Below are 198,203 nucleotides of genomic sequence, written 5' to 3' on the forward strand. Positions count from 1 at the left end.
AGCGAGGCAGCGTATCTCGATACACTCGCTCACTTCGTTCGCGGGCTACTCGATAAGCCTGAGGACCGCCCGGCCGCACAGCAGCCAGGCTTGTCGAGTAGCCACCGAGCACAGCGAGGCAGCGTATCTCGATACACTCGCTCACTTCGTTCGCGGGCTACTCGATAAGCCTGAGGACCGCCCGGCCGCACAGCAGCCAGGCTTGTCGAGTAGCCACCGAGCACAGCGAGGCAGCGTATCGAGACACGCATCTCGATACACTCGCTCACTTCGTTCGCGGGCTACTCGATAAGCCTGAGGCTCACGGACTACTCGATAAGCCTAGGGACCGCGCGGCCGCACCCAGGGTTGTCGAGTAGCCACCGAGCGCAGCGAGGCGGCGTATCGAGACGATCATCTCGATACGCTCGCTCACTTCGTTCGCGGGGCCACTCGATAACCCTGAAGAAGCGCCCACGAGAAGGGCCCCGCCGCCGGCGAACCGGTGGCGGGGCCCTTCTCGTGAGCGTCTGACGGTCAGGGGCGCGGGGTCAGGATCCGCGGCCCGTCCTCGGTGACGGCGACGGTGTGCTCCCAGTGAGCCGAGCGGGAGCCGTCGTCGGTGACGACCGTCCAGTCGTCCGCGAGGACGCTCGTCTGGTCGGTGCCGAGGGTCAGCATCGGCTCGATCGCCAGCGTCGAGCCGACGACCAGCCGCGGACCGCGATTCGGCTTGCCCTCGTTCGGCAGGAAGGGCTCCATGTGCATCTCGCGGCCGATGCCGTGCCCGCCGTAACCGTCGACGATCCCGAACTCGCGACCGAACATGCGGGCCGCCGCGTAGGTGCCCTCCTCGATCGCGTACGAGACGTCGGTGAGCCGATTGCCGGGGATCATGGCGCCGATTCCGGCCTCCATCGACAGCCTCGTCGCCTCGCTGAGCTCCTGGTCGGCACTCGACAGTTCGCCGACACCGAAGGTCCAGGCCGAGTCGCCGTGCCAGCCGTCGAGGATGGCACCGCAGTCGATGGACACCAGATCCCCGTCGGCGAGGATCACCTCGCGCGACGGGATGCCGTGCACCACGACCTCGTTGACGGAGCTGCAGATGGATCCGGGGAAGCCGTGGTAGCCCTTGAACGACGGGACCGCCCCCGCGTCGCGGATGACGGCCTCGGCGACCGCGTCGAGGTCGAGGGTGCTGACGCCGGCCTTCGCCGCCGCGCGCACCGCGACCAGGGCGGCGCCGACGATCCGGCCGGCCGCCTCCATCGCATCGAGTTCACCGGCCGACTTGAACGGCACCGGCTTCGGCTTACGGAAACCCACGGTGCGGATCAGGCCTTACCGAGGGCGGTCAGCACCCGCTGGTGGACCTCGTCGACCGCGCCGACGGCATCGATCTCGGTGACCTGACCGGCGTAGTGGTCGAGCAGCGGTGCGGTCTCCGCGTCGTAGACGGCCATGCGGTTACGGATGACCTCTTCGGTGTCGTCGGCGCGACCGCGGGCCAGCATGCGCTCCACGACGACGTCGGTGTCGACCTTGAACGACAGGACGCCGTCGAGCTTGACCGACAGGTCTTCCAGGATGCCTTCGAGGGCCACGGCCTGCTCCGTCGATCGGGGGAAGCCGTCGAGGATGAAGCCCTTCGCGGCGTCCGGCTCGGCGACCCGCTCGCGGACCATGTTGATGGTGATCTCCGGCGGCACCAGGTTGCCCGCGTCGAGGTACTTCTTGGCCTCGACGCCGATCGGCGTGCCCTGCGAGATGTTGGCGCGGAACAGATCGCCAGTCGAGATGTGCGGAATGCCCAGGGCCTCCGACATCAGTTCGGCCTGCGTGCCTTTGCCCGCTCCGGGCGGTCCGAGGATGACGAGTCTCACTTCAGGAACCCTTCGTACTTGCGTTGCATCAACTGGCTGTTCACTTGCTTGATGGTGTCGAGGCCGACGGCCACGATGATCAGGAGCGCGGTGCCGCCGAACGGAATGTTGGCCGCGCCGCCCCCGCCGAGATCCATGAACAGGTTCGGGAGGATCGAGATGATGCCCAGGTACAGCGAACCGGGCAGCGTGATCCGGCTGAGCACATAGCTCAGGTAGTCGGCGGTCGGCTTGCCGGGGCGGATGCCCGGGATGAAGCCGCCGTACCGCTTCATGTCGTCTGCGCGTTCCTCCGGGTTGAAGGTCACCGCGACGTAGAAGTAGGTGAAGAAGATGATCAGGAGGAAGTAGAACGTGATGTGGAACCAGCTGGACGGGTTGATCAAGTTGTCCTGAAGCCACAGCTTCCAGCCGGCCGCCTCGCCGTCGCCGCTTCCGGTGAGCTGGAGGATCAGCTGCGGAATGTACAGAAGCGAGGAGGCGAAGATGACGGGGATGACGCCCGCGGTGTTGACCTTGATGGGCATGTAGGTGGACGAGCCGCCGTACATCTTGCGTCCCACCATGCGCTTGGCGTACTGGACCGGAACCCGCCGGGTGCCCTGCTCGATGAAGACCACGGCCACCAGGATCAGCAGGATCGCCACGCAGACCAGGCCGAAGGCGAGGCCGCCGCGCTGCTGGAGGATGGTGCGTCCCTCGGCGGGGATGCGGGCGGCGATGCCGACGAAGATGAGCAGCGACATGCCGTTGCCGACACCGCGCTCGGTGATGAGCTCGCCGAACCACATGACCAGGCAGGCGCCGGCGGTCATCACCAGGACGATGATCGACAGGCCCAGCACGCTGGTGTCGTTCAGGATCGACTCGGCGCGACAGTCCTGGCCGGTGGACGGCAACAGATTGCCGGTGGCGGCCAGTGCGACGATGCCGGTCGACTGCAGCAGTGCCAGCGCCACCGTGAGGTAGCGGGTGTACTGCGTCATCTTGTTCTGGCCGGACTGGCCTTCCTTGCGCAACTGCTCGAACCGCGGAATGACGACGGTGAGCAGCTGAACGATGATGCTGGCCGTGATGTACGGCATGATGCCGATCGCGAACACCGACAGCTGCAGCAGCGCGCCGCCGGAGAACATGTTGATCAGCGAGTAGATCTGACCGGAGTCGCCACGACTGGCGGCATCGACACAGCGTTCGATCTCCTTGAAGTCCACACCGGGCGACGGGATCGTCGCACCGAGGCGGTAGAGCACGAGGATGCCGAGGGCGTAGAAGATCTTCTTCCTCAGGTCGGGCGTCTTGAAGGTCGCCACGAGGGGGGAAAGCACTAACTCCTCCTATAGCACCGCAGTGTCGGTGGGCGCGGCATCGCTTCGATACTGCGCGTCATCGTGCCTTTGGCGGTCGACTCGGAAATGACCCGGGCGTCCGACGACGGACGCCCACGGAAAAACTTTAACAGTCCCAGAACTGCGACCGGTCAGGTGCGCGGCGCGACGGCTCGAAAAGCCACTCGCACTCGCTCACCTGACCGGTTCGGCAGTTCTGCATGCGACGAAGGATCAGGCCTGCGTCACGGTGCCGCCTGCGGCGGCGATCTTCTCCTTGGCGGAGCCGGTGAACTTGTCAGCGGTCACGTCGACCTTGACGTTCAGCTCACCGTCGCCCAGAACCTTCACGAGCTGGTTCTTGCGGACGGCGCCGGCGGCGACCAGATCGGCGACACCGATGGTGCCACCCTCCGGGAACAGCCGGGCGAGGTCGCCGACGTTGACAACCTGGTACTCCACGCGGTTGCGGTTGGTGAAGCCCTTGAGCTTCGGCAGGCGCATGTGAATCGGCATCTGGCCGCCCTCGAAGCGGGCCGGAACGTTCTTGCGCGCCTTGGTGCCCTTGGTACCGCGACCAGCGGTCTTACCCTTGGAGCCCTCACCGCGACCCACGCGGGTCTTCTCGGTCTTCGCACCCGGTGCGGGGCGAAGGTGGTGCAGCTTGATGGTCATGACTAAACCTCTTCGACTGTCACGAGGTGACGAACCACGTTGATGAGGCCGCGGTTGATCGGAGTGTCCTCGCGGGTGACGGTCTGGCGGATGCCCTTGAGACCAAGGGTGCGCAGGCTGTCACGCTGGTTCTTCTTGGTACCGATGGTGCCCTTGATCTGGGTGATCTTCAGCTCAGCCATGGCTTATGCTCCCTTGTTCGCTGCGGCTGCTGCGCGTGCACGCAGCATGCCTGCCGGAGCGACGTCCTCGACCGGCAGTCCGCGACGGGCGGCGACCTCTTCGGGACGCTGCAGCATCTTGAGTGCGGCGACGGTCGCGTGAACGACGTTGATCGCGTTGTCCGAGCCGAGGCTCTTGGCGAGCACGTCGGTGACACCGGCGCACTCCAGGACGGCACGCACGGCGCCACCGGCGATCACACCGGTACCCGAGCTGGCCGGGCGCAGCATGACGACGCCGGCCGCAGCCTCACCCTGAACCGGGTGGGTCACGGTGCCGCCGATCAGCGGGACGCGGAAGAAGTTCTTGCGAGCCTCTTCGACACCCTTCTGAATCGCCGCGGGAACTTCCTTGGCCTTGCCGTAGCCGACGCCGACCATGCCCTGGCCGTCGCCGACGACGACGAGCGCGGTGAAGCTGAAGCGACGACCGCCCTTGACGACCTTCGACACGCGGTTGATGGTCACCACGCGCTCGAGGTGGTTCTTCTCCTCGCGCTCGCGACCGCGGTTGTCGCGACGGTCGCCGCGGCCGCGACGCTCGCCGCGGTTGTCATTGCTGTTGTTGTTGCTGCCGGCGGGTCCGTTGCCGCCAACACGCTGACGTCCGGGCATCAGAGGTCCCCTCCGTTGATCATCTTGTTGGTCATCACAGCTTCAGGCCCGTCTCACGGGCGGCGTCGGCCAGGGCCGCGATGCGACCGTGGTACGACTTGCCACCGCGGTCGAAGACCACGGTTTCGATGCCTGCGGCCTTGGCGCGGGCGGCGACGAGCTCGCCGACCTTGGCGGCCTGAGCGGTCTTGTCGCCACCGGCTGCCCGCACATCAGCTTCGATGCTGCTGGCGGCGGCCAGGGTGCGGCCGGTCAGGTCGTCGATGACCTGGACATGGATGTGACGGCTGCTGCGCTTGACTGCCATGCGCGGACGCTCGGCGGTGCCGTTGATCTTCTTGCGCAGACGGAAGTGACGACGGTTGGTCGCGGTGCGGCGACGGGTCGACACGTCCTTGCCGATGGGCTTGCGCGCAGTTCCGGTGGTTTGAGTTGATTCAGCCATTTCTACTTACCCGTCTTTCCGACCTTGCGGCGGATCTGCTCACCCTCGTAGCGAATGCCCTTGCCCTTGTAGGGGTCCGGACGACGCAGGCGACGGATGTTCGCCGAGATCTGGCCGACTAGCTGCTTGTCGATTCCCGAGACCGAGAACTTGGTCGGGGACTCCACCGCGAAGGTGATGCCTTCCGGAGCCTCGATCGGCACGGGGTGGCTGTAGCCGAGGGCGAACTCGAGGTCCTTGCCCTTGGCCTGGACGCGGTAGCCGACACCGAAGATCTCCATCTTCCGGGTGTAGCCCTGAGTGACGCCGATGACGAGGTTGTCGATCAGCGAGCGGTTCAGGCCGTGCAGGGCACGGTTCTCGCGGTTGTCGTCGGGCCGAGTGACGACGATGGTGTTCTCTTCCTTCGCCACGGCGATCGGCGAGGTGACCGTCAGGCTCAGTTCGCCCTTGGGGCCCTTGACCTTGACGTCCTGGCCGTCGATCGCGACGTCGACGCCGGCCGGGATCTCGATGGGGTTCTTACCAATACGCGACATTGTTCGCTCCCCTACCAGACGTAAGCGAGGACTTCGCCGCCCACGCCCTGGTTGACTGCCTGGCGATCGGTGAGGAGACCGGACGACGTGGAGATGATCGCCACGCCGAGGCCACCCAGGACCTTGGGCAGGTTGGTGGACTTTGCGTAAACCCGCAGACCCGGCTTGGAGACGCGACGCAGGCCGGCGATGCTGCGCTCGCGGCTCGGGCCGTACTTCAGGGTCACGGTGAGCTTCTTGCCGACCTCGGCGTCTTCGACGCGGTAGTCGGTGATGTAGCCCTCACGCTTGAGGATCTCGGCGATGTTCACCTTGATCTTCGACGAAGGCAGCGACACCTCGTCGTGGTACGCCGAGTTGGCGTTACGCAGACGCGTCAGAAAGTCTGCGATCGGGTCAGTCATGGTCATGGTTGACCGTCAACCTTTCTCGTAGCGGTTCCCATGCAGCGGTGTCCCCGCGACCTGACGGTCCCGGTTGGCACTGGTGGGCCTTCCACGAAGTGGATAGTTGTGCATTTTCTACGCCCGGTGATGCCATTGGCTTTTCGCCGGCACCGTCGGGCTGTATGAAGTTGTGGGCCCTGGGGGCACACTTCACCCAGGCAACCTGAAACATTGTAGGGAACCGGCTGGCAGAAGCCAAATCGGGCGACCGTCGATCGATCGATCGACAACAGCTCCCGATCTCTTGGTTCGTTCAGTTGAATCTGCCTCGAATCCCTTGTCGGACGCCCTCCGCGCGGCGGAGGATTCGTATTCCAAAGAGCTGACAAACCAGACCATTCGCGGTCGGGTTCGCCCCGCCGTGGGGCCCCGAGAGTCCCCACCCTCCTGTTGAGCTCGAGACGACGACGGAGGAACCCGTGCAACGCATCGCACTCGACGACGCGGTCTACCTTCACAACGAGAACCTCGAGACCCAGGTGAACACGGTGATGCTCGTGGACCTGTTCCCCGAGTCGGCCGCGACTTCCGACGAACTGCTCGCCGGGCTGCGCGTGCGCGCCGAGCAGATCCCCGAACTGCGGCAGAGCGTCGTGTCGCCGTACGGGCGGATCGGCGACTCGTACTGGGTGGAGCTGCCGACCTTCGACGTCGGCCATCACGTCTTCCTCGACGAAGCGGTGGGCTGGGAGCAGGTGCACGACCGTCTCCTCGCCCTTCGTGCCCGCCCGTACGCACCGGACCGGCCGCTGTGGGAGACCCATGTGTTCCGCAACGTCGCCGGGATCCCGGGACTGAGCGGCCCCCACATCGCGGTGGCGACCAAATACCACCACGCGATGGGCGAACCCGGATACTTCAGCGACATCACCGCCCGCCTCTACGCGCCCGAGCCGCCGTCGGCTCCCGACCCGTCGCCGGGTCGGGTTCGGCGCCACGCCCGTCTGACGGTCACGGCACGCGAACTCGTGAAGCTTCCGCTGCGCCCGTTCCTGATGCTGGGCGACATGGTCGCCTCCACCCGCACCCAGCAGCACCTCACCCGGGCATTGGCCGAGACCGGACAGGGCGCAGCGCCGGTGCCCCGCTGCTCCATCACCCAGCCGTCCGGATCCAACGTGGACTTCGGCACCCTGTTCTACCCGCGGGCCCGCCTGCGGGCGATCGCCGCGACTCTCGACGCATCGGCGAACGACGTGATCATGGCCGCCATCGGCGGCACGATCGCCGATCACGTCGACGACCTCCGGTCCGCCGACATCACGTCGATCTTCGCCGTCTCCGCCCGCACCGCGGACACCGCGTCGCGCAACCGCATCAGGAGCGGCATCATCAGCCTGTCGCCCGAGCGACCGCTGCCGGACCGTGCGCGGCGCATCCACCACGCGATCCGCGCCCTGCGCACCGTCCTCATCGCACCGGAGCACCAGGTGGTCTCGCCACGCGCGCCGGGCTTCTTCTACGACTGGTACTGGCAGCGCCAGCAGTCGAGTCAGGGCTCCCTGGCCCCGGCGCACACCAGGGTCAGCAGCTTTCCGCCACCCGACGTCTCCGAGTGGCGGTTCGGCGGGAATCGGCCGAAGGCCCGGTTGAGCGTCCTGCTGCCGGGCTCGGGGCTCGGCCTGTGTCACGCCGTCACCACGCTCGGCGACTACGCTGCCATCAACGCCTTCGTGGACCCGGACCAGGTGCCCGACCTCGCGGGCTACCTGGCCCGGCTGCAGAGCCGGCTCGATCAGATGCTGCCCGCCGCCGCTGCGTGAGGCGGCACCCGCCGCCGACCCTACGGAGATGCTGCGCAACGGATGGCCTTCGAAGACGCCGTCTTCCTCTACGACGACACCCCTAACCGCGCGAACACCTCGATGTACGTCGACCTGTTCCCGGAGACCGATCGGCCCACCGCCGATCTGATCGAGTGGATCACCACTCGCACCGACCGCCTGGCGGTGCTCAAGAAGGTGGCCGTCGAGCCGTACGGCCGAATCGGTCAACCCCATTGGGCACGCGCACCGAAGTTCGACGTGCACGATCACGTCCACGCCCACGAAGCCGACAGCTGGTCGGCGCTGCGCGCCAAGCTCCTGGAAGTGCGGGCTCAGCCCTTCGCCGAGAACCGCCCGCCGTGGGAGTTCCACGTGATCCGGGGCATCGACGGCGTGGAGGGACAGCCCGGGGCGCTGCTTCGCCGTGGTCACGAAGTTCCACCACTCGTTCGGCGATCCGTCGTTCTTCGCTCCCGTCTGGGATGCGCTGTACGCCGCCGACCTGCCGCCCGTCGAGGCCGACCCGCAGCCCGCCTCCCGGCTGTCGGTGACCCTCCGCGAGCTGCTCCGACTGCCGTTGTGGCCCGTCATGCTCGTCGCCGACGCCAAGTCGTCGGCGCGCGCCCAGCGGCACCTGGGCGCTGCCCTCGCCGAGTCCGGTCACCGCCCACCGCCCGTCGAACGCTGTTCCATCACTGCGCCGATGGGTCTCGGCGTCGACGCCGATGCGGCCTTCTTCCCCCTCGATCGCCTCCGCACCGCGGCACGCGCCGCGGGTGTGTCGGCCAACGATCTGATCCTGGGCGCGATCGGCAGCGCGATCGCCGAGCACTTCGACGACGTCGGGCCCGACGTGACGGCCTTCATCGCGGTCTCGACCCGCGAGGTGAATCCGGAGCCGCGCAACAGTGTGGCCGGCGGCATGGTGCGCGTGGCCGACGACACCCCGTGGCCCGATCGGGTTCGGCGCATCCACCGGGACGTGCGGACCGAACGGACGCTGTTGAGCGCGCCGGAGGCGACGTCCTCTCCGCCGCGTGCACCGGGCTTCGCCTACGCGTGGTTCCTGCAGCGCAACCAGCGGTCCAGGCAGGCGCACGGGATGGTGGCCGCGCACACTCGCATCAGCAGCCCCGGCCGCCCCGACATCACCGACTGGCGGCTGTGCGGCGCCCAGCCAGTCTCCCGGTTCGTGGTCGTCGCCCCCGGTGCGTCGTGCGGGCTGTGCCACGCGGTCACCGCGCTCGGCGACACGGTGGCGATCAGCGCTTTCGTGGACCCCGCGCAGGTCCCCGATCTCGGGGCTACCTCGACACGCTGCGCCGCGTGATCGAGGAGCTCTGCACCCCCCACCAGGAGGATCGGTCGTTCGCGTGAACCTCGCCGGTAACGCTCGTGTCGGCAGCAGTGCGGCTCCTACCGTGAACACATAAGCGCGCCACTGGTTCGGCGGACGGCGCCGACGCCGGCGGCGTCACCTGTCTGCACTTGGGAGTCGCCGTGGAACGAGTCGCTCCGATCGACCTGATGATGGCCTTCGATCGATCTGCCGCGCAGCAGTCGACGATGATGTTCATGGATCTGGTACGGGAGACCGATGTCTCTTCGGCCGAGCTGATCGATTGGTTCGCCGACCGCATCACCCGCGCCCCGGCGGCCCGCGATCGAATGGTGCTTTCGTACTTCGGGATCGGCGACGCCTACTGGTCGGACACCCCGCATTTCGTCGCCCGCGACCGGATCCACCTCCATCGCGCCGCCGCCATGTCCGACCTGTTGGACCTCGCGGCCGAACTGCTGGCGGTTCCGTTCAAGTTCGGTCAGCCGCTGGTCGAGTTGCACATCGTCCGCGGCGTCGACGGGGTCGAGGGGGTGGACGGGCGCTGCTTCGCCGTGATCACCAAGGTTCACCACTGCCTGGGCGAACCGCTGTATCTCATGCCGATGGCCGATTCCTGGTACTCCGCCGACCTCTCGCCCGAACCGCACCGGAAAGCCGTGTCCCGGCTGCACGCGACCTTGCGGGAGGTGCCCCGCATTCCGTTGCGACCGTTCTTCGTCGCCGCGGACACGATTCGGATGCTGCGGTCGCATAAGCGTCTCCGGGCGGCCTTTCACGCCGAGGGCCTCGCCGGAGCGATCTTCGAGCGGACGTCGATCACCCAACCGCTGGGACCGTCGACCGTCCTGGGGGTGATCAGCTGCCCGATCGCCGACCTGTACCCGATCGCCGTCGCCACCGGCGTCTCCATCAACGATCTGCTGATGGCCGCGGTCGGCACCGCGATCGCCGACTTCAGCGGCGTACACGACCGGGACATGGTGTCGGCCTTCGCCGTCTCGCTGCGCGACGACCGTCCGGCGACGGCGCGCAACCTGGTCACCGGCGGCCTGGTGAACCTCGCGACGACGCGGCCGCTGGGCGAGCGGCTGGGGCCCATCCACGACGGTGTGCGCAATGCCCGGCGGATCCTGCGTACCGAGGGCATGGTTCCGCAGATGCCGCGCCTGCCCGCCTTCGTCTACTCCCTGCTCGAGCGACGACGCAGGCGCCATCCCGTCGACACTCCGTTGACGGTCGCCGACACCCGGGTCAGCAGCATTCCCCGGTCGGACTCCACCGGCTGGCAGGTCTGCGGTTCGCCGGTGATCGGCCGGTTCGGCGTGACCGCGCCGGGCGGCGGCTGCGGCATCTGCCACATCGTCACGAGCCTGGGTGAGACGATCTGGATCACCGTCACCGCCGACCCCGATCAGGTGACCGACCTGCCCGGTTATCTGGATCGATTGCGCACGGCATTGGCCGAACTCGAGACGCTGCGGGATTCCTGACGGGCATCACCGGCACCGAGAGCAGCAGCCTGAATTCGAACCCGAGACAGCGCGTTCCGGCCATTGCCTCGCGGCGCGAATCGCGCGACGACGACGGGCCTTTCGGCCCTTATTCGGCCGCTGCGAGAATTCTTCGGATCGGCACTTTCAGCGATAGCACGTCATACTTCGACCCCACGTCTACCAGGACCAAAGTCCCAGGCCGGCGGCCCGGCCCGTCGGCGACCGCGGCCCGGACACCGACCTCACCCGGCCGGACCAGCGCCGGAGCCGAGTCGACTTGTCATCCACCGAATTCCACGACGAATTCGTTTCGTAATTCGCCATCTCCGCACAGTTTCACAGAGTTCGACTAATCGCCGAAATCCGTCCCCCTGAATGCGCACCGCCGATCACGATTAAGTCCTACAGTCGGTAGTCATGAGCGGCTCATCGGGAGTGCAGGGTCCGGCGGCGCAAGCGTTGCTCGACGTCGGCAAGTTCTTCACCAAGTGGGACGAGACGGACGACGCTCGGGCGGTGTTCCGTCACGGCGGTCGCGCCGGAGACGTCTTCTACCGCGATCGGTGGAGTCACGACAAGATCGTGCGGTCGACGCACGGGGTCAACTGCACCGGCTCCTGCTCGTGGAAGGTGTACGTCAAGGACGGCATCATCACCTGGGAGTCGCAGGAGACCGACTACCCGTCGGTGGGCCCGGACCGGCCCGAGTACGAGCCGCGCGGCTGCCCCCGCGGCGCCGCCTTCTCCTGGTACACCTATTCGCCGACCCGCGTGCGGCACCCATACGCCCGCGGAGTGCTGCTGGAGATGTACCGGGAGGCCAAGTCGCGGCTGACCGATCCGGTGCTCGCCTGGGCCGACGTGGTGGGCGATCCGCTCCGCCGCCGCTCCTACCAGCAGGCCCGCGGCAAGGGCGGGCTGGTGCGCGTCTCGTGGGAGGAGGCCACCGAGATGGCCGCCGCCGCACACGTGCACACCATCAAGACCTACGGCCCCGACCGCTGCGCCGGCTTCTCCCCCATCCCGGCGATGTCGATCGTCAGCCACTGCGTCGGCACCCGGTTCATCCAGCTCATCGGCGGCGTCATGACGTCGTTCTACGACTGGTACGCCGACCTGCCGGTCGCCAGCCCGCAGGTCTTCGGCGACCAGACCGACGTCCCCGAGTCCGGCGACTGGTGGGACGCCTCCTACCTGATGATGTGGGGCTCCAATGTCCCGGTCACCCGAACCCCGGACGCGCACTGGATGGCCGAGGTCCGCTACCGCGGCACCAAGGTCGTCGCCGTCTCCCCCGACTACGCCGACAACACGAAGTTCGCCGACGAGTGGCTGCCCGCGCAGGCCGGCACCGATGCGGCCCTGGCGATGGCGATGGGCCACGTCATCCTCAAGGAGTTCTACGTCGACCGCCGAGGCGACGACGGCACCGCCGGCACCCCCTTCTTCACCGACTTCACCCGCAAGTACACCGACCTGCCCTTCCTCATCCATCTCGACGAACGCGACGGGACGCTGGTGCCCGGCAAGTTCGTCACCGCCGACGAACTCGATCCCGGCGCCCCCGCCGAGGAGCATTGGAAGACGGTCCTCGTCGACGACGCGACGGGTCGGCCATTCGTGCCGAACGGCACGCTGGGGCACCGGTACTCCGAGTCCGGCGAAGGCCAGTGGAACCTGGACCTGCAGGGCATCACGCCCCGCCTGACCCTGCTCGGCGAACCCGACGCCCAGGCCGTCGAGGTGTCGTTCCCGTCGTTCGACTCCCCCGACGGCAGCGGCACGGTGATCACCCGCGGCGTGCCGGCCCGCCGGTTCGGGGGCGGTCTGGTCACCACCGTCTACGATCTGCTGCTGGCCCAGTACGGCGTGGGCCGCGACGGGCTGCCCGGTCGGTGGCCCACCGGCTACGACGACGCCACCAGCCCCTACACCCCCGCCTGGCAGGCGGAGATCACCAGCGTGCCCGCCGAGGCCGCGATCCGGGTGGCACGCGAGTTCGCACGCAACGCCGAGGAGTCCGGCGGGCGGTCGATGATCATCATGGGTGCCGGCATCTGCCAGTGGTTCCACGGCGACGCCACCTACCGAGCCATCCTGGCGATGCTGATCCTGACCGGCAGCATGGGACGCAACGGCGGCGGCTGGGCGCACTACGTCGGGCAGGAGAAGTGCCGCCCGATCACCGGATGGATCTCGCTGGCCAACGCCCTGGACTGGAGTCGGCCGCCGCGCACCACCCCGGGCACCTCGTACTGGTACATGCACACCGACCAGTGGCGCAACGACGGCTACTCCACCTCGGCGCTCACCTCACCGCTGTCGTCCGGAACCCTCGACGGGATGCACACCGCCGACGCGATCGCGCAGTCGGCACGCCTGGGCTGGATGCCCTTCTACCCGCAGTTCTCCGACAACCCGCTCGACGTGGCCGACGCGGCCCGTGCAGCCGTCGACGCGGGCGAGGCCCCCGACCCGGCCGCCTTCGTCGCCGAGCAGCTCGTCGACGGTTCGCTGACGCCGGCGATCTGCGACGTCGACGCGCCGGAGAACTGGCCGCGCACCCTGGTGCTGTGGCGGTCCAACCTGCTGGGGTCCTCGGCCAAGGGCGACGAGTACTTCCTGCGCCACCTGCTGGGCACCCACCACAACGTGCTCGGCAGCGAGAACCCGGAGACCCCGCGCCCGCGTGAGGTGAAATGGCACGAGCAGGCGCCCGAGGGCAAGCTCGATCTGCTGCTGTCGGCGGACTTCCGGATGACCTCGACCACCCTGCTCAGCGACATCGTGCTGCCTGCCGCCACCTGGTACGAGAAGCACGACCTGTCCTCCACCGACATGCACCCGTTCGTGCACGCCTTCTCCCCGGCGATCGACCCGCCGTGGGAGGCCAAGAGCGACTTCGACCTCTTCCATCTGCTGGCCGAAGAACTCTCCAAGCAGGCGCGGACGCACCTGGGCACCCGATACGACCTGGTCAGCACGGCCCTGCAGCACGACACCCCGGGTGAGACGGCCCAGCCGCACGGCCGCGTCATGGACTGGCGCGACGGCGCCCCCGCCAAGCCCGGCGTCAACACGCCGGTCTTCCAGGTGGTCGAGCGCGACTACACGGCGATCGCCGACAAGCTCTCCACCGTCGGACCGCTCGCCGACGAGCTCGGCTTCACCGTCAAGAACGTCACCTTCGACGTCGGCTCCCAGATGGGCAAGCTGGCCGCGGCGAACGGGGTGATGCCCTCAGGTGTCGCCGAGGGCCGGCCCGCCATCGACACCGACGCCAAACTGGCCGAGGCGATCCTGCTGTTCTCCGGCACCACCAACGGCGAGCTGGCGGTCGACGGCTTCCAGAAGCTCGAACGCCGCGTCGGCAAACGCCTGGCCGACCTCGCCGAGGGCTCGCACGAGAAGCGGATCACCTTCGCCGACACGCAGGCCGCGCCGGTTCCGGTGATCACCTCGCCGGAGTGGTCGGGGTCGGAGACCGGCGGGCGCCGGTACGCGCCGTTCACGGTCAACATCGAACGCGACAAGCCCTTCCACACGCTGACCGGGCGACTGCACTTCTACCTCGACCACGATTGGATGCTCGACATCGGCGAGGCGCTGCCGACCTACCGTCCACCGCTCGACATGCACAAGCTGTTCGGCGAACCCAAGCTGGGGCCGGACGGGTCCAAGCAGATCACCGTCCGCTTCCTGACCCCGCACAACAAGTGGTCGATCCACTCCGAGTACCAGGACAACCTGTTCATGCTGTCGCTCTCGCGCGGCGGGCCGACCGCATGGCTGTCGCCGCAGGACGCCGCGTCGATCGACGTCCGCGACAACGACTGGATCGAATGCGTCAACGCCAACGGCGTCTACGTGGCCCGCGCCGTCGTCAGCCACCGGATGCCCGAGGGCGTCTGCTACGTGCACCACGCGCAGGAGCGGACCATCGACGTGCCGAAGTCGGAGGCCACCGGCCGGCGCGGCGGCATCCACAACTCGGCGACCCGGCTGCTGGTGAAGCCCTCGCACCTGATCGGCGGATACGCGCAACTGTCGTACGCGTTCAACTATCTCGGCCCCACGGGCAACCAGCGCGACATCGTCTCGACCATCCGCAAGCGGAGCCAGGAGGTGACCTACTGATGCGAGTCATGGCTCAAGTCGGGATGGTGATGAATCTCGACAAGTGCATCGGCTGCCACACGTGTTCGGTGACCTGCAAGCAGGCGTGGACCAACCGTGCGGGCACCGAGTACGTGTGGTTCAACAACGTCGAGACCCGCCCCGGTCAGGGCTATCCGCGCCGGTACGAGGATCAGGAGCAGTGGAAGGGCGGCTGGCACCTGAACAAGCAGGGCAAGCTGCGCCTGCGGACCGGCGGCCGACTGCAGAAGCTGTTCACCATCTTCCACAGCCCAGTCCAGCCCACCCTCGACGACTACTACGAGCCCTGGACCTACGACTACGAGACCCTGGTCAACGCCCCGCTGGGCGACGACTTCCCCGTCGCCCGCCCCAAGTCGTTGATCACCGGCGAGGACACGAAGGTCACCTGGTCGGCCAACTGGGACGACAACCTCGGCGGCTCGATCGACCACGGGGAGAAGGACCCGATCATCGCCAAGCTGCGCACGCAGCGCCTGCGCAAGGAGTCGGAGGACAAGATCAAGTTCTCGTTCGAGCAGACCTTCATGTTCTATCTGCCGCGGATCTGCGAGCACTGCCTGAACCCGTCGTGCATGGCCTCGTGCCCCTCCGGCGCCATCTACAAGCGCGAGGAGGACGGCATCGTCCTGGTCGACCAGGATCGCTGCCGCGGGTGGCGCCAGTGCATCACCGGCTGCCCGTACAAGAAGATCTACTTCAACCACCGGTCGGGCAAGGCCGAGAAGTGCACGTTCTGCTATCCGCGGATCGAGGTCGGCCAGCCGACGGTGTGCGCCGAGACCTGCGTGGGCCGGCTGCGCTACATCGGCATCTTCCTCTACGACGCCGACGCGGTGACCGCGGCGGCCTCGGTCCCGAACGAGCAGGACCTCTACGAGGCCCAGCTGGAGCTGATGCTCGATCCGACCGACCCGGAGGTCGTCCGGCAGGCCAAGGCCGGCGGCATCCCCGACGAATGGCTCGACGCCGCCCGCCGCTCCCCGGTGTACGCGCTGGCCAAGAAGTACAAGGTGGCGTTGCCGCTGCATCCGGAGTACCGCACCATGCCGATGGTCTGGTACATCCCGCCGCTGTCGCCGATCGTCGACCTGCTGGCCGAACAGGGCCACGACGGGGAGGACCGCGACAACCTGTTCGGCGCCATCGAATCGCTGCGCATCCCCGTCGAGTACCTGGCTGAGCTGTTCACCGCGGGCGACACCGACCTGGTCGAGTTCGTCCTGCAGAAGCTCGCCTCGATGCGGGCCTACATGCGCGATGTGAACCTCGGGCGCGAGACGAACCCGCTGATCCCCGGCAGTGTGGGGATGAGCGAGGAGCAGATGTACGAGATGTACCGGCTGCTGGCGATCGCCAAGTACGACGAGCGGTACGTGATCCCGACCGCGCACCACGAGCAGGCGCACAAGCTCGAGGAGACGGCCTGCCCGCTCGACTACGAGGACGGTCCCGGCATGTACGAGTCGGGTGCCTTCGGGGAGGCCAGCGGACGGCCGGTGCCGGTCTCGGTCGAGACCTTCGCCGCCCTCAAGCAGCGACAGAGCACCGACGTGCCGGCCGGCGCCGCCACGCTGCACGGTCGGACCAACCTGCTGAACTGGGACGGCAACGGCGCCCCGGACGGCCTGTTCCCGAAGCGGGGGTCGGACTCATGAGGCTGCTCTCCCGCCGCGCGCCGGCGCAGCGGCTCGACGCGCGGGTGATCCACCAGGTGGCCGCCTGGTGCCTGGGCTACCCGGACCGACAGCTGTTCGAGCGCCTCGACCTGATGCAGGCCGCGCTCGCCGAGCAGCCGCCCGGCGAACCGGCGCAGGCCCTGCAGCGCTTCCTCGCTCACGCCGCCTCCACCGACCGCGCCGACCTGGCGCAGCACTACACCGACGTCTTCGACCTCTCGCGCAAGCAGACGCTGTACCTGTCGTACTGGTCGGCGGGCGACACCCGTCGGCGCGGCGCCGTGCTCGCCGAGTTCAAGCAGTACTACCGCGACAGCGGCTTCCTGGTCGACCTGCACGGGGAGCTGCCCGACCATCTGCCGATCGTGCTGGAGTTCGCGGCGCTCGCCGACCCGGTGCGGGGGACGGAGGCGCTGTCGGACAACCGGCCCGCGCTGGAGTTGATCAAGTTCGCGCTGGCCGACGTCGACTCGCCGTACACCGACGTGCTGGCCGCGGTGTGCGCGACGCTGCCCGGTCAGTCCCCTCCCGACCGTGCGGCGGCGCTGGCGATGGCTTCGCCGCCCGACCCCGAGACCGTCGGGCTGGCCTCCTCCGATCCGCGTCTGCTGCCCCTGTTCACATCCAACGGCGACAAGGTGTATCGATGAGCATCTTCCTGTGGGGCGTCCTCCCCTACATCGCGCTGCTGAGCGTCATCGGCGGCACCGTCTGGCGCTATCGCTACGACAAGTTCGGGTGGACGACGCGCTCGTCGGAGCTGTACGAGTCCCGCCTGCTGCGCATCGGGTCGCCGCTGTTCCATTACGGGATCCTCGCGGTGATCGCCGGGCACGCGATCGGTCTGGTGATCCCGGAGTCGTGGACCTCGGCGATCGGCATCTCCGAGACCGCCTACCACTGGGTGGCCGCGGGCGGCGGTCTCGTCGCAGCGATCGCGACGCTGGTGGGGGTGGGCATCCTGATCTACCGGCGGCGCACCGTCGGGCCGGTCTTCATCGCGACCACCCGCAACGACAAGCTGATGTACGCGGTGCTGCTCGCCGCCCTGATCGCCGGCACCTACATCACCGTCGTCGGCATGATCGACCCGCACGGTCCGGGCGTCAACTACCGCGAGACCGTCTCGCCGTGGTTCCGGTCGGTGTTCTACTTCCAGCCCGACATCGCGGCCATGGACGCCGCTCCCCTGCGCTTCCACATCCACGTGGTGATCGGCATGGTGATGTTCATGCTGGTGCCCTTCACCCGGCTGGTGCACATCTTCACCGCACCGCTGCACTACCTGTTCCGCCCGTACATCATCTACCGCAGCAAGGACGTGCGCTCGGCTCCCGGCAACGCACCGAGCCGCCGCGGTTGGGATCCGATCGGTGTGAAGGACCGCGACTGATGACTGCCTCGGCCCGGGCGGAGAAATCCGCCCAGACACTCAACCTCGTCCTCGCGACGGCCGCGTTCACCATCTCGTTCTGGGCGTGGAACCTCATCGCGCCGCTCGGCGTGTTCTATGCGAGCCCCGACCAGCTCGACCTCGACTCGACGCAGAAGTCCATCCTGATCGCGGTGCCGATCCTGGTCGGCTCCCTCGGCCGGATCATCGTCGGCGTGCTGACCCCGAAGTTCGGCGGGCGGGTGATGTTCACCGCGCTGCTGTTGATCTCGGCACCCTTCGTCCTGCTCGTCGCCGTCGCGGGCACCGTGAAGTCGTACCCGATGATGCTGGTGATCGGCTTCTTCCTCGGCATCGCAGGCACCAGCTTCGCCGCCGGAATCCCCTTTCTCAACAACTGGTACGAGGCGAACCGCCGCGGCTTCGCGACCGGCGTCTTCGGCGCGGGCATGGGCGGCACCGCGCTGTCGGCGTTCTTCACGCCCCGGTTCCGCGAGTGGTTCGGCTACTTCCCGACCCACCTCATCATCGCGGTCGCCCTGGTGGTGATGGCGGTGATCTGCTGGATGTCGATGCGCGATGCCCCATCGTGGGCGCCGAACACCGAGCCGGCCGTGCCCAAGCTGGTCAGCGCGCTGAAGCTGCCGATCACCTGGCAGATGTCGTTCCTGTACGCGGCGGCGTTCGGCGGCTTCGTCGCCTTCTCCACCTACCTGCCGACCTACCTGCACGACGTCTACGACATCGTCGACCTCAAGTCGGCCGGTGCCCGGACCGCAGGGTTCGCGATCGCCGCCGTCGTCTTCCGCCCCATCGGCGGCGTCCTCTCGGACAAGTTCGGTCCGCGGCTGATCACCGCCATCTCGTGCGGCGGCGCCGCGGTCCTGGCCGTCTGGATGATGACCAAACCGCCGATGGACGGGCTGGCGGCCGTCGACTTCATCCTCATGGCCGTGATGATGGGCATGGGTGCGGGCTCGGTGTTCGCCTGGGTGGCGGTGGCCTCGCCGCCGGCTCGGGTGGGCGCGGTGACCGGCCTGGTCGGTGCCGCCGGCGGCCTCGGCGGCTTCTTCCCGCCGCTGGTGATGGGCGCGACCTACGACGCCGCCTCGCATTCGTACACGATCGGGCTGGGTCTGCTCGTCGCCTTCGCGACGGTGGCCTGCCTGTTCACCGTGTTCGGCATCCCCCGACACGCCGACGAGAAAGAACAGGAGTCCGTGCAGGCATGACCGCCGTATCCCTTCCCGACCTGGCCGCCGAGCTGCTGGCGGAAGCCCGCGCCGCACACTCGGGCCGCGCCTCCCGAACCGTTCGCGGGCACCGCGATCACCGGCTGCGACACACGCTGATCGCGCTGCGGGGCGGTTCGGAGCTGTCCGATCACGAGAGTCCCGGCGAGGCGACCCTGCAGGTGCTGTCCGGCCGGGTCCGCCTCACCGGCGCCGACGGCGAATGGGCGGGCACGACCGGCGCCCTCGTCGACATCCCGCCGGTCCGGCACGGTCTGATCGCCGACGAGGACTCGACGGTCCTGCTGACCGTCGCCCTCAGCTGACCGGCCTCACCCGGCCACCCGCACGCGGTGCTGCGGCGCGCCGACGCCGGCACCGAGCACCCGCATCCCCGTCGGAGTCAGCCACACCGGCTCCCCCGCCGCGGGCAGGCCCGCGCCCATCTCGACCTCGGCGGTCAGCCCGCTGTCGGTCTCGACGCGCGCCCGGCCCGCATGCACCGACACCGCGCGCACGCGGGTGCGCAGCGCCCCCGACGCGGTCGACAGGGTCACCGCGTGCGGCACGACCACCCCGACCGCCGGCCGACCGTCGGCGATCGGCCCGTCGGCGACACCCGGCAGCACGTCGTCGCCGACCACGAGTCCGCCGTCCTCCCATCGACCGTGCACGACGCTGTACCCGGCGAGCGCCGCCGTGAACGGATGTCGCGGCGCGGCCGCCAACTGCGCCGGGGTGCCCTCCTCGACGGCGACCCCCCGGTCGAGCACCAGGCAGCGTCCGGCCCACTGCCAGGCGTCCGACAGATCGTGCGTCACCAGCACGCTCGTGGTCCCGGTGCGGGCGAGCTCGTCGGCGAGCATCCGCCGGATCAGCGGGGCGCCGGCCGCGTCGAGCGCCGCGAAGGGCTCATCGAGCAGCAGGACCTCCGGCCGGGCGGCCAGCGCCCGGGCGATCGCGACCCGCTGCTGCTGCCCACCGGACAGGCTTCGCGGCCGTCGGCGGCCCATTCCGGGCAGGTCGATGCGCTCGAGCCACTCGTCGGCGATCGCCCGGGCCGCCGCCTTCGACAGTCCCTGCGACCGCGGGCCGTAGGCGAGGTTGTCGGCGATGCTCAGGTGCGGGAAGAGCCGGGGCTTCTGTTCCAGCATGGTGATGCGACGATGCTCGGGCGCCACCCGGACCGGCGGGGCGGCGCCGCGATCGTCGAGGAGCCGCTCGCCCAGCCGGATCCGGCCGCGCGCGAGCGGGACGAGTCCGGCCAGCGCGCCCAGGACGGTGGACTTGCCCGCACCGTTGCGTCCCAGAATCGCCAGGCACTGGCCGGCGTCCACGTGCAGCCGGGCCGACACCGTGAAGCCGGGCCGGTCCACCTCGACGTGCGCGGTCAGCGCGGTGCCGGTCGGCGTCATCGGATCGCGTCCGGTCGCCACGAACGCAGCCCCATCACGATCACCGCGGTGCTGACCAGCAACAGCAACGACAGCGCGACGGCCGAGTCGGGGGTGACTCCGACGCCGTTGAACGCCGTGTAGATCGCCAGTGGCATGGTGCGGGTGACGCCCGGCGAGTTGCCCGCGAACAGCGCGGTGGCGCCGAACTCGCCGAGGGCCCGCGCGAACGCCAGCGCCGCGCCCGCCGCCAGCCCCGGCAGCACCAGAGGCACGGTGATGGTGCCCAGCACTCGCCAGCGGTCGGCGCCGAGCGTCGCCGCGATCTGCTCGAAGCCGTCGTCGGCGGTCCGCAGCGCGCCCTCGACCGTGATCACGTAGAAGGGCATCGCGACGAACGACTGTGCGACCACCACCGCCGCGGTGGTGTAGGGCAGGCTGAACCCGGTCGTCTCGAACAGGGGTCCGCCGATCAGGCCCGAGCGCCCGAGCAGTGCCAGCAGCGCCAGCCCGCCGACCATCGGGGGCAGGACCAGCGGGATCAGCACCGCGGCGCGCAGCACCGACGCCCAGCGCGCCGGTGCGCGGGCGATGACGACCGCCAGCGGCGTGCCCAGCAGCACGCACACCGCCGTGGCGGACGCCGCGGTCGTCAGCGAGAGCCCCAGCGCGGTCAGCGACGCCGACGAGAACAGGTCGGCGCCCAGGCTCTCCCACCGCACCCGCGACACGAGGCCGATGATCGGCGTCACCAGCAGAGCCAGGGCGAGCATCGCGGGCACGTACAGCGGCGCAGGCAGGGCGGGGCGCACGGTCGCCGCGGTCACGGCGGCCCGAATCCGTGGCGGGCGAGGACGGCCTCACCTGCGGGCGAGCGCACGAAGTCGACGAAGGCGCGGGCCGCGGCGGGCGACGGCGCCGCGGTCGCCACCGCGATCGGGTATCGGTTGACAGCCACCTCCGCGTCGGCGGGAGTGATGCCGGTGAGCGCCGCGCCCGCCGCGGCGACATCGGTCTTGTAGACCAGTCCGGCGTCGGCCTCCCCGGCCCGCACCCGGGTCACCACCGAGGTCACGTTGGTCTCCTCGCTGACCGGTCGCACCGCGACGTGGGCGGCGTCGAGCAGTCGGCGCGCCGCTTTCCCGCACGGCACCTCGGGGGCGCACAGGACGGTCGTCACGTCCGGGCGGGCGAGGTCGGCCAGGCCGGTGAGGTGCTTCGGGTTGCCCGGTGCGACGGCGATCTGCAGGGTGTTGGTCGCGAAGACCGTCGCGGGCCCGGCGCGGCCGGCCGCGGTGACCGGGCGCAGGCTCGACTCGTCGGCGAAGGCGATGACGTCGACGTCGGCGCCCTCGACGATCTGGGTGGCCAGCGCCGATGAGCCGTCGTAGACGATCGGCGCGACCGCGTACCCGGGTTCGGCGGCGACGAAGGCCGCCGCGAGGTCGTCGAAGGCCCCCTGCAGGGAGGCGGCGGCGAAGATCTTGATCGGTGTCCCGGGCCCCGAGTCGGCGCCGCTGCAGCCGACCGACGCCGCCGTCACCGCCAACAGGCAGGCCACCGCGATCACGATCCGCAGGCGTCTCATCGGCCGCGCTCGCTGCGCGGCGTCTCGACGATCACCGTGGTCGCCTTGACGGTCGCCGTCGCCAGCGAGCCGACTTCCAGGCCGAGGTCGCGGACCGCCTCGGTCGACATCAGCGACACCACGCGGTGGCGGCCGCAACGCATCTCCACCTGGCTCATCACCGGGTCGGACTGCACGTGTGTCACGATGCCGACGAAACGATTACGCGCGCTGGTGGCCCGGGCCACCGGGTCGCCGGGTCCGGTGTCCTCGGCGAGCAGGAAGGCGGCCAGCTCGGCGCCGTCGACGGTGACGCGTCCGGCATCGTCGGTGCGCGCCGCGATCCGGCCGTTCTCCACCCAGCGCCGGAGGGTGTCGTCGCTCACGCCGAGAAGATCCGCGGCCTCGCGAACCCGAAATGCGGTCATAGTCAACGAATCTATCCGCAATTGCGGAACAACGCGACGGTTCCGCGGCGGTCGCGCCGTCGCCCGACGCCGACCGGGCAGCACGATAGGCTGGCTGCATGGTCGCAGCTGCTGTCCGGAGCCCGAAGTGATTCCGATCGAGGAGCACCGCGCACGCGTGCTGGACGCGGTGCCCGTGCTGGCACCGGTCGCCGTCCGCTCCGCCGACGCCGCCGGGCTGGTGCTGGCCGCCGACGTCGCCAACCGCTGGCCCGTCCCGCTGTTCGACAACTCCGCGATGGACGGCTACGCGGTCCGCGCGGCCGACGCGGTGCCCGGGGCCGTCCTGCGGGTGGTCGCCGACGTGCCCGCGGGCTGTCCCGACGATCCGGCGATCGGTCCCGGAGAGGCGGTCCGCATCATGACCGGAGCGCCGGTGCCCACCGACGCCGACGCCGTGGTCCCCCTGGAGCACACCGACCTGGGCACCGCGATCCTCGCCGCACCGCCCGCCACCGTCACGGTCACGACCGCACCCGAGCCCGGCGCACACATCCGGCGCGCCGGGGAGGACGCCGACGCCGGCTCGACGGTCGTCGCCGCCGGCACCGTGCTGGGGCCGTGGCAGTTGTCGGCGATCGCCTCGGCCGGCCACGAGACCGTGCAGGCGCATCCCCGTCCGCGGGTGGCCGTCGTCTCCACCGGATCGGAGCTGATCGATCCGTCCGGCACGCCGGAGCGCGGGCAGATCCCCGAATCCAACTCGGTGCTGCTGGCCGCCGCCGTCCGGGAGGCGGGCGGTGAGGTGGTGTCCGTTTGCCGCGTCGCCGACGACGAGGCCGCGCTGACCGCTCTGCTGGCCGAGCTGGACGCCGACGCGGTGATCCTGACCGGCGGCGCGAGCGTCGGCGCCTTCGACGTGGTCAAGGCGGTCCTGGACGGGACAGGCAGCATCGCGTTCACCACCGTCGCGATGCAGCCGGGCAAACCCCAGGGCTTCGGCCTCACCGACGCGGGCCGACCCGTCTTCTGCCTGCCCGGCAACCCGGTCAGCGTCGCCGTCTCGTACGAGATGTTCGTCCGACCGGCGCTGCGGCGGATGGCCGGGCACACCCGCATCGACCGGCCGCTGGTGACCCGCCGGGCGGGCACCGGCTGGCGCAGCCGCCCCGGCCGCATGCAGATCCTGCCCGCCGTCGTCGACGAGCAGACCGTCCGACCGGCCGCCCGCGGCGGCAGCGGCTCGCACCTGGTGTCGTCCCTGGCCGACGCCACCGCGCTGGCCCTGGTGCCCGCCGACGTCGAGACCGTGGCGGCCGGCGACCCGATCACCGTGATGGTGCTGTCATGACCGGCGCCCCCGACCAGCCCTTCACCCACCTGGACGCCGCCGGACAGGCCCGGATGGTCGACGTCACGGAGAAGTCCCCGACGGTGCGCAGCGCCACCGCGGCCGGTTTCGTCCGATGCTCACCGGCGATCGTGGCGGCCCTGCGCGACGGCACGGTCCCGAAGGGCGACGTGCTGGCGGTCGCGCGGATCGCCGGAATCGCCGCCGCGAAGCGGACCCCCGAACTCCTGCCCCTGGCACACGTGATCGGGGTGCACGGCGCGGCAGTCGACCTGGCGGTCGGTGCGGACGGGGTCACCGTGGAGGCGACGGTCCGCACGGCCGACCGCACCGGAGTCGAGATGGAGGCGCTGACCGCGGTCAGCGTCGCCGCGCTGGCCCTGGTCGACATGGTCAAGGGCCTCGACAAGTCCGTCGAGATCGAGAACATCCGGCTGCTGCGCAAGACCGGCGGCAAGAGCGGCGACTGGGTGCGATGACGGCCGCGATCATCCTCGCCGGCGGTCGCGCCACGCGGATGGGCGGCGTCGACAAGGCCGCCGTCGATCTGCGCGGGCGGCGGTTGGTCGAGATGGTCTACGACGCGGTCGCGGGCGCCGACCCGGTGATCGCGGTGGGACCGGCGAGCCTCGCCGCCCCCGGCGTACGCGTGGTCCGCGAGGATCCGCCCTTCGGCGGGCCGGTCGCGGCCCTCGACGCCGCGCTGTCGGCCCTCGCGGAGAGTGCGGGACCGGCGTCCGAGGCGTGGGTGCTGGCCTGCGATCTGCCGCGTGCGGGCAGCGTGGTGGCGCAGTTGCGCGAACTGCCGATCCCCGACGGCGCCGACGCGCTGATCCTCACCGACGCCGACGGCCGCCACCAGTGGCTCGCCGGACGCTATCGCGTGACCGCACTGCGCCACGCCGTCGCCGCCCTGCCCCGCGTCCGTGACGCGTCGATGCGCGCCCTCGTCGCCGGCCTGCGGATGCATCCGGTCCTCGATCGCGTCGGCGCCTCGATGGACCTGGACACCTGGGACGATGTGCACAGATACCGCAATCAGGAGGATCCGAGATGACCACCTACCCGCCCGGCCTCGACCGCTGGGTCGCCGAACTCGCGCCCGCCCTGGGACTCGCCGACGCGAGCGTCCCGACCGCCCTGCTGCTGGACGCGACGCGCGAGGTCGCGCACACGGTCCTGCGTCCGGCCGGTCCGGTCACCACCTATCTGATCGGGCTGGCCGTCGCCGGCGGCATGAGCGCCGAGGACGCGGCCGCCCGCGTCCACGAGCTGGTGCTCGCGCATGCGTCGGATGCGGGGGAATCGGATGCGGGGCAATCGGACGCAGGGGGATCGCAGTGATCGTCCGGTTCTTCGCCGGCGCGGCCGAAGCGGCCGGTCGTACCGAGCAGTCGCGCGCCGGCGGACTGTCGGTTGCCGATCTCAAAGCGGCGCTGTCGGCCGAGCACGGCTCCGAGTTCGCGAGGGTCCTGACCTGCTGTTCGGTCCTCGTCGACGGCGTCCGCGCCACCGACGCCACCCACGCCCCGACCGGCGCGACCGTCGACATCCTGCCGCCCTTCGCCGGCGGCTGACGCGAAGCTCCCCACCCCAGGCCGATCGAGTTCCCGACCGAGTCCTGCGAGCCCCCCAGGCTGGTCGAGTTCCCGAGCGAGCCTGCGAGCCACCCCCCCCCCCGCTGGTCGAGTTCCCGAGCGAGCCTGCGAGCCCGGGTTATCGAGGCCTCGATTCGCTGCGCTCACTCGACCAACCTAAAGGGACCTCGATCCGCCCCCGCTCCACCAACCTAAAGAAACCCGCCAGCCACCCCCAGGCTGGTCGAGTTCCCGAGCGAGCTTGCGAGCCCGGGTTATCGAGACCTCCGAGCTATCCGCCGATCGCGGACATCGGACGGTCGGGCTGTTCGAAGCCGGGTTCGCCGATGCCGTGGCCGGCGCGTTTGGCGGTCACCGACGCCCGGATCATCGCCTCGATGTCGGCGGCGTCGGCGCCCGACCGCAGCAGTGACCGCAGGTCCGACTCGTCGCGCGCGAACAGACAGTTGCGCAGCTGCCCGTCGGCGGTCAGGCGGACCCGGTCGCACGAGCCGCAGAACGGTGCGGTGACCGACGCGATGACGCCGACCGTGGTGGCGCCGCCGTCGACCGTGTACCGCTGCGCCGGATCGGAGCCGCGACCCTCGCAGGGCTCCAACTCGAACTCCGCCGCCAACCGGGTCAGGATCTCGGCGCCGGTCAGCATCTGGGCGCGCGACCAGGTGTGCCCGGCGTCGAGCGGCATCTGCTCGATGAACCGCAGTTGCGCGTCGTGATCGCGGGCGAAGCGGACCAGATCGGTCAACTCGTCGTCGTTGACCCCGCGCATGGCGACGGTGTTGATCTTGAGCGGACGCAGGCCGGTGTCGCGGGCGGCGGCGATCCCGGCGAGCACATCGCCCAGCCGGTCCCGCCGGGTCAGCGCCGCGAACCGCTCCGGACGCAGGGTGTCCAGGCTGATGTTGAAACGTTCGAGCCCGGCCTCGGCGAGCGGGCCGGCGAGCCGGGCCAGTCCGATGCCGTTGGTGGTGATCGATACCCGCAGCGGGCCCTGCGGGCCCGTCACGCGGGCGAGCCTGCGCACCACGTCCACCACGTCGGGCCGCAACAGCGGCTCACCCCCGGTGAGCCGGGTCTCGACGATCCCCAGCCGCGCGAACACCTCGGCGAGGACGACGATCTCGTCGGTGCTGAGCAACTCCGGGCGCGGTATCCACGGCACCCCGTCGGCGGGCATGCAGTAGGTGCAGCGCAGGTTGCAGCGATCGGTCAACGAGATGCGCAGATCGCGGTGCACGCGGCCGAACGAGTCGACGAGTCCGCCGGTCATGTCGCCCCCTCCGGTCCTGCCGCCACGACCGCGCCCAGCCCCACCCAGGTGTGTGAGCCGTCGTCCTCGATCTGCTTCTTCCACATCGGCAGTTGGGCCTTCACCCGTTCGACGAGTTCGCGGCTCACCTCGAAGGCGTCCGCGCGATGGACCGACGACACGGCGGCGACGATGGCGGCGGCACCGACCGGGAGCCGTCCGACGCGGTGACTCACCGCGATCCGGACGTCGGGACGGTCGACCTGCTCGGCGATCTCGCGCAGGAAGCGGTCGGCGTCGGGATGGGCGCTGTACTCGAGTTCGACCACTGTGCCGGCGGCGCCTGGGTCGTTGTCGCGGACCGTTCCGACGAACAGTGCGACGGCGCCGGCGTCGGGCGCCGAGACGGCGGCCTGGTGTGCGGCGACGTCGAGGTCCGCGGCGCTGATCGCGGTCAGCACGATCATCGGTGATCCTCGCCGACCGCCTGCGCGACGGCGTGCTGCGCGACCGACAGGATCACCGGCACGCCGTCGCGGACCGCGCCGGTCGAGCCCGCCAGGTTCACCACCAGCGATCTGCGCACCATACCCGCCACCCCGCGCGAGAGCATCGCCTGCGGAAGCGAGGCGATCCCGACGCGGCGGATCTCCTCGGCGACCCCCGGCAGAGGGCGGGACAGCAGCAGCGACGTGGCCTCGGGAGTCACGTCGCGCGGGCCCACCCCGGTACCGCCGGTGGTCACCACCAGTTCGCTGCCGGCCTCGACGACCTCGACGATCAGCCGCGCGATCGTGTCCCGATCGTCCGGAACGACGATCACCTCGGTGCTCCAGCCCGCCGCGCCGAGCAGTTCGGCGGCGAGCGGTCCCGAGACGTCTTCGCGCTCCCCGGCGAACGAGCGGTCCGAGACCGTGATCACCGTCGCGCGCATCTGCTTGGACTCCACACCTTCGAGGGTGCCACGTCCCGCGCGGCGGGGCGAAGTATTGCCGGGTCGGATATGCCGGGCCGGGCTCGGCAGGCGAAGCGATTGGGGCACAATACCGATGATGAAGAAGAAGAAGTGGACCGACCTTCCGCCCGCAGCCCGCGCCGGGATCATCGCCGTGGCCGCCGCCGACGCCGGCCTGCGCGTCTGGGCGCTGAGCGATCTGCGCTCCCGCGCCAAGTCCGACGTCCGCGGCCCCAAGGCGGTGTGGTCGGTGGCCCTGTCGACCGTCAACACGGCGGGCGTGCTCCCGGCCGCCTACCTCCTGCGGGGTCGCCGGACCGCGACCGCGCAGTAGCGGCCGGACCGACCCGGCTCAGTCGTCGCTGCGTCCCTGCCGCTTCGAGTACCACGGCCGCGGACCGTGCCATTCGAACCGCAGGGACGCCAGCCGGAACGCGGTCACCAACACCACGCACAGCAGTCCCGCCCACGGCCGGTACCAGCCGAGGTCGAGCAGCAGCGCGGTGACGCCGGCACCGACGGCCGACGGGATCGCGTACAGGTGCTGCTGCGGCCTGAGCACGGCCGGGATCTCGCCGGACAGCACGTCGCGGATGATGCCGCCGCCGATCGCGGTGGTCAGTCCCAGCATCGCCGCGCTGGGCGCCGCCAGACCCCAGTCGAACGCGGCGACGGTGCCCAGCACCGCGAACATCCCGAGGCCGATGGCGTCGGAGACGTGCAGCGGCCAACTGGTCAGCCGCGCGGGCGGACTCCACACGAAGACGATCAGTCCGACCGCCAGCGCCACGCCGACATACTGCAGATCGGTGAAGGCGATCGGCGGCGTCCGTCCCATGATGAGGTCGCGGATGATGCCGCCGCCGAGCGCCGTGGCCCCCGCGAGCAGCAGGATGCCGACGATGTCGAGATTGTGCCGCACCGCCTGCAGCGCCCCCGAGGCCGCGAACGCCGCGACGCCGAGCGTCTCCCCTACCCGGTGCACCAGCGAGATCGCACTGTCGAACTCCGATACCAGTGCGAGTGCCATCGCCACCGCCCCTTCTCTGCCACGGTCACGATCATCGAGGTGAGCCGTCTCTCAGCGTAGGCTCCATGCCCTGCGCGGCGACGCCGATGCCCCCACCTCGTCGCACCTGACGATGCTGGCAGAGTGGTCTCATGCTCAGTCCCCTGCCATCGGCGACCCCCGAGGCGGTGACCGCGCCCCGCTGGTGGGCGCTGTCGATGGCGGCGGCCACCGTCTCCTGCACCGCCTTCTGCCTCGTCTACATCCTCGGCTACCTCCGGGTCATCGATGTCTTCTGGTCGCTGGTCATCGGGACCTGGGGCATCGTGCCGAGCGGGCTCGCCTGGCTGGCCCTGCTGCTGATCGGCGCGCTCCGGTACCGACGCTGGAAGAGCTCGCTGGCGGTTCCGTTCGTGGTCCTGATGACCACGCTGATCGTCGCCACACCGCTGGTCGCGCAGATTCAGATCCGCGCGTCGACATCGGCGCTGGACCGATTGGCCGACGAGTGCCCCGAGACCCGCAACACCTGGGCGGGCGCGGTGTACGTGATCCGGACTGCGCGCTTCCAGGGCCACTGCTTCCTCTACCGGCCGGGCGGGTTCATCGACGAGGTGGGTCTGGTGCGGCTCAAGGGCGGGCCGCCGACCAACAACATGACGCACTTCGGGATGGCCTTCGACCACGTCACCGGCGACTGGTACCGCTTCGCCTGGCATCCGTAGCAATTGGGGCGTCACTTGAGGCGGGACCTCGTCCGCACCGCACGCCGGTCGGCGATCAGGTGCGCGCAGACGATCAAGCTCAGGAAGGCGGCGAACGTGCACCAGATGGACGCATAGCCCGCCGCGTTCATCATCGCGGCCACGGACATCGCCACCAGATTGCCCGCCCCCATCACCACGACGAAGGTGAATGAGCTCAGCATCGGTGCGAGGCAGGTGGCGAAGACGTACGGGACCGCCGCCCAGGCCGCGCTGAACGGGACGCCGAGACCGTAGTCGAGGCTGCCGTGCACGACCGTGACCGAGACGGTCGGCGCCGCGGCGAGCGTGATCATGTACAGCGAGAGCACCACCCCCACCGCCAGCGGCACCAGTTGGCGTCGGCGACGCCGCGCGTCGGTCTCCATCAGGCGGACCGACCACGGGATGTAGGCGGGCAGCACCGCCCAGGCGAACATCACCCACATGTGCACGCCCGGCCCGCCCAGGGTCGCCGACTCCCGTCCGTCCAGCGCCAGCCAGGTCCATCCCTCCAGCGCCTGATGGATGCCGAACAGGAAGGGCAACGCCGCGAAGGGCACCTGCCGACGCTCCCGCACCAGGGTCAGCGACACGACGCCCGCCGCCGCGACGACGCCGGCGCCGACGAAGCTGGCCGTCGCACTGAAACACACGCCCGCATCGTCGCACGCCGATCGGCCACCGGTGGCTCATCCGCTCGGATGAATTGCACTCCGGCGACCGTCGCCGCTCGCAGACCCCGGCCGGGCTCTGCGATGATCCGAGCCATGCCGCCCGATCCCGACGATCAGTTCCACACCGATTTCGACGACTCGGGCCGGTCGTACCGTTCGGAACTGTGGCTGATCCTGCTGGTGGCGATCAGCGTTCTGCTCATCTTTCACAGTTATCTGCTGCGCGTGCCTCCGGAGCTGGTCCCGCTCGGCCCGTACTTCGTGGTCGGCGTCGTGATCCCGATGGTCCTGCGCTGGCTGAGCGGCGCGCAGAGCCCCATCCGACGATGGTCGTCGGCCCTGTTCATCGTCGCGGTGTACATCGACTTGGCGGCGCTGATGACCGCCCGGATCGTCTGCATCCGCCACGGTCTGGACGTGCTGCCGATCATCGTCCCGGTGGCGGTGCTCGCGAGCCTGCTGGTGGTGCAGATCCGGTTCGCCGTCCTCGCCCCGGCGGTGATCGCCGGCTTCGCGGGCATCGCCGCCGCCGAACTGCTCTTCCTGCCGATCGACAGCAACCGGCTGTTCGATCTCGCCGCGTCGGCCGCCGTGCTGACGGTCCCGCTGGCCTCCGCGCGCGAGTTGGAACGCGCCACCCGGACCGCGTGGCAACGCAGACGTCGGCTGTCGGAGCTGACGCGCACCGACGCGCTCACCGGCCTGCCCAACCGGTACGCGCTGCGGCAGGCGTTCGCCGAGCTGGTCTCCGTTCCGTCGGGCCGGCTGAGCGTGGCGATCATCGACGTCGACCGGTTCAAGGCGGTCAACGACCGTTACGGGCACGCGGTCGGCGATGACTGTCTGCGCGCCGTCGGCCGGTACCTGAGCGGACGGACCGATCCCGGGCACGAGTTCATCGCGCGTCTGTCCGGCGAGGAGTTCGTGATGCTCTGGCACGGGCTCGACACCGCCGAGGCGATTCGCCGGGCCGAGGAGATCCGCTCCGGCATCGCACGCTTGGGACTGCCGGTCGGTTGCCACGGCACGCTGACGGTCTCGATCGGCATCGCGGCGCTGGAAGACGCCGCCGATCCCGCCGCCGATCCCGACACCACATGGACCGACCTGCTTGGTGCCGCCGACGCCGCACTGTATCGGGCCAAATGCGGCGGCCGCGACCGGATCGCGACCGCACCCGCTCTCGTGTCCGCGGCCGCGATCGCCGACGGACCGGCCGGACCGACACCCGACACCGCGGCCTGGCGCGCCCCGACCGACGACGACGCTGCCGGCCTGACAGCGAGCTTCTGGTCACTGCGCCTGCCGCCTGCAGTCGAACAGCGGTTCCGCGACGGTTTCGACGCACAGGGTCTGCCCGCCCGCCGAGTCATCATGGCCGGGCTGCTGGCCGTGTGCGCGCTCATCTTCGTCTTCCAGGGGTCGGTGCTGCAGATGCCGGCCGACGCCTCCCTGTTCGGCCGATTGTCGCTGGCCCTGGGCATCATGCCGCCCATGGCGGTGGCGCTGGCGGTCACCTTCTCGACGCGGCTGCGGCCGTGGTCGGCGCACGTCTACATCGCGTGTATCGCCGTGATCGTCACGGCCCAGATGGTGCAGCGGATCGTGCAACTGCCGAAGGGCTACGACGTGGTTCCCTGGTTGATGCCGGTCTCGGTGCTGCTCAGCATGAGCGTGGTCCAGATCCGCTACTCGATGCTGCTGCCGGCCACCGCGGTGCTCCTGTCCGGCGTCTGCGCCGCCGAGGTGATCGCCTTTCCGCTGACCGGCAACCGCGTGCTGGCCTTGGCGACGGCGGCACTGATGGCCGCGGTCACCGTCCGTTTCGCCTATCGCGTCGAGCGGACTCGGCGGCTGGACTGGCTCGGCGCCGAAGCGCTGGCGGGTCAGTCCCGGGTCGACCCGATGACCGGTCTGCCGAACCGTCGGCAGTTCACCGCCGACCTCGACGCCGCGCTGCGGGCGGCGCACGCCTCGCCCCGCCGTCGCGCCGACGGCCTGCTCCTGGTCGACATCGACCGCCTCAAGGAGTTCAACGACCGGTTCGGGCACCTGGCCGGGGACGCCTGCATCCGCCGCATCGGGCGATGCCTCGCGCAGCAGTCCCCGCCCGGTCGCGGATCGGTGGCCCGGCTCGGCGGCGAGGAGTTCGCGCTCCTGCTCGCCGAACGCGACGAAGGTCTTCTTCAGGCGCGCGCCCACAACGCGGTCGCCGAGGTCGCCGGACTGCAGATCGACGCCCCGGCCGCGGGCGAGGTGGTCACGGTCTCGGCCGGGCTCGCCGTGATCTCGGCGACCGACACCGCCGAATCCGCGTTCGCGCGCGCCGACCGGGCGCTGTACCGCGCCAAACGCGGCGGGCGCAATCGAGCGGTCGTCTGGCTGTCGGACGACTCGGCGAACCTCGTCGACTGATCGCACTCGGCGGGAGCGGCGACTACTCCGCCGCGGACTGGTACTCCTTCACTCGCGCGACGATGCGCGAGGCGATGGCGCGCAGGTGCGGCCGCGTCGCGAGCACAGCCGTCGAGGCGACGAGGAAGACGGTGTTGATCGGCGGGTCCTCGGCGTCGTCGATCCGTTTGAGCCGGCCGCTGCCGACCTCGTCGCGGATCAGGTAACTCGGCAGCACCGACATCCCGAAGCCGGCGAGCACCGCGTCGCGAACACCGACCAGATCGGGGATCACCACCGCGGGATCGAAGAAGGGCTCGGCGTTGAACACCGAGTTCCAGAAGCGGCGGATGATCGCCAGCCCCTCGTTGTACGACACCATCGGCACCGCCGACAACTGCGTCAACGACCCCTGCGGAATCGGATAGTCCGCGGCGGCGACCAACCAGAACTCCTCATCGGCGATCGGCCACGCGGTCAACTCGGGATGGCGCGGTCGAACGGTCGAGACCACCAGGTCGAGCTTGCCCGACTCCAACTCCTTGAGCAGTTCCTGCGACTGCCCGAAATGCACGGTCAGCGCCGGCAGGGTCGACGCATCCGGCCCCAACGCGGGAATCACCGCGCGCACGACGAATTCGCGTGGTCCGCCGATCACGATCCGCCGGATCGCCGACTCCGCCCCGGTCGGGGTCGTGAAGATCCGGTCGATCTGGTCGATCTGGTCGCCCATCGCAGCGGCCAGATGGTGCGCGTACGACGTCGGCTCGACGCCGGTCGCGGTGCGGGCGAACAGGTCCTTGCCCAACCATGCCTCGAGCCCACCGATGTGGTTGGTGACCGTCGGCTGCGAGATCCCCAGTCGACGCGCCGCATCGCTGAAGGATCCCGCCCGATAGACCGCGAGCAACGTCCGCAGGTGATCGATGGGAGGTCGCTTATCGCTGGACACAACAAAATTCTGCCAGAGCGCCATATCGTGTCATAAAATTACTTATCGCGACATTCAAGACTTGATGACCCGACACGAAACCCCGACTAAACCGACAGTCCGCCGATCGAACTACTGTTTGTCATCTGAACGGTCTAACGTCCAGGGTGTGACACTCTGGCGCGCCGACCCCCGTGACAGTGTTTTCGCGTACACCGAATCCGCTGCCAACCGCACGTCGATCGTAACCGCCTACTCCTTTCCGGAGGCCGGCGTGCCGACCGATGAGCTGATCGCCTGGATCGCTCGGCGCGCACAGCAGATCCCCCAACTGCACCAGCGGCTGCTGCGTCCGTTCGGCGACATCGGCGAGGCCTACTGGTCGGACGCCCCGGGTTTCGATGCGCGCGATCACGTCCACCCTCTGCCCGAACTCGCCTGGGCCGACCTGTGCACCTTCCTCGCGACGCTGCACGACACGGATTTCGCGCCCGACCTACCGCTCTGGGACGCCTATGTGGCACGCAACGTCGTCGGCGCCCACTGCTCGCACGAACCGCAGATCGTCGTCGTGCTGCGCTTCCATCACGCGATGACCGACGGCCTCGGGTCGGCGGAGATCGCACGTCAGCTCTTCTCTTCGCGGATCGGCCGCTACCGCCCGGGGCGCCCGGTGACACGGACCCACATCACGGCGCTCGAGGTGGCGCGGCTGCCGCTGCGCCCCTTCCTCGTCGCCGCCGATCTCTGGCGCCTGACCCGCGCCGCACGCCTGATCCGGCGCCATCGATCGTCGGGCGAGTGGTCAGCGCCCGACGTCGCCCCCCGCACCTGCCTGCTGAACGGTCCGGTCGGCGACGACCGCGCGGCCGACATCGTCTTCTGGCGACTGCCGCAGCTGCGGGCCGCGGCCGACGCGATCGGCGGGGTGTCGGTGAACGACCTGGTGCTCGGCGCGGTCGGCGGCGCGGTCGCCGATCATCTCGGCGAGTCCGCCCCGCTCCTGGCGGCGGTACCGGTCTCGGTGCGCCGGACCGCGGGCCCGGACTCCCGGAACGCGGTGGCGACGGGAGTGGTGCGCCTGCACCATCATCTGCCGCCGTGTGCCCGGGCGCGCGCGGTGCATCGCGAGGTCACGGCCGAACGCCGCCGATTCGCGCTCGCCGGCTTCGCCGAGCTCTCGGCCGCCTCCCTCCCCCGACTGTCCGGGATGGCGTACGCCCTGCTGGGGCGAGTCTGGCAGGCGGCGGCCGCCCGCGGCTGCCGCCCGACGCTCACCCAACTGAAGATCAGCACCATCCCGAAGGGCTCGGCCGACCAGTGGGAGCTGTGCGGACTGGGCGTGATCGCGAACTTCGGCGTCAGCCCGATCACCGACGGGCTCGCCGTCAACCACACCGTGTCCACGATCGGCGACTGGCTCGCCATCGGCGTGATCGCCGACCCCGACCGGTTTCCCGACCTCGACGGCTACCTCGACCGGCTCCGCCGCGAGCTGGCCTCCCTCTGCGACGAGCAGCAGACCGGCTGAGCGCACGAAAGCGAGAACCCGCCTCTCTCGAAGAGAGGCGGGGTTCTCGTCAGCGGCGTGGTGCCGAAGTCACCAGCTGGCCTTCTGCACGCCCGGCAGCTCGCCTGCGTGAGCCATGTCGCGCAGGCACACGCGGCACAGGCCGAACTTGCGGTACACCGAGTGCGGACGACCGCACTTGTTGCAGCGGGTGTAGCCCCGGACTGCGAACTTGGGCTTCTTGTTGGCCTTGTTGACCAGAGCCTTCTTTGCCATCTCAGTTGTCCCTATCTCAGTTCGCGGCTGCGTCGTTGCTCTTGAACGGGAAGCCCAGGGCACGCAGCAGCGCGCGGCCTTCGTCGTCCGTGGTCGCCGTGGTGACCACCGTGATGTCCATACCGCGCGGACGGTCGATCGAGTCGATGTTGATCTCGTGGAACATCGACTGCTCGTTCAGACCGAACGTGTAGTTGCCGTTGCCGTCGAACTGGCGGTCGCTCAGGCCGCGGAAGTCGCGGATACGCGGGAGGGCGATCGACACGAGGCGGTCGAGGAACTCCCACATGCGGTCACCGCGGAGGGTGACGCGAGCACCGATCGGCATGCCCTCGCGCAGCTTGAACTGGGCGATCGACTTGCGGGCGCGGCGGATCTCCGGAGCCTGACCGGTGATGAGCGCCAGGTCGGCGACCGCACCGTTGATCAGCTTCGCGTCACGGGCGGCGTCGCCGACACCCATGTTGACGACGACCTTGACCACGCCGGGGATCTGCATGACGTTGGCGTAGTCGAACTCTTCGTTCAGCTTGCCCTTGATCTCCTCGCGGTACTTGAGCTTGAGGCGAGGCTGGACCTTCTCAGAGGTGGTCATATCAGATGTCCTTCCCGGTCTTGCGGGAGATGCGGACGTTCTTGCCGGTCTCCTCGTCGCGGCGGTAACCGACGCGGGTCGGGTTGCCGTCGGCGTCGACGATCATCACGTTCGAGACGTGGATCGGAGCCTCCTGCGTCACGATGCCGCCCGACGATGCGCCACGCTCGTTAGCCGATGCGCTGGTGTGCTTCTTGATGCGGTTGACGCCTTCGACGAGCACGCGCTCGCGCTTCGGGTAGGCCTCGATGACCTTGCCCTTGGCACCCTTGTCCTTGCCCGCGATGACGATGACGGTGTCACCCTTGTGGATCTTCATGGGTCAGATCACCTCCGGTGCGAGCGAAACGATCTTCATGAACTTCTTGTCGCGCAGTTCGCGGCTGACCGGTCCGAAGATGCGGGTACCGCGCGGGTCGCTCTCGTTCTTGAGGATGACGGCGGCGTTCTCGTCGAACTTGATGTACGAACCGTCCGGACGACGGCGCTCCTTGACGGTGCGCACGATGACCGCCTTGACGATCTCGCCCTTCTTGACGTTGCCGCCGGGGACGGCGTCCTTGACGGTGGCGACGATGACGTCGCCCACGCCGGCGTAGCGGCGCGACGATCCACCGAGCACGCGGATGCAGAGGATTTCCTTTGCCCCGGTGTTGTCGGCGACGCGCACCCGCGATTCTTGCTGAATCACTGCGTAGTCTCCTTGACCTGGAAATTGATGTCCGCCGGATTGCCGACCCGACGCACACGGTCTGTTGCCATCGAACGGGCGCCTGCCTGGGAGTTCCCGGAAAACCGGGCGCCTCTGCAGTGGGTTCGTCCGCCGACGTGCGACGCACGCGCCGCAGGCAACCGCTCTAGTGTAGGCCAAGCCTGCCCGGTCGGCAAAATCGTTTCGCCCGGCCAGATGGGGCTGGACCAGCGCAAATGTGCGCTCACACGTCGGCGGACTCGTCGAGATCGGCCGCCGGGAAGTCGATTCGGCGGACCTGCCCCTCCTCGGCGATCGCGATCGTCGCGAACCCGTCCCGCCGTTCCGGCAGCAGCCGGACGGTGACCTGCGCGCCCGAACGCGCACCGATCAGCGCACCGACGGCCGCATCGGCGACCTTCGCCGTCAGCGGCGTCTCCGATCCGGGCAGTTGCACCTCCCGGTCGTCGAGCAGGACCACCCGCACGCCGCGAGCGCGGGCATCCCATGCCGCGTCCACCAGTTCGGTGAGATTCAGCCCCGGCGCTCGGATCCGGTCCCGCAGGCCGGCCTCCACCAGCAGGCACACCGCGACCTGGTCGTCCGACAGCCGCTGTCCGGACGCGATGTACTCCAGCAGCGGTCGGACCTGCGTCTGCAGGCGCACCACCCGCGCGTCCCGGACCTGCCGCGCCCCCTCGGCCTCCCGATCGCGTTCGCCCAGTCGGCGCAGCGCTGCGATCTGGGCGGCTCGCGGCCGCGCCAGCGAGGCGAAGAAGGTCACCATCGCCAGCACGCCGACGGTCCCCGGAATGATCACGGTGGCCGCGGTCTCGATGTCGACATCGCCCCACAATCCGATCGCCGCGATAGTGGCGGCGATGAGCGCACCGCCGAGCCACGCCGACCACGCGCGTCCGCGGATCGCCAGCATCGCCAAGGTCAGCGCCGGCGCCGCTCCGAGCGCGATCAGCGCCGGGCGGCTGCTCGGCTCGACCGCCCACGTCGCAAGGCCGGCGGCCACCGGTCCAGTCGCGGTCGCGATCGCCGCGTCCGTCAGCCGCATCGGATCACCCGGCGACGCCAGAACCAGCCACCAACCGAAGGCCACCGCCACGAAGCCGCCGAAGTAGGCGTCGGGATCGTCGATCGATCCGCTGGTGAATCCCAGCACCAGGAACGACAGCCAGGCGACGGCTGCGACGGCCGTCCCGGCCCGGCTGCGGATGCCGAGCACGGCGACGATGTCGTCGGTGTGGCCGTTCGCCGGCGCGGTCACGAGGCGCGGTCTCGCGGATCGGGGCGCCATCGCAGGCGCACGGTGGTCCCCGCGCCCGGGGCGCTGACGACCGCGGCCTCGCCGCCGGGCAGGGCACCGATCCGATGCCTGATGCTCAATGCGAGCCCGAGGCGGTCGGCGGGCACCGTCGCCGGGTCGAAGCCGACGCCGTCGTCGGCGATGACGACCTGAACGAGGTCACGCCCGACTCCGAGGAAGACGGCGCGCTGAGCCCGCCCGCCCGCATGCACGGCGCTGTTGCGGATCGCCTCGGCCGCCGCCTCGGAGAGGGCGGCGACCACGTCGACCGGGCAGTCGACGGCGTCATCGGTCACCTCGACCGTGACCGGCACGTCGGCCCCCTGCTCGGCGATCACCGCCCGCAGCCGCAGCACCACCTCGTGTCCGGGGATCCGGCAGTCGGACCCGCCTTCGTCGTCGAGCAACCGCCCGAGGGCGTGCAGTGCGCCCTGCGCCTGATCGACGACCCGCGGATCGTCGCGATCGGCCGCGGCGGCGACGAAGGTCGCCAGCACGTGATCGTGGATGAGCGCGTCCATCCGGGCCAGTTCCACGTTCGCGACCCCGCGGGCGACCAGCCGCTCGGTGTGCGCGCGTGAAGTGTCCAGCGCATCGCCGATCACCAGGACGCGGCTGGCGAGCAGGATGCACACCGTGCTGAAGACGATCCCGAACAGGGCCTCCTGCACGGCCGCCCACACGTTCGCGTCGGACACGTTCGCCACGGCGACCGCCGCACCGAGCAGCTTGCTCGCGGTGACGGCGACGATCGCCTCCCACACCGGACGGACCAGGACGAGCGTCACTCCGGCCAGGCCGGCGAAGTCGAGGATCCAGGTGGCGGCGGTCGTCGATTCACCTCGCGCGACCAGCAGCCACAGCACGCCCGCTGCGAGCAGGCCCGCCACGCACGCGATGACCATCGCCCGGATGTGACGCTGCCAGCGCCGGACGAAGGAGGCCGCCAAGATGCCGATCCCGGGCCCGAAGGCGAGCAGGGCCGCCGTCGGCGGGTACCAGGCGGGCAGCAGATCGTCGGCTTCGACCACCATCTGCGGCAAGACGATGACGGCGTACACGAAATAACCGATGCCGACGAAGCGTGCGAGCAGCACGACCACCCGGTCGCGCTCGCGCGAGTCGCGAAGGTCGGCCCGGTCGAAAAGCTTCCGCCCGCTCTCCGGAGAAACGGGCAGCGGGCGGAACTGTTTGACGAAGCTCCGTGTCACCACGCTTCCAGTGTGGTGTATCCGTCCTGTAGTGCGCGAGCCAACAGGTGAGCCTTGGTCGGCGCGTGGCGTCCGACAGCGGCGTACTTGGCTCGAATCCGCGAGATGTGCGTGCTCACGGTCGATTGCGAGATGAACAGCTTGGTTGCCGCATCCTCCTTGGATTCGGCGGCCATCCACGCCAGGAGCACCTCGATCTCACGGGTCGAGAGCGCCGGACGGGTCGGCTGCGCCACCATCAGGTGCGGCATCCCGACCCTCGGCGGCATGCTCACCGCGCCACGCGGGACTCGCGCGGTTTCGATTCCGACCTCGAGTTCGGCCACGCTCATCGTCGTTCCTCCTGTAGCAAGTCCCCGACCGGCTAGGTCTCCCCCAGAACAGACAATCTCCCAGGTTGCCTGAAACGTTACGAGTTGTTTACTCGCCCCGGTAGACCCAGAAAGGGGGACACCAGGACCGGTGTCCCCCGCCTTGCCGTCTCACTCCCCGACGGCGGCATCTGCACCGGTCAGAGCGCGGGCTGCGCGTCGATACGACGTCCGTCGCCGTCGAAGTCGACTCGGACGACCCGTCCCCGCGACGATTGCGCGAGGGTTGCCAGCGACCGCCGACCGGCGGGAAGGAGGCGAGCCGTAACCTCGTCGCCCGCCTGCGCGCCGTCGAGCATGCCGACGAGTTCGGCCGACACCGCCGCGATCGCCGGAGCGGCCGCCGTCCGACTGTCCGCGACCAGATCGTCGAGCAGCACCACGCGGACTCCCGCCGACCGGGCCCGCCACGCCGCAGCCGCGATCGGGGCGTTGTCGAAGCCGGGCGCCCGGATGCGGTCGCGCAGCCGGGCCTCCACCAGACGGCACCGTTCCAACTGCTCGGCGTCGAGTCCGTGTCCGGCGGCGATCCGGTCCAGGAGATCGCGGGCCCCCTCGTTGAGGCCGGTCATCTGCTGGTCCCGAACCGCCAGCGTCGCCTCGTGAGCCGAGCGCGCCACCGCTTCACGTTCGGTGCCTTCGCGCAGCGCGTAGATCCGCTGGGCCCGCGGCCGGACGATGGCGGCGAACACGGTGGCGATCAACTGCACCGTCAGGTTCGGCGCCTGGACCACGAGCAGGGCCGGCCGCGGGCCCGCGTATCGGATGGCCAGCAGTTCCACGACGACCCCCAGGACGTAGCCCGCCCAGGCCCAGTAGGGGCGGCCGCGGACCGTCAACAGACCGGTGATGATGACGGCGACGCCGGTGAGCGTGGCGTACGCCATGCCGGCTCGAGGCGTCAGCCCCGGTATCGCGAACGCGATGGCCGCGGGCGGAGCCGACACGATGAACGCGGTGGCCCACCGGCCGAGGGGATCGGCGGCCGCACCGAGGAGGACACCGACCGACGCCAGCATCACGAGCATGGCCGCGACGTACCGGATCGGGCTGAGGACGCCCCCTGCGGCGAACCCCAGCACCACCGCCACCGAGATGACCGCGACCGCCGTCACGGCGGTCCACGGACTCCGCATCCCCATGATCGTCCATGCGTCGCTGCGCGGCGGGCGCCGCCACCACGGCGTGGATGCGGCGGCGCGGGTGTCGCTCGACCGGCTCATCCGCGCTCCCATCGCATCTGCACCACCGTGCCCTCGCCGGGCGCGCTGCGCAGGGCCATCGCGGCCCCGTCGAGTCGCCGGAGCCGCTGCCTGATGCTGACCTCGATGCCGAGTCGTTCCGGTGCTATCGAGTCCGGCTCGAAGCCGACGCCGTCGTCTGCGACGGTCACGCAGAGCAGTTCGGAGGTCATCTCGATCAGAACCGCGCGCGCGGCGTCCGGTCCGGCGTGGTCGACGCTGTTGCGCACGGCTTCGCCGACCGCCTCGGCCAGCGCTCGGACGACGGCCACCGGGTATCGCGCCGAGTCCTCGGGGCGGTCGCCGAGAACCGAGACGTCCGGGTCGGCCGAGGCGACCACGGCGCGCAGGCGGGCCAGCGTCTCTCCCGCGTCGATCTCGCCGCTCTCCTCGAGGCCGCCGGCCAGCAGGTGCAGTTCCTCGATGGCCCGCTGCGCCTGAGCGGGCAGTCGGGCCTCTCCCGGATTGCGATAGGCCGCGACCAGGGTGGCGATCACCTGATCGTGGATGAGCGCGTCGAAGCGTGCGCGTTCGGTGTTGCGCGCGGCGACCGCCGCGGCGTCGGCGGCCGCGGCCATGGCCTCGGCGCGGGTGCGGTCCAGGAGGCGCCCGGTCCGGACCACCCGTCCGGCGGCGAGCAGGAAGCAGATGGTGAACGTCATGGCCCACACCGCGTCGACGAAGACATTCGACTCGATCGCCTCGGAGCGACCGAGATCGGTGATCACCGACGCCGCGCCGGCACACACCACCAGCACCACGAAGGCCTCGCGGACCGGCCGCACCAGCGCCCACGCCAGGCTCGGCAGACCGGAGAACGTCATCAGCCAGGTCACCTGCTCGGCGTCGGCGGTCCCGCCCGTCCAGGCGACCATCCACAGGGCGCAGGCGAGCAGGTATCCGGTCGTGCACAGGAGTGCGGTCGGCGGGATCCAGCGTTGCAGCCTCGGCACGAAGGAGATCGCCAGGAGCGCGAGCCCGGGCCCGAACGCCACGATCACGCCGACCGGAGTGAACCAGCCCGCGACCAGTCCGGCCGGCCGGCCGAACGACGGAATGCAGGTCAGAAAGTAGGCGCCGAAGCCCGCACCGACGAACCGCGCCATGATCACCAGGATCCGGGAGTGCTCGCTCGTCTGCCGGGGCTCGGTGTCGTCGCCTTCACGGACTGCCATAGCTTGCATCAAAGCACCCAAAGCCGACATCTCACCTCGGGGCTCGGTAGGGCGCATCGGCGCCGTGCAGGCACGTCACCTGCAGCAGGATACTCCCGCGAATGGTGTCACCACAGATCGTGACCCAAAGTTCTTGATAGGGGGTCAAAGAAGTTCAGGCGTCGCTGCCGCGGTGCGGCATCGGCAGCCAGCCGTCCTCCACTGCACGCTTGAACAGGTCGAGCTTGGTGCGAGTCGGCCGACCGGCATCGGCGTACTTCTGGCGGATCCGCTTGAGGTACTCGTTGACGGTGTCCGGGGCGACGCCCAGCTCTTGTCCGACGCTGGCCGAGGTTCCGCCGGAGGCGTACAGCGTCAGCACCCGCTGGAGCTGCGGGCTCAGATCGACGGCGTCGAGGTTCGGGTCGCCGTCGATGGCCGCGGCCCATTCGGTCGTCAAGACCTCCTCGCCGCTGCCTGCCGCACGCAGGGCCCTGAGGATCTCGGCCTCGGACGCCGATTTCAGGACAACGCCCAGCGCACCCGCGCGCGCCGCAGATCGCAGCAGGTCAGGATGTTCGCCGGAGGTGTAGACGACGGTCACGATGCCCTGATCGGTCAGCCGGTTCACGTTCTCGCGAGGGGTGGTGCCGTCGTTGAGCCGCAAGTCGAGGATGACCACGTCGAGGTCGGTCACCGCGTCGAGCAGTTCAGCGACCGTCGCCCCGGCGCCGACCAACTCCATGTCGTCCTGGCGCTCGAGAATCCGTTCGATTCCCCAGACCGGCGACTGGTGGTCGTCGACCATCCCGACGCGGACCACACCCGCCCGGACCGTGGTCCGGTCGGCACCTTCCTCGGCCAAATCTGTCATCTCCCCTGTCACCTAGTACTGCTGATTTTCAAGTTACTTGACGGCTCTGACAATTCCGGCCCGTTCCACCGTTCATAGGAACAAGGTCGGTACCAAATCCGGGACGGTCCCGGCCGAACCCGCCGCGCCGGGCGGGACCGGACTCGTAGCGTGGATGCCATGACCGCTTCCCCCGTACACCAGGTGGCCGGCGTCGCGGTGCCGATGCCCGTCCAGATCAGATCCGCCCGCTGCTTCGTCGCGGCCTTCACCGCGTCGAGCGAGGCGGCGTCGGCGGCGCTCGACCGACGCGGCCCGACCCCGTCCCGGCCGCTGCAGGTGCGCCGCGGCCGGTCCCTGTGCATGCTGGTCTTCGTCGAATACCTCGACGGCGACCTGGGTCCCTACCACGAGTTCGGCGTCTGCTTCCTGATGCAGACACCCGGGCGCCCCGCGTCGCCGGCGCGAGCGCTCGCCGCACTCGGCTCCGGCGAGGCGCACGCGCTGATTCACGAGCTGCCGGTCGACGGCGAGTTCACGATGGCCGCCGGCCGCGAGATCTGGGGGTTCCCCAAGCAGCTCGCCGAGTTCGACGTCGACCACGACTCGCCCCGCAAGCGCGGTCGGGTCAGTCGCGACGGCCGGTTGATCGTCGACCTGTCGGTTGCCCCCGGCCTGGCCCTTCCGGACGCCTCGAAGGACACCGTCCTGCAGGCCTATTCCCAGCTCGACGGGGTCGTGCGGCGCACGCCGTGGCGACTGACGTCGACGACCGGCACCCGGTCGCGGATCGGCGGCGCGCAGCTGAGGCTCGGCGACCACCCGATCGCCGAGGAACTGCGCCGCCTGGACCTCTCGCGCAGAGCCCTGATGACCAGTTCGGTCGCCGAGCTGTCGATGAGCTTCGACGACGCGGTCGTCCTGCCCTCGACGATCTGACACGCAGGCTTTCTGTTAGGCTCCCCTAAGTCACCGTTCGGTCTCCGGCCGGATGCCCGAGCGGTCGCATCCCGCCCGCCCCGCTGTGCCGAAACCAGGAGAGTCATGACCGTGTCCCCCAAGCTTCGCCGTCCCGCCGCCGCCCTGGCCGCCCTCGCCGCCGCCGCGGCCCTGGTGACCGCCTGCTCGAACTCCGACGACACCGCGAGCCCGTCGTCGAGCGCCGCCGCCGAGTCGACCACCCAGTCGGCGGCCGCTGTCGAGGGCCTCGACACCGCGCAGGCCCAGACCATCATCCGCACCGCGGTCAGCGCCGACACCGCCGTCGCCGAACTCTCGAAGGTCGTCGACACCTCCACCCCGGGCGCGGCCGAGGCCCTCAACGCCTTCGCCAAGGCCGCCGCGCCGGCCGGCTACACCCCGGACGCCTACACGGTGACCGCGGTGAAGGCGGACGGCGAGAACAAGGCCGTCGCAGTGACCGCCATCAAGTCCCCGCACGCCCCGGCGCCGGTCGACATGGATCTGGCGATGGTGCGCCAGGACGGCCAGTGGAAGCTCGCGGGCGTCGCCGTGACCACCCTGACCTCGATGATGCCCAAGCGCTGACGCCGACCCCGGCCCCAGCTACCCCGGCACCGGCGGTGCGCCGTCTTCGACGAGCGCGCCGTCGGCGCCGTTCTCCCAGCGTGGCCCGTCGGCCCCGATCCGTCCCGCCCAGCGGGTGACCCGCCCCTCGGCGACCACGCCGATGGTCGCCGCCACCTCTCGACCGACGGGCAGCAGTCGCGCCGTCACCGAGCCGCAGGTCGCACCGTCGAGGATCGCGATCAACTCGGCATGCAGCACCCCGACCGTCCCCACGGCGCCGTCGGCGACGCTGCGGTCGTCGAACAGTCTCACCGTGACTCCGCGCCGCCGGGCCCGCGCCGCCGCGACGCGGACCTGCGCGGACATCCAACCCGCACCCCGCACCTCGTCGCGCAGAGCCGCCTCCAGCAGGAGCGCACGCGCGGCGTCGTCCTCGGAGAGCTTGCGTCCCTCGGCGATCTGTGTGAGGAGGGGTCCGACCTCGGCGCCGAGCGCCGTCAACTGCCGACGCCGCTGTTCCGCGGTCGCCGCCTGAGCGGCGTCCGCGGCGACCGCGGCGATCTCGCGCCGATCCAGTACCCGCAGCATCCGCAGCAGCGGCCTGACGAACCACATCATCAGCGTCACCGGCAGCAGTGACAGGAACATCCGCAGCACCACCGGCACCGACGTGCCCGGCCGCCAGCCCCACGCGCCCACCGCCACCGCGGCGATGACGACGGTGAGCCCGAATCCCACCCAGGCCCAGCCGACGCGGCCGCGGACCGCCAGCAGGCACATCGCCACCGCGTAGAGGATCATCGGCGCGCCCGGACGCACCCAGTTCATCACCCCGGCCGGGATCGACCACCACACCGCCGCCCCCGACACCGCTCCGACGCCGACTGCGATCACCGTCGGAGCGATGCCGAGCGGGTCCCGATCACCGGAGACCGTCAGCCACAGCACTGCGGCCAGACCGATCGACCCGATGATCGACACCCACCACCGCAGGCCGCTGACCTCCAGGTCCGGAAGCATCAGGCCCACGGCGACGTAGGCGACCAGCACCCCGGCGACGGCGATCCGCATGGCCGCGCGCCGCAGCCCGAGCATCTCGACCATCGCGCGGGCGTCGGCGCCGTCGCCGGTGCGGCGCCACACCTCGCGCATCGACCACACGGACGCCCTCACGGCCGCCTCCATTCGAGCGAGACCATGGTGCCCTCGCCGCAGGCCGACTCCACCCAGGCGGCGGCGCCGGCATGCTCGCGCAGTCGCCCGCGGATGCCCAGTTCGATGCCCGCGCAGTCGGCCGCCACCCGGCGCGGGTCGAATCCGACGCCGTCGTCGACGATCCGCAGCCGGATCAGGTCCTCCCCCAGCACGCCGACCAGGGCGCGCGAGGCCCCCGGCCCCGCGTGCTGCACCACGTTCGCCACGGCTTCGACGGCGGCGTCGGTCAGCGCCTCGCACACCGGGTAGGGGTACCGCACACGCCGACCGGTGACCTGCACGTCGACGTGGGTGTCATCGCCCAGATCGTTGACCGCCTCCCGCAGCCACCGGGCGGCCTGACCGGCCGACAGTTCGGCCGGCCGAAGCGCCGGGTTGCTGCGTCCGGCCAGGTCGGCCAGGGTCTGCGCCGCCTGATCGCGGTGGCGGGGGTCGGGGGTTCCGGCGCGCACGGTCCGCAGCACGGCGATCACCTCGTCGCGCACCAGGACGTCGAGCCGTTGCCGCTCGGCGATCCGGGCGGCCCGGCTCGCATTCCGGGCACTCGCCGCCAGCACCTCGTCCCGCCGTCGGTCGGCGGCGCGCACCGCATCCATCACGGCCAGTTCGGCGGTCAGGAGCACCCCGACCAGGGCCCCGGTGAGCAGCGCATTCGCGTAAGCGGGCACGCCGAAGGCGGCGTGCTTGAGCATCTGCTGCGCGGTGGCCAGCAGGAGCAGGACGCCGGCGGTGTACAGGATCGCGATCCGGGCCGGGTACACGGTGACCATCACGACCGCGGGCAGCGCCACCGTGTTGGCGGGCCACACCGGGGGCGACCCCATCCATTCGGGGGCGACGCTCCCGTTCCACGCGATCAGCAGCAGCACCAGGGCCGTCGCATTCGCTGCGCCGAGAAGCAGGGCCGCCGGCCCGATCCACCGGCCGGAATCGGCGACCGCCGCACCGAGCAGGGTCACCGCCGAACCCACCACGAGGACCAGGCTGACCGGCACCCACCACGACGCGAGCAGCTGCGCCACCACCTCGGCGGAGACGAACAGGGAGGCGGGCACGATCAACGTGGTCAATCCCATGCAGACGGCGGCGACCCGGCGCATCAACAGCTCGTTCACGACTGCACCACCTCGGTGACCACGCCGTCCGGGCCGATCTCGAGCCGTCGACGACCGCCGTCGTCGACGACGGTCACGGTGGCGGTGGGAGTCCGACCGAGCGGCGCCACGCGAGCGATCAGCGAGCCGGAACGCAGCCCGTCGAGTTCGGCGCACACCAGGGACACCAACCCGGTCAGCAGCGGCTCGGCCGAGGCGGCTCCGTTCAGACCGCTGTCATCGAGCAGGATCACCGAGACGCCGCGTTCGCGGGCCGCCCACGCGGCCGCACGCACGCTGTCGGTGTCCAGGGCCGGTGCGCGGATGCCGTCCCGCAGACGGGCCTCGATCAACCGCGCGGTGTTCACATCGGCGTCGGTGACCCGCCCGGACTCGGTCAGCGCGGACAGGAACGGACCGACGTACTGGTCGATGCGCGAGATCCGCTCGTGCCGCTCCTGAATCGCGAACCGCTCGTCTCGCTCGCGGTCGGCCGCCCGCCCGTGCTTGATGGCCAGCGCATCGATGTCGCCGATCATCGGCGCCAGCGCCAGGAAGCCGACGCTCGCCACTGCGAGGGCGATGACGTTCGTGGTCTGCACCGGCGCCCACCACGAGTTCAGCTGCAGCACGTGCGCGACCCCCGCCCCCATCGCCATGCCGGCCAGCGTACTCAGCCAGGCCAGGACGAGCCGATCCCGGAACAGCAGCATCATCGCGATGAGATAGGCCGTGACGAACATCGGCGCGAAGTCGCCCACATCGACCGCTGTGTGACCGTCGACCGCTGTGTGACCGGCGATCGCGCCCCAGACCGACAGTTGCGCCAGCAGTATCAGCAGGACCGCGCCGAGCGCCGCTCTCGTCCGGAAGCGGCCCGGTGGAGCGGCCAGCGTCACGACGGTCGCCGCGGTGTACAGGATCAGCGCGCCGCCCACACCGGCCCAGTACTCCCAGCCCACGTCGTCGACGACGCCCCGGACGGTCATCACCGCCGCCAGGATCGCCAGATAGCCGACCAGGACCGCGACCACCGGTCCGCGGTGGACCAGCGGCGCGGTGATCAGTTGCCGCACATCGATCGACTCGTGGCTCACCGGGCACCCCGCTGCGCCGACCACGACAGGTCCACGCGGGTGCCGCCGCCGGGCGCACTGAGCACGCGGCCGCTGCCTCCGTCGAGCTGGCGCATGCGTTCGACGATCCCCAGGGCGACGCCGATGCGATTGGCGGGCACCGCGGCCGGATCGAAACCGACCCCGTCGTCGACGACGGTGACGGTGATTGCGTCGGCGTCGATGGTGCACACCGCGACGGCGCCCGCTTCGGCACCCGCATGGCGGTGGACGTTGCGAACCGCCTCGGCGAGGGCGTCGATGAGCGCATCGGTGGCCGCGGCCGGAAAGGCGGTGCCGGGGTCGGCCCGGATCACGGTCTCGATGGGGACCGTGCGGCCCGAGTCGTCGACTGCGAGCCGCAGTCGTTCCAGGAGATCCTCGACTCCGATCCGCTCGGGGCCCCGCAGCGCGGCGGTCGGCAGCTCGGCGAGTTCGGCGCGCACCTGCCCGATCGCCGCAGTCATGCCCTCCGACAGCGGCCCGGGCCGCAACGCCAACAGCAGGGCGATCAACCGGTCGTGCACGATCGCATCCAGCCGACGCCGCTCGGCGGTGCGGAATCTGCTCGGCAGTCGGGCGACGGCCTGGCGCATCGCCAGGTCCCGGTCCTCGTCGAACCGGCGGGCACCGACGGTGACCGCCCAGGCGATCACCTGATACACGGTCAGCAGCGCCAGCAGCCACACCCCGGTCGCCAGATCGTCCCAGTCTGCGGTGCCGGAGAGCGTCGCGGAGATCGCCAGGCTCGCACCGCCGGCCACCGCCACGTTCGCCAATCCCCCTCGCAGGCTGCCGTTCATCACCAGCACGCAACTGCCGACCTGCGGGAGGTACACCACCCAGAGATCGAGCGGGGGGCCCGGGTCGGCGGGCCTCGTGCCGTCCCAGGCGAGCCACCAGGCGGCCACGACCGCCAGGTAGCCGAGCGCGCAGACCGATGCCACGACGGACAGTGATTCGACTCTTCGGGCCACGCCCGCCCATACCATCGCCGCCGCGGACGCCGCGACGACCGCGGTGGCCGACCACGCCCACCAGCGGGCGGCGACCGAGGTGTATCGGGCCAGATCCGTCGGCACCAAGGCGAAGACGCCGAGGTAGGCGATTCCGAGAATCGCGGTGCCGGTCGACTGGATCTGTTGCAGGACCGGCTTCCAGGGTGCCCTGCGCGCCATCACTCCCCGAACTCTACTGAGCCGAGGCGGCGCTGTTACGGGAGTGACGCGGTTACGGGGAGTGACCCTCCCGCTAGCCGACCGAACGCAGACCGGGCCGGACCGCGGGCAGGTCGCGGCCGAGCCACTGCACGATGTCCTGCATGGATCGCGCCAAGTCGCTGGGTTCGAGAACACTCAGGCCCGGCAGGTTGTGCATCACCGCGGCGGTGAGTGCACTCTCCACCGACATGAACTCCGCGTCGACGACGCGGCGGTATCCGTGGAGGGAATCGACGAGATCGGAGAACGTGACGCTCTCGCTCCCGATCCGAACGGCGGTCATCCACGGAGCGGCATCGGCGCGATCTGCGAGATGCACACTGAGACTACGAATCCAATCCGTGCGTTCAACACCGACGTAGTTGCTCATCTCCAACGCCCTTCCGGGTACGACATACCTGATTCTCGGGAGCCGGCCCCGCGGGGCCTTCTGCTGATCAGATTATCGTCTGTTCGCCCTGGTAGACAGGTCGATCGACCGAACGACCCAAATGTGCCGATTCAGTTATCGTCCTGTCACCTCACGCCGCCCCGTGAACTGGGGTTTTAGACCATCCATGCAACCAGTCCCACCCACTCTTGAAAATGAGAGATATGTCACATGTTCGGGGGACGGCGTCGGCGAGTGTCCGAAAGGTGTGCTATCAGCTGCCTTGCTGGTCGGCTTCCATCGCGTCGATGAGGCTCTGCGGACGCAGATCCGTCCAGTTCTTCTCGACGTACGCCAGGCAGGCCTCCCGGCTGTCCTCGCCGAAGACCTTGGTCCAGCCGGCGGGGATGTCGGCGAAGGTCGGCCACAGCGAATGCTGATTCTCCTCGTTCACGAGCACGTAGAAGCGGCCGTTTTCGTCGTCGAACGGGTTGGTCATCTCAGGTGTTCCTTCCAAGCGGGGCGAATCTCGCCCCACATTCTCTCATTGATACTGCCCGGCAGGCTGCCGGGGTCACGCCGATCCGACTATTCCGATATGCCGAATTCATCCGTCTGATGTCCCGCCGGCCCGTCGAGCGCGGCCGCCAGCGCGGGGCCGATCACCGCCAAGGCCTCGGGATTGGCCATGCCCAGGTGATGGGTGTCGACGTACGTCTGCGACACCTCACCGCCCACGTACGGCCGCCACGCCTGCGCGACGACGGCGGGATCGTCCTTGTCGGCCGTCGCGACGAAGACCTGCAGGTCGCCGTCGAACCGGTCGGGTCGGTATCCGATCACCACGTCCTCGGCCGACGAGAAGCTGTCCATGATCCGCTGAACCTGCTCGGGGTCGAACAGGCCCATTCCGGCGATCTGCGCGCGGACCACTTCCACGACCTCCTCCGGCGTGCTGGCCTGGAGGTCGTCGCCGAGGTCGAACAGCTCGCGCCAGCCGCCGAGCAGGTCGGCGACCACGGTGCCGTCAGGGTCTTCGCCGTCGGTCGACGCCGCCTGGTCGACGACCCCCGCCGAGTCGGCGACCCCTGCCTCGGCGACGCCTTCCTCAGCGACATCGGCCTCAGCGACATCGGCCTCGGGGGCTTCCGGAACCGGTGCCGCGTCCATCACGCCGAGGTAGGCGACCTCCTCGCCGGCGGCCTGCAGTCGGGTGGCCATCGCCTGCGCGATGACGCCGCCCACGGACCAGCCGAGCAGGTGGTACGGACCGGTCGGCTGCACCGAGCGGACCTCGGCGAGATAGCGGTCGGCCCACGCCGCCGCGTCGCCGGACATCTCCTCGTCGGCGACCACGTGCGGATCCTGCAGCCCGTAGATCGGCCGATCGGCGAGGAAGGGCACCAGCCCGCCGTAGAACCACGCCAGCCCGCCGGCCGGATGCACGCAGAACAGCGGCGGTCGGCCGCCGTCGGCGCGCAGCGGCAGCAGGACGCGGTTCGCGGCCGCCGACTCCGAGGCCAACTGTTCGGCCAGTCCCCGCGCCGTCGGCTCGGCGAACAGCGCCGCCAGTTCGACGTCGGTGTCGAGGTCGCGGCGCAACCGTTCGACGATCCGCACCGCCGACAGCGAGTTGCCGCCGAGGGCGAAGAACGACGCCGTCGCCGATACCTCGTCCACGCCCAGGACGTCTGCGAAGGCACGGGCGATCACCTGCTCCCGGACGCCCTCGGGCGCCTCGTGGGCGACCGCGGTGACCGTGGGATCCGGTGCGGGCAGTCGGCCGCGGTCGATCTTGCCCGCCGCATTGAGCGGGAACTCGTCGAGCACGGTCCACACCGTCGGCACCATGTACGAGGCGAGCTCGCCGGAGACCGACTGCTGGGCGGCGGCCGCGTCGACCGAGCCGGGTGTCACGTAGGCGGCCAGGTACTTCTCGCCGCCCGCCGCGGCGGCGACCGCGACGGCCGCGCCGGTCACCCCGGGTGCGCGCATGATCGCGGCCTCGATCTCGCCGAGCTCCACGCGCTGACCGCGCAGCTTCACCTGGAAGTCGGTGCGGCCGAGGTAGTCGATCTCGCCGTCGGCGGTCCACCGGACGAGGTCGCCGGTGCGGTACAGCCGTGCGCCGGTCCCGAACGGGTCGGCGACGAACCGCTCGGCGGTCAGGTCCGGGCGCGCGGCGTAGCCGCGGGCCAGTTGGACGCCGCCGAGGTAGAGCTCACCGGGGACGCCCGGCGGCACCGGGTGCAGCCGGTCGTCGAGGATCCAGGTGGTCAGGTGCGAGACCGGTCGACCGATGGTCACCGGGCGGCCCGCCTCCACCGGCTTGTACGTCGCGATGACCGCAGCCTCGGTGGGCCCGTAGAGGTTGTGCGGGGCCGAGTCGGGCCACACCGTCAGCAGTCGGTCGACCAGCGGCGCGGGGAAGGCCTCGCCGCCGACGTCCAGCGATCGCATCGAATCCATCGCGGCGAGCTCGTCGTCGTCGAGGACCTCGAACATCGTCGACAGCATCGACGGCACGATGATCGCCGAGGTGACCCGGCGCCGAGCGAACTCGGCGGCGAGCGCCCGGGGATCGCGGTGCGCGCCGGGGGCCGGCAGCACCAGCGAACCGCCGGAGAGCATCGGCCGGAAGTACTCGACGACGCTCGGGTCGAAGGTCGGCGAGACCGCCTGGGCGTACACGTCGCGGGCGGTGTAGCCGTGGATCACCGCATCGTGCCGCAGTTGCGTGACGATCGACCGGTGCGAGACCGTGACTCCCTTGGGCCGTCCGGTCGATCCGGACGTGAACAGGGTGTAGGCGGCGCCGTCCGCCGGGACGGTGCCGAGGTCGAGGTCGGCGAGCGTTGCTCCGGACCCGCTGCGCGCCGCGGCCACCAGTTCCCGATCGTCGACCTCGACGACCTCGGCGCCGAGCTCGGCCGCCACCGCCCGCAGGTCGGCGGGCGCGTCGGGTGCGACGACCAGCACGCGGACGGCGGCCGTCGACAGCACGTGCCGCAGTCGGTCGGCGGGAGCCGCCGGATCGACCGGCACGAACTGGCCGCCCGCGACGGTGATCGCGTACGCCGACACCGGCAACGACACCGACCGGTCCAGCGCGACCGCCACCGCGGTCTCGCCGGTCACGCCCGCGGCTCGGAGCCGTGCCGCGGTCGCGGCGACGGCCCGGTCGACCTCGCCGTAGGTGAGTTCGGCGTCGACCGACAGCAGGGCGGTCGCGTCCGGCGTCGCCGCCACGCGGGTCCGCACCAGGTCCGCGAGGGTCCGATCGTCGGGGCGATCGGTCAGATCCAGTCCGTGCGACCACTCGCGGATCGCCCGCGCCTGCGGGCCGGACAGGACTGCCGCGTCGCCGACCGGCGTCGCCGGGTGATCGACCAGCGTGGTCAGCACGGCGAGCAGTCGGGAGGCGAAGGTCGCCGCGGTGGCCTCGTCGAACAGATCGGTCGCGTACCGGACCGAGCCGAGCCAGGGTCGTCCGGCCTCGGTGACGGTGACGTCGACGAGCAGATCCATCTCGATGGGCGCCTCGTCGTGCGCGAGCGGGGTCGCCTGCAGGTCGCCGACCACCGGCACCGGGCCGCGCCCGGTGTCGCCGGCGTCCTGTCGCACCGACAGGTACACCTGTGCCAGCGGCGCGAAGGATTCCGAGCGGACCGGGTCGACGGCGTCCACCACGGCCTCGAACGGCGTGGTGCCGTGCGAGAAGGCCGCCAGGTCCACCTCGCGCACGCGGGCCAGCAGCTGCTCGAACGATTCGGCGCCGTCGATGCGGGTGCGGAGCACCAGCGTGTTGACGAACATGCCGACCAGGTTGTCGAGCACGGCCTGGCCGCGGCCCGCGACCGGCGTGCCGATCGCGATGTCGTCGGTGGCCGCCAGTCGGGACAGCAGGGCACCGAGCGCCGCGTGGATCACCATGAACGACGTGGTACCCGAGGTCACCGCCAGCCGGGCGATCTGCTCGCCCAGATCGGCGGGCACCTCGAACTCCAGGCGTCCGCCGCGCTGGCTCGCGACCGCCGGACGGGGCCGGTCGCTGGGCAGTTCGAGCACGTCGGGCATGCCCGCGAGCTCCTCGCGCCAGAACGCGAGCTGGCGTCCGACCACCGATTCGGGGTCGTCGACCGAGCCGAGCTCCCGGTGCTGCCAGATCGCGAAGTCCGCGAACTGGACGGGCAGCGGGGTGAAGTGCGGTGCCTGACCGGCGACGCGGGCCGCGTAGGCGCCGACCACGTCGGCAAGCAGCACCCCGAAGGATTCGCCGTCGGCCGCGATGTGGTGCAGGACCACCGCCAGGACGTGTTCGCCGTCCCCGGCGGGGAGCACCCGCACCCGGACCGGCCACCGGTCGGACAGGTCGAAACCGCCGGTGACGGCCGCCTCGATCTGCTCGGGCGTGTCGACCACGGCCCAGTCGAGGCCCTCGTCGACCGTCGCGGCATCGTCGATCACCTGGATCGGTTCACCGTCGGACAGCGGGAACGTGGTCCGCAGGATCTCGTGGCGCACGACGACGTCGACCATCGCGGCGCGCAGCGCGGCCAAGTCCAGGCCGCCCGACAACTGCACCACGATCGGCAGGTTGTAGGCCGCGGAGGTCCGGTCGAAGCGGTTGATGAACCACATCCGCTGCTGCGCGAACGAGAGCGGGATCGATGCCGGCCGCGGGGTGACCGCGGTGATCGGGGCGAGGGCGACCTCGCCGACGGCCGCGGCGGCCGCCAGCTCCCGCACCGAGGGTGCGTCGAAGACGTCGCGGACCGCCAGTTCCACACCGAGGGCCTCGCCGACGCGTGCGGCCAGGCGCATCGCCGACAGCGAGTTGCCGCCCAGATCGAAGAACGACTCGGTGACGCTGACCCGTTCCAGCCCGAGCACGTCGGCGAAGACGGTCGCGACCGCTTCCTCGGCCGCGCCCTCGGGCGCGGTGTACTCGTCGACCACGGCGGCGAAGTCGGGTGCCGGCAGCGCCTTGCGGTCGAGCTTGCCCGCGGAGTTCAGCGCGATGTCCTCGAGCACCGTCCACACCGTCGGCACCATGTAGCCGGGCAGCGCGTCGGCGGCGACCGCCCGCACCGCGTCGAGGTCGATGTCCTCGGCGCCGCCGGACAGGTAGCCGACCAGGTGCTGCGAGCCGCCGGGGCCGTCGACGACGGTCGCCGCGGCGTGCACCACGCCCGGCGCCGACGCCAGCACCGACTCGATCTCGCCGAGCTCGATGCGCAGGCCGCGCAGCTTCACCTGGAAATCGGTGCGGCCCAGGTACTCCAGCCGTCCGCCGGGCAGGCGACGAACCAGGTCGCCGGACCGGTAGAGCCGCTCGCCCGGGGTGAACGGGTCGGCGATGAACCGCTCGGCGGTCAGGTCGGGGCGCGCCGCGTATCCGCGGGCCAGCTGCACGCCGCCCAGGTACAGCTCGCCGGCGACCCCGTCGGGGACCCGGTGCAGACGCGAGTCGAGCACCACGGCGGAGCTGTTCCACACGGGCAGTCCGATCGCGACGGCCGTCGCCGAGGCGTCGATCTCCTCGATCCGCTCGTAGGTGATCTCCACGGCGGCCTCGGTGGGCCCGTACAGGTTGTAGAACAGCACGTTCGGCAGCGCCGCACGCAACTGTCCGGCGACCGCCGGCGGCAACGCCTCACCGGTGGTCGAGACGATCCGCAGCGAGGTCATCGCGGCGATCGCCTCGGTGCCGACGAGTTCGCAGAACACCGACAGCATCGACGGCACGAAGTGCACCATCGTGGCCCGCGTGTTCTCGATTGTCTCGGCCACGTACAGCGGGTCGACGTGCCCACCCGCCTTCAGGACCACCAGTTCGGCGCCGACCATCAGCGGCGCGAACAGTTCGGGGACCGAACAGTCGAAGGTGTACGGCGTCTTCTGGACCACCACGTCGGTACCGTCGATCGGCAGCTCGTCCAGACCCCACCACAACCGGTTGACGACGGCCTCGTGCGTCAGCGTCACGCCCTTGGGCCGACCCGTCGAACCCGACGTGAACAGCGTGTACACGGCGTGCTCGGGCCGCAGCGGCGCGCGCCGCTCGGCGTTGGTGATCGGCCCGGCACCGGTCTCGACGGCGGTGCCCGCGTCGACGGTGAGGACCGTCGCGTGCCCCAGCCCGGCGGGCCGGTCGCCCGCCGCCACCAGGACCACGCGCACATCCGCGGTCTCGAGCATGTACTCGACGCGATCGGCGGGGGCCTGCGTGTCGAGCGGCACGTACTGGCCGCCTGCGGCGACGATCGCGTGGATCGCGACCATCATCTCCACCGACCGGTCGATCGACAGCGCGACCGCGGTCTCCGGTCCGACGCCTGCGGCGATCAGCTCGCGGGCCAGCGCACCGACCCGGTCGCCGAACTCGCGGTAGGTGACCTCGCGGCCCTCGAAGCGCAGCGCGATCGCCTCCGGGGTGCGCGCCACCTGGGCGGCCACCACATCGGCGACGGTTCGGCGGCTGACCGCCACCTCGGCGCCGTGCTCGGTGCGTCGTACCGTCTCGACGTGGTCGCCGAGCAGGTCGACGTCGCCGACCGGGAGCGCCGGGCGGTCGGTCACCGCGACGAGCATCGCGACCACCCGCGCCCCGAGCTGCTGCACGGTGTCCTCGTCGAACAGGTCGGTCGCGTATTCGACCGATGCCGTCCAGGGCTCGTCGGCGGCGCCGACGGACACCTCGAAGGTGAGGTCGGCCCGGGCGGTGCCGGTCGGTGCGGCGACCGGTTCGATCGACATCTCGCCGAGGACGTTCACCGCGTCGGCGTCCACATTGCGCTGGTTGAAGAACAGCAGGATCTGCGCCAGCGGCGCGAACGCCTCGGAGCGGACCGGGTTGAGCTCGTCGACGAGGACCTCGAAGGGCAGGTCGGCGTGACCGAACGCATCGAGGTCGCCGCTGCGGACGGCGTCGAGGAGCCCGGCGAAGGACTGGGCGCCGTCGACCTCGGCGCGCAGCACCAGGGTGTTGACGAACATGCCGATCAGCGGGTCGAGCACGGCCTGACCGCGCCCGGCCACCGAGGTGCCGATCGCGATGTCGGTGCTGCCCGACAGCCGCGACAGGACCGCCGCGAGCGCCGCATGGAAGACCATGAAGGGCGTCGCCCCGTGCGCGCCTGCGAGGGCGTGCACGGCGGTGACCAGGTCGGCCGGGATCTCGAAGGCGGTGCGATCACCGCGCTGGGAGGCCACCGAGGGTCGCGGGCGGTCGGTCGGCAGCGCCGAGACCTCGGGCAGGCCCGCCAGCCGCCGCGTCCAGTAGGACAGTTGGCGACCCAGCACCGACGACGGATCGTCGGCCGAGCCGAGGACCCGGTGCTGCCACAGGGCGTAGTCGACGAACTGGACCTCGAGCGGCGCGAACTGCGGGGCGCCGCCCTCCGCACGCGCGGCGTACGCGGTCACCAGATCGGTGACCAGCGGACGCAGCGACTCGCCGTCGGCGGCGATGTGGTGCAGGACCAGCGCGAGGACCGTCTCGTCCGCGTCGACCTGCCACAGCCGCACCCGCAGGGGCCACTGGGCGGTGACGTCGAAGCCGGCCCGCGCCGCGTCGAGCACCGCGTCCAGGCTGCCGACGAGCCGCCAGTCGAGCCGCTCCGCGATCTGCGCGACGGGGGCGATCACGGCGACCGCCTCACCGTCGACCGCCGGGAACGTCGTCCGCAGCACTTCGTGGCGGGCCACCACGTCGGCGACGGCCGCACGGAGCGCGTCGACGTCGAGCGGTCCGCGCAGACGGAGCACGGCCGGAATGTTGTAGGCGGGTGAGACCGCGTCGAACTGGTTGATGAACCACATCCGCTGCTGTGCGAACGACAGCGGCAGCCGCTCCGGCCGCGGGGTGACCGCGGTGATCGGCTCCAGTCCGGCGCCCCGGCCCGCGATGTGGCCGAGGAGGTCGCGGACGGTCGGGGCCAGGAACAGGTCCCGCACCCCCACCTGGGTGCCGAGTTCGGTGGCGATCCGCGCCGCCAACCGCATCGCGGACAGCGAGTTGCCGCCCATGTCGAAGAACGACTCGGTGACCGAGACCCGGGCGGCGCCCAGCAGGTCGGCGAACAGGTCGGCCAACAGGTGCTCGGCGTCGTCGGCGGGGGCCACGTACTCCTGGTCGGAGCCGCCGAAGTCGGGCGCGGGCAGGGCCCGGCGATCGATCTTGCCCGCGCTGTTGACGGCGAGGTCGTCGACGACGGTCCACACCGTGGGCACCATGAACGCGGGCAGCGACGCCGTGACCGACGCCTTCACCTCGTCGAGGTCGATCGTCGACGGGGTCAGGTAGGCGACCAGGTGGTCGGCGCCCGCCGGCGAGGCGGCGACGGCCGCGGCCGCGAGCACCACGCCGGGCGCCCCGGTGAGGACGGCCTCGACCTCACCGAGTTCGAGGCGCTGACCGCGCAGCTTGACCTGGAAGTCGGTGCGACCCAGGTACTCGATCTCCCCCGCGGTGTTCCACCGGACCAGGTCGCCGGTGCGGTAGAGCCGCGAGCCGGGCGCACCGTACGGGTCGGCGATGAAGCGTTCGGCGGTCAGGGCCGACTGCCGCGCGTAGCCGCGCGCGACCTGCAGCCCGCCGACGTACAGCTCACCCGGCATGCCGACCGGAACCATCCGCAGCCTGCTGTCGAGGACGTAGCCCTCCGAGCCCGCGATCGGCCGTCCGATGGTGACCGCACCGGTCGCCCGGTCGAAGGTCTGGACGGTCGAGAAGATCGTGGTCTCGGTGGGTCCGTACTGGTTGTGCAGGGTGAGGTCGGGCCACAGTCCGGTGACCGCGGCGGCGACCGCGGGCAGCAGCGCCTCGCCGCCGGTGTGCAGGTGCCGGATCGAAGCGATCCACGCCGGATCCTGATCGGCGAGGACCTCGGTCATCACCGCCAGCATCGACGGCACGATCATGGCCGAGGTGACCCGCCATCCGGCGACGGCGTCGCGGAGGACGAACGGGTCCCGATGGGTCCCCGGCTCCAGCAGGACCAGGGAGCCGCCGCTCATCACCGGGCGGACGAACTCCAGGACCGATGGGTCGAACGTGTACTCGAGCACCTGTAGGAAGACGTCGGAGTCGTCGAAGCCGTAGTACTCGATGTCGGCGATCGCCTCGGCCATCAGCGCGCGGTGGGGCACGGTGACGCCCTTCGGCCGGCCCGTGGAGCCGGAGGTGAAGATGGTGTAGGCGCCGTTCTCCGGTCGCGGCGCAGCGAGCCGTTCGGCCGGCTCGAGGATCGCCGGCTGCGTCGGATCGACCGGTGCCGCCGCGTCGACGACGGTCACCGGCAGCGCCGACGCCCGCGCGGTGTCGGCCACCGCGGTCGTCGCAGACGCCGCCGACACCAGCAGCATCGCCGCCCCCGACGTCGACAGCAGGTACTCGGCGCGGTCGGCCGGGGCCGAGACGTCGACGGGGACGTACTGGCCGCCGGCGGCGAGCACCGCGTGGATGGCGACCATCATCTCCACCGACCTCGGCACCGAGACGGCGACGGCCACGTCGGGGCCGACACCGGCCGCGATCAGGTCGCGGGCCAGGCGCGCGGCGCGCGCCGCGAGCTCCCGATAGGTCACCGTGCGCTCCCCCGCGATCAGCGCGGTCGCCTCGGGGGTCCGCCGTGCGAGGTCCATCAGCAGGTCGGCGGCGGTCTCCGGGCCCGGTCCGGGCTTGGCCGGATGGGACCATTCGCGCAGGGCCGCGGCCCCCGCCTCGTCGGCGAGGTCGATGTCCGCGATGGGCGATTCGGGGGCGTCCGCGATCCGCTGCAGCACCGCGACCACCACGTCGAGGAAGACGCGGGCCTGGGCGGCCGTGAAATCGCCCGGCAGGTACTTGATCTTGACGTGCAGGCGGTCGCCGGCCGGCGTGGTGCCGAGGTTGAGCGGGTAGTGGGTGAAGTCCCGGGCCGAGACGGCGCGGACGTCGAGTCCGGCCGCCGAGGTGTCGGCCCGCTCGAGGGATTCGGTGTCGACGGGGAACGACTCGTGCACGGTCAGCGTGTCGAACAGGACGCCGTGACCGCCGGCCGCCAGGATCTCCGGCAGCGTCAGGTACTGGTGGTCGAGGACCTTCACCTTGTCGGCCTGCAGTGCGCGCAGGACGTCGGCGATGCGCGCGTCCGGGTCCACGTCCACCACGGCGGGCAGCGTGTTGATGAACAGGCCGACCATCGTCTCGACCCCGTCGAGGTCGGCGGGCCGCCCCGACACGGTCTCGCCGAAGGTCACCACGCGGTTGCCGGTGAGACGCGAGAGCAGGACCGACCACGCGAACTGGGTGACGGTCGCGATCGTCACGCCCAGCGAGCGGGCGACCCGATGCAGCTCGGCGGTGAGCTCGGCGGGCAGGAGGACGTCCTCGTCGCGGGAGAGCATCTCGATCGCCCCGGCCTGGCCGGAGGCGACGAGCGTCGCGCCCTCGACCGGCGCCAGGATCTCGCGCCACGCCTCGACGGCCTCGGCCCGGTCCTGACCGGCGACCATGTTCAGGTAGTCGCCGAAGTCGGTGCGCGGGGTGAATGGCGCCCCGGTCGTGTACACGGCCATCACGTCGGCGAGCACCAGCGGCCCCGACCATCCGTCGAGGACGATGTGGTGGTTGGTCACCACCAGGGTCGCGGTGTCGCCGTGGCGGACGAGGCTGAACCGCAGCAGGGGCGGTGCGGCGAGGTCGAAGGGCGTCAGGCGCGCGGCGCGCGCGATCTCGTCGACGCGCTCGGCGACCTGCGCAGGCTCCAGCTCACCGAGGTCCACCTCGGACCACGGCACGTCGGCGTGCGGGTGGACCACCGAGACCACCGTGCCCGAACCGGTCTGGACGAAGCCGGACCGCAGCACGTCGTGGTGGGCGACGACCGCGTCGGCCGCCGCTTGCAGGCGCACCGCGTCGACGTCGCCGCCGAGTTCGATCCGCGCCTGCGCCACGTAGACGTCCACCGCGCCGTCGATCTGCGCGGCGATCTCGGCCTGGAAGTAGAGGCCGCCCTGCAGCGGCGACAGCGGCCGGACGAGCGCACCCGGGAAGCGGGCCGCGAGCGCGTCGAGGTCGTCCTGGGTCAGGTCGACGCCGGGCACGTCGGACGGTGACAGTCCCACTCCGCCGTCGACGGTCGCGGCCGCGGCGATCGCGGACAGTTCCTGCGACCAGCGGTCGAGCAGTTCGGTCATGTCGTCCGCCGCCAGCGCCCCCTCGGGGAACGCCAGGGAGGCGCGCAGCTGCCGTCCGCCGTCGACGGCGCCGACGGTCGCGGTGACCGTGACGAGCGCCTGCATCACCATGGCGCCCGCGGGCGACGGGGCGAAGCCCGGGCCGCCCGCCGGACCGAAGTCCATCGGGGCGGCCGGGTCGGCGCCCTCGGCCGAGCCCGCGCCGACGGCACCGAAGTAATTGAAGATGATCGACGGCAGCGGGCGCCGCGTCAGTTCGGTGTCGGCGCGGTAGCGCAGCCAGCCGAAGCCGATGCCGGCGTCGGGTCGGTTCAGCCGCTCCTCCTTCGCGGCCTTCACCGCGTGCACGGCGTCGTCGCTCGGGTCCAGTGCCATCGGCGCGATGGAGGTGAACCAGCCGACCGACCGCGACAGGTCGGCGCGCACCGGCGCAGCCCCCTTCTCGAGGACCTCCTCGTAGCGGCCGTGGCCTTCGGTGAGCACCGACACCGGTGCCGTGTCGGCGAGCCCGCGGGCACGCTGCCACGAGCGGACGGCCCGGGCCAGCGCGGCCAGCAGGATGTCGTCGACGTTGCCGCCGAAGGCCTCCGGCACCGAGGTCAGCAGGGTCTCGGTGATCTGCGGGTCGACCGCGACGCCGACGGTCGCCATCGTGTGCATGCGATCTCGCGTCCGGTCGAGCCGCACCCCGAAGTCGGTGGCGTGCTCGGGCAGTCGCGCGAGCCAGTGGTCGAGTTCGCCGCGGCGGTCGGTGAGCTGCGCCTCGAGCGCCGCCGACCAGGCCCGCTGCGAGGCGGAGACCTCGCGCACCCGCTGCGGGTGTCCGGCCGCTCGCTGAGCCCACACGGTCACCAGGTCCTCGATCAGGACCCGCCAGGAGACGGCGTCGACGCCGATGTGGTGGATGACCACGACGAGGCGGCCGACCCCGGCGGGGTCGGTGACCAGTTCGGTCTGGAACAGCGACCCGGTCGACGGGTCGAGTCGGCCGGCTGCGCGCGCATGCGCGGCCACCAGGTCGGCGTCGAACTCCGGCGTCCCGACGGTCGCCGACGACGCGGTCACCGCGATCGCCGAGGCCGGGTCGAAGTCGGTTCCGGCGACCAGTCGCAGACCGCCGTCGGCGCCGTGGTCGAGCCGCGCGGTGAGCATCGGGTGGGCGGGCACCACCAGGTCGAGGACCTCGGCGAGGTCGTCGCCGGTGAGTCCGGCCGGTGCCGCCAGCAGCATCGACTGCGAGTAGTCCGCGTAATCGCGTGCGGTCTCGGAGAACTCGACCATCCACGACACGACGGGCGGCACGATCATCTCGCCGGCGCCGGTCGTGGGGCCGCCGCCCGCCGGTTCGGCGAGCGCGGGCAGCGCGGCACCGGCGTCGGCGATGGCGCGAGCGATCCCGCGGACCGTCTTGTGCTCGAAGATCTGCCGCGGCGTCAGGTCCTGCCCCACCGCGCGCATCGCCGAGGCCAACTGGATCGACATGATCGAGTCGCCGCCGAGGGCGAAGAACGACTCGGTGGCCGAGAGCCGCTCCAGGCCGAGGACCGCCGCCATCGTCGCCGCGAGCTGCTCCTCCAGCGCGCCGATCGGCGCGACGTACTCGGACTGCAGCGAACCGAAGTCGGGTTCGGGGAGGGCGCGGCGGTCGATCTTGCCCGCGCTGTTGAGCGCGAGGTCGTCCAGCACGGTCCACACCGAGGGCACCATGTACGCCGGCAGTTCGGCTTCGGCGACGGTCCGGATCGCGTCCACGTCGACGGTCGCCGGGCAGACGTAGGCGACCAGGTGTTCGCCGCCCGCGGGTGCGGAGGCCACCGTGACGGCGGCCTTCACCACGCCCGGCGCACCGGCCAGCACCGACTCGATCTCGCCGAGCTCGATGCGCTGACCGCGCAGCTTCACCTGGAAGTCGGTGCGGCCCAGGTACTCGATCTGCCCGGACCGGTTCCACCGCACCAGATCGCCGGTGCGGTACATGCGAGCGCCCGGTGCGCCGAGCGGGTCGGCGACGAACCGGTCGGCGGTGAGGTCGCCCTGCGCGGCGTAGCCGCGGGCCAGCTGAACGCCGCCCAGGTACAGCTCGCCGGGCACGCCGACCGGGACCGGCTGCAGGCGGGCGTCGAGCACCAGCGCCTGCGTGTTCCACACCGGCTCGCCGATGCTCACCACGTCGGGGGCGTCGGACACGTCGGCCCAGGTCACCTCGACCGCGGCCTCGGTGGGCCCGAACAGGTTGTGGATCCCCACGTGCGGCAGCAGCGCGTGCGCCTTCGCGACGACGGCCGGCGGCAGCGCCTCACCCGAGGCGAACAGCCACTTCAACACGGTCAGGCCGCGGACACGGTCGGGGTCGACGACGTCGAGGAAGACCGACATCATCGACGGCACGAAGTGCACCGAGGTGGCGGCCGAGTCCTCGAGCAGACCGATCAGGTAGTCGGGGTCGGCGTGCCCGCCGGGACGCGCCACGACCATCGACGCCCCCGACAGCAGCGGCCCGAACAGTTCGGGCACCGACACGTCGAAGGTGTACGGCGTCTTCTGGATCACGCGGTCGCCGAGCGTCCACGAGAACACGTCCAGACCCCAGTGCAGCCGGTTGAGGACGGCGCGATGGCTGACGGTCACGCCCTTGGGTCGTCCGGTCGATCCGGACGTGAACAGGGTGTAGAGCGCGTGGTCGGGGTGCAGCGGCGAGCGTCGTTCCGCGTCGGTGATCGGCTGCGCCGACAGTTCGGCCTCGGCCGAGCAGTCGACGGCCAGGATCCGCACCGACGACCCGAGGGCGGCCACCGCATCGGGCGCGGCGCCCGCGACGAGGACGAGGCCGACGCCGGCGGTGTCGACCATGTATTCGACGCGGTCGGCCGGGGCCGCCGAGTCGATCGGCACGTACTGTCCGCCCGCAGCGACGACGGCGTGGATCGCCACCGCCATCTCCACGCTGCGATCGATCACGACGGCGACGGCTTCGTCGGGGCCGACGCCGGCCGCGATCAGTTCGCGGGCCAGGACGTTGACCCGCGCACCGAACTCGGCGTACGAGACACTGCGCCCCTCGAACGCGATCGCCTCCGCGTCGGGCGTGCGCGCGACCTGCGCGGCCACCTCGGCGGGCACGGTCGTCGCGGGCACCGCGGCCTCGGCTCCGGTCGACGAGGCCATGATCTCCCGGCGCTGCTGCGCGCCGAGGAGTGCGGCGTCGCCGACGGCCATCGCCGTGTCGGCGGTCAGCTGCCCGAGCACGCTGACGAACAGGTCGGTCATCGCCTGCGCGGTGGACTCGTCGAACAGGTCCGCGGCGTAGGTGAGGGCGCCGGACCAGTCGCCGTCGGCCTGGGTGATGACGAGGGTGAGGTCGCGCTGCGCGGCGATCTCGCCGCTGCCGACCGCGGTGATCGACAGACCGGCCACCTCGACGTCGACGCCGTCGAGGGAGGCCGACGGGTTGAACGAGAGCATCACCTGGGCGAGCGGCTCGAAGGCCTGCGAGCGCACCGGGTCGAGCGCGTCGACCAGGGTCTCGAACGGGATGTCCGCGTGCGAGTAGGCGTCGAGCGCCACCGTCCGGACCTGTTCGAGCAGGTCGCCGAAGGGCATCGAGGGCGTCACCCGCGAGCGCAGGACCAGCGAGTTCACGAACATGCCGACGACCGGGTCGAGGGCGCTCTGACCGCGCCCGGCGACCGGGGTGGCGATCGCGATGTCGTCGGTCGCCGACAGCTGCGCCAGCAGCACCGACAGCGCGGCGTCGACGACCATGAACGGGGTCATGTCGTATTCGGCGGCGGTGTCGACGACCGCGGCGGCCGTCTGCTCCGGGATCTGGAAGGTGACGGCGCCGCCGCGCGGGGACGCGACCTGGGGGCGCGGCCGGTCGGCGGGCAGTTCCAGCACGTCGGGGAGCCCGTCGAGCTGTCGGGTCCAGTACGCCAACTGCTTGCCGACCACCGACTCCGCGTCATCGGGCGAGCCGAGCGCCTCGTGCTGCCACAGCGCGAAGTCGGCGAACTGGACCGGCATCGGCGCGAACTCGGGGGCCCGGCCCGCCGAGCGGGCGGAGTACGCGGTGAGCACGTCGTTCAGCAGCGGTCCGGTCGACTCGCCGTCGGCGGCGATGTGGTGCATGACGACCGCGAAGACGACGGTGCGCGAGCCCGCCGAGTCCGGTTCGGCCTCCCACAGTCGGACGCGGATCGGCTGCTCGGTGGTGAGGTCGAAGCCCGAGCGCACCGCGGTCTCGAGTTCACCGAGGGTGTCGACGACCTGCCAGTCGAGCGTCGCGTCGACGTCGTCGGCGGGCGCGATCTGCTGGACCGGTCCGTCGGCGGTCTCGGGGAACAGCGTGCGGAGCACCTCGTGGCGTCGCACCACGTCGACCATCGCCGACCGCAGCGCGGCCTCGTCGACGTCGCCGGTCAGCTTCAGCACGGTCGGGATGTTGTAGGCGTCCGAGGTCGGGTCGAGCTGGTTGAGGACCCACATGCGCTGCTGCGCGAACGACAGCGGGATGCGCGCGGGCCGCGGGTCGGCGGCGACGATCGGCGGCAGTCCGCCGTCGCGGCCGGCGACGGCCGCCACCAGGTCCCGGACCGTGGGGGCCTCGAACATGTCGCGCAGCGACACGTCGACGCCGAGCGCCTCGCCGACGCGGGCGGCCGCGCGGGTGGCCGACAGCGAGTTGCCGCCGAGGTCGAAGTACGAGTCGGTCACCGACACCTGGTCGAGGCCGAGGAGGTCGGCGAAGATCCGGGCCGCCGCCTCTTCGGCGGGTCCGTCGGGCGCTACGTACTCGCCGACCTCGATCACCGGTTCGGGCAGCGCGTCCTTGTCGAGCTTGCCGATCGGGGTGAGCGGCAGCTCGTCGAGCACCATGATCGACGCGGGCACCATGTACGAGGGCAGGCGGGCGCCGGCGAGCTCCTTGACGCGCGCCACGTCGATCTCGGCGCCGGGCTCGGCGACGAGGTAGGCGGCCAGCGCGGTGGCGACCGAGCCGCCGATCCCGACGACCACGGCCGAGTGCACGGCCGGGTCCTCGCCGAGGGTGGCCTCGATCTCGCCGAGTTCGATGCGCAGACCGCGCAGCTTCACCTGGTCGTCGGCGCGGCCCGAGTACTCCAGTCCCCGACCGCCGTCGCTGCCGACCCGCCAGCGGACGATGTCGCCGGTCCGGTACATGCGTTCGCCGGGCAGCCCGTAGGGGTTGGCGACGAACGCCGTCGCGGTGAGGTCGGCGCGTTCGAGGTAGCCGCGGGCGAGCGCTCCCCCGGTCACGTACAGCTCGCCGATCCCGCCGGCGGGGACCGGGCGCAGGCGGTGGTCGAGGATGAGGACGCCGACGCCGGCCTGGGGCTCGCCGAGGGTGACCGGTTCGCCGACCGGCAGCGGCGGCGTGCCGGTGACCGTGATGGTCGTCTCGGACGGACCGTAGAAGTTCTGGACGCGACGCATCGCCGCCCACTGGTCCTTCAGCGGCTGCGGCAGCGCCTCGCCGCCGGTGACGACCTGGCGCACGGTCGGCACGGCCGCCGGATCGATGCTGGCCAGCACCGTCGGGGTGACGACCAGGTGGCTGATGGCGTTGCGGAGGATGTACTCCTCCAGCTCCTTGCCGCCGACCACGTCGTCGGGCCGGTAGATCAGGGTGCCGCCGGCCATCAGCGTCGGCAGGGTCTCGTAGAAGGTGATGTCGAAGCTGATCGACCCGAACCCGAGCATGCGGGTGTACTCGTCGGTGCTCGTCTGGTTCAACACGTCCCGGGCGTGGCTGTGGAGATGCCAGTTGGTGACGGCGATGCCCTTCGGGCGGCCGGTGGAGCCCGAGGTGAAGATCACGTAGGCGACGTTGTCCGGGCGGACGGGGGCGAGCAGTTCGGTGTCGGCGACGGGCGCGTCGCTGCAGCCGGCGAGTTCGGCTCGGACGGCCTCCGAGTCGATCACGAGCCATTCGCTGCCGGTGTCGGCGACGGCGGGGGTCGCCGAGTCGGTCACGCACAGCGGGACGTCGGCGAGGGTGAGCATCGCGCGCCGGCGATCGTCCGGGAAGCTCGGGTCGACGGGCGCGTAGGCCGCGCCGGTCTTGGAGATCGCGATCATCGCGGTCAGCAGGTGGACCGAGCGTCCCATCGACACGGCCACGATCGATTCGGGGCCGATGCCGCGGGTGATGAGCAGTCGGGCCAGCCGGTTGGCGGCGGCGTCGAGCTGGGCGTAGGTGTAGGCGGTCCCGTCCGGTCCCACCACGGCCTGGCGCGGGCCCCACTTGGTGACGGCCTCGGCGAACATCTCGGCGATCGACCGGGGTTCGGAGCCGGGGCCACCGGAGACCACGGCGTCGGATTCGACGACGATCTTGGCTTCGCGCCTCACGTCAGCGGTGCGGGCGCCGGTGGGCGCGGTGCGAACGCGGTCACCGAGGGTCCGGTCCCCGAACGACAGGTCGCCGACCGCGGTGAGCGGGTCGGCCGTGGCGGCCTGGAGCACCGCCACGAACTGCGCGGCGAAGACGGCGACCGTCGACTCGTCGAAGAGGTCGACGGCGTAGACCATGGCCGAGTGCCACGGTCCCTCGTCGGCGCGGCCGATGGAGACCAGGAGGTCGACCTTAGCCGGGATCTCCGGTGCCGCGACCGGCTGCACGCGCAGTCCCGCGACTTCGCCCTCGGCGAGTCGGGAGCCGGCGAGTTCGGGCAGCACGGACTGGTCGAGGGTCATCCACACCTGGGTGAACGGCGAGAAGGCCTGCGAGCGGAGCGCGTCGCTGTCGGCGACGATCGTCTCGAAGGGCACGTCGGCGTTCGCGAAGGCGTCGAGGTCGGTGCGGCGCGCCCGCTGGACCAGGTCGTCGAAGCTCGCTGCCGGATCGACTTCGGTCCGCAGGACGAGGGTGTTGACGAACATGCCGATGAGCGGGTCGAGGACCGGCTCGCCGCGGCCGGCGATGGGGCTGCCGACGGCGATGTCGTCGACGCCGGTGAGGCGGGCGACGAAGGCGGCGAGGGCCGCGTGCACCACCATGAACGGCGTGACACCGGCCGCGGTGGCGTACTCGGTGATGCGGTTGCCGACGGCTTCGGGGATCTCGAAGGCGAGGGCGGCGCCGCGTTGCGAGGCGACTGCCGGGCGCGGCCGGTCGGCGGGCAGTTCCACCAGTTCGGGGAGTCCGGCGAGAGCCTCGCGCCAGTAGCCGAGCTGGCGGCCGACGATCGAGGAGGGGTCCTCGACCGATCCGAGGACCTCGTGCTGCCAGAGCGCGAAGTCGGCGAACTGGACGGCCAGCGGGGTGAACACCGGTTCGGTGTCGGCGGCGCGGGCGCTGTAGGCGGTCACCAGGTCGGTCACCAGCGGCGTCGACGATTCGCCGTCGATCGCGATGTGGTGGACGACGACGGCGACGACGAATTCGCGGTCGGCCGGGGCCGCGTCGGCGTTCGCCGGGTCGGCCCACACGCGGGCCCGGATGGGCCAGTGCTTGGTGACGTCGAATCCGGTGCCGACGGCCTCGCGGAGTTCGTCGAGGTCGTCGACGACGTCCCAGTCGAGTTTGGCGCCGATGGTCGAGGCGCGGCCGATCTTCTGGTGCGGGGCACCGTCGGTCTCGGGGAACGTGGTGCGCAGGACTTCGTGGCGGGTGACGACGTCGACGACCGCGGCGTGCAGTGCGTCGAGGTCGAGGTCGCCGGTCAGGCGCAGGACGACGGGCTGGTTGTAGGCCGCCGAGGACGGGTCGATCTGGTTGACGTACCACATGCGCTGCTGCGCGAACGACAGCGGAATCCGCTCCGGCCGCGGCACGACAGCCGCGATCGGCGCCAACGCCGACCCCTTCGTCGCCGCCACCGCAGCCAACTCCCGGATCGACGGCGCATCGAACACATCACGCACCGACACCGACACACCCAACACCTGCCCGACCCGAGCAGCCACCCGCGTCGCCGACAACGAGTTACCACCCAGATCGAAGAACGACCCGGTCACACTCACTTGGTCGGCACCGAGCACATCGGCGAACACCCCGGCCACCAGCTCTTCCCGCTCACCCTCGGGCGCCACATACTCCGCCGCCTCGAACTCCGGCGCGGGCAACACACCACGATTGACCTTGCCCGACGGATTCAACGGCATCTCATCCATCACCACCCACGCCGTCGGCCGCATGTACACCGGCAACGCCTCCGCCAGACGAGCCTCCATCTCGGCCATGTCGATCGCCGACGCCGGCGACACCCACGCCACCAACTGATCACCCGTCGCACTCGGCAACACGGTGGCCGCGGTGTGCACCACCCCTGGCACCGACGAGATCACCGTCTCGATCTCACCCAACTCCACCCGCTGACCACGCAACTTCACCTGGAAATCCGTACGCCCCAGATACTCCAGCTCGCCACGGGCATTCCACCGCACCAGATCACCCGTGCGATACATCCGCGCACCCGGCTCCCCGAACGGATCAGCCACATAACGATCAGCAGTCAGATCCGCACGACCCGCATACCCGCGACCCACCTGAACACCACCGATGTACAACTCACCCGCAGTACCCACCGGCACCCGACGCAACCGACGATCCAACACCGCGACCGCACCATTGGAGACGACCGAACCGATCGGCACCGACGGATCGTCCGGCGACACGTGCTCCACGTGCTGACCCGAGATCTCGATGGACGCCTCGGTCGGCCCGTACAGGTTGACCAACATCGTCTCCGGCAGCCAACGCCGCACCGTCGCCGCCATCGCCGGCGGCAACGCCTCACCGGTGGTCGAGATGATCCGCAACGACGTGAGTGCGGCGACCCGCTCCTGGCCGCAGATGTCCAAGAACACCGACATCATCGACGGCACGAAGTGCGTCGTGGTGACGCCCGCCCGCGCGAACTCGTCGGCGAGCGCCAACGGATCCAAATGCACATCCGGCGCCAGGATGACGATCCGCGCACCCACCATGAGGGGCGCGAACAGTTCGGCGATCGACACGTCGAACGTGTACGGCGATTTGAGGACCACCCGATCGGTCTCATCGATCGGCATGGCACCCACTCCCCACCACAGCCGGTTGTTGATGCCGCGGTGCTGGGTGGTGACGCCCTTCGGCCGACCCGTCGACCCCGACGTGAACAACGTGTACATCGGATTCTCGAGACGCAGCGGGCCGGTCCGCTCGGCGTCGGTGACCGGCGGCGCAGCCAGATCCACCGCGCCGGAGGCGTCGACCGACACCACCGGCAGACCGTGCTGCTGCGCCGAGCCGATCACATGCGACACGAGGTCCCGATCGGTCACCAACAGCAACGCCGAACCGGTGACCTCCAACATGTACTCGGCACGCTCATCCGGCGCATCGACCGCGATCGGCATGTACTGACCACCAGCCGCGACCACCGCATGAATCGCCACCACCATCTCCACCGACCGCGGCATGCACAACGCCACCGTCACATCCGGACCCACACCCAGCCCGATCAACTCACGCGCCAACGTCGCAACCCGAGCACCGAACTCCCGATACGAGACCTCACGCTCACCGAACACCAACGCCACCGCCTCCGGCGACACCGAGACCTGCTCGGCGATCACCTCGGTCAGCAGCCGCTCGTCGAACTCCACGATCGGTCCGTGCTCGAAGGCCTCGAGCTCACGGCGTTCGCTCTCGTCGAGGATCTGCAGATCGCCGATGGGCGCCATCGGGTCGGCGAGGACCTGGTCGAGGACGCCGACGAGGGTGTCGAGGAGCCTGCGGATGCGGGGCTCGTCGAACAGGTCGGTCGCGTAGATGAGGTTGAGGTTCCAGTCCTGGTCCTCACCGCCGGTCTGGACGGTGAGGTACAGGTCGAGCTGTGCGCGGGTGACCGCGGTGTCGACGGGCGCGATGGCGAGCCCGGCGATGTCGACGGAGTCGGCGGCGCCGGCGCCCGGGTCGAAGTTCAGCTGGACCTGGGCGAGCGGGGCGAAGGCCTCGCTGCGCACCGGGTCGACCGCGTCGACGACGGCTTCGAAGGGCACGTCCGCGTGCGCGAACGCGGCCACATCGGTGTCGGCGACCTGCCGGACGAGTGCGTCGAAACCGGCACCGCCGTCCACCGACGCCCGCAGGACGAGGGTGTTGACGAACATGCCGACCAGCGGATCGAGCACGGCGTCGCCGCGGCCCGCGACGGGTGTCGCGATCGCGATGTCATCGGCGCCGGCGATCCGGCTCATGGTCGCCGCGAGGGCGGCGTGCATCACCATGAACGGGGTGACCCTGCGTGCATGCGCGTAGTCCACGATCGCCGCGGCGGTGGTGGCCGGCAGTGCGGTCATCAGGTTGGCGCCGCGGCCGGAGGCCACCAGCGGCCGGTGGCGGTCGGTCGGGAACTCGAGCACGCCGGGGAGTCCGGCGAGCTGCTCGGTCCAGTAGGCGAGCTGCTTGCTGACCACCGAGTCGGGGTCGTCGGCCGAGCCGAGGACCCGATGCTGCCAGAGCGCGAAGTCGGCGAACTGGACGGCCAGCGGCGCGAAGGCGGGGGCCTGGCCCGCGGCGCGGGCCGCGTAGGCGGTGATCACATCGGTGACCAGCGGTCGGAGCGACTCGCCGTCCATGGCGATGTGCTGGCTGATCGCAGCGAGCACGTGCTCGGTCTCCGAGATCGGCCACAGCACGATCCGCAGCGGCCACTGCGCGGTGAGGTCGAATCCGCGGGTCGCCTGGGCCTCGATCTCTTCGCGGGAGGTGACGACGGTCCACGGCAGCGACGACTCGATCTCGTCGATCGGGTGCACCAGTTGGAAGGCTTCGCCGTCGATCTCCGGGAAGGTGGTGCGCAGCACCTCGTGGCGGGCCACCACGTCGACGACGGCCGCCCGCAGTGCGGCCACGTCGAGTGCGCCGGTCAGGCGCAGCGCGATCGGCACGTTGTAGGTGGCGTCGCCCGGGTTGAGTCGGTTCAGGAACCACAGCCGCTGCTGCGCGAACGAGAGCGGCACCCGGTCCGGGCGCGGCTGCGCGGTGATCGGCGCGAGCGCGCCGGTACCGGCGTCGACGGTCGCGGCGAGTTCGCGGACGCTCGGGTTGGTGAACAGATCGCGCACGGAGACGTGTGCGTCGAGCGCCTGCCCGACGCGGGCGACCACCCGGGTGGCCGACAGCGAGTTGCCGCCCAGGTCGAAGAAGGATTCGACGACGCTGACCTGTTCCAGCCCGAGCACGTCGGCGAAGACCGCGGCGATGCCGGCCTCGATGTCGCCGACCGGCGCGACGAACTCCCCGAGCCCGGTCAACGACTCCGGGATCGGCAGCGCCTTGCGGTCGAGTTTGCCGTTCGCCGTCAACGGCAGCGTGTCGACGGCCACCACCTGGTCGGGGACCATGTAGCCGGGCACCGCCCGGCCGACGGCCGAGCGCACCGACGACGGATCGATCTCGTCGCCGTCGTCGCCGACCACGTATCCGATCAGCAGTTCGCCGCGTCCGGGCACCTCGACCACCCGCGCCGCGGCACCGGAGACGCCGGCGGCGCCCAACAGGGCGGCCTCGATCTCGCCGTACTCGATGCGGAAGCCGCGCAGCTGCACCTGCGCGTCGCCGCGGCCGAGGTACTCGATGTCGTCGCCGACCCGCCGCGCGAGGTCGCCGGTCCGGTACAGCCGTGATCCGGCCGGGCCGAACGGGTCGGCCACGAACCGTGTCGAGGTGAGGCCGGAGCGATGCAGGTAGCCGTGGGCCAGCTGTCCGCCGGACACGTACATCTCTCCCGGCACGCCCGCGGGCACCGGATGCATGCGGTCGTCGAGGATGTGGATCGCCAGCGACGCCAGCGGGCGGCCGATGAACGAGCCGTCGCCCGCGGAGACCGTCGCCCGGTCGAGTGCGCGGAACGACACGTGCACCGTGGTCTCGGTGATGCCGTACATGTTGACCAGCTGCGCGGTGTCGTCGGGGAAGGCGTCGAACCAGCGGCGCACCTGTTCGAATCCGAGTTCTTCGCCGCCGAAGACGACGTATCGGAGAGACAACTGTCCCCTGAAGTCGCGACGCGCCTCGCTGAGCTGGTAGAACGCCGAGGGCGTCTGCGACAGGACGCTCACGCCCTCGTCCGAGAGCAGGGTCAGGAAGGCGACCGGATCGCGGGCCAGATCGCGGTCGACGATCACCAGCCGGGCACCCGAGAGCAGCGGACCCCACAGTTCCCACACCGTGAAGTCGAAGGCGTAGGAGTGGAACATGGTCCACACGTCGTCGTCGCGGAACTCGAAGTCGCCCGCGGCGGTGTCCATCAGCGTCACCACGTCGCGGTGGCTGACGACGACGCCCTTCGGTCGTCCGGTGGAGCCGGACGTGTAGATCACGTACGCCGCCGCGTCGGCCGGGACCGACACCGGAGCGAAGGCCGCGCCGTCGGCGTTCAGGTCGGCGACGTCGAGCACCGACACCGACGCCCCCACCGTCGACCACAGGTCGTGGTCGGCCACCGAGGCATCGGTGAGGACCACGTGCACGCCCGAGTCGGCGACGATGAACGCCAACCGTTCGGCCGGGTTGGAGGTGTCCAGCGGCACGTAGGCCGCACCGGCCTTGAGCACGCCCAGGATCGAGGCCACCAGGTCCGTCGAACGGCCGGTCGCCACACCCACCAGATCGCCCGCGCGGACGCCGCGCGCCACCAGGCCGGCGGCGATCGCATCCGAGCGCTCCGCCAAGGCGGCGTAGGTCACCGACGATCCCTGCGCGGTGACGGCCGTCGCCGCGGCGCGTCGCGTCGCCGCCGCGGTGAACAGCTCCACCAGCGAACGGTCCGCGTTCACCGTCTCGCACACGGGCGCGGGCAGCTCGGCCTGCGCCTGGACTTCGGCGCTGCTGCGCAGGTCGATGTCGCCGACTGGCGTCGACACCGAGGCGACGGCCGAGGTCAGCAGGGTGACGAACCGGTCGGCGATCGACTGCGCGGTCGTCGGGGTGAACAGGTCGGTCGCGAAGACCAGTCGGCCGGCGTAGCCGCCGTCGGCGTCGCGGGCGACGACGAAGTTGAGGTCGGCCTTGGCCGATTCGGCGCCGGCGTCGACCGGTTCCACCAGCAGGCCGTCGACGGCCATCGGTTCCGGATCGTGCTGGTCGAAGGTGAACAGCGTCTGGGCCAGCGGGACGAAGGCTTCGCTGCGGACCGGGTTGACGGCCTCGACGACGTGCTCGAAGGGCACGTCGGAGTGGCTCAGTGCGGCGAGGTCGACGGCGGCGGTGTCGGCCACCGTGTCGGCGAACGACTTGCCCGAGTCGATCCGGGTCCGCAGCACGAGGGTGTTGACGAACATGCCGACGACCGGGTCGAGGACGCTCTGGCCGCGGCCGGCGATCGGGGTGCCGACGGCGATGTCGTCGGTGCCCGACAGTCGGGCGAGCAGGCTCGCGATCGCGGCGTGGAGGACGGCGAACTCGGTGGTGCCGTGCGCTCGGGCGAGGTCGGCGACGGCCGACCGGACGGTGCCCGGCAGCGTGAACGCCACCGAGCCGCCGGCCATCGTCGCGACCGCGGGGCGGGCGAAGTCGGTCGGCAGGTCGAGGACGTCGGGCAGGCCGGCGAGCCGGTCGCGCCAGTAGTCGAGCTGGGTTCCGGCGATCGACGACGCGTCGGCGGCGTCGCCGAGGACGGCTCGCTGCCACAGCGCGTAGTCGGCGTACTGGACCGGCAGCGGCTCCCACGCCGGCGCCTGCCCGGCGGTGCGGGCGGCGTAGGCGGTGAGCAGGTCGGTCAGCAGCGGCGCCATCGACTCGCCGTCGGCGGCGATGTGGTGCAGCACGAGGACCAGCACCACTTCGCCCGCACCGAGGTCGATCAGGCCGCCGCGCACGGGGAACTCGCGGGCGACGTCGAAGGGCCGGGTGGCCCATTCGGCCGCGGTGCGGTAGGTGGCGTTCTCGTCGGCCGCCGACAGTTCGGCCCATCCGATGGAGTCGAATGCCGCGGCGGCGTCGGCGATCTCGGCCGTCACCGTGCCGTCGTCGGCCTGACGGAAACGGGTGCGCAGCGTCTCGTGTCGCGCCATCACATCGTGCACGGCGGCGGCGACGGCCGCCGAATCGATCCGGTGGGCCGCGTCGGACGCGACGAGCCGGACCGCGAACGGGATGTTGTAGGAGGCGGCCGGGGCGGCCGACTCGGTGAACTGGTTCAGGAACCACATGCGCTGCTGCGCGAACGACAGCGGCAGCTGCGCCGGGCGGGGCCCGGCGACGATCGGCGGGAGTGCGGCGGCCGCGCCGGTCACCGCTGCCGCGAGTTCGCGGACGCTCTGAGCGTCAAAGACGTCGCGGATCGAGACACGCACGCCGAGAGCGTCGGAGGCACGGGCGGCAAGCCTCATCGCCGACAGCGAGTTGCCGCCCAAGTCAAAGAACCGCTCAGCGACCGAGACTCGCTCGACCCCCAGAATCTCGGCGAACACCGCCGCCACCGCCGACTCGGTTTCGGTCTCGGGTGCCACGTACTTCGCCCGAGTCACCGAGAAATCGACCGGCGGCAACGCCTGCCGATCCACCTTCCCCGATGCGCTCAAGGCGATGTCCTCGACCATCATCCATACCGTCGGGACCATGTAACCGGGCAGTTCGGCGAAGGCAGCGACCTTCAATGCCTCCACATCGACATCGGCCGGGGATATATAGGCCACCAATTGGTCGATCCCGTCCGGACCGGTCGCGACGATCGTCGCCACGCGATCTACCTCCGGCACCGCCGCCAATACCGACTCGATCTCACCGAGTTCGACGCGCAGGCCACGCAGCTTGATCTGGAAGTCGGTACGACCCAGATAATCCAATTCACCATCGACATTCCATCGGACCAGGTCGCCGGTGCGGTACAGCCGCGAACCGTCCGCCGCGAAGGGGTCGGCGATGAACCGATCCGCTGTCTGACCAGGCATTGCACCGTAACCACGACCGACTGCCACACCACCGATGTAGAGTTCACCGGGCACCCCCACCGGAGCCAACCCCAGCCGATCGGTGAGCACGTACAAGTCCACGCCAGGGATCGCCCGACCGATCGGAACAACACCGCGTTCACTGACGGCGACCTCATGGAACGACACGACGTCACAAGCCTCGGTGGGACCATAACTGTTAACAACACGCAGGCCACCGTCGATCAACGCCCGCAACGGTGCCAATTTCACGACTTCACCGCCCAGGAACAGGACCCGTACCGCCGCCAACGCTCCCGCGTCATCTGCGTCGACGATCGTCTCGAACGCCGACGGTGCCAAGTTCATCACCGCGACACGCTCAACGGCCACCGTCTCCACAATCTGCCGCGGATCGAACACCGTGTCAGCCAGATGCACTGTCGCACCGGACGCCAGCGCTGCCCACACATTCTTCTGCGTCAGGTCGAACGTCGGCGCCGACGCGATCAACACGCCCTCACCAACCGACAATCCCAACTGACCCCGGTACCACGCGACTGTGTTCTCCACACCCGACATCGGCACCATCGTCGGCTTCGGCCGACCAGTTGATCCCGATGTCGAGATCACATAGCCCAACTGCTGCCGATGCTCCAGCACCACCGGCAACGAAGCGATGGTCCCCTCGGCGACCTCGTCGGATACCGCTAGAACAGACGCGCCGGCAAAGTCCCCACCAACACCCTGCTCGGAGATCCAGTCCGGCCGCGCTACCAACGCGACCGCACCCGTATCGGCCACCAGCGACTCGATCCGCCGCACTGGCCCCGCAGGATCAACCGGCGCATACCCCGCACCGACCTTCCATGCGGCCAGCATCCCGACAACCCAATGAACCGACCGCTCCACCGCCAAAACAACCACGTCATCAGCGCCAGCACCTAGGGCAGCCAACTGAGCCGCCAACGCGTCGGCACGGCGCGTCAACTCTGTGTACGAGTACCGAACGCCGCCACCGACAACCGCCGCCACCGACGGATTCACCGCAGCACGTGCATTGATCTCCGCTACCAACGACTCCGCCACCACATCCGTCGAACGCTGCGACATCGCTAAGATCGCCGCGCGCTCCTCGCCGGCCACCGACAGCACATCACCGACCGGAACATTCACCCGACCGGTCACTGTCTCCAGCACTGACAAGAAGCGCTCAGTCATCGAGACTGCGGTCGCCTCGTCGAACAGGTCGGTGGCGTACACCAGCGAACCGGTCCAGTCGCCGTCGGCGGCCGAGATCTCGAAGGTGAGGTCTCGCTGGGCGGGGACCACGCGCTGGGCGACGCCGCTGATCTGCAGGTCGCCGACGGTCAGTGCGGTGTCGGCGAGCCCGGCGGCCGGGTCGACCGACAGCAGCACCTGTGCCAGCGGTTCGAAGGCTTCGCTGCGCACCGGGTCGACCGCGTCGACGACGGCCTCGAAGGGCACGTCGGCATGGGCGAAGGAGTCCAGATCGATGGCGCGCACGCGGCCCAGGAGTTCCTCGAACGACTCCCCCGAGGCGATCGGGGTACGCAGCACCAGGGTGTTGACGAACATGCCCACGAGCGGTTCGAGGGCGCGGTCGCCGCGGCCCGCGATGGGGGTCGCGACGGCGATGTCGTCGGTCGCGCTCAGGCGCGAGAGCAGTACGGCCAGCGCCGCGTGCAGCACCATGAAGGTGGTCATGCCGCGCTCGCGCGCGATCGTCTCGATGCGGGCGGCGACGTCGGCGGGGATCACGAAGCCGGTCCGTGCACCCGCGCGCGACGCGACGGCGGGACGGCTGCGGTCGGCCGGCAGGTCGAGGACGTCGGGGATCCCGGCCAGCTGCCGGGTCCAGAAGCCGAGCTGAGCACCGACGATCGAGGTCGGGTCGTCGGGCGAGCCGAGGGCTGCGCGCTGCCAGATCGCGAAGTCGGCGACCTGGACCGGCAGCGGCGCGAACTCGGGGGCGGCGCCGCGGCTGCGCGCGTTGTAGGCCGTCACCAGGTCGGTGACCAGCGGCACCAGCGATTCGCCGTCGGCGGCGATGTGGTGCAGGACGACCGCGAGGATCGTCTCGTCGGCGGCATCCGACGCTGCGGGAGCCTGCCACAGCCGGACGCGGATCGGCCAGTCGACGGCGACGTCGAATCCGGCGGCGACCGCATCGAACAGGGCGGCTTCGGTGTCGGTCCACTGCACCACGCGGCGCGCGGCGAATTCGGCGGGGTCGCCGATCAGCTGGCGGGGCCGGCCGTCGGCCGCCGGGAACGTGGTCCGCAGCATCTCGTGCCGCGCGATGACGTCGGCGACGGCCGCGGTGAGGGCGTCGACGTCGAGGTCGCCGGTCAACCGCAGGACGGCCGGGATGTTGTAGGCCGCCGAGCTCGGATCGAGCTGGTTGATGAACCACATCCGCTGCTGCGCGAACGACAGCGGGAGCTGCGCCGGCCGGGGCGTCGTCGCGACCAGCGGCGGCAGCACCGCGCCGCCGACCGGTGCCGCGGCGGCCAGTGCCCGCACCGACGGGCTCTCGAAGATCTTGCGGATGCTGATCGTCGTGCCGAGCGCGTCGCCGGCGCGTGCGGCCAGGCGCATCGCCGACAGCGAGTTGCCGCCGACGTCGAAGAAGGATTCGGTGACCGACACCCGGTCGAGGCCGAGCACGTCGGCGAAGACCGCGGCGAGGGCTTCCTCGCGCGGCCCGGCCGGCGCCACGAATTCGGTGGCGACCGAACCGAAGTCGGGTTCGGGCAGGGCGCGCCGGTCGATCTTGCCCGCGCTGTTGAGGGCCAGATCGTCGCGGACGGTCCAGACGGTGGGCACCATGTAGCCGGGCAGCTCGTGTGCGGCGGCGGCGCGGACGGCCTCGACGTCGACGGTGGCGGGCGAGAGGTACGCGACCAGGTGTTCGCCGCCGGCCGGGGCGGAGGCGACGGTGACGGCGGCCTTGACGACGCCGGGCGCACCGGCCAGGACGGCCTCGACCTCGCCGAGTTCGATGCGCTGACCGCGCAGTTTCACCTGGAAGTCGGTGCGGCCCAGGTACTCCAGGTCGCCGTCGGCGTTCCAGCGGACCAGGTCGCCGATCCGGTACAGGCGTGCGCCGGGCTCGCCGAACGGGTCGGCGACGAAACGCTCGGCCGTCAGCCGAGGCTGGTCGGCGTAGGCGCGGGCCAGCTGGACACCGCCCAGGTACAGCTCGCCGGGCACGCCCGCCGGGACCGGCCGCAGCCGCGAGTCCAGGACCAGCGCCTCGGTGTTCCACACGGGCTTGCCGATGCTCACCACGGCGGGTGCGTCGGACACGTCGGCCCAGGTCACCTCGACGGCGGCCTCGGTGGGTCCGAACAGGTTGTGGATGCCGATGTGCGGCAGCAGGGCGTGCGCCTTCGCGACGACGGCGGGCGGCAGCGCCTCACCCGAGGCGAAGAGCCACTTCAGCGAGGTGAGGGCGCGCACCCGGTCGGGGTCGACGACGTCGAGGAAGACCGACAGCATCGACGGCACGAAGTGCACCGAGGTGGCGGCCGTGTCCTCGAGGAGACCGAGCAGGTAGTCGGGGTCGGCGTGGCCGCCGGGGCGGGCGACGATGATCGTCGCGCCGGAGAACAGCGGACCGAACAGCTCGGGCACCGAGACGTCGAAGGTGAACGGCGTCTTCTGGATCACCCGGTCTCCGCGGGTCCACGGGAACGTCGCATAACCCCACGCCAGGCGGTTGACGACCGAGCGGTGCGAGACGGTGACGCCCTTGGGGCGGCCGGTGGAGCCGGAGGTGAACAGGGTGTAGGCGGCGTGATCGGGCGACAGCGGTGCCAGACGATCGGCGTCGGTGATCGGCGCGGTCTCGAGATCCACCTCGGAGGCGGCGGCGTCGACGGCGATGACACGCACCGAGCCGTCCAGTGCGGCAACACTTTCCGGCGCCGTGCCCGCGGCGACGAGGACCACGCGAACACCTGCGGTCTCGACCATGTAGGCCGCGCGGTCGGCGGGGACGGCGGTGTCGATCGGGACGTACTGGCCGCCGGCGGCGATGACCGCGTGGATGGCGACCATCATCTCGACGCTGCGGTCGATCGCGACGCCGACGGCGACATCGGGGCCGACACCCGCGGCGATCAGCTCGCGGGCCAGGGTGGCGACGCGGGCGCCGAACTCGCGGTAGGTGACTTCGCGGCCCTCGAACCAGACGGCGACGCGCTTGGGGGTGCGGCGGATCTGGGCGGCGACGGCGTCGCCGAGGGTGGTGGCCGGAACGGCGACGCGCTCACCGAAGGAGAGCGCCAGGACGGCGTCGACCCCGGCCGGCGAGGCCAGCGCGATGTCGGCGACGGTCTGGGCGGCGTCGGCCGCGATCGAGGACAGGATCTGCAGGACGCTCTCGCCAAGGGTGCGGGCCTGGTCGGCGGTGAACACCGCGGGCAGGTACTTCATCCGCACGGTCAGGCCGTCGCCGGCCGGCATGGTGATCATGTTGAGCGGGTAGTGGGTGGCATCGCTCATCTGCGCGTCGGTGATGACCAGTCCCCCGGCCACCTGCGCGTCGTCGGAGGCCAGCGAGTCGGCGTCGACGGGGTACGACTCGTGCACCGTGAGGGTGTCGAAGCCGATCGGGGCGTCGGCGGCCGCGGCGATCTCCGGCAGGTTGAGGTGCTGGTGGTCCAGGACCGCGACCTTGTCGGCCTGCAGGCGCTCGAGCATCGCGCCGACGGTGGCGTCGGGGTCGACGTCGACGACGGCGGGCAGGGTGTTGATGAACAGGCCGACCATCGCCTCGACCCCGTCGAGGTCGGCGGGGCGGCCCGAGACCGTCTCGCCGAAGGTGACGACCCGGTTGCCGGTCAGGCGGGAAAGCAGCACCGCCCACGCGGACTGCAGGACGGTGGCCAGGGTGGCGCCGTGCGCGCGACCGACCGCCTCGAGGGCGGTCAGGAGGTCGGCGTCGACGGTCAGGTCGACGTTCTGCGGCAGCAGCTGCTCGGAGGCGCCCGCGGCCGCCGGGGACACCAGTGTCGGGCCCTCGACCGGAGCGAGCACGCGACGCCAGGCGTCGAGTCCGGCGGCGGTGTCGCGCGCCGAGATCAGGCGCAGGTAGTCGCCGAAATCGCCGGTGGCGCCGCCGGCGGCCTGCCCGGTGTAGGTGGCGCCGGTCGCGTAGACGGCGAGCACGTCGGCCAGCACCAGCGGCCCGGACCAGCCGTCGAGGATGAGGTGGTGGTTGGTGGCGATGAGGGTCGCGGTGTCGCCGTGTCGGACCAGCACGAAACGCAGCAGGGGCGGCGCGGCCAGATCGAAGGGTTCCACGAGCTGGCGCCGGGCGATCGCCGCCACCGCCGCAGCGACGTCCGATTCGTCGGTTTCTTCGAGATCTACCACGGCCCACGGGAGTTCCGCGCGGTCGACGACGACGGCGACCGTGGCACCGCTGCCGGTGGTGACGAAGCCCGATCGCAGCACGCGGTGCTCGTCGAGGACCCGCTGGCCGGCGGCGCGGAGCCGGTCGGCGTCGAATCCGGCGTCGAGCGTCAGGATCGCCTGCGCCACGTACACGTCGACGGCCCCGGCGAGCTCCGCGGCGAGCTCGGCCTGGAAGAACAGTCCGCTCTGCAGCGGCGAGAGCGGCCACACGTCGGCGCCCGGGAAGCGGGCGGCCAGGGCGTCCAGGTCGGCCTGGGTCAGGTCGACGCCCGGGACGTCGGCGGGCGAGAGGCCGATCGGGGTGTCGGCGTCGACCGCCGCGACGATCGCCGCGAGTTCGGCCGACCAGCGGCGGCCGAGGTCGGCGAGGTCGGCGGCCGACAGGACCGCGCTCGGCGCGATCATCGACGCGACGAGCTCGCGGCCGTCGGCGGTGTGCTCGACGCCCGCGTTGATGGTGAGAGCGGCCTGGGCGGCCATGCCGCCGGCCGGCGAGGACGGGTAGGACGGCCCGCCGACACCGGTGAACGGGAGGGTCTCGCCTCCCGCGGCGCCGCCGCCGCCCGCACCGAGGTAGTTGAAGACGATCGACGGCAGCGGGCGACTCGACAGTTCGGTGCCGCCCGCTTCGGGGTCGCCCGATTCGGGGTTGGCCGATTCGGGGTTGGCACGGTAGCGCAGCCAGCCGAAGCCGAGGCCCGAGTGGGGCTGCGCGAGCCGCTCCTCCTTGGCGGCCTTGACCGCGTGCACCGGGTCGGTGCCCGGGTCGAGGTTCATCGGGGCGATGGAGGTGAACCAGCCGACCGATCGCGACAGGTCGGCGCGCACCGGCGCGTCTCCGGTGGCGAGGACCTCCTCGTACCGGCCGTGGCCTTCCAGCAGCACCGACACCGGTGCCGTGTCGGCGATGCCGCGCGCGGACTGCCAGGACCGGATCGCCCGGGCCAGGCCGGCCAGCAGGGCGTCGTTGACATTGCCCGCGAAGGCCTCGGGGACGGCGGCGAGCAGGGCTTCGGTGACCGACGCGTCCACCCGGTGCGTCACCGTGCCCGCGGTGGCGACCCGGTCGCGCCCGCGCTCGAGGTCGGTGCCGAAGTGGGTGGGCCGCACCGGAAGTCGGTCGAGCCAGTAGCCGGTCTCGGCGGCGTGCTCGCCGACCCGGTCGGCGAGCGCCTGCGACCAGGCGCGCTGCGAGGTGGTGACCTCGCGCAGGTGCACGCGGTGCCCGGCGCTGCGCTGCGCCCACACCGTGACCAGGTCTTCGATGATCGTGCTCCACGACACGGCGTCGACGCCGAGGTGGTGGATGACGAGCACCAGGCGGGCGGCGCCGTCGGACGCGGTGACCAGCGCTGCCTGCACCAGCCGGCCGCGCGCCGGATCCAGTCGTGCGGCCGCGGCCGCGTGCGCGGCCAACAGGTCGGCGGCGAACTCGGCGGCGTCGGCGCGGTGGGGGCTCGCGACCGCGGTGATCGCGGCAGCCGCGTCGAAGTCCTGTCCGGCGGTCAGCGTCCAGCCGTCCTCACCGCGGGTCAGCGACGCCGTCAGCATCGGGTGGTGGGCGACGACGGTCGCCAGCGCCTGGGCCACCTCGTCGACGGCGGCGCCGGTCGGGGCGGCCAGCGTCGCCGCCTGGTTGAAGTCGGCGAAATCGGCTGCGGTGTCGGAGTATTCGAGCATCCACTCGACGACCGGCGGAAGCACCACGTCGCCGGCGGCGCCGCCGCGGGGTTCGGCGAGCGCGGGCAGCGCCGCGTCGGTGTCGGCGATCGCCCGGGCCATCGCGCGCACGGTCCGATGCTCGAAGATCTGGCGGGGCGACAGCCCGTGGCCGGCCGCGCGCATCGCGGACGCCAACTGGATCGACATGATCGAGTCGCCGCCGAGCGCGAAGAACGACTCGGTGGCGCTGACGCGCTCGATGCCCAGCAGTCCGGCGACGACGGCCGCCAACTGCTCCTCGAGGTCACCGACGGGCGCCTCGTACTCGGCTTCCGCCGACGAGAAGTCGGGTTCGGGCAGGGCCCGGCGGTCGAGCTTGCCCGCCGAGTTCAGGGTCACCGAGTCGAGGACGGTCCACACGGTGGGCACCATGTACTCGGGCAGCGCGGCCTCCGCGGCGGCGCGGGCGGCGTCGATCTCGGCGGTCGCCGGCGACAGGTAGCCCACCAGATGCTGGGCGCCACCGGGCGCGGTGGCGACGGTCGCGGCGGCGTGCACCACGCCGGGCACCCCGGCCAGCACGGCCTCGATCTCGCCCAGTTCGATGCGCTGACCGCGCAGCTTCACCTGGAAGTCGGTGCGGCCCAAGTACTCCAGCTCACCGGTCGGCGACCAGCGGACCAGGTCGCCGGTGCGGTACAGGCGCGCTCCGGGCACGCCGAACGGGTCGGCGACGAACCGTTCGGCCGACAGTCCGGGCTGCGCGGCGTACCCGCGCGCCAACTGGACTCCGCCCAGATACAGTTCGCCCGGCACCCCCGCCGGGCAGGTCCGCAGCCGCGGATCCAGCACGCGCAGCGTGGTGTTCCAGACCGGCCGGCCGATCGGCACCACGTCGGGCACCGCGGTCACGTCGGCGTAGGCCACCTCCACGGCGGCCTCGGTGGGTCCGAACAGGTTGTGGACGCTGACCCACGGCAGTTCGCGGCGGGCCTGCGCGACCACCGGCGCGGGCAGCGCCTCGCCGGAGGCGAACAGCAGGCGCAGGCTGGTCAGCCGGGCCAGCGTCGCGGCCGGGACGAAGTCGAGGAAGGCCGACAGCATCGACGGGACGAAGTGGACGGAGGTGGCGCCGGACTCCTCGATGAGCGCGGCGATGTAGTCGGGGTCGGTGTGCCCGCCGGGTTCGGCGAGGATCACGCGGGCGCCGACCATCAGCGGCGCGAAGATCTCCGGCACCGACACGTCGAAGGTGTACGGGGTCTTCTGGATCACCCGGTCGTCGGGGCCCCACGGGTACTCGGCGAGCCCCCACTTGAGCCGGTTGAGGACCGCGCGGTGCGAGACGGTGACGCCCTTGGGGCGGCCGGTCGATCCCGACGTGAACAGGGTGTAGAGGGCGTGGTCGCCGTGCAGCGGCGACCGTCGCTCGGCGTCGGTGACCGGCTTCGCGGTCGGATCTGCGGGCCCGGAGGCGTCGACGGCGCGGACGTCGACGCCGAGTTCGGTCGCCGCGCGCGCCGCGTCGGAGACGGCGCCGTCGGTGAGCAGGATCTGCGCCGACGCCGTCTGCATCATGTAGGCGGCGCGGTCGGCCGGCGCCTCGGTGTCGATCGGCACGTACTGGCCGCCGGCGGCGACGATCGCGTGCACGGCGACCATCATCTCCACCGAGCGCGGCAGACAGACGGCGACGGCGTCGTCGGGACCGACGCCCTGCCCGATCAGGGTCCGAGCCAGCTCCGCGACCCGGGCGTCGAACTCCGCGTACGAGACGCGTCGACCCCCGAATTCGATGGCCGTCGCCTCCGGATCAATCGCCTTCCGGGTGACCACCGACTCGATCAACGCAACTCCTCCATACCCGAGACAACGGTCTCACATTCTATCTGGACTGACTGTCCCGTTCCCCAGCCCTCGATCAGGGCCTCTTCCTCCGGTGAGGTGAGGACGACGTCGTACACCGGCGTGCCCGGCGCGACGACCACCTCGCTCAGCACCGTGACCAGCCGCTCGCCGAACCGTCGCACGGTCGCCTCGTCGAACAGATCGGTGGCGTAGACCATCACCCCCGGCCACGGCTGCCCGCCGTCGGCGACCGAGACGCCGATCGTCAGGTCGCCCTTGGCCGGCGGCTCCGGCGGATCGACCGGACTGATCGTCAGTCCCCCGAGGTCGATGGTATCGCCACCGGTGTTCAGCTCCGGAAGCGTCGACTGATCGAAGGTCAGCATCACCTGCGCGAGCGGCGCGAAGGCCTCCGACCGCGTCGGCTTCAGGGCGTCGACGATCGACTCGAAGGGCACGTCGGCGTGCGACATGGCGTCCAGGTCGGTGGTCCGCACCTGTTCGAGGAGCTCGTCGAAGGTGGTCGACGGGGTCACCTCGGTGCGCAGGATCAGCGTGTTGACGAACATGCCGACCAGCGGATCGAGGACGCGCTGCCCGCGACCGGCGACCGGGGTCGAGACGGCGACGTCGTCGGTGGCGCTGAGGCGGGTCAGGACCGCGGCCAGCGCCGCGTGGACCACCATGAACGCCGACAGTCCGCGGTCGGCGGCCAACGCGGCGACCCGGGCGGCCACCTCGGCGGGGATCTCGAAGCCGACCGAGGCGCCCTCCTGCGAGGCGACGAGCGGCCGCGGCCGGTCGGCGGGCAGGTCGAGCACGTCGGGCAGGCCGGCGAGCTGCCGCGCCCAGTAGCGCAGCTGACCGCCGACCACGGAGGCCGGATCGTCGGGCGAGCCGAGCTCGGTGTGCTGCCAGAGGGCGAAGTCGGCGAACTGCACCTCCAGCGGCGCGAACTCGGGGGCGTGCCCGGCCGCGCGCGCCAGGTAGGCCAGCACCACGTCGGTGAGCAGCGGGCCCGTCGATTCGCCGTCGGCGGCGATGTGATGGACCACCACGGCCAGCACGTGTTCGGTGCCGTCGGCGTTCATCGGCCACAGCCGGACCCGGATCGGCCACTGCCGGGCCACGTCGAAGCCGCCGGTCACCGCCTCTTCGACGGCGCGCTGGGAGTCGACGACCGCCCAGTCGAGCTGGTCGGCGATGGACTCCACCGGGGCGATCTGCTGCACCGGCCGACCGTCGACGGACGGGAAGGTGGTGCGCAGGACCTCGTGGCGGGCGAGGACGTCGGCGAAGGCGGCGCGCATGGCGTCGACGTCCAAGGCGCCCGACAGTCGGACCACCGACGGGATGTTGTAAGTGCCCAGCGACGGTTCGAACTGGTTGATGAACCACATGCGCTGCTGCGCGAACGACAGCGGGATCACGTCCGGTCGGGGCACGACGGCCGTGACCGGCGGCAGCGCCGCGCCGCGCGTGTCGACGGAGCCGACCAGCGCGCGCAGGGATTCGGCTTCGAGCACCGCGCCCATCGTCACCGAGGCGCCGAGGGCCTCCGAGATGCGGGCGGCCGCCCGCGAGGCCAGCAGCGGGTTGCCGCCGAGCGCCAGGAACGACTCGGTCAGCGACACCCGGTCGCTGCCGAGGAGGTCGGCGACGATCGCCGCGACGCGCTCCTCGGCGACGTTCGCCGGTGCGCCCGCCCCGGCGGCGAGCGCCGCGTCCTCGCCGGGGGCCGTGGCCGGTCGGTCGGCGCGGCGCCCCACGTATTCGAGGACGGTCTGCCCGAGGTCGCCGGTGCGGCGGCGCACCACGTCGCCGGTGCGGAACATCCGCTGCCCGGCCGTCCCGAACGGGTTGGCGACGAACCGGTCGGCGGTGAGCCCGGCCTGCCCGAGGTAACCGCGGGCCAGGGCGCCGCCGACCACGTACAGGTCGCCGTCGGTGTCGGGCGCGACCGGCGCCAGCCGGTCGTCGAGGACGAGCAGGCCGACGCCGTCGACGGGCCCGCCGAGGTCGACGGTCGCACCCAGCGGGAGCGGCTCGCTGATCGTCACAGCGCCGGTCGTCTCCGCCGTCCCGTACACGTTCTGGATGCGGCGCATCAGCGCCCACTGATCCTTGAGTTCGACGGTGAGCTCGTCGCCGCCCGCGTAGACCACGCGCAGCGAGTGGAGCGTCGCCGGATCGAGGGTCGCCAGCACGGTCGGCGACAGCAGCGCATGGGTGATGCCCTGCCGCATCATGAACTCGGCGAGCGCGTCGCCGTCGGAGTCCGGGCCGAAGACGAGGGTGGCGCCGGCGGTCGCGGCCAGCAGGTACTCGCCGGTGAAGGCGGCCGAACTCGGCGCGGCGTGCCCGAGGACGCGGCAGTACTCGTCGACGCCGGCGCGGCGCGACTGTTCGGCGGCCAGGTTAGCCACGCCCGCGTGGGTGACGGCGACGGCGCGCCGCCCGTCGGCGGTGAGGCTCACGTACGCGGTGTTGCCGATCCGTGCCGGGCGGACCGGTTCGGCGGCGCTCGGGGCGGTCGCGTCGCCTGCGATCGACTCGTCGTCCAGTCGCAGCCAGGGCAGCTCGGTGGCGTCCGGGACGTCGGCGGCGGTGGCGGCCAGCCCGAGCACGGCGCCGCAGGTCCTGGCCGCGTCGGCGATGCGGTCGGCCGGGGTGGCGGGGTCGACGGCCAGGTAGGCGCCGCCGGTCTTGGCGATCGCCCAGATGGCGGTCAGCAGCGCCGCCGATCGGTCGGCGACCACCACGACGGTCGTCTCGGCGCCGATCCCCCGGGCGATGAGCGTGCGGGCCAGGGCGTCGGCCGCGGTGTCGAGCTGGGCGTAGGTGAGGAGCCGTCCGTCGGGATCGGCGACCGCCGGGCGCGGCCCGTGCCGCTCGACGGAGGCGGCGAGCAGGTCGGCCAGCGTCACCGCGGCGGTCCCGGTGCCTGCGAACAGGACGGCGTCGGAGGTCGGCGCGGTCATCGGCAGCGGGTGCGGATCGAGCTCGACCGCTGCGGCGGCGGCCGGGGCGTCCATCGCCGCGCCCGCGACGGGTGCGGCGGTGTCGGCGAGCAGGGCGGCGAGCAACCGGACCAGGCGGTCGCCGAACCGGATCGCGGTCGACTCGTCGTAGAGGTCGGTGGCGTAGCGGACCTCGACCGTCCAGTCGGCTGCGCCGGAATCGACGCTGATCAGCAGGTCTGCTCGGGAACCGACGTCCCGCCGCGGGCCGGGCGAGACCGTCAGCCCGGCCGCTTCGCCTGCGAGCGGCGCGGGGTCGAAGGTCTCCGGCAGCAGCGAGGCGTCGAGCGTCAGCCACACCTGCGCGAGCGAGGCGAACGCCGTCGACCGCACCGGGGCGACCGCGTCGACGACCGTCTCGAAGGGCACGTCGGCGCGGCCGAAGGCCTCGGCCTCGACGGCCGCGGTCGCCGCGAGCAGGTCGTCGAAGGACGCGTCGTCGTCGAGGCGGCTGCGCAGGACCACCATGTTGTCGAAGGCGCCGACGAGCGCGTCGAGCTCGGGGCGGACCCGCCCGGTGGTCGGGGTGCCGATCGCGAGGTCGGTGCCTGCGCCGAGCCGGGACAGCAGGACCGCGAGCGCGGTGTGGACGACCGTGAACTCGCCGGTCTCGTGCGCGCCGGCCGCGGCGCGGATTCCGGCGACGGTCGTCGCAGGCAGCGACGTGCGGACGACGGCGCCGCGACCGCTCGCGACGGCCGGGCGGGGACGGTCGGTGGGCAACCCGGTGGTCTCCGGCAGCCCGGCGAGCGCTCCGGTCCAGTAGTCCAGCTGCGCGCCGACCGGAGACGTCGGATCCTCGGCGGCGCCGAGCTCGCGGTGCTGCCACCGGGCGTAGTCGGCGTACTCGAGGGGCAGGGGCGCGGGCGTCGGCTCGGCGCCGTCGCGGCGGGCGTCGTACGCGGCGACCAGGTCGGCGGCCAGCGGCAGCCACGAGCGACTGTCGGCGACGATCGGGTGGGCCACCAGGGTGACGGCGTGCTCGCCCGGCCCCTCGGTCAGCACCCGGACCCGGAACGGGTAGTCGGCGGTCAGATCGAAGCGCGCGTGCACCGCGTCGTCGACCTCGGCCTGCGACGCCGCGACGGCCCAGTCGATCCGCGGTGCGGCGGTCTCGGCATCGTCGATCGCCTGATACGGCATGCCGTCGGCGGTCGGGAAGGTGGTGCGCAGGGCGCCCTGGCGCGCCGTCACGTCCAGCACCGCCCGGTGCAGGGCGGTCAGGTCGAGCGGACCGGCCAGCTGCAGGGTAAGGGCGAGGTTGGCGCGACCGGTGCCTGCCCCGAGCTGATTGTCGAACCACAGTCGCTGCTGGCCGAAGGTCAGCGGGATCTGTCCGGCGCTGCGGTCCGCGTTCGCCGCGACCGCCGCCAGTCCGCGGACGGTCGGCGCCTCGAAGACGTCGCGGACCGAGATCGACGCGCCCAACGCCTGCTCGGCGCGGGCGGCCAGCCGCATGGCCGACAGCGAGTTGCCGCCCAGATCGAAGAACCGTTCTGTCACCGACACGCGGTCGACGCCGAGGATCTCGGCGAACACCGCCGCGACCGCGGTCTCGGCCTCGGTCTCGGGTGCCACGTACTCGGCGCGCACGGCCGCGAACTCGGCCGGCGGCAGGGCCTGCCGGTCGACCTTGCCGGACGGGCTCAGCGCGATGTCGTCGACCACGGTCCACACCGTCGGGACCATGTAGCCGGGCAGTTCCGCGTAGGCGGCGGTCTTGATCGCGTCCAGATCGACGTCGCCGGGCGAGACGTAGGCCACCAGGTGCTCGCCGCCGTCGGGACCGGTCGCGACCACGGCCGCGGCCCGATCGACTCCCGGCACCTGCGCCAGCACCGACTCGATCTCGCCGAGCTCGATCCGCAGTCCGCGCAACTTGATCTGGAAGTCGGTGCGACCGAGGTAGTCCAGCTCGCCGTCGGCCGTCCAGCGCACCAGGTCGCCGGTCCGGTACAGCCGCGAACCGTCGGTCGCGAACGGGTCGGCGACGAACCGGTCGGCCGTCTGGCCCGCCATCGCGCCGTAGCCGCGGCCCACCGCGATCCCGCCGATGTAGAGTTCGCCGGGCACGCCGACCGGGGCCGGCGCCAACCGGTCGGTCAGCACATACAGATCGACGCCCGGGACCGCGCGTCCGATCGGCACCACGCCGCGCTCGTCGGCGGTCACCTCGTGGAACGACACCACGTCGCACGCCTCGGTGGGACCGTAGCTGTTGACCACTCGCAGGCCGCCGTCGATCAGTGCTCGCAGCGGCGCCAGTTTGACCACTTCGCCGCCCAGGAACAACACCCGCAGCGCGGCCAGGGCACCCGTCTCGTCGGCGTCGACGATCGCCTCGAACGCCGACGGCGCCGTGTTCATCACCGCGATCGACTCGGCGGCCACCACCGCCAGGATCTGCCGCGGATCGAACATCGCGTCGGCCAGGTGCAGGGTGGCGCCCGAGGCCAGGCCGGCCCACACGTTCTTCTGCGTCAGGTCGAAGGTGGGTGCCGAGGCGATCAGCACGCCCTCGCCCGCCGACAGCGCCAACTGTTCGCGGTACCACCCGACGGTGTTCTCCACACCGCCCATCGGGACCATCGTCGGCTTGGGCCGTCCGGTCGATCCCGACGTCGAGATCACGTAGGCCAGCCGATCCGCGCGGCCCTGCGGCAGCGGCAGCGCCGGCACCTCCCCGACCGGCTCGTCGGACACCGGCAGCACTGCCGCTCCGGCGAAGTCGTCGCCGATCCCCTGTTCGGCCAGCCATTCCGGCCGGCCCAGCATCGCCGCGGCGCCGGTATCGGTCACCAGCGCCTCGATGCGCCGGACGGGGCCGGTCGGATCGACCGGCGCGTACGCCGCCCCGACCTTCCACGCCGCGAGCATGCCCGCGACCCAGTGCACCGACCGCTCCAGCGCGAGGACCACCACGTCGTCGGTCCCGACGCCGCGCTCGGCCAGCGCCGCGGCCAGGGCGTCGGCGCGCCGCACCAGCTCTCCGTACGAGTACGCGACCCCGTCGCCGACCACCGCGCGCCGAGCCGGGTCGGCCGCCGCTCGCGCCGCGATCGCCGCCACCAGCGACTCCCCGGCCGGCGCCGGCCGCCGCTGCGAGCCCGCGAGGAGGTCGGCCCGCTCGGCGTCGGTCAGTTGCAGCACGTCGCCGACCGGAACGCTCAGGTCCGCGGTGACGGTCTCCAGCACGCGCACGAACCGCGCCGCCATGGTGGCCGCGGTCGCTTCGTCGAACAGGTCGGCGGCGTAGATCAGGGAGGCGGTCCAGTCCTGTCCGGGTTCGACGGCCACGTTCACGTGCAGGTCGTACTGGGCGGGCAGGTCGAGGGTGCCCGCGGCTTCGACGCGGACGCCCGCGACCTCCGCCGACAGCTCCTCGGGGGCGCCGTCGCCGACGAGCAGGATCACCTGGGCGAGCGGGCCGAAGGCCTCGCTGCGCACCGGGTCGACCGCCTCCACGACGGTCTCGAAGGGCGCATCCGAATGGGCGAAGGCCGCCAGGTCGGTCTGTCGGACCTGCGTGAGCAGGTCGGTGAAGGGCGCACCGGAGTCGAGTCGGGTGCGCAGCACCAGGGTGTTGACGAACATGCCGATCAGCGGGTCGAGTGCCGATTGACCGCGCCCGGCGATCGGGGTGGCGATCGAGATGTCGTCGGTCGCGCTGAGCCGACCCAGGTAGGCCGCCAGGGCCGCGTGCACCAGCATGAAGGGGGTCACCCCGGCGGCGCGGGCGGCCGCCAGGATCTGCTCGCCGACCTGTTCGCCGATCACGAATCCGTGCGTGCCGCCGCGGTGGGAGGCGACGGCCGGCCGCGGGCGGTCCATCGGCAGATCGAGCACCTCGGGCGCCCCGGCCAGCTGGTCGCGCCAGTACGCCAGTTGGCGGCCGACCACCGAGTCGACGTCGTCGGGGGCGCCGAGCGCCTCGTGCTGCCAGATCGCGAAGTCGGCGAACTGGACGTCGAGCGGTGCGAACTCCGGAGCCCGTCCGGCGCTGCGCGCGGCGTATGCGGCGACCAGGTCGGTGATGAGCGGCGCCATCGACTCGCCGTCGGCGGCGATGTGATGGACGACCGTGGCGAGGACGAACTCGCGCTCGCCGATCGGCCACAGCCGCACGCGCAGCGGCCATTGCGCCGTCACGTCGAAGCCGGTGGTCACCGCGGCGGTCAGCTCGGCCTCGGTGTCGACGACGGCCCACAGTCCGGGCTCGTCGGCGATCCGGTCGGGGTCGGCGATCACCTGGGCGGGCACGCCCGCGTCGGCCGGGAAGGTGGTGCGCAGGACCTCGTGACGCGTCACCACGTCGATCACCGCCGCGTGCAGCGCGGCGACGTCGAGGTCGCCGGTCACGCGCAGGACCGACGGGATGTTGTAGGTGGCCCCGCCCGGTTCGAACTGGTTGAGGAACCACATCCGCTGCTGGGCGAACGACAGCGGGATGCGATCCGGTCGCGGCTGCGCCGCGGTCACCGGCGGCAGCGCCGCCTCGTTCCCGGCGACGGCCGCGGCGAGTTCGCGCACGCTCGGCGCCTCGAAGACCTCGCGGACCGAGACCGCCACCGACAGCGCGTCGGCGGCGCGCGCGGCCAGGCGCATCGCCGACAGCGAGTTGCCGCCCACGTCGAAGAACGATTCGGTCACCGACACCCGGTCCAGGCCGAGGACGTCGGCGAAGACGACGGCCAGGGTCGCCTCCGCGGGCGTCGCCGGCGCCACGTACTCGCCGGCGAGGGTGCCGAAGTCGGGGGCGGGCAGCGCCCGGCGATCGACCTTGCCCGCCGTGTTGAGGGCGATGTCGTCGAGCACGGTCCACATGGTGGGGACCATGTAGGCGGGCAGCGTCTGTTCCAGGCTCGCGCGGACGGCGTCGGCGTCGGCCGTCGCCGGCGACAGGTAGGCCACCAGGTGGTCGGCGCCGCCGGGGGCGGTCACCACGGTCGCGGCCGCCTTCACCACGCCGGGCGCCGCGGCCAGGACGGCTTCGATCTCGCCGAGTTCGATGCGCTGACCGCGCAGCTTCACCTGGAAGTCGGTGCGGCCCAGGTATTCGATCTGCCCGCCGCTGTTCCAGCGGACCAGGTCGCCGGTGCGATACAGGCGCTCGCCCGCCGTCTCGGCGAACGGGTCGGCGATGAAGCGCTCGGCGGTGAGCGCGGGCTGGGCGGCGTAGCCGCGGGCCACCTGGGCGCCGCCCAGGTACAGCTCGCCGGGCACGCCGCGCGGCACCATCCGTAGCCTGCGGTCCAGGATGTAGGTGGCGGTGTTGGTGACCGGCTCGCCGATGGTGACCCGGTCGTCGTCCGGGCTCAGGACCGCGGTGGTGGCGTAGACGGTGTCCTCGGTGGGCCCGTAGTGGTTGAAGGCGCGCGCGTGCGGGATCGCGTCGAAGACGCCGGCCGCCACCGCGGGCGGCAGGGCCTCGCCGGCGATGTGGACGCGCTGCACCGAGGCGAGGGCGGAGGCGACGTCGCCGAGTTCGTCGAGGAAGACCGAGAGCATCGACGGCACGAACTGGATGATCGAGACGTTCGTGTCGCGGATCAGGTCGCGCAGGTACGCCGGGTCCCGGTGTCCGTCGGGTTCGGCGATGACGGTCGTCGCGCCGCGCAGGAGCGGCCAGAACAGTTCGGGCACCGACACGTCGAAGGTGTACGGGGTCTTGAGCATGATGACCGGGTCGGTCACCTCGCCGACGACGCCGTCGAACCAGTCGAGCAGGTTCATCAGGGCCCGGTGGGTGACGGTGACGCCCTTGGGGCGGCCGGTGGAGCCGGAGGTGAACAGCGTGTACACGGCGTGGTCGGGGTGCAGCGGCGCGAGCCGTTCGGCGTCGGTGACGGGTGCGACCGCGGCGTCGACCGCGGTCCGGGCGTCGACGGTCACCGTCGCCACCCGCGCCTCGTGGCCGCGCAGCGCCGGCGGCAGGTCGCCGGGGCGCACCAGGGCGAGCCCGGTGCCCGCCGTGTCGAGCATGTAGCCCGCGCGATCGGCGGGCAGGTCCGGGTCGACGGGCACGTACTGTCCGCCCGCCGCGACCACCGCGTGTACCGCGATCACCATCTCGACCGAGCGGTCCATGCAGACCGCGACCGCCGTCTCGGGGCCGACTCCCCGCCCGATCAGCTCACGTGCCAGCACGCTGACGCGCGCCGACAGATCGCCGAACGAGACCTCATCGTCCCCGCAGACCAGCGCGACGCTGTCCGAGTCTGCAGGCACCTGGATGAAATCGGCCACGGTTCTCTACGCCCCTCACGGTTGCACGTTCTCGGCCCGGGAGTTCGTCAGCGATCCCCGGCCGGCTTTCGAACACTCTCCGGTTGTTTTCAGGCAACCGGAGAGTGCACCAGATCAATTATCGCTTGCCGCTCCGCGACCATTAGCATCGTCGCCCGAACGTGTCAGTGTCCACACGGCCGTCGCATCGGGAATCTGCTGGACAGCGCCGCGCGACCAGCCGGTCAGCTCCTTGTGCTCCACCTCGTCGACGATGGGCGCGTCGCCCACCGCGGACTCGTGCTGTGCGGCCAGGGCCTCCAGCAACGCCACGAAGCGGCGGGTGAACGATTCGGCGGTCGCCTCGTCGAACAGATCGGTCGCGTAGGTCAGTTCGACGCTCCACTCCTGCTGCTCGTAGACGCCGATCCGGAACGACAGATCCAGCTGCGCGAACGCGGCCGGCGCCTGCATCGGCGCCACCGTCAGTCCCTCGACGGTGACCGACTCGTCCTCGGCGGTGCGATGGTCCAGGACCAGCATCACCTGGGCGAGCGGCGCGAACGCCTCCGACCGCGTCGGGTTCACCGCTTCGACGACCGACTCGAAGGGCACATCGGCCGCGGCGAAGGCGTCGAGGTCGACGCCGCGGACCTGGTCGACGAGGTCGGCGAAGGTCATGTCCGGCTCCACCTGCGTCCGGAGGACGAGGGTGTTGACGAACATGCCGACGAGCGGGTCGAGGACCCGGTCGCCACGACCGGCGATCGGGGTGGCGATCGCGATGTCGTCGGTCGCCGACAGTCGTGCCAGCAGCACCGACAGCGCCGCGTGCAGGACCATGAACACGGTCGCGCCGTGCGCCGACGCCAGCTCCTCGATGCGGCGCGCCAGGTCGGCGGGCACCGGGGCGGTGGTGATGGCACCGGCCGCGGTGGCCGCGAGCGGGCGCGAGCGGTCGGCGGGCAGCGTGATCACCTCGGGCAGCCCGGCGAGCGTCTCGGTCCAGTAGGCCAGCTGCCTGCCGGACACCGATCCGGCGTCCTTCGGGTCGCCGAGCATGGTGTGCTGCCAGATCGCGAAGTCCGCGAACTGCACCGGCAACGGGGCGAAGGCGGGTGCCCGTCCCTGCGAGCGGGCCAGGTACGCGGTCACCACGTCGCCCACCAGCGGGCGCATGGATTCGCCGTCGCCCGCGATGTGGTGCAGCACGGCCAGGAACACCCACTGGTCGGGTCCACTGCGCCAGAGAGCCACCCGCAGCGGCGCCTGGCGGGCGACGTCGAAGCCGCGTGCGGCGACGGCGACGATCTCTTCCTGTGATCCGGCGATCGTCCAGTCGAGGTGTTCGCGAGCCCACGCCTCGTCGTGCACCTGCTGCACCGGTTCGCCGCCGGGCGCCGGGAACGTGGTGCGCAGCACCTCGTGCCGGACGACGACGTCGAGCACCGCGGCCCGCAGGGCCTCCGGGTCGAGGCTGCCGGTCAGCTGCACCCCGATCGGGATGTTGTAGGTGGGCCGGCTCGGCTCGAACTGGTTGATGAACCACATGCGCTGCTGCGCGAACGACAGCGGGATCCGGTCCGGTCGCGGGTCGAGGGCCACGATGGGCGCCAGCGAGCCGCTGCCCGCGGTGATCGTCGCGGCGAGTTCGCGGACGCTCGGATTGTCGAACAGGTCGCGCACCGAGACGTCCGAGTCGACGGCCTGGCTCACCCGGGCCACCACGCGGGTGGCCGACAGCGAGTTGCCGCCCAGCTCGAAGAACGAGTCGACGACGCTGATCTGGTCGAGCTCGAGGCCGAGGACGTCGGCGAAGACCTCGGCGATCGCGGTCTCGACGGCGTCGACGGGCGTCACGATCTCCCCGTCGGCGCGGTGCGCCTCCGGCATCGGCAGCGCCGAACGGTCGAGTTTGCCGTTGGCCGTCAGCGGCAGTCGCGGCACGGTGACGATCTGGTCGGGCACCATGTAGCCGGGCACGACGGCGGCCGCCGCCTGCCGGACCTGCGCGGTGTCGATCGACCGGCCGTCGTCGGTGACGAGGTAGCCGATCAGCTGCTCGCCCCGTCCGGCCATGTCGACCACGCGCGCGGCGGCGCCGACGACGCCCGGTGCGGCGAGCAGGGCCGCCTCGACCTCGCCGTACTCGATGCGGAATCCGCGCAGCTGCACCTGGGCGTCGCCGCGGCCCAGGTACTCGATGTCGCTCCCGCGGCGGCAACCGAGGTCGCCGGTGCGGTACAGGCGCGAGCCGGGCTCGCCGAACGGGTCGGCGACGAACCGGGTCGCCGACAGGTCGGGCCGGTTCAGGTAGCCCTGCGCCAGCTGGCCGCCGGCCACGTACATCTCGCCGACCACCCCGTCGGGGACCGGCCGCAGCCGGTCGTCGAGGATGTGGATGGCCAGCGAGCTGAGCGGGCGGCCGATGTACGACGGATCGGCCTCCGAGGTCATCGTCTGATCGAGGGCCCGGAAGCTCACGTGGACGGTGGTCTCGGTGATTCCGTACATGTTGACCAGCTGGGCTCGGTCGTCGCCGAAGTCGTCGAACCAGCGTCGGACCTGTTCGAAGCCGAGCTGCTCGCCGCCGAAGACGAGGTAGCGCAGCGACAGTTCGCGCCGCTTCCGATCACGGCGACGGGCGTCGGCGAACTGGTAGAACGCCGACGGCGTCTGGCTCAGGACGGTGACGCCCTCGTCGGCGACCAGCGACAGGAAGGCGTCGGGGTCGCGGGCGAGCTGCCGGTCGACGATCACCAGGCGGGCACCGGTGTGCAGCGGTCCCCACAGTTCCCACACCGAGAAGTCGAAGGCGTACGAGTGGAACATCGTCCACACGTCGTCGGTGCGGAAGGTGAAGTCGCCGGCCGCGCTGTCGAGCAGGGTGACGACGCCGCGGTGGGTCACCTCCACGCCCTTCGGCAGGCCGGTGGAGCCGGAGGTGTAGATGACGTAGGCGCGCGCATCGGCCGGGACGACGACCGGGACGAAACCGGTCGCTCCGGCCGCTGCCGCCGCGTCGTCGACGTCGAGGACGGTCGCGCCGTCGGGCAGGGCGTCCCACAGCGGATGTCCGGCCGTCGAGTCGTCGGTCAGCACCACGCGGACCCCGGAGTCGCCGATGATGTGCGTCAGTCGGCCCACCGGGTTGGTGGTGTCGAGCGGCACGTAGGCCGCGCCCGCCTTAAGGACGCCGATGATCGCGCTCACCAGGTCGGCGCGTCGCGCCGTGGCGATGCCGACGAGGTCGCCCGCCGCGACGCCGCGGGCGGCGAGCCCGGCCGCGAGGCGATCGGATCGCTCGTCGACCTCGGTGTAGGTCAGGCTCTCGTCGCCCGCCGTGACCGCGACCGCCGCGGCGTGGCCGGCGACGCTGTCGGCGAACAGGTCGACCAGGGTGCGGTCGGCGTTGGCCGTGTCGACGATCGGTGCGGGCAGCGCCGCCAGCTTCTGGCGGTCGGCCAACGACAGCAGCTCGGCGTCGCCGAGCGCGGTGTGCGGCGCTGTCGCCAGTTCGCTCAGCAGACGCACGAAGCGGCTGCCGATCGTCTGCGCCGAGTCCCGCGTGAACAGGTCGGTCGCGAACACGAGGTGACCGCGGTAGCCGCCGTCGTCGGCGCGGAAGACCACGAAGTTGAGGTCTGCCTTGGCCGCTTCGGCACCCGCGTCGATCGGTTCGACCCGCATGCCGTCGAGGTCGACGGTGCCCGGTTCGTTCTGATCGAAGGTGAAGAAGGTCTGCGCCAGCGGCACGAAGGCCTCCGAACGCACCGGGTTGACGGCATCGACGACGGCTTCGAAGGGCACGTCGGCGTGGCTGAGCGCGTCGACGTCGACGCCGGCCGTGTAGCGGACGAAGTCGTCGAAGGTCATCGAGCCGTCGACCCGGGTCCGCAGCACCAGGGTGTTGACGAACATGCCGACGAGCGGGTCGAGGACCTGCTGTCCGCGGCCGGCGATCGGCGTGGCGACGGCGATGTCGTCAGTGGCCGACAGGCGTGCCAGCAGCACCGCGATCGCCGCGTGGACGACCGCGAACTCGGTGGCGCTGTGTCGGCGGGCCACCTCGGTGACCGCGTCGCGGATGTGCGGCGGCAGCGTGAACGACACGGTGTCGCCGGCCATCGTGGCGGCCGCGGGCCTGCGGTGGTCGGTCGGCAGGGGCAGCACGTCGGGCAGTCCGGCGAGTTGGCCGCGCCAGTACATGAGTTGGCGGCCGGCGATCGACGACGCGTCGTCGGTGTCGCCGAGCACGCCGCGCTGCCACAGGGTGAAGTCCGCGTACTGGACCTCCAGCGGAGCCCACGCCGGTGCCTGCCCGGCGACCCGAGCCGCGTACGCGGTCAGGATGTCGGTGAGCAGCGGGCCGAACGATTCGCCGTCGGCGGCGATGTGGTGCAGCACCAGCGACAGGACCTGCTGACCGTTCGGGAGGGCGATGAGCGCTCCCCGGATCGGCAGGTCTGTCGCGACGTCGAAGCCGCGGGTCGCCAGCTCGACGACCGTCGCATACGCCCCCGCGTCGTCGGCGGCGGTCACATCCGACCAGTCGAGCAGGTCGCGGACGGTGTCGAGGGATTCGATGCGCGCGAGCACCTCGCCACCGGGTTCCTGGACGAAGCGGGTGCGGAGCGTCTCGTGCCGTTCGATGACGTCGAAGAGGGCTTCGGTGACGATCCGCGGGTCGACGGCCCGTCCGTCGGTGCCGGTCAACCTGACCGCGAAGGGCAGGTTGTAGGCGGCGACGGCCGATTCGGTGAACTGGTTGATGAACCACATGCGCTGCTGCGCGAACGACAGCGGAATCCGCTCCGGCCGCGGCACGACAGCCGCGATCGGCGCCAACGCCGACCCCTTCGTCGCCGCCACCGCAGCCAACTCCCGGATCGACGGCGCATCGAACACATCACGCACCGACACCGACACACCCAACACCTGCCCCACCCGAGCAGCCACCCGCGTCGCCGACAACGAGTTACCACCCAGATCGAAGAACGACCCGGTCACACTCACCCGATCCGCGCCCAACACATCGGCGAACACCCCGGCGACCAGCTCTTCCCGCTCACCCTCGGGCGCCACATACTCGGCGACCTCGAACTCCGGCGCAGGCAACACACCACGATTGACCTTGCCCGACGGATTCAACGGCATCTCATCCATCACCACCCACGCCGTCGGCCGCATGTACACCGGCAACGCCTCCGCCAGACGAGCCTCCATCTCAGCCATGTCGATCGCCGACGCCGGCGACACCCACGCCACCAACTGATCACCCGTCGCACTCGGCAACACGGTCGCCGCCGTGTGCACCACCCCCGGCACCGACGAGATCACCGTCTCGATCTCACCCAACTCCACCCGCTGACCACGCAACTTCACCTGGAAGTCCGTACGCCCCAGATACTCCAGCTCACCACGGGCATTCCACCGCACCAGATCACCCGTGCGATACATCCGCGCACCCGGCTCCCCGAACGGATCAGCCACATAACGATCAGCAGTCAGATCCGCACGACCCGCATACCCGCGACCCACCTGAACACCACCGATGTACAACTCACCCGCAGTACCCACCGGCACCCGACGCAACCGACGATCCAACACCGCGACCGCACCATTGGAGACGACCGAACCGATCGGGACGGTGGGATCGTCGGCGTGCACGCCGGTGACGTGCTGGCCGGAGATCTCGATGGAGGCCTCGGTGGGTCCGTAGAGGTTGACCAGCATGGTGTCGGGCAGCCACTCGCGGACGGTGGCGGCCATCGACGGAGGCAGCGCCTCACCGGTGGTCGAGATGATCCGCAGCGAGGTCAGCGACGACACCGTCTCCTGCCCGCAGATGTCGAGGAACACCGACATCATGGAGGGCACGAAGTGGGTGGTCGTGACTTCGGCGCGCGCGAACTCCGCCGCCAGGGCGAGCGGGTCGAGGTGCACGCCGGGCGCCAGGATGACGATCCGCGCACCCACCATGAGGGGCGCGAACAGTTCGGCGATCGACACGTCGAACGTGTACGGCGACTTGAGGACCACCCGATCGGTCTCATCGATCGGCATGGCACCCACTCCCCACCACAGCCGGTTGTTGATGCCGCGGTGCTGGGTGGTGACGCCCTTCGGCCGACCCGTCGACCCCGACGTGAACAACGTGTACATCGGATTCTCGAGCCGCAGCGGGCCGGTCCGCTCGGCGTCGGTGACCGGAGCAGCAGCCAGATCCACCGCGCCGGAGGCGTCGACCGACACCACCGGCAGGCCGTGCTGCTGCGCCGAGGCGACCACATGCGACACCAGAGCCCGATCGGTCACCAGCAGCAACGCCGAACCGGTGACCTCCAACATGTACTCGGCACGCTCATCCGGCGCATCGACCGCGATCGGCATGTACTGCCCACCCGCCGCGACCACCGCATGAATCGCCACCACCATCTCCACCGACCGCGGCATGCACAACGCCACCGTCACATCCGGCCCCACACCCAGCCCGATCAGCTCACGCGCCAACGTCGCAACCCGAGCACCGAACTCCCGATACGAGACCTCACGCTCACCGAACACCAACGCCACCGCCTCCGGCGACACCGAGACCTGCTCGGCGATCACCTCGGTCAGCAGCCGCTGATCGAATTCCACGATCGGTCCGTGCTCGAACCGGTCGAGTTCGCGTTCCTGCGCGTCGTCGAGGATCTGCAGGTCGCCGATCAGGATGTCCGGGTCGGCGACGGTCTGCGCGAGCACGCCGGCGAGCGTGTCGAGGAGCCGCCGGACGGTGTCGGCGTCGAACAGGTCGGTCGCGTAGGCGAGGTCGAGGGTCCAGTCGTCGCCGTCGGCGGCGGTGCGGACCGTCAGGTAGAGGTCGACCTGGGCGCTGGTGATGCCCGGGTCGACCGGCGTGATGCCGAGTCCGGCGACCTCGATGCCGTCCGAGGCTCCCGCACCGGGATCGAAGTTGAGCGACACCTGCGCCAAGGGGGCGAAGGCCTCGCTGCGGATCGGTTTGACCGCGTCCACCACTGCTTCGAAGGGCACATCGGCGTTGCCGAAGGCCGCCACATCGGTGTCGGCGACCTGCCGGACCAGTGCGTCGAAGGTGCTGCCGCCGTCCACCGTCGCCCGCAGGACGAGGGTGTTGACGAACATGCCGACCAGCGGATCGAGCACGGCCTGGCCGCGGCCGGCGACGGGCGTGGAGATCGCGACGTCGGTGGCGTTCGAGAGGCGGCCCATCACCGCGGCGAAGGCGGCGTGCACGACCATGAACGGGGTCGCGTTGCGGTCGCCGGCGAGTCGGCGCAGACCCGCGGCGGTCTCGGCGGCCAGCGGCCGTTCGAGGTGGTCGCCGCGGTTGCTCGCGACCGCCGGACGGGGCCGGTCGGTCGGGAACTCGAGCAGCCCGGGCAGCCCTTCCAACTGCTGCGACCAGTACGCGAGCTGCTTGCCGACCACCGATTCCGGATCGTCGGCGCTGCCGAGCTCGGTCTGCTGCCAGAGTGCGAAGTCGGCGAACTGGACCTGCAGCGGCCGGTACTCGGGGGCGCGTCCGGCACAGCGCGCCGCGTAGGCGGTGATCACGTCGGTGACGAGCGGCTTGAAGGATTCGCCGTCCATCGCGATGTGGTGGCCGATCACGGCGAGCAGGTGCTCGTCGGCCGATCGCCGCCACAGCAGCACGCGCAGCGGCCACTGGGTGGTCAGGTCGAAGCTGCGCGCCACGTCGGCGGCGATCTCGTCGAGCGACGAGACCTCCGTCCACGACAGCGCGTCGGCGATGTCGGCCGCCGGGTGGATCAGCTGGTGCGGGGTGCCGTCGACGTCCGGGAACGTGGTGCGCAGCACCTCGTGCCTGCCGATCAGATCGCTGATCGCCGCGCGCATCGCGGGTACGTCGAGCGAGCCGGTCAGCCGCAGCACGATCGGCACGTTGTAGGTGGCGTTGTCGGGGTCGAGGCGGTTCAGGAACCACAGGCGCTGCTGCGCGAACGACAGCGGCACCAGGTCCGGTCGCGGGGTGACCGCGGTGACCGGGGCCAGCGCGGCGGCGTGGTCCCGGGTGCGGGCGATGAGGTCGCGGACGCTGGTCGCCTCGAAGACGTCGCGGACCGACACCTCGACGCCGAGCGCCTCACCGGCCCGAGCGGCCAGCCGCATCGCCGACAGCGAGTTGCCGCCGAGATCGAAGAAGGAGTCGGCGACGCTGACCCGGTCCAGGCCGAGCAGTTCGGCGAAGACCTCCGCCAGCACCTGCTCGGTCGGATTCTCCGGCGCCACGTACGCGGTCGCCAGTGCCCCGAAGTCCGGGGCAGGCAGGGCCCGACGGTCGATCTTGCCCGCAGTGTTGAGCACCAGATCATCGAGCGGCACCCACACGGTCGGCACCATGTACGACGGCAGCTTCTGCGCGAGCACCCGCTTGGCGTGCTCGACGTCGACCGTCGCCGGCGAGACATAGGCCACCAGGTGCTCGGCACCGCCGGGTGCGGCCACGACGGTCGCCGCGGCCTTCACCACACCCGGCACGGCAGCGACCGCAGCCTCCACCTCACCGAGTTCGACGCGCTGGCCGCGGAGCTTCACCTGGAAGTCGGTGCGGCCGAGATAGTCGATCTCGCCGGCGCCGTTCCACCGGACGAGGTCGCCCGTGCGGTAGAGCCGGGATCCGGGCGCGCCGAACGGATCGGCGACGAAGCGTTCGGCAGTCAGGTCGGTGCGGGCCGCGTAGCCGCGAGCCAACTGGACACCGGCCAGGTACAACTCGCCGGGCACCCCGACGGGCACCGGGTGCAGCCGATCGTCGAGCACCAGCGCCGCGGTTCCGGCGACGGGCCGACCGATCGAGACCGACGCGGCGCCGGGCCGCAGTTCGGCCACCGTCGCGTACACCGTGTCCTCGGTGGGTCCGTACAGGTTGAGCGCCTGCGCGTGCGGCACGGCTGCGAAGACCTTGTCGGCCACGGCCGGGGTCAACGCCTCACCGGCGATGTAGACGCGCTCCACACCGGCGAGGGCGGAGTCGTCGCCGCCGAGCTCATCGAAGAACACCGACAGCATCGACGGCACGAACTGGACGATCGAGACCTGCGTCTGCGCGATCAGCGCCCGCAGGTAGGCCGGATCGCGGTGGCCGCCGGGTTCGGCGATCACGGTCCGCGCACCGCGCAGCACCGGCCAGAACAGTTCCGGCAGCGAGACGTCGAAGGTCAACGGGGTCTTCAGCATGATCGACGGGTCGTCGAGGTCGCCGACCAGTTCGTCGAACCATCCGAGCAGGTTCCCCAGCGCACCGTGGGTCACGGTGACGCCCTTGGGCTGTCCCGTCGACCCCGAGGTGAACAGGGTGTACGCGGCGTGTGCCTGCGAGATCGGGCCGACGCGGTCGGCGGCGGTGACCGCGGGCACGGTGAGGTCCGCGGGCCCGGCGGCGTCGACCGTCAGCACTCGCACGCAGGCCGAGACGGCGGCGGGCGGCACGGCTGCGGCGGTCAGCACGATCTGCACGTCGGCGGTGGCGAGCATGTACGTCATCCGGTCGGCGGGCGCGTCCGGGTCGAGCGGCACGTACTGCCCGCCCGCGGCGATCACCGCGTGGACGGCGACCATCAGCTCGACGCTCCGGTCGATGGCCACGGCGACGGCGACGTCGGGGCCCACGCCCGCGGCGATGAGCTCGCGGGCGAGCAGGTTCACCCGCGCCCCGAACTCGGCGTACGAGACCCGGCGGTCGGCCAGGCGCAGCGCCTCGGCGTCCGGGGTGCGCGCGACTCGCCTCGTCAGCAGATCGGCGACGGTCGGCAGTTCCGCCGACCCGGCCGGGCCCGCGGACGCGGCCAGTGCCCGGGCCCGTTCGGTCTCGTCGAGGAACGCGGCGTCACCGACCGCGAGGTCGGGATCGGCCGTCAGCGACGCCAGCACCGCCACGAGGCGGTCGGCGAGCCCGGCCACCGTCGATTCGTCGAACAGATCGGTCGCGAAGATCACCGATCCCGCCCACGCCTGTCCGGCCGGGGCCGACGAGACGATCACCGACAGGTCGACCTGCGCCGGCAGGACCGGCGGCGCCACCGGCGTCACGTCCAAGCCGGCGACGGAGATGCTCGCGTCGGTCACCGAGGCGGCCGGATCGAACGACAGCATCACCTGAGCCAGCGGTGAGAAGGCTTCCGAGCGCACCGGATCGAGTGCCTCGACCACCGACTCGAAGGGCGCATCGGCGTGCGCGAACGCCTCCAGGTCCGATTCCCGGACCTGGCTCAGCAGGTCGGCGAACGACATTCCGGAGTCCACCTGCGCGCGCAGCACGAGGGTGTTCACGAACATGCCCACCAGACGGTCCAGCGCGGCCTGACCGCGGCCGGCGACCGGGGTCGACACGGCGATGTCGCCGGTGGCGCTCAGCCGGGCCAGCAGCACGCTCAGTCCGGCGTGCACCACCATGAAGGGCGTCACCCCGAAACGCTCCGCGACGGCCTCGACGCCCGCGGCCACGTCGGCGGGAATCGGGAAGTCGACGGATGCGCCTCGATGGGAGGCGACCGTTGGCCGCGGCCGGTCGGCGGGAAGATCGAGGACGTCGGGCAGGCCGTCGAGCTGCCCGCGCCAGAACGCCAGCTGCCTGCCGACCACGGAGTCGGCGTCGGCCGCCGAACCCAGCACCGCGTGCTGCCAGATCGCGTAGTCGGCGACCTGCACTTCGAGCGGTTCGAACTCCGGCGCCGCCCCGCGCACCCGCGCCTCGTACGCCGTCACCAGATCGGTGACCAGCGGCAGCATCGATTCACCGTCGGTGGCGATGTGGTGCGCGATCACCGCGATCACATGGCGGTCGGCGCTCTTGGCGAGCAGTCGCACGCGCAGCGGCTCCTGGACGGCCACGTCGAAGCCGGCCGAGGCGGCGGCGACGAACTCGTCCCACGACGAGACCTGTGCCCAGTCCAGGCGCGCGGCGACCGCGTCGGCGGTGCCGACCAGTTGGACCGGCTCCCCGTCGATCGCCGGGAACGTGGTCCGCAGCACCTCGTGCCGCACCACCACGTCGACGGTCGCGGCCCGGAGCGCGGCGACGTCGAGGTCGCCGGTCAGTTCCAGGATCGCCGGGATGTTGTAGGTCGCATCGCCCGGGTCGAACTGGTTGATGAACCACATCCGCTGCTGGGCGAAGGTGAGCGGGATCCGTTCCGGGCGCGGCACGGCCGCGACGATCGGCGCCAGGGCCGCGGCGTTGCCCGCCACGGCGTCGGCCAGTTCCCGCACGCTCGGGGCCTCGAACAGCTCCCGCACCGACACCTCGACGCCCAGCGCCTCACCGGCGCGTGCGGCCAACCGCATCGCCGACAGCGAGTTGCCGCCGAGGTCGAAGAACGACTCGGTCACCGAGACCCGCTCGACGCCGAGCACGGTCGCGAAGACCTCCGCCAGCCGACTTTCGGCCGCTCCGGCCGGTGCCACGAACTCGGCCGCCACCGACTCGAAGTCGGGGGCGGGCAGCGCCTTGCGGTCCAGCTTGCCCGCGGTGTTGAGGGCGATGTCCTCCAGGACCGTCCACACCGTCGGCACCATGTAGCCGGGCAGCGCGTCGGCGGCCGCGGCCTTGACCGCCGCCAGATCGAGGCTCTCGCCGGGACGTCCGGCGAGGTAGCCGACCAGGTGCTGTGAGCCGCCGGGGCCGTCCGCCACCGTGGCGGCCGCGTGCACCACGCCCGGTGCACCGGCAAGCACCGACTCGATCTCGCCGAGTTCGATGCGCTGGCCGCGCAGCTTCACCTGGAAGTCGGTGCGGCCCAGGTACTCGATGCCGCCGTCGGGCAGCCGCCGCACCAGGTCGCCGGAGCGGTACAGGCGGGCGCCCGGCTCACCGAACGGGTCGGCGATGAAGCGGTCGGCGGTCAGGTCGCCGCGCGAGGCGTAGCCGCGCGCGAGCTGGACGCCGCCCAGGTACAGCTCGCCGGGCACGCCGGCGGGCACCCGCTGCAGTCGCGAGTCCAGGACCAGCGCCGACGAGTTCCACACCGGCACGCCGATCGGCACCGTGAGGTCGTCGTCGCCGACGTGATCGATGCGCTGGTAGGTGATCTCGACCGCGGCCTCGGTGGGCCCGTAGAGGTTGTAGAACAAGATGTCGGGCAGCCACGAGCGGATCTGTCCGGCCAACGCGGGCGGCAGCGCCTCACCCGTGGTCGAGATGATCCGGAGGTGATCCATCGCGGCGATCCGCTCGCGTCCGACGAGTTCGGTGAACACCGACATCATCGACGGCACGAAGTGCACCATCGTGGCGCGCGTCTGCTCGATCACCTGGGCCACGTACAGCGGATCGGTGTGGCCGCCGTCGCGCAGCACCACCAGCTCGGCGCCGACCATCAGCGGCGCGAACAGCTCGGGGACCGAGCAGTCGAACGTGTACGGCGTCTTCTGGACCACCACGTCGGTGCCGTCGATCGGCAGCTCGTCCAGGCCCCACCACAAGCGGTTGACGACGGCCTCGTGCGTCAGCGTCACGCCCTTGGGGCGACCCGTCGAACCCGACGTGAACAGCGTGTACACCGGGTGGTCGGGCCGCAGCGGCGACCGCCGCTCGGCGTCGGCGACCGGTGCGACCCCCTGCGGGGCCTCGCCCGAGGCGTCGACGGTGACGACCGTGATCCCCGATGCCGCCGCGGCCTGCGCGGCGGCCGAGTCGGCGGTCGTCGCCGACACCAGCAGCACGTCGACGGCGGCCGTGGCGAACATGTACTCGACGCGGTCGGCCGGGGTGCCCAGATCGACGGGCACGTAGCCGCCGCCGGCGATGACGGCGCCGTGAACGGCGACCATCATCTCCACCGAGCGCGGCACGCAGACGGCCACGGCCGACTCCGGTCCGACGCCCGCGGCGATGAGCTCGCGCGCCAGCGTGGCGGCGCGAGCGGTGAACTCGGCGTACGACACCTCGCGGCCCTCGAACCACAGGGCCGTCGCGTCCGGGGTGCGCGCGGCCTGCGCGACGACCACGTCGGCCACCGTCTCCGGCGCCAGGGTGACCTCACGGCCCCATTCGACGGCGTCGAGCGCGGAGAGCTCGGCGGCGGCCAGGAGCGCGGGGTCGCCGACCGGCGTCGACGGCGCCGCCGACAGTGCGGCCAGCAGGTCGACCAGCCGTGCCATCATCGCCTCGACGGTGCCCGCGTCGAACAGGTCGGTCTCGAAGACGACCGAACCGGTCCACGGCTCGCCCGCCTGCGCGGTCGACACCGTCACGTACAGGTCGAGCTGGGCGGGCATCTCGTCGGGTTCGACGGGCGTGACCGTCAGGCCGGCCACGGCCAGATCGGCGGCGGTCGCCGAGGCACCGGGGTCGAACGACAGGATCACCTGGGTCAGCGGCGCGAAGGCCTCCGACCGCACCGGGTCGACGGCGTCGACGACGGTCTCGAAGGGCACGTCCGCGTGTGCGAAGGCGTCGAGGTCGATCGCCCGCACGCGACCGAGCAGGTCGCTGAACGACTCGCCCGCGTCGATCGGCGTGCGCAGGACGAGGGTGTTGACGAACATGCCGATCAGCGGATCGAGGGCGGCCTGCCCGCGACCGGCGATCGGGGTGCCGATCGCGATGTCGTCGACGGCCGACAGCCGCGACAGCAGCACGGCGAGCGCGGCGTGGACCACCATGAACTCGGTGGCGCCGGCGCGGCGGGCGAGCTCCCCGACTCCGGCGGCGACCGGTGCCGGAATCTCGAAGCCGACGGTGCGGCCGCGGTGCGAGGCGGCGCCTGCGCGCGGCCGGTCGGCGGGCAGGTCCACCACGTCGGGCAGGCCGGCCAGCTGGGTGCGCCAGTAGTCGAGCTGGCGGCCGACGACCGAGTCGGCGTCGTCGGGCGAGCCGAGGACCTCGTGCTGCCAGAGCGCGTAGTCGGCGAACTGCACCTCCAGCGGCGCGAACTGCGGCGCCGCGCCCGCGGTGCGGGCCAGGTACGCGGTCATCAGGTCGGTGATCAGCGGCAGCGTCGACTCACCGTCGGCGGCGATGTGGTGCGAGACCACGGCCAGGACGTGCTCGTCGGCTGACGGCGAGTACAGGCGCACGCGCAGCGGCCACTGCGTGGTGACGTCGAAACCGGCCATCACCGTCTCGGCGAGCGCGGCCTGCGAGTCGACGGTCTGCCAGATGCCGCGAGCCGCGAACTCGGCGGCGTCGCCGACCACCTGGTTCGGCTGTCCGTCGACGGCCGGGAACACCGTCCGCAGGATCTCGTGCCTGCCGACGAGGTCGCCGACCGCGGCACGCAGCGCGTCGGCGTCCAGCTCGCCGGACAGGCGCAGGACCGCGGGCACGTTGTAGACCGGCGAATCGGGTTCGAACCGGTTGATGAACCACATCCGCTGCTGGGCGAAGGACAGCGGGATGCGCTCCGGTCGCGGCACCACCGCGGTCACCGGGCGCAGGCGTTCGCCTGCGGCGGGCACGGCCGCGGCCAGCTCGCGCACGGTGGGTGCGGCGAACACGGTGCGGACCGAGACGTCGGCGTCGAGGGCGTCGGACAGGCGGGCCGCCAGCCGGGTCGCCGACAGCGAGTTGCCGCCCAGGTCGAAGAACGAGTCGGTGGCGCCCACCTGCTCGGCGCCGAGCACCTCGGCGAAGACGGCGGCGACCGCGTGTTCGCGTTCGCCTTCGAGCGCCACCAGGACGCCCGCGTCGTGCTCGACGTCGGGCACCGGCAGTGCCTTGCGGTCGAGTTTGCCGTTGGCGGTCAGCGGCAGCTGCGCCACCGCGACCACGTGGTCGGGAACCATGTAGCCGGGCACCGCGGCGGCGGCCGCGGCGCGCACCTGGCGCGGGTCGAGGTCGGCGCGGTCGGTGACGACGTAGCCGATCAGCTGCTGTCCGCGGGCCCCGAGCTCGACGACTCGCGCGGCCGCGGCCGTCACGCCGTCGGCGGCCAGGAGGGCGGCCTCGATCTCGCCGTACTCGATGCGGAAGCCGCGCAGCTGGACCTGTGCGTCGCCGCGGCCCAGATACTCGATGTCGCCGTCGATCCGGCGCGCGAGGTCGCCCGTCCGGTACATCCGCGAGCCGGCTGGATCGTAGGGATTGGCCACGAACCGGGTCGCGGTGAGGTCGGGTCGGCGCAGGTAGCCCTGCGCCAACTGTCCGCCGGTGACGTACATCTCGCCGACGACGCCCGCGGGGACCGGCCGCAGCCGGTCGTCGAGCAGGTGGATGCCGAGCGAGGCCAGCGGCCGCCCGATGAAGCTGGGGTCGGGGGCGCGCACCGACTCCGGGTCCAGTTCACGGAAACTCACGTGCACGGTGGTCTCGGTGATGCCGTACATGTTGACCAGGCGGGTCGGCTCGGCCGGGTGATCGTCGAACCACCGGCGGGCCTGCTCGAAGCTGAGCTCCTCGCCGCCGAAGACGATGTACCGCAGGTGCAGGGGCAGCTCGCGGCGGCGCCGGGCCTCGGCGAGCTGGTAGAACGCCGACGGTGTCTGGCTCAGAACGGTGACCTGCTCGTCGGCCAGCAGGGCGGCGAAGGCCGCCGGGTCGCGGGCCAGGTCGCGGTCGACCACGACCAGCCGACCGCCGGACAGCAGCGGGCCCCACATCTCCCAGACGGAGAAGTCGAAGGCGTACGAGTGGAACATGGTCCACACGTCGTCGGTGCGGAAGTCGAAGTCGCCTGCGGCCGAGTCCATCAGCGTGACGACGTCGCGGTGGGTCACCTCGACGCCCTTCGGATGTCCGGTGGAGCCCGAGGTGTAGATGACGTAGGCGCGCGTGTCGGCCGAGAACGACGGCTTCTCGTACTGGCGTTCGATTCCGTCGGCGATCAGGTCCTGCACGTCGACGGCCAGACCGTGTCCGGCCGTCGCCGCCCACAGGTCGTGGTCGGCGCCGGTCCGGTCCACCACGACCACGGTCGGACGTGCGTCGTCGACGATGTAGGCGAGGCGGTCGACGGGGTTCGACAGGTCCAGCGGCAGATAGCCCGCACCCGTCTTGAGCACGCCGACGATCGCCGTCATGAGGTCGACGGTGCGGTCGGTCGCGATGCCGACCAGATCGCCCGGGCGCACCCCGCGCGCCTGCAGTGCGGCGGCGACGGCGCTCGCGCGGGCGTCGAGGTCGGCGTAGACGAGTGTGTCGGCGCCAGCCGTGACGGCCGGGGCCTGCCCGTGAGAGCCGACCGTGTCGGCGAAGCGGTCGACGATGGTGCGGCCGCTGTTGGCGGTCGCGGTGATCGGTGCGACCACCGCCCTCCGATAGGCGTCGGCGTCGGCGATCTCGATGGCCGCGACCGGCTCCTCGGTGCGATGCAGCACCGCGTCGACGATGCGGCGCAGGATGTGCGCGAATCCGTCGACCTGCGTCTGGCCGAACACCGAGGGCAGATACTTGAGCTTCACCTCGAGCCCGGCGGCGGTCGGCGCGGTCACCATCGTGAGCGGGTAGTGCGTGGCGTCGCGCGCAATGACGTCGGCGACTGTCAGCCCGCCGACCGCGGTGGCGTCGACGGTCGCCAGCGACTCGGTGTCGACCGGGTACGACTCGTGGACGGTGAGGGTGTCGAAGAGCACCGCGGTGCCCGTCTGGGCGGTGATCTCCGGCAGCCCGACGTGCTGATGGTCGAGCACGGTGATCCGCGCGGCCTGCAGCTTCGCCAGGGCCTCGGCGATCGTCGCCTCGGGATCGACGTCGACGACGGCAGGCAGGGTGTTGATGAACAGGCCGATCATGGTGTCGATGCCGGCCAGTTCGGCCGGCCGGCCCGAGACCGTCTCGCCGAAGGCCACCACGCGGTTGCCGGTGAGCTTCGACAGCAGGACCGCCCAGACGAACTGCATGACCGTCGAGACGGTGACGCCGTGCACGCGGGCGAGGTCGTCGATCTGCGCCGCGGTCTCGGTGTCGAGGACGAAGACGTGGTCGCGCGGCAGCGACTGCGCGGTCGACTCGGCGTCGGCTGCGACGAGGGTCGGTCCGTCGAGCGGAGCCAGCAGCTCGCGCCAGGCGGCCAGGCCCGCCGCGTCGTCGACGGTCCCGATGTGGTTCAGGAAGTCGGCGAAGTCGGCGCCGGCGTCGGCGGCCCGGCCGGTGTAGGTGTCGCCGGTCGCGTACAGCGCCAGCAGGTCGGCCATCAGCAGCGGCGAGGACCAGCCGTCGATCAGGATGTGGTGGCTGGTCATGACGAGCCGGACGTCGGTGGCGGTCCGCACCGCCACGAACCGCAGCAGCGGCGGCGCGGCGAGGTCGAAGGGCAGCACCCGCTGTTCGTCCAGCACGGTCTGCGTCAGGTCGGCGACGTCGCCAGCGGCGTCGATCTCGTCCCACACGACGGGCAGGTGCGGCGGCACCACGGCCACCATCTCACCGCTGCGGGTGCGGACGAATCCCGAGCGCAGCACCCGATGCCGGTCGAGCAGCGACTGCGCCGCCTGCCGCAGCCGCGGCAGGTCGACGTCGCCGCGGAGGGTGACAGCGGCCTGCGCCACGTAGACGTCGACGATGCCGTCGCCGGCCTCGGCGAGCTCGGCCTGGAAGGCGAAGCCGCGCTGCAGCGGTGCGAGCCGCCACACGTCGGCGCCGCGGTAGCGGTCGGCGAGCAGATCGAGATCCTGCTGGGTCACGGCGACGCCGGACACGTCCGACGGCGAGAGGCCGATCGGCTCGTCGGCGTCGGTCCGGGCGGCGATCGTCGCGAGTTCGGCGGCCCACCGGTCGCCGAGGGCGTGCAGCTCGGTCTCGGGCAGCACGGCCTCGGGTGCGATCAGCGAGGCGACCAGGCGTCGTCGGCCGCCGGTCTGCTCGACGCCGACGTTGATCGTCAACGCGGCCTGCGCCGCCATCGCGCCGGACGGCGCCGAGTCGAACGCCGGCCCGGCGACCGCGGTGAACGCGGGCGCCGCGGCGGCCTCGGCGGCGGTGGCCGCACCCAGGTAGTTGAAGATGATCGACGGCAGCGGACGGTCGGCGAGTTCGCCTGCGCCCGCGTAACGGAGCAGGCCGAAGCCGATGCCGCCGTCGGGCTGCGAGAGCCGCTCCTCCTTGGCCGCCTTGACCGCGTGCACCGCGTCGGCGCCCGGATCGAGGTTCATCGGCGCGATCGCGGTGAACCAGCCGACCGAACGCGACAGGTCGGCGCGCACCGGTTCGGCGCCGTGCGCGAGCACCTCCTCGTCGCGGCCGTGGCCTTCCACCAGGACCGACACCGGGGCGTCGTCGGCGATGCCGCGGGCCTGCTGCCAGCCGCGGACGGCCCGCGCCAAGGCGGCGAGCAGCGCGTCGTTGACGTTGCCGCCGAAGGCTTCCGGGACGGTGGTGAGCAGCGACTCGGTGACCGCCTCGTCGACCGCGCACCGCACGGTCCGGGCGGTCGACTGGCGATCGCGCTCGCGGTCGACGGCGACGCCGAAGTCGGTGGTGCGCAACGGCGCACGACGACGCCAGTAGTCCACCTCGTCGGTGCGGTCGGCGACCCGGTCGGTCAGCGCGGCGAACCACGCGCGCGCCGACGTGGTGTTCTCCCGCAGCCGGCAGGCCTGGCCGGCGCTGCGCTGAGCCCACGCGGTGACCAGATCCTCGATGAGGGTGCGCCACGAGACGGCGTCGACGCCGATGTGGTGGATCACCAGGACGATGCGCGACGCGGCGTCGGCGCCGGAGACGAGCACCGCGTGCACCAGCCGACCGACGGCAGGATCGAGCCGGGCGGCGGCGGCCGCGTGCGCGGCCACCAGGTCGGCGTCGAACTCCGGCGTCCCGGCGGCGGCGGTCGAGGCGGCCGCGCTGACGGCGGCGGCCGCGTCGAACGGGTTGCCGGCGACCAGGGCCGGCGCGGATCCGGTGTCGGTCAGGCTCGCGGTGAGCATCGGGTGGTGCTCGACCACCGCGCCGAGCACCTCGCCCAGCGCGTCGAGGGTGAGTCCCTCGGGCGCGGCGAGCACCAGCGCCTGCGAGTGGTCGGCGAAATCGGTCGGCCGGTCGGCGAACTCCAGCATCCAGGCGACGGCGGGCGGCAGCACGCTCGCGCCGCTCGCCCCGCCGGGCAGCTCGGCCAGGGTCGGCAGGGCCACCTCGTCGGCGGCGATGGCGGCGGCCATCGCGCGGACGGTCTTGAACTCGAAGATCTGGCGCGGCGACAGCGCATGGCCGGCGGCCCGCATGGCCGAGGCGAGCTGGATCGACATGATCGAATCGCCGCCGAGGCTGAAGAACGATTCGGTGACGCTGACCCGGTCGACCCCGAGCAGGCCGGCGACGACCGCCGCGAGCTGCTCCTCCACGGCGCCGACGGGTGCGGCGTACGCCGCAGCCGAGGCACCGAAGTCGGGGGCGGGCAGGGCGCGGCGGTCGATCTTGCCCGCGCTGTTGAGTTCGAGTCGGTCGAGGGTGTTCCACACCGTGGGCACCATGTACGGCGGCAGCGCGGTCGCGGCGGCGGCCTCGGCGGCCTCGACGTCGACCGACGCGGGCGCCAGGTAGGCCACCAGGTGATCGGCGCCGCCCGGCGCGGTCACCACCGTCACCGCGGCGTGCACCACGCCGGGCGCGTGGGCGAGGACCGCTTCGATCTCGCCGAGCTCGATGCGCTGACCGCGGAGCTTGACCTGGAAGTCGGTACGGCCGAGGTACTCGATCTCCCCCGCGGCGTTCCACTTGACGAGGTCGCCCGTGCGGTACAGGCGCTCCCCTGCGCCGCCGTACGGGTCTGCGACGAACCGGTCCGCGGTCAGATCGCCGCGCGAGGCGTAGCCGCGGGCCAGCTGCACGCCGCCCAGGTACAGCTCGCCGGGCACGCCGACGGGCACCGGCTGCAGCCGGGCGTCGAGCACCAGCGTCGCGGTGTTCGCCACCGGACGACCGATCGGCACGACCGGCTCGCGGCCGTCGAGCCGGTAGGCGGTCACGTCGACCGCGGCCTCGGTCGGTCCGTACAGGTTGATCAGGTCGGCGCCGGTGGCCGCCATCAGACGGTGCGCCGGTGCACTGGTCAGCGCCTCGCCCGAGGTGAACACCCGCGCCAGACAGGTCAGGCCCGCCAGCCGGTCGCCGAGGGTGTCGACGAACGCCGACAGCATCGACGGAACGAAGTGGATCACATCGACCCGATGCTCGACGATCAGGTCGGCCAGGTACTCGGGGTCGCCGTGGCGGCCCGGTTCGGCGATCACCAGCGGTGCGCCGAGCATGGGCGGCAGCAGCAGTTCCCACACCGAGACGTCGAAGGTGTACGGCGTCTTCTGAACGAACCTCGCCGCGGCGGTCAGGCCGTGGTCGGCGCGCATCCACTCCAGTCGGTTCCGCACCGCGAGGTGGGTCACCGTGACGCCCTTGGGCCGCCCGGTGGACCCGGACGTGAAGAGGGTGTACAGGGCGTGTTCGGGGCGCAGCGGCGCGAGTCGATCGGCGTCGGTGAGCGGCGCGGCCGCGGGACCGGACCCGACGGGCGCCGACGTGTCCACCGGTACGACGGTCAGGTGGGTGAGTCCGGCGACGGCGGCCGGCTCGGTCCCGCGCGCGGTCAACAGCACGCGGACGTCGGCGGTGTCGACCATGTACGCCGCGCGGTCGGCGGGCGCCTGCGTGTCGATCGGCACGTACTGCCCGCCCGCGGCGATCACCGCGTGGACGGCGACCAGCATCTCCACGCTCCGGTCGATCGCCACGCCGACCGCGACGTCGGGTCCGACGCCGTACGAGATCAGTTCTCGCGCCAGCACGTTCACTCGCGCCGCGAACTCGGCACCGGACACCTCGCGGTCCCGGTACCGCAGCACGACACCGCTGCCCGCGGCCTCGGAACCCGCCGCGACCGCATCCGCGATCGTCCCGCCGGGCACCGGCACCGACTCGCCGACCGCGGCGGCGAGCACGGCGGAGCGCTCCGCGGCGTCGAGAACGGACGCGTCGCCGATCGGCAGCGCGGGAGCCGCCGTCAGCTCGTCGAGCAGCGCCACGAAACGCCGCGCGAGCACCTCGACACCGGTGGCGTCGAACAGGTCGGTCGCGAAGACGGCCAGGCCGGTCCAGTCGGCGCCGTCGGCACCGGTCCGCACGATCATCGACAGGTCGAGCTGAGCGGGCACCGACGGCGGATCGAGGAGTTCGAAGTCCACGCCGGCGACCGACACCTCGAGGCGCTGCGCCGACGCCGCCGGATCGAACGACAGCATCACCTGGGCGAGCGGCGAGAAGGCCTCGCTACGCACCGGGTCGACGGTCTCGACGATCGATTCGAACGGTACGTCGGCGTGCGCGAAGGCGTCGAGATCGACCGTCCGCACCTGGTCGAGAAGGGAGTTGAACGAGACGCGGCCGTCCACGCGGGTGCGCAGCACCAGGGTGTTGACGAACATGCCGACCAGGTGGTCGAGCGCGGTCTGGCCGCGACCGGCGATCGGGGTGGCGATCGCGATGTCGTCGGTCGCCGACAGCCGCGACAGCAGAGCCGCGAATGCCGCGTGGACCACCATGAACGCGGTGGTGCCGCTGGTGCGCGCCAGTTCCTCGACGCGTGCGCCCACGTGCGCGGGGATGGTGAACGGCACCTGGTCGCCCAGGTGCGAGGCGACCTTCGGCCGCGGCCGGTCCGCGGGCAGCTCGAGCACGTCGGGCAGCCCGGCGAGCTGGTCGCGCCAGTAGGCCGACTGCTTGCCGAGCACCGTGCCCGGGTCGTCGGCGGAGCCGAGAGCCGCGTGCTGCCAGAGCGCGTAATCGGCGAACTGCACCGCCAGTGCCGGGAGGTCGGCCGTCCGGCCCTCGACGCGCGCGGTGTAGGCGGCGACGATGTCGGCGACCAGCGGTCGCATCGACTCGCCGTCGGCGGCGATGTGATGGACCACCAGCGCGAAGACCTGCGAGCCGTCGGCGGCGCGCCACAGCCGGGCGCGCACCGGCCAGTCCACGGACACGTCGAACCCGGTGGCGACGGCCGCCGCGAGCCGGTCGCGGTCGGTGACGACCTGCCAGTCGAGTCGGTCGGGCACCTCCGCGGCGGGTGAGACCAGCTGCACAGGCCCACCGTCGACGGACGGGAAGGTGGTGCGCAGGACCTCGTGCCGCACCACCGCGTCCTGGACGGCCGCGCGGAGGGCGGCGACGTCGACGTCGCCGGTCAGCTTGAGCAGCGCGGGCAGGTTGTAGGTGGCTTCGCTCGGGTCGAACTGGTTGATGAACCACATCCGCTGCTGGGCGAACGACAGCGGCACCGACGCCGGGCGGGGGTCGGCCGCGGTGATCGGCGGCAGGCCCTCGTCGACGGTGGCGGCCCGCTCGGCGAAGGTCCGTACCGTCGGCGCCTCGAACAGGTCGCGCAGGTTCAGCTCCACGCCGAGTTCATCGCAGGCGCGACCCACGATCCGAGCGGCCAGCAGCGAGTTGCCGCCGACGTCGAAGACCGACTCGACGACGCTGATCTCGTCGAGGCCGAGGACCTCGGCGAAGATCTCGGCGATCACCGTCTCGGTGCGCGTCTGCGGCGCCACGAACTCAGCGGTCGCGGTGATGACCGGCTGCGGCAGCGCCTTGCGGTCGAGCTTGCCGTTGACGTTCAGCGGCAGCTGATCCATCAGCATGATGATGTCCGGGACCATGTAGTCCGGCACCTTGGTGGCGGCGGTCTGCCGGATCTGCGCGGGGTCGAGGTCGCTGCCGTCGGCGCGCGCGCCGACCACGTAGCCGACGAGCTGGTCCGGGAAGCCGGGCCGGCTCTTGATCGCGGCGGCCGCGGCGTTGACGCCGTCGGCGGCCAGCAGCCCGGCCTCCACTTCACCGAGTTCGATGCGATAGCCGCGCAGCTTCACCTGGTCGTCGGCGCGGCCCAGGAACTCCAGGCTGCCGTTGCGGAAGATCGCGACGTCGCCGGACTGGTACATGCGCTCGCCCGGCCCGCCGTACGGATCGGCGACGAACCGCGTCGCGTTCAGCGTGAAGCGGCCGGCGTAGCCGCGGGCCAACTGCTCACCGGCGAGGTACAGGTCGCCGGGCACGCCGTCGGGCACCTTCGCCAGCCGCGAGTCGAGGACGTACATCCGGGAGCCGGTCAACGCCATGCCGACGTCGCTGGCGGTGGTGGCCTCGACGAACTCCGGCGTCAGGATCCGCCGGGTCATGTAGACGGTGGCCTCGGTCGGCCCGTACATGTTGTTGAGTTCGGGCCCGTCGTTGCCGTCGTAGCGGCGACGGTCGACGAACCAGCGGCGCACCTGCTCGAAGTCGAGGGCCTCGCCGACGAAGATCATCGAGCGCACCGACTGCGGCATCACCCCGGGGGCGGGTTCGCGGACGGCACCGGCCAGCTGGTAGAAGGCCGACGGGGTGAGGTTGACGATGGTGACCGACTGCTCGGCCATCACCTCGACGAACCGTCCCGGGGTGCGGGTGGTGAGGTAGTCGAGCACGACGAGGCGGCCGCCGAATGCGAAGGCCACCCAGATCTCGCCGACGGACACGTCGAAGGCGTACGACTGGAACATCGTCCACACGTCGTCGGGCGAGTAGTCGTATTCGCGTCCCATCGCCGACAGCAGGGTCACCGCGTCGGCGTGGGTGACGATGACGCCCTTCGGCTTGCCCGTCGAACCCGAGGTGTACATGACGTACGCCGGGTGCAGCGGATGGACCACCTCGGGGATGGCCGCGCGCGTCTGCGCGGTCCCGCGGGCGGCGGCCTGCTCGACGGTCAACAGCTCGACGTCGAGCTCGGCCCATTCGATCGCGGTCTGCGCGTCGGTCAGGGCGAGCACCGGCCGCGCGTCGTCGACGATCGAGGCCAGCCGCTCCACCGGGTGCGTCTGGTCCAGCGGCAGGTACGCCGCGCCCGACTTGGTGACGGCCAACAGCGCGATGATCAGGTCGGCGTCTCGGGGCAGGCCGACGCCGACGAGTTCCTCCGGTCCGGCGCCCGCGGCGATCAGACCGGCGGCCAGCGCGTCGGAACGCTCGTCGAGCTCGGCATAGGTCAGCTCGACGCCCGCCATGTCGACGAGGGCGATGCGGTCGGGGAAGCGGCGAGCACTGGAGCGGAACAGGCCGGGCAGCGAGCCGAGGTCGGCGCTCTGCGCAGCGGTCAGTGCAGCAGCCCGGAGGGTGGCGATGGCCTCGGCGGTGGCGGAGGCGATCTGCTCGGGCGCCAGGCCCGCGGCCACCGCGGGGGTGACTGCGGCGCCGACGGCGGCGTCGGGGTCCAGGCCCTGGGCGGCGAAGACGGCCGAGGTGGCGGCCACCTGGGTGCCCAGGGTCGCGAAGGTGACCGGTCCTGCTGCGGTCTCGAAGGCGGTGAGATCCGGTCGTGCGGCGGAAGCGAAGGCGATCAGATCGACGGTGGCCGGGTCGGCCCCCCACACGCGAGAGAAAGCCGCAGCCAACGTTTTCAGATCAGACACCAGTATCTTGCCCCGTCATCTTGTTGAAATTACTGCCGATCAGGCTCGTTGCATTCGCCCGAATCGATTCGAGTGCTGTGCCCAGCGCCTCCGGGCCGGCCGAGGCCAGCGTCGGCGCCAGACTCATCAGCGCGGTCACCAGTGCCGAATCCATGTCCGGCAGCGCCGCCGCCATCGCGGTCGTCATCGTCGACAGGCCGGTGAAGGTGACCACCGCGCCGTCGTGCGCCAGGGCCGTTCCTTCGGGTGCCGCCGCGGCGGCCGCGGTCACCAGTTCCGGCAACGACGCCGTCGCGGGCACCTCGGCCACCATCCGGTCGGTGGCGGTCGAGATCGACAGATCGCCGACGACGATCTCCGGGTCGGCGGTGATCTGCTCGAGAATGCTCACATAGCGCTGGGCGTGCTTCTCGATCGTGCCCGGGTCGAACAGGTCGGTGGCGTACATGATCTCGCCGCGCATGGGACGGGGTGCGTCCGCGTGCGTCAGGTCGGCGGGATCGTTCGGGAACAGCGTCAGCTGGAAGTCGACCTTCGCGGCGGCGAGCTCCTCGGACACCGGCGCGATGTCGAGCCCGCCCAGCGAGACCGCCGGGAACTCCAGATTCTGGAACCAGAACATCGCCTGGAACACCGGGTTCACCGCGGCGGTGCGCGAGACGCCGAGTTCGGCGGTCACCTCGTCGAAGGCGACGTCGGCGTTCGACATGTCGGCCAGGTCGTCGGCCCGCACGCGGGACAGGAGGGCGTCGAACCGCTCCCCCGGATCGACGATCGTCCGCAGTGCGAGGGTGTTGACGAACATGCCGATCACGTCGTCGAGCGCGGCGTCGCCGCGACCGCCGTACGGGGTGCCGACCACGACGTCGGTGCTGCCCGACAGCCGCGCCAGCAGGATCGCGTACGCGGCCTGGGTGACCATGAACAGCGTGGTGTTGTGCCGGTGCGCCACCGACTCGAGGCTGCGCACCAGGTCGACGGGGATCTCGAAGGGCACCACGCCGCCGACGAAGCTCGGCACCGGCGGTCGGGGCCGATCGGTCGGCAGGGCCAGGACCTCCGGCGCGCCCGCGAGCCTGCGACGCCAGTAGTCGAGCTGACGCCTGCGGACGGTGACGCCGTCGGCGTCGACCGCGGCGAGCCGCTCCCCCTGCCACAGGGCGAAGTCGGCGTACTGGACACGCAGCGGTCGCCACGCGGGTTCGGCGCCGTTGCTGCGCGCGGTGTAGGCCATCATCAGATCCCGCGCCATCGGCGACATCGACGCGCCGTCGGCGCTGATGTGATGGATCACCAGCACGATCACGTGCTCGGCGGGGGCCACCCGCAGCAGCGCCAGCCGCACGGGCGGCGCCAGGGTCACGTCGAAGCCGATTCCGGTGACTCCGCGGATCGCGGAGTCGAGCGAGCCGACGACGTCGACCGGGGTCAGATCGATCCGGTCGAGGACCGCTTCGGGGCTGCTGATGAACTGCGACGGCTCGGCGTTGATCATCGGATAGCTGGTGCGCAGCGACTCGTGGCGGGCGATCAGATCGCCGACCGCCGCGGTGAGTGCGGCCACGTCCAACTCGCCGGCCAGGCTCAAGGCCAGGGCGATGTTGTAGGCCGGCGAGTGCGGATCGGCGCGGTTGATCAACCACATGCCGCGCTGCACGCCCGACACCGGAACCACCTCGGCCCGGGTGCGCGGTCCCAGCGGGACCGCCGGGCGCCCGCCCATCAGTTCCACGGCCCGCTCACCCAGTGCGGCGACGGTCGGTGCCTCGAACAGCGTCGCGACGGGCACCTCGCAGTCCAGTGCCGCGCCGAGCCGCGCCGTCACCTTCGTCGCGGACAGCGAGTTGCCGCCGAGGTCGAAGAAGTCGTCGTTGACGCTCACCCGGTCCAGGCCGAGCACCTGCCCGAAGATGTCGGCGACGACCGACTCGAGCTGGGTGCGCGGTGCCTCGAACACGGTGGAGGACGCGAAGTCGATCGCAGGCAGTCGCTTGCGGTCGATCTTGCCGATCGGCGTCCACGCGAACTCGTCGACGATCATCAAGGCGCGCGGCACCAGGAAGGTCGGCAGCCGGCCCGCCACGTAGTCGATCAGATCGTCACTGGTCAGCGTGCTGCCGGCCGTGAGTGTGACGTACGAGGCGAGCACGGTGTCGCCCGACGGCCCGGGCACGCCCAGGCTGATGGCGTTGGTGACGTCCGGGTGACCGAGCAGTTCGCCGTCGAGCTCGCCCGGTTCGATGCGCTGACCGCGGATCTTGAGCTGGAAGTCGCTGCGGCCGTGATAGGTGAACCGGCCGTCGGCCAGGCGGGTGACGCGGTCGCCCGTCCGGTACATCCGGATGCCGTCGCCGAAGGGATTGGCCACGTAGTGGGCGGCGGTCAGTCCGAGCCGATCGAGGTAGCCCAGGCCGACCTGATCGCCGTACACGTACAGCTCGCCCATCACGCCGTCGGGCACCGGGCGCAGCCCGCGGTCCAGGACCAGCGCGCCCACGCCCTCGCCCGCCGACCCGATGGTGACCTCGTCGCCGACCCGGAACGGACCGTCGCAGGTCACCCAGACGGCGGCCTCGGTGGGGCCGTAGATGTTGTACATCTGTCGGTCGCCGAGCGCCGCCCAGCGGTTGACCATCTCCGGCGGCAGCGCCTCGCCGCCGCAGGCGACGTGGGTGAAGGTCGGGATCTCGACCGGGTCGAGGGTCGCGGCGGCGGCCGGCGTGAAGTTGGCGTGCGTCGCGCCGTGCTTGGCGATGAAGCGCTCCAGGTCGCGGCCGGCGAAGGTGTCGAAGTCGGCGACCGCGATGCGGGCACCGGCCAGCCATGCGGGCACCAACTCGCCCATCGCGCCGTCGAAGCTGGGGGCGCCGACGTGCAGCATGCACGAGGAGGTGTCCATCTCGTACTTCGCGACGGTGTTGACCGCGACGTTCGTGATGGCCCGGTTGCTGACCACCGCACCCTTCGGCTTTCCGGTGGAACCGGATGTGAACAGGATGTAGGCGGCGTTGTCCGGCCGCACCGGGCGCACCAGTTCGTCGTCGGTGACGGCGCGTCCGCTGTGCCCGGCCAACTGCAGTTCGTCGGCCTCACCGTCGACGACGATCCAGTCCGGGCCCGCCGCCGGGTCCGTGACCGCGGTCGAGGTCAGGCCGATGGTCGCTCCCGCGTCGGCGATGAGTTCGGCCCGCCGCTCGGCCGGATGCCGCGGATCGATCATCACGAAGGCCGCACCCGTCTTGGCGACGGCGATCATCGCGACCACCGAGTGGTGGGAGCGGGGAATGCTGACGGCGACCGCGTCGCCTGCGCCGATCCCGCGGGCGATCAGTTCGCGGGCGAGCTGATTGGTCCGCGAGGCGAGCAGCCGGTGGGTCAGGGTGCCGTTGCCGACGATCGCCGGCGCGAGGGGCGCCACCTTCGCCGCGCCCGCCTCGATCAGTGCGCGGAGCGTGCCCGGGGTGGCCGGCGGCTCGATCGGCGCCGCGAGTGCGGCGAGGCGCTCGGCGTCGACCAGGTCGATCCGGCCGATCGGCGCGTCGGGATGGGTGACGATGCCTTCGACGACCGCGCGGAACTGCGCGGCGAGCGCGGCGATCCGGTGCTCGTCGTACAGGTCGGTGGCGTAGCACAGTTCCACGGCCATGCCGCCCTCGGTGTGAGCGCGATCGGTGACGGCCACCGCGAGGTCGACCTTGGCCACCGGGGGCCGGGCGTCGAGCAGGTCGCCGCCCGCCGCGCGGATGTCGGCGGCCGCCTCGATGTCGTTCTGCAGGGTCAGGGTGACCTGGAACAGCGGGCTGATGGTGCGGGAGCGGTGCGGGGCGACCGCGTCGACGACCTCCTCGAAGGGCACCTGCGAGTGCGCGAGCGCACGGGTGCGGGTGCGATGGGCGGCGATCACCGCGTCGGCGGCGCTCTGCGCGGGCGAGAGCGCCGTGCGCAGCACCACCGTGTTGACGAACATGCCGACCAGGTCGGCGGTCGCCGCCTCGTCACGGCCGGCGACCGCGGTGCCGACCGCCACGTCGTCGATGTCGGCCAACCGGCCGAGCACCGTCGCCAGCGCGGTGTGCAGGATCGTGAAGGTGGTGACGCCCAGCCGGGCCGCGGCGGTCCGCACGCGGGCCGCGGTCGCCTCCGGGATGGTCGCGTCGACGTAGGCGCCGGCACCCGAGGGCGACTTGGGCCGGGGTCGGTCGGCGGGCAGTTCGAGGATCTCGGCCATGCCGGCCAGCTCGCCCTGCCAGAAGTCGAGCTCGGTCCGCAGCCGCGACTCGGGATCGTCGGCCTCACCGAGCATCTCGCGCTGCCAGAGCGCGTAGTCGGCGTACTGGACCGGGAGCGGAGTCCACGCGGGCTCCTGCCCGGTCGACCGGGCGCCGTAGGCGGCCAACAGATCGGCGATCAGCGGGCGCAACGACGCGCCGTCGCCTGCGACGTGATGGAGCACCACGACGAGGACGTACTCGGCGTCGGCCCGCAGCAGCGTCACCCGGAACGGGATCTGCGAGATCAGGTCGAAGCCGCCGGACACCGCGCCGAGGATCGCGGCCGACAGGTCGTCGGTCGCGACCTCGCGCACCGGCAGCGCGAAGTCGTCGGCGACGTCCGCGAGCGGAAGGATCTCCTGCGTGGGTTCGCCGTCGACCGCAGGGAGACGGGTGCGCAGCACCTCGTGGCGGGCCACCAGGTCGAGGACCGCGGCGCGCAGGGCGTCGAGGTTCACCTGGTCGCCGAGCCGCACGGCGCCCGGCATGTTGTACGCGGGCGACTCGGGGTCGAGCCGGTTGATGAACCACAGCCGGGTCTGCGCGTACGCGACCGGGATCGGGTCGGGCCGGGGCACGGGTCGCAGCGGGAGGCGATCGCCGCTGGCCGGCGCGTCGCTGACGCGGGCCGCGAGTTCGGCGACGTCGCCGCTCTCGAAGATGTCGGTGAGCCGGACGTCGACGCCGCACTCGTTGCGCAGGCGCGAGGCCAGTCGCGCCGCGGTCAGCGAGTCGGCACCGAGCGCGAAGATGTTGTCGCGCATGCCGATCTGCTCCACCTCGACGAGGTCGTGGAGGATCCGCACGAGGGTCTTCTCGGTCTCGCTCGTGGCGGGGACGTGCTCGACGACGTCGGTGGAGGCGTACACCGGTGCGGGCAGCGCCGACCGGTCGAGCTTGCCTGCGGAGTTCACCGGGAACGATTCGAGGACCACGAAGGCCGCGGGCACCATGTAGCGCGGCAGCTGCCGCACGCACCAGCGCTGCAGTCGTTCGGCGAGGGCTTCGGCGGTCGACTCGGTCGCGGTCGTCCGGATGTAGGCGACGATCGCGGGCGAGCCGGTGTCGTGACGGACGACGACGGCGACGCTGTCGGCGCTGCCCTCGGCCAGCAGGGCGGCCTCGATCTCGCCGAGCTCGATCCGCTGCCCGCGGATCTTCACCTGGAAGTCGGTGCGCCCCAGGTACTCGATGTCGCCGTCGGCGTTCCACCGGACCAGGTCGCCGGTGCGGTAGGCCCGGGCGCCGGTGTCGAAGGGGTCGGCGACGAACCGCTCCGCGGTCAGCGCCTCCTGCCCCACGTAGCCGTCGGCCAACTGCACACCGGCCAGGTAGAGCTCGCCGGCGACGCCGACGGGCACTCGGCGCAGTCGCGAGTCGAGCACGTAGGTGGTGGTGTTCGGGACCGGTCGGCCGATCGGGATCACCGGCTCGTCCCCGCGCACGTCGTACGCGGTCACCTCGACGGCGGCTTCGGTCGGGCCGTACAGGTTGACCAGCTGGGCATCGGATTCGGCGGTGACCCGCTGCGCCAGCGGTGCGGGCAGGCCCTCGCCGGAGGTGAACACGTGCCGGACCGAGGCGGGCATCACCGGGCTTCCGGGCACCGCCGCGTCGACGAAGACGTCGAGCATCGACGGGACGAAGTGCACCGTGGTGATCTCGCGGTGATCGATCAACGCGCGCAGATAGGCCGGATCCCGATGTCCACCCGCCTGAGCGATGACCATCCGGCACCCGACCTGCAGCGGCCAGAACAGCTCCCACACCGAGACGTCGAAGGTGAACGGGGTCTTGTACATGACGATGTCTGCGGCGCTCGCCGGATAGTCGCGCTGCATCCAGGCCAGCCGGTTCGCGACGGCGGACACCGAGACCTCGACGCCCTTGGGGACACCGGTCGATCCGGAGGTGAAGATGATGTACGCGCTGTGACCGCGTTCGGTCGGCACCGACGGCGCGTCAGCACGCGGCACGGCGTCGAAGGACACCGACGCCAGATACTCGGTGGTGACCACCAGCGCCGGCTTCGCGGCCGCCACCACGGCGCTGCGGCGTCCGGCGGGCGCGCTCGGGTCGAGCGGCACGTAGGCGGCCCCGAGGGTCAGCGTCGCGTAGATCGCGACGACCTGCTCGATGCCGCGGTCGAGTTCGATGACGACCTTGTCGTCGCGCCGCACTCCGGCCTTCGCCAATTCTGCGGCGAGGGTCCGTCGGAGTCGGTCGAACTCCGCGTACGTCCACTCGCGGTCGTCGTCGGCGACGGCGATCCGATCCGGGTGCGCACTCACCTGGCGCAGGAAGGGGTCGAGCAGTCCGTCGCGGGCCGGCTCGGTGCGCGGTCCGGCCTCCAGCGCGATCAGCTTGGCCGACTCACCGGGCAGCAGCAGCGCGACATCGGCCACCGCTGCATCGAGTCGCCCGATGAAGGCGTCGACGAAGTGCAGGAACCGGCGATGGTGTTCGTCGATCTCCGCCTGCGTGTACAGGTGCGGGTTGCCGTGCAGGTCGAGCACCAGCGGCTCTTCCGGGCTGGCCTGGTACAGGTTGACCAGCAGGTCTTCCAGCATTCCCGAGGTCAGGATGCGGTATTCGGCGCCGACGCCGTCGAGGCTGATCGGCTCGTCGAAGAAGACCATGTTGATCCGCGGACCGAAACCGTAGGTGCTGCCGTCCAGACCCGCGTCGCGCTTGATGTCGTCGGAGCGGTACCGCTGGTAGCGCAGCGCCCCGGTGAGTTCGAGCTGGGTGGCGTCGATGAGCTCGCGCACGGTCCGGTCGAGCACCTCGGTGACACGGATCGGCAGGATGTTCGAGACCATGCCGCCCGAGCGCTTGATCGCGGCGGTGGACCGGCCGGTCACCGGCAGGCTCAGGACCACGTCGTCGGTCCCGCTCATGCGGCCGAGGAAGGCGGCGAAGGCCGCCGACAGCAGGACCGCCATCGACGAATTGCAGGTGCGCGCGGTGGCCTCGATCCGCTCCTGCAGATCGGTGTCGAGCTTGCTGCTGGTGACGAGGTTGTCCAGGACGACCGGTGCGGTCGTCGGAACGTGCGAGAGGGTGACGCGTTCGGGGAGCGCCCCCACGCGTTCGAGCCAGTGCGCGCGGTCGGTCTCGCGGCGGCTGCTGGTCTGGTACGCCTCCTCGTAGGCGATGATCCCCGACATCGACAGGGGCGCCTTCTCGACCAGTTCCTCGCCGCGGCGCGCGGCGTTGTACCGGTTCACCACGCGGCGGGAGACCGCCAGCGCGGCGTAGCCGTCGAGCATGATGTGGTGGCAGCGGGTGTACCAGAGCGTGCGCTCGTCGGTGATCCGCAGCATGGCGACGACGATCAGTTGGTCGTTCAGGAGGTCGACCGGACGGCGGTAGTCGGCCTGCATCCACTCGGTCGCCGCGGCGAAGGGGTCGTCGTGACCGCGGAAGTCGTAGACGTCGACGTGCTGGTCGTAGTCGACGTCGACGTACTGCATCGGCACACCGTCCACCTCGACAAGGCGGACATAAGGCGATTCAATGGCCTTGCCGACGGCTTCGCAGCACTCGACGAGCAGATCGATGTCGAGGCCACCGGGCGCGTGCCGCAGATCCAGGTACTGCGCGATGTTCACCGAGTAGTCGGGCGAGAGGGTCTCGGCGAACCACATCCCCCGCTGGGCCGGCGTCAGGGGCAGCAGTTCCAGGGAGGCGTCGGACTCCGCCGACAACGTCACCCCATCCATCGAGTCAACCTCTCTCACTCAAGATCGCTCAACGGTCACTCGACCATTGAACCCACCTGTACTCCGACGAACCACGATCGGCCCGGCGCAGCGCCCACTCGCGGCGCCCGGTGCCTCGCAGACTTTACGCGTCGCCTCCGACAGTCCTGTCGCAATGTCGGGCGGTCACCGAATCGGACCACCGATACACATCAGCGTGCCGCCTTCACCTTCACGACATTCGATCTATGGGTCCAGATCTGAAGTTCACCCCCATCGGACTCGTGGCCGTCACATCTCCCACCAGACTATGTCATCTGCCATCGGGGCCATCGGCGATGGGACCGACAGCCATCCGGCATGTCCGCATCGCCCGCATTCGACCTGCGGCCGGAGATGCCGGTTCCCGCCTGACGGCGCGGCGTCGGTCAGGCGTTGACCAGTTCGACCACTCGCGGATCCTTGAGGCCGCTGCCCACCGGCACGTCGGCCGGATCGGTGCCCTCGGTGAGCACCTTGTTGTTCTCGTCGACGAAGACCACGTGCGGCGAGTACGCCTTCAGTTCGGCCTCGTTGAGCATCCCGTAACCGATGATGATCACGAGGTCGCCGGGGTGCACCAGATGTGCGGCCGCACCGTTGATTCCGATGACACCGGTACCCCGCTCGCCCGCGATCACATAGGTCTCGAGGCGCGATCCATTGTCGATGTCGACGATGGTGACCTGCTCGCCCTCGAGCAGATCCGCCGCGTCGAGGAGATCCTCGTCGATGGTCACCGAGCCCACGTAGTGCAGGTCCGCTTGCGTGACCTTGGCACGGTGGATCTTCGATGTCATCATTGTTCGCAGCATATTGAAATCCTTTCGATCTGCGTTCTGACCTTGTACATCGTCCCGCATCCCCCAATCCGTTACAACAGACGCCGTCGCGGTCAACCCCTCGGACCAGCGACTGTACTGGTCAGTCACTTGCCAGATTCATCCGAATGACCGCATGGGAAAGCGTCCGAACGATGCCTTTTCGCCCCGCGGAACGTCAGCGTCCGGTCGCCGCCTTCCGGTAACCGCGCAGTGCCGGATACGTGGACAAGGCGATGATCACGACCACCCAGATGCTCACCTTGATCAGATTCTCGGCGACCGGTCCGCCCGAAGCGAAGGCCCTCATGACCTCGATCGCCGGCGTCATCGGCTGATTCGCGACGATCGGCTGCAGCCAGCCGGGGTACATGTCGACCGGAGAGAATCCGGAGTTGAAGAACATCATCAGTGTCGACAGGAGCGAGATGACGGGCACCAACGGCGCGCCCGGGGCGACGTTGACCGCCGCGGCCAGGGTCAGCACCGCGAAGGCCGCGCCGTAGGCCAGCGCTACCGCCACGATCCCGATCGCGGGTCCGATCCCCTGCGTGAACCGGAAGCCGATCAGATGACCGGCGGCGAGCAGCAGCAGCGTGGTCACCAGAATGCGCGCGAGCTCGGAGATCACCCGCGACGTCAGATCGGCGCCGCGATTGATCGGCAGCACGTAGATGCGGCTCAGCAGGCCCGACATCCGCTCGATGTTGAGCCGCGCCGCCGACGCGATGGAGCCGAACATCGCGCCGATGATGATCACCAGCGGCACGGTGCCGTAGGCGCTGTTCATTCCGGTCGCCGACCCGACCGCATCGCCCAGGACGACCTTGAACATGATCATCGACAGCCCGGGGACGATCAGCGACTGCAGCAGGGTCGGCACGTCGCGGACGACGACGAGCAGCTGCCTGCCCGCCAGAATCCCGGCCTGGCTGAACCAGGCGGCGAGGGACCCCTCCGGGCGCGGGTGCGCCGTCGGGAACCGGTAGTTCTTCACGGGTTCGATGGTGGTCACGCGCCCGTCCTCCGCTTGTAGACGCCGAGGAACACCAGGGCGAGGACGAACAGGCCGATCACCCAGAACACCGAGGGCATCGCGATCTGCCAGGTCAGGCGCCCCTGATCGGCCGCCCGGATCACCTCGACGAACTGCGAGACCGGCTGATTGCGCGCGAACGGCCGGATCCACTCCGGGAATCGCTCCTCGGGGACGAAACCGGTCGAGAGCATGCCGAGGATCAACGTCGGCAGGCTCATCGCCTGGCTGGTGGCCTGCGGGCTGCCCGCGACCAGACCGAGCCCGTCGGCGACCATCGCCAGGACGAATCCGATGATGCCGGCGATCACGAAGACGAGCACCACCCCGAAGGCGCCGTTCGCCGGTCGCCAGCCGATGAGCAGGCACGCCACCACGGCGCACAGCAGCGAGACCACCAGCAGCGCGGCATCGGTCACCAGACGCGACGCCATCGGCACCCACGAGGGCATCGGCAGCACCCGGAATCTGGTGTGGATCCCCTTGACCCCGTCGAACGACGACTTCATCGCCGCCGACGAGGCCGCGAACCCCACCGATTGAAGAATGATGATCGGCATCAGGAACTGTCCGTAGTCCATGCCCGGATACAGGTCCATGACCCGTCGGAGCGGAACGTAGAAGCAGACTGCGACGAAGACCGGCGAGATGAACGCGACGATCAGTTCACCGTTGCGGATCACATGGCGCAGACCGCGCCCGTTGAGCGCCGCGAGCTGCCCCCACACGTGCGGCGCAGGCATCGCGGTGCGGCGCGATTCACTGGTCGTCATCGTCGTCCTCTTCGTCGTGGACGCGCGGCGTCCCGGTCAACGACAGGAAGACCTCGTCGAGCGACGGGCGGCGCAGCGCGATGTCGGAGAGCGGGATCTGCGCGGCCTCGGTCCGGCGGATCACCTCGGCCAGCGTCTCGGGCCCGTTCGGCGCGGGCACCGCGACGGTGCCGCGGTCCTCGTCCATCTCGGCCCCGCTCGGGCCGAACAGGTCGGCGAGCTTGCCGATGAGCCGCGGAATGTAGGCCGGATGGGCGGGCGTGATCTCACAGTAGGCGGCGCCGGTCGCCGCCTTCAGCTCGTCGGAGGTGCCCTCGGCGATGACCCGACCGTGGTCGATCACCACGATGCGGTCCGAGAGCATGTCGGCCTCCTCCAGGTACTGGGTGGTGAGCAGCACGGTGACGCCGTCCTGCCGGAGCTGCTCCACCAGGGTCCACACCTCCTGCCGGCTGCGCGGGTCCAGACCGGTGGTCGGCTCGTCGAGGAACACCACCGACGGCTCGGTCACCAGACCGCAGGCGATGTCGATGCGTCGGCGCATGCCGCCCGAGTACTGCCCCACCTTCTTGTCTGCGGCGCCGACCAGCGAGAACGTCTCGAGCAGCTCAGTCGCGCGCGCCTTGGCCGCCGACTTGCTCAACCCCAGCAGCCGGCCGAACAGGACGAGGTTCTCCCGGCCGGTGAGCGCTTCGTCGAGCGCCGCGAACTGCCCGGTCAGCATGATCGAGCGCCGCACGCCCGCCGCGTCGTCGACGACGTCGTGACCGTTGACCGTCGCCGAACCGCCGTCGGGTCGCAGCAGGGTGCAGAGCATGTTGACCGTCGTCGTCTTGCCCGCGCCGTTGGGTCCCAGCAGCGCGATGATCTGCCCCTTGGGCACCTTGAAGCTGACGCCGTCGACCGCCACCATGTCCTTGAAGACCTTGCGCAGACCCCGGACCTCGATGGCGTACTCGACCTCGGCGTCGTCGTCGGCGATCGGGACCAGGTCGAGGGCCGGGAAGGCCACCGTCCGGGCCGCCGCATTCGCCTCCTCCGCCGGGTGCACGCGCCGCACCGGCGCCGCTGGCTGCGCGGGCATCGCGGAGGTCACGTCCCACGCGGCCTGCCGGCCCGCGGGCAGCTGCTGGGGCGCGCGGGGTTCCAGTTCGTCGACCAGTTCGGGTTCGGCTCGTCGGCGGACGAGACTGTTCAACGGCCACGGGGCGCTCGGCGGCGAGGAGGTGTCCACCCGCCACTGCTGGCCGCCCTCGCGGGTCCGCGCCGACGAGCGCGCGCGATGGTCGGGCGCGGGCCGCGACCGTTCCGGCTCGCCTTCGGGCCGGTCGGATCGGGCCGGCCGATCGGGAGTCTGCACCGCGCTCGGCCGCCGCTCCTGCGCCGCCGGTTCCACCAGGCCGGGCGTAGCTGCGCCCCGTCCGGACTCCGGACCGAGTTCCTTGCGCCAGGCTCGCAGTTGCTCGGCAACCGGGTCCTGTTCCATGTCCCACGGCACGGTGTCGCGGAGGGGATCCAGCGGTGGGCGTTCCCCGCCACCGCCCGAAGTCGGTGCATCGTCTCGACTGTGGCCAGCGTCCGGCATGTCTTCCTAACGTCTGCGGTCTGATCGGCGACGGGGCTCCGCCGATCGAATTTGAACCCGAAACCACTAGCTTATCGGCACCAATCGGCAGATCGTTTCTCAGTCGTCACTCCGGCCGCACGTGTCCGGCACTTTCCGCCGATCGGGCGAAGTCCCCGGCGCCGCTCCCCATCGAGCCGGGTCGGTCAGGCGAACATGCGCCGACCAGCGAGCGCGTTGCACGCTCGAACGCCGTCGCGGAGCCCGGCTTCGAAGGCCGCCTGTCGCTCCGCTCCGGTCCCGTGCATCGTGCCCGGGACGCCGTCGCCGACCGCGTTCATCAGTGCCAGCGCACCGTCGCGCGCCGATGCGGGCAGGTCGCCCTCGGCGATGAGGTAGCCGATTCCGACGCCGGCCCAGCAGTCCGCCGACTGCTCGAGCGGCTTCTGCGTGGCGACGTCGCCGAGGAGGGTCGGCAGCACCACGTCGGCCCCGGCCTTCTCCTGCACGCCATGTCCCGATTCGTGAATCAGCACGACCGTCGCGCGGAGGTCGTCGGCGAACAGGTACCGGTCCCGATTGGCCACGACGAACGTGGTCCGGTCGCAGTGATGCGTGCCGACCGCCAGCACGGGCAGACCGGGCACTGCGGGGAAGTCCGCGTAACCGCAGATCGTCGGTCCGGCCTGCGACCACCAGCCCCACCCCAGCCGGGCGGTGTCACCACCGTGTGTCGGACCACGTCGGACTGGCCGCGCGCCCGCAGGAACTTGTCGCGCAGCGCCGCACCGCACGCCGCGGTGGTCGCCACGCTCGTCTGCCTGCCGCACTGCGCGGCCGACGGGGTGATCGGCGTCGTGCCCAGCGGGGCCGGGGCGCTCCGAGCCGCCGGAGCCGCGAGCGATGCGGACAGCAGGGCGGCGATCAGGAGCAGGCAGCAGCGGGTGAGAACAGACGACGACCTCGACATGGGTCCGACCGTAATGCACCACCAGACCGATTCGCCGGGTCCTGGAACGCCGAACGGCCCGATTCCCCCCGAATGGGGGACGGGCCGTTCGAATGTTCGTCGCGAGACGCGCAGAGACCTGTCAACAGCGCCACCCCCGAACCCATCGCACGGAATCCTCATCACAGCGACGAACCAGCAGTCCTCCTCAGAGCGCCGACGCGACCGCGACGAATCTGTTCCACGAGGGATTGTCAACGTCCAGGCTGAGCTTCTTCGTGACAATCTGCTCAGCGATGGCGACCGAGTCGGTTTCGCTGTACTCCTGCTTCGGACTCGCGGCCCGTGTTATTCGTTTCAGCTCCCGCTTCGGCTCAGCGATGGTCTCGGTGTTGGCCTGCCGCGGAAACTTCACCTGCCGCCACGCGGTCGGCTTCACACCACGCACCGCATCTGGAAACGCCAACCACCATGCCTCGGTCATCTGAACCGGTACCACCGCGTGCGTGGCATGCCCGGGGATCGCCGCAGCGAGCTCCGCTGCGAGTCGGTGTTCGACCTTCCCTGACGGATCCGGCCCATCCGAGTCTTGATGGACGAGCACCGCGTGGACGACTCTGGCCCTCGATTCCCTCTCGACCAGGTCTGCGATCTCATCCATCCACGACCGCACCTTCGCGTCGGTGGCGCCCTTCGTCAAGGAGGGCGGCTCTCGCCTCGTTTCCACAACGACCTCACCGGGCGCTCTCGGGCACAGATGCCGAACCAGTACCTTGATCGACTCCGTGTCATTCGAATCCTCGCCGAACACCAGAATCACCGGTGGTCTGCGTCTGGCTCCCGGTGTACCTCGACCGTCCTTTGCCCGACCGCTCACTGCGGCACTCCACCGAGGGAGCCTGCGAACCACAGTTCGCCGAGTTTCCGTCCGCCACCCGCCAACAGTTCCCTGATCTCATCAGGTGCGATGGACGGGATCACCGAACCACCGGTCACCGGGTCCCGATCGCACACGATCATTTCGTCAGCGGCGAGCCGGTTCACCAAGGTCGGAGAATGCGAAGCGACGATGATCTGCGTACGCGTGCTGGCTTCTCGCATCCGATCGACGAGCACATCAAGCGCATAGGGGTGCAGGCCGTGGTCCACCTCTTCAATGATCGTCAGCGCCGGTGGACTCGGTTCATGTAGCGCCACGAGCAGCGCGAGGATACGAACCGTACCGAACGAGGCGTCAGCAAGATCGATGGGTTCGCGCAGACCCGTCTCGATCAGCTGTACGACGAGCGCATCGCGGCTGCCTCCGACATGGTCGAAAGTCAACGTCTCCAGTCCCGGCAGGCACCTGCGCAAGTCGTGAATCAACGCCTCGAACGCGTCGTTCGACCGCTGGTACAGCGTATACAAGGCTGACGCCAGATTCGTTGCGTCATCGTCGAGCGTCGCGTTGGAGATGCGACTGGGCCTTCGCGCCTCCCTCACGATCGGATCCAGGTAGCGAACACTCGATAGGAAGGCAAAGAACTCGCTGGGACCGGTCCCGAGGTCTTCGCTGTCGACACGAGCGAGCGCCCCCAGTGCCGAGACGTTCTCGGAGGCGAGACGAAGACTGTTCTTGCGATCCTGCATCTGAATCTCAACGTTGTCGTCCAGTGCGGTCACCTTGTATCGGCGTCCCTGGCCGGGGACACGTTTGAACTGGTAGACCTCTTCCTTCTTCAGAGCACCACTGTCTGATGCCTCGAGCACCAATCGGTACGAGTCCGGAGCCCTGGAGGTCGAATGCGCAGTGATCCTCCCCTCGACAGTCAGTTCAACCGCCGATGACGCCGACTGCGCATGACTGAGCACTCGGTCAAAACCGCCCGCGATGTCAATTGCCTGCCTGATATCGAAACGGGAAGTATCGCGAACGAACTCAAGGACTTTCAGCAGATTGGACTTACCCGAGCCGTTCGGTCCCACGAGAACATTGAACGCCCCGAATTCGACATCGACCTCGGTCAGCGAACGGAAGTTGCGAGCCTTGACTCGTCGCAGGGGAATCGATGACGCGCTCATTCGCCCATGCTAACCGACCGAAAACGAACCGCCCGTTCCCGGATCTCTCCGGGAACGGGCGGTTCGCCAGTCTAAATCTGTCGCGTGAAGCGTGGAGCGGACCTTACTTGGCCTTCTCCAGCACCTCGACCAGACGCCAGCGCTTGGTGGCCGACAGCGGTCGGGTCTCCATGATGCGGACGCGGTCGCCGACGCCGGCGATCTGCTCCTCATCGTGCGCCTTGACCTTGCTGGTCGTGCGGATGATCTTGCCGTAGAGCGGGTGGCTCTTACGATCTTCCAGCTCGACCGTGATGGTCTTGGTCATCTTGTCACTGACGACGTAGCCGATCCGCTCTTTGCGGCTGGCGCGATCTTCGGTGTTCACCTTCTGGTCCTCACTCATGCGTCTTCACCCTCCGGTCCGGACGCCAGGCCCAGCTCGCGCTCACGCATGACCGTGTAGATGCGCGCGATCTCGCGGCGGACGGTCCGCAGACGGCGGTTGTTGTCGAGCTGACCGGTGGCCATCTGGAAACGAAGGTTGAACAGCTCTTCCTTCGACTCCTTGAGCCGCGCGACCAGGTCGGCGTCGCTGAGCTCGCGGAGCTCAGTGGCAGCAACTCCGAGTGCCATCAGAACTGCTCCTCTCGGGTCACGATACGGGTCTTCATGGGGAGCTTGTGCTGAGCGCGACGCAGGGCCTCGCGAGCGGTCTCCTCATTGGGGTAGCTCATCTCGAACAGCACGCGGCCCGGCTTCACCGGGGCCACCCACCACTCGGGCGAGCCCTTACCGGAACCCATGCGGGTCTCGGCGGGCTTCTTCGTGATCGGGCGGTCCGGGAAGATGTTGATCCAGACCTTGCCGCCACGCTTGATGTGGCGGTTGATCGCGATACGAGCCGACTCGATCTGTCGGTTGGTGATGTACGCACCCTCCAGAGCCTGGATGCCGTAGTCACCGAAGGTGACCTTGGTTCCGCCCTTGGCCCGGCCCTTCAGGCTGGGGTGGTGCTGCTTGCGGTGCTTGACCCTGCGAGGGATCAACATGGCCTCAGCCCTCCTGATTCTCTGCAGGCGCTGCTGCGGACGCGTTGGCGTCGGCGGCCGGAGCCTGCTGCGCCTCGTTGCGGCCGCCCTGGCCACCGCGCGAATCACGACGCGGGCGGCTCGGACGACGCGCCCCGCGGCGGTCCTCGGCGGGTGCGGCAGCGGCCAGCTCACGACGGCCGCCGACGATGTCACCCTTGTAGATCCAGACCTTCACGCCGATGCGGCCGAAGGTGGTGCGTGCCTCGTAGAGCCCGTAGTCGATGTCGGCGCGCAGCGTGTGCAGCGGGACGCGACCCTCGCGGTAGAACTCCTTGCGGCTCATCTCGGCGCCGCCGAGACGACCCGAGCACTGGACACGGATGCCCTTGACGCCCGGCTGACGCATGGCCGACTGGATGGCCTTGCGCATGGCGCGACGGAATGCGACGCGGTTGCTCAGCTGCTCGGCCACGCCCTGCGCGACGAGCTGTGCGTCGGCCTCGGGGTTCTTGACCTCGAGGATGTTGAGCTGGACCTGCTTGGCGGTCAGCTTCTCCAGGTCGCCGCGGATGCGATCGGCCTCGGCGCCGCGGCGGCCGATGACGATGCCCGGACGAGCGGTGTGGATGTCGACGCGGACGCGGTCACGGGTGCGCTCGATCTCCACCTTGGAGATGCCGGCGCGCTCGAGGCCGGTGCTCAGCAGCTTGCGGATCGCGACATCTTCCTTGACGTAATCCGCGTACTGCTTGTCGGCGTACCAACGCGAATTCCAGTCAGTGGTGATGCCCAGCCGGAAACCGTGCGGGTTGATCTTCTGGCCCACTGTTAGGCTCCCTTCTTCTTCTGCTGGCGCGAACGAGCACGTCCGCCGTTCTCCGAAGCAGCGGTGACGACCACGGTGATGTGGCTGGTGCGCTTGCGGATGCGGAAGGCACGGCCCTGAGCGCGCGGCTGGAACCGCTTCAGGGTGGGGCCCTCGTCGGCGAAGGCCTCCGAGACCACGAGGGTCCGGCGGTCCAGGCCGACGTTGTTCTCGGCGTTCGCGACGGCGCTGGCGAGCACCTTGTAGACGGGCTCGCTGGCGGCCTGCGGGGCGAACCGCAGGATGTCCAGAGCCTCGTCGACGTTCTTGCCGCGGACCAGGTCGATGACGCGACGTGCCTTCATCGGGGTCACGCGAACGAACTTCGCGGTCGCCCGGGCACTGCGCACTGCGTGGTTAGCAGTCGTATCAGTCTCAGTAGTCATGGTTACCGGCGCTTCGCTTTCCGGTCATCCTTGATGTGACCCTTGAAGGTGCGGGTGGGGGCGAACTCGCCCAGCTTGTGACCGACCATGTTGTCCGACACGAACACGGGCACGTGCTTGCGACCGTCGTGGACCGCAAAGGTGTGACCGATGAAGTCGGGGATGATGGTCGAGCGGCGCGACCAGGTCTTGATGACCTGCTTGGTGCCCTTCTCGTTCTGTGCATCCACCTTCTTCAGGAGGTGGTCGTCGACGAACGGGCCCTTCTTCAGGCTGCGTGGCATTTTTTACCTCCTCCTAGTTATCGCTTGTTCTTGCCGGTACGACGGCGACGAACGATCATCTTGTCGCTGGCCTTGGTCTTGCGGGTGCGGCCCTCGGGCTTGCCCCACGGGCTCACCGGGTGGCGACCACCCGAGGTCTTGCCCTCACCACCGCCGTGCGGGTGGTCGACCGGGTTCATGACGACACCGCGGACGGAGGGACGCTTGCCCTTCCAGCGCATGCGGCCGGCCTTGCCCCAGTTGATGTTGCTCTGCTCGGCGTTGCCGACCTCGCCGACGGTGGCGCGGCAGCGCACGTCGACGCGACGGATCTCACCGGACGGCATGCGCAGGGTCGCGTACGGACCCTCCTTGCCCAGCAGCTGGATCGACGCACCGGCCGAACGGGCCATCTTGGCGCCGCCGCCCGGACGAAGCTCCACGTTGTGGACCTGGGTACCGGTCGGGATGTTGCGCAGCGGCAGGTTGTTGCCCGGCTTGATGTCGGCGTTCGGTCCCGATTCGACGACGTCGCCCTGCTTCAGGTTCTTCGGCGCCAGGATGTAGCGCTTCTCGCCGTCGACGTAGTGCAGCAGCGCGATGCGCGCGGTGCGGTTGGGGTCGTACTCGATGTGCGCGACCTTGGCGTTGATGCCGTCCTTGTCGTTACGACGGAAGTCGATCAGACGGTAGGCACGCTTGTGGCCGCCACCCTTGTGACGGGTGGTGATGCGGCCGTGCGCGTTGCGGCCACCGGTGCTGTGCAGCGGGCGCACCAGCGACTTCTCGGGGTGCGAACGGGTGACCTCGGAGAAGTCGGCGCCGCTCGAACCGCGACGACCCGGGGTCGTCGGCTTGTACTTACGAATTGCCATGAGTCTTAGTCCCTACTCTTCTTCGCGGGCGGTCAGGAGACCGCGCCCCCGAAGATCTCGATGGGCTTGCTGTCAGCGGACAGCGTCACGATGGCGCGCTTGGTGTTCTTGCGCTTGCCGAAGCCCGAGCGGGTGCGCTTGCGCTTGCCCTGGCGGTTGGCGGTGTTGACGCTGGTGACCTTCACATCGAAGATCGCCTCGATGGCGATCTTGATCTGCGTCTTGTTCGAGTCCGGGTGCACCAGGAAGGTGTACACACCGTCTTCGATCAGCCCGTAAGCCTTCTCCGAGATCACCGGCGCCAGGATGATGTCACGCGGGTCTGCCTGCGTAGCCATCTCAGGCCTCCTTCTTGGTGTTCTGCTCGATGAAGGCGTTCAGGGTCTCAACGCTGAACACGACCTCATCCGAGTCGAGGACGTCGTAGGTGTTGAGCTGGTCCGGCGCGATCGGCAGGACGTTGCCCAGGTTCGCGACGCTCTTCCACGCGGTGATGTCCTCGCGGGACAGGACCACCAGGAACTTACGACGGTCGCTCAGCAGCTCCAGGAACTGGCGAGCCGACTTGGTCGACGGCGTCTGACCGGCGACGAGCTCGGTGACCACGTGGATGCGCTCGTTGCGAGCACGATCCGACAGGGCTCCGCGCAGCGCAGCGGCCTTGACCTTCTTGTTCACCTTCTGGGTGTAGTCGCGCGGCTGCGGACCATGAACGGTGCCGCCACCGACGAACTGCGGTGCACGGATCGAACCCTGACGTGCGCGGCCGGTGCCCTTCTGGCGGTACGGCTTGACGCCACCGCCGCGGACCTCGCCACGGGTCTTGGTCGAGTGCGTGCCCTGACGGCCTGCGGCCTGCTGAGCGACGACGACCTGATGCATGAGCGCGATGTTCGCGGTCGCATCGAAGAGGTCGGCCGGCAGGTCGACGGTGCCGTTGGTGCTGCCGTCGGCGTTGCGAACGTCGAGCGTCAGCTTGGTTGCGGTTTCGGTGCTCACTTGTTGCCACCCTTCACTGCGTCGCGGACCACCACGATGCCGCCCTTGCGGCCGGGGATCGCGCCCTTGATCAACAGCAGACCGGCTTCGGCGTCCACCTTGTGGATGGTCAGGTTCTGCGTGGTCACCTTGTCCGAGCCCATGCGGCCGGCCATGCGGGTGCCCTTGAAGACGCGACCCGGGGTGGCGCAGCCGCCGATGGAGCCCGGCGAACGGTGCACGCGGTGTGCACCGTGGCTGGCGCCCAGGCCGGCGAAGCCGTGACGCTTCATGACGCCGGCGAAGCCCTTGCCCTTGGAGATGCCGGTCACGTCCACCTTGACGCCGTCGGCGAAGATGTCCGCACCCAGCTCCTGGCCCACCTGGAAGTCCGAGACGTCGTTGACGCGGATCTCGGTGAGGTGGCGACGCGGGGTGACGCCGGCCTTGGCGAACTGGCCGGCGACCGGCTTGTTCACCTTGCGGGGGTCGATGGCGCCGTAGGCGAGCTGCACGGCCGTGTAGCCGTCACGGTCTGCGGTGCGCAGCTGCGTGACGACGTTCGAGCCGGTCGCGATGACGGTCACCGGGACGACCCGGTTGTTCTCGTCGAAGACCTGGGTCATGCCGAGCTTGGTGCCCAGGATGCCCTTGGTGGCCTTCTGATTGAGTGCTTTCTGATTGCTCATTTAGTCCAATCCCCCGTCACTGAATGTTGACGTCGACACTGGCCGGGAGGTCGATGCGCATGAGCGCGTCGACCGTCTTCGGCGTCGGGTCGAGGATGTCGATGAGTCGCTTGTGAGTGCGCATCTCGAAGTGTTCGCGGCTGTCCTTGTACTTATGCGGCGAACGGATGACGCAGTACACATTCTTTTCGGTGGGCAACGGCACCGGGCCGACCACACGTGCACCCGTGCGGGTCACGGTCTCCACGATCTTGCGCGCAGAAGCGTCGATCGCCTCGTGGTCGTAGGCCTTGAGCCTGATGCGGATCTTCTGTCCCGCCACGCTGTGTCCTCTTCCGTCTGTTCATCTCTCGACAGCACAACACCGCGTGACTCCACACCTGCGGCAATGACTCGCAGGCGGCAACTGAGGCCACAGACCACGCCTTGACATATGGCGGATCGACGCTGTTCTACTGTCGTTGTACGGTGCCGAACTCTCGTCCGGCTGTCGGCTTTCACCGACGTCGCCTCCGGCACCCGCGGTCGGGCGTGTCGGGCCGGTCCTTCGGACGAGAGTTCTTCCGAAGTTCCCGCAGAGCGGGTCCGCGTTACACGCCCAGTTCCGCACTTAACGGTCCTGGAAGTTCTTCGCCTCTACGCGAGGCAACCTGAACAGTATGCACGAGCGAACGCCGGCATTCAAATCGCCTGCCCTGCCCGAGACGTCCCGGCCGTCGGCCGCCGCACGGTGGCCTTTCCGGCAACTGCCGCATCGGCTCCGAGCGGCCGATATCGTGCAGTCAGATGTCGAAGCGGTTCGCATTCCGCCCGCCACGTCTCAGCATCGCCGACCAGCCAGGAGGCCCATCCCGTGAATACTCCACGCGCGCAAGCCGTACCGATGTCGGTCGGTGACGCCGGTCTGGTGTTCTCCGACCGCTACCGCGACAGCAAGACCACGCAGTATGCGGCGTTCTTCGACGGATCGCGCCAGGACGTCAGCGAATCCGGGTTGAGCGACTGGATGCGCGATCGCCTCGACTGCGCGTGGTATCACCGCCGCAGACTTCACCGTTATCCCGGCGATCTCGCCCCCCCGGCATGGGTGCCCGCGCCCGATCTGGTCGTCGAGAACCACGTACGAGTCCATGACGTCACCAACTGGGGGGAGGCCTCCGAGATAATCGTGCGACTACTGGCGACCAGTGTCGATCTCGACAGGCCTCCGTGGGACGTGACCCTCATTCAAGGCGTGCGCGACCTCGGTGACGGCTTTCCCGGCCGATGCTCGATCCTCGTGTACCGCGTCCACCATGCCGCGAGCGACGGACTCGCCAAGGCGGAGACCATGCGCCGCATGCTGCGCGCCGACCCTCTCCCGTCGTCGGCACCCACCACCGTTCCGTTGGCATCCACCGTGCGCGCCCTGTCAGCCATCCCCGGCGACACGGCCCGGTACCTGCGCGCCCTACGCCAACCGGCGGCCGCCCTCGATCCGGGCGAGGCGCCCCGCGTGTTCCCGGATCTTCGGTTCACCCAGGGCGTGTCCGGGCATCCCCGCATCGGCTTCGTCGAGTTCCCCCTCTCCACTGTTCGGATCATTCGCGCAGCGGCCGCGTCGTCGACGGTCAACGATGTCGCTTTGACCGTCATCGGCGGCGCGATGAGAGAGTTCCTCACGGCCATCGGCGAGAAGCCCGCGGACTCCCTGCACACGTTGATGCCGATCAGCGCGACGCGGCGTTCGGGCAGCGCCAACTCGCTGGCGGTCGGCGTCGTGAACATGCACACCGACGAGGCCGACCCGTTGACTCGGCTCGATCGGGTGCGAGCCGCCTCCCAGGCGGAGAAGCGCCGCCTGTCACAGGAGGCGATCCATCAGCTGATCGACAGACATCAGAGCCTCCCCTGCTGGATCGCACGCCTGGCGTTTCGACGACCGCGACCGGCGCCCCCGGGCACGCGCCCGGCGACGAACATCGCCAACGTGCCGAGTGGACTCGACGAGCACGCCGAGTTCCTGGGGGGCACGCATCCTGCATCAGATCACCTGGCTCCCGTTCATGGGAGACCTCTCGCTGCAACACGAGATCACCTCGTGCGGAGACCTCCTGGCGATCGCCGTGACGGCGGACAGCGCGGCGATGCCGGACATCGCGGACTACGTGCGGCGACTCCGCGAAGAGTTCGCCCGGCTCGTCGACGCCGTCGAGCATGCCGGCAGCGCAGGGTAGGCACCGGATATCGCCTGCCCGCCCAGAAGCAGCGGCCCTGTGACAGCGCAGGCAGGCCGTCTACGATGGCAAAATGAGTGATACTCCTGGTAACACGGAAGCGACTGCCACGCTCTCGCTGCGCAAGCGGCTGCCCGCCGGACGGATCGGCGACGTGCTGTTCTCGCTCGGCATGGTGGCCCGGGTCCCCTACTTCGGCACCATCGCGCCCTTGGTCGAGGAGATGAAGCCCGGGTACTGCCGCGTGAGCGCGCCCAACTGGTTCGGGGTTCACAACCATCTCGGGACCTTTCATGCGATCGCCGCGTGCAATCTCGCCGAAACCGCGATGGGAATGCTGATGGAGGCCACCGTCCCCGCCTCGCACCGGTGGATCCCGAAATCGATGAGCACCCGCTACCTCGCGCCGGCGACCACCCGGTTGACCGCCCATGCCGAACTCGCCGAGCCGATCGACTTCGGCCGGGTCGCCCAGGGCGGCGACGTGGTCGTGTCGATCGCCATCCGCGACAAGACCGGCGCCGAGGTGGTGCACTGCGACATCACGACCTGGGTGACGCCGCGGTGATCGACGCCCGCCCCCAAGGGATCTGTAATGAGATTCTTAGGCAGCGGCCAGTAGTGTTGCACCCAGTTACTCCGGGCAGCCGGTGCCCGGATTGTCTTGAGCTATAGCGGAGGAAACCCATCGTGGCCCAGAAGAACCGGACCGTCATCGACCCGCGGCAGGCCGAACGTCGTCGTTCCCTGATCTACAAGATCCTCGCGGCCGTCGTCCTGGTCATCATCGCAGTCGGCGTCACCTTCTGGGCGATCAACTCCAACAAGGAGGACTCCGCGACCGGTGGTTCGGCCACCCCCACCGGGGTGACCGAGAACGGCGCGGTCCGCCTGACCGGCGCCGCCGCGGGCACCCAGCCCAAGGCCGTGCTCACCGTCGTCGAAGACTTCCAGTGCCCCGCCTGCGGTGCGTTCGAGCAGCAGTTTGGTCAGACCCTCGCCGAACTGGGCAAGCGCCCCGACGTCGCCGTCGACTACCGGCCCATCGCCTTCCTCGACCGCGGCCAGACCGAGTACTCCGCCAACGCGATGAACGCCTCGCTGTGTGTCGCCGAAGCACTCGACAAGAACGGCGACAAGGCCGACTGGCTGAAGTTCCACAACCTGATGTTCGCCGAGCAGCGCGCCGAGGGCGGCCCCGGCTTCACCGACTCGGAGCTGAACTCCATGGCCGGCCAGGCGGGTGTCCAGGGCGTCAAGCAGTGCATCGCCGACAAGCAGTTCGGCAAGTGGGTCGCCGACCAGACCAGCGAAGTGATGAAGGATCCCGGATTCAAGGGCACCCCGTGGGTTCAGCTCAACGGCAAGACCATCAACCCGCAGTCCCCGACCGAGCTGACCGACCTGGTCAACGCGGCAGCCAAGTAGACGCCACGGCCCAGTAACCGCCACAGCCACATCACGGAGGCATCGTGACCGACGAGAACACTGCAGTCATCGCAGACGAGGTTCCAGAGCCGGCAGCGTCCGGTCACGAGCGCGATCGCCCGGACGCGGCCGCGGACTCCGGTGGCTTCTGGACGCGGCCGCGGCCGGTGCCGGTCACGGCCGCGTGGGTGCTGCTGATCTGCGGTGTTCTCGGGATGGCGGCCGCGGTCGCGCTCACCCTCGATCGGATCCAGCTCCTGATCGATCCGAGCTTCGTCCCCGCGTGCAGCATCAACCCGATCATCTCCTGCGGTTCGGTGATGGTGACCGAGCAGGGCCGATTCTTCGGCTTCCCCAATCCGCTCCTGGGACTGCCCGCGTTCGCGGTCGTGCTGGTGACGGCGGTGCTGTCGATCGGCCGGGTCAAGCTGCCGCGCTGGTACTGGGCGGCGCAGGCGGCGGTCACCGCCGCCGGAATGGTCCTGGTCGGCTACCTGATCTTCCAGAGCATCTACCGGATCCACGCGCTGTGCCCCTACTGCATGGTCGTGTGGACGGTGACGCCGATCGTCTTGGTGCTCAGCCTGTCTCGCGCGCTCCCCGACTCCGACCGCGGGCGGTCGATGCGCGAGACGCTGTGGATCGCGCTGCCGCTCTACTACGTGGTCGTCATCGCGATGGGCACCGTTCAGTTCTGGGACTACTGGAGCACCCTGTTCTGACGGGCGTCTCCCCGAGCCGTGAGATCTCGGTGCATTCGTGGTTCGTGGTGAACCGCGGAGGCACCGAGATCTTTTTCTTCGCCGCCCGCGGTCAGTCCGCCAGTCGCTCGGCGATGACCGTGGCCACGGCCATCACGCTCGCGTGCGGCCCCGAACGCAGCGGACCGGGCAGGACGGAGGCGTCGGCCACGTGCAGTCCGGTGATCCCGGGAACTGCGCCGTCGGCCCCGACCGCCCGACCGGCGGGCAGCGAGCCCCACGCGTGCGACGACGCTCCCGTCATCTCGTCCACCCGCACCGAGCCCGGCACGACGAGGTGGGCGAAGTCGCTGCTCTCCAGCAGTCGCCGCACCTCGTCCACCCCACCGGCGAGGCGCGACGACGACGCCGCGTCCGGTTCGCCGAGATCGATCCGCAGGCGACCGTCCCACCGCAGGCTCCCTGCGGTGCCCGCACCCATGTCGGCGACGCCGAGTGCGACCCCCGACGTCGGCACCGAGGCGATGAAGGCGGCGAAGTCGTCTCCGTAGCAGCGGATCTCGAGTCGGTCGTCGGTGTGCAGCACGGTCTGCAGCAGCGCCGGGGCCGCTACCGACCCGCGCGGACGGAAGCGCACGAGCCGTTCGGCGTGCTCGTGAACCGGGAGCACGCCCCCCAGCACCGGTGCCGCGAGCGCGGCGGTCCCCAGCGTCCCGGCCGTCAGCACCACCGTCTCGGCGTCGATTCGCCCGCGGTCGGTCACGACGCCCCGGACGCGACCTGCGCGCACCGTCACCTCGGCGGCCGGGCATCCGCCGATCACCCGCAGATTGGGGCGCGGCGACGACAGGAATGCCTCGGCCGCGGTGAACCGGCGACCGTCGCGCCGATTGCTGCGCACCCGGTTCAGGCCGACCGTCGGCCACGGCCCGGACCCGACCGGCGCGCGCGGACGCCAGTACTCCTCGAAGGCGACGGCGACCGTGCCGAGGTCGGCGTCGTCGAAGGCGCTCACCGACATCAGCCCGCCGCCCGCGGCGCCGCCGTCCAGGACGTCGAAGGCCGCCTCGAGTTCGGCTGCGGGCCACGGCCACTCGCGGTAGTCGTCGCGATGCCCGCGCAGGAAGTATCCGCCGTTGACGGCCGAGGATCCGCCCAGGCCTGCGCCGCGGACCACATCGCGTCCGCGGACCTCCGGATGTCGGCGGACGCGCGGGGCGCCGGGTTCGATCGGAAGTCGGGTCAGCGCGGTCACCGCAGCGTCGGGCAGCGACCCCGGACCGGCCTCCAGCAGCGCCACCCGTCGGCTCGGCTCGCGCGAGAGACGCTCGGCGACCACGCAGCCCGCGCTCCCCGCGCCGACAACCACGACGTCGGCCACGGCGAAGGCGGCGGTACCGGACACGGGATCAGCGGGTGATGACCGGGCGCAGCGCCGACCAGTCCCGGCGGGCCAGCACCCCCTGCCACAGCCCGAGTCCGTAGGCGAAGTCGTCCAGGCGATGCAGGACCGAGTACTCGATCGGTCCGACCATCGGCGACGTCGGTTCGGCGATCCGCGACCGCAGCCACATCACGGCGGCCTCCGCGGCGGCGGCTTCGGCGAACCAGCGGCGGTACCGGGGCGACACCAGCAGCGCGATCACCGACAGCGGCCAGTAGTGCCGCAGCGCCGCCGACCACACCTGCAGCACCCCGTAGCCGAGTGCGCGACCCACATTGCGCGCGGCGATCGCGTCGCGCGCCGGCACGCCGGCCAGCGGTCGCCGGATGCGGCTGAAGATCCAGCCGGACAGGATCGTCGCGACGGCCAGCCCCGCCCGGGTACGCGAGAGCAGGGCCAGGACCGCGACCGCCAGGACGGCGCTGGACTGGACGGGTGCGGCCAGTCCGGCGTGCCGGCCGGCGAGTTCGGCGGCGCCGGTGCCGTAGAAGCGGCGGCGATCGAGCAGTGCGCGCAAGGACTGTCGGTGATCGTGGGCCACGTGTGCGATCGGGTCGTAGCGCACCGTCCACCCGTCCGCGTGGGTCCGCCAGCACAGGTCGACGTCCTCGGCCACCCGCAGCGATTCGTCGAACCGGCCGAAGGCGGCGGCCCGCACCACCATCGCCGCGCTGGGTACGTAGGCGATCGGCGTGCCCGGCCGCACCGGCCCCTCGTCGGGGCCCATGTCGAGCGAGGAGTAGCGGTTGGCGTACGCCGCGACCGGTCCCCCGGCCGCGTCGAGGCCGACGATCCGCGGGGCGACGATCCCCACGGTCGGGTCGGAGAAGTGGCTCAGCAGCATCATCAGCCAGTCGTCGCGCGGGACGGTGTCGGAGTCGAGGAAGGCGACGAAGGCGGTGCCCGCGGCGTCGAAGCCGGCGTTCCGCGCCGCCGCCGGCCCCGAGTTCTCCTCGAGTCGGATGAGGCTGACGTGATCGTCGTCGGGCACGGTCAGCGGGGTGGCGGAGGCGTCGTCGACGACGATGACGCGCAGTCCCGGCAGCGCGGCGAGCAACCGGTCGACGCCCGCCTGGTTCTCGTGCGCGGGGACCACGACGGTCACGTCGGTCTCGCACGGCCCCGACATCGGGCGCGGATGGGCGATGCCCGCATCGAGCAGCTTGCGCGCGAAGGCGCGCGTCCCGGCGTCGTGCACTTCGACCCGGCCGTCGGCCGAGGTCATGCCGAGGGCGGCGTCCGACAGCTTCAGCACCCGCAGCGGCGATCCGCCGACGAGGTTGCGCAGGTCGCCGCGACGGATCGTGCGCCGGTCGATCTGAACCTGGAAACCGATCGGCAGATCGGTGACCGGTGGAGGTGTCACCGAAGCCTCCCGGTCTGGTCCACCGACCAGGCGGTCAACGAGCCGGCGAGCGTGTTCGCCAGGGCGGCCGTCAGCTCGGCACCGCGGCTCGCGTCGGCCCCGGTCGGGTCGCCGAGGACCCCGCTGTCGGAGACGGCCGCGACGCCGCCCTCGCGCAGGGTGTCCAGCAGTTCGGCGATCGGGGCGGTGTTGCCCGGCGCCATCGCCGCGGTCCGCACGTGCGTCGGCGCGACGGCGAGCATCACGCTGGTCTCGGTGTGTCCGGCGTGCGCGTCCGCGTCGGGGAAGGCGCACGGGAACCAGGCGACGTCGCGTCCCTCGTAGCGCAGGCGAGCCACCGCGGCCGCGAGCGCGAGCGCGTTCCCGCCGTGAGCGTTGACGAAGACCAGCCGGCGCGCCCAGCGCATGGCGCTGCGGCCGAACTCGAGGACGAGCAGTTCCAGCGCCTCGCGGCCGATCGACACCGTCCCGGGAAAGCCCTCGTGCTCGCCGGAGGCACCGTACGAGATCGCGGGCGCCACCATCGCCTCGTCCGAGTCGCCCAGCGCGGCAACGGCTTCACGCGCGACCGCGACGGCGATCTGGGCATCGGTGTCCAGTGGGAGATGAGGTCCGTGCTGTTCGACGGCGCCGACGGGCACCACGAGGATCGGTTCGGCACCGCGGAGGTCGTGCCACGTCCGAGTCGCCAAGTCGGTCGCCGGTGTCATTGCGACAACGTTACCGATACGGGCGTCGAATAGGGAACGCTACGTGCCAGATGGTCCGAATCGACCGCTGCCACAGGCCGTCCCGCGTCCACCCGGGTCCGCCGACGGTACGTGTGTACAGTGACCTGCGACAGTGGCTCAGGCCACGCCGCGTAACTGAATGAGATCTGGAAGATCGGAGTTTTCGCCATGACCTCCCCCGCCGACCGCCGTCCGTCCGGTCGTTCCGGCCCCCTGTCCGACATCCGCGTCATCGAGTTCGCGGGCATCGGCCCCGGCCCGCACGCGGCGATGCTCCTCGCCGATCTCGGAGCCGACGTGCTGCGCGTGCAGCGGCCGGGCGAGCTGCCCGCGCCCGACCGCAACGCCGACGCCCTGCTGCGCGGCCGCCGCGTGGTGGAGGCCAATCTGAAGAACCCCGCCGACCGCGAGACCATCTTGAACCTCGTGGGCAAGGCCGACGTGGTCATCGAGGGCTTCCGCCCCGGCGTCATGGAGCGGCTCGGCTTCGGGCCCGACGACCTGCATGCGGTGAATCCGGGGCTGATCTACGGCCGGATGACCGGCTGGGGTCAGGACGGTCCGCGCGCCGAGCTCGCCGGCCACGACATGAACTACATCTCGCTGACCGGCATGCTGCACGCGATCGGTCGCACCGACGAGAAGCCGACCCCGCCGCTCAACCTCGTCGGCGACTTCGGCGGCGGCTCGATGTTCCTGGTGATGGGCGTGCTCGCCGCGCTCGTCGAACGCGCCTCGTCGGGCAAGGGCGAGGTGATCGACGCCGCGATGTGTGACGGCGCCTCGGCGCTCGGCCAGATGATGTGGGCCTTCCGCGGCACCGGCCTGTGGCAGGACCGGCGCGGCGTCAACCTCCTCGACACCGGCGCACCGTACTACGAGGTCTACGAGACCTCCGACGGCAAGTGGATGGCCGTCGGCGCCATCGAGCCGCAGTTCTACGCCGAGCTGATCAAGGGGCTCGGGCTGGATCCGGAGTCGCTGCCGCATCAGAACGACTTCTCCCGCTGGGGCGAGTTGAAGCAGATCTTCGTCGACACCTTCGCGACCAAGACCCGCGACGAGTGGGCGGCGATCTTCGACGGCACCGACGCCTGCACCTCCCCGATCCTCGACTTCACCGAGGCGCCCGCCGACCCGCACCTGGCGGCCCGCGGCACCCTGGTCGAGATCGACGGCGTCATGCAGGCACAGGTGGCTCCCCGCTTCGCCCGCTCGGCGACGCAGACGCCGACCGGCCCGGCCCGCGAGGCCACCGATCCGGCCACCGTCTGGCAGGACTGACCGCCCCGCTCCTCCACTCACTCGACCCCCGGATCAAGGCCCCCAGGCCATCCCAGGCTGGTCGAGTAAGTGGAGGAGCGAAGCGGGGGAACGCATCGAGACCCCCGCACCTCCACGCACACCACGCGCACACCGCCTCCAGCTCCACGCAGCCGCCCCAGGCTGGTCGAGTAAGTGGAGGAGCGAAGCGGGCGAACGCATCGAGACCCCGCACCTCCACGCACACCACGCGCACCACGCGCACACCGCCCCCAGCGCCACGCGGCCGCCCCAGGCCGGTCGAGTAAGTGGAGGAGCGAAGCGGGCGAACGCATCGAGACCCCGCACCTCCACGCACACCACGCGCACACCGCCTCCAGCTCCACGCAGCCGCCCCAGGCTGGTCGAGTAAGTGGAGGAGCGCAGCGGGGGAACGCATCGAGACCCCCGCACCCCACACCTCGACACACCCACGCGACCACCGCGAATCAAGCCGGACGAGCTACCAACCGGCCAAAACTAGAACATGTTACAGTCGGGTTCTCACCAGAGACGAGAGGCATCAGCATGGGACAGTTCGACGGTCAGGTCGTCTACATCACCGGCATCGCGCGCGGCCAGGGCCGCAACCACGCGCTGCGCTTCGCCCGCGAAGGCGCGTCGATCATCGGCATGGACATCGCCGGACCGGTGGCCGAGCACATGACCTACCCGTCGTCGACCCCGGACGACCTCGCCGAGACGGTCCGCCTCGTCGAAGAGGCGGGCGGCAAGATCCTGGCCCGCCAGGGCGACACCCGCGACCTCGCCTTCCAGCAGCAGCTCGTGGCCGACGGCGTCGAGCTGTTCGGACGCCTGGACCACGTGGTCGCCAATGCGGGCATCCTCACCTGGGGCCTGACCTGGGAGCTGACCGAGGAGCAGTTCACCGACGTCGTCGACGTCAACCTGGTCGGCACCTGGAAGACCCTCAAGGCCGCCATCCCCGCCATGCTCGAAGCCCGCAACGGCGGCAGCATCACCATCATCTCCTCCGTCGCCGGCCTGAAGGCGATGCCCGTCCAGGCGTCGTACTCGGCGTCGAAGTTCGGTCTGCGCGGTCTCGCGCAGACCGCAGCGAAAGAGTTGGGCCCCAAGCGGATCCGCGTCAACACCGTGCACCCGTACGCGGTTCACACCCCGATGGGACTGGAGGACTCGGCGGCGATGAAGGCGTTCGAGGAGTACGGCATGCACTTCCCGTCGCTGCTGCAGCACTACCCCGTCGCCTCCCTCGACGACCTGTCCGACGCGGTCCTCTACCTGTCGACCGCCAAGTCGGTGACCGGTGCCGAGTTCCAGATCGACATGGGTCATTCGAAGGTCTGATCCCAGCCTCGCAGTACCAACGCGTAGAAGCCCGGATCCCGGGCGTGTCATCCCAGACTTCATCGCGCACGCGTTGGAAATGCGGAAGGGCCGTCACCGAGATCGGTGACGGCCCTTCCGCATCTGTGCGATCAGACCCCGAAGCTACGCTCGAAGCCCTCCGGGATGATCAGATCCTCGCGCGAGAGGTCGGCGACGTCGGACTTGCCGAGGCCCATCAGCGCCGAGTCGACGCCCATGCGCATCAGGTCGAGGACGTTCTCGACGCCGGTCTGACCGTTGGCGGCCAGACCCCACAGGTAGGCGCGGCCGATCATGACGGCCTTGGCACCCAGTGCGAGAGCCTTGACGACGTCGCTGCCGCGTCGGATGCCGCCGTCGAGCAGCACGTCGAGATCGTTCCCGACGGCGTCGGCGATCGGTCCGAGCACGCGGATGGTGGCGGGCGTGCCGTCGAGGTTGTTGCCGCCGTGATTGGAGACCGAGATAGCGGTGGCGCCGATGTCGACGGCGCGCTTGGCGTCGTCGATCCGGGTGATGCCCTTGACCATGAACTCGCCGTCCCACTGCTCACGCAGCCACTGCAGGTCCTCCCAGGTGGGCGGCGGGGTGTTCATCCACTGGCCGTAGACGTCGAAGAAGGTGGGGCCCGGCTCGCCCTTGTGCGCGATGTTGGGTGCCGACAGGTCGGGGATGATCAGCTTCCCGTCGCGGAACCAGCTCATGGCGTACCGCGGCTTGGTGATCATCTCCGGCGCCAGCTTCGCGACCGCATTGAAGTCGACCTGCTCGGGGATCTCGGGGCTGCCCCAGTCGCGGCCGACGTTGAAGACCCAGTCGGTGGTGACGATCAAGCCCTTGCAGCCGGCCTCCTTGGCGCGCTGCGCGCGGGCCAGGATGTCCTCCTTGCTGCCGAGCCAGTAGATCTGGAAGAAGATCTTGTCGTTGACCGCGGTGACCTCTTCGACGGGCTTGGAGGCGAAGCTCGACAGTCCCATCGCGGTGCCGCGCGCTGCGGCGGCGCGGGCGACGGCGACCTCGCCGTCGGGGTTGACGGCCTGCACGCCGGTCGGGCTGATCATCACCGGGAAGGGCAGTTCCTGCCCCATCACCGTGGTGGTCAGGTTCCGCTCGGGCGTGGTGCCGATGACGTGCGGGGCGAAGCCGAGTTCCTCGTAGGCCTCGACGTTGTCGTTGAGCGTGATCCCGGCCTGGGTGCCTGCGATCAGCGACGAGTACACCGTCTTCGGCAGACGCTTCTTGGCGCGACGCTGAGCTTCACCGACGGTCTCGAACCAGGGGTTCTGCCGCCACGGATTCTTCTCCATCAGTTCGGAGAACTTGGACATGTTCGTACCTTCTTGTTCTGTGGTCTGGATTCTGGACCGTGGTGGGGGTCGGTCCGGGTGTCTCGATACGCTCGCTCACTTCGTTCGCGGGCTACTCGACAAGCCTGCATAGGCTGGTCGAGTAAGCGCAGGAGCGAAGCGACGAAGCGCATCGAGACCCCCGAACGCTCGTCTCGATACGCTCGCTCACTCCGTTCGCGGGCTACTCGACAAGCCTGGGAACCGGCCGAGTCGAGCAAGCGCATCGAGCGCTCAGCAGCAGCCCGAGGTCGACGAGCAGCCGGACGCCGACGTCGGCGCGAAACCGGCGAGCGGGTTCTCGTCGCAGTCGCGTGAGGGCGGACGGGTCATCAGGGTGAGCGGGACGCCGCGGGAGTGGTCCTTGTTGGCGGTCGGCTTGCTGCGCTCGCCGGCCAACAGCTCCTCGCCGTAGCCCTGAACGCATTCGGGGTCGGGCCCGTCGAGCGGCAGACCGGTGAAGAACTTGGCGGCCATGCAGCCGCCGCGGCAGGCGTCGAAGTGGTTGCAGCTGGCACAGGCACCGGCGCTCTGCGGTTCGCGCAGTTCGGTGAACAGGTCGCTGCGCTGCCAGATCTCCTGGAAGCCGCCGTCGGTGGTGATGTTGCCCGCGAGGAAGTTCTCGTGGATGGCGAACGGACAGGCGTAGACGTCGCCGACCGGATCGATCAGGCACACCACGCGCCCGGCACCGCACAGGTTGAGGCCCGGCAGGCCGCTGCCGCCGCCGGTGCTGAACGCCGACAGGTGGAAGAACGAGTCGCCGGTCAGGACGCGGTCGCCGTGCTCGACCAGCCATTCGTACAGTTCACGCTGCTGCTCGGGCAGCGGGTGCAGATCGTCCCAGACGTCGGCGCCGCGGCCCGACGGCCGCAGGCGGGTGATGCGCAGGGTGGCCTGATACTTGTCGGCGAGGGCTTTGAACTCGTCGAGCTGCGCCACATTGTGGCGGGTCATCACGACGCTGATCTTGGCGTCCTTGAAGCCGGCGTCGGCCAGGTTCTGCAGTGCGCGGACGGCCATGTCGAACGAGCCGGGGCCGCGGACGGCGTCGTTGACCTCCGCGGTCGCGCCGTCGAGGGAGATCTGCACGTCGACGTAGTCGGACGCCGCCAGCCGCTGCGCGACCTCCTCGTTGATGCGCAGGCCGTTGGTGGAGAACTTGACGCCCACCTGGTGGTCGGTCGCGTAGTCGACGAGTTCCCAGAAGTCCGGGCGCACGGTCGGTTCGCCGCCGCCGATGTTGACGTAGAAGACCTGCATGCGCTGCAGTTCGTCGATGATCGCCTTGCACTGGTCGGTCGACAGCTCGCGCGGATCGCGCTTGCCCGAACTCGACAGGCAGTGCACGCAGGCCAGGTTGCACGCGTAGGTCAGCTCCCACGTCAGGCAGATCGGTGCGTCGAGGCCCTTCTCGAACTGGTCCACCAGGCGCCCGACCTTGGGCGGGGCGGGCACGGTCAGCGGCGGGGTCAGCGAGGGCATGCCCAGCGGCTCGGTGCCGGGGCGGGTTTCCACGGTGGTCACGGGGTCACTCCTGGGTCAGCGGAGGTCGGGATGATCATTCCGGATTCAGCCAGCGCACCGAGGGCCTGAAGGTAGAGCGGGCGGTCGGCGTCGGCGATGCCCGCCGCGACGATGGCTTCCTCTGCGGTCGCGTGCTCGGACAGGGCCTGCACCAGTTCGACGACGACGAGGTTCTTGAGGAACGAGAGTTTGCGGGTACCGAAGTGGTACAGCAGCGCGCCGAAGGGTTCCGGGCGCAGGGCCACCTTCGGGTTGAGCCGCCAGGCGCGGTCGAGCTGAAACGGGGTGCCGTTCCCGGCGGCCGCGGGGCCGCCGGGAACGGTCGTCGATGGAGCCGTCATCAGTAGACGCCACACATCCCGTCGATGGACACTTCCTCCACCAGAGACTCAGCCACGAGATCCTGCTGAGTCGCATTCGCCTGATCGGCCATATGAACCATCCTCCTTCACGAGTACTGATGTGGTTCGACTCACACCATAATGGCACTCGGTGCATAATCGCTAGTACTTGAGCGAAGATTTATGCCAGTAGCATGGTGACCGGCGGTTTTCCGCCGCGAAAGGCGACACGATGACCAGATCCAGGCGAAGCGGAGTGCTCGGCGGACGACCCGCGGCCACCACCCGCGGCCGGTTGAGCAGTGTCGCCATCGACCTGTTCACCGCCAACGGATTCGACGAGACGAGCGTCGACGACATCGCCGCGGCCGCGGGCATCGCCCGCCGGACCCTGTTCCGGTACTACCCGTCGAAGAACTCCCTGCCGTGGGGCGAGTTCGAAGAGCACCTCGCCGAACTGCGGAACCTGCTGCACTCGAGCCCGAGCGAGGCACCGCTCGGGGTGTCGCTGCGCGATGCGCTGATCGCCTTCAACACCGTGCCCGCCTCCGAGCGCGACGAGCATCGCCGCCGGATGTCGCTGTTGCTGGGCGTCCCCGCGCTGCAGGCCCACTCGATGATCGTCTACGCCGACTGGCGCGCGGTCATCGCCGAGCACTGCGCCGAGCGACTCGGCCTCGACGCCGCCTCGCACATCCCGCAGACCATCGCCTGGCAGGCGCTCGGCACCGCCTTGGCCGCGTACGACCAGTGGCTGCTGGACGCCGACGCCGACCTGACCGAACTGCTGCACGCCGGCGGTGACATCCTGATCAACGGGGTGTCGTCGTTGACGGCGTGAAACGTTGGCTGCATCGAGGCCCTCACGGGTGGTCCATGCAGCCAACGTTCACCGGCGGCGGTCACACCGGCGGAGCATGACGGCGGAGCACGACGGCGACGAGGCCCGGGCGGGCCGCTCCCGCTGTCCGGGACAGTCCGTGTGGCACACTCGCCAACGCTGATATTCTTTTATAGAACACGTTCTATTTTGGTCGCGGCGTGCACGCCACGACCTCATGCACAGAGAGTCCGCCGATGACCGCACTGACCCCGCACAGCACCCGGAGCGCCATCCTCACCGTCTCTGAGGTGATCGATGAGACAGCTGACGCGCGCAGCATCGTCTTCGACCTTCCCGAGGTGCATTCGGACAAGTTCGCCGACTACCAGCCGGGACAGTTCCTGACCCTGCGCATCCCGTCCGACCTGACCGGCTCGGTGGCCCGCTGCTACTCGCTGTCGTCGGCGCCCGGGCACGACAAGCTGCCGAAGGTGACCGTCAAGCGCACCTCCGAGGGCTACGGATCGAACTGGATCTGCGACAACCTCGCGGCCGGCACCCAGATCGAGGCCCTGCCGCCGTCGGGCGTGTTCACCCCGGACAACTTCCACGTTCCGCTGCTGCTGATCGCGGCAGGCTCGGGCGTGACCCCGGTGATGTCGATCCTGAAGCACGCCCTGCTGACCGGCACCGGCAAGATCACCTTCTTCTACGCCAATCGCGGCGAGCACGACGTGATCTTCGCCGAGGAACTGCGCGACCTGCAGGCCAAGTACCCGGCGCGACTGACGGTGCTGCACTGGCTCGAATCGGTGCAGGGCCTGCCGAGCGATCGCACGCTCGCCACCCTGTTCGCTCCGATGGCCGCCACCCACAGCGCCTACATGTGCGGCCCGGGCCCGTTCATGGAGGCCGCGCACAGCGGCCTGACGAAGGCGCGGTTCGACAGCAAGAACGTGCACGTGGAGATCTACAACTCGCTCTCCGGCGATCCGTTCGAAGACGTCGAGCTCGGCGAGGTCTCGGCCGAGGAGGCCGCGGCCGCGGCCGAGGTCGAGGTGGAGCTCGACGGTGAGACGCACACCCTGTCGTGGCCCCGCTCGCGCACGCTGGTGGACGTGATGCTCAGCGCCGGCCTGGACGCGCCGTACTCGTGCAAGGAGGGCGAGTGCGGCTCGTGCGCCTGCACCCTCGTCGAGGGTTCGGTCGACATGGAGGTCACCGGGGCCCTGGACCCCGACGACATCGCCGACGGCTACATCCTCGGCTGCCAGGCGCGACCCACCGCAGACAAGCTCAAGATCGAGTTCTGACCGCTCGACCACGAGCGCGAAACGGCATCGGCCCCGCCCTGCTTCCGGCAGGACGGGGCCGACGCCGTCGTGAGGTGCGGACCCGCGGTCAGTTCTTGAACTTGTCCGGGAAGGCCTTCACGATTCCGGCGCTGAGCTGATCGGACATCTCGACCATGTGCTTCTCCGCGACGTCGTAGCCGGCGATGAAGTCGGCGTACCGGCCCTGGAGTGCGGCGGTGGCGTACGTGGCCGTCTGGTCGATGTGTCCCTTCATCATCTTCCGCAGGTCGTCCTGCGACCAGTTGCTGTTGGCCTTGGCGAGGAAGTCGGCGATGTCGTCGGCGTTCTGATACGTGGCCGCCATCGCCTTGTCGAGCGCGGGCTTGTCGTCGGCCTTCGCCGCCTTCAGCACGTCGACGACATCGGTGATGTGGACCTTCAGCAGGTCGGTCAGCGCGGCGCCCGCCTCGTCGCCGTAGTACGGCTTGATCGCGTTGCCGATGTCGACCTGGTTCTGGATCAGCCGGGCGGCGGTCGCGTCGAAGTTCGGGGCGCCGGTGGCGAAGGCGTCGATCGCCGAGTACGTCCACTCCATGTGCTGCAGCCACAGGGTCTGCATGGCGCTGTACAGGTCCGCGGCACTGGCCGTCAACGCGACCGACGACGCCGACACCGCGTGTTCGGCCGCGGGGTGGGCGTCTGCCCCGTTGTCGCTGCAGGCGACGAGCGAGCCCATCGTGATCGAGGCGGCGGCGATCGCCGCGACCACCGAGGCGCGGCGACGCCGCGGCTTGATTGACGTAGTCATGATCGGAGTTCCTTCACTCGACGGACCTTCCGGGGACCTCCCGGCACCTGCCGCGGTTCGGCGGGTGGGTCACTGATGAGTTAGTGACGCCGCATCTGCGGATTCTTACCCTGCGGGCGACATTCGACGATCTCGGTAAGATCCTCGGCCCGCCGATGCACTAACAGGCATGAGGCGAATCATGTTCTGCGCCGGCGCGCCCGTCCACGTCGGCGGGTGGCCGCAGCACGCGCACCCCGCCGATCCGCGGTGTGCGGACCAGCGAAGCGGGATGATCACACCATGACGACGACTGAGCAGGACGGTCCGTGCGCCGTTGCGGGCGGCTCCCGACGTGCCGACTCCGCACCGCGTGCGACCGGCTCCGCGCACACCGATCGGGAGTGGGTCCGCCGACTGAGTTCGGTGGGCCCGGAGTTCGACGAGGCCGTCGCCGACCTGCATGTGCTGATGGTGAAGGCCGCCCGCCACCAGATCGGCCGGATGCCCGAGGCCGGCGCCAACCTGCAGGGCGTCTTCCTCGACGATCTGGTTCAGCAGGCCGCCACCGAAGCCACCCTGTCGGTCCTGCGGAAACTGCCGACCTTCGAGGGCCGCAGCCGGTTCACCACCTGGGCGTACAAGTTCGCCATCCTGCAGATGGCGACCGAGGTGCGGCGATCCCTGTGGCGACGCCACGATCTGGATCTGGCGGCCGCCGCGGAGCCCTCGTCCACCGAGCCCTCGCCGACACAGCTGGCCGAGGCCTCCGATCTGTCGCGCGCGGTACGACGCGCCATGGACTCCGAGCTGACCCGCCACCAGCGGACCGTGGCGATCGCGCTGCTGATCGACGAGGTGCCGATCGACGTCCTCTCGGAGCGGATGGGCACCACCCGCAATGCGTTGTACAAGACCCTGCACGACGCCCGCTCGCGGTTGCGACGGCATCTGCGAGCCGCCGGCTACCTCACCGATTCCACCCCCGTAGGGAGACGAGCATGATGAACGAGTACCGACCGGTCTCCGCGGAGGCCGTCGAGCGACTGCTCCTCGACAGCGACCCCTGGATGTCGTGCGACGAGTGCTTCGATCGGACCGACACCTGCGTCGAAGCATTGATCACCCGGGGTCAGGCGCCGGATCCGGCCATGCGGACCCATCTGCGCGCCTGCCCCGCGTGTCTGGAGGACGTGCAGTCGCTGCTGGAGCTGGTGGCGCTCGAACGCGGCGTCGACGCGTCCGCGCTGGAGCGCCTCCTGACGTAGCGGTCGCCGAGATCGCACGAGATCCATCGCACGAGATCCAGCCGCCGAGATGACGAAAGGGCTCCGGCATCGTTGACGATGCCGGAGCCCTGACTCCCTCCCCGGGACGGCGCGTGCGCGCCGGGCCTGCGTGATCCGCTGCGCGTCAGCGCTTCAGCGGACCGGTGTACTTGAGGGCCAGCAGGCCGAGTGCGGACGCGGCGACGAGGAGACCGAAGTCGCGAAGTGCGACGTCGTAGTACTCGCCGAGGCTCACCAGGTCGACGATGATCCCGAGCAGCCAGAGCGCGACCACCCATGCGCCGATCCGCGGGGCCACCGCGACCAGTAGGCCGGCGACGATCTCGATGACGCCGATGATGTACATCCCGGTCTGCGCGCTGCCCGGCAGGATCCGGTCGATCCACGGTGCCAGGTAGTGCGGCCAGTCGGTCAGCACGTTGAAGAACTTGTCGAGGCCGAACAGGATCGGCGCCACGGTGAAGACGGTGCGGAGGATGAAGAACGCCTGGTAGCCACGGTCGGTGCGACGGTCGACGCCGGCTGCGGGCTGTGTGCTGGTGGACATGTCTGACCCTTTCTAAAAACTACGGTGCTGTTTTTAGAATAGGCTTCGCCGCCGCTTAAAATCAACTTACATTTATTTTAGAGAGTTCGCGCAGGTCCGAGCGGTGACGAAGCGGTGACGCCACAGCAGGACGCTAGGCTCGTCCGCATGACGAATGATCGCCTGGCCAGAATCCTGTCGTCGATCCTGCTGGTGCCGGGTCTGCTGCACTTCGTGGCGCCGAAACCCTTCGACTCGATCGTCCCGAAGGAACTGCCGGGCAGCCCGCGCACCTGGACCCACGCGTCGGGTGCGGCCGAGATCGGACTCGGCGTCGCGGTGCTGGCCCCGCGATCGCGCCGACTGGCAGCGAGCCTGGCGGCCGCACTGTTCGTCGCCGTCTTCCCCGCCAACGTCAACATGATCCGCGAATGGGTCGACAAGAGTCCGACCATGAAGACCCTGGCCTGGGCTCGACTGCCGCTGCAGCTGCCGTTGATCGCGCTCGCCCTGATCGTCCGACGCGGCGCGCGGCGCCCGGCCGGCACCGATCGCCGGTAAGAACGGCCCTGCCACCCGAGAAACGACTCGGGTCCGGTCCGCCACTTGTCGTGGCAGACCGGACCCGATTGTTCGGACCGAAATGGTCAGCGGCTGCAGATCAGCCCATCAGACCACCGACGATGCCCGGGATCATGTCGGCCAGCGAGCCGGTGCTCGACAGCTGACCCTCGGCGGAACCGAGACCGTTGTCGTCCAGGCTTCCACCGATCGACTCACCGGCGTTCTGGCCGCGGACGGTGGTGCAGGCGGTCAGGTTGGGCATCCTCAGCGTGGCGATCGACCAGTCGGGGGTACCCTTCACGGTCGCACCGCCGCTGGTCAGCTGCTTGCCGACACCGACGTCACTCGGGAGCGCATAGGTGAACTCAGCCGTGTACGCCTCACTTGCGAAGATCGCCCAGCCGGTATGGCTGATCTTCCAGCTGTCACCGTCCTTGACGACGCCCACCGGATCGATCGCCTTCTCCTGGATGAGGTTGCCGAAGATGCCGCCGCCGCCGAGGATGCCGCCGAGGAGAGTGAAGGACTTGACCTTGACGGTGGGCTTGACGTCGCGGAGAGCCGCCGGGGGCGTATCCCAGACGCCCTGAATGTACGGATTCCCCGCACCCGTCGTGCTGGCGGCGATCGTGTACTTCACCGCGGTACCCTGTGCGACCTTCGCATCGGTCGACTTCTCGAAGATGTACTTGATGCTCGGAATGACGGCATCGCTGACCGTGTACGTCGACGAAGCCTTGCACTCCGCCGCCGCGGCGGTACCTGCGACGGGAGACGGCGCGACAGCGAGACCGCCGCCGGCGATAGCGGCAGCCGCGGCCACACTGACGAGGCGGGTGCGCAGTGAACGAGGGGACATGGGTTCTCCGTTTCGATCCGGGATGCCAGTGGGTGTCGCGTCACATCAGATGCACGTCCGTGACGATCCTTACTCCATATCTTGACCATCGAGTTCGCCTGCATCCAGCCGTTTCACGACCGATCCGTGCTATTGGCGCAAAGTTGACGTCACAGACCGAAATATCCAGGCTTGCGGTGGATTCTCGCGGTCCGGTGACCCAAAAATGTGGCTTTCACCTGGTCAAACGACAGAGAGCCCGAAAATCCCGGTCATCGGCGCCCGTTCACCGCCCCGAGCCGGGGCGGCTCCCGGCACGCCCGGCGGACGACGACCGCCCGCCGCTACCCGAGCAGCGTCGCGACCGGCGTCGGAGTCAGCAGGTACTGGCGGGCCTTCATCAGCTTGCCGACGCGCCCGGCGCCGACCACGCCGGTGAGCAGACCCTCGCGGCTGTAGTAGGCCAGGAACTTGCGGCCGTCGTCGTCCACCACGTGCACCTCGTCGTCGGGTCGCGGTGAGCCGAGCATCTGGAACTTGAGGCCGTACTGGTCGCTCCAGAAGTACGGCACCGGCTGATGCGCGATGGGATGCCCCAGCAGTTGGGCGGCCACCAGCGCCGCGTGGTCGACGGTGTGCGTCCAGTGCTCGACGCGGTGCGCGTTGCCCTCGGGGTCGTGCCAGTTGGCGCAGTCGCCGAGCGCATAGACGTCGGCGGCGCTGGTCCGGCCGACACCGTCGCACGCGATGCCGCCGCCGACCGCGCGGTCGGCGAGCGCGATCCCGGATCCCTCGAGGTAGTCGAGGTCGGGGTAGCCGCCGATGCCGACGACCACCACGTCGGCCTCGACGCGGGTCCCGTCCGACAGGACTGCGCCGACGGCCCGACCGGCCTCGGTGAGCAGTTCGTCGACGCCGACGCCGACGCGCAGATCGACCCCCGCCGCCACGTGCAGGCGCGTCACCATCTGGCCGATCTGCGCACCGAGCGGACCCGACAGCGGAGTCGGTGTGGGCTCCACCAGGGTCACCTCGACGCCGAGTCCGTGCAGGCTGGCGGTGACCTCGCACCCGATGAAGCCGGCCCCGATCACCAGCGCGCGCCGCGCGGACGCCGCGGCCGCACGGAGGGCGAGCGCATCCTCGACGGTGCGGATCACATGGACGCCGGCCACCCCGTCGGTGCCGGGGAATCGACGAGCGACCAAGCCGGTGGCCAGGATCAGCGTGCCGTATCCGAGCTCCTCGACCGCGCCGCCCCGCTCCACGCTGACGGTGCGGGCCTCGGGGTCGACGGCCCGCACGCGCGAGCCGGTCCGCAGGTCGATGCCCGACTCGTCGAAGAACTCCGACGGCTTCAGGTCGACGCGATCATCGGCGCCGGTCAGCACGGTCTTCGACAGCGGCGGCCGATCGTACGGCGGGTGCTCCTCGGCACCCAGCAGGATGATCTGTCCGTCGTACCCGCCACTGCGCAGGTTCTCGGCCACTCGGATCCCGCCGAGTCCCGCTCCCACGATCACCACCGGTGATGTCACCACTGCATGTCTCCCTCGAAGGTCACGTCGCCGCCCCACGGTGGCCGCGACTCACTCCTACTGCAGCACACGAGGGTTGCCGCAACTCACTGGGGCGACACGGTCGTCACGCGCGACAACCGCCAAACGTCGTTCACTTTAGAGACGGTCGCCCACCGCGCGATACCCACGCGCGTCGGGTAGTCCTGTTGTTTACCCACCACGATCTCCTGCGTCGCGAAGATCAGCACCCGCGCCAGCTCGCCGTGACGGTCCCCCAACGCCGCGCTCGACACCGTCGTCTTCATCGAGATGTCCGACGCCCTCGCGTCGGGGAACACGACGTCGGGCCCGCGAGCAGCGAAGTCGGCCGACAGCGCTCCGGTGAGGTGTTCGGCGACGGCGGCTCGCTGCTTCGGCGTGTCGCCGGGGGTGAAGGTCATCAGCGCGGTCACCGCGTCGACCGCGGCACGGATCGCGGTGTGGTCCGCCGGTTGCGGTTCGGCACGCGATTGCACGCCCGACGTGAAACCGATGGCCGCGACCAGGGCGGCGATCACGACGACGACGGCAGCGGCCGCCTGGAGTCGACGGTCACCGCGCGGCTGCCTGCGCCATCGTCGACGCAGGCTGTGCGGCGTCGGAGTCGCGTCACCGGGTGGCGGCGCATCGCCGTCGCCGCTCACCGGGGAGTCGTGCGGGATCGGATCAGGGGTCTGGCCATCGGCCGAATGTGCGCCCATCACGAGACCGCCTCGGCCTGCCGGACCAGCCAGCGCTCGCCCACGCGGACCATCGTGACGGCCAGTCCCACACGACTCTGCCCGGCGTCGCCGCCGACCAGTTCGGGCCCGGTGGTCTGCGCCACCAGGAGGATCGACGTCGCCCGATCACCCGAGACGTCGCTCTCGCCGACCGACGCCGCCGACAGGATCTGCCCGGTGGTCGGCTGCGGGAGCCCGGCGACGAGCGCGACCAGCCCGGCTCTGGAGCCTTGCACGCGCACTCGCTGGTCGCCCGTGCTGATCGACATCACCTCGTCGACGTAGCGGTCGGCGTGCGCGGGATCGGCGGTGAGCATCGTGACGATCGCGTGCTCGGCGGCGACCCGGGCGGCCTCGGTGTCAGCCGCGCGCGCGAGGGCGTGGTCGGCGCCGCGGTGGGCGAACCATCCGGCGCCCGCCAGCCCGATCGCGGCGATCACCGCCGCGATCACGGCCAGTCGGATGCCCGCGGCGCGTCGCCGCCCGCGCCGCGCCACCGCGGGTTCGGCCGCCTGGCGCGCCTGCGCCTCGGCGACGACCGCATCGGCGAACCGCGTCTGCGCCTGCCGCAGTCGCAGGCTCTGCCCGTCCTCGTCGGTCACTGCAGTTCCTCCAATCCGTTGAGCAGCCACCGGTCGCCGGACCGGACGTACGCCGCCTGCACGGACTTCAATCGGCTCTCGGTGTGACCGCCGCGCGCAGTGACGGTGACGCGGACGATGATCAGCGCCTCCCCCGCACGGTCGTCGGCCCACGACACGGCCACATGCTGCGGCACCCAGCTCACCGACGCGATCCCCGCAGGCGGCGGCCCGGTCAGCCCGCGCTGGGACGACACCGACAGCGGCGGCGCGACCAGACTCTGCGCCGTCCGACGGTCGCTCGACCACGTGCGGGAGTCGACCGAGAAGACGTCGGCGACGATCCCGCCCGCCGACTCCTGCAGGGTCGCCCGCACCTGCTGTGCGCGGTCGGCGGCGGTCCGGGCGTCCACCCCGCCGATGCAGTAGCCGAGGGCGACGACGAACAGGACGGCCGCGACCACCAGCCGGATCAGGACCCCGACGGCCCGCATCGGCTTCTCCAGGAATGCGATGATCGGCTTCACGGCACCAGGACCAGACCGTCGATCTTGAGGACGCCGCCGTCGGGCACCATCCCGACGATCAACCGCAGGGGCTTGATCGGCTGGGCGTCGGCGTCCGACTTCTCATCACCGACCTGCACGTTGGCGGCGACCATCACATCGGCTCCCGCGTCGGAGCGGTACTGGACGGCGGCGGCGTCGACGCTGCCGTGACCGCGGGCGCCGGTGTCTTTGACGTAGGTGCTGTAGGCGTCAGCGGACTGCGCGAAGGCGTCATGGAAGGCGCCGGTGGCCACGTCGAGGATGCGTTTCGCGCGGGCGGGATCGTCGGCGTCCACGTTGAGCAACAGGTCCACCCGGCTGGTGGCGGCGGCCACGTAGTCCTCGTCGCTGAACCGGGTGGGGGCCGACGCCGCGTACCAGACCGCGACGGCGGCGACGATGACGCACGCCGCGACCACCGCGCCCAGAACTGCGATGAGCCGCGTCGACATCCGGGTGCGCAGTCCGGCCGAGATCTCGGCGTCGGTGAGGTCGTCGCGGGCAGCGCGCAACTCTCGGCGCGCTTGGCGCCACTGTTTCAATCGGTCGTCCGAGGTTGTGCTCCCCACCCGGTCGAGAGTAGCGACTCGCCGGTCAGCTTTGGCCGATCCGGCGGTTGTAGGCCGACCGCGAGTCCGGGTCCGGATTCAAGAAGATCTCGCCCGACCCGGTGGTTCGCAGCAGCGCGCGCTTGAGCGGGCGCGGCAGGATCGGGTAGGCGTTGACCCATCCCATCGACCGTGGCGCAGCGACCCGCACCCGGGCGCCGGCGATGGTCTCGAGGACCTGGCGGGCGACGACGTCGGTGTCGACCGACGTGACCATCGCGTTGGTGGCGAGCCCGTCGATCAGGCCGGTGTTGGTGAACGTCGGCATCACCGTGCTCACCCGCACCCCGCGCCCGGCGAGCTCGGAGTCCAGCGCCTCCGAGAATTCGATGACGCCGGCCTTCGCCGCGTTGTACACGGTCAGCCCGGGTGTCGGCAGCCGTCCGGCGACCGAGGCGATGTTGACGATGTGGCCCTGTCCGCGCGCGAGCATCGTCTCCGCGGCCACCTGACTGCCCAGGATCACGCCGAGCAGATCAATGTCGAGGGTCGCGCGGATCAACGACTCGCGGTAGCCGGTGAAGGGCCCCACCGGCATGATGCCCGCATTGTTGACCAGCACGTCGACCGGACCGACGCGGGCGGCGACCTCGGCCAGGAAGCTCTCGAACGACGCCCGGTCGGTCACGTCGAGGGCGACGCCCTCGATGCCGAGGTCGGCGGCGGCCTTGCCGACCGCGTCGGCGTCGATGTCTCCGATGGCGACCCGCGCGCCCGCGTCGAGCAGTTCGGCGGCCACCTCGAGACCGATGCCGCGGGCGCCGCCGGTGATCGCGACGATCTTTCCTGCGACGGCGCGGCGCAGCCGCAGGCGGCGTGCCTCCGCGCGCGCCGAGCGGGACAACAGGGTGGTCAACGACATGGGTGGGACTCCTGAGGGATGCGGGCGACGAGCCCGTGGTCGGATCAGTGGATCATCGGCGCGAGGTGGCATCGCGCCATCCGGCGCACCGAGTCGGGGGTGCGCCGCTCGGGGTCGCTGGCGGGGACGTCGAGGTACGAGATCACCAGCCGCACGTGGATCTCGACGGCTTCGAGAAGCGAGTCGTCCGGCATCGTCGCTCCCGCGGCCCGCAGCGTGGCCGCGATCCGCGCGGTGACCATCTCGATGAACAGCGAGCCGACGCCGCCTGTCACCTCGCGCACCGAGCGGTCCTCCAGGACCACTCGCCGCAGCAGCGGCTGCGACTCGATCATCTCGGCGCCGAGCGCGAACGCCTCCACCACCGCCTCCCCCGGCGGCAGGCCGGCGACCGCGTCTTCGAGCGCGGCGAGCCCGGTCTCGAAGGTGTCGACGGCGACGGCCCGGAACAACGACTCCTTGTTGGGGAAGCGCCGATAGAGGGTCGAGCGACTGATGTCCGCGGCCCGCGCCACCTCGTCCATGTTGGCCTGCCGCAGGCCGACCGCGGTGAACTCGGCGGCCGCCGCGATGAGGATCGTGCGCTCCTGCTCGGACGCCGAGGCGGTGATCCGGGCTTTGCGTGCGACCGGCACCGCTACCGCCGGCGCAGCGCGACGGGCAGCTTGTCCTTGGGGACCGGCAGCGCGCTGTAATCCATCGGCATGACGTAGTCGGCGGGCACCGACCACTCGTGACCGCGCAGGAGGTGATGCATCACCGTCTTGATCTCCATCTGCCCGAAGTACAGGCCGATGCACTTGTGGACGCCGCCGCCGAAGGGCATCCACGCCATGCGGTGCCCCTTGTCTTCGGCCCGCTCGGGCGAGAATCGTTCGGGGTCGAACATGTCTGGGTGCGAGAAGTACTGCGGGTCGCGATGATTGGTCATCTGCGGCACCGTGACCATGGTGCCCTCGGGGATGAAGAAGCCCTGGACCTGCGTGTCCTTGATCGCCATCCGGGGCTGTGCGGGCACCGGCGGACACATCCGCAGCGACTCGCGCATCACCAGATCGAGCACGGTGAGCTTGTTCAGGTCCGCGTATTCGAGGTTCTCTCCGAACTCGAACGACTGCGCCCGCGCCTTCTCCTGCCATTCGGGGTGTTTGGCCATGTGGTAGGCCATCTGGGTCATCGTGATGGTCGAGGTGTCGTGCGCGGCCATCAGCACGAAGATCATGTGGTTGACGACGTCTTCGTCGGTGAAGACGTCGCCGTCGTCGCTCTCGGCGTGGCACAGGACCGAGAACAGGTCGGGGGTCTGCACGGCGCGCTTGGCGTCGATGTGGGCGTAGAAGAACTCCTCCAGGATCTTGCGTGAGCGCACCCCCTTCCACCAGCGTCCGCCGGGGACCGGCTTGCGGACGAAGGCGACGCCGGCGCGCACCGTCTCGATGAACGCCTTGTTCAGGCGGTCTGCCTCGTGCTGCGGCAGTTCCAGGCCGAGGAAGACCTCGAGTGCGACGTCGAGGGTGAGCTGTTTGAACTCCGAGAGCAGCTTGACCCGCCCGGTCGGGAAGCGGGCGAGGCGGTCGGCGACCATCGGCTGCAGCTCGTCCATGTAGCCCTGGAGCACCTTGGGGGTGAAGGCCTGCTGCAGGATGTGCCGGTGGTGGCGGTGCTCGTCGAAGTCGAGGAGCATGATGCCGCGGTTGAAGAACGGCCCGATGAAGAAGCTCCACGCGGGGGCGTTGGCGAAGGCGCGATCCTTGTTCATCAGGATCTCGTTGGCGGCCTCGGCGCCTGCGCAGTTGACCATCCGGATGCCGAAGGCGTTCATCCCCGACACCTGTCCGTACCGCATGCGCTTGGCCTCGCCGTACCCGAAGGGGTCGCGGCGCATGCTCAGGATCTCCAGCACCCCGTTGCGGTCGCTGAGCGGGACCGCCTTCAGATCGCTTCCCGCCGCGGGCTCGGCCAGCACAGCACCCATCGTTCCTCCTCGGTCACGGTCGCGCCGATGTGACGCGGCCCATAACCCAATTGAAACAAATGAAGGAATCTGTGTCTATAGCCCGTGGGACAGATCAGCGAATCCGTCCGAAACACGAGCTCCCCCGACCGCTCGCCGTCAGCGCCCCACCAGCAGGGCGTGACAGCGACGGAGCCGGTCGTGCCACCACTGCGTGCGTTCAGCGGAGGCGAGCGGCAGGTCCAGGCCCGGCTCCACCCGACGCCGGCGCAGCGCGCCCTCGTGGATCCGGAACGACGCGGTCACGTCGCGGTTGAACAGCTCCCCGGTTCCCAGGCCGCACGCTCGGTGCAGGTTCGGCAGCGCGGTCGCGGCGTCGACGCCCGCCGAGATGCCGATCGCGGTGTCGAGCGCACTGGAGACGACGACGTCCAGGGGCAGCTTGGCGGCCAGGGCCAGCAGCGCGCGCCGCCCGCCGAGCGGCGCCACCTTGAGCACCGCGATGTCGGCGGCCTTCAAGGCGGCCACCCGCATGGGGTCGCTCGAGCGTCGGATCGACTCGTCCGCGGCGATCAACGTACGCGTCGCGGCCCGGACCTCGGCGAGCTCCTCGACGCTCCGGCAGGGCTGCTCGGCGTACTCCACCTCGCCGATCGCCGCGAGCGCCTCGATCGCCTCGGCGACCGACCAGCCGCCGTTGGCGTCGATCCGCACGTTGGGAACGAGCTCACGTGCAGCCGCGACCCGTTCCACATCGTCGTGCAGGGTCTGACCGGCCTCGGCGACCTTGACCTTCACCGTGTCGACACCCGGATACCGGGCGATGAGCGCGGCGACCTCCGCGGCCGGGATCGCCGGGACGGTCGCGTTCACCCGGACCTCCTCGCGCACCGGCTCCGGCGCCGGGAGGTAGGCGGCCTCGATGCCTGCGGCCAGCCACGTCCGGGCCTCGGCGTCGTCGTACTCGACGAAGGGCGCGAACTCGCCCCATCCAGCGGGCCCGGCGAAGACCAGCGCCTCGCGCGCCTTCACCCCGCGGAAGCGGGTGTGCATCGGCAACGAGACCACATGCGCGTTCGCGAGGAGGTCGTCGGCGCTCGGCATCGTCGGCGGGGGTGGGCTCTTCGGCTGCAGCCGGAAGGTCGGCACCCCCTTCTTGCGGTCGTCGGCGGCGCCGACATTCGATTCCTTGTTCCGCCCGACCGGTGAGGAGAAGACCATGGGGCCAGGGTATCCCCGCATCGAGGCGCTCGAACCGACCAGAACTTTGGAACAAAATCTTCCATCTGTGTCAGACGGCGGCTAGTGTCGTGTCCATGACGACACTCGACGCCTTCGACGACGGCATCCGCGAGGTGGAGCCGTCCTACGTCGACATCGACTCGATCGACCTGCGCCTGGGCGCCGATTCACTGGTCTGGAAGTTCTACGGCGACATCCGCGGACTGCTGGGATTCCAGCGGTTGGCGGGTACCGAGAACTGCATCGAGCAGCTCGCGCAGGGCGTGGAGGACCACTCGGTTATCTTCGCCGACTTCCTGGGCCGCGCCCGTCGCACCGGCCCGCCGATCATGCGGACCGTCTACTCCGACGAGCCGCAGCAGTGGGGCCGGCGGGTCCGCGACTTCCACCGCGACATCAAGGGCACCATCAGCGACGGCTCGCGCTATCACGCGCTCAACCCGGAGTTGTACTACTGGGCCCACGCCACCTTCGTCGATCAGGTCCTGTTCATCACCGACACGTTCATTCGCCGACTCTCCGACGAGGAGAAGGCGGCGATCTTCGAGGAGAGCAAGACCTGGTATCAGCTCTACGGGGTCTCCGCGCGCAGTCAGCCGCAGACCTACGAGGAGTTCCGCCTCTACTGGGACCGGATGTGCGACAAGTTCGTTCCGACGCGGACCATCATGTACGCCACCGGCTACCTGCGAAAAGGCGTGCCCGGACCGGCGTGGCTGCCGTCTCCGGTCTGGCGGATCGTCAGCGCCCCGCTCAACGCCTTCCTGCAGACGATCATCGTCGGCACCTTGCCCGACCAGATGAAACGTGTCTGCGAACTCGACTGGAGTCCGCGCAGGCAACGCCGGTTCGATCGGTTCGCCGCCACGATGCGCGCACTCAATCCGCTGTTCAACCGACTGCCCCTGCGCATTCTGTACGTGAAATGGGCGGTGGAGGGCTGGGAGCGCACCGGGGTCGACCCGCGCCGGATCCACAACACCCCGGCCGACCGCGCCCCGGTCGGCAACACCTCTGACGGGAGCCGCACCCGATGACCACCCCGACCGTCGACGAACTGCGCGCCGGACTGCCGCGCGCCGCCGCCGAAGCACAGTTCGACGCCCTGCCCGCCGTCGGCGTCGACGAGATCGTCGGCCGGTGGCGCGGCAGCGAGGTCCCCACCGGACACCCGATGGACGGACTGCTGGAGGTCTCGGGGTGGTACGGCAAGCAGTTCGACGACCCCGACCACGTCCACCCGCTGCTCTTCGGCCGCCCCGGCGACTTCTACGCGGTCAACCCGAAGCTCATCCCGATGACACTGCTGGACTCGGTGGGGCCCCGGCTGCCCAAACACCGGCTGCCGGGATCGTCGTTCGCGTTCCGGGCGCTGCGCACCCGCCGCCACCGCGCCCGTCTGCGCGCGGTCGAGTACCGCGGCACGGTCAGCGCGGCGATGGTCTACGACGATCTGCCGATCATCGACAACTTCCGCCGGCTGAACGCCGACGCCCTGCTGGGCGCGATGGATCTGCGCGACTCCCCCGCCCCGTACTTCTTCCTGCTCGAGCGCGACGGCGTGTAGTCCCGCAGGCAGCCGAGTCACACAGCAGCCGAGTCACGCGGGCAGCGGATCCCGGATGATCGGGCAGGTCATGCAGTGACCGCCGCCGCGGCCGCGGCCCAGTTCGGCGCCGACGATCGTGATGACCTCGATGCCCTCGCGGCGTAGCAGAGCGTTGGTGTGGGTGTTGCGGTCGTAGGCGAAGACCACGCCCGGCTCGACCGCGACGAGGTTGTTGCCGCTGTCCCACTGCTGCCGCTCGGAGGCGTATTCCGAACCACCGGCCTCGACGACCCGCAGCACGTCCAGGCCGAGGGCCTTGCGCACCACCTCCACGAAGTGGTCGGACTCCTCGATCACCTCCAGCCCGGGATGGGCGTCGGAGGGAACGAGTGTGAACGGCTTGATCGCGTCGACGATCTTCGGGTACACGGTCACCAGGTCGCGGTCGGCGAACGTGAAGACGGTGTCCAGATGCATGGCCGACCGCAGCTTGGGCATTCCCGCGACGATCACCTTCTGCACCTGACCGGACTCGAACAGTTTCAGCGCGAACTGGGTGATCGCCTGACGCGACGTCCGTTCACTCATGCCGATCAGGACCACGCCGTCGCCGGGCACCAGGACGTCGCCGCCCTCGATGCTCGACTGCCCCCAGGTCTGCTCGGGATCTCCCCACCACACCGTCGATCCGACGAAGTCGGGGTGGAACTGGTACACAGCCTTCATCAGCAGGGTCTCGTCGTGCCGGGCCGGCCAGTACAGCGGGTTCAACGTGAGGCCGCCGTACACCCAGCACGTCGTGTCCCGCGTGTAGAGGGTGTTCGGCAGGGGCGGCATCAGGTACTCGTTGACTCCGAGCGAGTCGCGCGCCAACGCGATGTAGCCCGGCCGCAGCTCGGCGGGGAGATCGCGGGTCGACATCCCGCCGATCAGCAGCTCGGCCAGCGCCCGGGAGGGCAGCTCGGCCAGGTCCGAGCGCGTCTCACGAACCAGCCCGACGCCGACGTCGTTGACGACGATCTTGCGGTCGAGCAGCCAGTTGCGCGCCTGCGGATCGTCCATCGTCTCGGCCAGCACGTTGTGCAGTTCGACGACCTCGGCGCCGCGGTCGCGCATCTTGGTGACGAAGTCGAAATGGTCGCGCTTGGCGTTCTGCACCCACAGCACGTCGTCGAAGAGCAGGTCATCGGAGTTCGTGGGCGTCAGCCGCTCGTGGGCCAGTCCGGGCGCGCAGACCAGGACCTTGCGCAGCTTCCCGACCTCGGAGTGGACACCGTACGAGGCTGAGGGTCGGTCGGTCATTCGAGAGTTCCTCTCAATCGATGTGACAGCGGGGGCAGCGGGCCGATGCGTATTACGGACCCGACGGATCGGTCACGTAATACGAGTGTCGTTCCTGCTCGGGATGGTCGTAGATGTCCTCGACGCCGGTCGCCATGAGCACGACCCCGGCGATCGCGCCGACCGCGATCACGCCGAACAGCACGGCCTCGAACGGTCGGAACACCCGAAGCCGCTGCTCCCGGCGTGCGATGACGAACAGAATCGTGCCGAGCGCGTAGAGTACACACGCCAGCAGCAGCTTCTCGAGGCCGGCCGCGTATACGAGGAAGACCGTGTACACCACGGCGAGTGCCGCGATCACCAGGTCGGTGTTGCGACGGCGATCGCCGTCGTCGTAGGTCTCGTGGCGGAGTACCAGCCGCAGCATGTACAGCGCCGACAGGAAGTACGGCACCAGGGCGAGCGCCGCGGTCAGGTCGAGCATGAAGTCGAGGGCGTCGTCGACGAACAGCAGCAGGACGAGCAGCGTCTGCACGAGGGCGCTGGCCAGCACCAGCGCGGCGACCGGCGCGCCGGCGGCGTTGCTTCGCTGAAGGAACTTCGGCATGTCCTTGGCGCGTGCCGGGATGTACAGGATCTCGGCCGCCATCAGCGTCCACGCCAGATAGGCGCCGAGCACGGAGACGATGACGCCGACGCGGATGAACACCGATCCCCAGTCGCGGACCAGGTGGGCCAGCACCGAGGCGACCGACGGTTGATCGGCTGCAGCGAGATCGCCCTGCGGCATCGCGCCGTAGGAGACCAGGGTGACCAGTGCGAACACGCCCAGCACGACGAGGAAGCCGATCACCGTCGCCTTGCCGACGTCCTCGCGCCTGCGGGCGTACCGCGAGTACATGCTCGCACCCTCGATGCCCATGAACACGAAGACCGTGATCAGCATGGTGCCCTTGACCTGCGTCCACAGCGACCCGACCTCGATGCCGTTGCCGCCCCAGAAGTTGTCGGCGAAGTATCCGGCGTCGAACAGTGCGATCGCGAGCACGATGAAGACGATCAGCGGGACGACCTTGGCGATGGTCGCGATCCGGTTGATGAACGCCGCCTGCTGGACGCCCTTGCTGATCAGGAGGAAGAACGCCCAGACGCCCACCGACGAGATCGCCACCGCCAGCAAGGTGGATCCGTCACCCAGTTCGGGGAACAACGCGCTGGTGGTGGCCATGATGAGCACCCAGTACGAGGTGTTGCCCGCGCACGCCGACGCCCAGAAGCCGAACGCCGAGTTGAAGCCGATGTAGTCGCCGAAGCCGTCCTTCGCATACGCGTACAGCCCGGCGTCGAGGTCGGGTTTGCGCATCGCCAACCGCTGGAACACGAAGGCGAGCATCAGCATGCCCGCGCCCGCGATGGTCCATGCGATGATCGCGCCGAGAGCTCCGGTCTCGGTTCCGAACCGCCGCGGGAGCAGGAAGACTCCCGAACCGATCATCGATCCGACCACCATCGCGGTCAGGGGCGGCAGACTCACCTTCTGCGTCTGGTCCTGGTGCGTGTGCTCCGAGGCTTGCGCCACGTCGTGCCCCTTCACGGTCGGCCCATACGGACGGTTTCGAACGATTAGTCCGAACGTACACCGTGAAAATGTCGCTTTTCGGGACCGGGTGCCGCGCGCCCACGACCGCCTACGCGATGGCGCCGTGCGACCGCCGCGAACCTCAGACGTCGAGATGCACGATCAAGGAATCCCGAGCACGCCGGCGCAGGCCCGGCACACCGATTCGCCTCCCTGGTCCCCGTGACACCGAGGAACCGGACCAGATTCCCCGCTGAGGCGTCACATGCCTCGTCAGCGCGGCGTCCGCCTTCAGCGGGGAACCCTGTCCGTACCGACGACGCCGCGGTCCGAGACCGCCGCCTCGCCCACCACCGAGCTCACACGTCGAGATGCTCGATCAGCACCGAAAGGAACTCCGGGCCGGCGTCGCGGTGAACGCTGTGTCCGGCATCGATCGTCGCGAACCTGCCGTCGGGCAGGGCCTCGGCGACGGCGCGCAGGTGCCGCGCGGGCAGGAAGCTGCGCTCGCCACCGGAGACGACCAGCGTCGGTGCGCTCACCAGTGCCAACGACTGCCACCAGCCGGGGTCGGCGACGTCGAACTGCGCGGTCACCGCCGCGGGCAGCGACCGATCCAGACGCAGAAAGGGCCCCGGATTCGCCAGCAGCGCCCCGATCCCCCGGACGCGCTCGCCGAGGGTCGCGGCGGGTGCGATCTGCTCGGCGAGGTCTGCACGGTCGCGCGGCATCGGCGGCACCTCCTCGAGCACCAGCCGACGCACCCGGTCGGGCTCCCGCATGGCGTAGCGCACGGCGGCGTGGGCGCCGAGCGAGTGCCCGACCAGATCGAACCGGGTCAGCCCCAGGCCGTCGACGACCCGGCCGATGTCGGCGGCGAAGTCGTTGAGCCGGTAGGCCGACGCCCGCCCGCTGCGGCCGTGGCCGCGCAGGTCGACGGCGACGGTCGGCCGGCACGCGGCGCGCAGGGTGCGAACCGCATTGCGCCAGGTGCTGTGATCACCGCCCATCCCGTGCACCAGGACCACCGGCAGTTGCCCGGCGAGGGAACCCGAGACGTCGACGGCCAGATCGGGCAGATACGGGTCGGTCCCGCTGATCACGCGCATCACCTCAGCGTAGACCTCGCAGCCACCGTCGACGACGGCACGGATTCGTGCTCCGAGCGACACTTCCGTGCCGTCCCCTGTCAGCCGTTCGCCCGAGGAACGTGTTCCATCTCTCGTTTTGACGATCTTTGTGCGTAATGTCATCGCCGTACCCGGCCGGTCGTCGGGCGCATCACCCAATCACTTCCGGAAGGAATACCTCCATGTCAGGACTCAGTGACATCGCCAGCATCCTCAGCTCGGTCAACGGCATCCTCGGCAGCGTCACCGACCTCACCAGCGGCAGCTCCGACGGCAGCCTCGGCAGCGGCAGCTCGGGCTCCTAAAGACGACTCAGAATTGACCGAATGAAGGCAGGCGGCGCTCAGCGCAGCCTGCCTTCATTCACGTCTGCACCCACGACTCACCCGTACGAGACGACCGAGACACCGATGACCGACATCCGCCCCCTGCGCCCCGACGATCTGCCCGCCGCGGCGCGGCTCGTCGACGGCACCCTCCACCAGATCCCGCTCTACCAGGCGATGCTGGGCCAGTACACCGAGCGGGCCGACATCCGCGACTGGCTGTGCCGCGCCCTGATCCGCGGCTCCATCGCGGGCGGGACCGCCGTCGGCGCCTTCGCCGACGACCGCCTGGTCGGCGTGCTGACCTGGTCGATCGGCGACCGTCCGGCCCCGGCTCCCGAACCCGACCAGCTCGCGGCCGACGCCCGCTTCCTGGCCGGACTCCCCGACCTGGCCGGACGACTGCAGCGCGCCTGGGACGACGAGCACACCCTGCTGACCCACCCCGACCCGACCGCCGTCGCCGTCCAGATCGCCGCCGTCGATCCCGAGCACCGCCGCGGCGGCACCCTCTACGCCTTGGTCGAGCCGGTCGAAGAACTGTGCCGCACCCAAGGGCGCCCGTACACCTGCTGGACCGGCAGCGACGACCTGCGGCAGGGATTCAGTTCCGCGCGCACGGTCGTCGACTCGCGCACGGTCACGGTCTGCGGAGTGCCGATGCACTTTCTGGAGTTCGACGTGGCCGCCCTGGGCGGCTGACCGACGCCCACGGTGTGATCTCGCGAACACTCCAACTGATTGATCACTCAGTTCAGCCTCGCTTGCCGCTAACGTGAACGCAATGCAGGTCAGGAATGAATCGGCGGCCGGCGCCGGGCTCGGTTTCGCCGTCGCCTCGGCGGTCGCCTTCGGCATGTCGGGCCCCTTCGCGCGGGCATTGGCCGACACGGGATGGTCGTCGGGCGCGGCCGTCAGCGCACGGATCGGGCTCGGCGCCGTAGCGCTCCTCGGTCCCGCCGCGTATGCGATGCGCGGCCGGTGGTCGGTCCTGGCGAGTCTGCGCGTGCACCTGATGCTGGCGTTCTACGCACTCGTCGCCGTCACGATCCCGCAGCTGTGCTACTTCTACGCCGTCTCGACGCTGGACGTCGCCGTCGCTCTGCTGATCGAGTACACCTCGCCCGTCGCGGTCGTCGCCTGGATGTGGCTCCGCCACGGTCAGCAACCGACCCGCCTCACCTTCGTCGGCGGACTGATCGCCGCCGCGGGCCTGGTGCTGGTGCTGCAGCTGTTCGGGTCGGTGTCGCTCGATGCCGCCGGCGTCGCCTGGGCGATCGGCGCCATGGTGGGCAGCGCGGGCTACTTCATCCTGTCCGGGAACAGCGACAGTGCGGTTCCCGGCATCGCGATGGCCTCGTTCGGCCTGCTCTACTCCGCGGCGATTCTCGCGATCGTCGGCCTGCTGGGAATCCTGCCGATGACGGCGAGCACCGCCTCAGTGGAGCTCGCCGGCCAACAGTACCCCTGGTGGGTGGCCGTCGCCGGCCTCGGCCTCATCACCGCGGCCTTCGCCTACGCCACCGGCATCGCCGCGGTACGGCGCCTCGGGCCGCGCCTTGCGGCGTTCATCGCCCTGACCGAGGTGCTCGCCGCCATCGTCGCCGCGTGGCTGCTGCTCGACCAGGTGCCCGACCGCATCCAGCTGGTCGGCGGCGCACTGGTCCTGGCCGGCGTGATCGTCATCAAGAAGGGCGAGCGGGTCGTCAGCGACGACGCCGAGACCGAAGTCCCGGTCACCGTCTGACGACCCGCCCGCCAAGAGGTCACGCCGACTGGACATCCGCTCCGAGTGAGGTCTGCGCCGCAGTGCCCTGCGCCGCCGCATCACGGCCGCGGCGGCGTCGGACGAGTGCGTCGAGTCCCCACGGTCCGGCCCCCAGGAAGACGAGCAGCAACAGCGACCAGGCGTACAGGGCCGCCGAGTCGCCGTCGTTGGCGATCGGCAGCAGCGCGGCCGGCTGGTGCTTCCAGAAGTACGCGACCGCCATCGATCCGGAAGCGATGAACGCGGCAGGCCGCGTCCCGAGTCCGATGATCAGTGCGGCTCCGGCGACGAGCTGGATCACCGCGGCCCACCACGACGGCCACGCCCCGACAGCGGCGGTCTGACCGCCGTACGGGGCAGCGGGCCAGGCGAACAGGGTGGACGTGCCGTGGCACAGGAGCAGGAATCCCACGACGACGCGGAACGCGGAGACGACACCGGGAGAGGCATTGGCAACTTTGGTTAGCATGGCCTTATTTATAGTCGGCCGATCCGTGCCGCCAAAGCCCGTTCCGCTACGCAAACAGGACTCTTGACAACGATGTTCGCAAAACTCGAGTGTGATCTCGCACACTGTCATCGGACATCGTCGGCCGCGCTAACCTGGCTTCATGTCCGGTTCAGATGATCAGGTCTTCGATCCGCTCGCCCCGTATGCGGGTCTCTGGCGCGGCAGCGGTGTCGGTCATTACGCGACGATCGACAGTTTCACTTACGACGAGGAGATGGAGCTGACCCCGAGCGGGCGTCCCTTCCTGTTCTATCGCTCCCAGACCCGAGGCGCGGGCGGCGGGCGGCCGATGCACACCGAGACCGGCTATCTGCGCCGTGCCGGTCGCGACCACGTGGAGCTGCTGGTGGCGCAACCGACCGGTTTCGTCGAGTTGCAGCGTGCCCCCGCCCATCCGACGGTGCTCGACTTCGTCCAGCACACCCTCGGCATCTCCCCCGACGCGAAGCAGGTCCACGCGGTACGACGACGCTTCGAGCTGTCCGGCGACACCCTGACCTACGACCTGTGGATGGCCTACGCCGACGTGCCGCTCTCCCATCACCTGCGCGCCGAACTGCGTCGCGCCTGACGCCTGCCCGCGGCCGCACGACCCGCTGCAGACAGCAGAACGCCCGCCCCGCCGAAGCGGGACGGGCGTTCTTTGCCGTCTGTTAGATCACTTGATGATCCGTGATGTCCCGCCGGGCGCCCTGAAATCTCTTCCAGTCAGTGCCCGGCGGGAGGTCATCACTTGATGATCTTCGTGACGCGGCCGGCACCGACGGTGCGGCCACCCTCGCGGATCGCGAAGCGCAGGCCCTCGTCCATGGCGACCGGCTGGATCAGCTTGACGCTCATCTCGGTGTTGTCGCCCGGCATGACCATCTCGGTGCCCTCGGGGAGGGTCACGACGCCGGTCACGTCCGTGGTACGGAAGTAGAACTGCGGACGGTAGTTGTTGAAGAACGGGGTGTGACGGCCACCCTCGTCCTTGCTCAGGATGTAAGCCTGGCCCTCGAACTCCGTGTGCGGAGTCGTGGTGCCCGGCTTGACGATGACCTGACCGCGCTCGACGTCCTCACGCTTGAGGCCGCGGAGCAGCAGACCCGCGTTGTCGCCGGCCTGAGCCGAGTCGAGCAGCTTGTGGAACATCTCGATACCGGTGACGGTGGTCTTGGTGCTCTTCTCGCGGATGCCGACGATCTCGACTTCCTCGTTCACGTTGACCTCGCCGCGCTCCACACGACCGGTGACGACGGTGCCGCGACCGGTGATGGTGAAGACGTCCTCGACGGGCATCAGGAAGGGCTTGTCGGTCTCGCGGACGGGGTCCGGGATCGACTCGTCGACAGCAGCCATCAGCTTCTGGACCGACTCGACCCACTTGGGGTCGCCCTCGAGCGCCTTCAGCGCCGAGATCGGGACCACCGGAGCGTCCTCGTCGAACTCCTGGGCGGCCAGCAGTTCGCGGACCTCCATCTCGACGAGCTCCATGATCTCCTCGTCATCCACCATGTCGGCCTTGTTCAGGGCGACGAGGATGTAAGGAACGCCGACCTGGCGAGCCAGCAGCACGTGCTCGCGGGTCTGCGGCATCGGGCCGTCGGTGGCGGCCACGACCAGGATCGCACCGTCCATCTGGGCGGCACCGGTGATCATGTTCTTGATGTAGTCGGCGTGACCCGGAGCGTCGACGTGAGCGTAGTGACGCTTCTCCGTCTGGTACTCGACGTGGGAGATGTTGATCGTGATACCACGAGCCTTCTCCTCAGGCGCCTTGTCGATCTGATCGAAAGCGAAGCTCTCGTTCAGGTCCGGGTACTGGTCGGCGAGCACCTTGGTGATGGCCGCCGTGGTGGTGGTCTTGCCGTGGTCGACGTGACCGATGGTGCCGATGTTCACGTGCGGCTTGGTCCGCTCGAACTTCGCCTTCGCCACTTGTGTCCTCCTGGACTTCGTCGCTGCCGAGTGGTTCCCGGCAGTGGGTTTCTTACTTCCTGCCGTCGGCAGGAGCAGTTCTTCTGGTTCGGTGTGCGGCCGACCCGACGTGATGCCGAGCCTTGACCGTCCACCTTATTCTTTTGCGCGCGGAACCGTTAGCCGTCCCCGGGCGCGAGGTCCGCAAGGGCGGACGGACGAATTACTCGCCCGTCGCCTTCGCGATGATCTCCTTCGAGACGTTCGCCGGAACTTCAGCGTACGAATCGAAGACCATGGAGTAGTTTGCGCGGCCCTGAGTCTTCGACCGAAGGTCTCCGATGTAGCCGAACATCTCCGACAGCGGCACCTGAGCCTTGACGACTCGTGCACCGCTGCGCTCCTCCATGGCCTGGATCTGGCCACGGCGGGAGTTCAGGTCGCCGATCACGTCGCCCATGTACTCCTCGGGAGTCGTGACCTCGACGGCCATGATCGGCTCCAGGATAACCGGGGACGCCATCCGCGCGGCCTCCTTGAGGGCCTGCGAGCCGGCGATCTTGAAGGCCATCTCCGAGGAGTCGACGTCGTGGTACTGACCGTCGAGCAGGGTGACCTTCAGGTTGACCAGCGGGTAGCCGGCCAGGACGCCGTACTGCATCGCGTCCTGCGCACCGGCATCCACCGACGGGATGTACTCGCGCGGGACACGACCGCCGGTGACGGCGTTGGCGAACTCGTAGGTCGCGCCGTCCTCGGCGTCGACCAGCGGTTCGAGCTTGATGATGACCTTGGCGAACTGGCCCGAGCCACCCGTCTGCTTCTTGTGGGTGAACTCGTGCTTCTCGACGGTCTTGCGGATCGTCTCGCGGTAGGCCACCTGCGGCTTGCCGACGTTGGCCTCGACCTTGAACTCGCGCTTCATGCGGTCGACGAGGATGTCGAGGTGGAGCTCGCCCATGCCGCCGATGACGGTCTGGCCGGTCTCCTCGTCGAGCTTGACCGAGAAGGTCGGGTCCTCTTCGGCGAGCTTCTGGATCGCGGTGCCCAGCTTCTCCTGGTCGGACTTGGTCTTGGGCTCGATCGAGACCTCGATGACCGGGTCCGGGAAGCTCATCGACTCGAGGACGATCGGGTTGGCGATGTCGCACAGGGTGTCGCCGGTCGTGGTGTCCTTGAGGCCGATCATCGCGTAGATGTGGCCGGCCACCGCGTCGTCGACCGGGTTCTCCTTGTTGGCATGCATCTGGAAGAGCTTGCCGATGCGCTCCTTCTTGCCCTTGACGGCATTCAGGACCTGGGTGCCCGGATCGACCTTGCCCGAGTACACGCGGACGAAGGTCAGCTTGCCGAAGAACGGGTGCGCGGCGATCTTGAACGCCAGTGCCGAGAAGGGCTCGTCCTTGCTCGGGTGGCGGGTGATGACCTCATCCTCGTTGCCGACGACGTGGCCCTCGATCTCGCCGATGTCGAGCGGGTTCGGCAGGTAGTCGACGACCGCGTCGAGCACCGGCTGGATGCCCTTGTTCTTGAAGGCGGTGCCGCAGAGCACCGGGTAGACCTCGGAGTTGACCGTGAGCTTGCGGATCGCGCCCTTGATCTCCTCGAGGCTGAGCTCCTCGCCGGCGAAGTACTTCTCCATGAGGGCTTCGTCGGACTCGGCGATCGTCTCGAGCAGCTTCTCGCGGTACTCGGCGGCCTTGTCGGCCAGATCCGCGGGGATCTCCTCGATGGTGGCGTCGGTGCCGATCTCGGTGGTGCCGCGCCAGGTCAGCGCACGCATCTCGACCAGGTCGACGACGCCGTCGAAGGCATCCTCGGCACCGATCGGGAGCTGCAGGACCAGCGGCTTGGCGCCGAGGCGATCGATGATCGTCTGCACGGTGAAGTAGAAGTCCGCGCCCATCTTGTCCATCTTGTTGACGAAGCAGATGCGGGGGACGTCATACTTAGTGGCCTGGCGCCAGACCTGCTCGGACTGGGGCTCGACGCCTTCCTTGCCGTCGAAGACGGCGACGGCGCCGTCGAGCACGCGGAGCGCGCGCTCGACCTCGACGGTGAAGTCGACGTGGCCGGGCGTGTCGATGACGTTGATCTGGTTGTTGTGCCAGAAGCAGGTCACGGCGGCGGAGGTGATGGTGATACCACGCTCCTTCTCCTGCTCCATCCAGTCGGTGGTCGAGGCACCGTCGTGGGTTTCACCGATCTTGTAGTTCACACCGGTGTAGTAGAGGATGCGCTCGGTGGTGGTGGTCTTGCCGGCATCGATGTGGGCCATGATGCCGATGTTGCGGACCTTGGTGAGGTCGTTGAGCACTTCCTGTGCCATCTAATCCCTCCGGGATTCTCTTTAGGTCTGAAGTCTTCTGTATGTGCGGGGCGGCGACCCGAACTGTGTTCGGGTGGGCCGGACCGGGCCCTGCGTGCGCATCCCCCGGTCCGGCGCCGTGCCGACTGGCGCGAAGCCGCCCCCTACGGAAGCAGCCCTGCGCAGCTCTCTTACCAGCGGTAGTGAGCGAAGGCGCGGTTGGCTTCGGCCATCTTGTGAGTGTCTTCGCGACGCTTCACCGATGCACCGAGACCGTTCGAGGCGTCGAGGAGCTCGTTGGCCAGACGCTCGACCATCGTCTTCTCACGACGCTGCCGGCTGAAGGTGACCAGCCAGCGGAGGGCGAGGGTGTTGGCGCGACCGGGCTTGACCTCGATCGGCACCTGGTAGGTGGCACCGCCGACGCGGCGGCTCTTGACCTCGAGGGTGGGCTTGACGTTGTCGAGCGCACGCTTCAGGGTGACGACCGGATCGGTGCCGGTCTTCTCGCGGGCGACCTCGAGGGCTTCGTACACGATGCGCTCGGCGGTCGACTTCTTGCCGTCCAGCAGGATCTTGTTGACGAGCTGGGTGACCAGCGGCGAACCGTAGACCGGGTCGCTGATCAGCGGGCGCTTGGGAGCAGGTCCTTTACGTGGCATTTAGATCAGTTCCCCTTCTTGGCGCCGTAGCGGCTGCGAGCCTGCTTGCGGTCCTTGACACCCTGGGTGTCGAGCGAGCCGCGGATGATGCGGTAACGAACACCGGGGAGGTCCTTCACACGACCGCCGCGGACGAGCACCATCGAGTGCTCCTGCAGGTTGTGGCCCTCACCCGGGATGTAGGCGGTGACCTCGACGCCGCTGGTCAGGCGCACACGGGCGACCTTACGCAGAGCGGAGTTCGGCTTCTTCGGGGTGGTGGTGTACACGCGGGTGCACACGCCACGACGCTGCGGGCTGCCCTTCAGGGCGGCCGTCTTCTTGGCGGACGTCTTGTCCTTGCGGCCCTTGCGGACCAGCTGGTTAATCGTTGGCACTGAGTTCTTTTCTCCTTGAGGACCGGCTCCCGCCGGGCCTGTTTCTTTGTTGTTGCGGTTCGTGCTCCGGGCAAGCCGCCAGATCGCGCGCCTGCGCGAAAAAACGACCTCCGCAACTCGCCCCACCAGCACCTTCGTGCTGGTCAGGCTTGAATCGTGCACCCGCGGTCGGGCGTGTCACCCGGCTTACGCTTCCCCACGATCCCTCTCCCGTCCGACAATCGGTGGATCATCGACAGGTGAGCAGCGCCAAGCATGGCAAGGCGCCGACGAAATACTTTACCGCCCCGCTTTATCACGGTCAAAATCATTGACACGTTCGGGCGAACAGCACGAGAACAGTCGCCTGCCTGGCTCGATCGTCAGGATCGACCGACATGCGCGAGCAGGGTCCCCGCCGCTGCGCGCGCCGCCTCGGCGTCACCGTCGATGACGGCCTCGACCAGCGCGGTGTGCGTTCGCTCATGGGACTCCGAGGCCCCCACGTGACGCTCGGCGATCGACCGGCACAGCGCGGGCAGGAGCAGATCGTAGAACTCGAGATAGACCTTGTTGTGGCTGGCCGCGACGATCGCGCGATGCAGCTGCGCGTCGACGGCGATCGCCTCTTCGACCTCGTCGTCGCCGACGACCTCGGCGACCGCCCACACCCGGTTCCGGTCGTCCACCAGTTCGCGCAGGAGCGCGATGTCGGCCGCGTCGCGTCGCTGCGCGGCCAGACCCGCGGCGGTCACCTCGAGCGCCTCGCGCAGCTCCAACAGATCGCGCCGGCGCGCGGTGGCGAAGAACCCGCCGAAGGCCACCTCCTGCTCGTCGGTGGCGATCACATAGGTGCCCGAGCCCTGCCGCCGCTCCAACAGGCCGGCGTGCACCAGCGACTGGACCGCTTCGCGCACGGTGTTGCGCGAGGTGCCGACCATCTCACACAACTCGGGTTCGGTCGGAATCCGGTCGCCGACCGACCAGCGCCCGGCTGCGATCTCAGTCCGCAGCTGGGTCGTCACCTGCGCAATGAGACTGCGCCGTTTAACCGTCTGCACGCCAGCAGTGTAAATCACTTTGCGTCGATACAACCATTCATCCTACGATTTCACCCATGGGTGAATCAGAGGGCCGAAACGGATCGGGGCTGCGCATGCTCGGTGATGACCGTGCGCGCGGTGATGACGGGAGCACGCCGAGCCCCGTTCGTCCGCGGACCGCGATGACGACCGCGTGGCGCGGCCGCGTGATCGTGCTCGTCGCGATCATCCTGTTCTCGCTGAGCCTTCGCACGGCGGTCACCTCGATCACTCCCCTGCTGTCGCGGATCTCGTCCGACATCGGCTTCGGCGACAGCGTCAGCGGCGTGCTCGGGATGCTCCCGACCCTGATGTTCGGCCTCGCGGGCATCCTCGCGCCGTCGCTCGGCCGGCGCTTCGGCATCGAGCAGGTCACGCTGGGTGCGGTCGTCCTGACCGGCGTCGGCATCGCCACCCGCTCCCTGGCCGACGACGTCCCCACGCTGGTGCTGCTGTCGTGCGCGGCCCTGTTCGGCATGGGCGTGGGCAACATCCTGATCCCGCCGCTGGTGAAGCGGTACTTCAGCGACCGGATCGCCCTGATCAGCACGGTCTACATCACCTTCGTGCAGATCGGGACCGCGCTGCCGGCGGCCGTCGCGATCCCCCTGGCCGATGCCGGCGGGTGGCGCATGTCGCTGGGCGTGTGGGCGCTGGTCCCGCTGGCCGCACTGCTGCCCTGGGTGTGGGTGGTCCGCGAACGGCGTGCCACGCTGCGCGCGCAAGCCGACCTGCCCGACGAGGCGCGGCCCGCCTCGGAGTCGCCCGTCCGCCTCCGGCTCTGGCGCACCCCGATGGCATGGGGGCTGACGCTCATGTTCGGCATGACCTCCCTGATGACCTATTCGCTGTTCACGTGGCTGCCCGCGATCTTCCGCGAGGCCGGCGGCAGCGAGGCCCTCGGCGGCGCGATGGTCGCGCTGTTCTCGGGAGTCGGCTTCGCGGGCACGCTGGTGGCGCCCGTCCTCTGCGCCAAGTTCGCCAATCCGTTCCCGTTCGCCGCGGCATTCGCCGCGTGCTGGCTGGGCGGTTTCGCCGGGCTGCTGTGGGCCCCGCTCTGGGCCCCGTGGCTGTGGGCCGTCCTCATCGGCGTCGGTCCCACCACCTTCCCGATGGCGCTGACGCTGATCAACCTGCGCACCCGCACCAGTGCCGCGTCCGCGGCGCTGTCGGGCTTCGGACAGGGCGTCGGATACCTGCTCGCGTGCGCCGGGCCGATCCTGTTCGGCGTCCTGCACGAACAGACCCGATCGTGGACCCTGCCGTTCGTCTTCCTCACCGCCACCGTCGCGATCATGCTCGCCGGCGCCTGGATCATCTGCCGACCCCGGTACCTCGAGGATCAGGTGCGCTGAACCGACCGGTTCCCCATCGGGACCGGCCGGTCGCGCTCACAGCCCCGCGTCGTCGGCGATGCGGGTGGCCGTCTCGACGATCGCGTCGATGCGCTCGGCGGTCGGGGTGCCCGCCGCCGCCCGGTTGCGCGGCTCGTCGAGCGCCCGGCGCATCACGCCCTCGGCGATCGAGGCCAGCTTCCACAGCCCCAGCACCTGCCAGTACCGCAGCGCCCGCTCGTCGCGCCCGGTCAACCGCAGGTACTCGGCGGCCAACTCGTCTCGACGGGGGAACCCGTCGAGGGTGCTGGCGGTCAGCTCGCCGCCCAGCCCCTCTCCCGGTTCGGGCCAGTACGCGAGCAGACTGCCCATGTCGGCCAGCGGCTCTCCGAGCGTCGACAGCTCCCAGTCCAGGGCCGCCACCACCTCGCCGCACGCGGCCCGACCGCCGTCGCCGAGGGTCCGCGCCACCAGCACATTGCTCAGGTTGAAGTCGCCGTGCACCAGCGTGGTCTCGGTCTGCTCGGGGACGGCCGCCTCCAGCCGACGCGTCAGGGCGTCGAACGCGGGCAGTTCGCGGGTCTTGGCCTGCTCCCACTGCCGGGCCCATCGGCGCAGCTGTCGTTCGGCGTACGGGCTCCGGCTCGCCAGATCGGCCAGCCCGACCGACTCGAGGTCGACCGCGTGGATGCGGGCGAGGACCGCGGGCATCGACATGCCGATGGCGCGGCGATGGGCCGGCGACAAGTCCTCGGCCACCGACCGGCGGTCGACGGCCACCGACCGTCGATGTACTCCATCGCGACCAGCGGGGCACCGGTGACCGCGACGGACCCGACGCGCGTCGTCTCGTCGGCCACCCCGTAGATCTGCGGCACCGGCACGTCGGTGTCGGCCAGCGAGGCGAGGATCCGCGCCTCCCGTCCGATATCGTGCGCCGAGGCCAGCAGGTGGCCCAGCGGCGGTCGGCGCAGCACCCAGCGGCGGCCGCGCTCGTCGACGGCCAGGTACGTCAGGTTCGACTGCCCGAGCCCGATGCGGGTCAGGGTCGGCGTCCCCGCGACGTCGTGCCCCAGCGTGCGCAGCCACCCGGCCACCGCGTCCGCGGCGATGCCCGGGGTGGCCGCCGCGTCCGGACGTTCAGCCACGGGTCCACGCCTCCTCCCGGAACGCCCCGGGCGCCCCGAGCCGCTGACCGCCGTCGAGGACCATCGATTCGCCGGTGATCCAGGCGGCCGCGTCGGAGGCCAGATAGGCGACCGCGGCGCCGATGTCGTCGGGCTCCCCGATCCGGCCCGCGGCGGTCAGCGCGTCCACCGCCTCCTCGTGCTCCTTCCACAACGCCTCGGACAGCTTGGTTCGGACCACCCCGGGGCACACGCTGTTGACCCGGACCCGCGGCGACAGCTCCAGCGCCAACTGCTCGGTGACGTAGATCAGCGCCGCCTTGGACGCGTTGTAGACGCCCAACCCCGCCTCGTGGACCATGCCGCCGATCGAGGCGGTGTTGATCACCACCCCGCCCTTCTCGCGCATGGCGGCGTCCAACGCCAAGGAGGTCCACAGGATCGGGGCCCACAGGTTCACCTCGAAGGTCTTGGTGAACCGAGCGCGGTCCTGCGCGATCAACGGTCCGTAGGCCGGGTTGGTCCCGACGTTGTTGACCAGGATGTCCAGGCCGCCGAACCGCTCGACGGTCGCCGCGACGGCCGCACGCGCCTGCTCCTCGTCGACGGCGTGCGCGCCGATCCCCACAGCGGTTCCGGGCCCGGCGACCTGCGCCGCCGCGGCCTGCGCGGCCTCGGCGGTGCGGGCGGTCAGCACCACGTCGGCCCCGGCGGCCGCCAGATGCTGCGCGACCGACAGGCCGATGCCGCGCGAGGCCCCGGTGACCAGTGCGGTCCGCCCCGACAGGTCCGTCGTCATGACTACATCCCCTCCGGCCGGTCGGCGCGGTAGCGGCCCAGCTCCTGGCGGGCGATGGCCCGCTTGTGCACCTCGTCGGGGCCGTCGGCGAGGCGCAGCGTCCGCATGCCCGCCCAGCTCATGGCGAGCGGGAAGTCGTCGGTGACGCCGCCTGCGCCGTGCACCTGAATGGCGCGGTCGAGCACCTTCAACGCCATCTCCGGAGCGGCGATCTTGATCGCGGCGATCTCCATCTTCGCCTCCTTGTTGCCGACGGTGTCCATCATGTGGGCGGCCTTGAGCGTGAGCAGTCGCGCCATCTCGATCTCGATGCGCGACTCGGCGATCCAGTCCTGGATGTTGGCGTTGTCGGCGACCGGCTTGCCGAAGGTCACGCGCGACTGCGCCCGGCGGCACATCATCTCCAGGGCGCGTTCGGCCATGCCGATCGCGCGCATCGCGTGATGGATGCGACCCGGTCCGAGGCGCGCCTGGCTGATCGCGAACCCCTCGCCCTCGCCCTTGAGCACGTCCCCGGCCGGCACCCAGACGTCCTTGAAGTCGATCTCGGCGTGCCCCTCACGGTCCTGGTAACCGAAGACCGGCAGTCCGCGCAGCACCGTGACGCCCGGAGCGTCGATCGGCACCACCATCATCGACTGCTGGCGGTGCACCGGCGCCGTCGGATCGGTCTTGCCCATCACGATCATGACCTTGCAGTTGGCGTGCAGGGCGTTGGACGCGAACCACTTGCGGCCGTTGAGGACGTAGCCGTCGCCGTCGCGGACCATCGCCAGCTCGACGTTGGTCGCGTCCGAGCTGGCGACCGCCGGCTCGGTCATTGCGAACGCGGAGGCCATCTCACCGGCCAGCAGCGGCGCCAGGTACTTCTCCTTGTGCTCCTCGGTGCCGAACAGTTCCAGCACCTCCATGTTGCCGGTGTCGGGCGCGTTGCAGTTGCACGCCTCGGGTGCGATGTGGACGCTGCGGCCCATGATCTCGGCGAGCGGTGCGTACTCGAGGTTGGTCAGGCCCACGCCCGACGACGGGTGCGGGTGGAACAGATTCCACAGGCCGCGACGACGCGCCTCGGCCTTCAGATCCTCGAGGATCTGCGGCTGGTGATGCGGATTCCCCGACTCGGCCATCTGCTGGGCGTAGACCGCCTCGGCCGGATAGACGTGCGAGTCCATGAAGGAGAGCAGCTCTTCGCTCAGCTTCTGGGTGCGCTCGGACATCTCGAAGATGCTGGTCATCATGACTCCTGGTGTTCGGTGGGTTGTGAGGGAAGCGGAGCGAACCGGGGCGGCCGCCGGTCGAGGTGACTGGACACCCCTTCGGCCGCGTCCGGCGAGTGGAAGGCCGCGAGCATGTGCTCGTCGGCGCGTCGGGCGACGGTCGGGAGGTCGGTCGGTACGCCGGGTTCGCCGTCGACGTCCTGCCGCAGCTGCGCCTTGATCACCGCCATCGACCGGGGTGAGCAGTTGCGGGCGAGGTCGGCGGCGTAATCGAGGGCGGCCGCGACCACGTCGTCGGCGAGGTGGTCGAGCAGACCGATGCGCAATGCCTCCGGCGCCTCGACCAGGCGCGCCGAGAGCAGCAGGTCCGCCGCGCGGCTGCGTCCGACCGTCGCCGCGCGCAGCGTGGTGGTGCCGTACTCGGCGATCAGCCCGCGGCGGGCGAACGCGGTGGTGAACCTGGCCGCCGGCGAGCCGAACCGGACGTCGAAGTGGAGGACCTGCGCCAACGCCATGCCGGCGACCGCGCCGTTGATCGCGCCGATCAGCGGTTTGCGCAGCCCGCGGGCGGTGTCGGCGGGACGGCGTGCGGCCAGATCGGCGGCCGTGCGCTCACCGACGGTGGCCAGGCCGGCCAGATCGGCCCCCGCGCAGAAGCCGCGGCCGGCGCCGGTCACCACGACCGCGCGCACCTCCGGGTCCGCATCGGCCCGGTCCAGGAGGTCGAAGTAGCGCGTCTCCACCTCCTGGTTCCAGGCGTTGAGCTTGTCGGGGCGATTGAGGGTCAGCAGCAGCACCGGCCCGTGCCGCTCGGCGAGGACGGGCGCCTCGGGAGCCGAGGTGTACGCGTCGGCGGGGGTCGTCATCGAGCGGGCCCGTCGGCCGTGGCGAGCAGCGATGCCTGATAGCGACGCATGCCGCGCAGCCAGCGGTCGTAGTCGGAGGCCTTCTGCTGGTACATGTCCCGAACGTTGGCGTGAGGCAGGATCAGGAAGCGTTCGTCGCCGAGCGCCTCGATCACCGTGGCCGCCGCCTGGTCGGGCGTCAGCACGTCGCCGGCCGAGGTGACGGCGCGGGTGGCCGCCTCCCCCAGCGGATCGCCGGAGTTCTCGCCCTCGCGCATCAGCTTCGTCTCCACTCCCATCGGGCACAGGCAGCTCACCCGCACCCCGCGGTCGCCGTACGTCACCGACAGCCATTCGGCGAAGCTGACCGCGGCGTGCTTGCTCACCGCATACCCGGCCGAGCCGATCTGTGTCAGCAGTCCCGCAGCCGAGGCGGTGGTGATGAAGTAACCCTCGCCGCGCTCGAGCCACCCGGGCAGGAGTTGCTGCGCGGCGCGGATGTGGGCCCGCAGGTTCACGTCGAGCACCCGGTCCCACTGCGCCTCGGTCAGGTCCAACCCCGGGCCACCGGTGATCCCGGCGTTGGCGAAGTACATGTCGACCGGGCCGAACTCGGCCTGCGCCCGAGCGATCAGGCCGGCGATCACCTCGGTGCGCGCGGTGTCCCCGCTCTCCGCGATCGCGCGGCCGGGATGATCGTCGTTGATCCGCGCCGCGGCCGCGGCGGCGGCGTCGCCATCGAGGTCGGCGAGCAGCACGCGCGCGCCCCGCGCCGCGAGCGCGGCGCCGATCGCCGAACCGATGCCTCCGCCGCCGCCGGTGACGATGGCGACTCTGTCTTCGATCTGCATGCTGGGGTCCTCTCGGTCGATGTGAGCGCGACGGCCGGACGCACCGCGGTGCGGGTCGGGGACGTCGGGCCCGGGTCAGTGAGCTCTGGATCGGGTCGGGTCAGCGCCTGCCGTCGGAGATCAGTCGGCGGGGAGCCTCGATGCCGAATCGGTCCGCCAGTCGGCTCTCGGTCTCTGCCGCGGACGTGTGCAGGATGCCCGCGATGCCCAGGCGCGCGGCACCGTCGAGGTTCTGCTGTAGGTCGTCGATCATCACGGCCGACTGCGGCCGTACCTCGAGGAGACGGCACGCCTCCTGGTAGATGCGCCGCGAAGGCTTGCGTACTCCCAGCTCGGAGGAGATGACGACCTCGTCGGCCAGGCTGGTCAGGTCGAAGCCCGCATAGCAGTCCCGACCGAAGGCGTTGGAGACCAAGGCCACCGGGGTCCCGGCCCGGCGCAGGCGATCGACCAGGTCCAGCATCTGCTCGTCCGGACGCAGCCGAGACTGCATCCGCGCCTGCAGGCCGGCGGCCTCGACCTCGACGCCGTGCGCCCGGAGCCGACCGGCGAAGCCCTGCTCGAAGGCGTCGGCGTCGATCCGCCCGGACTCGTGATCGGCGAGCAGCGCTTTGGACTCGGCGTCGCCGGCGAGCAGTCGGATGGGCAGTCCCGGATCGCCCAGCTCCGCGCCGAACTCGCTGAAGGCGTCGATCACCGACGTCGTCAGCACACCGCCGAAGTCGACGAGGACGGCGTCGACGACGCCTCGGGCGGCGACTGTCATCGCCGGCCCCCGATCGATCGCCGACTCCTTGCGCGCTCACTTCCCGGCACCACGTACCCCACCCTTCTCGACTTCATCGGACTGGTCCGCAGCCACCCGACGGTGACCGACATCACGGACACTACCCATAGTTGAAGTTGACGTCAAGATTATTTTCACCCACGCAGCCGAAGGGGGCAACATGTGACTGTCGACACCTTCACGCCGTGACACGGCTCTCATCACACGTTAATCTTGAATTTGTCTTCATATTCATTTTCATGATTCCCGTCGCTCGGCAGGAGGCCGCCAATGCCCAACGTCATCGATCCCGTCCGCTCCTGGGCCGCCACCGCACCCGATGCCGTCGCCATCCGCGCCGACGACACCGTCTGGACCTACGGAACCCTGCTGGCCGATGCGCTCGGGTTCGGCGCCTCCCTGGTCGCCGACGGGGTGGCCGCCGGCGATCGCCTCGTGCTCGCCGCGCCGACGGCGCCCGAGTTCGTGATCGCCTACCTCGGCGCCCAGGCCGTGGGCGCGATCGTGGTACCGGTCAACACGATGGCCACCGCCGATGAACTGCGCTACTTCCTCGACGACTCCGGCGCCCGCCTCATGCTGGCCCACCACGCGCTGGGCCCGGCCGCCGCGCAGGCCGCGTCGCGTGAGATCCCGCTGCGCACCCTCGGCCCGATGCAGCCGGGCGAGCAGGCCGGACACGGTGAGGTGCCGATCGCCGACCGCCCCGCCGACGAGACCTGCGCCCTGCTGTACACCTCCGGAACCACCGGTCGTCCGAAGGGCGCGCAGCTCACCGTCGGCAATCTGCTGGCCGCAGGCGAGATCGGTGCCGCCGGGGCGCGCGGCACCGCCGCCGACCGCACCGGCACGGGCCTGCCGCTGTTCCACGTCTTCGGTCAGGCGTCGGTGATGATGTCGACCTTCGTGGGCGGCGGCTCGCTGTCGCTGCTGGCCCGCTTCGATCCGGTGGAGATGCTGGCGATGCTGCGCCGCGACCGGCTCACCATCATGTGCGGGGTGCCGACGATGTGGAACGCCATGCTCCACGCGGCCTCGGACGCCTCCCCGGCCGACTTCGCGAGCCTGCGCGTGGCGGTATCCGGCGGTGCGTCGTTGCCCGGCGCCGTCGCCGCCGCCTTCGAGGAGAAGTTCGGCTGCACCCTGCTGGAGGGGTACGGGCTCACCGAGACCACCGCGATCGCGACCTTCAACGACATCGACCGGGGCGGCAAGATCGGCAGCGTCGGCGGTCCGATGCCCCGCATGTCGGTCCAGGTCCGCGACCCCGGCGACGGGCATCCGCTTCCCGCCGGCGAGGTCGGCGAGGTCTTCGTGGCCGGCCCGACCGTCACCACCGGGTACTGGAATCGACCCGACGCGACCGCGGCGACGATCACCCCGGACGGCTGGCTGCGGACCGGCGACCTCGGAGTGCTGGACGCCGACGGCGACCTGCGCATCGTCGACCGACTCAAGGACCTGATCATCCACGGCGGCTACAACGTCTATCCCGGCGAGGTGGAGGAGGTCCTGTACCGGCATCCCGACATCGTCGAGGCCGCGGTGATCGGCATTCCCGACGATCACTACGGCGAGCAGGTGGCCGCGCTGATCGTCACCGCCGAGGGCTCCGCGCTCGACGCCGCCGGAGTGGACGCCTGGACCCGTGAGCACCTGTCGGCGTACAAGATCCCCCGCGTCGTCCGCTTCGCCGATGCCCTGCCCAAGGGATCGACCGGCAAGATCTTGAAGCGGGCGATCGACCGCGACCTGTTCGTCGAGCCGGCCGGGAACTGACTCCGACGACACCGCCGAACGACGATGCCCGCTCACCGCATTTCAGCGGTGAGCGGGCATCGTCGTTCGGGGCGGGTGGGGTCCGATCAGGGCGTCTCGCGGATCAGCAGCGCATTGGCCCACAGGCGGGCGGCGGTCGCGGCCAGCGTGTCCAGATCGGTCCGCGGGAACTCGCCGAGCTGGACGTCGGCCACGAAGTACGAGAACGCGAGTCGGCTGATCATTCCCGACAGGATGCTCGAGGCCAGCTCCGGATCGACCGTGCGGTCGGCCAGGCCGCGCTCCTGCAGTTCGGCGATCCCCCGCGCATTGCGCGCGATGAAGGCCTTGGCCCGGTCGTTGCGCAGCCGGCGGAACTCCGGCGCGATGTTGGCCACCTGCTCGAGGACCGCCATCAATCGCGCATTGCCGCGATAGGCCTCGAGGTAGGCGCGGGTGCTGGCCTCGATCACCGCTCGCGGATCGTCCTGCTCGGTCACATGCGGGACGCCGGGATGGAGCATCTCCTCGCGCGCACGATCCATCACCGCGGCGAAGATCTGCTCCTTGGTCTCGAAGTACGTGTAGAACGTACCGGCCGAGCACCCGGCCTCGGTGGTGATGTCGATCAGTCGCGCGTCCAGGAAGCCGACCTTCTCGAACACCGTGCGCGCCGCCTCGATCAGGTTCTCCCGGGTACGACGCCCCCGGACGCTCACCGGAGGGTCGGGAACGGTGAACATGCTGGGTGCGGGTCCGTCGGACATGGCGTCCGTTATACCCGATGCTCGTTCACCCGCAGTCCCGCGCGCCTGCACCGCGGCGCCGCGCGACCCCGATCGCCCGACGCCTCCGGCCGGGCTCATGCGACCGCTTCGAGCCCGGGCACCGCCGTCGGGTCGGTCCGCACCGAGGCGGGATTGGTCTCCCGCAGTGCCAGCGCACAGCCCAGCGTGATCACGCTCATCGCCACCACGAAGACCGCGACCAGCGTCGTCGATCCGGTGCTCGCGACGATCGCCGTCATGATCAGCGGGGTGCCGCCGCTGACCGTGATCGCCGCCAGCTGATAGGCCAGCGACAGCCCGGAGTAGCGGATGCGCGGGGCGAAGATCTCGGACATGAACGCCGCCAGCGGCCCGTACGTCATCGACTGGAACACCGCGGCCACGGTGACGGCCACCAGGAACATCGGCAGCGAGGCCGTGTCCACCAGCCAGAAGTACGGGAAGGCCCACACGATCAGCCCGATGGCGCCGACGATCAGCAGCGGACGGCGGCCCACCTGGTCCGATTTGGCGCCCGACCACAGGATGACGCCGGCGCCGACGATGGAGCTCAGCAGGGCCATCGCCAGCAGGCCGTCGTAGCCCATGCCGAGTTCGTTCGTCGCATAGCTGAGCACGCCGGCGATCGAGATGTAGAACACCGAGTTGGTGGCGGCGAGCAGGCCGCAGCCGAGCAGGATCTTGCGCCAGTGGTGTCGGATCACCTCGGCCAGCGGCGCCTTGGCGACGGTCCCGGCACCGGCCGCCTTCTGCGCCACCTCCGCCTGCAGGGCCTTGAAGTCGGGCGTGTCCTCCACCTTGGTCTGGATGTACAGCACCACCGGGAAGAGCACCGCGCTGGCCAGGAAGGGCACACGCCAGCCCCAGCTCAGGAAGGCCTCCGTCGACAACGCCGCGGTGGCCGCCAGGAAGACCACGTTGCCCAGGATCACGCCGAACGGGACGCCCATCTGACCGAAGGTGCCCGCGAAGCCCTTGCGCTTCGGGTCGGCCGACTCCACCAGCAGCAGGACGATGCCACCCCACTGGCCGCCCGCGGCCATGCCCTGCACGAAGCGCAGGAGCACGAGCAGGACCGGCGCGAGGCCGCCGATCATCGCGGCGGACGGCAGCAGCCCGATCAGGAAGGTCGCCGTGCCCATCGCGATCAGGCAGACCACCACGGCGGGCTTGCGTCCGTACTTGTCGCCGTAGTGTCCGGCCACCACCCCGCCGATCGGGCGGGCCACGAAGCCCGCCCAGAAGGTCGCGAACGAGAGCAGGGTGCCCATCAGCGCGGAGGAGTGCGGGAAGAAGACGTGCGGGAAGACCAGCGCGGCCGCGGTTCCGTAGAGGAAGAAGTCGTACCACTCGATCGAGCTGCCGATCAGCCCGGCGGCCATCAGGCGACGCTGCGCTCTGCCGGTCCCGTCGACGGCGGTGGTGGAAGGTGAGTCCATCGGTTGCGTTCCTCTCACGGGATCCGTCGCGGAGCCGATTCCCGAAGTTGCTTTTGATGTCATCTTCAAGTTGAAGACGACTTCAGTTTGCCCAAGGATGCGAGTGTCGTCAATCACATCTCACGAATCGTTGTGCTCCCACGCACATCCATCGAACGGCCGACAGCGAAGGACCGCGCGACGCATCCCGCACAGGTTCCGGTGCCCTGTGCGGGACGCGGCGCGCGGTGCTCGTCGAGCAGTCGGATCAGTCGCGCAGCTCCCTGCGCAGGATCTTGCCGGTCACCGTCTTCGGCAGCTCGTTCCGCACCTCCACGACGTGCGGGACCTTGTACGCCGCCATGTTGGCGCGGCAGAAGGCGATGACCTCGTCGGGATCGACCGGACGGTCGGTGCCGGGACCGAATCCGGCGTTGAGGGAGATCACCGCCTTGACCGTCTCGCCCCGATACCGATCGACCGCCCCCACGACCGCGGCCTCGCGAACCGCCGGATGCGCGTACAGCACGTCCTCCACCTCGCGCGGCCACACCTTGAAGCCGGAGGCGTTGATCTGGTCCTTCTTCCGGTCGACGACGTAGAACCAGCCGGCGGCGTCCATCAGCCCGACGTCGCCGGTGTGGAAGCGGCCGCCGGGCATCGCGTGCGCGGTCTCATCGGGCTTGCCCCAGTAGCCCGCGCACACCTGCGGGCCGGCGACGACGATCTCGCCGACCTCGCCGACCGGCACCACGCGATCGTCGTCGCCGACGATCTCGGCGATCGTGTCCGGTACCGGCGTGCCGATCGAGACCGCACCCGAATCCGCGTCGACCGGCGCCTCCGTTCCGAACGGAACGGTTATCGCCGGACTGTTGGTCTCGGTGAGCCCGTAGCCGTTGTGGATGTAGTGGCCGAACTTGGCACGGAAGGCCTCCAACGCCGCCTTCGGGACCGGCGCCCCGCCGGAGAAGACCGCCTCCAGACTCGCCAGCTGATCTCGGGTGACCTCGTCGTTCGCGGTCCAGGCGATGAACACCGTGATCGCACCGATGATGCTGGTGGCGCCGTGCTCGGCGATCGCCTCGGCCGCGACCACCGGATGGAACCGGCAGGTCAGGATGGCCGGCGAGCGGGTGAGGATCGGCGCGGCGAGATGCCCGATCAGGCCGGTGATGTGGAACAGCGGCGCCACCGCGAACATGCCGCCGCCGGGCCGCATGTTCACGTTGTCGCGGTACACCTGAGCGGTGAAGACCACGTTGGCGTGGGTGCTCATCGACCCCTTGGGCGGACCCGTGGTCCCCGAGGTGTACGGCAGGTAGGCCAGATCGTCGGGGGCGAGGGCGACCGGCTCGGGTCGACGGCCGCGGTGGCGTTCGAGGTCGTCGAGCAGGTCGGCGTCACCGCCGCCGCGGCGACGCTGCACGGCCGCGAACACCCGCGGATCGTCGCGCGTCTGCAGGTCGAGCTCCGAGGTGGTCCAGACCGTACGCACGGCGGTCGACTCGGCGCCCGCGCCGACCTCGTCGACGACCGATTCCAGGCAGATCACCGCCACCGCGCCGCTGTCGGCGAAGATCCCAGCGAGTTCGCGACGCTTGTACATCGGATTGATCGGCACCGGTACCGCCCCGATCTTCCAGGCCGCCACCACGGCCAGGAAGTACTGCGGCACGTTCTGCAGCACCACCGCGATCCGGTCGCCGCACCCGATCCCCCGCTCCGTCATGGCGACGGCCAGCGCGTCGGAGGCCTCGTCGACCTCGCGATAGGTCAGCGTCCCATCGAAGTACCGCACCAGCGGATCATCGGGCGCGGTCGCGGCGATCGCGCGGAACATCGCCAGCGCCGTCGGATACTCCTCGGGCAGGCTCCGCGGGCTGCCCGGTTCCGGACCGGAGCGACTCGAGCGCCCGGCGCCAACGGTCACGACGCGGCCTCGAAGTAGCGGCGGGGATTGTCGACCATCATCGTCGCGATCTGCTCATCGGTGACGCCGCGGTCGCGCAGGGCGGGCAGCACGTCGTCGCTGATGTGGGTGAAGTTCCAGTTCGGCACGGCCTGCCTCTTGGCGTCCTCGTCGAACCAGTCGATGAAGCAGGCTGCGTCGTGGGCCAGCACCACCTTCTCGGCGTAGCCGCGCCGCGCGAGTTCGGCCACCGTGTTCACTCGGTCCTCGAACGGAAGCAGCACGTCGAGCCCGAACCGGTCCATTCCCAGGAGCGAGCCGGCGTCGGCGATCTTCATCAGGTAGTCCAGGTCGGTGGAATCCCCCGAGTGTCCGATGACGACCTTCGTCAGATCCGCTCCCTCCTCGGCCAGGACCCGCTGGGCCACCAGCCCCGACCCGGAGGCCGGATGGGTGTGCACCGTGATCGGCACACCGGTCTCCACGTGCGCCTGCGCGACCGCCCGCATCACGCGTTCGACGCCCGGCGTCAGCCCCTGCTCCTCGATCGCGCATTTGAGGAAGGCCGCCTTGACCTCGGTGCCTGCAATGCCCTGGCGGATGTCCTTGACGAACAGTTCGACCATCGGCTCGGGGACGTCGAAGAGCAGCCCGGGTCCGGTGTAGTGGAACTGGAAGGGGATCTCGTTGTAGGTGTAAACGCCAGTCGCTGCGACGATGTTGATGTCCACCTGCTCGGCGATCCGCTGGATCCGCGGGATGTACCGACCCAGCCCGATCACCGTCGGATCGACGATCGTGTCGATCCCCCGGCCCGCGCATTCGCGCAGTTGAGCGACGGCGTCGGCGATCCGCGCGTCCTCGTCGAAGCTGTTGGGGTAGTCGGGATAGTTCTGGCGCAACTCGGTGCCGAGGACGAACACGTGCTCGTGCATGAGCACGTTCCCCAACTCCGCGGTGTCGATGGGGCCGCGAACTGTTTCCACCTGTGACATGCCTTCTCCTCCTATGACCCGCTCACACATGAGACATAATTGGAGTGTGTCTCACGCCACTTCAGCTGTCAACGGTCCGGCTTGCACCGCCGATTCCGGTCGTGAGGTGATGGACCGGTGACCGTTCACAATCCCCGGCGCGAGGCGCTCGACGCGGCGACCCGGCTCTATCTGTCCCAGCGACCGATCGACATGTCGACGCTGGCCGCCGAGCTCGGGATCGGCCGCGCCACGCTGTATCGACACGTCGGCAACCGCGACGCGCTCCTGGCCGACGTCCTCGCCGAGGCCACCGAACGCACCTACGGTCGGGCGATCGCCCGGGCCCGCGGAGCCGGCGCCGCCCGCGTCCTCGACTTCACCGAGCACGTCCTCCGAGCCGTCGACTCCTCCCCCGAACTGCGCGCGCTCACCGCGCGCGAACCCCTCGTGTTCATCCGACTGGCGCTGATGCCGGGCACGATCGAGGACGTCTCGACCCGGCTGACCGCCGAGGTCCTGCGCTGCGAGGCCGAGTCGGGCGCCCTGCGTCTGCCGCTGCCCGCCGAGACACTCGCGCGGGCCATCGTCCGCATCTGCGACGTCCACCTGTACGCGCCGCTGCTGGGCGGCGACGCCGCCGAGATCGACACCGCGCTGTCCCTGGTCGCGCTGCTGCTGCGCGAGCCGGGATAGCCGCCCGGCGGACTCGCGATGCCGCCGAGGTCGGCGGCGTCAGTCGGCGACGGTGTGCGGCAGCTTCACCGACCCCGACGCGACCTTCGCCGGGCGCGAGGGCGGCGGCACCACGGGACCGACGTCGCCGTCGGGCGCGGTGTCGAGGTCGACGATCACCGGGGCGTGATCACTGGGCTTGGTGCCCTTGCGCGCCTTGCGATCGACCCACGCCGCCTGCGTGCGCTCGGCGACCGGGCCGCCGGCGAGGATGAAGTCGATCCGCATCCCGAGGTCCTTGTGGAACATCCCCGCCCGATAGTCCCAGTAGGTGTAGACGCGCTCGTCCGGCCAGCGGTCGCGGACCACGTCCCGCAGACCCAGCGCCTTGAGGTCGGCGAAGGCCTGCCGCTCGGGGACTGTCACGTGGGTGTGGCCGACGAAGGCAGCCGGATCGAAGGCGTCGGCGTCGGTCGGGATGATGTTGTAGTCGCCGCAGATCATCGTCGAATCGGCGTCGGCGGCGACGGACTGGCGGAGCTTGTCGAGCCAGGCGAGCTTGTAGTGATAGTGGTCGGAGTCCACCTCGCGCCCGTTGGGCACGTACACCGAGTGGATGCGGATCCCGTCGCACACCGCCGAGACGGCCCGCCCCTCCGGTTCCGCGCTCGGGTCGGGGAATCCGGGCGCACCGGGGAACGCGACCCGGATGTCGTCCAGGCCGACCCGGCTCAACAGGGCGACACCGTTCCACTGCCCCTGGCCGGCGTGGACGAACTGGTAGCCGCGCGCGGCCAGCTGGTCGCCCAGTTCGTCGGCGAAGACCTCGTCGGAGACCTTGGTCTCCTGCAGGCACACCACGTCCGGGGCACGCTCGTCGAGCCAGGGCAGCAGCCGTGCGGTCCGCTGCTTCACCGAGTTCACATTCCAGGTCGCCACGCGCATGCCGACCACCGTAGTCGGCGGCCCCGACAACCCTCACCGGCACACCCGTCGCAGACCGCCCGAAACCGGCGGGAGCGCGATGGGCTGTCGACCGCCGGTGTAATCCGTGCCACAGTGGTGTCGTGAAGACCGACCTGTCGCAGCGCTCCGTCATCGCCGCCTCGTGGCGGCGGTCCGGTCGCGCCGGGCTGGCCCCGGACACCCGCCCGGTGCCGGTGGTCAGCGATATCGGCGAGGCCGATCCGCTGCTCGACGCTGCCCGACCGGTCCTGGCGCGCGCCGCATCGGTGCTCACCGGTACGGACACCGCGTTGCTTCTGGTCGACAGTCAGTGCCGGATGGTTTCACGGGTCACCGCCGGGTCGACGCTGGAGCGCTGGCTCGAGCAGGCCGGGGCGGTGGAGGGCGCCGGATTCGACGAGACCGAGATGGGCACCACCGCGCTCGGGACCACCGCCGAGGTCCGCGGCGATGTGCTCATCAACGGTCAGGAGCACTACCTCGAGCAGTTCAAGAAGCTCAGTTGCTTCGGCCGTCCGATCATCCATCCGGCGACGCGGCGCCTGGCCGGCATCATCTGCATGACCGAGGTGGCTCCGAAGGTCAATCCGCTGTCGGTGCCGCTGATCCGCGGCCTGGTCGACGACATCGCCGAACGCCTGCTGGATCGGTCGCATTCGGATCATCGTGCCGTGATCGCGGCCTTCCAACAGGCGTCGTCGCGCCGCGATCTGGCGGTCGCCGCGGTCGGCGACGACCTTCAGCTCACCAACGCCCTCGCGGCCGAACTGCTGGCGCCGGGCGATTTCGGCACCCTGCGGACCATGGTCACCGATCCCGCCGCGGGCGAGCGCACGGTGACCCTCGTGTCGGGGATCGCCGCCGACGTCGCCGTCGAGCGCATCGCAGGCGTCCGGCACGCGGCCGTCTTCCGGCTGCGGCCGCGCATCGACCCCGACCGGGTCGGCGGCGGCGCGACCGCGGTCCTGCCGCCGCGTCGGACCGGCGACGAGACGGTCGCGATCTGCGGTGAACCCGGCACCGGCCGCTCGTCCCGGGCCCGAGCACTGCTGCCGGAGGCGGTGCTCGTCGACGTCGCGGCCGGTCTGCTCGACGGCACCGGCCCCGACCTGGTCGGCGCGATCCGCGCCGCCCGGACCGGTGCGCGCGGGCTGATCGTCGACGGCGCCGATCTGCTCGACGACCGGTCGTTGCGGTTGCTCCAGTCGGCGCTCTCGGCCACCGATCCGGGGCCGCCGCCGCTCGTGCTGGTCTCCGAGCCGGTCTCGGGGTCGTCGGCGTTGGCTGCGGCCGTCGCCTGCTGTCGCCGCCGGGTGTCGCTGCCGCCCCTGCGTCAACGCGGCGGTGAACTGGCGTCCCTGGGGCAGCAGACCCTCGAGCGGATCGACCCCGCGCTGCGTCTGGCGCCGGACGCCGCCGACGCTCTCATCTGCCACGAGTGGCCCGGGAACCTCACCGAACTCGGCATCGTGATGGACCAGGCCGCCGCCGCGACCCTTGCCCGCGGCAGCCGACAGGTCACCGCCGCCGATCTGCCCGACGGCTATCGCGCCTCCAGCCGCGCCTCGCGGCTGATGGGCATGGAGCAGGCCGAACGCCAAGCGATCATCGACGCGCTCGACGCCGCCTGCGGCAACAAGTCGCACGCCGCCAAGGCCCTCGGCGTCTCCCGGACCACCCTGTACGCCCGGATCCGAGCCCTCGGCATCAGCCGCTGACCCGGTCGATCTCGATACGCTCGCCGGGCTACTCGATCACCCTGAAAGACGCCTCTCCAGGCCGGTCGAGTAGCCACCGAGCGAAGCGAGGCGGCGTATCGAGACCCGGCGCCCCCGATCTCGATACACTCGCTCCCCCTGAAAGACACCTCCGCAAGGACCCCAGGCTGGTCGAGTAGCCACCGAGCGCAGCGAGGCGGCGTATCGAGACCCCGCACCATCGTCTCGATGCGCTCCCCCGCTCCGCTCCTCCGCTTACTCGACAACCCTGGAAACAGGCCGGTCGAGCAGCCACCGAGCGCAGGGACCCCAGGCCGGTCGAGTAGCCACCGAGCGCAGCGAGGCGGCGTATCTCTAATGGGTATTGGCTGGTCTGGTGCTAGCTGGAAGGCTTGGTTCTAGCTCCTTGTCCGAGTGGGACTGGTGTCGTATGTGCGGCCATCATGGTGGGCTTCGTCTCGACTTGTCAGCTCG

General features: G+C 70.3%; 136 protein-coding genes and 2 pseudogenes. 42 read left to right on the forward strand and 96 right to left on the reverse strand.

Going from position 1 to position 198,203, the window contains the following annotated elements; translation table 11 throughout:
• Positions 1 to 516: 516 nt before the first annotated feature.
• The 9 genes from map to rpsH form a co-directional block, all read right to left on the reverse strand.
• On the reverse strand, positions 517 to 1,308 hold the full coding sequence (map, locus tag AAFO60_RS05685) for a type I methionyl aminopeptidase (RefSeq protein WP_347955200.1): 792 nt from the start codon (positions 1,306 to 1,308) through the stop codon (positions 517 to 519).
• An 8-nt stretch (positions 1,309 to 1,316) separates the two neighbouring features.
• Positions 1,317 to 1,865 carry an adenylate kinase gene (locus tag AAFO60_RS05690; RefSeq protein ID WP_347955201.1) on the reverse strand — a complete coding sequence of 183 codons (549 nt, stop codon included), beginning with the start codon at positions 1,863 to 1,865 and terminating at the stop codon, positions 1,317 to 1,319.
• A complete protein-coding gene (gene secY / locus AAFO60_RS05695; RefSeq protein WP_347955202.1) occupies positions 1,862 to 3,193 on the reverse strand; it encodes a preprotein translocase subunit SecY in 1,332 nt (443 codons plus the stop codon). The genes AAFO60_RS05690 and secY overlap by 4 nt, the downstream gene beginning before the upstream one ends.
• A 234-nt stretch (positions 3,194 to 3,427) precedes the next feature.
• Positions 3,428 to 3,868 carry a 50S ribosomal protein L15 gene (rplO, locus tag AAFO60_RS05700; protein WP_347955203.1) on the reverse strand — a complete coding sequence of 147 codons (441 nt, stop codon included), beginning with the start codon at positions 3,866 to 3,868 and terminating at the stop codon, positions 3,428 to 3,430.
• Positions 3,869 to 3,870: 2 nt separating this feature from the next.
• Positions 3,871 to 4,050, reverse strand: a complete 180-nt coding sequence (gene rpmD / locus AAFO60_RS05705) for a 50S ribosomal protein L30 (protein ID WP_006895590.1) — start codon at positions 4,048 to 4,050, stop codon at positions 3,871 to 3,873.
• 3 nt (positions 4,051 to 4,053) lie between these two features.
• Positions 4,054 to 4,704 (reverse strand): 30S ribosomal protein S5, encoded by a 651-nt coding sequence (gene rpsE, locus AAFO60_RS05710; protein WP_347955204.1) that lies wholly within the window; start codon positions 4,702 to 4,704, stop codon positions 4,054 to 4,056.
• Positions 4,705 to 4,738: 34 nt separating this feature from the next.
• Positions 4,739 to 5,149, reverse strand: a complete 411-nt coding sequence (gene rplR / locus AAFO60_RS05715) for a 50S ribosomal protein L18 (protein WP_347955205.1) — start codon at positions 5,147 to 5,149, stop codon at positions 4,739 to 4,741.
• 2 nt (positions 5,150 to 5,151) lie between these two features.
• The gene (gene rplF, locus AAFO60_RS05720) at positions 5,152 to 5,688 is read right to left on the reverse strand and encodes a 50S ribosomal protein L6 (RefSeq protein ID WP_347955206.1); all 537 of its coding nucleotides are present in this window, start codon (positions 5,686 to 5,688) and stop codon (positions 5,152 to 5,154) included.
• An 11-nt stretch (positions 5,689 to 5,699) separates the two neighbouring features.
• Complete coding sequence (gene rpsH, locus AAFO60_RS05725; protein WP_347955207.1) at positions 5,700 to 6,098, reverse strand: 30S ribosomal protein S8; 399 nt, start codon at positions 6,096 to 6,098, stop codon at positions 5,700 to 5,702.
• 455 nt (positions 6,099 to 6,553) lie between these two features.
• Here rpsH and AAFO60_RS05730 point away from each other — a divergent pair, with 455 nt between their 5' ends.
• From AAFO60_RS05730 to AAFO60_RS05770, 10 genes and pseudogenes are all read left to right on the forward strand, one after another.
• Positions 6,554 to 7,897, forward strand: coding sequence for a wax ester/triacylglycerol synthase domain-containing protein (locus AAFO60_RS05730; RefSeq protein WP_347955208.1), 1,344 nt, complete (start codon positions 6,554 to 6,556; stop codon positions 7,895 to 7,897).
• Between the two features lie 42 nt (positions 7,898 to 7,939).
• Positions 7,940 to 8,281, forward strand: a pseudogene (locus AAFO60_RS20980) (wax ester/triacylglycerol synthase domain-containing protein); the annotation flags it as partial.
• A 43-nt stretch (positions 8,282 to 8,324) separates the two neighbouring features.
• A complete protein-coding gene (locus AAFO60_RS05735) occupies positions 8,325 to 9,230 on the forward strand; it encodes a hypothetical protein (RefSeq protein ID WP_347955209.1) in 906 nt (301 codons plus the stop codon).
• A gap of 170 nt (positions 9,231 to 9,400) precedes the next feature.
• Positions 9,401 to 10,732: a wax ester/triacylglycerol synthase domain-containing protein gene (locus AAFO60_RS05740; protein WP_347955210.1), complete on the forward strand. Its 1,332-nt coding sequence runs from the start codon at positions 9,401 to 9,403 to the stop codon at positions 10,730 to 10,732.
• A 420-nt stretch (positions 10,733 to 11,152) separates the two neighbouring features.
• Positions 11,153 to 14,872 carry a nitrate reductase subunit alpha gene (locus AAFO60_RS05745; protein WP_347955211.1) on the forward strand — a complete coding sequence of 1,240 codons (3,720 nt, stop codon included), beginning with the start codon at positions 11,153 to 11,155 and terminating at the stop codon, positions 14,870 to 14,872.
• Positions 14,872 to 16,551 (forward strand): nitrate reductase subunit beta, encoded by a 1,680-nt coding sequence (gene narH, locus AAFO60_RS05750; RefSeq protein WP_347955212.1) that lies wholly within the window; start codon positions 14,872 to 14,874, stop codon positions 16,549 to 16,551. Before AAFO60_RS05745 ends, narH begins: the two co-directional genes overlap by 1 nt.
• Positions 16,548 to 17,222: a nitrate reductase molybdenum cofactor assembly chaperone gene (narJ, locus tag AAFO60_RS05755; RefSeq protein WP_347955213.1), complete on the forward strand. Its 675-nt coding sequence runs from the start codon at positions 16,548 to 16,550 to the stop codon at positions 17,220 to 17,222. The genes narH and narJ overlap by 4 nt, the downstream gene beginning before the upstream one ends.
• Entirely contained in the window at positions 17,219 to 17,965 is a 747-nt protein-coding gene (gene narI, locus AAFO60_RS05760; protein WP_347955214.1) for a respiratory nitrate reductase subunit gamma, read from the forward strand. The genes narJ and narI overlap by 4 nt, the downstream gene beginning before the upstream one ends.
• A complete protein-coding gene (locus AAFO60_RS05765) occupies positions 17,965 to 19,197 on the forward strand; it encodes an MFS transporter (protein WP_347955215.1) in 1,233 nt (410 codons plus the stop codon). Before narI ends, AAFO60_RS05765 begins: the two co-directional genes overlap by 1 nt.
• On the forward strand, positions 19,194 to 19,523 hold the full coding sequence (locus tag AAFO60_RS05770) for a cupin domain-containing protein (RefSeq protein ID WP_347955216.1): 330 nt from the start codon (positions 19,194 to 19,196) through the stop codon (positions 19,521 to 19,523). The genes AAFO60_RS05765 and AAFO60_RS05770 overlap by 4 nt, the downstream gene beginning before the upstream one ends.
• Positions 19,524 to 19,529: 6 nt before the next feature.
• Here the strand turns inward: AAFO60_RS05770 and AAFO60_RS05775 are convergent, their stop codons facing one another.
• The 4 genes from AAFO60_RS05775 to AAFO60_RS05790 are packed head-to-tail and all read right to left on the reverse strand — an operon-like array spanning position 19,530 to position 22,586.
• On the reverse strand, positions 19,530 to 20,633 hold the full coding sequence (locus tag AAFO60_RS05775; RefSeq protein WP_347955217.1) for a sulfate/molybdate ABC transporter ATP-binding protein: 1,104 nt from the start codon (positions 20,631 to 20,633) through the stop codon (positions 19,530 to 19,532).
• A complete protein-coding gene (modB, locus tag AAFO60_RS05780; protein WP_347955333.1) occupies positions 20,609 to 21,364 on the reverse strand; it encodes a molybdate ABC transporter permease subunit in 756 nt (251 codons plus the stop codon). The genes AAFO60_RS05775 and modB overlap by 25 nt, the downstream gene beginning before the upstream one ends.
• 50 nt (positions 21,365 to 21,414) lie before the next feature.
• Complete coding sequence (modA, locus tag AAFO60_RS05785; RefSeq protein WP_347955218.1) at positions 21,415 to 22,179, reverse strand: molybdate ABC transporter substrate-binding protein; 765 nt, start codon at positions 22,177 to 22,179, stop codon at positions 21,415 to 21,417.
• The gene (locus AAFO60_RS05790; protein WP_347955219.1) at positions 22,176 to 22,586 is read right to left on the reverse strand and encodes a TOBE domain-containing protein; all 411 of its coding nucleotides are present in this window, start codon (positions 22,584 to 22,586) and stop codon (positions 22,176 to 22,178) included. Before AAFO60_RS05790 ends, modA begins: the two co-directional genes overlap by 4 nt.
• Positions 22,587 to 22,713: 127 nt before the next feature.
• Here AAFO60_RS05790 and AAFO60_RS05795 point away from each other — a divergent pair, with 127 nt between their 5' ends.
• Genes AAFO60_RS05795 through AAFO60_RS05815 form a run of 5 tightly spaced genes read left to right on the forward strand, consistent with a single transcriptional unit; the run spans position 22,714 to position 25,493 of the window.
• Positions 22,714 to 23,916 carry a molybdopterin molybdotransferase MoeA gene (locus tag AAFO60_RS05795; protein ID WP_347955220.1) on the forward strand — a complete coding sequence of 401 codons (1,203 nt, stop codon included), beginning with the start codon at positions 22,714 to 22,716 and terminating at the stop codon, positions 23,914 to 23,916.
• A complete protein-coding gene (moaC, locus tag AAFO60_RS05800) occupies positions 23,913 to 24,395 on the forward strand; it encodes a cyclic pyranopterin monophosphate synthase MoaC (protein WP_347955221.1) in 483 nt (160 codons plus the stop codon). The genes AAFO60_RS05795 and moaC overlap by 4 nt, the downstream gene beginning before the upstream one ends.
• Positions 24,392 to 24,973 (forward strand): molybdenum cofactor guanylyltransferase, encoded by a 582-nt coding sequence (gene mobA, locus AAFO60_RS05805; protein WP_347955222.1) that lies wholly within the window; start codon positions 24,392 to 24,394, stop codon positions 24,971 to 24,973. Before moaC ends, mobA begins: the two co-directional genes overlap by 4 nt.
• Entirely contained in the window at positions 24,970 to 25,260 is a 291-nt protein-coding gene (locus AAFO60_RS05810; RefSeq protein WP_347955223.1) for a DUF6457 domain-containing protein, read from the forward strand. Before mobA ends, AAFO60_RS05810 begins: the two co-directional genes overlap by 4 nt.
• Positions 25,257 to 25,493, forward strand: coding sequence for a MoaD/ThiS family protein (locus tag AAFO60_RS05815; RefSeq protein WP_347955224.1), 237 nt, complete (start codon positions 25,257 to 25,259; stop codon positions 25,491 to 25,493). Before AAFO60_RS05810 ends, AAFO60_RS05815 begins: the two co-directional genes overlap by 4 nt.
• A 292-nt stretch (positions 25,494 to 25,785) precedes the next feature.
• Here the strand turns inward: AAFO60_RS05815 and moaA are convergent, their stop codons facing one another.
• Genes moaA through AAFO60_RS05830 form a run of 3 tightly spaced genes read right to left on the reverse strand, consistent with a single transcriptional unit; the run spans position 25,786 to position 27,712 of the window.
• On the reverse strand, positions 25,786 to 26,784 hold the full coding sequence (gene moaA / locus AAFO60_RS05820) for a GTP 3',8-cyclase MoaA (protein WP_347955225.1): 999 nt from the start codon (positions 26,782 to 26,784) through the stop codon (positions 25,786 to 25,788).
• Complete coding sequence (locus AAFO60_RS05825) at positions 26,781 to 27,230, reverse strand: molybdenum cofactor biosynthesis protein MoaE (RefSeq protein ID WP_347955226.1); 450 nt, start codon at positions 27,228 to 27,230, stop codon at positions 26,781 to 26,783. The genes moaA and AAFO60_RS05825 overlap by 4 nt, the downstream gene beginning before the upstream one ends.
• Positions 27,227 to 27,712 carry a MogA/MoaB family molybdenum cofactor biosynthesis protein gene (locus AAFO60_RS05830; protein ID WP_347955227.1) on the reverse strand — a complete coding sequence of 162 codons (486 nt, stop codon included), beginning with the start codon at positions 27,710 to 27,712 and terminating at the stop codon, positions 27,227 to 27,229. Before AAFO60_RS05830 ends, AAFO60_RS05825 begins: the two co-directional genes overlap by 4 nt.
• Before the next feature lie 103 nt (positions 27,713 to 27,815).
• On the opposite strand from AAFO60_RS05830, the gene AAFO60_RS05835 reads away from it, so the two are divergent.
• The gene (locus AAFO60_RS05835) at positions 27,816 to 28,052 is read left to right on the forward strand and encodes a DUF5652 family protein (RefSeq protein WP_424309586.1); all 237 of its coding nucleotides are present in this window, start codon (positions 27,816 to 27,818) and stop codon (positions 28,050 to 28,052) included.
• A gap of 18 nt (positions 28,053 to 28,070) precedes the next feature.
• Here the strand turns inward: AAFO60_RS05835 and AAFO60_RS05840 are convergent, their stop codons facing one another.
• Complete coding sequence (locus tag AAFO60_RS05840; RefSeq protein WP_347955229.1) at positions 28,071 to 28,748, reverse strand: trimeric intracellular cation channel family protein; 678 nt, start codon at positions 28,746 to 28,748, stop codon at positions 28,071 to 28,073.
• 131 nt (positions 28,749 to 28,879) lie between these two features.
• Between AAFO60_RS05840 and AAFO60_RS05845 the strand changes: the two genes are divergently transcribed.
• Complete coding sequence (locus AAFO60_RS05845; RefSeq protein ID WP_347955230.1) at positions 28,880 to 29,452, forward strand: hypothetical protein; 573 nt, start codon at positions 28,880 to 28,882, stop codon at positions 29,450 to 29,452.
• Positions 29,453 to 29,463: 11 nt separating this feature from the next.
• Here the strand turns inward: AAFO60_RS05845 and AAFO60_RS05850 are convergent, their stop codons facing one another.
• Entirely contained in the window at positions 29,464 to 30,126 is a 663-nt protein-coding gene (locus tag AAFO60_RS05850; protein ID WP_347955231.1) for a DUF6629 family protein, read from the reverse strand.
• Between the two features lie 114 nt (positions 30,127 to 30,240).
• Between AAFO60_RS05850 and AAFO60_RS05855 the strand changes: the two genes are divergently transcribed.
• The gene (locus AAFO60_RS05855) at positions 30,241 to 32,562 is read left to right on the forward strand and encodes a GGDEF domain-containing protein (protein ID WP_347955232.1); all 2,322 of its coding nucleotides are present in this window, start codon (positions 30,241 to 30,243) and stop codon (positions 32,560 to 32,562) included.
• A gap of 22 nt (positions 32,563 to 32,584) precedes the next feature.
• Here the strand turns inward: AAFO60_RS05855 and AAFO60_RS05860 are convergent, their stop codons facing one another.
• Positions 32,585 to 33,493, reverse strand: a complete 909-nt coding sequence (locus AAFO60_RS05860) for a LysR family transcriptional regulator (RefSeq protein WP_347955233.1) — start codon at positions 33,491 to 33,493, stop codon at positions 32,585 to 32,587.
• A gap of 148 nt (positions 33,494 to 33,641) precedes the next feature.
• Between AAFO60_RS05860 and AAFO60_RS05865 the strand changes: the two genes are divergently transcribed.
• Complete coding sequence (locus tag AAFO60_RS05865) at positions 33,642 to 35,003, forward strand: wax ester/triacylglycerol synthase domain-containing protein (RefSeq protein ID WP_347955234.1); 1,362 nt, start codon at positions 33,642 to 33,644, stop codon at positions 35,001 to 35,003.
• Positions 35,004 to 35,072: 69 nt separating this feature from the next.
• Here the strand turns inward: AAFO60_RS05865 and AAFO60_RS05870 are convergent, their stop codons facing one another.
• From AAFO60_RS05870 to AAFO60_RS05915, 10 genes are all read right to left on the reverse strand, one after another.
• The gene (locus AAFO60_RS05870) at positions 35,073 to 35,258 is read right to left on the reverse strand and encodes a type Z 30S ribosomal protein S14 (protein WP_347955235.1); all 186 of its coding nucleotides are present in this window, start codon (positions 35,256 to 35,258) and stop codon (positions 35,073 to 35,075) included.
• Positions 35,259 to 35,274: 16 nt separating this feature from the next.
• Complete coding sequence (rplE, locus tag AAFO60_RS05875; protein ID WP_347955236.1) at positions 35,275 to 35,853, reverse strand: 50S ribosomal protein L5; 579 nt, start codon at positions 35,851 to 35,853, stop codon at positions 35,275 to 35,277.
• A 1-nt stretch (position 35,854) separates the two neighbouring features.
• On the reverse strand, positions 35,855 to 36,172 hold the full coding sequence (gene rplX / locus AAFO60_RS05880) for a 50S ribosomal protein L24 (protein ID WP_347955237.1): 318 nt from the start codon (positions 36,170 to 36,172) through the stop codon (positions 35,855 to 35,857).
• A 3-nt stretch (positions 36,173 to 36,175) separates the two neighbouring features.
• The gene (rplN, locus tag AAFO60_RS05885) at positions 36,176 to 36,544 is read right to left on the reverse strand and encodes a 50S ribosomal protein L14 (RefSeq protein ID WP_347955238.1); all 369 of its coding nucleotides are present in this window, start codon (positions 36,542 to 36,544) and stop codon (positions 36,176 to 36,178) included.
• Positions 36,545 to 36,788: 244 nt separating this feature from the next.
• Positions 36,789 to 37,823: a hypothetical protein gene (locus tag AAFO60_RS05890; protein ID WP_347955239.1), complete on the reverse strand. Its 1,035-nt coding sequence runs from the start codon at positions 37,821 to 37,823 to the stop codon at positions 36,789 to 36,791.
• A complete protein-coding gene (locus AAFO60_RS05895; protein WP_347955240.1) occupies positions 37,820 to 39,076 on the reverse strand; it encodes a sensor histidine kinase in 1,257 nt (418 codons plus the stop codon). Before AAFO60_RS05895 ends, AAFO60_RS05890 begins: the two co-directional genes overlap by 4 nt.
• On the reverse strand, positions 39,070 to 39,405 hold the full coding sequence (locus AAFO60_RS05900; RefSeq protein ID WP_347955241.1) for a response regulator transcription factor: 336 nt from the start codon (positions 39,403 to 39,405) through the stop codon (positions 39,070 to 39,072). The genes AAFO60_RS05895 and AAFO60_RS05900 overlap by 7 nt, the downstream gene beginning before the upstream one ends.
• Positions 39,406 to 39,584: 179 nt before the next feature.
• A complete protein-coding gene (locus AAFO60_RS05905; RefSeq protein WP_347955242.1) occupies positions 39,585 to 40,667 on the reverse strand; it encodes a hypothetical protein in 1,083 nt (360 codons plus the stop codon).
• Positions 40,664 to 41,860, reverse strand: coding sequence for a sensor histidine kinase (locus AAFO60_RS05910; protein WP_347955243.1), 1,197 nt, complete (start codon positions 41,858 to 41,860; stop codon positions 40,664 to 40,666). The genes AAFO60_RS05905 and AAFO60_RS05910 overlap by 4 nt, the downstream gene beginning before the upstream one ends.
• Positions 41,861 to 42,014: 154 nt before the next feature.
• Entirely contained in the window at positions 42,015 to 42,713 is a 699-nt protein-coding gene (locus AAFO60_RS05915) for a response regulator transcription factor (protein ID WP_347955244.1), read from the reverse strand.
• 159 nt (positions 42,714 to 42,872) lie between these two features.
• On the opposite strand from AAFO60_RS05915, the gene AAFO60_RS05920 reads away from it, so the two are divergent.
• Positions 42,873 to 43,631, forward strand: coding sequence for an acetoacetate decarboxylase family protein (locus AAFO60_RS05920; protein WP_347955245.1), 759 nt, complete (start codon positions 42,873 to 42,875; stop codon positions 43,629 to 43,631).
• 105 nt (positions 43,632 to 43,736) lie between these two features.
• Complete coding sequence (locus AAFO60_RS05925; protein WP_347955246.1) at positions 43,737 to 44,240, forward strand: hypothetical protein; 504 nt, start codon at positions 43,737 to 43,739, stop codon at positions 44,238 to 44,240.
• A gap of 18 nt (positions 44,241 to 44,258) precedes the next feature.
• Here AAFO60_RS05925 and AAFO60_RS05930 read toward each other — a convergent pair whose 3' ends face one another.
• From AAFO60_RS05930 to rpsJ, 28 genes are all read right to left on the reverse strand, one after another.
• On the reverse strand, positions 44,259 to 45,395 hold the full coding sequence (locus tag AAFO60_RS05930; RefSeq protein ID WP_347955247.1) for a hypothetical protein: 1,137 nt from the start codon (positions 45,393 to 45,395) through the stop codon (positions 44,259 to 44,261).
• Positions 45,392 to 46,552 (reverse strand): ATP-binding protein, encoded by a 1,161-nt coding sequence (locus AAFO60_RS05935; protein WP_347955248.1) that lies wholly within the window; start codon positions 46,550 to 46,552, stop codon positions 45,392 to 45,394. Before AAFO60_RS05935 ends, AAFO60_RS05930 begins: the two co-directional genes overlap by 4 nt.
• Positions 46,549 to 47,628: a hypothetical protein gene (locus AAFO60_RS05940; protein ID WP_347955249.1), complete on the reverse strand. Its 1,080-nt coding sequence runs from the start codon at positions 47,626 to 47,628 to the stop codon at positions 46,549 to 46,551. The genes AAFO60_RS05935 and AAFO60_RS05940 overlap by 4 nt, the downstream gene beginning before the upstream one ends.
• Positions 47,625 to 48,824: a sensor histidine kinase gene (locus AAFO60_RS05945; RefSeq protein WP_347955334.1), complete on the reverse strand. Its 1,200-nt coding sequence runs from the start codon at positions 48,822 to 48,824 to the stop codon at positions 47,625 to 47,627. The genes AAFO60_RS05940 and AAFO60_RS05945 overlap by 4 nt, the downstream gene beginning before the upstream one ends.
• 73 nt (positions 48,825 to 48,897) lie before the next feature.
• Positions 48,898 to 49,185: a hypothetical protein gene (locus tag AAFO60_RS05950; protein ID WP_347955250.1), complete on the reverse strand. Its 288-nt coding sequence runs from the start codon at positions 49,183 to 49,185 to the stop codon at positions 48,898 to 48,900.
• 325 nt (positions 49,186 to 49,510) lie between these two features.
• Positions 49,511 to 49,735 carry an MbtH family protein gene (locus AAFO60_RS05955; RefSeq protein ID WP_347955251.1) on the reverse strand — a complete coding sequence of 75 codons (225 nt, stop codon included), beginning with the start codon at positions 49,733 to 49,735 and terminating at the stop codon, positions 49,511 to 49,513.
• Positions 49,736 to 49,824: 89 nt separating this feature from the next.
• On the reverse strand, positions 49,825 to 84,261 hold the full coding sequence (locus AAFO60_RS05960; RefSeq protein WP_347955252.1) for a non-ribosomal peptide synthase/polyketide synthase: 34,437 nt from the start codon (positions 84,259 to 84,261) through the stop codon (positions 49,825 to 49,827).
• Positions 84,258 to 93,527: an amino acid adenylation domain-containing protein gene (locus tag AAFO60_RS05965; protein WP_347955253.1), complete on the reverse strand. Its 9,270-nt coding sequence runs from the start codon at positions 93,525 to 93,527 to the stop codon at positions 84,258 to 84,260. Before AAFO60_RS05965 ends, AAFO60_RS05960 begins: the two co-directional genes overlap by 4 nt.
• A 114-nt stretch (positions 93,528 to 93,641) precedes the next feature.
• Positions 93,642 to 117,869 (reverse strand): non-ribosomal peptide synthase/polyketide synthase, encoded by a 24,228-nt coding sequence (locus tag AAFO60_RS05970; RefSeq protein WP_347955254.1) that lies wholly within the window; start codon positions 117,867 to 117,869, stop codon positions 93,642 to 93,644.
• Positions 117,862 to 125,865: an amino acid adenylation domain-containing protein gene (locus AAFO60_RS05975; protein WP_347955255.1), complete on the reverse strand. Its 8,004-nt coding sequence runs from the start codon at positions 125,863 to 125,865 to the stop codon at positions 117,862 to 117,864. Before AAFO60_RS05975 ends, AAFO60_RS05970 begins: the two co-directional genes overlap by 8 nt.
• 407 nt (positions 125,866 to 126,272) lie before the next feature.
• Positions 126,273 to 126,698 (reverse strand): aspartate 1-decarboxylase, encoded by a 426-nt coding sequence (gene panD / locus AAFO60_RS05980; protein ID WP_347955256.1) that lies wholly within the window; start codon positions 126,696 to 126,698, stop codon positions 126,273 to 126,275.
• Positions 126,699 to 126,882: 184 nt separating this feature from the next.
• Positions 126,883 to 127,710, reverse strand: a complete 828-nt coding sequence (locus AAFO60_RS05985) for an ABC transporter permease (protein WP_424307324.1) — start codon at positions 127,708 to 127,710, stop codon at positions 126,883 to 126,885.
• A 5-nt stretch (positions 127,711 to 127,715) separates the two neighbouring features.
• The gene (locus tag AAFO60_RS05990; protein WP_424307318.1) at positions 127,716 to 128,513 is read right to left on the reverse strand and encodes an ABC transporter permease; all 798 of its coding nucleotides are present in this window, start codon (positions 128,511 to 128,513) and stop codon (positions 127,716 to 127,718) included.
• Positions 128,500 to 130,098, reverse strand: a complete 1,599-nt coding sequence (locus AAFO60_RS05995) for an ATP-binding cassette domain-containing protein (protein ID WP_347955258.1) — start codon at positions 130,096 to 130,098, stop codon at positions 128,500 to 128,502. The genes AAFO60_RS05990 and AAFO60_RS05995 overlap by 14 nt, the downstream gene beginning before the upstream one ends.
• Before the next feature lie 185 nt (positions 130,099 to 130,283).
• Complete coding sequence (locus AAFO60_RS06000; RefSeq protein ID WP_347955259.1) at positions 130,284 to 130,724, reverse strand: hypothetical protein; 441 nt, start codon at positions 130,722 to 130,724, stop codon at positions 130,284 to 130,286.
• A gap of 510 nt (positions 130,725 to 131,234) precedes the next feature.
• Entirely contained in the window at positions 131,235 to 131,846 is a 612-nt protein-coding gene (locus AAFO60_RS06005; RefSeq protein ID WP_347955260.1) for a hypothetical protein, read from the reverse strand.
• 53 nt (positions 131,847 to 131,899) lie between these two features.
• A complete protein-coding gene (locus tag AAFO60_RS06010; protein ID WP_347955261.1) occupies positions 131,900 to 133,087 on the reverse strand; it encodes an AAA family ATPase in 1,188 nt (395 codons plus the stop codon).
• Positions 133,088 to 133,190: 103 nt separating this feature from the next.
• A complete protein-coding gene (gene rpsQ, locus AAFO60_RS06015) occupies positions 133,191 to 133,472 on the reverse strand; it encodes a 30S ribosomal protein S17 (protein ID WP_347955262.1) in 282 nt (93 codons plus the stop codon).
• Positions 133,469 to 133,702, reverse strand: a complete 234-nt coding sequence (rpmC, locus tag AAFO60_RS06020) for a 50S ribosomal protein L29 (RefSeq protein ID WP_347955263.1) — start codon at positions 133,700 to 133,702, stop codon at positions 133,469 to 133,471. Before rpmC ends, rpsQ begins: the two co-directional genes overlap by 4 nt.
• On the reverse strand, positions 133,702 to 134,118 hold the full coding sequence (rplP, locus tag AAFO60_RS06025) for a 50S ribosomal protein L16 (RefSeq protein ID WP_006895643.1): 417 nt from the start codon (positions 134,116 to 134,118) through the stop codon (positions 133,702 to 133,704). Before rplP ends, rpmC begins: the two co-directional genes overlap by 1 nt.
• A gap of 4 nt (positions 134,119 to 134,122) precedes the next feature.
• Positions 134,123 to 134,926, reverse strand: a complete 804-nt coding sequence (rpsC, locus tag AAFO60_RS06030) for a 30S ribosomal protein S3 (protein WP_347955264.1) — start codon at positions 134,924 to 134,926, stop codon at positions 134,123 to 134,125.
• A gap of 2 nt (positions 134,927 to 134,928) precedes the next feature.
• Entirely contained in the window at positions 134,929 to 135,351 is a 423-nt protein-coding gene (gene rplV, locus AAFO60_RS06035; RefSeq protein ID WP_347955265.1) for a 50S ribosomal protein L22, read from the reverse strand.
• Positions 135,352 to 135,353: 2 nt separating this feature from the next.
• Positions 135,354 to 135,635, reverse strand: coding sequence for a 30S ribosomal protein S19 (gene rpsS / locus AAFO60_RS06040; protein WP_347955266.1), 282 nt, complete (start codon positions 135,633 to 135,635; stop codon positions 135,354 to 135,356).
• A gap of 17 nt (positions 135,636 to 135,652) precedes the next feature.
• Positions 135,653 to 136,489: a 50S ribosomal protein L2 gene (gene rplB, locus AAFO60_RS06045; protein ID WP_347955267.1), complete on the reverse strand. Its 837-nt coding sequence runs from the start codon at positions 136,487 to 136,489 to the stop codon at positions 135,653 to 135,655.
• Positions 136,490 to 136,521: 32 nt separating this feature from the next.
• Positions 136,522 to 136,827, reverse strand: coding sequence for a 50S ribosomal protein L23 (gene rplW, locus AAFO60_RS06050; protein WP_347955268.1), 306 nt, complete (start codon positions 136,825 to 136,827; stop codon positions 136,522 to 136,524).
• Position 136,828: 1 nt separating this feature from the next.
• On the reverse strand, positions 136,829 to 137,488 hold the full coding sequence (gene rplD, locus AAFO60_RS06055) for a 50S ribosomal protein L4 (RefSeq protein ID WP_347955269.1): 660 nt from the start codon (positions 137,486 to 137,488) through the stop codon (positions 136,829 to 136,831).
• Entirely contained in the window at positions 137,485 to 138,156 is a 672-nt protein-coding gene (rplC, locus tag AAFO60_RS06060) for a 50S ribosomal protein L3 (protein WP_347955270.1), read from the reverse strand. The genes rplD and rplC overlap by 4 nt, the downstream gene beginning before the upstream one ends.
• A 16-nt stretch (positions 138,157 to 138,172) precedes the next feature.
• Positions 138,173 to 138,478 carry a 30S ribosomal protein S10 gene (gene rpsJ, locus AAFO60_RS06065; RefSeq protein WP_003938093.1) on the reverse strand — a complete coding sequence of 102 codons (306 nt, stop codon included), beginning with the start codon at positions 138,476 to 138,478 and terminating at the stop codon, positions 138,173 to 138,175.
• A gap of 531 nt (positions 138,479 to 139,009) precedes the next feature.
• Between rpsJ and AAFO60_RS06070 the strand changes: the two genes are divergently transcribed.
• The 4 genes from AAFO60_RS06070 to AAFO60_RS06085 all read left to right on the forward strand — a co-directional run bounded on the left by AAFO60_RS06070 (position 139,010) and on the right by AAFO60_RS06085 (position 142,522).
• Positions 139,010 to 140,449, forward strand: a complete 1,440-nt coding sequence (locus AAFO60_RS06070) for a wax ester/triacylglycerol synthase domain-containing protein (protein WP_347955271.1) — start codon at positions 139,010 to 139,012, stop codon at positions 140,447 to 140,449.
• The gene (locus AAFO60_RS06075; protein WP_347955272.1) at positions 140,446 to 140,940 is read left to right on the forward strand and encodes a hotdog fold domain-containing protein; all 495 of its coding nucleotides are present in this window, start codon (positions 140,446 to 140,448) and stop codon (positions 140,938 to 140,940) included. The genes AAFO60_RS06070 and AAFO60_RS06075 overlap by 4 nt, the downstream gene beginning before the upstream one ends.
• Before the next feature lie 122 nt (positions 140,941 to 141,062).
• Positions 141,063 to 141,800 (forward strand): DsbA family protein, encoded by a 738-nt coding sequence (locus tag AAFO60_RS06080; RefSeq protein ID WP_347955273.1) that lies wholly within the window; start codon positions 141,063 to 141,065, stop codon positions 141,798 to 141,800.
• Positions 141,801 to 141,844: 44 nt separating this feature from the next.
• Positions 141,845 to 142,522: a vitamin K epoxide reductase family protein gene (locus tag AAFO60_RS06085; RefSeq protein WP_347955274.1), complete on the forward strand. Its 678-nt coding sequence runs from the start codon at positions 141,845 to 141,847 to the stop codon at positions 142,520 to 142,522.
• A 91-nt stretch (positions 142,523 to 142,613) separates the two neighbouring features.
• Here the strand turns inward: AAFO60_RS06085 and mftG are convergent, their stop codons facing one another.
• From mftG to mftE, 3 genes are read right to left on the reverse strand one after another with little or no spacing between them, the layout of a single operon-like run.
• The gene (mftG, locus tag AAFO60_RS06090; RefSeq protein WP_347955275.1) at positions 142,614 to 143,906 is read right to left on the reverse strand and encodes a mycofactocin system GMC family oxidoreductase MftG; all 1,293 of its coding nucleotides are present in this window, start codon (positions 143,904 to 143,906) and stop codon (positions 142,614 to 142,616) included.
• A 4-nt stretch (positions 143,907 to 143,910) separates the two neighbouring features.
• Positions 143,911 to 145,311, reverse strand: a complete 1,401-nt coding sequence (mftF, locus tag AAFO60_RS06095; protein WP_347955276.1) for a mycofactocin biosynthesis glycosyltransferase MftF — start codon at positions 145,309 to 145,311, stop codon at positions 143,911 to 143,913.
• Entirely contained in the window at positions 145,308 to 146,021 is a 714-nt protein-coding gene (mftE, locus tag AAFO60_RS06100; protein WP_347955277.1) for a mycofactocin biosynthesis peptidyl-dipeptidase MftE, read from the reverse strand. The genes mftF and mftE overlap by 4 nt, the downstream gene beginning before the upstream one ends.
• Positions 146,022 to 146,210: 189 nt before the next feature.
• On the opposite strand from mftE, the gene AAFO60_RS06105 reads away from it, so the two are divergent.
• Together AAFO60_RS06105 and AAFO60_RS06110 are read left to right on the forward strand one after the other, a co-directional pair.
• A complete protein-coding gene (locus AAFO60_RS06105; RefSeq protein WP_347955278.1) occupies positions 146,211 to 147,326 on the forward strand; it encodes a CaiB/BaiF CoA transferase family protein in 1,116 nt (371 codons plus the stop codon).
• 546 nt (positions 147,327 to 147,872) lie between these two features.
• Positions 147,873 to 148,673, forward strand: a complete 801-nt coding sequence (locus AAFO60_RS06110) for a mycofactocin-coupled SDR family oxidoreductase (RefSeq protein ID WP_347955279.1) — start codon at positions 147,873 to 147,875, stop codon at positions 148,671 to 148,673.
• A 131-nt stretch (positions 148,674 to 148,804) separates the two neighbouring features.
• Here the strand turns inward: AAFO60_RS06110 and mftD are convergent, their stop codons facing one another.
• From mftD to mftA, 4 genes are all read right to left on the reverse strand, one after another.
• Positions 148,805 to 150,022, reverse strand: coding sequence for a pre-mycofactocin synthase MftD (gene mftD, locus AAFO60_RS06115; RefSeq protein ID WP_347955280.1), 1,218 nt, complete (start codon positions 150,020 to 150,022; stop codon positions 148,805 to 148,807).
• Between the two features lie 252 nt (positions 150,023 to 150,274).
• Entirely contained in the window at positions 150,275 to 151,567 is a 1,293-nt protein-coding gene (gene mftC, locus AAFO60_RS06120; RefSeq protein ID WP_347955281.1) for a mycofactocin radical SAM maturase, read from the reverse strand.
• A complete protein-coding gene (gene mftB / locus AAFO60_RS06125; RefSeq protein ID WP_347955282.1) occupies positions 151,564 to 151,908 on the reverse strand; it encodes a mycofactocin biosynthesis chaperone MftB in 345 nt (114 codons plus the stop codon). The genes mftC and mftB overlap by 4 nt, the downstream gene beginning before the upstream one ends.
• Positions 151,908 to 152,000, reverse strand: coding sequence for a mycofactocin precursor MftA (gene mftA, locus AAFO60_RS06130; protein ID WP_101841532.1), 93 nt, complete (start codon positions 151,998 to 152,000; stop codon positions 151,908 to 151,910). The genes mftB and mftA overlap by 1 nt, the downstream gene beginning before the upstream one ends.
• A gap of 140 nt (positions 152,001 to 152,140) precedes the next feature.
• Here mftA and mftR point away from each other — a divergent pair, with 140 nt between their 5' ends.
• Complete coding sequence (mftR, locus tag AAFO60_RS06135) at positions 152,141 to 152,749, forward strand: mycofactocin system transcriptional regulator (protein ID WP_347955283.1); 609 nt, start codon at positions 152,141 to 152,143, stop codon at positions 152,747 to 152,749.
• A 236-nt stretch (positions 152,750 to 152,985) separates the two neighbouring features.
• Entirely contained in the window at positions 152,986 to 154,044 is a 1,059-nt protein-coding gene (locus AAFO60_RS06140; RefSeq protein ID WP_347955284.1) for a ferredoxin--NADP reductase, read from the forward strand.
• An 88-nt stretch (positions 154,045 to 154,132) separates the two neighbouring features.
• Here AAFO60_RS06140 and AAFO60_RS06145 read toward each other — a convergent pair whose 3' ends face one another.
• Positions 154,133 to 154,834: a hypothetical protein gene (locus tag AAFO60_RS06145; protein WP_347955285.1), complete on the reverse strand. Its 702-nt coding sequence runs from the start codon at positions 154,832 to 154,834 to the stop codon at positions 154,133 to 154,135.
• Between the two features lie 282 nt (positions 154,835 to 155,116).
• Between AAFO60_RS06145 and AAFO60_RS06150 the strand changes: the two genes are divergently transcribed.
• Together AAFO60_RS06150 and AAFO60_RS06155 are read left to right on the forward strand one after the other, a co-directional pair.
• Entirely contained in the window at positions 155,117 to 155,818 is a 702-nt protein-coding gene (locus AAFO60_RS06150) for an RNA polymerase sigma factor (protein ID WP_347955286.1), read from the forward strand.
• Entirely contained in the window at positions 155,815 to 156,081 is a 267-nt protein-coding gene (locus tag AAFO60_RS06155; RefSeq protein WP_347955287.1) for a hypothetical protein, read from the forward strand. Before AAFO60_RS06150 ends, AAFO60_RS06155 begins: the two co-directional genes overlap by 4 nt.
• Before the next feature lie 145 nt (positions 156,082 to 156,226).
• On the opposite strand, the gene AAFO60_RS06160 is transcribed toward AAFO60_RS06155, so the two are convergent.
• Complete coding sequence (locus AAFO60_RS06160) at positions 156,227 to 156,649, reverse strand: hypothetical protein (RefSeq protein ID WP_347955288.1); 423 nt, start codon at positions 156,647 to 156,649, stop codon at positions 156,227 to 156,229.
• Positions 156,650 to 156,796: 147 nt separating this feature from the next.
• Between AAFO60_RS06160 and AAFO60_RS06165 the strand changes: the two genes are divergently transcribed.
• Positions 156,797 to 157,189 carry a DoxX family protein gene (locus tag AAFO60_RS06165; protein ID WP_347955289.1) on the forward strand — a complete coding sequence of 131 codons (393 nt, stop codon included), beginning with the start codon at positions 156,797 to 156,799 and terminating at the stop codon, positions 157,187 to 157,189.
• A 100-nt stretch (positions 157,190 to 157,289) separates the two neighbouring features.
• On the opposite strand, the gene AAFO60_RS06170 is transcribed toward AAFO60_RS06165, so the two are convergent.
• The 10 genes from AAFO60_RS06170 to AAFO60_RS06215 all read right to left on the reverse strand — a co-directional run bounded on the left by AAFO60_RS06170 (position 157,290) and on the right by AAFO60_RS06215 (position 166,085).
• Complete coding sequence (locus AAFO60_RS06170; RefSeq protein ID WP_347955290.1) at positions 157,290 to 158,051, reverse strand: hypothetical protein; 762 nt, start codon at positions 158,049 to 158,051, stop codon at positions 157,290 to 157,292.
• A 323-nt stretch (positions 158,052 to 158,374) separates the two neighbouring features.
• Positions 158,375 to 159,571 (reverse strand): NAD(P)/FAD-dependent oxidoreductase, encoded by a 1,197-nt coding sequence (locus tag AAFO60_RS06175; protein ID WP_347955291.1) that lies wholly within the window; start codon positions 159,569 to 159,571, stop codon positions 158,375 to 158,377.
• An 83-nt stretch (positions 159,572 to 159,654) separates the two neighbouring features.
• A complete protein-coding gene (locus AAFO60_RS06180) occupies positions 159,655 to 160,107 on the reverse strand; it encodes a hypothetical protein (RefSeq protein ID WP_347955292.1) in 453 nt (150 codons plus the stop codon).
• A 182-nt stretch (positions 160,108 to 160,289) separates the two neighbouring features.
• Entirely contained in the window at positions 160,290 to 160,913 is a 624-nt protein-coding gene (locus tag AAFO60_RS06185; protein ID WP_347955293.1) for a hypothetical protein, read from the reverse strand.
• Positions 160,910 to 161,419 carry a hypothetical protein gene (locus AAFO60_RS06190; RefSeq protein ID WP_347955294.1) on the reverse strand — a complete coding sequence of 170 codons (510 nt, stop codon included), beginning with the start codon at positions 161,417 to 161,419 and terminating at the stop codon, positions 160,910 to 160,912. The genes AAFO60_RS06185 and AAFO60_RS06190 overlap by 4 nt, the downstream gene beginning before the upstream one ends.
• Positions 161,416 to 162,009: a hypothetical protein gene (locus AAFO60_RS06195; RefSeq protein WP_347955295.1), complete on the reverse strand. Its 594-nt coding sequence runs from the start codon at positions 162,007 to 162,009 to the stop codon at positions 161,416 to 161,418. The genes AAFO60_RS06190 and AAFO60_RS06195 overlap by 4 nt, the downstream gene beginning before the upstream one ends.
• Before the next feature lie 25 nt (positions 162,010 to 162,034).
• A complete protein-coding gene (locus tag AAFO60_RS06200) occupies positions 162,035 to 162,910 on the reverse strand; it encodes an SDR family oxidoreductase (RefSeq protein WP_347955296.1) in 876 nt (291 codons plus the stop codon).
• 44 nt (positions 162,911 to 162,954) lie between these two features.
• Entirely contained in the window at positions 162,955 to 163,545 is a 591-nt protein-coding gene (locus tag AAFO60_RS06205) for a TetR/AcrR family transcriptional regulator (protein ID WP_347955297.1), read from the reverse strand.
• Between the two features lie 2 nt (positions 163,546 to 163,547).
• Positions 163,548 to 164,885: a cytochrome P450 gene (locus AAFO60_RS06210; protein ID WP_347955298.1), complete on the reverse strand. Its 1,338-nt coding sequence runs from the start codon at positions 164,883 to 164,885 to the stop codon at positions 163,548 to 163,550.
• A gap of 138 nt (positions 164,886 to 165,023) precedes the next feature.
• Entirely contained in the window at positions 165,024 to 166,085 is a 1,062-nt protein-coding gene (locus AAFO60_RS06215) for an o-succinylbenzoate synthase (RefSeq protein ID WP_347955299.1), read from the reverse strand.
• Between the two features lie 95 nt (positions 166,086 to 166,180).
• On the opposite strand from AAFO60_RS06215, the gene AAFO60_RS06220 reads away from it, so the two are divergent.
• On the forward strand, positions 166,181 to 167,143 hold the full coding sequence (locus tag AAFO60_RS06220) for an oxygenase MpaB family protein (RefSeq protein WP_347955300.1): 963 nt from the start codon (positions 166,181 to 166,183) through the stop codon (positions 167,141 to 167,143).
• A complete protein-coding gene (locus AAFO60_RS06225; protein ID WP_347955301.1) occupies positions 167,140 to 167,673 on the forward strand; it encodes a GXWXG domain-containing protein in 534 nt (177 codons plus the stop codon). Before AAFO60_RS06220 ends, AAFO60_RS06225 begins: the two co-directional genes overlap by 4 nt.
• A gap of 33 nt (positions 167,674 to 167,706) precedes the next feature.
• On the opposite strand, the gene AAFO60_RS06230 is transcribed toward AAFO60_RS06225, so the two are convergent.
• The 3 genes from AAFO60_RS06230 to AAFO60_RS06240 all read right to left on the reverse strand — a co-directional run bounded on the left by AAFO60_RS06230 (position 167,707) and on the right by AAFO60_RS06240 (position 171,627).
• Complete coding sequence (locus AAFO60_RS06230; protein ID WP_347955302.1) at positions 167,707 to 168,957, reverse strand: arginine deiminase; 1,251 nt, start codon at positions 168,955 to 168,957, stop codon at positions 167,707 to 167,709.
• A gap of 52 nt (positions 168,958 to 169,009) precedes the next feature.
• The gene (locus tag AAFO60_RS06235; RefSeq protein ID WP_347955303.1) at positions 169,010 to 170,518 is read right to left on the reverse strand and encodes a basic amino acid/polyamine antiporter; all 1,509 of its coding nucleotides are present in this window, start codon (positions 170,516 to 170,518) and stop codon (positions 169,010 to 169,012) included.
• Between the two features lie 359 nt (positions 170,519 to 170,877).
• Positions 170,878 to 171,627 (reverse strand): alpha/beta fold hydrolase, encoded by a 750-nt coding sequence (locus tag AAFO60_RS06240; protein ID WP_347955304.1) that lies wholly within the window; start codon positions 171,625 to 171,627, stop codon positions 170,878 to 170,880.
• Between the two features lie 203 nt (positions 171,628 to 171,830).
• Between AAFO60_RS06240 and AAFO60_RS06245 the strand changes: the two genes are divergently transcribed.
• The 3 genes from AAFO60_RS06245 (at position 171,831) to AAFO60_RS06255 (ending at position 173,721) form a co-directional block, all read left to right on the forward strand.
• On the forward strand, positions 171,831 to 171,953 hold the full coding sequence (locus tag AAFO60_RS06245) for a hypothetical protein (RefSeq protein ID WP_347955305.1): 123 nt from the start codon (positions 171,831 to 171,833) through the stop codon (positions 171,951 to 171,953).
• Positions 171,954 to 172,058: 105 nt separating this feature from the next.
• The gene (locus AAFO60_RS06250; RefSeq protein ID WP_347955306.1) at positions 172,059 to 172,676 is read left to right on the forward strand and encodes a hypothetical protein; all 618 of its coding nucleotides are present in this window, start codon (positions 172,059 to 172,061) and stop codon (positions 172,674 to 172,676) included.
• Between the two features lie 82 nt (positions 172,677 to 172,758).
• Positions 172,759 to 173,721 (forward strand): EamA family transporter, encoded by a 963-nt coding sequence (locus tag AAFO60_RS06255; RefSeq protein WP_347955307.1) that lies wholly within the window; start codon positions 172,759 to 172,761, stop codon positions 173,719 to 173,721.
• Positions 173,722 to 173,740: 19 nt separating this feature from the next.
• Here AAFO60_RS06255 and AAFO60_RS06260 read toward each other — a convergent pair whose 3' ends face one another.
• Positions 173,741 to 174,211 (reverse strand): DoxX family protein, encoded by a 471-nt coding sequence (locus tag AAFO60_RS06260; RefSeq protein WP_347955308.1) that lies wholly within the window; start codon positions 174,209 to 174,211, stop codon positions 173,741 to 173,743.
• A 142-nt stretch (positions 174,212 to 174,353) separates the two neighbouring features.
• Here AAFO60_RS06260 and AAFO60_RS06265 point away from each other — a divergent pair, with 142 nt between their 5' ends.
• Positions 174,354 to 174,824 carry an FABP family protein gene (locus AAFO60_RS06265; RefSeq protein ID WP_347955309.1) on the forward strand — a complete coding sequence of 157 codons (471 nt, stop codon included), beginning with the start codon at positions 174,354 to 174,356 and terminating at the stop codon, positions 174,822 to 174,824.
• 158 nt (positions 174,825 to 174,982) lie between these two features.
• On the opposite strand, the gene tuf is transcribed toward AAFO60_RS06265, so the two are convergent.
• The 5 genes from tuf to AAFO60_RS06290 all read right to left on the reverse strand — a co-directional run bounded on the left by tuf (position 174,983) and on the right by AAFO60_RS06290 (position 180,539).
• Complete coding sequence (gene tuf / locus AAFO60_RS06270) at positions 174,983 to 176,173, reverse strand: elongation factor Tu (RefSeq protein ID WP_347955310.1); 1,191 nt, start codon at positions 176,171 to 176,173, stop codon at positions 174,983 to 174,985.
• Positions 176,174 to 176,375: 202 nt separating this feature from the next.
• Positions 176,376 to 178,481: an elongation factor G gene (gene fusA / locus AAFO60_RS06275; protein WP_347955311.1), complete on the reverse strand. Its 2,106-nt coding sequence runs from the start codon at positions 178,479 to 178,481 to the stop codon at positions 176,376 to 176,378.
• 170 nt (positions 178,482 to 178,651) lie between these two features.
• Complete coding sequence (gene rpsG / locus AAFO60_RS06280; RefSeq protein WP_347955312.1) at positions 178,652 to 179,122, reverse strand: 30S ribosomal protein S7; 471 nt, start codon at positions 179,120 to 179,122, stop codon at positions 178,652 to 178,654.
• 5 nt (positions 179,123 to 179,127) lie between these two features.
• The gene (gene rpsL / locus AAFO60_RS06285) at positions 179,128 to 179,499 is read right to left on the reverse strand and encodes a 30S ribosomal protein S12 (protein WP_006894477.1); all 372 of its coding nucleotides are present in this window, start codon (positions 179,497 to 179,499) and stop codon (positions 179,128 to 179,130) included.
• A gap of 362 nt (positions 179,500 to 179,861) precedes the next feature.
• Positions 179,862 to 180,539, reverse strand: a complete 678-nt coding sequence (locus AAFO60_RS06290; RefSeq protein WP_347955313.1) for a FadR/GntR family transcriptional regulator — start codon at positions 180,537 to 180,539, stop codon at positions 179,862 to 179,864.
• Positions 180,540 to 180,703: 164 nt separating this feature from the next.
• Between AAFO60_RS06290 and AAFO60_RS06295 the strand changes: the two genes are divergently transcribed.
• Positions 180,704 to 181,915, forward strand: a complete 1,212-nt coding sequence (locus AAFO60_RS06295) for a CynX/NimT family MFS transporter (protein ID WP_347955336.1) — start codon at positions 180,704 to 180,706, stop codon at positions 181,913 to 181,915.
• A gap of 36 nt (positions 181,916 to 181,951) precedes the next feature.
• Here AAFO60_RS06295 and AAFO60_RS06300 read toward each other — a convergent pair.
• From AAFO60_RS06300 to AAFO60_RS06325, 6 genes and pseudogenes are all read right to left on the reverse strand, one after another.
• Positions 181,952 to 183,042, reverse strand: a pseudogene (locus AAFO60_RS06300) (phosphotransferase family protein).
• Positions 183,035 to 183,820 (reverse strand): SDR family oxidoreductase, encoded by a 786-nt coding sequence (locus tag AAFO60_RS06305; RefSeq protein ID WP_347955314.1) that lies wholly within the window; start codon positions 183,818 to 183,820, stop codon positions 183,035 to 183,037. The pseudogene AAFO60_RS06300 and the gene AAFO60_RS06305 overlap by 8 nt, the downstream one beginning before the upstream one ends.
• Before the next feature lie 2 nt (positions 183,821 to 183,822).
• A complete protein-coding gene (locus tag AAFO60_RS06310; protein WP_347955315.1) occupies positions 183,823 to 185,055 on the reverse strand; it encodes an acyl-CoA dehydrogenase family protein in 1,233 nt (410 codons plus the stop codon).
• Positions 185,055 to 185,903: an enoyl-CoA hydratase-related protein gene (locus AAFO60_RS06315; RefSeq protein ID WP_347955316.1), complete on the reverse strand. Its 849-nt coding sequence runs from the start codon at positions 185,901 to 185,903 to the stop codon at positions 185,055 to 185,057. The genes AAFO60_RS06310 and AAFO60_RS06315 overlap by 1 nt, the downstream gene beginning before the upstream one ends.
• On the reverse strand, positions 185,900 to 186,733 hold the full coding sequence (locus tag AAFO60_RS06320) for an SDR family oxidoreductase (protein ID WP_347955317.1): 834 nt from the start codon (positions 186,731 to 186,733) through the stop codon (positions 185,900 to 185,902). Before AAFO60_RS06320 ends, AAFO60_RS06315 begins: the two co-directional genes overlap by 4 nt.
• 100 nt (positions 186,734 to 186,833) lie before the next feature.
• Positions 186,834 to 187,499 carry an HAD family hydrolase gene (locus AAFO60_RS06325; protein ID WP_347955318.1) on the reverse strand — a complete coding sequence of 222 codons (666 nt, stop codon included), beginning with the start codon at positions 187,497 to 187,499 and terminating at the stop codon, positions 186,834 to 186,836.
• Positions 187,500 to 187,790: 291 nt separating this feature from the next.
• On the opposite strand from AAFO60_RS06325, the gene AAFO60_RS06330 reads away from it, so the two are divergent.
• Positions 187,791 to 189,299 carry an AMP-binding protein gene (locus AAFO60_RS06330; RefSeq protein WP_347955319.1) on the forward strand — a complete coding sequence of 503 codons (1,509 nt, stop codon included), beginning with the start codon at positions 187,791 to 187,793 and terminating at the stop codon, positions 189,297 to 189,299.
• A gap of 86 nt (positions 189,300 to 189,385) precedes the next feature.
• Here the strand turns inward: AAFO60_RS06330 and AAFO60_RS06335 are convergent, their stop codons facing one another.
• The 4 genes from AAFO60_RS06335 to AAFO60_RS06350 all read right to left on the reverse strand — a co-directional run bounded on the left by AAFO60_RS06335 (position 189,386) and on the right by AAFO60_RS06350 (position 194,391).
• Positions 189,386 to 190,045 (reverse strand): TetR/AcrR family transcriptional regulator, encoded by a 660-nt coding sequence (locus AAFO60_RS06335; RefSeq protein WP_347955320.1) that lies wholly within the window; start codon positions 190,043 to 190,045, stop codon positions 189,386 to 189,388.
• 95 nt (positions 190,046 to 190,140) lie between these two features.
• Positions 190,141 to 191,505 (reverse strand): MFS transporter, encoded by a 1,365-nt coding sequence (locus AAFO60_RS06340; RefSeq protein WP_347955321.1) that lies wholly within the window; start codon positions 191,503 to 191,505, stop codon positions 190,141 to 190,143.
• Positions 191,506 to 191,752: 247 nt separating this feature from the next.
• Positions 191,753 to 193,417, reverse strand: a complete 1,665-nt coding sequence (locus tag AAFO60_RS06345; RefSeq protein WP_347955322.1) for an AMP-binding protein — start codon at positions 193,415 to 193,417, stop codon at positions 191,753 to 191,755.
• Positions 193,414 to 194,391, reverse strand: a complete 978-nt coding sequence (locus tag AAFO60_RS06350) for a phosphotriesterase family protein (RefSeq protein WP_347955323.1) — start codon at positions 194,389 to 194,391, stop codon at positions 193,414 to 193,416. Before AAFO60_RS06350 ends, AAFO60_RS06345 begins: the two co-directional genes overlap by 4 nt.
• A gap of 117 nt (positions 194,392 to 194,508) precedes the next feature.
• Between AAFO60_RS06350 and AAFO60_RS06355 the strand changes: the two genes are divergently transcribed.
• On the forward strand, positions 194,509 to 195,066 hold the full coding sequence (locus tag AAFO60_RS06355; RefSeq protein ID WP_347955324.1) for a QsdR family transcriptional regulator: 558 nt from the start codon (positions 194,509 to 194,511) through the stop codon (positions 195,064 to 195,066).
• Between the two features lie 39 nt (positions 195,067 to 195,105).
• Here AAFO60_RS06355 and AAFO60_RS06360 read toward each other — a convergent pair whose 3' ends face one another.
• A complete protein-coding gene (locus tag AAFO60_RS06360) occupies positions 195,106 to 195,990 on the reverse strand; it encodes an exodeoxyribonuclease III (protein ID WP_347955325.1) in 885 nt (294 codons plus the stop codon).
• Between the two features lie 122 nt (positions 195,991 to 196,112).
• Between AAFO60_RS06360 and AAFO60_RS06365 the strand changes: the two genes are divergently transcribed.
• The gene (locus tag AAFO60_RS06365) at positions 196,113 to 197,729 is read left to right on the forward strand and encodes a sigma-54-dependent Fis family transcriptional regulator (protein ID WP_347955326.1); all 1,617 of its coding nucleotides are present in this window, start codon (positions 196,113 to 196,115) and stop codon (positions 197,727 to 197,729) included.
• Positions 197,730 to 198,203 lie beyond the last annotated feature (474 nt).

Source organism: Gordonia aichiensis (assembly GCF_039946255.1).
GTDB lineage: Bacteria > Actinomycetota > Actinomycetes > Mycobacteriales > Mycobacteriaceae > Gordonia > Gordonia aichiensis_A.

What these genes read in the sequence shown, in the direction of transcription:
- rplO (WP_347955203.1), bottom strand. Translation starts at nt 3,868, where the DNA reads ATGACCATCAAGCTGCACCACCTTCGCCCCGCACCGGGTGCGAAGACC.
- rpmD (WP_006895590.1), bottom strand. Translation starts at nt 4,050, where the DNA reads ATGGCTGAGCTGAAGATCACCCAGATCAAGGGCACCATCGGTACCAAG.
- rpsE (WP_347955204.1), bottom strand. Translation starts at nt 4,704, where the DNA reads ATGCCCGGACGTCAGCGTGTTGGCGGCAACGGACCCGCCGGCAGCAAC.
- rplR (WP_347955205.1), bottom strand. Translation starts at nt 5,149, where the DNA reads ATGGCTGAATCAACTCAAACCACCGGAACTGCGCGCAAGCCCATCGGC.
- rplF (WP_347955206.1), bottom strand. Translation starts at nt 5,688, where the DNA reads ATGTCGCGTATTGGTAAGAACCCCATCGAGATCCCGGCCGGCGTCGAC.
- rpsH (WP_347955207.1), bottom strand. Translation starts at nt 6,098, where the DNA reads ATGACCATGACTGACCCGATCGCAGACTTTCTGACGCGTCTGCGTAAC.
- AAFO60_RS05745 (WP_347955211.1), top strand. Translation starts at nt 11,153, where the DNA reads ATGAGCGGCTCATCGGGAGTGCAGGGTCCGGCGGCGCAAGCGTTGCTC.
- narH (WP_347955212.1), top strand. Translation starts at nt 14,872, where the DNA reads ATGCGAGTCATGGCTCAAGTCGGGATGGTGATGAATCTCGACAAGTGC.
- narJ (WP_347955213.1), top strand. Translation starts at nt 16,548, where the DNA reads ATGAGGCTGCTCTCCCGCCGCGCGCCGGCGCAGCGGCTCGACGCGCGG.
- narI (WP_347955214.1), top strand. Translation starts at nt 17,219, where the DNA reads ATGAGCATCTTCCTGTGGGGCGTCCTCCCCTACATCGCGCTGCTGAGC.
- AAFO60_RS05765 (WP_347955215.1), top strand. Translation starts at nt 17,965, where the DNA reads ATGACTGCCTCGGCCCGGGCGGAGAAATCCGCCCAGACACTCAACCTC.
- AAFO60_RS05770 (WP_347955216.1), top strand. Translation starts at nt 19,194, where the DNA reads ATGACCGCCGTATCCCTTCCCGACCTGGCCGCCGAGCTGCTGGCGGAA.
- modB (WP_347955333.1), bottom strand. Translation starts at nt 21,364, where the DNA reads ATGCTCGCCCTGGCTCTGCTGGTGACGCCGATCATCGGCCTCGTGTCG.
- modA (WP_347955218.1), bottom strand. Translation starts at nt 22,179, where the DNA reads ATGAGACGCCTGCGGATCGTGATCGCGGTGGCCTGCCTGTTGGCGGTG.
- AAFO60_RS05790 (WP_347955219.1), bottom strand. Translation starts at nt 22,586, where the DNA reads ATGACCGCATTTCGGGTTCGCGAGGCCGCGGATCTTCTCGGCGTGAGC.
- moaC (WP_347955221.1), top strand. Translation starts at nt 23,913, where the DNA reads ATGACCGGCGCCCCCGACCAGCCCTTCACCCACCTGGACGCCGCCGGA.
- mobA (WP_347955222.1), top strand. Translation starts at nt 24,392, where the DNA reads ATGACGGCCGCGATCATCCTCGCCGGCGGTCGCGCCACGCGGATGGGC.
- AAFO60_RS05810 (WP_347955223.1), top strand. Translation starts at nt 24,970, where the DNA reads ATGACCACCTACCCGCCCGGCCTCGACCGCTGGGTCGCCGAACTCGCG.
- moaA (WP_347955225.1), bottom strand. Translation starts at nt 26,784, where the DNA reads ATGACCGGCGGACTCGTCGACTCGTTCGGCCGCGTGCACCGCGATCTG.
- AAFO60_RS05825 (WP_347955226.1), bottom strand. Translation starts at nt 27,230, where the DNA reads ATGATCGTGCTGACCGCGATCAGCGCCGCGGACCTCGACGTCGCCGCA.
- AAFO60_RS05835 (WP_424309586.1), top strand. Translation starts at nt 27,816, where the DNA reads ATGAAGAAGAAGAAGTGGACCGACCTTCCGCCCGCAGCCCGCGCCGGG.
- AAFO60_RS05840 (WP_347955229.1), bottom strand. Translation starts at nt 28,748, where the DNA reads ATGGCACTCGCACTGGTATCGGAGTTCGACAGTGCGATCTCGCTGGTG.
- AAFO60_RS05845 (WP_347955230.1), top strand. Translation starts at nt 28,880, where the DNA reads ATGCTCAGTCCCCTGCCATCGGCGACCCCCGAGGCGGTGACCGCGCCC.
- AAFO60_RS05855 (WP_347955232.1), top strand. Translation starts at nt 30,241, where the DNA reads ATGCCGCCCGATCCCGACGATCAGTTCCACACCGATTTCGACGACTCG.
- AAFO60_RS05870 (WP_347955235.1), bottom strand. Translation starts at nt 35,258, where the DNA reads ATGGCAAAGAAGGCTCTGGTCAACAAGGCCAACAAGAAGCCCAAGTTC.
- rplE (WP_347955236.1), bottom strand. Translation starts at nt 35,853, where the DNA reads ATGACCACCTCTGAGAAGGTCCAGCCTCGCCTCAAGCTCAAGTACCGC.
- rplX (WP_347955237.1), bottom strand. Translation starts at nt 36,172, where the DNA reads ATGAAGATCCACAAGGGTGACACCGTCATCGTCATCGCGGGCAAGGAC.
- AAFO60_RS05900 (WP_347955241.1), bottom strand. Translation starts at nt 39,405, where the DNA reads ATGAGCGTGGCCGAACTCGAGGTCGGAATCGAAACCGCGCGAGTCCCG.
- AAFO60_RS05905 (WP_347955242.1), bottom strand. Translation starts at nt 40,667, where the DNA reads ATGAGCCGGTCGAGCGACACCCGCGCCGCCGCATCCACGCCGTGGTGG.
- AAFO60_RS05910 (WP_347955243.1), bottom strand. Translation starts at nt 41,860, where the DNA reads ATGGCAGTCCGTGAAGGCGACGACACCGAGCCCCGGCAGACGAGCGAG.
- AAFO60_RS05915 (WP_347955244.1), bottom strand. Translation starts at nt 42,713, where the DNA reads ATGACAGATTTGGCCGAGGAAGGTGCCGACCGGACCACGGTCCGGGCG.
- AAFO60_RS05920 (WP_347955245.1), top strand. Translation starts at nt 42,873, where the DNA reads ATGACCGCTTCCCCCGTACACCAGGTGGCCGGCGTCGCGGTGCCGATG.
- AAFO60_RS05925 (WP_347955246.1), top strand. Translation starts at nt 43,737, where the DNA reads ATGACCGTGTCCCCCAAGCTTCGCCGTCCCGCCGCCGCCCTGGCCGCC.
- AAFO60_RS05945 (WP_347955334.1), bottom strand. Translation starts at nt 48,824, where the DNA reads ATGGCGCGCAGGGCACCCTGGAAGCCGGTCCTGCAACAGATCCAGTCG.
- AAFO60_RS05955 (WP_347955251.1), bottom strand. Translation starts at nt 49,735, where the DNA reads ATGACCAACCCGTTCGACGACGAAAACGGCCGCTTCTACGTGCTCGTG.
- AAFO60_RS05975 (WP_347955255.1), bottom strand. Translation starts at nt 125,865, where the DNA reads ATGGATGGGGTGACGTTGTCGGCGGAGTCCGACGCCTCCCTGGAACTG.
- panD (WP_347955256.1), bottom strand. Translation starts at nt 126,698, where the DNA reads ATGCTGCGAACAATGATGACATCGAAGATCCACCGTGCCAAGGTCACG.
- AAFO60_RS05990 (WP_424307318.1), bottom strand. Translation starts at nt 128,513, where the DNA reads ATGACGACCAGTGAATCGCGCCGCACCGCGATGCCTGCGCCGCACGTG.
- AAFO60_RS05995 (WP_347955258.1), bottom strand. Translation starts at nt 130,098, where the DNA reads ATGCCGGACGCTGGCCACAGTCGAGACGATGCACCGACTTCGGGCGGT.
- AAFO60_RS06010 (WP_347955261.1), bottom strand. Translation starts at nt 133,087, where the DNA reads ATGAGCGCGTCATCGATTCCCCTGCGACGAGTCAAGGCTCGCAACTTC.
- rpsQ (WP_347955262.1), bottom strand. Translation starts at nt 133,472, where the DNA reads ATGAGTGAGGACCAGAAGGTGAACACCGAAGATCGCGCCAGCCGCAAA.
- rpmC (WP_347955263.1), bottom strand. Translation starts at nt 133,702, where the DNA reads ATGGCACTCGGAGTTGCTGCCACTGAGCTCCGCGAGCTCAGCGACGCC.
- rplP (WP_006895643.1), bottom strand. Translation starts at nt 134,118, where the DNA reads ATGTTGATCCCTCGCAGGGTCAAGCACCGCAAGCAGCACCACCCCAGC.
- rplV (WP_347955265.1), bottom strand. Translation starts at nt 135,351, where the DNA reads ATGACTACTGAGACTGATACGACTGCTAACCACGCAGTGCGCAGTGCC.
- rpsS (WP_347955266.1), bottom strand. Translation starts at nt 135,635, where the DNA reads ATGCCACGCAGCCTGAAGAAGGGCCCGTTCGTCGACGACCACCTCCTG.
- rplB (WP_347955267.1), bottom strand. Translation starts at nt 136,489, where the DNA reads ATGGCAATTCGTAAGTACAAGCCGACGACCCCGGGTCGTCGCGGTTCG.
- rplW (WP_347955268.1), bottom strand. Translation starts at nt 136,827, where the DNA reads ATGGCTACGCAGGCAGACCCGCGTGACATCATCCTGGCGCCGGTGATC.
- rplC (WP_347955270.1), bottom strand. Translation starts at nt 138,156, where the DNA reads ATGAGCAATCAGAAAGCACTCAATCAGAAGGCCACCAAGGGCATCCTG.
- AAFO60_RS06075 (WP_347955272.1), top strand. Translation starts at nt 140,446, where the DNA reads ATGAGTGATACTCCTGGTAACACGGAAGCGACTGCCACGCTCTCGCTG.
- mftE (WP_347955277.1), bottom strand. Translation starts at nt 146,021, where the DNA reads ATGACACCGGCGACCGACTTGGCGACTCGGACGTGGCACGACCTCCGC.
- AAFO60_RS06105 (WP_347955278.1), top strand. Translation starts at nt 146,211, where the DNA reads ATGACCTCCCCCGCCGACCGCCGTCCGTCCGGTCGTTCCGGCCCCCTG.
- AAFO60_RS06110 (WP_347955279.1), top strand. Translation starts at nt 147,873, where the DNA reads ATGGGACAGTTCGACGGTCAGGTCGTCTACATCACCGGCATCGCGCGC.
- mftD (WP_347955280.1), bottom strand. Translation starts at nt 150,022, where the DNA reads ATGTCCAAGTTCTCCGAACTGATGGAGAAGAATCCGTGGCGGCAGAAC.
- mftB (WP_347955282.1), bottom strand. Translation starts at nt 151,908, where the DNA reads ATGACGGCTCCATCGACGACCGTTCCCGGCGGCCCCGCGGCCGCCGGG.
- mftA (WP_101841532.1), bottom strand. Translation starts at nt 152,000, where the DNA reads ATGGCCGATCAGGCGAATGCGACTCAGCAGGATCTCGTGGCTGAGTCT.
- mftR (WP_347955283.1), top strand. Translation starts at nt 152,141, where the DNA reads ATGACCAGATCCAGGCGAAGCGGAGTGCTCGGCGGACGACCCGCGGCC.
- AAFO60_RS06140 (WP_347955284.1), top strand. Translation starts at nt 152,986, where the DNA reads ATGACCGCACTGACCCCGCACAGCACCCGGAGCGCCATCCTCACCGTC.
- AAFO60_RS06145 (WP_347955285.1), bottom strand. Translation starts at nt 154,834, where the DNA reads ATGACTACGTCAATCAAGCCGCGGCGTCGCCGCGCCTCGGTGGTCGCG.
- AAFO60_RS06150 (WP_347955286.1), top strand. Translation starts at nt 155,117, where the DNA reads ATGACGACGACTGAGCAGGACGGTCCGTGCGCCGTTGCGGGCGGCTCC.
- AAFO60_RS06155 (WP_347955287.1), top strand. Translation starts at nt 155,815, where the DNA reads ATGATGAACGAGTACCGACCGGTCTCCGCGGAGGCCGTCGAGCGACTG.
- AAFO60_RS06160 (WP_347955288.1), bottom strand. Translation starts at nt 156,649, where the DNA reads ATGTCCACCAGCACACAGCCCGCAGCCGGCGTCGACCGTCGCACCGAC.
- AAFO60_RS06165 (WP_347955289.1), top strand. Translation starts at nt 156,797, where the DNA reads ATGACGAATGATCGCCTGGCCAGAATCCTGTCGTCGATCCTGCTGGTG.
- AAFO60_RS06170 (WP_347955290.1), bottom strand. Translation starts at nt 158,051, where the DNA reads ATGTCCCCTCGTTCACTGCGCACCCGCCTCGTCAGTGTGGCCGCGGCT.
- AAFO60_RS06200 (WP_347955296.1), bottom strand. Translation starts at nt 162,910, where the DNA reads ATGTCGTTGACCACCCTGTTGTCCCGCTCGGCGCGCGCGGAGGCACGC.
- AAFO60_RS06210 (WP_347955298.1), bottom strand. Translation starts at nt 164,885, where the DNA reads ATGGGTGCTGTGCTGGCCGAGCCCGCGGCGGGAAGCGATCTGAAGGCG.
- AAFO60_RS06215 (WP_347955299.1), bottom strand. Translation starts at nt 166,085, where the DNA reads ATGGTCTTCTCCTCACCGGTCGGGCGGAACAAGGAATCGAATGTCGGC.
- AAFO60_RS06220 (WP_347955300.1), top strand. Translation starts at nt 166,181, where the DNA reads ATGACGACACTCGACGCCTTCGACGACGGCATCCGCGAGGTGGAGCCG.
- AAFO60_RS06225 (WP_347955301.1), top strand. Translation starts at nt 167,140, where the DNA reads ATGACCACCCCGACCGTCGACGAACTGCGCGCCGGACTGCCGCGCGCC.
- AAFO60_RS06230 (WP_347955302.1), bottom strand. Translation starts at nt 168,957, where the DNA reads ATGACCGACCGACCCTCAGCCTCGTACGGTGTCCACTCCGAGGTCGGG.
- AAFO60_RS06240 (WP_347955304.1), bottom strand. Translation starts at nt 171,627, where the DNA reads ATGCGCGTGATCAGCGGGACCGACCCGTATCTGCCCGATCTGGCCGTC.
- AAFO60_RS06245 (WP_347955305.1), top strand. Translation starts at nt 171,831, where the DNA reads ATGTCAGGACTCAGTGACATCGCCAGCATCCTCAGCTCGGTCAACGGC.
- AAFO60_RS06250 (WP_347955306.1), top strand. Translation starts at nt 172,059, where the DNA reads ATGACCGACATCCGCCCCCTGCGCCCCGACGATCTGCCCGCCGCGGCG.
- AAFO60_RS06255 (WP_347955307.1), top strand. Translation starts at nt 172,759, where the DNA reads ATGCAGGTCAGGAATGAATCGGCGGCCGGCGCCGGGCTCGGTTTCGCC.
- AAFO60_RS06260 (WP_347955308.1), bottom strand. Translation starts at nt 174,211, where the DNA reads ATGCTAACCAAAGTTGCCAATGCCTCTCCCGGTGTCGTCTCCGCGTTC.
- AAFO60_RS06265 (WP_347955309.1), top strand. Translation starts at nt 174,354, where the DNA reads ATGTCCGGTTCAGATGATCAGGTCTTCGATCCGCTCGCCCCGTATGCG.
- fusA (WP_347955311.1), bottom strand. Translation starts at nt 178,481, where the DNA reads ATGGCACAGGAAGTGCTCAACGACCTCACCAAGGTCCGCAACATCGGC.
- rpsG (WP_347955312.1), bottom strand. Translation starts at nt 179,122, where the DNA reads ATGCCACGTAAAGGACCTGCTCCCAAGCGCCCGCTGATCAGCGACCCG.
- AAFO60_RS06295 (WP_347955336.1), top strand. Translation starts at nt 180,704, where the DNA reads ATGACGACCGCGTGGCGCGGCCGCGTGATCGTGCTCGTCGCGATCATC.
- AAFO60_RS06305 (WP_347955314.1), bottom strand. Translation starts at nt 183,820, where the DNA reads ATGACGACGGACCTGTCGGGGCGGACCGCACTGGTCACCGGGGCCTCG.
- AAFO60_RS06310 (WP_347955315.1), bottom strand. Translation starts at nt 185,055, where the DNA reads ATGACCAGCATCTTCGAGATGTCCGAGCGCACCCAGAAGCTGAGCGAA.
- AAFO60_RS06315 (WP_347955316.1), bottom strand. Translation starts at nt 185,903, where the DNA reads ATGACGACCCCCGCCGACGCGTACACCTCGGCTCCCGAGGCGCCCGTC.
- AAFO60_RS06320 (WP_347955317.1), bottom strand. Translation starts at nt 186,733, where the DNA reads ATGCAGATCGAAGACAGAGTCGCCATCGTCACCGGCGGCGGCGGAGGC.
- AAFO60_RS06325 (WP_347955318.1), bottom strand. Translation starts at nt 187,499, where the DNA reads ATGACAGTCGCCGCCCGAGGCGTCGTCGACGCCGTCCTCGTCGACTTC.
- AAFO60_RS06330 (WP_347955319.1), top strand. Translation starts at nt 187,791, where the DNA reads ATGCCCAACGTCATCGATCCCGTCCGCTCCTGGGCCGCCACCGCACCC.
- AAFO60_RS06335 (WP_347955320.1), bottom strand. Translation starts at nt 190,045, where the DNA reads ATGTCCGACGGACCCGCACCCAGCATGTTCACCGTTCCCGACCCTCCG.
- AAFO60_RS06340 (WP_347955321.1), bottom strand. Translation starts at nt 191,505, where the DNA reads ATGGACTCACCTTCCACCACCGCCGTCGACGGGACCGGCAGAGCGCAG.
- AAFO60_RS06350 (WP_347955323.1), bottom strand. Translation starts at nt 194,391, where the DNA reads ATGTCACAGGTGGAAACAGTTCGCGGCCCCATCGACACCGCGGAGTTG.
- AAFO60_RS06360 (WP_347955325.1), bottom strand. Translation starts at nt 195,990, where the DNA reads ATGCGCGTGGCGACCTGGAATGTGAACTCGGTGAAGCAGCGGACCGCA.